The organism is Cellulosimicrobium sp. RS (genome assembly GCF_046159675.1).
Classification (GTDB): Bacteria; Actinomycetota; Actinomycetes; order Actinomycetales; family Cellulomonadaceae; genus Cellulosimicrobium; species Cellulosimicrobium funkei.
Map to the genome: position 1 here is coordinate 113,201 of NZ_JBJXVU010000007.1, position 184,492 is coordinate 297,692.

At 74.3% G+C, this 184,492-nt stretch carries 159 protein-coding genes, 2 tRNA genes and 2 pseudogenes (1 of these 163 only partly in view); 95 read left to right on the forward strand and 68 right to left on the reverse strand.

Translation table 11 applies throughout. From position 1 onward, the window contains the following. Positions 1-235, forward strand: the 3' portion of a protein-coding gene (locus ACI769_RS12250) for a UDP-glucose/GDP-mannose dehydrogenase family protein (protein ID WP_051028075.1). 1,106 nt of this gene lie to the left of the window's left edge; 235 of the gene's 1,341 nt are visible here — the last part of the coding sequence; its start codon lies off the left edge, out of view; the stop codon is at positions 233-235. On the opposite strand, the gene ACI769_RS12255 is transcribed toward ACI769_RS12250, so the two are convergent. The 10 genes from ACI769_RS12255 to ACI769_RS12300 form a co-directional block, all read right to left on the reverse strand. After that, the gene (locus tag ACI769_RS12255) at positions 211-465 is read right to left on the reverse strand and encodes a DUF6480 family protein (RefSeq protein ID WP_043654002.1); all 255 of its coding nucleotides are present in this window, start codon (positions 463-465) and stop codon (positions 211-213) included. The genes ACI769_RS12250 and ACI769_RS12255 overlap by 25 nt on opposite strands. A 66-nt stretch (positions 466-531) precedes the next feature. Further along, positions 532-1,386, reverse strand: coding sequence for an SDR family oxidoreductase (locus tag ACI769_RS12260; protein WP_081599942.1), 855 nt, complete (start codon positions 1,384-1,386; stop codon positions 532-534). Further along, positions 1,383-2,525, reverse strand: a complete 1,143-nt coding sequence (locus ACI769_RS12265) for a glycosyltransferase family 9 protein (protein ID WP_409141649.1) — start codon at positions 2,523-2,525, stop codon at positions 1,383-1,385. The genes ACI769_RS12260 and ACI769_RS12265 overlap by 4 nt, the downstream gene beginning before the upstream one ends. Then, entirely contained in the window at positions 2,516-3,244 is a 729-nt protein-coding gene (locus tag ACI769_RS12270; RefSeq protein WP_051028762.1) for an SDR family oxidoreductase, read from the reverse strand. Before ACI769_RS12270 ends, ACI769_RS12265 begins: the two co-directional genes overlap by 10 nt. Further along, entirely contained in the window at positions 3,241-5,451 is a 2,211-nt protein-coding gene (locus ACI769_RS12275; protein ID WP_409141650.1) for a PfkB family carbohydrate kinase, read from the reverse strand. The genes ACI769_RS12270 and ACI769_RS12275 overlap by 4 nt, the downstream gene beginning before the upstream one ends. Beyond that, a complete protein-coding gene (locus ACI769_RS12280) occupies positions 5,448-6,722 on the reverse strand; it encodes a glycosyltransferase (protein ID WP_409141651.1) in 1,275 nt (424 codons plus the stop codon). Before ACI769_RS12280 ends, ACI769_RS12275 begins: the two co-directional genes overlap by 4 nt. Further along, a complete protein-coding gene (locus ACI769_RS12285; RefSeq protein WP_409141652.1) occupies positions 6,719-7,750 on the reverse strand; it encodes a glycosyltransferase in 1,032 nt (343 codons plus the stop codon). The genes ACI769_RS12280 and ACI769_RS12285 overlap by 4 nt, the downstream gene beginning before the upstream one ends. After that, positions 7,747-8,823 (reverse strand): glycosyltransferase family 9 protein, encoded by a 1,077-nt coding sequence (locus ACI769_RS12290; RefSeq protein ID WP_409141653.1) that lies wholly within the window; start codon positions 8,821-8,823, stop codon positions 7,747-7,749. Before ACI769_RS12290 ends, ACI769_RS12285 begins: the two co-directional genes overlap by 4 nt. Further along, complete coding sequence (locus ACI769_RS12295) at positions 8,820-10,487, reverse strand: HAD-IIIA family hydrolase (protein WP_409141654.1); 1,668 nt, start codon at positions 10,485-10,487, stop codon at positions 8,820-8,822. The genes ACI769_RS12290 and ACI769_RS12295 overlap by 4 nt, the downstream gene beginning before the upstream one ends. Then, positions 10,484-12,160, reverse strand: coding sequence for a carbamoyltransferase (locus tag ACI769_RS12300; RefSeq protein ID WP_409141655.1), 1,677 nt, complete (start codon positions 12,158-12,160; stop codon positions 10,484-10,486). The genes ACI769_RS12295 and ACI769_RS12300 overlap by 4 nt, the downstream gene beginning before the upstream one ends. A gap of 186 nt (positions 12,161-12,346) precedes the next feature. On the opposite strand from ACI769_RS12300, the gene ACI769_RS12305 reads away from it, so the two are divergent. The 3 genes from ACI769_RS12305 to ACI769_RS12315 all read left to right on the forward strand — a co-directional run bounded on the left by ACI769_RS12305 (position 12,347) and on the right by ACI769_RS12315 (position 18,678). Then, positions 12,347-13,783, forward strand: coding sequence for an aldehyde dehydrogenase family protein (locus ACI769_RS12305; RefSeq protein ID WP_396051875.1), 1,437 nt, complete (start codon positions 12,347-12,349; stop codon positions 13,781-13,783). Next, positions 13,780-14,577 carry an MBL fold metallo-hydrolase gene (locus ACI769_RS12310; RefSeq protein ID WP_114553335.1) on the forward strand — a complete coding sequence of 266 codons (798 nt, stop codon included), beginning with the start codon at positions 13,780-13,782 and terminating at the stop codon, positions 14,575-14,577. Before ACI769_RS12305 ends, ACI769_RS12310 begins: the two co-directional genes overlap by 4 nt. A 315-nt stretch (positions 14,578-14,892) precedes the next feature. Further along, a complete protein-coding gene (locus tag ACI769_RS12315; protein ID WP_409141656.1) occupies positions 14,893-18,678 on the forward strand; it encodes a PQQ-dependent sugar dehydrogenase in 3,786 nt (1,261 codons plus the stop codon). A 147-nt stretch (positions 18,679-18,825) separates the two neighbouring features. Here ACI769_RS12315 and ACI769_RS12320 read toward each other — a convergent pair whose 3' ends face one another. From ACI769_RS12320 to ACI769_RS12330, 3 genes are read right to left on the reverse strand one after another with little or no spacing between them, the layout of a single operon-like run. After that, entirely contained in the window at positions 18,826-19,449 is a 624-nt protein-coding gene (locus ACI769_RS12320) for a DUF3618 domain-containing protein (protein WP_034654612.1), read from the reverse strand. Next, on the reverse strand, positions 19,446-19,976 hold the full coding sequence (locus ACI769_RS12325) for a phage holin family protein (protein WP_409141657.1): 531 nt from the start codon (positions 19,974-19,976) through the stop codon (positions 19,446-19,448). The genes ACI769_RS12320 and ACI769_RS12325 overlap by 4 nt, the downstream gene beginning before the upstream one ends. Further along, positions 19,960-20,871: a hypothetical protein gene (locus tag ACI769_RS12330; protein WP_409141658.1), complete on the reverse strand. Its 912-nt coding sequence runs from the start codon at positions 20,869-20,871 to the stop codon at positions 19,960-19,962. The genes ACI769_RS12325 and ACI769_RS12330 overlap by 17 nt, the downstream gene beginning before the upstream one ends. Positions 20,872-21,142: 271 nt before the next feature. On the opposite strand from ACI769_RS12330, the gene ACI769_RS12335 reads away from it, so the two are divergent. From ACI769_RS12335 to ACI769_RS12350, 4 genes are all read left to right on the forward strand, one after another. Next, on the forward strand, positions 21,143-21,400 hold the full coding sequence (locus ACI769_RS12335; RefSeq protein WP_034654615.1) for a hypothetical protein: 258 nt from the start codon (positions 21,143-21,145) through the stop codon (positions 21,398-21,400). A gap of 116 nt (positions 21,401-21,516) precedes the next feature. Next, a complete protein-coding gene (locus ACI769_RS12340) occupies positions 21,517-22,719 on the forward strand; it encodes an iron-containing redox enzyme family protein (protein WP_409141659.1) in 1,203 nt (400 codons plus the stop codon). Next, positions 22,712-23,716, forward strand: a complete 1,005-nt coding sequence (locus ACI769_RS12345) for a glycosyltransferase (RefSeq protein ID WP_409141660.1) — start codon at positions 22,712-22,714, stop codon at positions 23,714-23,716. Before ACI769_RS12340 ends, ACI769_RS12345 begins: the two co-directional genes overlap by 8 nt. After that, entirely contained in the window at positions 23,713-24,006 is a 294-nt protein-coding gene (locus ACI769_RS12350; RefSeq protein WP_051028329.1) for a CDGSH iron-sulfur domain-containing protein, read from the forward strand. The genes ACI769_RS12345 and ACI769_RS12350 overlap by 4 nt, the downstream gene beginning before the upstream one ends. On the opposite strand, the gene ACI769_RS12355 is transcribed toward ACI769_RS12350, so the two are convergent. Then, positions 23,940-24,782 carry an SDR family NAD(P)-dependent oxidoreductase gene (locus ACI769_RS12355; RefSeq protein WP_409141661.1) on the reverse strand — a complete coding sequence of 281 codons (843 nt, stop codon included), beginning with the start codon at positions 24,780-24,782 and terminating at the stop codon, positions 23,940-23,942. The genes ACI769_RS12350 and ACI769_RS12355 overlap by 67 nt on opposite strands. Continuing rightward, positions 24,779-25,375 carry a DUF2231 domain-containing protein gene (locus tag ACI769_RS12360; protein ID WP_051876724.1) on the reverse strand — a complete coding sequence of 199 codons (597 nt, stop codon included), beginning with the start codon at positions 25,373-25,375 and terminating at the stop codon, positions 24,779-24,781. The genes ACI769_RS12355 and ACI769_RS12360 overlap by 4 nt, the downstream gene beginning before the upstream one ends. A gap of 384 nt (positions 25,376-25,759) precedes the next feature. Here ACI769_RS12360 and ACI769_RS12365 point away from each other — a divergent pair, with 384 nt between their 5' ends. From ACI769_RS12365 to ACI769_RS12375, 3 genes are read left to right on the forward strand one after another with little or no spacing between them, the layout of a single operon-like run. Continuing rightward, entirely contained in the window at positions 25,760-26,641 is an 882-nt protein-coding gene (locus ACI769_RS12365) for a manganese catalase family protein (RefSeq protein ID WP_076405000.1), read from the forward strand. Between the two features lie 15 nt (positions 26,642-26,656). Continuing rightward, positions 26,657-27,130, forward strand: a complete 474-nt coding sequence (locus ACI769_RS12370; RefSeq protein ID WP_409141662.1) for a DUF4383 domain-containing protein — start codon at positions 26,657-26,659, stop codon at positions 27,128-27,130. Continuing rightward, positions 27,127-28,482, forward strand: a complete 1,356-nt coding sequence (locus tag ACI769_RS12375; RefSeq protein ID WP_409141663.1) for a cytochrome P450 — start codon at positions 27,127-27,129, stop codon at positions 28,480-28,482. Before ACI769_RS12370 ends, ACI769_RS12375 begins: the two co-directional genes overlap by 4 nt. Positions 28,483-28,544: 62 nt before the next feature. On the opposite strand, the gene ACI769_RS12380 is transcribed toward ACI769_RS12375, so the two are convergent. After that, the gene (locus ACI769_RS12380) at positions 28,545-28,724 is read right to left on the reverse strand and encodes a hypothetical protein (RefSeq protein ID WP_021482207.1); all 180 of its coding nucleotides are present in this window, start codon (positions 28,722-28,724) and stop codon (positions 28,545-28,547) included. A gap of 223 nt (positions 28,725-28,947) precedes the next feature. On the opposite strand from ACI769_RS12380, the gene ACI769_RS12385 reads away from it, so the two are divergent. After that, a complete protein-coding gene (locus tag ACI769_RS12385; RefSeq protein ID WP_085387835.1) occupies positions 28,948-29,382 on the forward strand; it encodes a DUF6098 family protein in 435 nt (144 codons plus the stop codon). A 12-nt stretch (positions 29,383-29,394) separates the two neighbouring features. On the opposite strand, the gene ACI769_RS12390 is transcribed toward ACI769_RS12385, so the two are convergent. From ACI769_RS12390 to ACI769_RS12400, 3 genes are read right to left on the reverse strand one after another with little or no spacing between them, the layout of a single operon-like run. Beyond that, positions 29,395-30,204, reverse strand: a complete 810-nt coding sequence (locus ACI769_RS12390; RefSeq protein WP_409141664.1) for a cytochrome c oxidase assembly protein — start codon at positions 30,202-30,204, stop codon at positions 29,395-29,397. Then, positions 30,204-30,686, reverse strand: coding sequence for a DUF2243 domain-containing protein (locus tag ACI769_RS12395; RefSeq protein WP_085387837.1), 483 nt, complete (start codon positions 30,684-30,686; stop codon positions 30,204-30,206). The genes ACI769_RS12390 and ACI769_RS12395 overlap by 1 nt, the downstream gene beginning before the upstream one ends. Further along, the gene (locus ACI769_RS12400; RefSeq protein WP_409141665.1) at positions 30,683-31,393 is read right to left on the reverse strand and encodes an ANTAR domain-containing protein; all 711 of its coding nucleotides are present in this window, start codon (positions 31,391-31,393) and stop codon (positions 30,683-30,685) included. The genes ACI769_RS12395 and ACI769_RS12400 overlap by 4 nt, the downstream gene beginning before the upstream one ends. Before the next feature lie 103 nt (positions 31,394-31,496). Between ACI769_RS12400 and ACI769_RS12405 the strand changes: the two genes are divergently transcribed. Beyond that, positions 31,497-31,934, forward strand: coding sequence for an SRPBCC family protein (locus ACI769_RS12405; protein WP_409141666.1), 438 nt, complete (start codon positions 31,497-31,499; stop codon positions 31,932-31,934). A 32-nt stretch (positions 31,935-31,966) separates the two neighbouring features. Here the strand turns inward: ACI769_RS12405 and ACI769_RS12410 are convergent, their stop codons facing one another. The 5 genes from ACI769_RS12410 to ACI769_RS12430 all read right to left on the reverse strand — a co-directional run bounded on the left by ACI769_RS12410 (position 31,967) and on the right by ACI769_RS12430 (position 38,160). Further along, complete coding sequence (locus ACI769_RS12410; RefSeq protein ID WP_409141667.1) at positions 31,967-33,565, reverse strand: phytoene desaturase family protein; 1,599 nt, start codon at positions 33,563-33,565, stop codon at positions 31,967-31,969. Then, complete coding sequence (locus tag ACI769_RS12415; protein WP_021482794.1) at positions 33,556-34,749, reverse strand: zinc-dependent alcohol dehydrogenase; 1,194 nt, start codon at positions 34,747-34,749, stop codon at positions 33,556-33,558. Before ACI769_RS12415 ends, ACI769_RS12410 begins: the two co-directional genes overlap by 10 nt. Positions 34,750-34,821: 72 nt before the next feature. After that, positions 34,822-35,781 (reverse strand): carbohydrate ABC transporter permease, encoded by a 960-nt coding sequence (locus tag ACI769_RS12420; RefSeq protein WP_085387839.1) that lies wholly within the window; start codon positions 35,779-35,781, stop codon positions 34,822-34,824. Beyond that, the gene (locus tag ACI769_RS12425; RefSeq protein WP_232322557.1) at positions 35,778-36,770 is read right to left on the reverse strand and encodes a carbohydrate ABC transporter permease; all 993 of its coding nucleotides are present in this window, start codon (positions 36,768-36,770) and stop codon (positions 35,778-35,780) included. The genes ACI769_RS12420 and ACI769_RS12425 overlap by 4 nt, the downstream gene beginning before the upstream one ends. A gap of 1 nt (position 36,771) precedes the next feature. Next, positions 36,772-38,160 (reverse strand): extracellular solute-binding protein, encoded by a 1,389-nt coding sequence (locus tag ACI769_RS12430; RefSeq protein WP_043659040.1) that lies wholly within the window; start codon positions 38,158-38,160, stop codon positions 36,772-36,774. 212 nt (positions 38,161-38,372) lie between these two features. Between ACI769_RS12430 and ACI769_RS12435 the strand changes: the two genes are divergently transcribed. Beyond that, on the forward strand, positions 38,373-39,509 hold the full coding sequence (locus ACI769_RS12435; RefSeq protein ID WP_157446624.1) for a hypothetical protein: 1,137 nt from the start codon (positions 38,373-38,375) through the stop codon (positions 39,507-39,509). 81 nt (positions 39,510-39,590) lie between these two features. Here ACI769_RS12435 and ACI769_RS12440 read toward each other — a convergent pair whose 3' ends face one another. The 8 genes from ACI769_RS12440 to ACI769_RS12475 form a co-directional block, all read right to left on the reverse strand. Next, on the reverse strand, positions 39,591-40,454 hold the full coding sequence (locus tag ACI769_RS12440; protein WP_021480896.1) for a DUF1684 domain-containing protein: 864 nt from the start codon (positions 40,452-40,454) through the stop codon (positions 39,591-39,593). Positions 40,455-40,534: 80 nt separating this feature from the next. After that, positions 40,535-41,839, reverse strand: a complete 1,305-nt coding sequence (locus tag ACI769_RS12445; protein WP_114554050.1) for an acyl-CoA thioesterase/bile acid-CoA:amino acid N-acyltransferase family protein — start codon at positions 41,837-41,839, stop codon at positions 40,535-40,537. After that, entirely contained in the window at positions 41,836-42,792 is a 957-nt protein-coding gene (locus tag ACI769_RS12450; RefSeq protein ID WP_409141668.1) for an Ldh family oxidoreductase, read from the reverse strand. Before ACI769_RS12450 ends, ACI769_RS12445 begins: the two co-directional genes overlap by 4 nt. A 77-nt stretch (positions 42,793-42,869) precedes the next feature. After that, positions 42,870-43,529, reverse strand: coding sequence for a GntR family transcriptional regulator (locus ACI769_RS12455; protein WP_021483335.1), 660 nt, complete (start codon positions 43,527-43,529; stop codon positions 42,870-42,872). A gap of 55 nt (positions 43,530-43,584) precedes the next feature. Then, a complete protein-coding gene (locus tag ACI769_RS12460; protein WP_396051852.1) occupies positions 43,585-44,481 on the reverse strand; it encodes an ABC transporter permease in 897 nt (298 codons plus the stop codon). Next, entirely contained in the window at positions 44,478-45,296 is an 819-nt protein-coding gene (locus ACI769_RS12465) for an ABC transporter ATP-binding protein (protein WP_396051850.1), read from the reverse strand. The genes ACI769_RS12460 and ACI769_RS12465 overlap by 4 nt, the downstream gene beginning before the upstream one ends. Beyond that, positions 45,293-46,330 (reverse strand): ABC transporter substrate-binding protein, encoded by a 1,038-nt coding sequence (locus ACI769_RS12470; RefSeq protein ID WP_021482976.1) that lies wholly within the window; start codon positions 46,328-46,330, stop codon positions 45,293-45,295. The genes ACI769_RS12465 and ACI769_RS12470 overlap by 4 nt, the downstream gene beginning before the upstream one ends. Positions 46,331-46,513: 183 nt before the next feature. Further along, positions 46,514-47,101 (reverse strand): SHOCT domain-containing protein, encoded by a 588-nt coding sequence (locus ACI769_RS12475; RefSeq protein WP_409141669.1) that lies wholly within the window; start codon positions 47,099-47,101, stop codon positions 46,514-46,516. Positions 47,102-47,290: 189 nt separating this feature from the next. Between ACI769_RS12475 and ACI769_RS12480 the strand changes: the two genes are divergently transcribed. From ACI769_RS12480 to ACI769_RS12490, 3 genes are all read left to right on the forward strand, one after another. Continuing rightward, positions 47,291-47,674 (forward strand): SHOCT domain-containing protein, encoded by a 384-nt coding sequence (locus ACI769_RS12480; protein ID WP_034654895.1) that lies wholly within the window; start codon positions 47,291-47,293, stop codon positions 47,672-47,674. A gap of 9 nt (positions 47,675-47,683) precedes the next feature. Next, positions 47,684-49,084: a hypothetical protein gene (locus tag ACI769_RS12485; protein ID WP_409141670.1), complete on the forward strand. Its 1,401-nt coding sequence runs from the start codon at positions 47,684-47,686 to the stop codon at positions 49,082-49,084. 65 nt (positions 49,085-49,149) lie between these two features. Continuing rightward, complete coding sequence (locus tag ACI769_RS12490) at positions 49,150-51,831, forward strand: LuxR C-terminal-related transcriptional regulator (protein WP_409141671.1); 2,682 nt, start codon at positions 49,150-49,152, stop codon at positions 51,829-51,831. 22 nt (positions 51,832-51,853) lie between these two features. On the opposite strand, the gene ACI769_RS12495 is transcribed toward ACI769_RS12490, so the two are convergent. From ACI769_RS12495 to ACI769_RS12530, 8 genes are all read right to left on the reverse strand, one after another. After that, positions 51,854-54,565, reverse strand: coding sequence for a cation-translocating P-type ATPase (locus tag ACI769_RS12495; protein ID WP_409141672.1), 2,712 nt, complete (start codon positions 54,563-54,565; stop codon positions 51,854-51,856). Between the two features lie 147 nt (positions 54,566-54,712). Continuing rightward, positions 54,713-55,387 carry a response regulator transcription factor gene (locus tag ACI769_RS12500; protein WP_061267712.1) on the reverse strand — a complete coding sequence of 225 codons (675 nt, stop codon included), beginning with the start codon at positions 55,385-55,387 and terminating at the stop codon, positions 54,713-54,715. Next, the gene (locus ACI769_RS12505) at positions 55,384-56,844 is read right to left on the reverse strand and encodes a sensor histidine kinase (protein WP_409141673.1); all 1,461 of its coding nucleotides are present in this window, start codon (positions 56,842-56,844) and stop codon (positions 55,384-55,386) included. Before ACI769_RS12505 ends, ACI769_RS12500 begins: the two co-directional genes overlap by 4 nt. A 34-nt stretch (positions 56,845-56,878) precedes the next feature. Beyond that, positions 56,879-57,652: a hypothetical protein gene (locus ACI769_RS12510; protein WP_241770036.1), complete on the reverse strand. Its 774-nt coding sequence runs from the start codon at positions 57,650-57,652 to the stop codon at positions 56,879-56,881. Between the two features lie 70 nt (positions 57,653-57,722). After that, positions 57,723-58,613, reverse strand: coding sequence for a hypothetical protein (locus ACI769_RS12515; RefSeq protein WP_409141674.1), 891 nt, complete (start codon positions 58,611-58,613; stop codon positions 57,723-57,725). Further along, positions 58,610-59,368, reverse strand: coding sequence for an ABC transporter ATP-binding protein (locus ACI769_RS12520; protein ID WP_114553763.1), 759 nt, complete (start codon positions 59,366-59,368; stop codon positions 58,610-58,612). Before ACI769_RS12520 ends, ACI769_RS12515 begins: the two co-directional genes overlap by 4 nt. A 198-nt stretch (positions 59,369-59,566) precedes the next feature. Continuing rightward, complete coding sequence (locus ACI769_RS12525; RefSeq protein WP_409141675.1) at positions 59,567-59,965, reverse strand: hypothetical protein; 399 nt, start codon at positions 59,963-59,965, stop codon at positions 59,567-59,569. 367 nt (positions 59,966-60,332) lie between these two features. Then, entirely contained in the window at positions 60,333-61,010 is a 678-nt protein-coding gene (locus ACI769_RS12530; protein ID WP_409141676.1) for a FadR/GntR family transcriptional regulator, read from the reverse strand. Positions 61,011-61,085: 75 nt separating this feature from the next. Between ACI769_RS12530 and ACI769_RS12535 the strand changes: the two genes are divergently transcribed. The 7 genes from ACI769_RS12535 (at position 61,086) to ACI769_RS12565 (ending at position 67,734) form a co-directional block, all read left to right on the forward strand. Beyond that, positions 61,086-62,351 carry a CynX/NimT family MFS transporter gene (locus tag ACI769_RS12535; protein WP_409141677.1) on the forward strand — a complete coding sequence of 422 codons (1,266 nt, stop codon included), beginning with the start codon at positions 61,086-61,088 and terminating at the stop codon, positions 62,349-62,351. A 70-nt stretch (positions 62,352-62,421) separates the two neighbouring features. Continuing rightward, positions 62,422-63,111: a YoaK family protein gene (locus ACI769_RS12540; protein WP_409141678.1), complete on the forward strand. Its 690-nt coding sequence runs from the start codon at positions 62,422-62,424 to the stop codon at positions 63,109-63,111. A 101-nt stretch (positions 63,112-63,212) separates the two neighbouring features. Next, on the forward strand, positions 63,213-64,067 hold the full coding sequence (locus ACI769_RS12545; protein ID WP_409141679.1) for an SDR family NAD(P)-dependent oxidoreductase: 855 nt from the start codon (positions 63,213-63,215) through the stop codon (positions 64,065-64,067). 148 nt (positions 64,068-64,215) lie between these two features. Beyond that, a complete protein-coding gene (locus ACI769_RS12550; RefSeq protein WP_409141680.1) occupies positions 64,216-64,707 on the forward strand; it encodes a hypothetical protein in 492 nt (163 codons plus the stop codon). 777 nt (positions 64,708-65,484) lie between these two features. Continuing rightward, a complete protein-coding gene (locus ACI769_RS12555; RefSeq protein ID WP_409141681.1) occupies positions 65,485-65,769 on the forward strand; it encodes a helix-turn-helix domain-containing protein in 285 nt (94 codons plus the stop codon). A gap of 102 nt (positions 65,770-65,871) precedes the next feature. After that, the gene (locus ACI769_RS12560) at positions 65,872-66,288 is read left to right on the forward strand and encodes a helix-turn-helix domain-containing protein (protein ID WP_409141682.1); all 417 of its coding nucleotides are present in this window, start codon (positions 65,872-65,874) and stop codon (positions 66,286-66,288) included. 453 nt (positions 66,289-66,741) lie between these two features. After that, a complete protein-coding gene (locus ACI769_RS12565; protein WP_409141683.1) occupies positions 66,742-67,734 on the forward strand; it encodes a 5'-nucleotidase in 993 nt (330 codons plus the stop codon). 801 nt (positions 67,735-68,535) lie between these two features. Here the strand turns inward: ACI769_RS12565 and ACI769_RS12570 are convergent. Both ACI769_RS12570 and ACI769_RS12575 read right to left on the reverse strand, forming a co-directional pair. Continuing rightward, positions 68,536-68,928 (reverse strand): hypothetical protein, encoded by a 393-nt coding sequence (locus ACI769_RS12570; protein ID WP_409141684.1) that lies wholly within the window; start codon positions 68,926-68,928, stop codon positions 68,536-68,538. A 59-nt stretch (positions 68,929-68,987) separates the two neighbouring features. Continuing rightward, the gene (locus tag ACI769_RS12575) at positions 68,988-69,836 is read right to left on the reverse strand and encodes a metallophosphoesterase (RefSeq protein ID WP_409141685.1); all 849 of its coding nucleotides are present in this window, start codon (positions 69,834-69,836) and stop codon (positions 68,988-68,990) included. 392 nt (positions 69,837-70,228) lie between these two features. Here ACI769_RS12575 and ACI769_RS12580 point away from each other — a divergent pair, with 392 nt between their 5' ends. The 6 genes from ACI769_RS12580 to ACI769_RS12605 all read left to right on the forward strand — a co-directional run bounded on the left by ACI769_RS12580 (position 70,229) and on the right by ACI769_RS12605 (position 77,361). Continuing rightward, positions 70,229-72,268, forward strand: a complete 2,040-nt coding sequence (locus ACI769_RS12580; RefSeq protein ID WP_409141686.1) for a P-loop NTPase fold protein — start codon at positions 70,229-70,231, stop codon at positions 72,266-72,268. Further along, complete coding sequence (locus tag ACI769_RS12585) at positions 72,268-73,068, forward strand: hypothetical protein (protein ID WP_409141687.1); 801 nt, start codon at positions 72,268-72,270, stop codon at positions 73,066-73,068. The genes ACI769_RS12580 and ACI769_RS12585 overlap by 1 nt, the downstream gene beginning before the upstream one ends. Then, positions 73,061-74,347, forward strand: coding sequence for a hypothetical protein (locus ACI769_RS12590; RefSeq protein ID WP_409141688.1), 1,287 nt, complete (start codon positions 73,061-73,063; stop codon positions 74,345-74,347). Before ACI769_RS12585 ends, ACI769_RS12590 begins: the two co-directional genes overlap by 8 nt. Continuing rightward, positions 74,344-75,120 carry a TatD family hydrolase gene (locus tag ACI769_RS12595; RefSeq protein WP_409141689.1) on the forward strand — a complete coding sequence of 259 codons (777 nt, stop codon included), beginning with the start codon at positions 74,344-74,346 and terminating at the stop codon, positions 75,118-75,120. Before ACI769_RS12590 ends, ACI769_RS12595 begins: the two co-directional genes overlap by 4 nt. Before the next feature lie 249 nt (positions 75,121-75,369). Continuing rightward, positions 75,370-76,011: a recombinase family protein gene (locus tag ACI769_RS12600; RefSeq protein ID WP_409141690.1), complete on the forward strand. Its 642-nt coding sequence runs from the start codon at positions 75,370-75,372 to the stop codon at positions 76,009-76,011. 132 nt (positions 76,012-76,143) lie between these two features. Then, positions 76,144-77,361 (forward strand): hypothetical protein, encoded by a 1,218-nt coding sequence (locus tag ACI769_RS12605; RefSeq protein WP_409141691.1) that lies wholly within the window; start codon positions 76,144-76,146, stop codon positions 77,359-77,361. Between the two features lie 300 nt (positions 77,362-77,661). Here ACI769_RS12605 and ACI769_RS12610 read toward each other — a convergent pair. Then, positions 77,662-78,838, reverse strand: a pseudogene (locus ACI769_RS12610) (IS3 family transposase). A 394-nt stretch (positions 78,839-79,232) separates the two neighbouring features. After that, positions 79,233-79,317: transfer RNA gene (locus tag ACI769_RS12615), tRNA-Leu, on the reverse strand. A gap of 217 nt (positions 79,318-79,534) precedes the next feature. Between ACI769_RS12615 and ACI769_RS12620 the strand changes: the two genes are divergently transcribed. Further along, positions 79,535-80,827 carry an AI-2E family transporter gene (locus tag ACI769_RS12620; protein ID WP_021482491.1) on the forward strand — a complete coding sequence of 431 codons (1,293 nt, stop codon included), beginning with the start codon at positions 79,535-79,537 and terminating at the stop codon, positions 80,825-80,827. A gap of 37 nt (positions 80,828-80,864) precedes the next feature. On the opposite strand, the gene ACI769_RS12625 is transcribed toward ACI769_RS12620, so the two are convergent. Next, on the reverse strand, positions 80,865-81,167 hold the full coding sequence (locus ACI769_RS12625; protein ID WP_076404766.1) for a DUF1905 domain-containing protein: 303 nt from the start codon (positions 81,165-81,167) through the stop codon (positions 80,865-80,867). Between the two features lie 68 nt (positions 81,168-81,235). Continuing rightward, positions 81,236-82,663 carry an APC family permease gene (locus ACI769_RS12630; protein ID WP_409141692.1) on the reverse strand — a complete coding sequence of 476 codons (1,428 nt, stop codon included), beginning with the start codon at positions 82,661-82,663 and terminating at the stop codon, positions 81,236-81,238. 108 nt (positions 82,664-82,771) lie between these two features. On the opposite strand from ACI769_RS12630, the gene ald reads away from it, so the two are divergent. The 3 genes from ald (at position 82,772) to ACI769_RS12645 (ending at position 86,843) form a co-directional block, all read left to right on the forward strand. Beyond that, positions 82,772-83,887, forward strand: coding sequence for an alanine dehydrogenase (gene ald, locus ACI769_RS12635; RefSeq protein WP_409141693.1), 1,116 nt, complete (start codon positions 82,772-82,774; stop codon positions 83,885-83,887). Positions 83,888-83,987: 100 nt separating this feature from the next. Continuing rightward, complete coding sequence (locus tag ACI769_RS12640) at positions 83,988-84,623, forward strand: GNAT family N-acetyltransferase (RefSeq protein WP_085387858.1); 636 nt, start codon at positions 83,988-83,990, stop codon at positions 84,621-84,623. A 78-nt stretch (positions 84,624-84,701) separates the two neighbouring features. Continuing rightward, positions 84,702-86,843: a M3 family metallopeptidase gene (locus ACI769_RS12645; RefSeq protein WP_409141694.1), complete on the forward strand. Its 2,142-nt coding sequence runs from the start codon at positions 84,702-84,704 to the stop codon at positions 86,841-86,843. Positions 86,844-86,934: 91 nt separating this feature from the next. On the opposite strand, the gene ACI769_RS12650 is transcribed toward ACI769_RS12645, so the two are convergent. Both ACI769_RS12650 and ACI769_RS12655 read right to left on the reverse strand, forming a co-directional pair. Beyond that, positions 86,935-87,654 (reverse strand): response regulator transcription factor, encoded by a 720-nt coding sequence (locus ACI769_RS12650; RefSeq protein ID WP_043652640.1) that lies wholly within the window; start codon positions 87,652-87,654, stop codon positions 86,935-86,937. After that, the gene (locus ACI769_RS12655) at positions 87,651-88,979 is read right to left on the reverse strand and encodes a sensor histidine kinase (protein WP_081599846.1); all 1,329 of its coding nucleotides are present in this window, start codon (positions 88,977-88,979) and stop codon (positions 87,651-87,653) included. Before ACI769_RS12655 ends, ACI769_RS12650 begins: the two co-directional genes overlap by 4 nt. A 167-nt stretch (positions 88,980-89,146) precedes the next feature. Between ACI769_RS12655 and ACI769_RS12660 the strand changes: the two genes are divergently transcribed. The 3 genes from ACI769_RS12660 to ACI769_RS12670 all read left to right on the forward strand — a co-directional run bounded on the left by ACI769_RS12660 (position 89,147) and on the right by ACI769_RS12670 (position 93,663). After that, a complete protein-coding gene (locus ACI769_RS12660) occupies positions 89,147-89,605 on the forward strand; it encodes a hypothetical protein (RefSeq protein WP_198285583.1) in 459 nt (152 codons plus the stop codon). Between the two features lie 241 nt (positions 89,606-89,846). After that, complete coding sequence (locus ACI769_RS12665) at positions 89,847-91,565, forward strand: multicopper oxidase family protein (RefSeq protein WP_409141695.1); 1,719 nt, start codon at positions 89,847-89,849, stop codon at positions 91,563-91,565. 724 nt (positions 91,566-92,289) lie between these two features. Continuing rightward, entirely contained in the window at positions 92,290-93,663 is a 1,374-nt protein-coding gene (locus ACI769_RS12670; protein WP_085388749.1) for a M20/M25/M40 family metallo-hydrolase, read from the forward strand. Between the two features lie 18 nt (positions 93,664-93,681). Here ACI769_RS12670 and ACI769_RS12675 read toward each other — a convergent pair whose 3' ends face one another. Then, positions 93,682-94,530 (reverse strand): fructosamine kinase family protein, encoded by an 849-nt coding sequence (locus ACI769_RS12675; RefSeq protein WP_409141696.1) that lies wholly within the window; start codon positions 94,528-94,530, stop codon positions 93,682-93,684. Between the two features lie 52 nt (positions 94,531-94,582). Beyond that, positions 94,583-94,816, reverse strand: a complete 234-nt coding sequence (locus tag ACI769_RS12680; protein ID WP_009861400.1) for a DUF5703 family protein — start codon at positions 94,814-94,816, stop codon at positions 94,583-94,585. 101 nt (positions 94,817-94,917) lie between these two features. On the opposite strand from ACI769_RS12680, the gene ACI769_RS12685 reads away from it, so the two are divergent. Then, positions 94,918-95,229: a hypothetical protein gene (locus ACI769_RS12685; RefSeq protein WP_034651396.1), complete on the forward strand. Its 312-nt coding sequence runs from the start codon at positions 94,918-94,920 to the stop codon at positions 95,227-95,229. Between the two features lie 31 nt (positions 95,230-95,260). Here the strand turns inward: ACI769_RS12685 and ACI769_RS12690 are convergent, their stop codons facing one another. After that, positions 95,261-96,229 (reverse strand): aldo/keto reductase, encoded by a 969-nt coding sequence (locus ACI769_RS12690; protein ID WP_034651393.1) that lies wholly within the window; start codon positions 96,227-96,229, stop codon positions 95,261-95,263. A 141-nt stretch (positions 96,230-96,370) separates the two neighbouring features. On the opposite strand from ACI769_RS12690, the gene ACI769_RS12695 reads away from it, so the two are divergent. Then, the gene (locus ACI769_RS12695; protein ID WP_034651390.1) at positions 96,371-97,246 is read left to right on the forward strand and encodes an undecaprenyl-diphosphate phosphatase; all 876 of its coding nucleotides are present in this window, start codon (positions 96,371-96,373) and stop codon (positions 97,244-97,246) included. A gap of 16 nt (positions 97,247-97,262) precedes the next feature. On the opposite strand, the gene ACI769_RS12700 is transcribed toward ACI769_RS12695, so the two are convergent. Further along, complete coding sequence (locus ACI769_RS12700; protein WP_409141697.1) at positions 97,263-98,327, reverse strand: CorA family divalent cation transporter; 1,065 nt, start codon at positions 98,325-98,327, stop codon at positions 97,263-97,265. Positions 98,328-98,446: 119 nt separating this feature from the next. Here ACI769_RS12700 and mshC point away from each other — a divergent pair, with 119 nt between their 5' ends. After that, entirely contained in the window at positions 98,447-99,721 is a 1,275-nt protein-coding gene (mshC, locus tag ACI769_RS12705; RefSeq protein WP_409141698.1) for a cysteine--1-D-myo-inosityl 2-amino-2-deoxy-alpha-D-glucopyranoside ligase, read from the forward strand. Positions 99,722-99,767: 46 nt separating this feature from the next. On the opposite strand, the gene ACI769_RS12710 is transcribed toward mshC, so the two are convergent. Together ACI769_RS12710 and ACI769_RS12715 are read right to left on the reverse strand one after the other, a co-directional pair. Next, positions 99,768-100,634 carry a PAC2 family protein gene (locus ACI769_RS12710; protein WP_021482086.1) on the reverse strand — a complete coding sequence of 289 codons (867 nt, stop codon included), beginning with the start codon at positions 100,632-100,634 and terminating at the stop codon, positions 99,768-99,770. A 63-nt stretch (positions 100,635-100,697) separates the two neighbouring features. After that, the gene (locus ACI769_RS12715) at positions 100,698-102,620 is read right to left on the reverse strand and encodes an alpha/beta hydrolase domain-containing protein (protein WP_409141699.1); all 1,923 of its coding nucleotides are present in this window, start codon (positions 102,618-102,620) and stop codon (positions 100,698-100,700) included. Between the two features lie 217 nt (positions 102,621-102,837). Between ACI769_RS12715 and ACI769_RS12720 the strand changes: the two genes are divergently transcribed. The 29 genes and pseudogenes from ACI769_RS12720 (at position 102,838) to ACI769_RS12860 (ending at position 137,555) form a co-directional block, all read left to right on the forward strand. Continuing rightward, the gene (locus ACI769_RS12720) at positions 102,838-103,584 is read left to right on the forward strand and encodes an HAD family phosphatase (protein ID WP_256380349.1); all 747 of its coding nucleotides are present in this window, start codon (positions 102,838-102,840) and stop codon (positions 103,582-103,584) included. Positions 103,585-103,658: 74 nt separating this feature from the next. Further along, positions 103,659-104,837, forward strand: coding sequence for a site-2 protease family protein (locus tag ACI769_RS12725; RefSeq protein WP_253705614.1), 1,179 nt, complete (start codon positions 103,659-103,661; stop codon positions 104,835-104,837). Positions 104,838-104,908: 71 nt separating this feature from the next. Then, the gene (locus ACI769_RS12730; RefSeq protein WP_081895739.1) at positions 104,909-106,051 is read left to right on the forward strand and encodes a tRNA (adenine-N1)-methyltransferase; all 1,143 of its coding nucleotides are present in this window, start codon (positions 104,909-104,911) and stop codon (positions 106,049-106,051) included. Between the two features lie 180 nt (positions 106,052-106,231). Further along, complete coding sequence (arc, locus tag ACI769_RS12735; protein WP_085387867.1) at positions 106,232-107,890, forward strand: proteasome ATPase; 1,659 nt, start codon at positions 106,232-106,234, stop codon at positions 107,888-107,890. 86 nt (positions 107,891-107,976) lie between these two features. Beyond that, a complete protein-coding gene (dop, locus tag ACI769_RS12740; RefSeq protein WP_085387868.1) occupies positions 107,977-109,614 on the forward strand; it encodes a depupylase/deamidase Dop in 1,638 nt (545 codons plus the stop codon). Between the two features lie 150 nt (positions 109,615-109,764). Further along, a complete protein-coding gene (locus ACI769_RS12745; RefSeq protein ID WP_021479766.1) occupies positions 109,765-109,965 on the forward strand; it encodes a ubiquitin-like protein Pup in 201 nt (66 codons plus the stop codon). Between the two features lie 19 nt (positions 109,966-109,984). Beyond that, positions 109,985-110,908, forward strand: coding sequence for a proteasome subunit beta (prcB, locus tag ACI769_RS12750; RefSeq protein ID WP_409141700.1), 924 nt, complete (start codon positions 109,985-109,987; stop codon positions 110,906-110,908). Continuing rightward, a complete protein-coding gene (gene prcA, locus ACI769_RS12755) occupies positions 110,905-111,681 on the forward strand; it encodes a proteasome subunit alpha (RefSeq protein ID WP_409141701.1) in 777 nt (258 codons plus the stop codon). The genes prcB and prcA overlap by 4 nt, the downstream gene beginning before the upstream one ends. A gap of 6 nt (positions 111,682-111,687) precedes the next feature. Beyond that, a complete protein-coding gene (pafA, locus tag ACI769_RS12760) occupies positions 111,688-113,049 on the forward strand; it encodes a Pup--protein ligase (RefSeq protein ID WP_021479769.1) in 1,362 nt (453 codons plus the stop codon). A gap of 13 nt (positions 113,050-113,062) precedes the next feature. After that, positions 113,063-114,145: an FKBP-type peptidyl-prolyl cis-trans isomerase gene (locus tag ACI769_RS12765; protein WP_409141702.1), complete on the forward strand. Its 1,083-nt coding sequence runs from the start codon at positions 113,063-113,065 to the stop codon at positions 114,143-114,145. Next, the gene (gene hisF / locus ACI769_RS12770) at positions 114,142-114,912 is read left to right on the forward strand and encodes an imidazole glycerol phosphate synthase subunit HisF (RefSeq protein ID WP_043651192.1); all 771 of its coding nucleotides are present in this window, start codon (positions 114,142-114,144) and stop codon (positions 114,910-114,912) included. Before ACI769_RS12765 ends, hisF begins: the two co-directional genes overlap by 4 nt. Before the next feature lie 252 nt (positions 114,913-115,164). Then, positions 115,165-117,072 (forward strand): ABC transporter ATP-binding protein, encoded by a 1,908-nt coding sequence (locus ACI769_RS12775; protein ID WP_409141716.1) that lies wholly within the window; start codon positions 115,165-115,167, stop codon positions 117,070-117,072. Continuing rightward, positions 117,069-118,958 (forward strand): ABC transporter ATP-binding protein, encoded by a 1,890-nt coding sequence (locus tag ACI769_RS12780; protein ID WP_409141703.1) that lies wholly within the window; start codon positions 117,069-117,071, stop codon positions 118,956-118,958. Before ACI769_RS12775 ends, ACI769_RS12780 begins: the two co-directional genes overlap by 4 nt. Positions 118,959-119,042: 84 nt before the next feature. Further along, positions 119,043-119,510, forward strand: a complete 468-nt coding sequence (gene hisI / locus ACI769_RS12785; protein WP_076404777.1) for a phosphoribosyl-AMP cyclohydrolase — start codon at positions 119,043-119,045, stop codon at positions 119,508-119,510. After that, on the forward strand, positions 119,507-121,084 hold the full coding sequence (locus tag ACI769_RS12790; RefSeq protein ID WP_409141704.1) for an anthranilate synthase component I: 1,578 nt from the start codon (positions 119,507-119,509) through the stop codon (positions 121,082-121,084). The genes hisI and ACI769_RS12790 overlap by 4 nt, the downstream gene beginning before the upstream one ends. Further along, the gene (locus ACI769_RS12795; RefSeq protein WP_051027460.1) at positions 121,081-121,722 is read left to right on the forward strand and encodes a Trp biosynthesis-associated membrane protein; all 642 of its coding nucleotides are present in this window, start codon (positions 121,081-121,083) and stop codon (positions 121,720-121,722) included. Before ACI769_RS12790 ends, ACI769_RS12795 begins: the two co-directional genes overlap by 4 nt. Positions 121,723-121,808: 86 nt before the next feature. Next, positions 121,809-122,084 carry an HGxxPAAW family protein gene (locus tag ACI769_RS12800; protein WP_228075274.1) on the forward strand — a complete coding sequence of 92 codons (276 nt, stop codon included), beginning with the start codon at positions 121,809-121,811 and terminating at the stop codon, positions 122,082-122,084. Further along, complete coding sequence (locus ACI769_RS12805) at positions 122,081-122,671, forward strand: DUF4190 domain-containing protein (protein WP_409141705.1); 591 nt, start codon at positions 122,081-122,083, stop codon at positions 122,669-122,671. Before ACI769_RS12800 ends, ACI769_RS12805 begins: the two co-directional genes overlap by 4 nt. Positions 122,672-122,683: 12 nt before the next feature. Next, positions 122,684-123,115, forward strand: a complete 432-nt coding sequence (locus ACI769_RS12810) for a DUF2752 domain-containing protein (RefSeq protein ID WP_051027455.1) — start codon at positions 122,684-122,686, stop codon at positions 123,113-123,115. A 186-nt stretch (positions 123,116-123,301) separates the two neighbouring features. Next, on the forward strand, positions 123,302-124,114 hold the full coding sequence (trpC, locus tag ACI769_RS12815; protein ID WP_043651188.1) for an indole-3-glycerol phosphate synthase TrpC: 813 nt from the start codon (positions 123,302-123,304) through the stop codon (positions 124,112-124,114). 139 nt (positions 124,115-124,253) lie between these two features. Next, positions 124,254-125,510 carry a tryptophan synthase subunit beta gene (gene trpB, locus ACI769_RS12820; protein WP_409141717.1) on the forward strand — a complete coding sequence of 419 codons (1,257 nt, stop codon included), beginning with the start codon at positions 124,254-124,256 and terminating at the stop codon, positions 125,508-125,510. After that, a complete protein-coding gene (trpA, locus tag ACI769_RS12825) occupies positions 125,507-126,409 on the forward strand; it encodes a tryptophan synthase subunit alpha (RefSeq protein WP_081895742.1) in 903 nt (300 codons plus the stop codon). Before trpB ends, trpA begins: the two co-directional genes overlap by 4 nt. Continuing rightward, on the forward strand, positions 126,406-127,410 hold the full coding sequence (gene lgt / locus ACI769_RS12830) for a prolipoprotein diacylglyceryl transferase (protein WP_137280567.1): 1,005 nt from the start codon (positions 126,406-126,408) through the stop codon (positions 127,408-127,410). Before trpA ends, lgt begins: the two co-directional genes overlap by 4 nt. Positions 127,411-127,548: 138 nt before the next feature. Next, positions 127,549-132,132, forward strand: a complete 4,584-nt coding sequence (gene gltB / locus ACI769_RS12835; RefSeq protein WP_409141706.1) for a glutamate synthase large subunit — start codon at positions 127,549-127,551, stop codon at positions 132,130-132,132. After that, entirely contained in the window at positions 132,125-133,591 is a 1,467-nt protein-coding gene (locus tag ACI769_RS12840; protein WP_021480417.1) for a glutamate synthase subunit beta, read from the forward strand. Before gltB ends, ACI769_RS12840 begins: the two co-directional genes overlap by 8 nt. Before the next feature lie 112 nt (positions 133,592-133,703). Then, on the forward strand, positions 133,704-135,134 hold the full coding sequence (gene pyk, locus ACI769_RS12845; protein ID WP_021480418.1) for a pyruvate kinase: 1,431 nt from the start codon (positions 133,704-133,706) through the stop codon (positions 135,132-135,134). A gap of 157 nt (positions 135,135-135,291) precedes the next feature. Then, positions 135,292-136,158 (forward strand): annotated as a pseudogene (locus tag ACI769_RS12850) (DNA polymerase beta superfamily protein). Positions 136,159-136,216: 58 nt separating this feature from the next. Beyond that, a complete protein-coding gene (locus ACI769_RS12855) occupies positions 136,217-136,573 on the forward strand; it encodes a hypothetical protein (protein ID WP_034651007.1) in 357 nt (118 codons plus the stop codon). Between the two features lie 313 nt (positions 136,574-136,886). After that, complete coding sequence (locus tag ACI769_RS12860; RefSeq protein ID WP_170963559.1) at positions 136,887-137,555, forward strand: alpha/beta fold hydrolase; 669 nt, start codon at positions 136,887-136,889, stop codon at positions 137,553-137,555. Between the two features lie 33 nt (positions 137,556-137,588). On the opposite strand, the gene ACI769_RS12865 is transcribed toward ACI769_RS12860, so the two are convergent. Beyond that, positions 137,589-137,662 (reverse strand) — tRNA-Leu (locus tag ACI769_RS12865). 190 nt (positions 137,663-137,852) lie between these two features. Here ACI769_RS12865 and ACI769_RS12870 point away from each other — a divergent pair. Continuing rightward, positions 137,853-138,473: an ANTAR domain-containing response regulator gene (locus ACI769_RS12870; protein ID WP_051027466.1), complete on the forward strand. Its 621-nt coding sequence runs from the start codon at positions 137,853-137,855 to the stop codon at positions 138,471-138,473. Between the two features lie 235 nt (positions 138,474-138,708). Then, entirely contained in the window at positions 138,709-139,374 is a 666-nt protein-coding gene (locus ACI769_RS12875; protein ID WP_157837895.1) for a GNAT family N-acetyltransferase, read from the forward strand. A gap of 37 nt (positions 139,375-139,411) precedes the next feature. On the opposite strand, the gene ACI769_RS12880 is transcribed toward ACI769_RS12875, so the two are convergent. After that, positions 139,412-139,795, reverse strand: coding sequence for a hotdog fold thioesterase (locus ACI769_RS12880; protein WP_043651213.1), 384 nt, complete (start codon positions 139,793-139,795; stop codon positions 139,412-139,414). A gap of 100 nt (positions 139,796-139,895) precedes the next feature. Between ACI769_RS12880 and polA the strand changes: the two genes are divergently transcribed. After that, on the forward strand, positions 139,896-142,601 hold the full coding sequence (gene polA / locus ACI769_RS12885) for a DNA polymerase I (RefSeq protein WP_085387879.1): 2,706 nt from the start codon (positions 139,896-139,898) through the stop codon (positions 142,599-142,601). 10 nt (positions 142,602-142,611) lie between these two features. On the opposite strand, the gene ACI769_RS12890 is transcribed toward polA, so the two are convergent. Further along, positions 142,612-143,469, reverse strand: a complete 858-nt coding sequence (locus ACI769_RS12890; protein ID WP_034651011.1) for a class I SAM-dependent methyltransferase — start codon at positions 143,467-143,469, stop codon at positions 142,612-142,614. A 203-nt stretch (positions 143,470-143,672) separates the two neighbouring features. On the opposite strand from ACI769_RS12890, the gene ACI769_RS12895 reads away from it, so the two are divergent. Beyond that, a complete protein-coding gene (locus tag ACI769_RS12895) occupies positions 143,673-144,698 on the forward strand; it encodes a 6-phosphofructokinase (protein ID WP_034651013.1) in 1,026 nt (341 codons plus the stop codon). A 217-nt stretch (positions 144,699-144,915) separates the two neighbouring features. Continuing rightward, positions 144,916-146,397 carry a 30S ribosomal protein S1 gene (gene rpsA, locus ACI769_RS12900; protein WP_021483115.1) on the forward strand — a complete coding sequence of 494 codons (1,482 nt, stop codon included), beginning with the start codon at positions 144,916-144,918 and terminating at the stop codon, positions 146,395-146,397. Between the two features lie 199 nt (positions 146,398-146,596). Here rpsA and ACI769_RS12905 read toward each other — a convergent pair whose 3' ends face one another. Then, entirely contained in the window at positions 146,597-148,558 is a 1,962-nt protein-coding gene (locus ACI769_RS12905; RefSeq protein WP_409141707.1) for an ABC transporter ATP-binding protein, read from the reverse strand. Between the two features lie 154 nt (positions 148,559-148,712). Here ACI769_RS12905 and ACI769_RS12910 point away from each other — a divergent pair, with 154 nt between their 5' ends. The 3 genes from ACI769_RS12910 (at position 148,713) to ACI769_RS12920 (ending at position 150,572) form a co-directional block, all read left to right on the forward strand. Then, complete coding sequence (locus ACI769_RS12910) at positions 148,713-149,246, forward strand: MarR family winged helix-turn-helix transcriptional regulator (RefSeq protein ID WP_085387880.1); 534 nt, start codon at positions 148,713-148,715, stop codon at positions 149,244-149,246. A 70-nt stretch (positions 149,247-149,316) separates the two neighbouring features. After that, entirely contained in the window at positions 149,317-149,958 is a 642-nt protein-coding gene (gene coaE / locus ACI769_RS12915) for a dephospho-CoA kinase (protein ID WP_043651170.1), read from the forward strand. Further along, positions 149,955-150,572 carry a pyroglutamyl-peptidase I gene (locus ACI769_RS12920; RefSeq protein ID WP_043651167.1) on the forward strand — a complete coding sequence of 206 codons (618 nt, stop codon included), beginning with the start codon at positions 149,955-149,957 and terminating at the stop codon, positions 150,570-150,572. The genes coaE and ACI769_RS12920 overlap by 4 nt, the downstream gene beginning before the upstream one ends. 51 nt (positions 150,573-150,623) lie before the next feature. On the opposite strand, the gene ACI769_RS12925 is transcribed toward ACI769_RS12920, so the two are convergent. Further along, entirely contained in the window at positions 150,624-151,976 is a 1,353-nt protein-coding gene (locus tag ACI769_RS12925; protein ID WP_043651163.1) for a choice-of-anchor A family protein, read from the reverse strand. A 241-nt stretch (positions 151,977-152,217) separates the two neighbouring features. Here ACI769_RS12925 and uvrB point away from each other — a divergent pair, with 241 nt between their 5' ends. The 3 genes from uvrB to ACI769_RS12940 all read left to right on the forward strand — a co-directional run bounded on the left by uvrB (position 152,218) and on the right by ACI769_RS12940 (position 156,742). Then, a complete protein-coding gene (uvrB, locus tag ACI769_RS12930; RefSeq protein ID WP_031315536.1) occupies positions 152,218-154,326 on the forward strand; it encodes an excinuclease ABC subunit UvrB in 2,109 nt (702 codons plus the stop codon). A gap of 277 nt (positions 154,327-154,603) precedes the next feature. Continuing rightward, positions 154,604-155,602: a TerC family protein gene (locus ACI769_RS12935; RefSeq protein WP_034655130.1), complete on the forward strand. Its 999-nt coding sequence runs from the start codon at positions 154,604-154,606 to the stop codon at positions 155,600-155,602. A 6-nt stretch (positions 155,603-155,608) separates the two neighbouring features. After that, entirely contained in the window at positions 155,609-156,742 is a 1,134-nt protein-coding gene (locus tag ACI769_RS12940; RefSeq protein WP_085387881.1) for a TerC family protein, read from the forward strand. Between the two features lie 13 nt (positions 156,743-156,755). Here ACI769_RS12940 and ACI769_RS12945 read toward each other — a convergent pair whose 3' ends face one another. After that, positions 156,756-157,055 carry a YciI family protein gene (locus ACI769_RS12945; RefSeq protein ID WP_034655132.1) on the reverse strand — a complete coding sequence of 100 codons (300 nt, stop codon included), beginning with the start codon at positions 157,053-157,055 and terminating at the stop codon, positions 156,756-156,758. A gap of 107 nt (positions 157,056-157,162) precedes the next feature. Further along, on the reverse strand, positions 157,163-157,870 hold the full coding sequence (locus ACI769_RS12950; RefSeq protein WP_085388753.1) for an MBL fold metallo-hydrolase: 708 nt from the start codon (positions 157,868-157,870) through the stop codon (positions 157,163-157,165). Positions 157,871-158,045: 175 nt separating this feature from the next. Here ACI769_RS12950 and uvrA point away from each other — a divergent pair, with 175 nt between their 5' ends. Then, positions 158,046-161,042 carry an excinuclease ABC subunit UvrA gene (uvrA, locus tag ACI769_RS12955; RefSeq protein ID WP_051027439.1) on the forward strand — a complete coding sequence of 999 codons (2,997 nt, stop codon included), beginning with the start codon at positions 158,046-158,048 and terminating at the stop codon, positions 161,040-161,042. A gap of 113 nt (positions 161,043-161,155) precedes the next feature. On the opposite strand, the gene ACI769_RS12960 is transcribed toward uvrA, so the two are convergent. Beyond that, complete coding sequence (locus ACI769_RS12960; protein ID WP_085388754.1) at positions 161,156-161,641, reverse strand: OsmC family protein; 486 nt, start codon at positions 161,639-161,641, stop codon at positions 161,156-161,158. A 133-nt stretch (positions 161,642-161,774) separates the two neighbouring features. On the opposite strand from ACI769_RS12960, the gene uvrC reads away from it, so the two are divergent. The 9 genes from uvrC (at position 161,775) to ACI769_RS13005 (ending at position 171,511) form a co-directional block, all read left to right on the forward strand. Continuing rightward, positions 161,775-163,889 (forward strand): excinuclease ABC subunit UvrC, encoded by a 2,115-nt coding sequence (gene uvrC / locus ACI769_RS12965; protein ID WP_061267762.1) that lies wholly within the window; start codon positions 161,775-161,777, stop codon positions 163,887-163,889. A gap of 19 nt (positions 163,890-163,908) precedes the next feature. Further along, positions 163,909-164,895 carry an RNase adapter RapZ gene (rapZ, locus tag ACI769_RS12970; protein WP_051028082.1) on the forward strand — a complete coding sequence of 329 codons (987 nt, stop codon included), beginning with the start codon at positions 163,909-163,911 and terminating at the stop codon, positions 164,893-164,895. Between the two features lie 8 nt (positions 164,896-164,903). Continuing rightward, complete coding sequence (gene yvcK / locus ACI769_RS12975) at positions 164,904-165,869, forward strand: uridine diphosphate-N-acetylglucosamine-binding protein YvcK (protein ID WP_198163065.1); 966 nt, start codon at positions 164,904-164,906, stop codon at positions 165,867-165,869. A gap of 139 nt (positions 165,870-166,008) precedes the next feature. Further along, positions 166,009-166,989 carry a DNA-binding protein WhiA gene (whiA, locus tag ACI769_RS12980; protein WP_034655142.1) on the forward strand — a complete coding sequence of 327 codons (981 nt, stop codon included), beginning with the start codon at positions 166,009-166,011 and terminating at the stop codon, positions 166,987-166,989. A gap of 362 nt (positions 166,990-167,351) precedes the next feature. Further along, the gene (gene gap / locus ACI769_RS12985) at positions 167,352-168,356 is read left to right on the forward strand and encodes a type I glyceraldehyde-3-phosphate dehydrogenase (RefSeq protein ID WP_043654032.1); all 1,005 of its coding nucleotides are present in this window, start codon (positions 167,352-167,354) and stop codon (positions 168,354-168,356) included. A gap of 157 nt (positions 168,357-168,513) precedes the next feature. After that, entirely contained in the window at positions 168,514-169,713 is a 1,200-nt protein-coding gene (locus ACI769_RS12990) for a phosphoglycerate kinase (RefSeq protein ID WP_021481806.1), read from the forward strand. A gap of 71 nt (positions 169,714-169,784) precedes the next feature. Continuing rightward, positions 169,785-170,582, forward strand: coding sequence for a triose-phosphate isomerase (gene tpiA / locus ACI769_RS12995; RefSeq protein ID WP_085387882.1), 798 nt, complete (start codon positions 169,785-169,787; stop codon positions 170,580-170,582). Between the two features lie 208 nt (positions 170,583-170,790). Next, complete coding sequence (gene secG / locus ACI769_RS13000; protein WP_021481808.1) at positions 170,791-171,033, forward strand: preprotein translocase subunit SecG; 243 nt, start codon at positions 170,791-170,793, stop codon at positions 171,031-171,033. Positions 171,034-171,163: 130 nt separating this feature from the next. Further along, positions 171,164-171,511, forward strand: coding sequence for an RNA polymerase-binding protein RbpA (locus ACI769_RS13005; protein WP_021481809.1), 348 nt, complete (start codon positions 171,164-171,166; stop codon positions 171,509-171,511). Between the two features lie 28 nt (positions 171,512-171,539). On the opposite strand, the gene ACI769_RS13010 is transcribed toward ACI769_RS13005, so the two are convergent. The 6 genes from ACI769_RS13010 to tkt all read right to left on the reverse strand — a co-directional run bounded on the left by ACI769_RS13010 (position 171,540) and on the right by tkt (position 179,150). Further along, positions 171,540-172,232, reverse strand: coding sequence for an O-methyltransferase (locus tag ACI769_RS13010; protein WP_409141708.1), 693 nt, complete (start codon positions 172,230-172,232; stop codon positions 171,540-171,542). Further along, entirely contained in the window at positions 172,229-173,023 is a 795-nt protein-coding gene (gene pgl, locus ACI769_RS13015; protein ID WP_043654043.1) for a 6-phosphogluconolactonase, read from the reverse strand. Before pgl ends, ACI769_RS13010 begins: the two co-directional genes overlap by 4 nt. After that, entirely contained in the window at positions 173,020-173,937 is a 918-nt protein-coding gene (opcA, locus tag ACI769_RS13020) for a glucose-6-phosphate dehydrogenase assembly protein OpcA (protein ID WP_034655766.1), read from the reverse strand. The genes pgl and opcA overlap by 4 nt, the downstream gene beginning before the upstream one ends. Before the next feature lie 103 nt (positions 173,938-174,040). After that, complete coding sequence (zwf, locus tag ACI769_RS13025; protein ID WP_085387885.1) at positions 174,041-175,582, reverse strand: glucose-6-phosphate dehydrogenase; 1,542 nt, start codon at positions 175,580-175,582, stop codon at positions 174,041-174,043. A gap of 144 nt (positions 175,583-175,726) precedes the next feature. Beyond that, positions 175,727-176,866, reverse strand: a complete 1,140-nt coding sequence (gene tal / locus ACI769_RS13030; protein ID WP_034655764.1) for a transaldolase — start codon at positions 176,864-176,866, stop codon at positions 175,727-175,729. A gap of 121 nt (positions 176,867-176,987) precedes the next feature. Further along, positions 176,988-179,150 carry a transketolase gene (gene tkt, locus ACI769_RS13035; RefSeq protein WP_409141709.1) on the reverse strand — a complete coding sequence of 721 codons (2,163 nt, stop codon included), beginning with the start codon at positions 179,148-179,150 and terminating at the stop codon, positions 176,988-176,990. 353 nt (positions 179,151-179,503) lie between these two features. Between tkt and ACI769_RS13040 the strand changes: the two genes are divergently transcribed. The 5 genes from ACI769_RS13040 to ACI769_RS13060 all read left to right on the forward strand — a co-directional run bounded on the left by ACI769_RS13040 (position 179,504) and on the right by ACI769_RS13060 (position 184,345). Then, positions 179,504-180,532: a heme o synthase gene (locus ACI769_RS13040; protein ID WP_409141710.1), complete on the forward strand. Its 1,029-nt coding sequence runs from the start codon at positions 179,504-179,506 to the stop codon at positions 180,530-180,532. Between the two features lie 30 nt (positions 180,533-180,562). Then, positions 180,563-181,516, forward strand: coding sequence for a site-specific tyrosine recombinase XerD (xerD, locus tag ACI769_RS13045; protein WP_074806651.1), 954 nt, complete (start codon positions 180,563-180,565; stop codon positions 181,514-181,516). A gap of 327 nt (positions 181,517-181,843) precedes the next feature. Next, the gene (locus tag ACI769_RS13050) at positions 181,844-182,659 is read left to right on the forward strand and encodes a ParA family protein (RefSeq protein WP_051028084.1); all 816 of its coding nucleotides are present in this window, start codon (positions 181,844-181,846) and stop codon (positions 182,657-182,659) included. After that, positions 182,643-183,572: a segregation and condensation protein A gene (locus ACI769_RS13055; RefSeq protein ID WP_409141711.1), complete on the forward strand. Its 930-nt coding sequence runs from the start codon at positions 182,643-182,645 to the stop codon at positions 183,570-183,572. The genes ACI769_RS13050 and ACI769_RS13055 overlap by 17 nt, the downstream gene beginning before the upstream one ends. After that, on the forward strand, positions 183,569-184,345 hold the full coding sequence (locus ACI769_RS13060; RefSeq protein ID WP_409141712.1) for an SMC-Scp complex subunit ScpB: 777 nt from the start codon (positions 183,569-183,571) through the stop codon (positions 184,343-184,345). The genes ACI769_RS13055 and ACI769_RS13060 overlap by 4 nt, the downstream gene beginning before the upstream one ends. The last annotated feature ends 147 nt before the right edge of the window (positions 184,346-184,492 follow it).

Below are 184,492 nucleotides of genomic sequence, written 5' to 3' on the forward strand. Positions count from 1 at the left end.
GGACGCGCGCGAGGCGGCGACCGGCGCCGACGTCGTGGTCCTCGCGACGGAGTGGGACGAGTACCGCGACCTCGACCCCGGTGCTCTGGCCGACGTGGTGAGGTCGCCGCGCCTCGTGGACGCGCGCAACGCCGTCGACGGCGCGCGGTGGCGTGCCGCCGGGTGGGACGTGCGCTCGCTCGGCGTCGCCGCGCCGCGCGCGGCACGACCTCAGTCGAGCAGCCCCACGGCGTAGCCCACGAAGAACAGGGCCGTCACGACGGCGACCACGCCGACGACCCCGATCCAGACCCACGGCACGGCCCGGTGCGGGCCGTGCTCCTCGTGGCCCTGCGGCGCGCTCACCTGGTCCTCAGCGGGCGGGGTCTCGCCGGGCTGCACGTCGCCGCTCGCCGAGAAGTCGGCCGCGGACGAGCGGTGCGAGGCGTCCAGCGGGTCGGGGTCGGGGGAGGCGGGTCCGGTCATGGTGCGGTCCTTCCGTCGGTGCGGTGGTGCTCGGTCGCTGCGGGTGCGGTCGTCAGGGGCGGCGCGTCACGGGCGGCGCCAGTCGTCCGAGGCGAGGTGCGAGCCGGCCATCGGCCCCATGCGGAGCATGCCGCCGTCGACCGGCCAGGACGCCCCGGTGACGTACGTCGCGGCCGGGCCGCACAGGAACGCGACGACGGCAGCGACCTCGCGCGCGTCCCCGGGCCGCCCGAGCGGGACGCCCGGGCGCGCCGTCGGGCGCGGGTCCTCGTCCTCCTGGCCGGTCATCGCCGTCGCGATCTCGCCGGGAGCGACGGCGTTCACCGTGATGCCGTGCTCCGCGAGCTCGAGCGCGGCGACCTGGGTCAGCAGCCCGAGCCCGCCCTTCGCCGCGCAGTACGGGGCGGCCCCGACGCGCGGCGCGTGCTCGTGCACGCTGGTCACGTTGACCACGCGGCCCCCGCGCCCGCCCGCGACCATGTGCCGCGCGGCGGCCTGGGTGAGCACGAACGGGCCGTCGAGGTCGGTCGTCAGCACCTCGCGCCACGTCCCGAGGTCGAGGTCGAGGAACGGCGTCGCGGTGCCCGTCCCGGCGACGTTGACGAGCGCGTCGACCCGCCCGAGCTCGGCCGCCAGCGCGTCCACGGCGGGGGCCAGCGCGTCGAGGTCGGTGACGTCGACGCGGCGCGTCACGGCCGTCGCGCCGCGCTCGCGGACCTGGCGCGCGGTCTCCTGCGCCTCCTCCTCGTCGGCGTACCAGCACAGGCCGAGGTCGAAGCCGTCGGCCGCCAGCGCGACGGCGGTGGCGCGTCCGATGCCGGACTCCGAGCCCGTGACGAGGGCGACGGGGCGCTCGTGCGCCCCCTCGCCCGCGGGGGCCGCGGACCGGGCGGTGCGGGGGTCGAGATCGGGAGAGGTCATGACTCGACCCTCCGGACGTCGTCGCCCGCACGCATCTCGGCAGGGTCCTGCGGCCCCGTGAGGAGCGACCGCGCGGCCGCGACGACCTCGGCGACGGTGATGCGGCCGAGCGCCGGGTCGAGGTCGGCGGCGTGCGGGTCGCCGCGGTAGCCGCGCGCGGCGTCGTCGGGCGCGTGCGCCGGCCCTTGCTCCGTGTCGCCGTGCCAGAGCACCGCGTGCCGCTCCGGGTCCACGGCGGGGCCCCACGTGGCGGGCGGCGTCGGGCCGAACAGCACCACCGACGGGGTGCCGTACGCGGTCGCCAGGTGGGCCACGCCCGTGTCCCCGCAGACGACGAGCCGGGCCGTCGCGACGACGTCGGCGAGCGCGGGCAGGTCGAGCGTCCCGGCCGTGTCGGTCACGCTGCCGGTCCCGTCCGGCGCCCCCGCGGGGCCGCCGAGGGCGGCGTCCGCGTCGGCCACGACGCGCGCGCACAGATCGCTCTCGTCGGGGCCGCCCGTGACGACGACGTCGTGACCGGCGGCCGCGAGGTCGCGCGCGACCGCGGCGAAGCGGTCCACGGGCCAGCGGCGCGCGCCGGACGCCGCGCCGGGGTGCACGACGACGTGGCGCCCGCGCGACCCCGGCGGGTCGAGCCGCAGGTCCTCGCGCGAGCACGCGCCGCCCGCCGCGGTGACGAGCCGGCACCAGCGGTCGACCTCGTGCTCGTCCGGGTCCCAGCCCGGCCCGTCGACCCCCGCGTCGCCCGACGCGAACGCGACGACCCGCTCCGGGGCGGTGTCGAGCAGCACCCGGTGGCTCTCGGGGCCGCTGCCGTGCAGGTTCACCGCCACGTGCCCGACGGCGTCCGCACCGGTGAGCGTCCGCGCCTCCTGCGCCCAGACGAGCGGCTCGAGGCCGCGGGTCGGCACGACGCCGTCGACCAGGCCGAGGTCGCGCAGCCAGCCGCCGACCTCCGCGGGCGCGGCGAGGAGCACGCGCCGGCCGGGCCACGCGCGCCGCACGCCCCGCAGCGCGGGCACGGCCGTCAGCGCGTCCCCGAGCCCGAGCGCGCGCAGCACGAGGACGGTCCCCTCGTCCTGCCCCGCGAGCCCCGGCAGGTCGGGCGCCAGCTCCGTCGCGCCCGCCGTCACGGCCACGACGTCTCGCCGGACGCCATGACGAGCATCTCGCGGATCTCGCAGCCCACCGGCTGGCGCAGCGCCGTCACGACGGCGGCCGCGGTCGCGCGCGGGTCGTTGAGGTCGGCGTCCGGCCCGGGCTTGTACTGCTCGGTGCGGCCGTCGAAGAACGGGGTGCGCATCCCGCCGGGCACGAGGCACGTGACGCCGACGCGGCCCGCGAGCTCCGCGGCGAGCGCCTGGGAGAACCCGCGCACCGCGAACTTCGACGCGCAGTAGGCGGTCGCGTCCGAGACCCCCTTGAGGCCGAGCGTGGACGCCACCGTGACGACCGTGCCGCGGCGCTCCTCGAGGAACGGCAGCGCGGCGCGCACGACGGCGACCGTGCCGAACAGGTTGACGCGCACGACGCGCTCCCACGTCTCGACGTCGATCTCGTCGAGGCGCCCGCACGCGTCGGTGCCGGCGGCCGTGACGACGGCGTCGGGCGGCCCGACCTCGAGCGCGAGCCGCTCGACCGCGGCGGCCGCGGCGGCGGAGTCGGACAGGTCGACGACCGCGTGCGGCACGCCGTCGGCGGGCGCGACCCGGTCCAGGACGACCGGCTTGCCGCCCGCCGCCGTCACCGCCTCGACGAGCGCGGCCCCCAGGCCGCTCGCGCCCCCGGTGACGTAGACGGTGCCGAGCTCGCGGGGCACGGGGACGTCGGTCCGCTGGGCGGACGTGGTGGTGGTCATGCGGTGGTCTCCTCCGTCAGGGTGGGGACCCCGGGCGCGAACCGCCCGGAGCGTTCGAGGATCGAGGTCGTGGAGCGGCCGTCGACGTAGGGCAGGACGACGACCCGGCCGCCGTGGCGCCGGACCGTCTCCGCCTCGGGGAGCGTCTCCTCCGTGTAGTCGCCGCCCTTCGCCCAGACGTCGGGGCGCAGGCGGTCGAGCGCGGCCCGCGGGTCGTCCTCGTCGAACACGACGACGGCGGCCACGCAGTCGAGCGCGGCGAGGACCCGGGCGCGGTCGGCCTGCCCGACGACGGGGCGCTGCGGCCCCTTGAGCCGCCGCACCGACGCGTCGCCGTTGAGCAGGACGACGAGGTGGTCGCCCAGGCGCGCGGCCGCCTCGAGCGTCGCGACGTGCCCGGCGTGCAGGATGTCGAAGCAGCCGCCCGTGGCGACGACGGTGCCGCCCGCGGCACGCAGCCGGGCGGCCACGGCCTCGGGCCCGTCGGGGTCCGACGGCGGGACGTCCTGCGTCGCGCCGGAGGGGGTCGGCGCGCCGGACGCGCGGTCCGGCGTGTGCTCCCGTGCCGCGCCCGGCGTGCGGTCGGCGGGGGAGTCGGCCCGGCGCCGGTAGCCCTCCGCGCCGCCCGCCGCGACCCAGGCCGAGGCCGAGGCGACGGCGGCGACGACCGCCGGGACGAGGCCCTCGCCCCGGGCGAGCGCGACCGCGACCGTCGAGGCGAAGCGGTCGCCCGCGCCGCACGGGTCGCCGTGCGCCACGGTCGCGGGCACGTACGCCGGCTCGCCGTCCGCGCGCGCGACGAACGCCCCGCGGTCGCCCGCCGTGACGCACACCGCCCCCACGTCCCACGCGGCCGCGAGCGACCGCGCGAGGCCCCCGGGGTCGTCGGGCGTCGCGTCCACGCCGAGCGCCTCCGCGGCGTCGAGCGCCTCCGCGAGGTTGGGCGTGACGAGCGCCGTCCCGGGGACCGGGGCGCCGCCGCGCGGGTGCGGGTCCCACACGAGCGTCCCGGTGCGGGCCGCGTGCGCGAGCGCGTCGCGGACCGGCCCGGCGTGGGTCGTCCCCGCGCCGTAGTCGGACACGAGCACGACGTCGGCGCCCGCGAGCGCCGCCCGCGCCGCGCGCTCCGACAGGTTGCCAGGGCGGGCGGGGCCGCCGTCGTCGACGCGCACGACGGTCTGGCCGCCGGAGCGCACGCGGGTCTTGCGCCGCGTCGTGCCGACCTGCGGCAGCGCGACGACGTCGAGGTGCGGGCGCAGCAGGGCCCGCAGCTCGGTGCCCGCGTCGTCGTCGCCTAACGGCGCGACGAGGCGCACGCTCGCGCCGTCGGCCGCGAGGAGCGCGGTGAGCCCCGCGCCGCCCGGGCTGCGCCGGACGCCGAGCGTGTCGACGACGGGCACGGGACCGTCGGGGGAGAAGCGGGTCACCTGGCCGTCGACGTCGCGGTCGAGGAGCACGTCCCCGACGACGACGACCTGCGGTCCGGTCGCCGCGGAGGCCGGTACGGGTGCCGGGGCCGGTCGGTCGTCGGCCGACCCGGCGCCCGGGAGGTCTGCCGCGGCGCGCGCCTCGCGGTGGCGCACGTGCGCGTCGAGCGCGGCGCACAGCGCGTGCACGACGACGAGGTGCAGCTCCTGGACGGACGAGGTCGACGCGCCGCGCAGGGCGAGCACGTCGTCGCACGCGGCGGCGAGCGCGCAGTCCCGCGGGCCCGTGAGCGCCCACGTCGTGAGGCCGAGCTCGCGCGCCCGGCGGGCCGCGGCGACGACGTTCTCGCTCTCGCCGGAGGTCGACAGGAGCACGAGCACGTCGCCGGGGCGACCGTGCGCCGCGACCTGGCGCGCGTACATCTCGGCGATGCCGTAGTCGTTGACGATCGCCGTGAGGCTCGACGTCTCCGCGTGCAGGCTGATCGCGGACAGCGGGGTGCGCTCGCCGTCGAAGCGGCCCACGAGCTCGGCGGTGAGGTGCTGCGCTTCGGCGGCGCTGCCCCCGTTGCCCGCGACGAGCAGCCGCCCGCCCGCGAGCACGGTGTCGGCGAGCCGCGCGCCCCACGCGTCGATCCGGCCCGCCTCGGCGGTGAGCAGGTCGAGGCCGTCGTGCAGGTCGTCGGCGTGCGTGCGCAGCCAGCGGCGCGCGGCGTCGTGCGGGCCGTCGCCGGACCCGGCACCGGGCGTGTCGCCGGAGGGCGTCCGGGGCGCGGTCACGGTGCGCTCACCGCCCGCAGCGCGGTGCGCCCGGCCGCCACCGGCCGGGCTCGGCCGCGCTCGGCCCGGCGGGCCGTGGTGACGCGCTCGTACGACTCGGCGGTGCGCTCGGCGACCGTGACCCAGCCGTACAGGTGCTCGGCGCGCAGCCGCGCGGCCGAGCCGAGGCGTTCCGCGAACGCCGGGTCGTCGGCGAGCCGGCGCAGCGCGGCGGCGAGCGCCCCGGGGTCGCGCGGCGGGACGAGCAGGCCCGTGCGCCCGTCGACGACCGAGTCGAGCAGCCCGCCCACGGCGGCGCCCACGACGGGGCGCCCGCACGCGGCGGCCTCGAGCGGGACGATCCCGAAGGGCTCGTACCAGGGGTCGCACACGACGGCGTCGGCGGCGTGCATGAGGTCGCGCACGTCGTCCTGCGTCACGCTGCCCACGAACCGCACGCGGTCCGCGACGCCGGAGGCCACCGCGACGGCGCGCAGCCGCAGGACCTCCGGGTCGTCGTCGAGCGTGCCCGGCGCGGGGCCGCCCGCGACGACGAGCTCCGCGCCCGGCAGCGCGGCGAGCGCCTCGATGACGGTGTCGACGCCCTTGCGCTCGACGAGCCGGCCCACCGAGAGCAGGCGCAGGCGGCCGGGCTCGCGGTGCAGGTGCTCGGTGCGGTCCGGGTCGGGCAGGAAGCGGCCGAGGTCCACGCCGCACGGCACGACGTCGATGCGGTCGGGGTCGGCGCCGAGCGCGACGAGCTCGGCGACCTCGTCGGCGCACGTCGCGACGATCCGGTCGACCGCGCGGCACAGCAGGCGCTCGCGGGGCACGCGCTCGGCGGGGCTCGTGTCGTGCGCGCCCTGGTGGCGGCGCTTGACGGAGCCGAGCGCGTGGAAGGTCTGCACGAGCGGGACCCCGAGCGGGGGCGCGGACAGCAGGCCCGCGATCCCGGACATCCAGAAGTGGGCGTGGACGACGTCGGGCCGGGGCCCGGGCTCGATCCACCGCCGCAGGAGGTCGGCGCCGAACGCGTCCATGTGGGGCAGGAGGTCGTCCTTGGGCACGGGCACGGGCGGACCGGCGTCCACGTGCACGACCTCGACGCCGCGCGCGAGCGGGACGCGCTCCGGGAGGGACGCGTCGTCGCGGCGCGTGAACACCTCCACGAGGTGGCCCTGCGCGCCGAGCCGCGTGGCGAGCGACGCGACGTGCACGTTCTGCCCGCCGGCGTCGACGCCGCCCAGGGCGGCGAGGGGGCTGGCGTGCTCCGAGATCATCGCGATCTTCATGAGGTCACCTCCGTCAGGACCGTGTCCCAGCGCCGCAGGAACGCGGCGTGGGAGTAGTGCTCGAGCACGTGGGCGCGGGCCGCCCGGCCGTGCTCGCGGGCGTTGTCGGGGTCGGCGAGCCAGCGCCGCGCGGTCGCGGCGAGCTCGTCGGGACGGGTGCTGAGGAGCCCCGCGGCCGGGGGCACCGCGACGGGCGCCTCGGTGGTCGGCAGCGCGAGGACGGGCATCCCGAGCGCCATCGCCTCGAGCAGGGAGAGCCCGAGGCTCGTCCAGCGGTACGGGTGCAGGTAGGCGCGCGACGTCGCGAGCCGCGCGTGCATCGCGGCTTGGGGGACGTCGTCGTGCAGGCCGTGCGGGAGGTCGTGCGGGAGGTCGTGCGGGAGGTCGTGCGGCGCGGCGCCAGGCGCCGCGAGGTGCTCGGCGAGCTTGCCGACGCCCATGCCGTAGACGTCGAGCGGCACGTGCCGCCCCAGCGCGACGAGCACGTCGGTCCCGGCGACGCGCCAGCGCCGCACGGGCTCGTTGACGACGGCGCCGACGCTCGCCCGCTCCCCGGTGTACAGCGGGCCGGGGTCGGGGATGCCGTGGTCGACGACGAGCGTGCGCGCGTCGCCGGTGTCCCACATGAGCGCGTTGAACGCCGTGACGTGCACGATCGGCACGAGGCCTTCCTCGACGACGTCGAGGTCGGCGAGCGGGTGCCGGGTCGCGGCCGCGTGGCCGGTCGGGGCGTTGTGCTCGACGTAGACGGCGGGCACGTCGCGGCCGGGCACGAGCCCGGTCCAGCGCCGCAGCAACTCGACCTCCTCGGGGCGCTGGAGCACCACGACGTCGATCGCGCGGTCCGCCGCGAGGTCGGCGAGCTCGTCCGGCGCGACCTCGCGCGCCCCGGGCGGCCAGTCCCAGGTGCGCGCGCGGCCGCGGCCGTCGGGCCCGCGGTCGGGGACGACCGGGACCAGGTACTCGTGGCCGCCGGCGACGAACGACGTCGCCCACGACCCGTGCACGTGCCACACGAGGATCCTCATCGGGTCACCCCCACGGTCCGGAGCGGTGTCGCGCGGGGCGCGGGCGTCCCCACGACGTGCGGGACGACGAGCCGGTCGACGGCCGCGACGACGTCGTCCGGGTCGACGCCGAGGCACGGGTGGCCGGGCACCGGGCACACCCGGGCGCGCGTGCCGCGGCACGCGGCCTCCTGGTCGCCGAGCAGGACGGTCGGCACGCCCCACGGCGCCCAGCGCTCCGCGGGGACCACGGGGGCGAAGAGCGACACGACGGGCGTGCCCACCGCGGCGGCCAGGTGCGCGGGCCCCGTGTTGCCGACGACGACGCACCGGGCGCCGGCGAGCACCGCGGCCAGGCCCGCGAGGTCCGTGCGCCCCGACAGATCCCGCGCGCGCCCGGCGGCGACGTGCGCCGCGAGGTCCGTCTCGCCGGGGCCGCCCGTGACGACCACCTCCTGGCCCGCGCGCACCAGCGCCGCGACGAGGTCGCGCGCGTGGTCGGGCGCCGGGGCCCGGGCGGGGACGGACGCGCCGGGGTGCACGACGACGTAGGGCCCCGCGGGCAGGAGCGACGACACGTCGGGCAGCGGCCCGCGCACGCGCAGCCGGTCGCCGTCGGGCGGCGCGCCGAACCCCGCGGCGCGCGCAAGGTCGAGCGCGGCCTCGACCTCGTGCAGGCCGTCCGCGCGGGCGTGCCGCACGTCGAGGAGCGAGCCCGGGTAGTCCTCGCTCACCGCGGCGACGCGCCCGACGCCCGCGACCTTGAGCAGCATCGCCGCGGGCAGCGGGCTCTGGTGGAACGAGGTGAAGACGACCGCGGCGGCGTAGCGCCTCTCGGCGAGGGTCGCGACGAGGTCGAGCACGCTCGCGCGGTCGACGGGCGGGGGCCGGTAGCCGGACCACGGGGCGTCGAAGACGAGCACGTCGCGCACGTCCGGGAGCAGCCCTGCCGCCGCGCGCCCGGCGGGGGCCGCCAGGACGTCCACGCGGCCGCCGTCGCGCGCGGCCGCGTGCGCCATCGCCCGGACCGCGGGACCCGTGAGCAGGACGTCGCCGTCGCTGTCGAGGCGCACGGCGAGCACGTCGGCGCTCATGCCGCACGCTCCTCGCCCGGCGCCGCCGCAGGCGTGCCGGGAACCGACGCGCCGGGGGAGGGCGCGGCGTCGCGCTCCCGGGGCGGGCCGGGCAGGCGGTCGTCGAGCGCGCGGACCGCCGCGGCGAGGTCCGGCACGACGCGCGGGGCGGCGGCGACCTCCTCGGCGCGCGTGACGGGCGTCGGCACGAGGACCGGGGTCGCGCCCGCGGCGAGCGCGGCGCCCACGTCGGCGCCGATGTCGCCCACGACGGCGCACCGCCACGGCTCGACGCCGAGGTCGGCCGCCGCGGCGAGCACGAGGCCGGGACCGGGCTTGCGGCACGCGCACGCGTCGTCCGGCGCGTGCGGGCACACCTGCCACGTGTCGAACGGGCCGAGCAGCTCCTCGACGCGTGCGTTCACGGCGTCGACCTGTGCACGGGTGAGGAGCCCGCGCCCGACGCCGGACTGGTTGGACACCACGCCGAGCCGGACCCCGCGGGCGCGCAGGTCGTCGAGCACGGCGCGGGCGCCCTCGACGGGACGCACCGCCGCCGGGTCGCCGTTGTACGGGACGTCGTGCACGAGCGTGCCGTCGCGGTCGAGGAGCACGGCCGCGAGCGGCGGCGGCCACGGCTCGAGCCCGCGCCGGGCGGCGAGCGTGCCCGCGACGCGGTGCCGTACCGCGGCGAACGGGATGGCGGCGCTCGTCCACGCCATGCGCCGCAGCTCGGGCCCGAACGCGTCGTCGCCCGGCCGCGGCCCCGGCGCGAGGCGGCGCCCGAGGAACTGCGCGGTGACGGCCGCCCACCCGAGCACGCCGAGCGCCGCGACGCGCGGGCGCCGCGCGACCAGCCCGCCGACGCCGACCGCGGCGGCCGCGACGGTCGCGACGTGCCACGCCAGACGGCCGCGGCCCGTCTCGGCCCGCTCGCGCCACCCCGGCCCGTGCAGGGCGCGGAACGTCGCGTCGTCGCGGGTCCCGGCCTGCACGCGCAGGCTCACCGCGTCGTCCGCGGGGCGCACGGGGTGCGTCGTCGTGCGCGTGCCGCGCACGAGCTCCCAGCCCGCCTCGCGCACGCGCAGCGCGAGGTCGGCGTCCTCGCGGTAGGCGCGGGGGAAGCGCTCGTCGAACCCGCCGACCTGCTCGAGCGCGGCGCGCCGGTACGCCATGTCGGCGGTCGCCCAGGCCGCGCGCTCGAGCCCGGCGGTCCCGCGCTCCCAGTCGGTCGGACGGCGGTGCGCGGGCAGCGGCACGTGCAGGCGGCCCTGCACGCCGCCGGTGCGAGGCGTCGCCGCCGCGAGGTCGTGCGCGAGGTGGCGCGCCCACCCGGCGGGGAGCTCGACGTCGTCGTCGAGGAGCACGACCCACGGCGCGGTCGTCGAGCGCCACCCGGCGTTGCGCGCGGCGGCCGGCCCTCGGCCCCCGGTGCGCACGACGCGCGCGCCGAGCGCACGGCCGGCGTCCCCGAGGTCGAGCGGGTCGGGCACCGGGTCGGTCGTGCCGGGTCGCGGCAGCCGGCGGTCGTCCGCGACGACGACCTCGGCCGGCCCCGGGGAGTCCGGGCCGTCGGCCTGGGCGACGAGGGTCTCCAGGAGCCGGTCGAGCGACGGGCGGCCGATGGAGGGCACGACGACGGCGTACGGCACCGGGGGAGCGGGACGGCCCGCGGGCGCGCTCACGCCGTCGCCCCGGACGGAGCGGCGAACACGTCGGGTCGGCGCACGAGGTGCGGGCCGAGCACGAGCGCGTCCACCGGGGCCGACCCGAAGAGCTCGAGCGCGTCGCGCGGGTCGTCGACCATGGGGCGTCCCGCGGTGTTGAGGCTCGTGTTGACGACGACCGGCAGCCCGGTCAGCTCCTTGAACGCCCGGATCGTCGCCTGCAGGCGCGGGGTCGAGTCGTCGACGGTCTGGATGCGCGCGGTCCCGTCCACGTGCACGACGGCGGCGATCCGGTCGCGCCACGCGGGCGCCACCTCGTGCACGAAGAGCATGTACGGGCTCGGGACCGGCCCGCCGGAGAAGATCTCCGCGGCGTCCTCGAGCAGGACCATCGGCGCGACGGGCCGGAACTGCTCGCGGCCCTTGACGTCGTTGAGCCGCTCCAGGTTCTCCACCGGCCCGGGATGGGCGAGCAGGGAGCGGTGCCCCAGCGCGCGCGGTCCGAGCTCGGCGCGGCCGTCGAACCACGCCACGACGCCGTTGTCGGCGAGGATGCGTCCGACCTCGGCGGGCAGGTCGTCGGGCGTCGTGAACGGCACCTGCGCGGTGCGCAGCCACCGCGCGAGCGCCTCGTCGCCCCACGCCCGGCCGAGCGCCGCCGAGCCCATCGGCTCGACGGTGTCGCCCGCCTCCGCGGCGAGCTGGAGGGCGGCGCCCAGCGCCGTGCCCGAGTCGCCCGCCGCGGGCTGGACCCACACCTCCTCGAACGGCGACTCGCGCCAGACCCGCGAGTTCGCGACGCAGTTCAGCGCCGTGCCGCCCGCCATGGTCAGCGCGCGGTCGCCCGTCTGCCCGTGGAGCCACGTGGCGAGGTCGACGAGCACCTCCTCGAGCCGCGCCTGCACCGACGCCGCGAGGTCGGCGTGCTCGGCCCGGCCGCCGTGCGCGGTGCCCCACGTGCCGTCGTCCGTGCGGCGCGGCGCCCAGCGCTCCCAGTCGGGCACCTCGGCGACGAAGCCGCCGTCGCCCGTCGCGTAGAGCACCTCGCGCAGGTCGTCGAGGAAGCGCGGCTCGCCGTACGACGCGAGCGCCATGACCTTGTACTCGTCGCTCGACCGCAGGAAGCCCAGGTGCTCGGTGAGCGACTCGTAGACCAGCCCCAGCGAGTGCGGCAGCTCCTGGCTCGCGAGCACCTCGAGGCGGCCGTGGTCGTACCGGCCCGCGAGGTGCGACGAGCGCTCCCCGCGGCCGTCGAGCGACAGGACGCTCGCGACCGGGAACGGCGACGCCAGCGCGGCCGACGCCGCGTGCGCCACCTCGTGCGGCACGAACCGCACCGTCGAGGGGGACAGGCCCGGCAGGGCGGTGGCGAGGAACTGCGGCGCGCGCTCGGCGTACTGCACGCGCAGCCAGTCCCACGGGTCCGGCAGGCCCATCTCCTCGGCGGGCTTGGCCAGCGCCGGGTCGAACGAGTACGCGACGGCGTCCAGGTCCTGGGGGCGCAGCCCGCCCTCCTCGAGGCACCAGGCCATCGCCTTCTCGGGCAGCTCCCACGCCGCGAACGGCAGCGGTCGCTTGCCGTGCTTGCGCCGCGAGAAGCGCTCCTCCTCCGCGGCGGCGACCACCCGGCCGTCGACGACGAGGGCGGCGGACGGGTCGTGGAACAGGGCGTTGACTCCGAGGACGCGCATGGGCTGCGAGCCTTCCTCGTTCGGGTCAGGCTCGTGGTGCGCCTCGAGAAACCGGGGGCACTCCACCTGACGCGTGCGGGTCGGCTCTGCTGCAACCCGACTTCACCCTGACCCGGAGAAGCGGTTCTCGCACGCCGACGTCGCACCTATGGGTAGTTCTCTTCGTGTGATTCCCGGGAGGCCTGCATGACCACGACCACCGCACCCACCACCCACCCCGACCCGACCACGCCGGCCGCGGGCGAGCGCCGGCTCGACCGGACCGACCCGGCCACGGGTCGGCCCGCCGCCCCGGTCCGCTGCGCGGGCGCCGACGAGGTCGACGCCGCCGTGCGCGCCGCCGCGGCCGCCTGGCCCGCGTGGCGCGCGACCCCGCCGGGGGAGCGGGCCGGTGCCCTGCGCGCCGCCGCCCGCGCCGTGCGCGCCGCCGTCGACGAGCTCGGCGACCTCCTGTGCACGACCACCGGACGGCTGCGGGCCGAGGCGCGCGCGTCGGCCGAGGTCGCCGCCGACCTGCTCGACGAGGCCGCCGTCGCGGGTCTCGGCCGGGCGGGCAGGGTGCTCGCGGGCGACCCCGCCGCGCTGGACGTCGTGCGGCGGGAGCCGCGCGGCGTCGTCGCGGTGATCACGCCGTGGAACGACCCCTACCCCGCGGCCGCCGGGCTGATCGCCGCGGCGCTCGTGACCGGCAACACCGTGGTGCACAAGCCGTCCGAGCGCAGCGACGCACCCGGCGTGCGCCTCGCCGAGATCGTGGCGGGCGCGCTCCCGCCGGACGTCCTGCGCGTCGTCAGCGGCGACGGCGGGACGGGCGCGGCCGTCGTCGCGCACGACGACGTCGCCCTGGTCGCGCACGTCGGCTCCACGGCAGCGGGCCGGCGCATCGCCGCCGCCGCGGGCGCGCGCGGGGCGAAGGTGCTGCTCGAGAACGGCGGCAAGGACCCGCTCGTCGTGGACGCGGGCGTCGACCCGGTGCTCGCCGCGCGGCAGATCGCGACCGGCGCGTTCACCAACGGCGGCCAGCTGTGCACCGCCGTCGAGCGGGCGTACGTCGTCGAGGAGGTCGCGGACGCGGTCGTCGCCGAGCTCGCGCGCCTCGCGGACGCGGTCGTGGTGGGCGACCCGGCCGACGACGCGACGACCATGGGACCGCTCGTCGACGACGCGCAGCTCGCCGTCGTCGAGGAGCACGTGCAGGGGGCGCTCGCGGCGGGTGCCGAGGTCGTGACCGGCGGCCGGCGGCTCGACCGGGCCGGGTCGTACTACGCGCCCACCGTGCTCGACCGGTGCCCGGACGACGTGGACCTGCTCACGACGGAGACGTTCGGCCCCGTGGCGCCGGTCGTGCGCGTCGCCGACTTCGACGAGGGCCTGCGCCGTGCGTCCGCGTCGGCGTACGGGCTCGCGGCGACCGTGCTCACGCCGTCGCTCGCCCACGCGCTGCGCGCGGCGGACGTGCTCGACGTCGGCACGGTCAAGGTGAACGCGGTGTTCGGGGGCGCGCCGGGCGGGTCCGCCGACCCGCGGCGCGGCAGCGGCGGCGGGGCCGGGTACGGGCCGGACCTGCTCGACGAGATGACCGTGCGCAAGGCCGTCCACCTCGAAGCGCTGGGGGAGCCGTGAGCCGCCGCGCGAGCGCGACGCTCACGTTCGGCGGGACGGCGACGGCGCTCCTGCGGTTCGGGCGCTTCACCGTGCTCACCGACCCGAACTTCCTGCACCGCGGCCAGTGGGCCTACCTCGGCAAGGGCCTCGCGTCGCGGCGCCGCACCCAGCCCGCGCTCGGGCCGACGGGCCTCCCGCCGCTCGACGCGATCGTCCTGTCCCACCTGCACGGGGACCACTTCGACCGGGTCGCGCGGCGCGGCCTGACGCGGCAGGTGCCGCTCCTCACCACGCCGTCCGCGGCGCGGCGCCTGGCGCGGTACCACTTCGCGACGGTCGGCATGCCGACCGGCACGATCGAGACGTTCCGCTCGGGGAAGGAGACGCTCGACGTGGAGTCGGTCCCGGCGATCCACGCGCGCGGCGTCATGCGCTCGCTGCTGCCGGAGGTCATGGGCACCGTCTACACGCACCGCGTGGAGGGCGACCGCCAGACCCAGGTCTACGTCACGGGCGACACGCTCACGGGCGACCACGTGGACGTCGTCGCGGACGCGTTCCCGCACCTCGACTCGGTGGTCGCGCACCTGGGCGGGACGCGCATCCTCGGCCGGACCGTGACCATGGACGACGTGCAGGGAGCGGACCTCGTGCGGCGCGTCGGCGTGCCGCTCGTCGTCCCGATCCACCACGACGACTACGGCGTGTTCCGCAGCCCGCTGCGCGACTTCCTCGCGCGGTCGCCGGAGCTGCCCGGGGTCGAGATCCGGCCCGTGGCGCGGGGCGCGACGGTCGACCTCCGGGTCGACTGACGGGCGGATGCCCCACCGTGGGGGCCCGCCCGGCGACCCGCCAGGAACATCGACCTTGTGGTCGGTTTTCGTGAGGGGTCCGGCCCAACTTTTCGTCTCAGCAATTCAACTTCTGACTTGGCATCAGCGAAAGTCGCGCTTAGGGTCGAACGCAGCGCGGGGCCAGGACGGCGCCGCGCAGGCCCCGGTCCCCGGGGCCGTCCACCCATCCGGGTCGACCGATCAGCGGCGATCGTCGAGCAGCGGCACCGAGCACAGGTGCCGCGCTGCTGGTCGGGGACCACGGGCTCCTCGATCCACGTCAAGGAGGACGTTGTGCACAGACCATCCACGAGCCGACGCAGGCTCGCCCGAGGTGCCGCGGCGGCGCTGTCCGCCGCGTTGCTCGTCCCGCTCGCGATGAGCGGGGCGAGCGCGCACCCCGGCCACGGCGGAGACGAGAGCGAGACCGCCGCCGAAGCCGCGCAGGACGACGCGGCACTCGACTGGAACAACTACGAGAAGGTCCTGCTGAGCAAGGACACCGGTGAGCCGATCGACCTCGCCGTGCTGCCCGACTCGCGGGTCCTGCACACCGCGCGCGACGGCGTCGTCCGTCTCACCGACACCGCGACCGGGCGGACGACGCAGATCGCGAAGCTCGACGTCTACGCGAACTCCGAGGACGGGCTGCAGGGCATCTCCCTGGACCCGGACTTCGAGGAGAACGGGTTCGTCTACCTCGTGTACGCGCCCCGCGTCATGGAGGGCACCTCGCCCACCGGGGTCGAGTACCCCGAGACGACGCCGCAGGGCAGCGCGCCGAACTCGCTCCCCGCGGGCGAGGACGAGAGCTACTGGGACCGGTGGCTGGGCTACAACCAGCTCTCGCGCTTCACGTGGGACGCGGAGAGCAGCACGCTCGACCTGGACAGCGAGCGCGCGATCCTCAAGGTCGACGCGCAGCGCGGCCAGTGCTGCCACGTCGGCGCCGACATGGCGTGGGACGCGGAGGGCAACCTCTTCCTGTCCACGGGCGACAACACCCCGGCCGGCGCCCCCGGCGCCGACGGGTACGCCCCGAACAACAACGCGCCCGGCATGAACCCCGGGTTCGACGACCGCCGCAGCGCGGGCAACACGAACGACCTGCGCGGCGCGATCCTGCGGATCGACCCGATCGAGGACATCGCCCCCGGCACCGAGGTCGGGCCGGGCACCACGTACACGATCCCCGAGGGCAACCTCTTCGACGACCCGCAGTACGAGGGCTCCGAGGACCTGGTGCGCGAGGAGATCTACGTGATGGGGGTGCGCAACCCCTTCCGGATCGACTACGACCTCGAGTCCGGCGCGCTCGTCTGGGGCGACTACGGCCCCGACGCGGCGAACGCCAACCCCGACCGCGGCCCCATGGGCTACGTCGAGTGGCAGCTCACGACCGAGCCGATGAACGGCGGCTGGCCCTACTGCCACGGACCCAACGCGAACTACAACGAGTGGGACTTCGCGACGGGCACGCCCGGCGAGTGGTTCGACTGCGAGGCCGGCGCGAAGAACAACTCCACGTGGAACACCGGTCTGGACGTCGTCCCGCCGGCCACGGCGCCGCAGGTCTACTACGGCGACCGCCCCGGCGACCAGCCGGAGCTGCTCGACCCGCTGGTCGAGCTGGGCGGCGGCGGCCAGGCGCCCATGGGCGGCCCGATCTTCCGCTCCGCCGACTACCCCGACGCGCCGGGCAAGTTCCCCGCGTACTGGGACGGCAAGCCGTTCATGGCGGAGTTCTCCCAGGACTACGTCGTCGCGTTCACGCTCGACGAGCTCTCGTCGGCCGGTGAGGTCACCGCGGTCGAGGACTTCCTGCCCAACGCGCACCTGGAGACGGTGAACCAGCCGATCTGGGACAACGTCATGGACATGGAGTTCGGTCCGGACGGGTCCATGTACGTCCTGGAGTACGGTGACGGCTTCTTCCGCCAGAACCCGGACGCCGGGCTGTACCGCATCACCTACGGGTCGGGGAACAAGACCCCGCGCGCGGCGATCTCCGCCACCCCGGTGTCGGGCAGCGACGCGCCGCTCGAGGTGACGTTCGACGCCTCGGCGACCACGGACGCGGAGACCCCGAACGAGGGCCTGACCTTCGACTGGGACTTCGACGCCGACGGCGAGTACGACGCCCAGGGCGAGACGGTGACGCACACGTTCACCGAGCGCGGCCGGTTCGCCGTGCAGCTGCGCGTCACGGACCCGGAGGGCAACTTCGGCCTCGCGATCCAGCAGGTCACCGTCGGCAACACCGCCCCGGAGATCACGCTGAGCCAGCCGGACGGCGCGGTCTTCGACTGGGGCGACGCCGTCCCGTACACCGTCGCGGTGCACGACGCCGAGGACGGCGACGAGCCGGTGTGCACCAACATCCAGTACACGTTCGGCCTCGGCCACAACGAGCACGCCCACCCCGAGGTGAGCGGGCGCGCCGCGGTCACCGAGGACGGCTGCGGCTTCACGATCCAGACGAGCCCCGACGCCGTCGAGCACGGCGAGGGCGAGAAGATCTTCGGCACGCTCGTCGTGACCTACACGGACAAGGCCCAGGGTGACGTCCCCGCCATCACCGGCGAGGCCACGCACATCCTCAAGCCGCAGGCGCAGCAGGCCGAGTGGTACGACGCGGCCGAGGGCGTCGAGGTCGTCGAGGACCCGGCGGCGAACGCCGGCCGCTACGTCACCTCGTTCGACGAGGGCGACTCGTTCACCTACCGGCCGCTCGCGCTCGTCCACGCCCCGACGGGCGAGGCCGTCGACGAGGTCACCGTCCGCGGCAGCGGCGAGGGCACCGTCACGCTGAGCTGGCAGGGTGCGGGGGCCGAGTCCTCCGAGCCGCTGGCCGACTTCGCCTTCACGGGCGAGGGCTGGCAGGACGTCACGCAGACGCTGAGCAGCGTGCCCGAGGGCACCGGCTCGGTCGTCGTGACGACCACCGGCGGCGTGGACGTCGACGCGGTGACGTTCGCCGTGGGCGAGGGCAGCACCGAGCCGGTCGTCGTGCCGGCCGAGCAGGTGTCCATCCAGATGTTCTCGCTCATCCCGTGGGTCAACGAGGCGGGCCTCCCGGCCGTCCTCGAGCGCCTGTCGGAGATCGGCTTCAAGAACATCGAGCCCTTCGGCGGCAACTTCTCCGGCTACACCGCCGAGGAGTTCCGTGCGCTGGCCGACTCCTACGGTCTGAGCGTGAAGTCGTCGCACTACAACGTCGACGAGGCCACGTTCGACGCGACCCTGGACTACGTGGGGACGCTCGGCCAGGAGTACGTCGGCTCGGGCGGCTGGCCCGCACCGGGGATCGGCACCTACGAGAACACGCTCGCGACGGCCGAGGCCATGAACCGGCTCGGGGAGCGGGCGGTCGACGCCGGCTTCACGAAGTTCTTCGGCCACAACCACGACGGCGAGTTCCGCACGACGTACGAGCACGAGGGGGAGACGCTCTCGGCCTGGGAGATCCTGGTCCGCGAGACGAACCCCGAGTACGTGACGTTCCAGCTCGACGTCGCGTGGGCCGCCCACGCGGGCGTCGACGTCCCGGCGCTCATCGAGCAGTACGGCGACCGGATCGAGCTGCTCCACGTCAAGGACGCCACGGGCCTGAACGCGGGCGGCCGCCCGTCGTTCACCAACCTGGGCGAGGGCGAGGTGCCGCTCCAGGAGATCCTCACGGCGGCGCAGGAGGCCGGCGTCGCGTACTACGTCCTCGAGTGGGACCAGGCGCCCGACGGCGAGGACTTCGCGGCCCACGGCTTCGAGTACCTCACCGGCGTCCCCGCCGGCGAGGCCGGGCCCGACGTCACGGCGACCGCGCAGGCGCGCTGCCTCGCGGGCAAGACGTACGTCGCGGTCCGTGCCCTCAACGAGGACGACGTGCCGCTCACGGTGACGCTCGAGACGCCGTACGGCACGAAGACGGTCGAGAACGTCGCCCCGGGCGCGAACGCCTACCAGTCGTTCGCGGTCCGCTCCGGCGAGGTCGAGGCCGGTTCCGCCACGGTCACCGCCACCGACGCCGAGGGGAGGACGGCCACGGTCACGGCCGAGCACGACGCGCTGTCGTGCGGCTGACACCGGCCTGACGCGCAGGAGCGCCGGGTGAGGCGGACGTCCGACGCCGCCTCACCCGGCGCTCGCACGTCCGGGCACCGACCCGCTCCGGACGCACGGCGGCCCGGGTGACGCACGCGTCACCCGGGCCGCCGTCGTGCGGGCCTGTCAGCCCTCCTTCACCTGGTCGCGGACGTCCGCCGCGGCCTCCTTGCCGTGCTGCCCCACGGACTGCGCGGCGTCCTTCGCGGCGTCGCGGACGGCCTCGGCGCCCTCCTTCGCGGGCTCCTTGAGGTCCTGCACGACCTCCTGCGCCGTGGACTTCACGTCCTCGACGAGCGGGGCCGCCTTCTCCTTGACCCCGACGGCGGCGCGCTGCTCGGCGCGGCTCGACGGGAGGAGGGAGGCGACGACGAGGCCCACGCCGAAGGCCACGAGGCCGACGGCGAGCGGGTTGCCCTGCGTCTGCTCGCGCACCGCCCGCGGGGCGGAGCCCACGGTGTCGGCGACCGAGGACGCCGTGCTGCGCGCCGAGTCGGCGACCGACGAGGCCGCCTCGCGCCCGCGCTCGGCGACGCCGTGCGACGTGTCCCGGGCCGAGCCGACCGTGTCGTGCGCGCTGCCCATGACGCGGTCCTTGACGCTCGTCACGCCCGACCGCACGCGGTCCACCTGGCGGCGCGCCACGTTGCCGGGCTTGACCTTCTCCCCGAGGGCGTCGACGTCGCGGCTCAGCTCGGTCCGCGTGCGCTCGATGTCCGCCCGGATCTCCTCCGGATCGCTGGTGCTCATGAGTTCTTCTCCTCGTGTCCTCGGACGGCGTTCGGGATCTTCTTGAGGGTGTCCGTGGTCTCGGGCATGCCCTCGACCGTGCGCAGCTCCTTGCGTCCGCGCGCCGCGAGCACCGCGGCGACGATCGCCCAGAGCACCGCGACGACGACGGCCGACCAGCCCCGGCCCATGACGGCGCCGAGCGCCCACCACAGCGCCACGGAGAGGAACAGCAGGACCATGTGGCCCGCCACCCCGGCGCCGGCGAGCATCCCGGCGCCCTTCCCGGCGCGCTGCGCGGACTGCTTGGCCTCCGCCTTGGCGAGCTCGACCTCCTGGCGCATGAGGGTCGACAGGTCGCGGCTCACCTCGGCGACGAGCTCGCCGAGGCTCTGCTGCTCGGCCTGCTGGTCCGCCGACTGCTCGGCCTGCTGGTCCGCCGACGTCGGCACGGGCTGCGGCGTGGCCGCGAGACCCGGGTCGGGGCCGCTGCCCGTCGTGTGTCGGCCGGTGCCCGCCGCGGCGAACGGGTCAGGGGTGTACGACATCGGGGCCACCTCCCGGCCGGGCGCCCGAGCCGGGCGTCGTGGGCGGGTACGACGGCGCCGGGGGAGCGCCCTCGGCCGACGTCGCGACGTCGGGGTCGTGCGCCAGGCGGTCGTTCGCGAGGCCCGGGTACGCGCCCGCCGTGCCGATGTCCGGCGCGCCCGTCGTGCCCGTGCCGCCGGTCGTGCCCGGCACGCCGGTGGTCCCGGGCGTGCCGGTCCCGCCGACGGTCCCGGTGCTCCCGGTCGTCGAGCCGGTGGCCGTGCCCGTGGTCGTGCCGAGCGGTGCGGCGTGCGCACCGCGCGTCGCGGACGACGTCGACCCGGTGCCGCCGCTCTGCGCGCGGTCGGAGCCGGCGTCCGGCGCGTCCTTCATCCCGCGCACGAGGCGCCCGACCAGCAGGCCGGCGCCGGCGGCGAGGAGGAGGAACGTCCCCGGACGGCGCCGCGCGAAGTCCTCGACCTCGTGCAGCACCGACGCGGGCTCGCGGTCCTCGAACCACTGCGCCACCTGCCCGGTGGCGTCCCCGGCGCGCCGCACGAGGTCGGTCGCGTAGCCCGGGTCCTCGGTGCCGTCCGCCATCTGGCGGAGCTCGTCACCGAGGGACCGCAGCCCGCCCGCGAGGCGCTCCTGCTGCGTGCGCGCCTGGTCGCTGAGCTCCGTCCTCGTCTGGTCGACCAGGCCGCGGGCGCGGTCCGTGGCCTCGTGCGCGACGTCGCGCGCCTTCTCCTTCGCGTCCTGCGCGACCTCGCGGCCGGCGTCGCCCGCGTGGGACGCGGCCTCGCTCGCGCGCTGCTTCACCCCGGACGCGGCGCCGCCGCCGTCCCCGGTGCCCTGCGCCGTCCCGACACCCGGCGAACCGGGTCCCGAGCCGTACGGCACGTTCGTCTCGCTCATGGTCGGACTCCCGTCGTCGTCGCCGCTCGTGCGGCGTGACTGAAGACGGAGCGGTAGCCGTGCCGGGCTCTCGCTCCGCCGGTACGGCCACCTCCTGGACCACCTCCCACGCTAGGCGCGGGCCGCGCGCACACAACTGGAACGAGGGGTCGCCCGCAGGTTGCGAGCGGGCGGGGCCTTGCGACCGTGGGAGGAGGTCCAGCAGCCGGCCGCCCCCGCCGGGCCGGGCCCGGCAGCACGACCGCGCCCCCGGGCGCAGGAGGTTTCGACCATGGCCACAGGAGAGACCGGGTTCGACGACGTCACGTTCGACCTCATCTCGGTGCAGTACCACTCGCTCAAGGCCGGGCACGACTACGGCCAGTACGTGCGCGACGCCCGGAACGCGGGCAAGGAGGAGATCGCCGCGTTCTTCGAGAAGGTGATGGCGGAGGACTCCGAGCGGGCCCAGCAGTGCCACCGCTTCCTCGCCGACCTGACCCAGGACGGCACGTCCGCGACGTCCCCGCAGGGCTCCCAGCAGGGCTGATGCACCGTCGGCCGCCCGCTCGGGAGCCGGTTCGGCTCGCGAGTCGGGCGGTCCGTGGGGAGCATGGCGGTGGCGTCGAGCAGGGGCGCCGTCCGCGCGAGCGTCAGGAACCCGTGATGACCTCCACCGCCCTCCCCGCCCACGTCCCCACCGCCGGGTCGGCGACCACGACCGGTCCGGCGGACGAGCCCCCGCCCGGAGCCTCGCCGGCACCGGGGTCGGGCCGCCTGCCGCGGCCCCGTCCGCGGGGCCCGCTGAGCGCCGCGCTCCTCGCCGCGCTCGTCGAGCCCCCGGGTGCGGCCGACCGCCTGCGCCCGGTCGAGGACGCCGTCGGGCCGGCGCTCGACGCGGCGGCCGGGACGATCCTGCGCGACGAGGACGTCCAGCTCACGCTCACCCTCCTCTACGAGCTCCACTACCGCGGGGTCGAGGGCGTCGACGACGACTGGGAGTGGGACCCGGCGCTGCTCGCTGTGCGGGCACGTCTGGAGGCCCCGTTCGAGGCCGCGGTGCGCGAGCGCGCGGGTCAGCCGGCGTGCGACGCGACCGACGCGGCGGGCGTCGCGCGACGGCTGTTCGAGCTCGCGGCGGCCGACGACGGCCCGAGCCTGTCGCGGTACGTCGCCAAGCGCGCCGACGCCGGGCAGGCGCGCGAGCTCCTCGCGCTGAAGTCCCTCTACCAGCTCAAGGAGGCCGACCCGCACACGTGGGCGGTCCCGCGGCTCGCGGGCGTGCCGAAGGCGGCGCTCGTGGAGATCCAGGCGGACGAGTACGGCGGCGGTCGGCCCGGCCGCATGCACGCCGAGCTGTTCGCGCAGGCGATGCGCGGCGTCGGGCTCGACGACACGTACGGCCGCTACGTCGACGCCGTGCCCGCGGTCGTGCTCGCGGCCCTGAACACGATGTCGCTCTTCGGCCTGCACCGGCGCCTGCGGGGCGCGATCGTCGGCCACCTCGCCGCGTTCGAGATGACGTCGTCGGTGCCGAGCCGCCTGTACGGCAACGGCTTCCGCCGCCTCGGGCACGACGCGGACACCACCTGGTACTTCGACGAGCACGTCGAGGCGGACGCGGTGCACGAGCAGATCGCGGCGCGCGACCTCGCGGGGCGCCTCGTCGAGCAGGAGCCCGCGCTGCGCGACGACGTCCTGCTCGGCGCGGCCGCGTGCCTGGCCGTGGAGGGCGACGTGGCCGCCCACGCGCTCGAGCGCTGGCAGCAGGGCGCGTCGGCGCTGCGCGAGCCGCTCGCACCCGCCGTCGAGCCGCAGCCGGGCACCGGCCCCGCCGCGGCGCAGGAGGGCGACGCGCCGCGTGGCTGACGTGACCTACGTGCTGCCGCTGCGCCGCGAGCAGCCCGACGAGCCGGCGACGGCCGAGCTGTCCGCGTACCTGCACGACCTCGCGCGCCACGTCGAGGTCGTCGTGGCGGACGGGTCGCCCGGTCCCGTCCGCGAGCGCCACGCCGCCGCGTGGGGCGGCGCGGCGCGCACCGTCGCCGTCGGCCCGCCGCCCCCGGGCTGCAACGGGAAGGTGGTCGGCGTCCTCGCCGCCCTGGCCGCGACGACCGCACCGCGCGTCGTGGTGGCGGACGACGACGTGCGCTGGGACGCCGCGACGCTCGACCGGGCGCTCGCGGCGCTCGACGACGCCGACGCCGTCGTGCCGCAGAACGTGTTCGACCCGCTGCCGTGGCACGCGCGCTGGGACACCGCGCGCTCGCTCGTGAACCGCGCGCTCGGTCACGACTGGGCCGGCACGGTGGTGCTGCGGCGCGACGCGCTCGGCCCCGCCGGGTACGACGCCCGCGTGCTGTTCGAGAACCTCGAGCTGGAGCGCACCGTGCGCGCCCGCGGCGGGACGGTCGCGCACCGTCCCGACCTGCTCGTGGTCCGGCGCCCGCCCCCGACGCGGAAGTTCGTCGAGCAGCGCGTGCGCCAGGCGTACGACTCGTTGGCCCAGCCCGTGCGGCTCGTCGCGGAGCTCGCGCTCGCCCCGGTCCTCGGCGCGTGCGTCGCGGGTGCGGTGCGGTGCCGCGGGGCGGTGCGCGCGGCGTGGCTGGGGACGCTGGTGGCGCTGCTCGCGGGCGTCGTCGCGCTCGCCGAGGCGGGACGACGGCGTGCCGGGGGCACCGCGGCGTGGCCCGCGTCGTCGGCGCTGTGGGCCCCCGCGTGGTTGGTCGAGCGGGCGGTGTGCGTGTGGGTCGCGGTCGCCTGGCGTGCGCACGGCGGCGTGCCGTACGCCGGCACGCGGATCCGCCGGGCCGCGCACCCGACGGCCGCGCTGCGCGGCGCGACGACGCGGGCGGTGGCCGCATGACGGGCGCCGGGGGTGCGTCGCGCGAGGAGTCCCGGGCGGGGTCGCGGGCGGAGGAGGTCACCGTCACGGCGTGCCCGGACGGGCCGCTCCTCGTGCGCGGTCCCGCGCGGCTCGTCGACCAGCAGGGTCGTGAGATCGAGCGGCACCGCGCGACGGTCGCCCTGTGCCGCTGCGGCGGCACGGCCATCCCCCCGTGGTGCGACGGGACGCACAAGGTGAACGGCTACCGCAGCGGCGAGCCCGACGACGGGGCGCGCGGGACCGCCAGCGACGGCGGGACGGGCGCGTAGAACCAGCCGTGGAACGCGGCGCGCGCCGGCTGGGGCAGGACGCGGGCGACCGCCAGCATGGCCTTGCCCTGGAGACCGTGGACGACCTCGGGCCGGCCGTGGACGAGCGCGTCCACGGCCTGCCGTGCCACGGCGGCGGCGCTCGGCTTCGGCAGGCGCCCCACGTGCGTGCGCTCCATGCCGGCCTCCCGGAAGAACGGCGTCCGGGTGGGCCCGGGCAGGAGCGCGGTGACCGTCACGCCCGTGCCGGCGAGCTCGCCGCGCAACGACCACGCGAACGACCGCAGGAACGCCTTCGACGCCGCGTAGGTCGCGAAGTGCGGCGCCGGCATCTCGCCGGCGACGGACGCCGTGACGAGCAGCCGCCCGTGCCCCTCGGCGAGGAGGTCGGGCAGCAGCAGGTGCGTCAGGTGCGCGACCGAGCGCACGTTGAGGTCCACGAGCCGCAGCTGCGCCTCGAGCGGGGTGCGCGCGTACGCGCCGTGCACCCCGACGCCCGCGTTGAGGACGACGGTCGAGACGCCGAGCTCGCGCGCCCGCCGGGCGGTGGCCTCGACGCCGCGCGGCGTCGTGAGGTCGACCGTGAGGCCCTCGTGCGTCCCGCCGTGCGCGGCCAGCTCGCGCACGGTGACGTCGACGTCGCGGTCGGCCACGACCAGGACGTCGTGGCCCCGCCGGGCGAGCTCGTGCGCGAGCGCGCGGCCGATGCCGCTCGTCGCACCCGTCACGAGCGCGTTCGCGCGGTCCCGCACGACCGCCGGGGGACGCGGCGTCACGGGAGGTCCGGGACGTCGTCGTCGCCGAGCGCGACCTCGGCGGGCGGCTCGCGCAGCGCCTGGGCCAGGTGGCCGCCGAGGAACGCGCTCGCCCCGGCGAGCCCGTAGGCGACGAGCGACACCGCGACGCCCGACCGGCGCCGGCCGCCGCGGCGCAGCAGCCACGACGCGCCGTAGAGCAGCGAGACGCCGGAGTTGAGCGCGGCATGGACCGCGCCGACGCGGCGCGCGCGGCGGTCGACGTCGAGGTAGTCGGCGAGGCCCGTGAGCGCGGTCGGCGCGACCGCGAGCACGCCGAGCCCGACGAGACGCTGCGCCGCGGGCGCGCTGCGCTCGCCCCCGACGAGGTCGAGCACGGCGGCGCTCGTCCAGAGACCGACGGGCACGTCGGTGAGGGTCGCGTGCAGGGCGTGGCCGAGCGAGCGGCCGTGCAGCTCCTCGCGCAGCCGCCCGTGCGAGGGGACGAGTGCGAGCGCGACGCCGCGCACGGTGCCGGAGAGCCCGTCGAGCGCGGGGGAGTCCTCGAGCCGCCGGGCGAGGCGCAGGAGGACGGGGGAGTCGTCGTGGACGGCGGTGCCGGGGGCGTCGGGCATGGTGGCTCCTCAGGTCTCGTCGAGCTCCCGTTCTCGAAGCTGCGTCGACCGTAGGCACGTTCGCGTGCGCTCGCGCGCGTGGGCCCGGACGCACGTCGCCCTCGTCCCGGCGGGCCCGGACGAGGGCGGTTCGCCGCGGGGCAGGCGTGCGGCGGTCTTCTTCACCGGCTGCCCCGCGACGGGCACCACGCTAGGGGCTCGGCTCCCGCGGCGGCGTTCCCCGCCGGGGGTGAAATCCGGCGTGTCGCGTCTCGGCGGCCCCCAGATGCGACCGGCGGCGGACGGCCACAGGGTGGGAGGACGCTCGACGCGTCGAGAACGGGGCGCGTGCCGTGGTCCTCCGCGCACGCTCGTGCGGGGAGGCGACCTCCCGAGGGAGAGAACATGTTCTTCCACCGTCAAGAGCTCCAGCACCAGGCCACGCCGGACCGCCCGGACGCGGTCTACGCCCGCAAGCTCCAGGAGGTGCTGGGCGGGCAGTACGGCGAGATCACCGTGGCCATGCAGTACGGCTTCCAGTCCTGGAACGCCCACATCCCCGGCAAGTACCGCGACCTGCTCTACGGCATCGGTGCCGAGGAGTTCGGGCACGTCGAGATGCTCGCGACGATGATCGCGCAGCTCCTCGAGAAGGCGCCCGTCGGCGCCGTCGAGGGAGCGGTCCAGAACGACCCGACCGTGGCGGCGATCATCGGCGGCACGGACCCGCAGCACGCGATCGTCGCGGGGGCCGGTGCACGGCCGGTCGACTCGAACGGCAACCCCTGGTCGGCCGGGTACGTGACCGCGAGCGGGAACCTGCTCGCCGACTTCACGGCCAACGCCAACGCCGAGATGCAGGGCCGCGTGCAGGTGGCGCGGCTCTACCACATGACCGACGACGCGGGGGTGAAGGACCTGCTGGCGTTCCTGCTCGCGCGCGACACGATGCACCAGAACCAGTGGCTCGCGGCGGCGCAGGAGCTGCGTGACGAGGGCGTCGAGGAGCTGCCGGTGCCCAGCACGTTCCCGCTGTCGAAGGAGGACCGCGACGTGTCCTACCAGTACATCAACTTCTCCGACGGCGAGCACGCGTCCGAGGGGCGCTGGGCGAGCGGCCCGACCCCCGACGGCAAGGGCGAGTTCACGTACGTCGCCGAGCCGCCCGCGGGCGTCCCGATGCCGCCGCCCACGACGCCGGACGAGCGCTTCCACGGCACGACCGGGAAGCCCTCGACGCTCGAGAAGGCGAAGGGTGCCGTCAAGGACGCCCTGCACAAGGACTGAGAGGGGGAGACCGACATGACCGCCGCATCCGCACCACGGGACGCCGCGCGGGCCGACCGCCCGGCGCGGGGCGTGCACCAGTACCTGGCGCTCGTCATCGGGATCGTCTACCTGCTGGTGGGCGTCGTCGGGTTCGCCGTCACGGGGTTCGACGGGTGGACCGTGCACGACCACTCGCAGACCCTGCTGGTCTTCGCGATCAACCCGCTGCACAACGTCGTCCACCTCGTCATCGGCTTCCTCGGCGTGCTGCTGTGGAGCCGGTCGTCGAGCGCCCGGACGTACGGCTGGATCCTCGCCATCGGCTACGGGGCCGCGTTCGTCTACGGGCTGGTCGTCGTGAACGACCCGGAGGCGAACGTCCTCAACATCAACGGTGCGGACAACGTGCTGCACGCGGTGAGCGCGGCCGCAGGCCTCGCCATCGCGCTGTGGCCGGCGCGCCGGGAGACCGGTCCCGCGACGCCGACCACGAGGACGGCCGCGTGACCGACACCCCGGTCGACCTGACGGCGAGCGAGACCGGGCGCGTCCTGCAGGACGTGCTCGGTCCGCTCGTCGCCCAGGGCGCCATCGTGCGGCGTCCCCGCGCGACCGCCTGGGCGGAGCGACGCCAGGTCGACCGCACGTCGCGCCGGGTGCTCGAGCGGCTGCGTGCCCGGTACGACGGCGCCCCGCTCGTCGTGCGCCTCGGGGGCCGGCGGCTCGTGCTCGCCACGCGGCCCGAGCACGTCGAGCGCATCCTGGCGGGGTCGCCCGAGCCCTTCACGCCGGCGTCCTGGGAGAAGCGGGGCGCGCTCGCCCACTTCCAGCCGGACGGCGTGCTGATCTCGCCGCTCCCGGACCGGCTGGTGCGCCGCCCGTACAACGAGGCGGTGCTCGACATGTCCGAGCCCGTGCACCGCGACGGGGACGCGTTCGTCGCCGCGGTCGAGCGCGAGACCCGCGCGCTCGTCGCGACCGTCGAGGCGTCGGGCCGGCTGGACTGGGACACGTTCGCCGCGTCGTGGTGGCGCACCGTGCGGACGGTCGTCCTCGGCCGGGCGGCGCGCGACGACGAGCGACTCGTCGCGATCCTCGACGCGCTGCGGCGCGACGGGAACTGGTCGTGGTTCCGGCCGCGCCGACCCTGGCTCCGCGCCGCCCTGGAACGGCGGATCGCCGAGCACGTCGCCGTCGCCGAGCCGGGGACCCTCGCGGCGCGCGGCCGCGACACCGGCGGGGCGGACGCCGTGCGTCGGCAGATCCCGCACTGGCTCTTCGCGTTCGACGCGGCAGGCGCCGCGACGTTCCGCGCGCTCGCGGTCGCCGCGGCGCGGCCCGCCGTGCGCGACCGGCTGCTCGCAGAGCCGGCGACCGCCGGGGACGGTCCGGCCGTCCTCCCGTACGCCCGCGGGTGCGTGCTCGAGTCCGTCCGGCTGTGGCCGACCACGCTCGCGATCCTGCGCGACGCGACGGCCCCCGTGCGCTGGGGCGCGCGCACCTTCCCGGCGGGCACCGGGTTCGTCGTGCTCAGCGCGTTCTTCCACCGGGACGCGGACCGCCTGCCGTTCGCCGACGCGTTCACGCCCGAGGCGTGGCTCGACGGCCGGGCCGACGCCGACTGGGGCCTCGTCCCGTTCAGCGGCGGTCCCGTGTCGTGCCCCGGCCGCAACGTCGTGCTGCTCCTGGCGTCGCACACGCTCGCGCGCGTCGCGCGCCTCGACCTGGCCGTCGCGCGCGGCCGCTACCTCGCCCGGGACCCGCTCCCGCCGACGATGGACCACCTCGGCCTGCGGTTCGGGCTGCGCGGCGAGACGGCCCGCCGGGAGGGCGGGCTCGCCACGAGCGCGGCCGCCTAGGCACCGCCCGGACAGCACGAGGGCCCGGGTGCGCCGCACCCGGGCCCTCGTGCTGCCGTGCGTCAGGCGTCGCCGGACGCCTCCCCGCCGGTGCGCGGGTTGACGTTCCCCGGCTCGGCGTCCGGGTCCGTGTCCTCCGACCCCGAGCCGCTCGCCTGCCGCCCCTCGCGGGGGTTGAGCGACCGCGGGTCGGCGTCCGGGTCCTCGGCGGGGTCGTAGCCGCGCTCGTCGTTCTCGCTCATGTCGGCCTCCTCGGTCGGGCTCTCGTGCTGGTCTCGCGCCCCGGACGGGCGGCGCGTCCTGCCACCGTCGCACGACCTCCCGGCGCTCGCAGGGCTGGGGATGCCTGGCCGCGGACCCGCTCGTAGCCTGGGGACGGCGGGCGTGACCGGCAGGTCCCGTCCGTCACGGAGAGTCGAGAAGGGGCCCCGCCGGCACGCAGCGACGCCAGTCCAGGAGGTCCCGATGCCCGACGCGCCCAGCATGCTCGACACGCTGCCCCGCCTGCGGAGCCTCGCGGAGGTCGCCGGGCTCGTGGAGGTGGTGCGCCCCCTCTACGTGCGGTTCAGCGGCGGTCCGGAGCAGGACGCCGAGAGCGTGAGCCGCGACCACGAGAGCGGGTGCCTGCTGCCCGGTCTCAGCGTCAACCCGCTGACGCCCGAGCCGTGGTGGGACCGCCCGGTGGAGCACTGGGTGGCACGCCAGCTCTGCCAGTACGCGCACCTCATGACGCCGGAGCGCTTCCCGTGGCTCCTCACGGGCGAGGTCGCCGGGCGCGGCCCGGACAGCGAGCCGCTCCTCGTGGACGTCGTGCCGGCCGCGTCGCTCGACCCGCGGGTCGTCGAGGAGGCGGGCCGGCTCTACCGGGAGGCGTTCGACGCGGGCGACGACGGCACGTGAGGAGCGGCGCCGTCACGCGAGCCCGGGTCGCGTGCGCACGCGCGCGGCCGGGATCTCCCGGGGCCGCGTCGCCGCGTACCACCCGGCCACGAGGAGCACCATGAGCGTGACGTCCACGACGTCGCCCGCGTAGTACATGAGCTGCGCGCCCGTGCGCGCGTCGGCGGGGGAGACGCCCGCCGGCGGGTGGGCGTAGAGCCACTTCGCGAGCACGGAGTGCGCGGCGACGAAGGCGACGAGCACCCCCGCGCGCACCCGGAAGGACGCGCGGGACGGGTGCGGGTCCGGTCCGACGAGCGACGCGGTGAACAACCAGCCCGCGAGCAGGACGTGCGCGTGCACGACCACGCCCACGACGGCGGAGGAGTGGGCGAGGTGGAACAGCCCTGTCGTGTACAGGAGCCAGAGCCCGCCCGCGTCGAGGAGGCCCGCGACCACGGGGTGGCCGACGACGCGCGGCACGGGGGAGCGCAGCACCGCGCTGACGCGACGCGCCCGGGCGGGCGGCAGCGCGCGCAGGAACAGCGAGACGGGCGCGGCGAGCACGAGGAGCAGCGGCGCCAGCATGCCCAGCAGGACGTGCCCGGCCATGTGGGCCGTGAAGCCCGACCGCGACGCCTCCGCGAGCGGCCCGACGGTCGCGACGCCCGCGCACGCGAGCCCCGCGTACCAGGACAGCGTGCGCCGCACGGGCCAGGGGCTGCGCGACCGGGCCGCCCGCAGCCCGGCGGCGTAGGCGGCGGCGCCCAGGGCGAGCGCGACGACCGCGACGACCGTCAGCACGGCGGGCCCGCCGGTCGCGACGTGATGGTGCGGGGGCATCACGCGGTCCCGGCGGCGCCGGCACGAGCGGGCCGCGCGCGGCGCAGGACGACCAGCCCGACGACGAGCGCGACGACCGCCGTCCCGATCCACACGACGTCGTACACCAGGAGGTCGACGCCGTACCGGATCTGGTGGATCCCGAGGATCTTGTGGTTGAGGACGCCGTCCAGGAGCTGGAAGCCCCCGACGCCGACGACCACGGCCCCGACCCAGCGCGACCACGACACCTCCGTGCGGCGGCGCACGTCGGCGAGCAGGAACAGCCCCCAGACGGTGACGAACCAGCCCACCGCGTGGAAGACGCCGTCGGCGGCGAGCGCCACCTGGGTCGTCGACAGGTCGTAGAAGTGGTGCCACTGCAGGCCCAGGTGGAACACGAACAGGTCGATGATCGACGCCGCGATCCCGGCACCGAACAGGACGCCCGACAGGACGGTCCGGCGGTCGTGCGCGCGCGCCGCGTCGGCCGGGCCGTTCACGAGCGGCCCGGGTCGTCGTCGGCGGGGTCCGGGGCGTCCTCGACGACGAGCGCGCGAAGGAGGGACTCGGCGACCTCGCGCGGGCTCACGTTCCGGTGCCGGGACGCCGAGTTGATGATGCGGCGGGCCTCGTCGGCGGAGCACTGGTTCGTCTGCATGATCGCGCCGACGGCACGCTCCGTGGCGACGGCGTCGGACATGTCCCGGTAGAAGCCCGCGGTCGAGTCCTCGAGCACCGCCAGCTCGAGCCGCAGCCCGACCGCGGACGCCACGAGCTGGGCGTACGCGTCGGCGGCGGTCAGGAGCTCCGGCGTCCACGGGTCGGGTGCGCGCGAGTACAGGTTGAGCGCGACGGCGACGTCCGCGGTGACGATCGCGGGGACGGCGACCGAGGAGACGAAGCCCTCCTCGGCGCACTGTCGTGCCCAGCGCTCCCAGCCGACCGACTCCTCGACGGACGGCACGAGCCGGGAGCCGCCGTCGTCCATCGCGTCGATGCAGGGGCCGGCGTCGTCGAGCGCCTCGGCCTGGTCGCAGCGCGCCGCGGCGTCGGTGCTGCTGCCCGCGCGCACGCTCACGCCGGCCTGGCGCATCGTCACGCTGACCTCGAGGCCGTGGCCGAGGATCGTCGCGGCCCGGTCCGCGAGCTCCTGCGGGAAGCTGGCGATGCCCATCGTGCCCTCCTGGAGGTCGGCGCCCGCGCTCACGCGGGCAGGTCCTCACGCTACGGCGGGTGCCTCCCGCTCGCGCGCACTCGCGCCGGGGTGCGCGAGCGGTTGCCAGTGCGGGGCGCGCGACTAGCGTCGCCTCATGGTGACCGTCACTCGGGCCGTGCGATGCCCCTCCGACGCGGTGCTCGGCGTCCTCGCGGACGGCTGGTCGTACTCGACGTGGGTCGTCGGGACGGCACGCATCCGTGCCGTCGACGACACGTGGCCCGCGCCCGGGTCGCGGATCCTGCACTCGGTCGGGCTGTGGCCCGCGCTGCTCGACGACGAGACGGTCGTGCGCGCCTGGGACCCGGACCGGGGGATCGACCTCCAGGCGCGCGGCTGGCCCGCGGGCGAGGCGCGCGTGCGGATCGAGGTGCGCCCGACGGAGCAGGGCTGCACCGTGCTGATCACGGAGGACGCCGAGAAGGGTCCGGGCACGCTCGTGCCCCGGCCGGTGCGCAGCGCGGTGATCGGCCCCCGGAACGTCGAGGCCCTGCGCCGGCTCGCGTACCTCGCGGAGCGCCGGACCCCGTAGCGCGGCAGCACCGTGCCCGCGGCGCCCCCGCGTCAGGGGTCGCGCAGCAGCCGTGCCCACGCGGTGCGCACGAGCGCGCGGCGCAGCGACCCGCGCGGTCCGGCGGCGGCGAGAGCGGCCCGCGCCGCGTTCCACCCGCACGCCCCGTGGACCCCGCCGCCGGGATGGGCGGACGCGCTCACGAGGTAGAGCGACGCGACGGGCGTCTCGGGGCGGCCGAGGCCGGGCGTCGGGCGCAGGAAGAGCTCCTGGTGGACGGCCGACGTGCCGCCGTTGATCGCCCCGCCCGCGAGGTTCGCGTCGGCCGCCTCCAGGTCGGCCGGGGTCTGCACGAAGCGACCCACGACCGTGTCGGAGAAGCCGGGCGCGACCCGCTCGACCGCGTCCTCCACGCGGCGCACCTCGTCCGTGACGCGCTCGCGCGTCCACGGGACGCCGTGCGGCACGTGCGTGTAGGCCCACGCCGACTCCGTGCCCGCGGGCGACCGCGTGGGGTCCGACGTCGTCATCTGCCCGAGGACGAGGAACGGCCGCTCGGGGACGTGGCCGCGCGAGAGCGAGGCCGCGACGTCGACGAACCCCGCCCGGTCGACGCCGAGGTGCACCGTGCCCGCACCGCGCGCCCCGGGCGCGGTCCACGGCACGGGCCGGTCGAGCGCCCAGCTCACCTTCACGGTCGGGTGGTCCCACTGGAACCGGCCGAGGTCGCGCACGAGCCGCGCCGGGAGCCGGTCGGCGCCGACGAGGTCGAGGTAGAGCGCGGGCGCGCTGACGTCGGCGAGCACGGCGTGGCGGGCGCGCACGTGCCGCCCGTCGGCCGTGCTCACGCCGACCGCGCGACCGCGCACCACGTGCACGCGCTCGACCCGCGCGCCGGTGACGACGTCGCCCCCGCGGGCGCGCAGCCGGGAGACGAGCGCGTCGGGGAGCCGGCCGGCACCCCCGGTCGGTACGGGGAAGCCCACGTCCTGGCCGAGCATGGCGAGCAGCCAGCCGAACACGCCGCTGCCCGCGGCGTCGGGCGGGACGTCGGCGTGCATGGCGTTGCCGGTGAGCAGCAGGCCGCCCCCCTCGCCGCGGAACGTCTCGTCGGCCAGGCGGCGCACGGGCAGGACGGCGAGCCGGGCCAGGTCGAGCGTGCCCGCCGCGCCGAGCCGGCGCAGCACGCGCAGCACCGGCCCGGCCGCCGGGAGCGGGCTGAACAGCGCGTCGAGGAGCGGGTCGCGCACGCGGTCCCAGCCCGCCACGAGCTCGAGCCACGCGTCGCCGTCGCCGGGTGCGACCTCGTCGAGCCCGGCGGCCGTGTCCTCGGCGCGGGCGCGCAGGACGGCGGCACCGCCGTCGTCGAGGGCGTGCGCGAGGACGTCCGGGGCGCGGGACCACGTGAGGCCGTGCTCCTCGAGGTGCAGTCCCCGGATCACGGGCGACCCCGCGGCGAGCGGGTAGAACGCGCTGAAGAGGTCCGTCTCGTACCCCGGCGCCGCGACCTCGGCGGAGCGGACCGCGCCGCCGTACGTCTCCTGCGCCTCGAGGACGAGCACGTCCCACCCGGCGTCGGCGAGCGCGTTCGCGGCGACGAGGCCGTTGGGCCCCGCCCCGACCACGACGGCGTCGACGGTGGTCAGGCCCACGGGTCGAGCACGACCTTGATGCAGCCGTCCTCCTTGCGCTGGAACGTGCGGTACGCGTCGGGCGCCGACTCGAGCGGCAGCCGGTGCGTGCGCAAATCCAGCACGCCGAGCGGGTCGGAGACGTCGGCGGCGAGGGGGAGGACGTCGTCGGTCCAGCGGCGCACGTTCGCCTGGCCCATGCGCAGGGTCACCTGCTTGTCGAAGAGCTGCATCATGGGCAGCGGGTCCTTCGCCCCGCCGTAGACGCCGGAGATCGAGATCGTGCCGCCGCGGCGGACGAGGTCGATCGCGGTGTAGAGGGCCGCGAGGCGGTCGGTCGCGGCGCGCTCGGTGAGGGGCGCGGCGAGCGCGTCGGGCAGGACGCCGACGACCTTCTGGGTGGCCTCGGCGACGGGGGAGCCGTGCGCCTCCATCCCGACGGCGTCGATGACGGAGTCCGCACCGCGGCCCGACGTGAGGTCGCGCACCGCGCCGACGAGGTCGTCGACCGCCGACGGGTCGAGGGTCTCGACGCCGTGACGCTCGGCCATCGCGCGCCGCTCCGGCACGCGCTCGATCCCGACGACGCGGGACGCGCCGCGGTGCAGCGCGATCCGGGCGGACATCTGCCCGATCGGGCCGAGCCCCAGCACCACGACCGTGCCGCCGGGCGGCACGTCGGCGTACTCGACGGCCTGCCACGCGGTGGGCACGACGTCGGAGAGGTAGAGGTAGCGCTCGTCCGGGGAGCCGTCGTCGGGCACGACGACCGGCCCGTACTGGGCCTGCGGCACGCGCAGGTACTGGGCCTGCCCGCCGGGCACCTGGCCGTAGAGCTTGGTGTACCCGAAGAGCGCGGCGCCCTTGTCCTGCGACCGGACCTGCGTCGTCTCGCACTGGGTCTGCAGCCCGCGCTCGCACATCCAGCAGTGCCCGCACGCGATGTTGAACGGGACGACGACGCGGTCGCCGACCCGGAGGTTCCCCGCCTCGGGCCCGACCTCCTCGACGACGCCCATGGCCTCGTGGCCCAGGACGTCGCCGGAGTCGAGGAACATCCCGAGCACCCCGTACAGGTGCAGGTCGGAGCCGCAGATCGCGGTCGACGTGACGCGCACGATCGCGTCCGTGGGCTGCTCGATCCGGGGGTCGGGCACGTCCTCGACGCTCACCTTCTCGCGTCCCTGCCAGGTCAGTGCTCGCATGGTGCTGCCGTCCTTCCGTGGGTGGTGCGTGTGCGTGGTGCGTGGTGCGCGTGCGTGGTGGGGACGGCGGGCTCAGCCCTTGCTCCCCGTCGTCGCCACCCCCTCGACGAAGTGCCGCTGGCCGAGGAAGAAAAGGAGGATCATCGGGAGGGTCGTGATGACGGAGGCCGTGACGACGACCTCCCACTGCGACTCGCCGCCGGGGCCGAACTGGTCGATGAGCGCCTTGAGGCCGCGCGGGATGGTGAACGTCGACGAGTCCTGCAGGTAGATGAGCGGGCGCATGAGGTCCGTCCAGGCTGCCTGGGCCTCGAAGAGGAGCGTCAGGACGAGGGCGGGCCGGCACAGCGGCACCGCGATGCGCCAGAACATCTGCCAGTTGTTCGCGCCGTCGAGGCGCGCGGCCTCGAACGGCTCGCGCGGCAGGCCGAGGAAGAACTGCCGCAGCAGGAACACGTAGAACGCGCTCGCGAACAGGTTCCCCGCCCACAGCGGCACGTTCGTCCCCACGAGCCCGAGCTGGTTCCAGATGAGGAACGTGGGGATCATCGTCACGGCGCCCGGCAGCATCATGGTCGCGAGCACGAGCGCGAACAGGGCGCCCCGGCCGCGGAAGCGGAAGAACGCGAAGCCCCACGCGACCAGCGCGCTCGACACCGTGACGAGGCCCGCCGCGAGCACGGTGACGACGACGGTGTTCCCGAGCCACAGCGCGAGCGGCGCCTCCTGCCAGACGGTCACGTAGTTGTCGAGCGTGAACGTGCGCGGCACGAGCCGGTTGTCGAACACCTCGGCGCGAGGCTTGAACGACGCGGAGAGCAGCCACAGCAGCGGGTACACGAACGCGACCGTGGCGAGCACGAGCGCGGCGAGCACGACGGCGCGCAGCCACCGGCGGCGCGGCCCGCGCCCGGCGCCGCGCGTCCGGGCGGGGGGCGGCGGCCCTTGCGCCTCGGGCGCGCCCGTGGCCGGGTCCGGCGCGGCGCCCGGGCCGCTCACGGCGGGGCGGGGGAACGAGGGTGCGGTGGTCATCGCTGCTCCCCCTCGTAGTAGACGAGCCGTCGGGACACGACGAGCTGGACGAGCGTGACGAGCATGATGACGACGAACAGCAGCCAGGCGAGCGCCGACGCGTACCCCATGTGGAGCTCCTGGAACCCCTCCTGGAAGAGGTAGATCACGTAGAACAGCGCGGCGTCGTTGCGGTAGGTGGAGTTGCCGGCGCCGAAGTAGGCCGAGTACGCCTCGGTGAACATCTGGAACCCGGCGATCGTGTTGATGACGACGACGAAGAACAGCGCGCCGCTGATCATCGGCACCGTGACGGCGCGCGTCCGGCGCCAGAACCCCGCCCCGTCGACGCGCGCGGCGTCGTACAGGTCGTTCGGCACGTTGCGCAGGGCCGCGAGCAGGATGATCACGGCCGACCCGACGGTCCAGAGGCTGATGAGCACGAGCCCTGGCTTGATCCAGGCCTGGTCGGTCGTCCACGACGGCCCCTGGACGCCGAACCAGGACAGCACCTGGTTGACGACGCCGTACTGGCCGTTGAACAGCAGCAGGAGCAGCACGCCGACGGCGACCGGCGGCGTCATCTTGGGGATGAAGAACGCGGTGCGGAAGAAGCCGGCCGACCGGCCCGCCTGGTTGAGGAGCAGAGCGAGCGCGAGCGCCACGACCGTGTAGAGGGGCACCTGGACCACCGTGTAGACGAGCGTGTTCCACAGCGACAGCGCGACCTTCGGGTCCTGCGCCATCTCCCGGTAGTTGTCGAGACCGACGAACGTCGGGTCGTTGATGACGTCGTAGTCCGTGAGCGACAGGTAGGCGCTGTAGAGGATCGGCCACGCCGTGAACACGAGGAACCCGACGATCCACGGGCTGATGAAGCGCAGCGCCGCGTTGCGCTCCCGCCGCGCGGACGCGCTCAGGCGCGGGCGGCGACCGCCCGGCGCCGTGCGGTGGCCGTCCGACGCCGGGGGAGGGGTCGGCAGGGTCGGCGCGACGTCGGCTGCCGCCACCTCAGTCCTCCTCGTCCCACTGCGCCCAGGCGTCGTCGAGCGCCTTCTGCGCCTCGTCCTGGGCCTGCGCGAGCGCCTCGGCCGGCTCCTGCTGGCCGTTGAGCACGCGGTTCACCGCGTCTTGCCACGCGGTCTCGAACTCGTTGTCCGCGGGGTTCGCCGGGAGCGCGAAGGTCGCGTCGTTCGCCTCGTACATCGCGTCGATCGCGTCCTGCCACGGCTGGGGCGCGTCGTCGGGCACGAGGTCGTCACGGATCTGCTGGTCCGCCTCCTCGTTGCCGGTGAGGACGCCCGTGAAGACCAGGCCGTCCTGCGCACGCGCGTCGGCGCGCGCCTGCGCCGCCTCGACCCAGGCGTCCGTCTCCGTCATGAGGCGCGCGAACCGGCACGCCGCCGCGGGGTTCTCGCTCCCGCGCGGGACCGCCCAGGCGGAGCCGGACGCGAACGCGATCGCGTCGCCGTCGGGCGTGCGCACGGCGTCGAACGCCATGGGGGCGTCCGGCGACGACTCGTTGAGCACGTTGATGTACCACTGCTCCATCGGCATCGCGCCGAGCGCGTCGGTCGCGAACTGGTTCCCGGCGCCGAAGAAGTCGGCGGAGTCGCGGAACGTCTTGACCGCCGGGAAGCCGCCCTGGGCGTCGTAGATCCCTACCGCCCACTCGAGCGACTCGACGACCTCGGGGGCGTCGAGCTGCGCGGTGCGGCCGTCCTCGGAGAGCAGGTCGGCGCCGACCGCCTTCGACCACAGCGGGAGGAATTCGGGCAGCTTCGAGTCGAACCCGATGACGCTCAGCGTCCCGCCGTCGGTGCGCAGGAGCGCCTCGTTCGCCGCCGTGACGGCCTCGCGGTCCGAGCCGTTGACGTCCTCGACGGTGAGCCCGGCCGCGGAGAGCAGGTCGGCGTTCGCCATCGTCACCTGGACCTGGTTGAACTCGGGGATCCCGTACACGCTGCCGTCGAACGTCACCTGGTCGACGGCGGTGTCCACGAACGCGTCCATGTCGATCTCCTCGGCCGCGACGCACTCGTCGAGCGGGAGGATCGCGTCGCGCGACGCGAACGTGCCGATCTGGTCGCGGTTCGCGTACACCACGTCCGGCGGGTTGCCCGACGCGACCGCCGAGAGGAAGGCCTGGATGTCGAGCTCGCCCTCCGAGAGGCGCACGTCGACGCCGTCGAGGCCCTCGACGGCGCGGTCGTAGCGGACCTCGCCGATCTCGTCGCCGGTCCCGAAACCCATGACCGAGAGCTCGCCCGACGGCGACCCGTCGGCCGTGAAGTCGACGTCCGAGCCGTCGTCACCGGTGCCCTGCGCACAGCCCGTCAGGGCCAGGGCCGCGACCACCATGCTCGTTCCTGCGGCTGCCGCGCCGCGTCGGCGGACCATCATCTGCCTCCTCGTGGGAGCCACGGGGCGGACGGCAGGGGTGCGCGACGCCACCGTGTTCTCGACGGCGTCGGCGTTTCTCTGCACCGACGCCGCCAGTGAAGCACCGGCTCTGCCCGCTCACACCTCGAACCGCTGCTCGGGCCCGGCGCCCGGCGCGTGGACGGCGGGGCGCGCGTGCGGGCTCCCGCCGGGCGGGGCACCCTCGTCCCGTGGCACGAGACGAGAGCAGGACGGGACCGACCCCGCCCGCGGCCCGGGCACCCCGGGTGGTGGAGGCAGGGACACGGGCGCGCCGCGCGGTCACGGCCGCGCAGCGGCAGTGGGTGCGCCACCCCCGGTGGTCGTTGGCCGTCAAGGGGGCGCTCGCCGCGGCCGTCGCGTGGTACGTCGGGGTCCTTGCCCCGGCCCCGTTCTCCGAGTACCCCTACTACGCCCCGCTCGGCGCGGTCGTCGCGACGACGAGCACGCTCGCGCGCTCCGTCCGCGAGTCGACCCAGGCGATCCTCGCGATCCTCGTCGGCGCGGCGATCGCCCGCGGCGTCGACGTCGTCCTCGCCCCGAGCGCGCTGTCCGTGGCGGTCGTCGTGGGCCTCGCGCTCCTGTGCGCGGGGTGGCGGCGGTTCGGCGAGATGGGCACGTGGGCGGTCACGTCGGCCCTGTTCGTGCTCATCATCGGCAACGACGCGAAGGTCGAGTTCGTCGGCGCGTACGCCGGTCTCGTGGTCGTGGGTGCGGGAATCGGCGTCGTCATCAACCTGCTCGTGCCCCCGCTGCCCCTCACCCCGACCGAGGAAGCCCTCGACGGGCTGCGCGACACGCTCGTCGACCAGGTCGAGGCGCTCGGCGACGGTCTCGCGGGCGAGCGCCCGCCGTCGGCGGAGGAGTGGGAGGAGCGGCGGCGCGAGGTGGAGCCGACGCTCACCCGCGCGCGCGACGCCGTCGCGCGGACCCGGGAGGCCGCGCGCGCCAACATCCGGCTGCGTCGCCACCGCGACTGGGCCGCGTCGCAGGTGCGGCGCGCGCAGGAGCTCGAGGGGTCGGCCGACGTCGTCGAGTCGCTCGTCCGGCTGCTCGTCGAGTGGGAGCGCGAGGACCGCGACGACCCCGCGCTCGGCGCCCGCCTGCGGCCGCTCGCGGCCCGCGCCCTGGACGCCTACGCCGGTGCGCTGCGGTCCGTCGGCACGGAGCCCGCCGACGCGGACGCGCTGCGCGAGCTCTCGGCGCGGACGCAGGAGCTGCACGACGGCGTCCGGGCGGCGCGCCGCGAGGACGACCAGGACTACTTCGTCGCGGGCGCGGTCGTGCTCGCCCTGCGGCGCGGCGTGGCGGTGCTGACGGCCGGCTGACGCCGGGGAGGCCGCCGGGACGACGACGGCGGGCGACCGGACGCGCCGGTCGCCCGCCGTCGGGGGCGTCGCGCGGACGGGTCAGGAGGCCTGCGCGAAGGTCTGGATGCGGTCGATCTGGAGCGGTGGCTTCTTCTCGCCCGCGGTCACCGCGACCGGCAGCCGGTTCTGCGCCGGGGCGAGCGGGCACGTGACGAAGTTCGTGAACGCGCACGGGAAGGAGAAGGCGCGGTTGAGGTCGACCACGGTGTCGCCGTCCCGCTCGGTGTCGGGGACGCGCACGAGCCGGCCGTTGCCGTAGGTCTCCTTGCCGCTCGTGGTGTCGGTGAAGTGCGCGTTGCCGCGCTCGATGCCCGTGTCGTCGTCCGGGCGCCCGGCGACGAGGAGCGTGTGCTCCGTCCCGTCCAGGGTGAACGTCACGGTGCCGATCACGCGCTGCTCCTCGAACACGCCGCGCTCGACCGTCGGGTAGTCCGACGCCTGCTCGGCCGTCCGCGTGAACCGCGCCGGGAGGACCCACCGCTCGTCGAGCGGGAACGTCTCGATGTCGTCGAGGCGCTTGCGGGCCGCCTCGCGCGGGTCGCGGACGCGCACGCCGAAGATCTGGCGGCCGGTCGCGTCGGTGCGGCGGATGGTCTCGACGCGCAGGTCGCCGTAGAACGCGGGCACGAGGGAGTACTTGTGGCCGGTCGACACGGGCGTCGGTGAGGTCACGGGGGCGCCGTCGAGCGTGACCGTCTCCCCGCTGCCGTCGGGCGTGTACACGACCTCGTCGTCCTGGACCGACCAGGTGCCGGGCACGCCCTCGACCTGCAGCGGCTCGTCGCCCGTCAGCCAGTCCTGGCTGACCATGGACATCCACCCGTACGGGCTCGTCAGCTCGTCGATCCGGGCGCGGTGCCACCGCTCCCACTCCTGGCGGTACTCGGCGCTCACTGCGGACATGTCGGTCCTCTCGTCGGTGTTTCGGGTCACGGGTCAGGTCACAGGTCGGGTCACAGGTCGGGACAGGGTCGGGGCGCAGGTCAGGGCACGCGCGTCGCGCGCTCCACGAACGCGCACACCTGCGCGAACGAGTCGGCGTCGGCGAACGCGTTGCCCGCGGGGGTCCCGCCGGCCGACAGCTCGATGCCGGAGACGGGGTGGCGCGTCGGGCCCTGCGCGACGGGGAGGTGCGGCAGGGCGATCGAGTGGCCCGCATCGGGGTAGTCGAGCAGCAGCGTCTCGTGGGCGTGGCCCGCGGCGCGCAGCGTCTCGACGACCTGGCGGGCGTACATGCTCGAGGGCCACAGGCCGTCGGCCATGCCGGAGACGCACGCGACGGGGCCCGCGATGCGCTCGACGGGGATGCGCGACGCGCTGGCGAACTCGCGGTCGCGCAGGCCGTCGACGTAGACGTCGCGGTACCGGTCCGGGGGCGGCCCGCCCGTCCACGGCTGCCACGTCACGCCGGGGTTGTCCTGCCACAGGTGCGGGAGCGGCTCGCCGTCGAGCGTCCACGTGGGGGAGTCCCACCCCTGCGCGGGGTCCGCGGCGCCCTGGGAGCCGTGCACGTGGGCCCCGGGCACGTAGGCGACGACGGCGCCCACCAGGCCGGGGTAGGTGGCGCCCAGCAGGAGCGCGAGCTCGCCGCCCCGCGATTGGCCGCTCACCACGACGACGCCGCCGCGCGGCGCGAGCTCGCGGTGCACGTGGTGCAGCGCGGTCTCGAAGTACTCCAACGGCGTGCGGGTGATGTGGTCGGGCAGCCCGGGAACGCCGAAGTAGCCGAGCGCGAGCGCCTGCACGCCGCGCGACGCGTAGAGCGCGCCGCGCTGCTCGTTGATCCCCCCGCCGGAGCCGTTGAGCACGACGATCGTCGGGTGCGGACCGTCGCCTTGCGGCACGAAGAGCGTGCCGACGAGCCCGTCCTCGCGGACCTCGCGCCGTCGCACCCCGGGCCCGGTCCAGCGCTGCACGAGGTCGGCCGTCGCGCGCTGCGTGGCGTCGGACTCGTCCCACGCCTCGAGGCGCGTGCGCAGCGGGCGCGAGACGTCGGTCGCGGCCGGCCGGCCGGCCGCTGTGCCGGGCGTCGGGTCGAGCCGCTGCGACGTGAGGAGCGCCATCCCGTCGACGCGCCCGTAGTCGCCGGACATCGGCGGGTCGCGGTCGAGCAGGACGGTGCCTGACCGGTCCGCGCGGTAGGTCGCGCGGGCGGACCACGCGGTCCCGGAGCGGTCCGTCGTCGCGCGGACCGTGACGAGCGCGCCCGGGGCGGCGCCGGTCACCTCGATGCGGCGGGGGACGTCGAGCAGGTCGTCGGCGGGGCTGACGGTGAGCCGGAGCGTCACGGCGTGCCTCCCGTCGCCGGGTCCAGCGCGTCCCAGACGTCGCGGTCGACGTCGAACGTCTCCGCGTCCGGCCGGTCGCCCGGGACGCGCCCTCCGGCGCGCGTCCAGTCGTCGCCGAGGCGGTCGGCCCGGTCGGCGAGGTCCTCGGCGCCGAACGCGCGGGGGTCCAGCGCGAGCACCCAGAGACCGCGGCCCACGGCGTCGCCGCGCGCCCCGGTCAGCAGCCCGGCGAGCGCCTCCACCGTGAGACCGAGGAGGGACCCGAGCAGCCCCGCGGGGAGCAGCGCGCCGACGGCAGCCGCGTCCCGGGTGGTCTCGCCGTCGGGGCCGAGCGCCGCGCCGTCGGGCAGGGGCGTGCCCTCCCGGGCGCGGCGCCGCGCGTCGGCGAGCGTGACGGCGCTCGTCGCGGCGTCCACGACGAGCGCACGACCCTGCCCGGCCCGCGGCACCGCCACGGCGAGCGGGTTCGTGCCGACCACGGGCGCGGTCCCGCCGTACGGGGCGACGGTCGCGGGGGACTGGGCGAGCGCGACCCCGACCAGCCCGTCCTCGGCGAGCGCGCGGACGTACGCGCCGACGCGCCCCGTCCCGCCCACGTGGCGCACGGCGACCACGCCGACGCCGAGGCCGCGGGCGAGCCCCGCCGCCCGGCGGACCGCCGCGGCGAGCGCGACCGGCCCGGGGAGGTCGTGCGCGTCCAGCGTCGCGGTCGCCCCGGTCACGACGGCGGACGGCGCCCCGGTCCCGGCGCGCCCCGTCGTCGTCCGCTCGCGCGCGTCCCGCAGCTCGCGGACGAGGAGCGCGAGGCCGAACTCCGGCCACCCCGACGCGTCCCCCGCGACGACGGCGCGGGCCGCGAGGTCGGCGTCGGCGGGGTCGTGGGCGGCGAGCGCCGCGCGGGCCCGGGCACGGGCGGCCGCGGCGTCGACGCGCACGGTGGGGGTGGCGGGCACGGCGGTCCTCTCGGGTGGTGGCGGTGGGTCGGGTCGTGCGGGTGGGGCGGGACGCGCGGGTCGTCGCGCGGGGACGCTCAGTCGTCGCCGAAGAACGCCCCGGAGTCGATCGCGAGGCCCATGACGACGCTGCGACCGCGACGGATGTGCTCGAGCTCGAGGCGGGCCGCGCGCTCGCCGTCGCCCGCGCGGAGCGCCTCGATGAGGAGCCGGTGGTCGTCGAGCGGCGGCCCGGGCTCCAGCGGCTGGCGCCCGCAGAGCCGGAACGCCCGCTCCAGGTCCTCGAGCGCGAGCTCGGTGATCGCGTGCAGCCGGGGGTTGCGCGAGTACTTCGCGACCCGGCAGTGGAACAGGTGCGACGCCGACAGGATCGACTGCACGTCCTGCGCCTGCGGGTACGTGCCCTCGGCGATCGCCGCGAGCTCGTCGACCTCGGCCGGGCTCGCATGGGCGGCCGCGAGGCGCGTCGCCATCGGTCCCGTCGCCTCGCGCACGTCGAGCACGTCGACGAGCGTCTTGAGGGTGACCGGGGCGACGCGGCACAGGGCGCGCGGGCGCACGTCCACGAGGCCGTCGTGGTCGAGGCGGTGCAGCGCGTCGCGCACCGGGGTGCGCGACGTCCCGAACTCGGACGCCGTCTCGGTGACGTCGATCTCCTCGCCGGGGCGCAGCTCGGTGAAGATGATCCGGCGCCGCAGCTCGTGGTAGATCCGGTCCGCGGCCGGGACGACGCTCATGCGCCGGCCCCGGGCACGCGGGACGGGTCGTGGTGGGGTGGGTTCATGCTGCCTCCTACTGACGGGACCAGGGCACGAGACGTCGTTCGAGCACCGTGACCAGGGTCGTGGAGAGGTAGCCCAGCACGGAGATGGTGACGATGCCCACGTACATCTTCGCGACGGCGAACGTCGTCCACGAGCTCCAGATGAGGTAACCCAGGCCGTTGCGCGACCCGACGAACTCCGAGGCCGCGATGATGACGAACGCGCCGCCCACCGCGAGCTTGAGCCCGGTGAAGATGCTCGGCAGCGCGGCGGGCAGCGCGACCGTCCGCCAGCGCTGGAGCCGGCCCGCGCCGTTGGCGGTCGCCACGTCGAAGTAGATCTGCGGCGTCTGGAGCACGCCGCCCATCGCGTTGTAGAAGACGTAGAAGAACACGCCGATCGCGACGATCACGTACTTGCTCGCCTCGCCGAGGCCGAACACGAGGAGCAGCAGCGGGAAGATCGCGACCTTGGGCACGGGCAGCAGGCTCGCGAAGATCGGCCCGAGGAGCGTGCGCAGGGTCGTGACCGACCCGAGCGCGATCCCGAGGACCAGCCCGGGCACGGCGCCGAGCACGAACCCGATCGCGATGCGCGTGAGCGTGATGCCCGCGTGCTCGAAGAGCTCGCCGCTCCCGACGAGCTGCGCGAACGTCTCGGCGATCGACGACGGCGGCGGGAAGAACCGCGCGTCGAGCACGTTCGTCCGGCTCGCGAGCTCCCACACCGCGAGGAGCAGGAGCGGCGTGAAGGGCCCGACGACCCGCACGAGGCGACCCGTCCGCCGGCGGCGCAGCTCCTCGGTCAGCTCGCGCGTGATCTCGGCCGTGCGGTCGTCGGCGTCGTGGGGCGCGTTTGGGGCGCCGCCCGGCGCGGCGTGGCCGCCCGGGCGGACGGGGGCGCGCTCGTCCGTCGGGGTCGTCATGCGACCGCCTCCCGGACGCCCGCGGCGGAGCGCTCGTCCGCCCCCGCCGCGTCCTGCACCGCAGCGTCCTGTGCCTCGGCGTCCCGCAGCAGCTGCCACAGCTCGTACGTGATCTCGCCGTGGCGCGGGTCGCGGCGCAGCTCGAGGATGTCGCGCGGGCGGTCGAAGGGGACCCGCACGTCGGCGAGGATGCGCCCGGGCCGCGCGGACATGACGACGACGCGGTCCGCGAGCACGAGCGCCTCGTCGACGCTGTGCGTGATGAAGAGCACCGACCGCGAGGTCTGCGACCAGAGCTTCAGCAGCTCCTGCTGCAGCACGACGCGCGTCTGCTCGTCGAGCGCGCCGAACGGCTCGTCCATGAGGAGGGTCGCGCCGTCGTCGGCCAGCGCCCGGGCGACCGACGTGCGCTGCCGCATGCCGCCCGAGAGCTGGTGGGGGTAGAAGCCGCGGAACTCCGTGAGGCCCACCATGTCCAGCAGCGGGGCGACGCGCTCGCGCCGGGCCGAGCGCCGCACGCCGCGCAGGCGCAGGGGGTACTCGACGTTCTGCTCGACCGTGAGCCACGGCAGTACGCCGTGGTCCTGGAAGACGACGGACGGGCGCGCCGCCATCGTCACCGTGCCGCGGTCGGCCTCCTCCAGGCCCGCGAGGATGCGCAGGAGGGTGCTCTTGCCGCACCCGGAGGGTCCGAGCACGCAGACGAACTCGTTGTCCTCGATGGTGAGCGACACGTCCTGGAGCGCGACGAGCACGTCGTCGCGGCGACGGTCGTGGAACCCCTTCCAGAGGCCCTCGACGGAGACGGCAGTCACGAGCCGAGCTCCGCGGCCCGCTCGCGCGCCTGCTCGAGAAGGTCGGCGCGGAAGATGCTCTCGACGTCCGCCTCGCCCTCGTACTCGAGCGTGCCGCGGTCGCGGAAGAACTGCTCCTGGGCGTGCACGTCCTCCCAGTCGATCTCGCCCGTCGGGTCCTGCTCCGTGAGCGCGAGCGACGTGAGCGTCTCGACCGGCAGCTCGGTGTAGCGCGCGATGATCTCCTGGTTCGCCGGGTCGTCCCAGCCGCCCGCCTCGAGCTCCGCGGCGGCGCGCAGGTACGCGGCCGTGAACGCGACGACCGCGTCGGGGTGCTCGTCGACGTACTCGGTGCTGAACACCAGGGCGCCGAGCTCGGTGCCCGCGTGGTAGTCGATCGGGAGGATCTCGGACGCGATGCCCTCGCTCTCGAGCGACGACGAGATGGGCTCGATCGACCAGGCGGCGTCGACCGAGCCGCCCACGAGCGCGGGGCCCGTCTCGGGCGGGCCGACGTTGACGAGCTCGACGTCGTCGAGCGTGAGGCCGCCGGCCTCCAGCGCCTTGGCCACCGAGTAGATGCCGAAGCCGCCGTCGCCGGGGATGCCGACGCGGCTGCCGGCGACCTGCTCGATCGACGTGATGCCGGAGTCGGCCGCGACGACGAACGGGGCCGGGTTCGGCCCGCTCTCCGGCACGCGCGAGACGCTCGCGATGACCGAGAGCGACGCGCCGGCCTCGGTCGCGTTGAACAGGCCCGCGCCCCACGTCGCGCCACCGGCCGTGACGTTGTTCGTGCTGACGAGCTGGTAGGTCTCGCCCGACGTCCCGCCCTTGGCGAGGAGCTCGACGTCGACGCCCGCCTCCTCGAAGTACCCCTTGTCCTCCGCGAGGAAGAACGGCGCGTAGTCCGCGTAGGGGGAGTAGAGGAACGAGATCTGCGGCGCGGCGTCGTCCCCGCCGCCGGACGGGTCGCTCCCGCCCGCACAGCCCGCCAGGATCCCTGCCGCCGCGACGAGCGAGATGGTGACCGACGAGCGGCGTGAGATGGCCATGAGTCCTCCTGGGGTCTGACACACGAGCAAGCGCGCCGTGATGTGCTTGCCACTATGCGCTAGTGCATCAGTTGACCCCAGCGTGGTCCCCATCGTCTCGCTCAGTGGGACGACGTAACGCGAAAGAACCCCGAACGGGGCATCGGCCGACCGTGCGCGGCCCGCCCGCCCGGCCTGCCGTCCTCAGGGCTCGAGGACGCGCGCCTTCTGCTCCGCGAGCTCGGCGTCGGTGAGGACGCCCCGGTCCCGCAGCGCGGCGAGGTCGCGCAGCTGCGCGATGCGCACGTCCATCGCGGACGCGCCCCCGGAGGCCGTCCCGCCGTGCCCGGGGTCGTGCGCCCCGCCCTGCGCCCCGCCCTGCGGCCCGCCGTGCGGCCCGACGTGCGCGCCGGACCGGTCGTCGTCGGGCAGCCCGGTCACGGCGCCGAGCACGCCGACGAGGTCGGTGTCCTGCACGCGGTACGTCGTGCTCGACGCCGGGTGGGCACGCCCGACGTCGTCCAGCATCTGCTGCACGAGCGCGCCCACGGGGCCGCGGACGACGAGCTCGACGTCGGGCCGGTCGTCGGGCGCCGCGGTGCGCAGCTCGACGAGGTCGAGCCCCAGCGCCGCGAGCCGCTGGAGGAGGCCGTACAGCGCGGCCTGGTCGCGGACCCGGGCCTCGAGCCGCGTGCACTCCACGGACCGGCGCACGCCGAGCTCGGCGAGGTCGGGCTCGGGCAGCACCACCGGCCCCAGCACCGTCACCTCGACCAGCGTCGTGCGGTCCATGCGTCCTTCTCCCGGCTCGCCCACGTCGGTCCAGGATGCGCGGGCACGGACCCGGGCGGGATCACCCGGCGGGGGTGGCCCGCGGCGCCGGGCGGCCGACTACCCCCGACGGGTGAGCACGCGGACGCCGGGGCCGCTCCACAGTGGGAGCGTCACGGGCCCGCCGTGACCCGACACGAGGGGTGCCCGATGGACGGATTCTGGGACTGGTTCTGGCTCATGGTGTGGTGGTTCTTCTTCATCGCCTACCTCGTCGTGCTGTTCCAGATCGTCGCGGACCTGTTCCGCGACAAGACGCTCAGCGGCTGGTGGAAGGCGCTGTGGATCGTCGCGCTGATCTTCGTCCCCTACCTGTCCGCGCTGATCTACGTCATCGCGCGCGGGCGGGGAATGGCGGAGCGGCACGCGGAGGAGCAGCAGGCGCGTCGGCAGGTCATGGACGACTACGTGCGGGCCACCGCCGGCACCGGCAGGTCGCCGGCGAGCGAGATCGCGGACGCCAAGGCGCTGTACGACGCCGGCACGATCGACGCCGACGAGTTCGCCCGGCTCAAGGCCCGAGCGCTCGCCTGAGGACGCGCGATGGCCGACGAGACCGCGCCGGGGCACGAGGCGTCCGCCGTCGCCGCGCGCCTCGCCGCGCTGGAGCGCGAGAACGCGGAGCTGCGCCGACGGCTCGAGGAGCGGCCGGCCGCCGCGGCGCCCGCGGGCCCGGACGGCGACGCGACCCCGCCGGAGGCGGCGCGGCGGCCCCGGCGCGGGCTGCGCGCCGCCGCGTGCGCGGTCCTCGTCACGCTCGGGGCGCTCCTCGCGCCGCTCGGCGCGGTCTCGGCGTGGGCGCAGCGCGAGCTCACGGACACCGACCGCTACGTCGCGACGGTCGGACCGCTCGCGGGCGACCCCGTCGTGCAGTCCGCGGTGGCCGGGCGGCTCACCGAGGTCGTGATGTCGCGCATCGACGTGGCCGCGCTCGTCGACGACCTCGTCGGCGGGCTGGAGGAGCGCGACGTCCCGCCGCGCGCGACCCGCGCGCTCGCCGCGCTGGAGGCGCCGCTCACGAGCGGCGTCGAGTCGCTCGTGCACGAGACGGCGACGCGGCTCGTGGAGAGCGACGCGTTCGAGGGCGCCTGGCTCCAGGCGAACCGCGTGGCGCACGAGCAGCTCGTCGCCGTGATGCGCGGCGAGGACGGCGACGTCCTGCAGGTGAGCGACGACGGCCGCCTGTCGATCCAGCTCTCCGGCCTGATCGACCTGCTCAAGGAACGCCTCGTGGACCGCGGCCTGGACGTCGCGGCCCGCATCCCGTCGGTCGACGCGACGTTCACCGTCGCGCAGTCCGCCGAGCTCGTCATGCTCCAGAACCGGTACGCCCAGGTCGTGACGCTCACGACGTGGCTGCCGTGGGTCGTGCTCGGTCTGCTCGCCGCGGGCGTCCTCGTCGCGAACCACCGCTCGCGCGCGCTCGTCGTGGCCGGGCTCGCCCTCACGGGGGCGATGGTCGCGCTGGGCGTCGGGCTCGCCGTCGCGCGCGGCCTGTACCTCGGCGCGCTCTCGGGGCAGGTGCTGCGGCTCGACGCCGCGGAGGTCGTGTTCGACCAGGCCGTCGGCTACCTGCGCCTCACGCTGCGCACCGTCGGCGTGCTGGGGCTCGTGGTCGCGCTCGCCGCGTACGTGGGCGGGCCGAGCGCGTCGGCCCGCAGCTTGCGCGCGGGGCTCGGGCGCGTGGGCGCCGCCGTGCGCGGCTGGGGCGAGGGCCGGGGCGTCTCGACGGGCCCCGTCGGCGACTGGCTCGGCCGGCACAAGGCGTTCGTGCGCGTCGTCGTCGTGGCGGCCGCCGCGCTCGTCCTGCTGCTCGCGGGCACGCCGACGCCGGGCCTCGTCGTCGGGGTCGCGCTGGTCGCGGGCCTCGTGCTCGTCGTCGTCGAGGTCCTCGCCCGCCCGCCCGCCGTCGTCGCCCCGCCGCCCGGTCCCGGGCCGGCCTGAGGCGCGTGGCGAGCCCGCGCTCCGCTCACCCTGCGGTCCGGGGGCCCCGGGAATACCCTGCCCCCATGGCCTCGGTCGAGCCCCGTGCCGAGCGGGAGGACGTGACGCACGTCACGGACGCCTCCGGGACCTCGCGCGCCCGCACCACCGTCCCCGAGCTGCCGCCGTCCACGGTGGGCCGCCCGGAGGTCGAGGCGCTCGTCGCGGCGGCGGCCACGCGCCGCCTCACCCTCGTGTCGGCAGGCCCGGGCTGGGGGAAGACGACCGTCGCGGCGCGGTGGGCGCGCGGCGGCACCGGCCCGCGGGTCGCGTGGCTGACGCTCGAGCCGTTCGACGACAAGCCGGCGGCCTTCTGGGCCGACGTGCTCGCGGCGCTGCGGGCGGCCGGGGCGGTGCCCGCGGGGCACCCGCTCGAGACCCTCGTCGTCCCGCCGCGCCTCACGCCGGCGCTCCTGCGCCGCGTGCTCGCGGCGATCGAGGCGCTGCCCGAGCCCGTGGTCCTCGTGCTCGACGACTTCCACCACGCCGCGTGCGCCGAGGTCGCGGCGACGGTGGACGACCTCCTGCGCTACCGGCTGCCCCTGCACCTCGTGGTCCTCACCCGCGTCGACCCGCTCCTGCGCCTGCAGCGCCTGCGCGCGCAGGGCGAGATGACGGAGGTCGGTGCCGCCGAGCTCGCGTTCGACGCCCCCGCGGTCGCGGCGCTCGCGACGGCGCAGGGACGCGACCTGGCGGCGGACGACGCCGGGCGGGTCGTCGGCGAGACCGGCGGCTGGGCCGTCGGGGTGCGGCTGCGCGTCGAGGAGCACGACGCGACCAGCCGGGCGCGCGCCGCCCGCTCGGCGGCGGAGTTCCTCCTCGCCGAGGTCCTCGACAGCCAGGGGCCCGAGGCCCGACGCTTCCTCCTGCGCACGAGCGTGGCGTCGGCGGTGTGCCCCGACCTCGCGGCCGTCCTCGACCCGGGGGCGCCGACGGACCGGCTGCTCCCCGGCCTCGCCGCGGCGGACGGTTTCGTCATGACGTCGGGCGGCCGGCGCACCTGGTACCGCTACCACCCGCTGCTGCGCGAGATGCTCCTGCACCAGCTGCGGACCGAGGACCCGGCGGGCCTGCGCGAGGCGCACCAGGCCGCGGCGCGCTGGTTCGCGCAGGACGGGCAGGCGCTGCGCGCGCTCGAGCACGCGGCGGCCGCGGAGGACTGGCCGCTGCTCGGCGAGGTGTTCGTCGAGGGGGCGGCGGCGGAGCTCGCCGGGCCGCACCGCGAGACCGTCGCCCAGGTCCTGCGGCGCGTGCCGTACGCGACCCTGCGGCCCGACGCCCGCCTGCACCTGTGCGCGGGCGCGCTCGCGACCGTCGACGAGCGGTTCGACGCCGTGCGGCTCCACGTCGCGCGGGCGCGCGACCTCCTCGCCCCGGCCGCGGACCCGGTGGCCGATCCCGCCGCCGCGGTGCTCCTCGAGCTGCTCGCCGCGTCCGCCGCGCGGTCGACCGGCGACGTGCGGGCCCTCGCGACGGCCGCGGGCGCGGCGCTCGCCGCGGCGGACGCGGTGCCGTACCCGTTCCCCGCCCTCGAGACGTACCGGGGCCTCGCGCGGGCCCACCGCGCGGCGGGCCTCGCGTGGTGCGCGGTCGGCCCCGAGCCGGCGGGGGAGACGACGTCGGGCACGCTCGCCGCCCCCGGTGGCCGGTCGTGGCGCGCCCCGCAGCTCTACGTCCTCGGGGCGCGCGCCGCCGCGGCGCTCCTCGCCGTCGCGGCCGGTCGGCTCGACGCGGGGGACGGTGCCGCGCGCGACGTGCTCGTCGAGGCGGAGCGCCGCGGCTGGGACGGGTACGCGCACGTGCGGCCCGCGCACGCGGCGCGCGCGTGGGTGCGGTACCTCCGGGCGTCGGACGACGGGCTCGACCGGCACCTCGCGCACGCCCTCGCGGCGGACGCCGGCGGGCGCGAGCCCGCGTCCGAGGCGGCCGTGCGGCTGCTGCAGGCGCTCGTCGCCGCGGACCGAGGGCACGCGCGCGCCGCGCGGCAGGCGCTCGTCGCCGCGGACCGCGCCCTGGGGCGGTCCGCGACGCCCCCCGTGCTCGCGGACCTGTGGGTGCGCGCCACGGCGGCCGCGCGTCTGGTCGACGACGGCACAAGCCCGGCGCTCGGGGCGCGCCTCGCGCGCGAACGCCTCGGGAGCGCCGCGGTCGTCGCCGTCTGCGGCGCGCGCGAGCTCCTCGCGGCGGGCCGCACCGGGGCGGCGGAGCGTGCCGTGGCGGGCCTCGGGGACGCGCCGGGGGAGGAGGCGGACGTCGTCGTGCGGGTGGAGGCGGCGCTCGTCGAGGCGTCCGCGCTCGCCCGGGCGGGCACGCGCCGCGTCGACGCCCCGCTCGGGCGGGCCCTCGACCTGGCCGCCGCCGAGCGGGTCGTCCGGCCGTTCCTCGCCGTCCGGGGCACCGAGCTCGACGAGCCGCTCGCGCGCGCCGTCGCGCGCCGCGACGACGCGCTCGCCGCGCTGCTGCGCACCCATCTGGACGCACCGGGCCGGGCACCGGAGCCGGTCCCGCTCGTCGAGCCGCTCACCGAGCGCGAGCTCGCGGTCCTCGCCGTCCTGCCGTCGATGGCGAGCAACGCCGAGGTGGCCGCCGACCTCTTCGTGTCGGTCAACACCGTCAAGGCGCACCTGAAGTCGGTCTACCGCAAGCTCGGCGTCGGCTCGCGGCGCGAGGCGGTGCGGCGCGGCCGGGAGCTCGGCGTCGTGCCCTGACGGGTCTGCCGAGGAGACGCGCTCAGGCGCGGCGCCGGTCCACCGTGCGCAGCACGAGCTTCCCGAGCTCGACGAGGACGAGGAAGGCGAGCGCGACGAGCGCGCACACGCGCCACTGGCCGCCGTCGAGGTCGACGGTGCCGAAGATCCGCTGCAGCCCGTCGAGCGTCGTGACGAGGAACGTGAGCCCGAGCGACGCGAGCAGGAGCACGACGAAGCGGCCGTTCGCGAGCGTCTCGGACGACAGGATGCTCGCCCGCGGGTCGCGCCACTCGAGCGCGGCGACGACGTGCAGGAGCGACATCGCGGTGAGGCCCATCGTCGTCGCGACCGCGAGGTCGGCGTCGGCCTCGCCCCACGCGACGGCGACGAGCGTGCCGACGGCGATGAGCACGCCCCCGACGGCGAGCCGCACGCCGAGCGCGCGCCCGATGACCGGCTCGGTGGGCGGGCGGGGCCGACGCCGCATGAGGCCGGGCGTCGCGGCGTCGAAGCCGAGGCCGACGGCGAGCAGCACGTCGATCGCGAAGTTGACCCACAGGATCTGCAGCGGCGTGAGCGGGGTGCCCCCGGCCACGGTGAAGATGCCCGCGCCGACGAACGTGAGGATGAACCCGACGAGGACGACCATCTGGAAGCGGATGTACTTCATGAGGTTGTCGTAGAGGCCGCGGCCGCCCTCGACCGCCGCCACGATCGTGGCGAAGTTGTCGTCGGTGAGGATCATCTCGGCGGCGTCCTTCGTCACCTCGGTGCCCGTGATCCCCATCGCGACGCCGATGTCCGCGCGCGTCAGGGCGGGGGCGTCGTTGACGCCGTCGCCCGTCATCGCGACCACGTCGCCCTTGCGCTTGAGCACGTCGACGAGCCGCACCTTGTCCTCCGGCGCCACGCGTGCGACCACGCCGATCTCGCCGACCTCCGCCTCGAGCTGCGCGTCGGACATCGCGGCGAACTCGGCGCCCGTGAGCGCGCGCCCCTCGATCCCGAGCTGCCCGGCGATCGCGGCGGCCGTGGTGACGTGGTCGCCCGTGATCATCCGTACCCGGATGCCGGCGTCGCGGCACTCGGCGATGGCGTCGCGCGCCTCGCGGCGCGGAGGGTCCACGATCCCGACGAGCGCGAGGAGCTCGAGGTCGCGCACCGCGTCGAGCAGGTCACCCGTGAGCTCGTCGCGCGCGACGGTGCGCCGCGCGACGGCCAGCACGCGCATGCCCTCGCCCGCGAGCGCGTCGTTCTCCGCGAGGACGCGCGCGCGGCCCTGGTCGTCGAGGGGCGCCGACCCGCCGTCGGCCGTGAGGTACCGGGCCGAGCGGGCGAGCAGCACGTCCGGGGCGCCCTTGACGAAGCACACGAGCTCGCCGTCGATCTCGTGGAACGTCGCCATGAGCTTGTACGCGGCGTCGAACGGGACCTCCGCGACGCGCGGGTGCTCGGCGCGCGTCTCCTCGACGTCGAGCCCGGCCTTGGCCGCGAGCACGACGACCGCGCCCTCCGTGGGGTCGCCGATGCACTCGCCGTCGCGCACGACGGCGTCGCTCGCGAGCGCCAGGGGAAGCGCGACCGGTTCGAGCGGGACGTCGGTCGACCCGGCCGCCGCGAGGATGCGGCCGGTCGTGGAGTAGCCCTCGCCGTCGACGGAGAACCGGCGCCCGGCGAGCACGAGCCGGCGCGCGGTCATCTGGTTGAGCGTGAGCGTCCCGGTCTTGTCGGAGCAGATCGCCGACGTCGACCCGAGCGTCTCGACGGACTTGAGGCGCTTGACGATCGCGCCCTCCTCGGCGAGCCGGCGCGTGCCGAGCGACAGGAGCATCGTCACGACGGCGGGCAGCCCTGTCGGGATCGCGGCGATCGCCAGGCTGATCCCGACCACGAAGAGGCTGTCGAAGTCCTCGCCGCGCACGAGCCCCAGCACGACGACCACGACGAGGGCGACCGCCGCCATGACCGTGATGATCACCGTGATGCGGTCGAGCTGGCGCGTGAGCGGGGTCTTGTCCTGCTCGACCCCGCTGAGCATCCCGGAGATGCGGCCCACCTCGGTCGTCATGCCCGTGGCGGTCACGACCATCTCGCCGCGGCCGCGCGTGACCTGGGAGTTCATGTACGCCATGTCGGTGCGGTCGCCGAGGGGGGCGTCGTCGGCCGTGACCGCCGCGACGCCCTTCGCGACGGGCGTGCTCTCGCCCGTGAGCCCGGCCTCCTCGATCTCGAGCGAGGCGGCGACGAGCAGCCGCCCGTCCGCGGGGATCTTGCCGCCCGCCTCGAACCCGACGACGTCGCCCGGCACGAGCTCCTCGGCGGGAACCTGCTCCTGGCGCCCGTCGCGGCGCACGGTGGCCGTCATGACGAGCATCTGCTGGAGCGCGGCGACGCTCTGGGCCGCCTTGCCCTCCTGGTGCAGGCCCATGAGCGCGTTGAGGACGGTGAGGGCGAGCACGACGACGCCGGTCGTCACGTCCCCGAGCGCGATGATGCTCACGACGGCCGCGCCGACGAGGACGAGCTGCATGAGGTCGCGGTACTGGCGCAGGAACGCCTGCCACGGCCGTTCCTTGCGCTCCTGCGCGAGCGCGTTCGGCCCGTAGCGCGCGCGCCGCTCGGCGACCTGCGCGGACGTCAGCCCGACGGCCGGGTCGACGTCGAGCGCCGCGCACACCGCCTCGGGCGGTGCCGTGTGCCAGGGGCCCGTGGGGGCCGGTGCCTGCTGTCGGGGGATCGGTGCAGCCGTCATCCTCGGCTCCTCTCGGGCGCTCGTCCCACCGTCGCAGCGGGCTCGGGCGGGGTCCTCACCCGGCGGGGGTGAACGCCCCGCGGCGGCGCGGCACCGGTGCGCGACGTGCCGCCGACGCCCGCGCTCGACGCGCGTGCCGCCCGGGCCTCAGCCGCGCGACCCCACGAGCCCGCTCTCGTACGCGACGATCACGGCCTGCACCCGGTCGCGCACGCCCAGCTTGGCCAGCAGGTTGCCGACGTGCGTCTTCACGGTCGTCGCGGACAGTACGAGGCGGTCGGCGATCTCGGCGTTCGACATACCCTCGGCCACGCACCGCAGGACGTCGAGCTCGCGCGGCGTGAGGGAGCGCAGCCGGGGGTCGAGGCCGTCGTCGACGGCCGGCTGCTCGCCCGCGGGCAGGTGCGGCGCGAAGAGGTCGAGCATGCGGCGCAGCACGCGGGGCGCGACGACCGAGCTCCCTGCCGCGACGGTGCGGATCGCCTCGACGAGCTCGTGCGGGCGCGCGTTCTTCAGCAGGAACCCGCTCGCCCCGGCGCGCAGCGCCGCGAACGCGTACTCGTCCACGTCGAACGTCGTGAGCACGAGCACGCGCGTCCCGGGGTGCTCGGCGACGACGCGCCGGGTCGCCTCGATGCCGTCCATGCCGGGCATCCGGACGTCCATGACGACGACGTCGGGGGCGAGGGCCGCGACCTGGTCGAGCGCGACGCGTCCGTCGGAGGCCTCGCCCACCACCTCGAGGTCGGGCTCGGACTCGATGACGAGCCGGAAGCCCATCCGCAGCAGCGCCTGGTCGTCGACGAGCAGCACGGTCGTCACGGTCGTCCTCCCTCGTCGTCGTGCACGTCACGGTGCGGGTGCTCCTGGGCGGGGGCGCTCCGGGCTCCGCCCTCGGCCGGGTCGCAGGGCAGGACGACGTGCACCGCCCAGCCGCCGCCCGGCCGCGGGCCGGCCTCGACGCTGCCGCCGAGCAGCGCGGCGCGCTCGCGCATGCCCACGATGCCGCGCCCGCTCCCGCCCTCGGTCCCCGGGCGCGTGCCGCCGTCGTCGCGGATGTCGATCTCGACCGCGCGCTCGGTGCGACGCACGACGACCTCGGCCGCCGGCGTCCCGGGCGCGTGCCGCAGCACGTTGGTCAGGGCCTCCTGCACGATGCGCACGGCCCCGAGCCGCAGCGACGTGTCCGCAGGCAGCGCGACGTCGAGGCCGCTCGCGGCGACGGGCACGCCCGCCGCGCGGAACCGTGCGACGACGGCCGCGAGGTCCGTCCCGGTCGGCTCGACCGGGGTGCCCGCCCCGTCGCCGCCCTCCTCGGGGTCGAGCGCGCCGAGGACGCGCTGCATGTCGGCCAGCGCGTCCCGTCCCGTGCGGGAGAGCTCGTGCAGGGCCTCGCGCGAGCGGTCCGGCGCCCGGTCGAGCGCCGCGCCCGCGCCGTCGGACAGCGCGACCATCACGGACACGCTGTGCGCGACGACGTCGTGCATCTCGCGCGCGATCCGCGCCCGCTCGGCGGCCCGGGCGAGCGCCGCGCTCTGGTCGCGGTCGCGCGCCAGGGCGCGGTAGCGCGCGACGAGGTCCTCGTCGTGCAGCCGGCGCGCCCGCACCCCCGAGCCGGTGGCCATCCCCAGCAGCAGGAGCGCGACGAGGAGGAAGACCGACGCGGAGCGCCTGCCGGGGGAGAAGGGCGGTTGCGCGAGGTCGCGCACCGGGTCGCCGTCCGGCAGGACGATGGGGTCGCTCCACAGGAGCATCTCGGCGACCCCGATGTCCTGGCTCCACCACAGCGCGGCCACGACGACGCACAGCACCGCACCGCACACGACCCATGCCGTGCGGGGCGGGCGCTCGGCGGCGACGGCGTGCACCGCGCACGCGAGGCACACGCCGAGCACGCCGAGCACCCCCGCCGTCGCGAGCGACACGACGGCCAGGACGGTGAGGATCGCCGTGACGGTCAGCGGGCGCGACCGCCGGAGCAGGAGCAGCGCCGCCCCGAGGGCGGCGCCGACGAGCCAGGCCGTGACGACCACCTGCGCCACGGGCGCGTCGGCGTGGAACAGCCCCAGCCCGGTGGAGCCCTCGACGGTCATGAGCGCGACCGCCGCGGTGACGAGCCCGAGCAGCGCGACCGCGCCCGCGAGCGCGAGGTCGGTCGCCCAGGGGTGCCGCGCGAGCACGCGGCCGACGGCGCCGCGCCGCCGGACGTCGGGCTCCGCGCGCGGTCCGCCGTCGTGCGCCCCGGGCGCGGAGGGGAGGGCGAGGGGCGACGAGGGCACGGGCCTACTCTCCCATCGGCCGTCGCGCGGCGCGTCAGACGACGTCATGGCGCCGCAGCCGGTACGCCGCCGCCGCGAGCAGCGCGGCGACCCACGCCGCGAGGACGAGACCCCCGCCCCACGTGCCGAGGTGCGGGCCCAGGGTCGTCGCGTCGAGCGCGGCGAGCCGGGCGTCGTCCTGCAGCAGGCGCGCCCCTGCCCCGGGCAGGAGCGCGCGTGCCGTGTCCGCGACCCGGCCCGGGTTCGTCGCGAGCACGTGGTCGAGCACGACGAGCAGCACGACCCCACCCACGAGCGCCCCGTCCGGTCGCCGCACGAGCGACCCCAGGCCCAGGCCCACGAGGGCGACCCCGGTCAGGTAGAGCACGAAGCCTGCGAGGACGCGCAGCGTCTCCCGGTCCGCGAGGTCGAGCACGAGCGCGGCGTCGGCGCGCTGCCCGGCTGTCGCGGCGAGCGCCGCGCCCAGCGCGAGGACCGCGACGGCGAGCGCGGCCGCCGCCGTCACGAGCGCCTGCGCCGCGAGCACGGGCAGGCGGCGAGGGACCGCGACGAACGTCACGCGCGCGGTGCCGGTCCGGAACTCCCCGGCGCCGACGCCCGCGCCGAGCACGAGGAAGCCGAGCTGGGCGAGCACGAACCCCGCGACGGCGAGCGGTGCGCCCGACGACCCGGCGTCGGGCCGGGCGAACGCGCCCAGCGCCCACGCCGTCCCCGCCGCCGCGGCGACGGTCGCGAGCGCGAGCCAGGCCGTCGAGCGCAGGCTCGTCAGCTTGTCCCGCTCCGCCGCGAGCACCCGGAGCAGGGTCACCTGCGGACGGTCCGGCGCGCGCGCGGTGCGGGTCGGCGCGGGGTCCGGCGGGGGGATCGTCGCCGCCACGTCAGACCACGTCCCGCGTGCGCAGGCGGACGGCGGCCAGCGCGAGCGGCACGACGACCCACGCCGCCAGGACGAGCCCGCCGCCGACGGCGCCCAGGTCGGGCGCGCCCTCGACGGCACCCTCGCCCGTGAGCAGCGACGCCGCCCCGGTGGGCAGGAACGTGACCACCGTGTTCACCGCGGCCTGCGCGGACGAGACCCCCGCGGGCGCGGCGAGCGGGTCGCCCGACAGATCGGCCGCGAGGACGAGCGCGACGGGCAGGACGAGCACGACGAGCACCGCGGCGGTGACGGCGGGCACGGGTCGCCGCACCAGCGCGCCGATCGCGAGGCCGAGCAGGGCCATGCCGGCGAGCAGGAGCGTCATGCCGACGAGCACCTGCGGCGTGCCGTCGCCGCCGAGGTCGAGGGCGAGGTTGCGCGAGCGCGCCGACGGCAGCAGCGCGAGCACCGCCGCCGCGACCGCCATCACCGCGGTGAGCAGCGCGAACGCGGCGGTCGCCGCCGTCTGCCCCACGAGCACGGGCCAGCGCCACGGCTCCGCGACGAACGTCGTGCGGAACGTGCCGGTGCTGTACTCGCCCGTCCCGACGAGGACGCCCAGGACGAGCGGCGGCACCTGGGCCAGCAGCAGGCCCGACGTGAGGGAGCCGAGCGGGTCGAACCCCGGGTCCACGGACGACGCCTGCGCCGAGAGGTACGTCAGCACCGCCGAGACGGCGACGGTGAGCGTGGCCGCCCACCACGACGAGCGCAGGCTCGTCAGCCTCGTCCACTCCGCGGCGACGGCGCGGGGGAGCGTGGGGCCACCGGCGATCGCGGGCCGGGGTCCTGCCGGGTGCGCACGCCGCGACGACGCGGTCGGTGCGGTCCGGGCGGTAGGTGCGGTCATCGGGCACCTCCGGCCGACGCCAGGCCGGTCTCGCCCGCGGCACGGCCGCGGTACTGGACGGCGTCGGCGGTGAGCCGCAGGTACGCGTCCTCGAGCGAGCCCGCCTCGCCCGCGAGCTCCGACACCGGCGCGTCGGCGAGCAGCCGGCCCTGGCCGATGACGACGACGCGGTCGGCGCACAGCGCGAGCTCGTGCATGAGGTGGGACGACAGCAGCACCGTGCGTCCCTCGGCCGCGAGGCCGCGCACGAGACCGCGCACCCACAGCACGCCGTCGGGGTCCAGGCCGTTGACGGGCTCGTCGAGGATGAGCGTCCCCGGGTCGCCGAGGAGCGCGCCCGCGATGCCGAGACGCTGGCCCATCCCGAGCGAGAACGTGCCCGCACGCCGCCCCGCGACGCTCTCGAGGCCCGTCATCCCGATCACCTCGTCCACGCGTGCCCGCCCGATTCCGTGCGTGCGGGCGAGCGCCGTCAGGTGGCGGAACGCCGTGCGACCGGGGTGCACGGAGCGGGCGTCGAGCATGACCCCGACGGCGCGCAGCGGCGCCGGCAGGTCCGCGTACCGCCGGCCGTCGACGGTCGCCGCGCCCGAGGTCGGCCGCTCCAGCCCGACGACGACGCGCATCGTCGTCGACTTCCCGGCGCCGTTCGGGCCGAGGAAGCCCGTCACGGTCCCGGGCCGCGCCGTGAACGTCAGCCCGTCCACCGCCGTCGTGGGTCCGTAGCGCTTCGTCAGCGCCTCCACCTGGATCATCGGTCCTCCCGTCGTCCGCGGGCCCGGTTGTCGAGCACCGCCGCCGTCGACGCTACGGACGCCCGCGGGGCCCCGGCTCGGGCGGTCGGCGGAGATCCGCGACCCTCCCGCCTCCTCCTCGGGGAGGAGGAGGTCGTGCCCAGGTGGGACGGGGTGGCCGGGCGGGACGGGGCGCGGCCCCTGCGGGGACGACGACGGTCAGGCGGTGGCGGTCCTCGCGGCCAACAGGACGCCCGCGTCCCATCCCGGTGCGCGCCCACCGCCCGGGGGGACGTGGTCGGTCGCGAGCCCTGCCTGGGCGAGGGACCACGCGACGAGCGAGTTCGAGTTCCACATCTCGCCCCCGCCGGGCGGCCGCCGACCCCACGTGAGCGGCGGGACGCCACGCACGGCCCGCAGGATCCGCGCGACCGCGGCGGCGTCGCGCGTGACGAGGACGGGTGGCCCGACGGCGTGCTCCCGGTCGGGGATCGCGCCGTGCGCCCAGCAGCGCACCTCGTACCGGAACCAGCGGGAGCGGCCCAGCGGCCGCAGACCCACGGGGCCGGTCACGACGACGCCACGGTCGCACGGCGGGCCGCCCCACGCAGGGGTCATCTCGACGACGTACGGCAACCCGTCGCACCGCAGCCCCAGCGCCGCGTGGAACAGCCGGCGGGGGCGCCGCCGCGCGAGCAGCGCGGCGGCGCGCTCCCACGCGGCGCTCGTGCGGCGGACGACGTGGCCCCCGCCCCGACGGGCAGCCAGAGGAGCTCCGCCCGGTCGTCGCCGGGGGTGGGCGCGGTCACGCCCCGACGCTACGGCACGCGAACCCGGACGGGAGCGGTAGGCTCGGGGCCATGCTTCCGGCGTGAGAGCGCCGGCGGGATCCGAATGAGACAGCGGATCGAGAGGCCCCGTCGCTCCACACGACGGGGCCTCTCGCTGTCCCGGCGCGTCCTGCCGCCCGGCCGGGCGCCGTGCCTCAGCGGATGGGGGAGGGTCCGGCGTCCGCGAGCGGCAGGAACGGGTCGAAGATCGCGGCGACCGCTGCCGCGGCCCCGGCGGCGTCCTGCCGTGCGACGGCCTCGACCAGCTCGTGGTGGTGACGGTGCGCCGCCTCGTCGTCCGCGTTCTCCTCGTCGCGCATGTGCACGGTGAAGACGTCGAGCATGCTCGAGTAGAGCGTGACGTAGAGCGGGTTGTGCGTCGCGGCGACGATCGCGCGGTGCAGGTCGAGGTCGGCGCGCGCGCGGGCGTCGCGGTCGTCGGCCCCCCAGGCCGCCTCCCGCCGGTCGCGGAGCTCGCGCAGGTGCTCGACGTCGTCGTCCGAGCGGCTCGCCGCGGCGAGCGAGGCGGCGGTGCTGTCGAGGGCGAGGCGGAGCTCGAGGTAGTGGCGGCGGCTGCCGCCCGCGAGCTGGCGCTCCAGGGTGCCGTTCAGCTCGGAGCTCGAGATGACGAACGTGCCGCGGCCCTGCTCGCGGCGCAGCAGCCCGGCGTGCACGAGCGACTGCAGCGCCTCGCGCACCGTGTTGCGCCCGACGCCGAACTCCGCCACGAGCGCGGCCTCCGTGGGGATCCGTTCGCCGACCGCCCAGCGACCCGAGACGATCTCGTCCCCGAAGCGCGCCGCGGCCTGGTCGATGAGGCCTACTCGACGCATCGGTCCGCCTGTGCCAGACTGCTCCAGATTCATCCCATGATCCCATCATCCGCCGACCTCAGTGTGGAGTGTAGCGTGACGACCCTCTCTCCCTCCCGACCCCGCGTGCGCCCCGGACGCCTCACGCTCTGGGCGGGTCTCGCCGTCGCGCTGACGGCCCTCAACCTCCGGACGGCGGTGACCGGGTTCACCCCGCTGCTGGAGACGGTGGGCACCGACCTCGGGTTCGGGGTCGCCGTCGCGGGCCTGCTCGGCACGGTCCCCGCGGCGTCGTTCGCCGTGTTCGGCTTCCTCGCGCCCGCGGTCACGCGGCGGTTCGGGCTCGAGCGCACGGCCACCGTGGCGCTGGGCCTCACCGCGCTGTCCCTCGTGCTGCGCGCGGCCTCCCCGACGACGACCGTGCTCGTCCTGTCGACGGTGCTCGCGCTCGCGGGCATCGGGGCGGCCAACGTCGTCATCGTGCCGCTGGTGAAGGCCTGGTTCTCCGACCGGCTCGCGCTGTGGACCTCGCTCTACCTCCTCCTCATGCAGACGGGGCAGTTCGCCGCCCCGCTGCTCGCGGTGCCGGTCGCCGAGGCGAGCAGCTGGCGCCTGTCCGTGGGGCTCTGGGCCGGTCCGGCCGCCGTGGCCGCCGTCGTCTGGCTGCTGCTCGCGCTCCGGCTGCCCGCCGCCCATCACGCGCCCGCACCCGTCGCGGCGGCCGGTGCGCGCCTCCGGGTGGGCCGGTCGTCCACCGCGTGGGGCCTCGTCGGCCTCTTCGCCATGATGTCGCTGTCCAACTACGCGATCATCACGTGGGTGCCGGCCGTCCTCACCGACGCCGGGGGCAGCGCCGCGCTCGGCGGTTCCATGGTCGCGCTGTACTCGGCGTGGGGCGTGCTCGCGGCGCTGGTGGTGCCCCAGGTCGCCACCCGGATGACCAACCCGTTCGTCGTCGTGGTCGCGTGCTCGGTGGTGCTCGTCGCCGGGTACCTGGGCCTCCTGCTCTCCCCGCTCGACGGCACGGTGGTGTGGGTGTGCGCCCTCGGCATCGGGGTGAGCACCTTCCCCCTGTGCATGACGCTCATCAACCGGCGCACGCGGACGGCCCAGGCGGCGTCGGCCGTGTCCGGCTTCGTCCAGGGCATCGGGTACGGGATCGCCTGCTTCGGGCCCCTCGGGCTCGGCCTGCTGCGCGAGGCGACCGGCTCGTGGTCCGTCCCGCTCGTCGTGCTCGCCGCGACCGCCGTCCCCGGGGTCGTGGCCGGCTGGTTCGCCTGCCGACCCCGCTTCGTCGACGACGCCGTCGTGGTCGCCGACCGTCCGGCGGACGACGTGGAGGACCGCGCGGCCGGCGCGTGACGCCGCACGCGGGCTCGGGGCGGCGCCCGGCCGACGCGCCGCGGCCGGACCGGGCCCGTACGGTCGGACGATGACCGACCCGCGCGACCGGCCGTACGTGGTCGGCCTGCTCGTCCTGACCGTGGCGACGGGCGTCGTCGACGCGGTGAGCTACCTCGCGCTCGACCAGGTGTTCACCGGCAACATGACGGGCAACGTGCTCTTCGTCGGGTTCGCCGCCGCCGGTGCGGGCGGGATCCCGTTGCTCAACAACGTCGTCGCGCTCGTCGCCTTCGTCCTCGGCGCCGCCCTGTGCGGGGTGCTGCTCCGGGGGCGCGCCGACGACGCGCGGATGCCGCGGCGCGCGCTCGGCGTGCTCGCCGGGGGAGCGGTGCTCGTGGTCGCGGGCGGCGCGCTGTGGCTCGCCGTCGGGCGCCCGCCCACGCCCGCGGTCCTGGCCCTCACCGCCGCCCTCGCGCTCGTGATGGGCGCCCAGGCGGTCGCCGCGCGGGGCGCCCACGTCCAGGACGTCTCGACCGTCGTCGTCACCACGACGCTCGTGAACCTCGCCCTCAGCAGCCCGCTCGCGGGCGGTTTCGGAGAGGGCGCGGCCCGACGCGCGGGGGCCGTGCTCGCGATGGGCACGGGCGCGGCCGTCGGCGCCGTCGTCGTGCGGTCGTGGTCCGGTGCGGCCGGCCTGCTGCTGGCGGGCGTCCTCGTCGCGGTCGGCTCGACGACGCTCGCCCTGGCCCGCCGCCACGACGCCGTGGCGCCGCGCTGACGCGCCCGACGGGCTCGCCGGGCGCCTCAGCCGCGCTCCGGCTGCCAGCCCTCGGTCCCGCGGCTAGCCTCGCGGGACGGCACCCTCGGAGGGAGAGCGGGATGAGCCAGGGACGAGTGGTCGTGGTCACCGGCGCGGCGCGCGGGATCGGGCGCGCGACGGCGGTTGCGTTCGCGCGGGCGGGCTATCGGGTCGCCGGCCTCGACATCGCGGCCGTCGCGAGCCGCGCGCTCGAGTACGAGCCCGCGAGCCCGGCCGATCTCGCGCGGACCGGCGAGCTCGTGGAGGAGGCCGGGGCGTCGTGGCTGCCGCTGGTCGCCGACCAGCGCGACCTCGCTGCCGTGCGCGCGGCGCTCGGGGAGGTCGTCGAGCGGTTCGGTGGCCTCGACGTCGTGTTCGCCAACGCCGGGATCCAGGGCTTCGCCTCGGTCCTCGACATGAGCGACGAGCTCTGGGACGACACGATCGACGTCAACCTCACCGGCGCCGCGAACGTGCTGCGCGTCGCGGCGCCGCTGCTCGTCGAGCGCGGCGGCGGGCGGATCATCCTCACCTCGTCGACCCAGGGTCAGCACGGCACGCTCGAGGGCAGCGCGTACTCGGCCTCCAAGTGGGGGCTCATCGGCCTGATGAAGTCCGCGGCGCTCGACCTCGGCCCCCACGGGATCACCGTCAACGCCGTGATCCCCGGCCTGATCGACACCGCCCTGACGCGCCACGAGGAGCGGTACGCCCAGGCCCTGGAGTCGTCGGGGAAGGCGCCCACCGGCGACGTCGCCCGCGACGAGCAGGCGGCCGCCGCCGGGCTGGCGAGCAAGCTCCCCCTCGGGGTGCCGTGGCTCGCGCCGGACGACGTCGCCCCGGCCGTCGTCTTCCTCGCCTCGCCGGAGGCGTCCATGATCAGCGGCACGAGCCTCGCCGTCACCGGTGGCGACAGCGCCAACGTCACGGCATGAGCCGACGCGCGGGGCGCGGCGCCCCCGGTGCTCAGGCACCTCAGGCTCGGAGCGGCCGGTCCTGAGGGGGTGCGGCGCGCGCTGAGGCCCGGGGGCGGGTCGGGACGGCGCGTTCGACCGATCCGGGACGGGGCGCCTCAGGACGAGCGTGAGCACCATGCCCGCCATCGACCCGCAGCTGCCCGTCCTCGTCCGCACGGCCCGTCTCGTCGGCACCTCGGTGCTGAGCATCGGCGCGACGGTCGCCCTCGTCGCGTGCGCGGCGGCCACCGACCCCATCGACCCGTCCGTCGCGGACCGCACGTATCTCGGGCTGCCCGCCGAGGGCGGCGAGGTGCACCCGTGGTCCGACGCCGAGACCCCGGCCGTCGGCTACGCGCGCGGCGGCGAGCCGCAGACCGTGAACGTCGTGACGTTCGGGTCGAGCTCGTGCCCGCTCGTCCCGGTCGACTACACGTGGGACGCCGAGGAGCGCGCGCTGAGCTTCCGCCTCGGTCGCCGGGCGGGCACCGACGAGCGCCCCTGCACGCTCGACACCGCGCCGTCGACGAGCGTCGTCGTCGTGCCCGGCCTGCCCGCGGACGAGTCCGTGACGATCCTCACCTCGGGCGACGACGTCGTCCTCCCGCCGGGGCGCTGACACCACGTGCGCGCCGGGGGACTGGTGCGTGCCCGGGGACGACGAAGGCCCCTGGTCTGCGTCTCCGCAGGCCAGGGGCCTCGATCATGGTGTCCGGAGGGGGACTTGAACTCGTTTCCGTCCCAGCGCTGACCTGCGACTCCGCCAAAACGCGCGGAATTCTGCCGCTCACTGCGCTTCATTGCAGCGCGCAGCGGGTCTGTCTGGGACCGCGGTGAGCCTATGGGCGCACGACGGTGGCGCACCATGGGCGCACGGACGGAAGGCCTCTGAGGCGCGGCAGGACGCCGGAAACTCGTGACCCGGCATGGGCGTGTCGGAGTCGGTCTGCGGCCATCCCAGTGCGCAGGCGACGTCCTCATCCTGTCCGACGCGCGCGGCTCGAGCGTTGTCGATGGGTTGGATGGCGGGCGAGCGTTCGGCGGTCCCGATGGATGGACGCGTGCGCCCATCGCTCTCGGGGGACCAGGGGCGCCAGTCGCAAGAGCTCTTACTGGTTCCGGAGGTCCGTTCGGGTTGTCGCACCGGGTGAAGCACTCAGGGCTTCTGGAAGCGTGAGTTGGTGACGACGGGTTCTTCGGTACATGGCGACCGGTGGCGAAGCGCGATCGACGGAAGGATGCGCATGAGCGACCTGGGCGGGCCCACCCGTCGCTCGCCGCACATCTGCTAGTCATGACTACTAGCGATCCCACCCGCAGCCGGGCCGCGGCCACAGCACGTCGTGCATCAGACGAGGCGACGCCCGCACCCTGGGACTGCGCGAGACCCGTTGACGTGTTTGCTGCCGGTCCGCTGCTGACGATCTCGCAGGCTGCGGCAGCCTTGAACATCCCGGAAGGCACCCTGCGCAAGCAGGTCTCTACGCGCAAGGTCCCCTTCACCCGCCTCGGAAAGCACGTGCGATTCACCGCCGATCACCTGGCCGCAATCGTCGCCGCTGGCGAGCAGGAAGTCGTCGGAGCGAAAGGCCCCGCGCAGCAGCTGGGCGCAGCAGAGCCGAACCGATCGCCGCTGCCGACCCGCCGCGATGCTGGCGGTCGCAGGCGTGGCGAAGTGTAGATCGGTGCTGCTTTGAAAGACTTGCGGCGCCGCCGCGCCCCTTAGAAGTCGCCGCCATTCAGAGCGTCCGCGAAGCGGGCGCGTGCCGCACATATGCCGAATATGAGCACAAGTAACTCTGACGACCGCAAGTCGGCCCTTCCTTCCCGGGCACCAGTGGACGGTCCAGCCCCAGCATCCACCCGCGCGGTGGGTGCTGGGAGCCGCCGAGCGACGGGCGCCTACAAGGACCCGTTTGCGGCGGGTCCACTGCTCAACGTGGTGCAAGCTGCTGCGGCGTTGAACATTCCAGAGCAGACACTCCGCAAGCTGGTAACTGCGCGCAAGGTCCCACACACCCGCATTGGCAAGCACGTGAGGTTCGGTGCTCACCATCTGGCCGCGATCGTCGCGGCCGGCGAGCAGGAGGTCGTCGGTCCTCAACGCCGCCAGGCGGAGATGGGTGCTGACGGTCCGATCCGTACGCCGCCACAGACCGGCCCGCTGCGCCGCGGGGGCCGCCGGCGCAGCACGCTGTAGACCCTCCTCGGCTCTCTCGCAAATGGGGCGACCGTCCCTCGAAGGGACGGTCGCCTCATCGACGCGCAAGGTGTGCGCGCGGCGCATGCACGCGTCGACTCCGGAAACCCAGGATCGACTAGAGGTCGCAGAGGCGGAAGATGCGGCCCCGACATCGTAGGTCGGATACTCGTGCCGCGCCGCCTTCAGGATCTGCCTGCGAGCCACCTCTTCCGAGCTGCGGACGTCTGGACAAGAGCTCGGCGACGACGTCCCGCAGAGGGGTGCGATCCGTCGATGCTCAGTGAGAGAAGTTTCACTAGCGTCCGAAATGTCGCGGACATACGCGGCTCGCCGCGACAAGACGCTAGATCCGTCCGCGAACGGATTCGGGGAACCCAATATGGTCGCAGAGTTCAAGACACCGGATCCGAAATCCGCGCACGAGGTTGACACTCTCCTTACGCTACGGGAGTGCCCTACGACCTCTACCAGCGTCTCGTGGTCGGCGTGACTCCGAGCGCGCTGTTCGACGTTAGCGAAACCAACCGTGTCTTCGTCGACGAAGGCATCGACGCGTACCGCCAGTATCAGGACACGCATCTCAACGATCCGCTTCCGCGCGGTGTCACGTTCCCGTTCGTCCAGAGGCTTCTCGCTCTGAACGACCTCCAACCCGACGACCCGCTGGTCGAGGTGTTCGTCTTGGCCAAGGACGACGCGGTGACCGGGCTGCGGGTCATGAAGTCGATCGCACACTACGGTCTCGACGTGAAACGTGCGGTCTTCACCGAGGGCACCACCCCGTACCGGTACATCGACGCGTTGAACATCTGCCTGTTCTTGTCTGGCAGTTCCGCCGACGCGAGAGCCGCCGCCGAGGAGGGCTATCCGGCGGGTCAGGTCCTGGGCCACACGGCGATCGACCTCGATGACGAGGGCGACGCCGGTGCGCTGCGAGTCGCGATCGACTTCGACGGCGTCGCCGCGGACGACTCCGCCGAGCGCCTCTACCGGCAGTCGAACCTCGCCCGGTACTTGGAGCACGAGCGGGACAACGCGAGCACCCCGCTTGGCGGCGGCCCGATGAAGCGGTTCCTCGTGGCACTGGGCCGCATCCAACAAGCCGAACTCGCCAAGCATAGGGACTCCGCCGACTACAAACCGCGAGTGCGCCTCGCTCTGGTCACAGCCCGGCAGGCGCCCGCGCACGAAAGGGCCGTAGAGACGCTCCGGTCGTGGAATGTGCAGATCAACGACGCGTTCTTCCTCGGCAACGTGCGCAAGGCTGATGTACTTGAGGTACTGCGTCCGCACATCTACTTCGACGACCAGATGAACCACCTCGAGCCCGCACGCAATGTCGTCGCCAGCGTCCTCGTGCCGTACGGCATCGCGAATGTCGACTCTGACGCAAGCGTCGTGACGAGCGCGGCCTCGTCGGAGACAGCGGCGACGCCGAACTGATGTGAACGCGGGAAGATCTCATTGACCGTTGTTGGGCGCTGACCCTCACGTTTGTGCAGAGGTGACCTTGGCGGACTACTGCTGCTGCGTGGCCGGAGACTCCCGGCGATCATGAGCGTGCCGCGACGGTCGCGCCGATTGACGGGTGCGGCGAGCTTCGTCCCTGCTTGTTTCACTGGCACCCGTGCACCCGTGCACCCGTGCACCCGTGCACCCGTGCACCCGTGCACCCGTGCACCCGTGCACCCGTGCACCCGTGCACCCGTGCACCCGTGCACCCGTGCACCCGTGCACCCGTGCATACGAGCCGAAGCCTCAGTCGCTTTCGCCCTCGGGTGCCGGCCCACGTCCGGGACGTCAGCGTGCGTGACGCCTCGGGCGCTCGGTGGCGTATCCCTGCCCCTTGACCCACAGCGGCGGCCAATAGTGGCCCGCTCGTTCCACGGCGGCCCTGAACCTCAGAGCGTCGGTTCGTCGCCCGAACGTCTCGCTCTGCCACCGACCCTCGCGACGCCCGCCCAAACGCCACCTCACGCGGTACGAGAATCCGCCATCACTCGCTCGTCGGCGCGCCTCCACCGTTGCCATCACTAGACCCTTCCGCTCGCACACCGGCAGGGAATTCCCGCCACCTTGTAGATGTGCGGCGCGCACAGGGCGCGGTGGCGCCTGGGGGTCGAAGCGCCCGAGTCGCGGACGCGCCGGGCAGCACCCTCCGCGTGCGAGGTGACCGGGCGGGCGGCCCGGCCGGGTTTTCTGGCCGAGTTTCGATGCCGTGCGGCGCACCGGAGTTTGGAGCCTCTACCGGGGGCCGGTCTCACTCCTTGAAGGGGTCGCGTCTGGAGCGGATCCGAGCCATGGCTCGATCCTGGTCACCGCGGTGGTGGTGCGACAGGTGGTGCCCTGATCCACCAGGCCGCGCAGGATCATGGTCATCGGTTCGTCGACCGTCACCGAGCCGATCGTCCCAGCGAGAATGGCCGGTGCTCCGTCGGCGCGGAGCGCGGCCAAAGCCCATGTCTCGTCGTCGGCTCGAAGCTGTTCGCCGAGGAACACCGTGCGTCCGGAGTAGTAGCCGTCTGCGTCAGGGACCTCGAGGTAGTCGACCTCTCGATCCACGGGCATCACGCGGGTGACGGTGGGTGGAGTGGCCGTCGTGTCGATCAGGTGCTGTGCGCCGCTGGCGGTCGACACCAGCACTCGTGGGATGTCGGACCGGTCCCGCTCGAAGTCCCACCTCGCCAAGCTGGCCATCAGCGGGCTTCGCTCACGTCGGCGGAGTCGCGGTCAGCCCGGTGCAGGCTTCGGCTCCATTCGCGCAGGTCCACGAGTTCTCCTTCGAGGTCGGACAGGTCGAGGACGACGGCGTTGAAGCGGCGGTTCTCCTCCGGCAGGACCTCGTACCGGGTCGTCATGCCGTCGTCCCAGGTGCGGGTGTGGGTGACGCGCTGATGCCAGTGCCCGGACAGCACGAGCTGCGGGCGGGTGGTCTCCACGGCGCGGTCGAGCAGCTCACGGCCCTGATGCGCGGAAGCGGCGATCTTGGGCGGAACCGTGAGCTGAGACTCGACAGGGACCGATGCGGGCACCTCGTGTGTGATCAAGATGTCCAGCGGCTCGCTGCCGAGCGCGTCGATGTCGCTGTCGAGGATGCGCTCCTGCGGCCACCAGGTGCGCCCGGGCTGGCGGTGTGGTCCGACGTCCACGCTCACCGCGCCACCGAGGGAGCCGACCGTGCGCCCGCCGATGGTGAGGCGGTGGCCTCGGGGGAGTGCGCGCAGTTGCGAACCGAGGTAGATCGCGCCCGACTCGTCGCGCGGCGCGGCGTCGATCCGGTCGTAGTTCTCGTGGTTGCCGGGCGTGACGAACAACCACAGGCCGAGCCGGGTCAGCCATCGGTCGATGGCCTTGGTGAACGATTTGCGCTCTCCCGGCCATGGGCCGATGCCGAAGTCCCCGACGCTGAGGATCACGGTGACGCCAGGTCGGGCCGCAGCCTGGAGCGCGGTGATGACTGCCATCGCGTCCCCGTGCACGTCACCGAGCACCACGACACGAGTCGCCGTAGCAAGTAGCTCGTCAGGGGCGGCCTGTTTGCTCACGCGGCAACCTTCGCACGAGTGCCCGGGGCGTAGTTCGATTTGCGACCCGGATCTTCGAACGCGCGCCAAGAGTGCGCCCTGCGGGCGCGAGGCGCCCCTACGTACTGGGGTGCGCGCCGGACGGTCACACTGCGTTGCCCGCGATCGTCGGTACCGCCGAGGTCGCGCCTTACGAAGCGCCGCATACCCACTCTGGTCAAACACCTGGCGTGCGTGGTGCGTGTAAGCGCGGCTCCGTCCTGGGTAGCGTGGCACCGGGAGCGCGCGCCACGGTCCGACGCGACGTCCGCGCGCACAGCCGGTCCGGGGTGTCGCGCGGTGATGGTAAGACACGGCAGGACACGGTTCTCGAAATCCCCTCCCAGCCGGCTCTCTCGGCCACAATGGTGCAGGTGAAGCACGAAGTGGGCGCAGCGACTCTAGCCGGGCAACTGTGGTCGGACGAGCCGGCGACCGTCGACTTTCTCGCTGCTCGCGCGATCGCAGAGACTGTCGCTGACGCGGTACTTGACGACGCGCTCGATCCGCTCTCGCTCGGCCTGTCCGGCCCCTGGGGTAGCGGGAAGACAACCGTCCTCAAACTTGTCGAGGAAGAACTCAACGACCGGAGCACCGGCGACGACAAGGTCGTGGTCGTGCCTACAGACCCGTGGCGCTACGACCCCTCCGTCGGGGCGAAGGAGAGCATCATTGCGGCGGTCCTCGACGCCTTGTCTGGCGAGCTGCGCGAAATCGTCGTGCAGGAGGCGGCAGAGGGCGGCGGCAAGATGCGCAGGGCCAAGGATCTGCTCGCTCGACTCTCCAAGCGCGTCGACTGGGCCAAGGCGGTCAAGCTCGCCGCCACGACGACCCTCGCGCTGCAACTCCCTTCCGTCGACGACCTGACCTCCCTGATCAAAGACCCGCCGGACGAGTCTGGCGTCGAGGACGAGCGAGGCCTCGCAGGCTTCCACGAGGAATTCCAGGCGCTGCTCGCTTCGCCGGAACTCGCGCACGTCCGCCGTGTCGCCGTTCTCGTCGACGACCTCGACCGATGCCTCTCGCGTACCGTCGTGGAGAGTCTCGAAGCGATCCGGCTGTTCCTTAGCGTTCCGAAGATGGCGTTCGTCATCGCAGCGGACGAGGACCGTGTCGCGGACGCGATTAAGTCTGAGCTTCCCGCTTGGACCATGCCCGAAGAACGGCCAGGCGGTCCCGACGCGCTCCCACCCGAACCGCCTTGGAAGCTGTACCTGCATAAGATCGTGCAGACCACGGTACCGCTGCCAGCACTCGGGTCATTCGACACCGAGGCCTACCTCCTCCTGCTGCAGGTGCACAACCGTGCCGAGTCGAAGCTCGAACCGGCCCAATTAGACGCGCTGATCATGCAGTGCTCCGAGCTGCGCAAGTCAGGTTCGCTCGATGAGCTGAAGGCCGAAGACGGCCTCGACTTCCAGTCGGAGCTGGCGTTCGCGCACCGCCTAACGGCCATCCTGTACGAGAAGTTGGCCGGCAACCCGAGGCGTATCAAGCGGTTCCTCAACGACCTGAACATCCGACGGTCGATCGCCAGGCGCCGAGGCATCGACCTCGACGCCGACGTGGTGGCGAAGTTGATGGTCCTCGAGGTGCTCCTCCCCGAGAACTTCACTGAGATCCTGTCCTGGCTCCGCACTGGCGAACTCCGAGACCGGCTCGGCGCGTTGGAGAAGGTTGCCAAGAACGACCGCGATGAGACGACCCAATCTGACACTGACAGCTCCCCTCAGAGAACGCCGTTCTCGGCTGTGACTCCGACGTCCGAGGCCAACCCCGTCGAACCCGGGCAGGCTGAGCCCGCAGGGACGGCGGGAACATCGGGCGTCGAATCCGAAGGCGATGAAGCCAAACCGAAGAGGGAGGCCGTGTCCGCCGCACCTGCTGATCCGGTGACGATCGCGTTCAACGACGACCTGATCAGGTGGGCGAAGCTGGACCCGCCATTGGCCGAGGTCGAGCTAAGCCCCTACCTCCACTTGGCTGCCTCGTTTAGCGGGGACCTTCTGGTCAGCAACGAACTGCCTGCACGTCTTCGAGATGTCGCCGCGGCCTTGATGTCCATTGGGCCCATCGGCAGGGAGGCCGCGGACAAGCATGCGGTAGCGCTGCCCGTCCAAGACGCGCAACTGCTTCTCGCGCACCTTGCCCGCCGAGCACGCGACCGGATCCCCGATCAGCGTGGTGCGGTCAGTGGCATCTGCCGCCTCGTGCGCGCCCACGCGTCGCTTGCCTCAGCGGCAGTCGATGCTTTCAAGCGCATCCCGCCGAAGGATCTCCAAGTGCCGACGGTCATCATGCTCCGCGCTCAGGATTTCGACGGCATGTCTACGCTGATCGCGGACCTCGTTACCCGCACCGAGGGCAAGGTTCGCGATGCATTGACGGCCGCCACCCCAGGAAGGCGTAACTGATGGGAAGCAAAGGTTCTTACGCCGGAGGTGGAGGCAACATCGGCAACGATCTCCGCGAAGGCATCGACGATTGGTTGGCAAACCTGCCTGGTTCGGGTGGTGCGCCGCCAGCCGCCGCTCCCGGCACGTCCCAGCCGCAAACCGCCTCTGCGGCGCCACCGACGCCGAAACTCACGCCGCGAGCCCAGCGGGTCGCGCGCACCTCGCTACTATTCAAGACAACCAGCGGTGCCGGTTCTAAGGCGCGACGCGGAACAGAGGTCCAATTCCCACGCTCAGCGGCGACCAGCTCACGGATCGCCGGCCGGGGTGCCGCAGCAGCATACGCATACCGGACCGGCGACCGAGACACGCTCCGCGATCTCGGGCTCGACTACGACACGCTTCGCGCCAACCCCAACGTCCTGGACGTCGTCTACGTAATCGCGCAAGTTATTTGCGACGAACTTCCGCAGGGAACCATCGACACTGATGAGCAGGTGCACGTCGTAGCCGAGATTGCTGAGTGGGTGGTCACGGCCGATCCGAACCTCCTGCCTACACCGGCGGAGATCGCTCAGGAAACGCTCGCGGTGGTCATGTACTGGGCGTACTTCACGACGACCGAAGCGAAACTGAACACGGCCGACCTTTCCGCGCAACAGCGCGAGGTGTTCGAGAAGGACGTCCGGGGAGCCTGTGAGGAACTTGCCGCCTATGCCGACCTCAACCCGAGCCGCCCCACAGCCGACCAGTTCACCTCCGCAGTCGAAACCGGTATCGAGTTTCTCCAGACCGTCTACGGAGGATCTGATGTCTGAGTTCAGCCTCCACTTCAAGGTGCCTGATGGACTTTCCGAGGCCGTAGCGCGGCGCACCTTCTACTGGCCTGCCGACGGACCAGGCAGCTTCTTCACTAAGCTCAAGCCACGATTCGGTGCTCTCGGACCGGTGGCGCCCTTAAACGCAGACTTCGCTCGGATCGCGGTCATGGTCTACGCCGCAGACCGGTCCGTCGTCCGAGCCGCTGGAACGGTTAATTGGACAGCCCGCGATTACGACCTAACAATCCCAGTCTCAGACCCGGAGGCGTGGAGAGCTGTGCACGACCGGCTCGTGCGAACGCTCGCGTTCCTTTCGGGCGACACTTGGGCGATTACCTTCACCAAGGCTCCTATCCCGGCGGAACCCGTCGCCGAGAATCAATACTCGTCAGCTGAACGGGTCGTTCTCCTCAGCGGGGGCGCTGACTCTGCTGCAGGCGCGCTGCTTGCACGAACCCTCCCCGAAGACCACGTCCTGGTGTCGCACTTTGGCGGAAACGGGATCGGTCGAATTCAACGCCTGGTCGCCGAGGCGATCACTACCCTGCGTCCCGACGGTTCCAGCCAGCAGCATTGCCAGGTCCGCTTCTCCCGGATGCAACACCAACCGGACGGTACGAAGTTCGCCAACGAGCCCTCAACGAGGACGCGGTCGCTGCTGTTCCTTGCTCTCGGGCTTTGCGTGGCCTCGGTTAACGGCGTGCCCCTATGGATCCCCGAGAACGGGTTCGCCTCCCTCAACCCGGCCATGGGCGCCGACCAGTTCGGCAGCCTCTCCACACGGACGACTCACCCCTGGTTCCTCTCAGAGGTCCGGGACGTCCTCGCTGACATCGGCGCTGAGGGGCGTATCGAGAATCCGTTCGCGCAGCAGACGAAAGGCGAGATGTTCACCGACGTGGCTGCACAACTCGGACCTGACGCGGCCAGCATGTTCCTCAGCTCAACGGATTCCTGCGGGTTCACAAACAAGCGGTTCTGGGCCATCGAGAAGACTCACCACTGCGGCACGTGCTTCGGCTGCCTCCTACGCCGCGCGTCGTTCAAAGCCGCCGCCCTCGACGACAGGAGCGTGTACGCAGTGGACAACCCCCCTAGTGCCGACGCCGCAGACGTGCTCCAGCGTAATTCTCTGTTGCCAAGCATTCGGTCCTACGTCGGTCGTGGCGTCACCACAGCAGACATCGCCTCGATTCGACTGCCTACCGGGTACAGCCCGTCCGCGGCCCGCGAACTGTGTGTGCGCGGAAGCGACGAACTCAGGCTCCTACTGTGACCAACAACTGGCCACCTTTCGACATGCACGCGCATGTGGATATCAATACGAGGTCTGAAGACCTCCTCGAGCTGAGAGCAGTCATCTTCGCCGCAACGCGCTCCTTGGCTGAATCCCGAGCGGCAGTCCTACGGCAACCTCAGGATCTTCTAACCGTCTGGGGCGTCGGGACTCATCCGGCCGTAAAGACGGCACTCGAAACGTTCGACCAGTCGGAGTTCGCGGACCTCGTCACCAAGGCAGCATTCGTCGCCGAGGTGGGGCTGGATGCCAAGGTGAAAGCTCGCCTTCCCCTCCAGCAGGACGTACTCGCCCAGATGCTGTGTATCCTTCAAAGCCAGCCTCGTTTGACTTCGTTGCACAGCTACGGCGCCACCAACGAAGTGGTGGAACTGCTAGAACAGCACCCAATCGACGGCGTAATCCTGCACTGGTGGCTCGGTGATGCTCAGACCACGGCGGCGGCGCTGGACCTCGGCGCATACTTTTCTGTGAACCCGGCGAATCTGAAGCACATCGACGTCCTCGCGACGGTGCCGCTGGACAGGCTTCTTCCCGAAACTGATCACCCGAGCGGCGACCGTTTCGGCAAGCCGCCACGGGTGCCGGGAAACGTGAGCCGCGTTGAGCAGGAGATTGCCAAGTTGCACGGGCTAAGTCCGACCGTCGCGCGTCAACACCTTTGGTCGAACCTCAAAGCCCTAACGGCATCAGTGAACGTCAGCAGACTGCTCCCAGAACGTGTCGCAGCGGTGATCGCCGCGGCTTCCTGAAGCCGCAAACGTCATCCGTCCGCCACCCATCGGGGTGGATCGCAAGCAACAGGCAACGCTATCCGGCGATCTTGCTCGAGGCGCCAACGCGTCGTCGAGTTGTCTTTGGGGAAGCGCATGAGGGAGCGAGTGGACCGGCCCTGCGAGCGGTGTCCGGAGGGGCTGGGGTCATCCCTACGCCTCTTGTCGAGCGCCCCAGCTGGCGTCGGCATCGCAGAGCTGACCGGTTTCCTTACGCCGCATCACCGCATGTGGCACGTCGAGGGAACATGTCGCAGAACTATTGTCCGAAACCCCAGGCGTCGCAGAACGAGGCCTGGGGTCTTGGCTACCGTCGTGGCGCGGCATACACCTACGGGTACGCCTGGGTATCCACCATGGCACAGAACCTCGACGCCCGGGTCGACACGGTCACCGGCGCCGACGCCGGCGGCGTCGACGCGCGACGTCGTCGTGGAAGAGGCCTCCGGCCGCCGCGAGGACGGCCCCGAGCTCGCCCGAGTTCGCGCGCAGTTGCGCGAGGGGGATACGTTCGTCGTGACGAAGCTCGAGCGGCTCGGCCGCTCGGGCGCGTACGTTGCGTCCCTGGTGCGCGGCCTCGACGACCGCGGCGTCACGCTCGGCGTTGACAGAGACGATCGGTACCTCGAGCGCTGCCGGGCGACTCATGGGTCACGTGCTGGCCGCCGTTGCGCGAATGGAACGGACCTTACGCGAGAGCGCACGCTCGATGGTCTCGCCGCGGCGCGCGCCTGCGATCGGGTCGGCAGTCGCCCGACCGTCGTGACCGCGGACCGTGTCGCGGCGGCGCGTCCCTCGCCGGTGGGCGGTCGGGCGCCGCCGTCACCCGCGCGCTCGGCGTCTTTCCGGACAGTCTGTACCGACACCTAGCGAACCTCACCCATGCGACCGGCAGTCTCTGATGCGTCCTCGACGGCGCCAGACGATTCCGCGAAGCTCGCCCGCGCTCGTCGACGTTCTCCACTGAGCGGGTGCGAGTCTGCGAGATCATTCCCTCGTGATATGCCAACGAACCTGTGTCATGACTCGCTCTGCGCGACCTCGCTGGGGTGCTTCGTGACACCATCGCTCTTCGGGGACGGGCCGCGGGAAGTCTCGTCCCCGAGCCTGTTCGCCGAGCCGACCGCGCAGTTCCTTGCCCGAGCGTCCGGCGAGTTCTGGGACGCGGTGCGAGGCCTGGTGTCGGACTGGGTAGGTCGCTTCCCGGCGTCGGAGCGTGCCGACCTGACTGGCCGGCTCCTCAGCCCGGAGGACCACCATCACCGGGCAGCTTTTCTCGAGCTGTACTTGCACGAGTCACTGATCCGCGCCGGTTTCGGGGTCGAGATCCACCCGGTGCTCGCAAACAGCGACCGACAGCCCGACTTCCTCGTCCACGGCTCAGACGAGCCCTTCTACCTCGAAGCGCGCGCAACAGCCCTCGCCTCAAAGAAGGTGGGGAGCAACCGACGGATCGGCGAGTTCTACGACGCACTCAACAAGATGGACAGTCCGAACTTCTGGCTGTGGGTCGACGTCACCAGTGAGGGCGGAACGGCACTATCCGTCCGAAAACTGCGTGGACCTCTTACGCGTTGGCTCGAAGGTCTCGATCCCGACGTCGAGTCCATCTACGAGGAAATGCCGCTGTTCCGGTGGCAGCGTGATGGCTGGGACATCGAGATCCGGGCGGAACCCAAGAGCCCGTCGTCCCGAGGGCCGGGAAGCACGGAGCGCCCAATCGCGGTCTACGGCAGCGAACAGTCCTGGACCGACGTCGAGCCGCTCAAGCGTGCGCTCGAGGACAAGGGGAGCGCGTACGGGGCGCTCGGGCACGGGTTCGTCGTCGCCGTTGGGACGAACCTGTACGCCGACGGCAACCTGAACAGTCTGCTCTACGGGTCGCGAGACTTCACCGTCGTCCCGACGGCATCCGAGACAGTCGAGACACGTCGCAGCGACGGATACTTCACTCGTCCGGGAGCTGAGAAGTCTCATCCCCACGTCTCGGGCTTGCTGGTCGTGAACAACTTGGCACCGTGGTGGGTCGCGGATAGGCGCCCGACGTACTGGAAGAACCCCGCGCCTGACCACGACGTCGCACCGTCACCCGCGTGGGACGTCATGGCACTCAACGACGGTCTGGTCGAACAATCATCGGCCACGGTCGATCCGCGCTCACTGTTTGGCCTTCCCGATCCGTGGCCACCCGGTCCGGCGTTCCCCGAAGAGGATGGGTAGCGTGCCGTACCCGTTGCGTCCCGTGCTGGAGTATTGCCGCAGTTCCGCGGTGACTTGAAGAACGGCTACAACGCAGTCCGGTTCGACCGGTGTGACCGTTTCGTAGTCGAGCAGCACACAGTCGGCCGATCCTTGCGTTAGCGGGCGAGCTGACGGGGCGCACAAAGACAGCGGTGCGCCCCGTAGTCTGGACCTCACGGGCACGCTGCGCCGTGCCCATGGGGCCCAGCCAGTCGGAGCGCCATCGCGAAGTCGCTGTGGACGCCAGCCGAACCGCAGTGGGTCTGATGGAGGCTCTGGTCATGTGATTCCGACCAGGGCTCCGTGGCCCTGCTGCGTAGCGTAGAGCCTCCCCTTCGAACTCGACGGGCGGCAGGTCGCCGAGGTAGCCGTGCGGTCGCTGGTGATTGTGCCAATGGACCCACCGAAGGTCGCGACCTCGACGTCCTCGACGGTCCGCCACGGCCCGGACCGCGCCGGCCCGCGGATCAGTTCGGCCTTGTAGTACCCGTTGACGGTCTCGGCCAGGGCATTGTCGTAGCTGTCACCGACGGTCCCGATCGACGGGGCCGCGGGCCATCGCGATCGCGTCGAGCACCATCTCGGTGCGCATGTGCCCGGCCACGCGCCAGCCGACGATCGTCCTCGAGAACGCGTCGATGATGAAGCACACGTAGGACATGCCGGCGAACGTGGGCACGTAGGTCAGTTCCGTGACCCACAGTTGATTCGGGCCGGTCGCGGTGAAGTCCCGCTTGACCAGGTCCGGATGTCGCGCAGACGTCGGCTCCGGGCGTGTGGTTCGACCCGCTTCGTGCGCACCGCGCCCTGGATCCCAAGCGCACGCATGAGGCGTGCGACCTGGTCACGGCCGATGTCATTCCCGGCCCGGCGGGCGGCTTTCCACAGCTTCCGCGCCCCGTAGACGCCGTAGTTGTCCTCCCACAGCCCGCGCAGGACCGGGCCCAGCTCAGCGTCCCGGACGGCACGCGCTGAGGGCGGGCGCGCCTCGGCGGCGTAGTACGTGCTCACGGCCACCTTCACCCCTGCTGCGGACAGCACGGTGCAGATGGACTCGACCGTGAGCACGATGTCGTCGACGACGACCACGCAGTTGGAGTCGATGAACGCGACTATCTGCGGTGTTGGCGCTCGAGCTCCGCCCCGAAGAAACTCGTTGCCCTCTTCAGGATCTCGTTCGCCCGAAGCAGCTTACGGACCTCTTGCTCGAGCTCACGGATCCGGCCCGCTCCGAGGTGCTCATCCCGGGCGCGTGACCATCGTCGATCTCGGCCTGCTTGACCCACTGACGCACGGACGCGACCCCGTAGCCCAGCTGGGTCGCGACCCACTGGACCGTGCCGTGCTCGGTCCTCAACTCCGCCCGCAGGGTGCGCACCATCCGCACCGCCGCGGCCTTCTCCTCATCCGAGTACCGCCGCGTCTGCGGCTTTCCCGGCGTCTGCTCCTTCGGCATAGCTCCATCCTCGTTTCCAAGGAGCGGAGTCTCCAAGAAATCCAGTGCGGTTCAGAAGTCGCAGGGGGCCGTGGTCTCGAGGAGGTGTTGCCCGGAGCCGCCCGAGGATGGATCGCGCGCGGTCGATCGTGTCCGAGGCGAGTTGGACCGAGAGCCAGCCCGCCGATGAGTTCGCGTGGGGTTCACGGTCGTCGCCACGACGCGATCGATGGGATCGTGCGTCGTGTGCCCACGAGGTTCCCTCCGGAAACCAGCGTCTTTGGTGCAAGTTCCCAGGTCAGGAGGCTGGCCGGGGGAGGGGTCGATGCCGGTGGGCTCACAGGAGGCGCGCCTGGTGGGCACACGAAAACGGCCTCTGCACTACGTTTCCGCAGGTCAGAGGCCGTTTCTCCAGTGTCCGGAGGGGGACTTGAACCCCCACGCCCGATAAAGGGCACTAGCACCTCAAGCTAGCGCGTCTGCCATTCCGCCACCCGGACGAGTGGACCTTCCCGGCGTTTCCGCCGTTCGGGTGCGGGGAAAAACATAGCACGGTTCGGGGGTGGTCCTCACATCGCCCTCACGGCCCGGACCAGGGCCGCGACCTCGACCGCGACCTCGACGTGCCCTCGGCCGAGGCCGTGCGCGGCGCCCGGCGTGCGGGGACGACCTGGGGCAGACTGGGCGGATGGTGGCCACGACGCGACGGAGGCACGCGTGACGGACGAGCAGCGACCCGCAGCAGGCCCGGCACCGACACCTCGGCCGGGCTCCGGCTCCGACCGCTCGGCGGCGTCGGTCAAGCACCTCGCCGGGGCGTCGAGCGCGGCGCGCAAGGTCGCCGGGGCGCGTCGCAACCCGTCGGTGGTGGGGTACGACGAGACGGTCCCCGCCTGGCTGCGCACGACGGCCGGCTGGTCGTGGCGCCTGCTCATGATCGTCGCGGCCGTCGCGCTCGTCTTCTTCGCGACCGCGCAGGTGCAGCTCGTGTTCGTGGCGGTCTTCCTCGCGCTCGTCATCACGTCCGTCCTGCGGCCGGTGACCGACTTCTACAGCAGGATCATGCCGCGCGGCCTGGCCACGGGGCTCGCGATCCTCACGGCCCTGCTCTTCTTCGCGGGCCTGCTGACGTACGTCATCACGTCGGTCGCGGGCCAGTGGCAGAGCCTCGCGGAGCAGTTCGACCAGGGCATCGAGCAGATCTTCGACTTCCTCGAGAACGGCCCGCTGCCGGTCACGATCACCGCGGACGACGTCAACGGCTGGATCGACAACGGGCGCCAGTGGCTCACGGAGCACGGCGGCGACATCGCGAGCCAGGCCGCGGCGAGCGCGGGCTCGGTCTTCGAGGCGTTCGCGGCGATCGCGCTCGCGATCTTCTGCACGGTGTTCTTCCTCGCCCGCGGCAAGGACATGTGGACGTGGTTCCTCAACCAGCTCCCGTCGCGCTCGCGCGACAGCTGGAAGATCGCGGGCGGCGCCGGCTGGTACACCTTCTCCGGCTACGCGCGCGGCACGGTGATCATCGCGCTCGTCGACGGCATCCTCGCGGGGATCTTCCTCGCGATCCTCGGCGTCCCGCTCGCGGCCCCGCTCGCCGTCCTCGTGTTCATCGGGGCGTTCATCCCGATCATCGGCGCCCCGCTCGCGATGATCATCGCCGCGATCGTCGCGCTCGCGGCCAAGGGCTTCCTCATCGCGCTGATCGTGACGATCGGCATCGCGCTCATCGGGCAGTTCGAGGGCCACGTGCTGCAGCCGCTCGTCATGGGCAAGCAGGTGTCGCTCCACCCGGTGGTGGTCGCGATCGCGGTAACGGCCGGCACGCTCCTCGCCGGGATCCTCGGCGCGGTCGTGTCGGTGCCGCTCGTCGCGGTCGCGTGGTCGGTGTTCTCGCACCTGCGGCACAAGGACCCACCGATGGAGGACGAGCTCCCGACGGCGAAGGAGATCGCCCTCGGGGACGTCGGCCCGGGCGTCACGCCGCCCCCGGAGGGCGCGACGAGCTGACCTCGCGCCGTCCCTGCCCGGGCGGCCGGGACCGGGATCACCGCGGGACGGCGGAGACCCCCGCGTCGAGCCGGACCGAGACGTGCACGGTGTCCCCGACGTCCTTGCCGGTCGCGGCTCGCACGGACCGCAGCACGGCGAGCAGGTGCGGGCCGCCGTAGGCGACGAGGGACGCGTGGTACGCGACGTCGTCGACCGCCGCGAGCACGGGGACCCGGCCGCGCGTCCCGAACAGGTCGAGGACGTCGACGGGGAGCGTGACGAACGCTCCCGACCGTGTCCCGGCGGCGACCACCACGGCGTCGAACTCCACCGGGCCGGGGTCCGTCCACGTGGGCATGGCGTCGACCGTAGCGGAGAGCGCGGGAGCGGGGAACGGGCCGCCCGGGCGATTTCCGGACGGCCCGGTCAGCCGCGCTCGGACGCGGCCGACCGGTCGTCGGCCCGTGCACGCGCGGCGCCACGACGGACGAGCGTCACCACGACCGCGGCCGCGGCGAGCAGCGCCGGTGCGACGAGCGACGCCCCCGCGAGGAGCAGCAGCACCGCCGTCAGGGCCGTCGCGACAGCGGCGAGCCACCAGCCGGGAGAGCGTCGGGGGAGCAGGCGCAGCGCCGCCACCATGCCCAGCGCGTAGACGGCCACCATGCTGCTCGTGTGGACGCGGACGAACGGCTCGAGGTCGAGCCCCGTGGCGACGAGCACTGCGAGGTAGCCCGCCGCGAGCGCGAGCGTGACGGCCAGCGCGCGGCGCGGGACCCCCGCACGGCCCGAGAGCGCGGCGAGGGGGCGCGGGAGGTCGCCGTCCCGGGCGAGCGCCTGCCCGAGGTTCGCGAACGCGGCGAGGTAGGCGGTGAGCACCCCGGACGTCACGAGCGCGGCGACGACGCCCACGAGCACCGGACCCGCGCCGGGCGCTCCCACGCGCGCGAGGTCGAGGAGCGCGACCGTCCCCGTCCCCGCGTCCGTGCCGAGCACCCCGACCGTCGTGACCTGGAGCGCCAGGTACGCGACGCCGACCACGACGAGCGCCACGCCCGTCGCGGCGGGGATCGTGCGCCGCGGGTCGCGGAAGTCGGCCGAGACGTGCGTGCCGACCTCCCACCCCGCGAACGCCCACACGAACAGGCTCACGGCGGAGCCCACGCCGGACCACCCCTCGCTGAGGAACGGCGTGAAGCGCTCGGCGCTCGCCGCCGGCGCCGCCGCGGCGACGACCACGACGACGGCCGCGAGCAGGAGCGTCGTCAGGCCGAGCTGGACGGCGCCCGCCACGCGCACGCCGAGGGCGACGGCGAGCGCCGGCACGACGACGAGCGCGACCGCCACGACCGGGACGACGGCGCGGTCCGCCCCGACGACGGCCACGACGTACTCGGCCCCGAGCACCGCGACGACGGGGACGCCCGCGCACACGCCGAGGAAGAACCAGTACCCGGTGGCGCGGGCCGCCGTCGGGCCGAGCGCCGCACGCACCGCGCTCGCGACCCCGCCCCGGTCGGGGTGACGTGCGGCGAGCGCGGCGAACGTCCCCGCGAGCGGCACGCTCGCCACGAGGACGAGCGCGACGGCGAGCACGGACGCAGGCCCGGCGACGCGCGTCGCGAGGCCCGGCAGCGCGAGGACGCCGGTCCCGAGGACGCTCGCGACGTACAGCGCGCTGCCGCGCGCGAGGCCCAGCGTGCCCGCCGGGGCCGGGGCCGGGGCCAGGGCTGGGGCCGGGGCTGGGGCTGGGGCGGGGTCGAGCGGGCTGGTGGGCAGATCCCGTCCGGAGCGGGAGGCCGCGCCGCGCGTCGGGGCGGGCGGGGCTGTCGTGCGGGAGGTCGTCGGGTCCACCCGATTACCCTGGCAACGACGGCGGGGCCGGACGAGTGGCAGTCAGGACACGCAGGCACAAGATCCTGCCACCCTGCGCACGACGGCCGCCTGCGACCACACTGGACCATGAGGATCGGGATACCCACCGAGGTCAAGAACCACGAGGACCGCGTCGCGCTCACCCCCGCCGGCGCGCACCACCTCGTGCGGGCCGGGCACGACGTGCTCGTCCAGTCCGGGGCCGGGACCGGCTCCCACCTGCCCGACGCGGAGTTCGAGAGCGCGGGCGCGCGCATCGTGCCTACCGCCGAGGAGGTCTGGGGCGAGGCGGAGCTCGTCTGCAAGGTCAAGGAGCCGGTCGCGAGCGAGCACCGCTTCCTGCGCGACGACCTCCTGCTCTTCGCCTACCTCCACCTCGCCGCCGACGCGGCGTGCACGCGCGCCCTGCTCGACGCCGGCACCACCGCCGTCGCCTATGAGACCGCCCAGGCCCCGGACGGCACCCTCCCGCTCCTGGCGCCCATGAGCGAGGTCGCCGGACGCATGGCGACCCAGGTCGGCGCGTGGCTCCTCCAGCGCCCGGCAGGCGGCCGCGGCGTCCTGCTCGGCGGCGTGCCCGGGACGCGACCCGGCCGGGTCGTCGTGCTCGGGGGCGGCACCGCGGGGCGCCACGCCGCCGAGATCGCCGTGGGCATGCGCGCCGAGGTCACGGTCGTCGACCTCGCGCTGCCCGTGCTGCGCGCCGTCGACCAGGAGTTCTCCGGGCACGTGCGCACCGTCGTGTCGAACGCGTACGCGATCGAGCGCGAGGTGCTGGAGGCCGACCTCGTCGTCGGCGCCGTGCTCGTCGCGGGGGCGCGTGCCCCGCGCCTCGTCACCGACGACCTCGTCGCGCGGATGCGGCCCGGCGCCGTGCTCGTGGACGACGCCGTGGACCAGGGCGGGTGCTTCGAGGGGTCGCGGCCCACGACCCACGACGACCCGACCTTCGCCGTCCACGGCACCACGTTCTACTGCGTCGCGAACATGCCCGGAGCGGTCCCCGTGACGAGCACCCTCGCGCTGACCAGCGCGACGCTCCCGTACCTCGCGGCGCTCGCGGACGGCGGGGTCGACGCGCTGCGGGAGGTCCCGCTCCTGCGGTCGGGGGCGTCCACCCACCGCGGCACGCTCCTCAACGCGGCGGTGGCCGCCGCGCACGACCTGCCGTGGACGCCCGTGGAGGACGCCCTGCGCCGGTGACGCACCCGGGTCCGGGACGGTCGAGAGCAGCCGTCGCCGCGCGGCCCCGGGCCGGGAATCGGGGTGACGCCGTGCGGCGCGGCGTGCCAGGCTCGGGCGGGTGCACCCCTTCGCCCTCGACGACGGCCGCGTCCACCTGTCCACCCCGACCCTCGACGACGTCGACGCGATCACGGCCGCGTGCCAGGACCCGGACGTCGCCGCGTGGACGGTCGTGCCGTCGCCGTACACGCGCGCGGATGCGGTGCAGTTCGTGCAGGAGTACGTCGGTCCCGGGTGGGAGCGCGGGGACGTCCTCACGTGGGGCGTGCGCGAGAGCGCGGGCCGATCGGGCATCCCCGGCCCCGACGGCGTGAGCCCGCTCCTCGGCATGATCGGCCTCAGCCTCGACGACGCGCCCGAGGGACGGCGGTCGGCCGAGATCGGCTACTGGACCGCACCCGGCGCCCGGGGCCGGGGCTTCATGACGGCCGCGGGCCGCCTCGTCGTCGACTGGGCGTTCGACCCCGAGGGGGCGGGTCTCGCGCGGCTCTTCTGGCAGGCGTACGTCGGCAACTGGCCCTCGCGCCGGACCGCGTGGCGCCTCGGCTTCCGGGTCGAGGGCACGGTGCGCGGCTTCGCGCTGCAGCGCGGCGAGCGACGCGACGCGTGGCTCGGCACGCTCCTGCCCGGCGATCCGCGCGAGCCCGCGGAGCCGTGGCCGGCGGACGCGTCGCCGTCGGGCCGCGCGGCCTGACGCCGTACCGCCACCGCGCTCCCGGGCGGCGGGGTGTCCGTTTCCGTCGTGGCTGCCGGCGGGGTCAAGATGGGCACCATGACCTCCGAGCCCACGACGCGCGCCGACGCGCCCGCGCCCACCACCGCGCCGGCCCTCCTCGACCTCGACCCCGCCAACCCGTTCGCGGCGCCGTCCGTGCTGCCGTACGAGCTGCCCGACTACGACGCGATCCGTGAGGAGCACTACCTCCCGGCGCTGCGGGCCGCGACGGCCGCGCAGCGCGCGGCGATCGAGGCGATCGCGACCGACGACGCGCCGCCCACCGCCGCGAGCGTGCTCGAGGCGCTCGAGCGGTCGGGCCGCGACCTCGCGCGCGTGCTCAACGCGTTCTACAACCAGCTCTCGGCCGACGCGACGCCGGGCCTGGAGCAGATCGAGGAGGAGTTCGCGCCCGAGCTCGCGGCCCACCACGACGCGATCTACATGGACGCGCGCCTCTACGCCCGCGCCCGCACGCTGCAGGACGCGGTGGACGCCGGCGAGCAGACCCTCGAGCCCGACGCCGCGTGGCTGCTCCGCACGCTGCTCGTCCGGTTCCGCCGCTCGGGCGTGGAGCTCGACGCGGAGCAGCAGGAGCGCCTGCGCGCGCTCAACGGCCGCCTGACCACGCTCGAGGCCGCGTTCGGCCGCAAGCTGCTCGCGGGCGCGAACGCCGCGAGCGTGCTCGTCACCGACCGGGCGGAGCTCGACGGGCTCGCCGAGGACGCCGTCGCGGGCGCGGCGGCGGCTGCCGCCGCGCGCGGGCACGAGGGCGCGTGGCTGCTGGAGATGCAGCTCCCCACCCAGCAGGGCGTCCTCGCCTCGCTCGCGCGCCGCGACGTGCGCGAGCGCGTGCAGCAGGCGTCGGAGTCGCGCGGTGCGAGCGGCGACGACCACGACACGCGCGAGATCGTGCTGGAGACCGTGCGCCTGCGCGCCGAGCGCGCGCGCCTGCTGGGCTACGAGCACCACGCCGCGTACGTCGCCGAGGACGCGACCGCCAAGACGACCGAGGCCGTGAATGCGATGCTCGCGCGGCTCGCCCCTGCCGCCGTCGCGAACGCGCGCCGCGAGGCGGCCGACCTCGAGACGGCGCTGCGGGCCGACGAGCCGGGCGCGACGCTGCGCGCGTCCGACTGGTCGTTCTACGCCGAGCGCGTGCGCAAGGACCGCTACGCGCTCGACGACGCGCTCCTGCGCCCGTACCTCGAGCTCGAGCGCGTCGTGCACGACGGCGTGTTCCTGGCCGCGAACCGCCTGTTCGGCATCTCCTTCGCCGAGCGCCACGACCTCGTCGGGTACCACCCGGACGTGCGCGTCTTCGAGGTTTTCGACGCCGAGGCGCCGGGGGAGCCGGGCCAGGGCCTGGGTCTCTTCCTCGCCGACTGGTACACGCGCGAGTCCAAGCGCGGCGGCGCCTGGATGAACAACCTCGTCGACCAGAACCACCTGCTCGGGCAGAAGCCGGTCGTCGTCAACAACCTCAACATCGTCAAGCCGCCGGCCGGCCAGCCCACGCTGCTCGTCTGGGACGAGGTCATCACGCTCTTCCACGAGTTCGGGCACGCGCTGCACGGCCTGTTCTCCGACGTGCGCTACCCGTCGCAGTCCGGCACCGAGGTGCCGCGCGACTTCGTCGAGTACCCCTCGCAGGTCAACGAGATGTGGGCGTGGGAGCCGACGGTCCTGCGCTCCTACGCGGTGCACCACGTCACGGGCGAGCCGATGCCCGCCGAGTGGGTCGACACGATGCTCGCCTCGCGCCAGTTCAACGAGGGTTTCGGCACGACCGAGTACCTCGCCGCTGCGCTGCTCGACCAGGCCTGGCACCAGGTCGGGCCCGACGGCGTCCCCGCGTCGGAGGCCGACGTCGTACCGTTCGAGGCCGCCGCGCTCGAGGCGGCGGGCGTCGCGTTCGCGCCCGTCCCGCCGCGCTACCGCACGACGTACTACAACCACGTGTTCGGGGGCGGGTACGCGGCCGGGTACTACTCGTACATCTGGTCCGAGGTCCTCGACGCCGACACGGTCGAGTGGTACCGCGAGAACGGCGGCCTGTCGCGCGAGAACGGCGAGCGCTTCCGCCGCGCGCTGCTCGCGCGCGGCGGCTCGCAGGACCCGCTGCAGTCGTTCCGTGAGCTCCGTGGCCGCGACGCCGACATCGCGCCGCTCCTCGCGCGCCGCGGCCTCGACGCCTGAGGTGTGGGCCCCTCCCGTCGCGAGGTAGAGCCGTGGTAGCGCGAGGTAGAGGCCTGGTCATGACCACGCCTCTACCTCGCGGACCTCGGCTCTACCTGGGCGGGGTGCCCGGGCGGACCAGGCCGGTCTCGTAGGCGACGACGACGAGGCCGGCCCGGTCCCGCACCCCCAGCTTGGCGAGGATACGGCCCACGTGCGTGCGGGCCGTCGCCGGGCTCATGAACAGGGCCGCGCCGATCTCGTCGTTCGTCAGGCCGCGGCCGACGTGCGCGAGCACCTCGCGCTCGCGGTCCGTGAGCCGGTCGGCGACCGCGGCGACAAGCGCCTCGTCCCGTCGCCCGGCGTCCACCGCCTGCGCGACCACGCGCGCCGTCACCGCGGGGGAGAGCAGCGCGTCGCCCGCCGCGGCAGTGCGCACCGCGCCGCGCAGCTCGTCCGGGCTCGCGTCCTTGAGCAGGAAGCCCGACGCCCCCGCCCGTAGCGCCGCGAAGAGGTTCGTGTCGTCGTCGAACGTCGTGAGGACCACGACGCGCGGTCCGGCCGCCGCCCCGTCCGCGCCCGTCGCGCCGTCCGGTAGCCCCGAGCCGGGGGCCGCGTCGTCGACAATCTGCCGCGTGGCCGCGATCCCGTCGAGCACGGGCATCTGGAGGTCCATGAGAACGACGTCGGGGCGCACGCGGCGCGCGAGCGCGACGCCCTCGCGACCGTCGGCCGCCTCGCCGACGACCTCGACGTCGTCCGCGCGCTCGAGCAGCGCGCGGATGCCCGTCCGCACGAGGGGCTGATCGTCGACCAGCACGACGCGGATCACGGGGCACCCCCGCCTGAGGAGTGCGGGCCCCGCACGGCGGCCGTCCCGCGCACCGCGGCGCCGGGCGTGACCGGCACGCGCGCCCGCAGCCGGAACCCGCCGCCGTCGGGTGCGTCGGTCTCGACCGTGCCGCCCAGGACCGCGACGCGCTCGCGCAGCCCGCGCAGCCCGAGCCCGCCACGGTCCGTGGCGTCACCCCCGCCCCGTGCCCCGGGGCCGTCGTCGCGCACCTCGACCGCGAGCACGTCGCCCGGTGCACCAGGCGCACGCTCCAACGCCACGCGGACGACGGCGGCGTGCGCTCCGGCGTGCCGCAGCACGTTGGTCAGGCCCTCCTGGACGACCCGGTACGCCGCCGCGCCCGCGGCGGTACCCTCCGCGGTCCCCGAGGGCAGGTCGACGTCGAGGGTGACGTCGAGCCCGGCCGCCCGGGCCGTGAGCGCGAGGTCGTCGAGCCGGTCGATGCGCGCCTGTTCCGCGAGCCCCGCGGGCGCGGCCGTCCCGCGCAGCGCGCGCACCGTGGCGCGCAGGTCCGCCAAGGCGGTCGTCGTGGCCGTCCGGACGAGCTCGAGCTCGGCCCGCGCGGTCGCGAGCGCGTCCGACTGTGCGGCACCGACGGCGTCCACGTCGTCGAGTGCCTCGCGGGCGACGTTCGCGTGCAGCGAGACGACGGCGAGGTGGTGCCCGACGACGTCGTGCAGGTCGCGGGCGACGGCCTCCCGGTCGTGCGCGAGCCGGTCGGCGGCCTCGAGCTGGAGCGTCTGCTCGCGCAGCGCGTCCGCGTGGCGCCGCTGCTCGTCGCGCTGCCGGCGGGTGAACGACCCGTGCCCGAGGGCGATCGCCGCGGCCATGAGCGCCACGGTCGTCGCCAGCTCGTAGCCGATGACGTACCGGACGTCGTCGCCCTCGGCGAGCCGGAAGTACGTCGAGGTGACGACGAGCGCCGCCGCGACCCCGACGGCCCAGCCGAGCCGGCCCGCGACGGCCGCCGAGTACAGGGCGACCGAGACGGGCAGGGCGAGGCCGATCGCGGGCAGGTCCAGCGTGTAGTAGGCGCAGATGACGAGCGCGGTCGCGACGAGGACCCCGACGGGGAAGCGGCGCCGGCCGAGCACGAGCAGCCCCAGCACAAGGGCGATCGGGTACGCGACCCACGGGTCGGCCCGCGTGCCCCCGACGTCGGCGGCGATGGCGAACGCGACGACGTCGAACACCGCGAACCCCAGCAGAACGTCGACGAGCCACGGCGGGGGCGACGAGCGCGACGGCCGGGTCGCGGGAGGCGACCCGGCGGGCCGGTCGTGCGGGAGATCGCGAGACGTCACGACCACCGAGTCTAGGAAGACACACCCTGACGCGCGTCCGTCGTGGGGCGGGTCCAGGTCAGGGGTCGGCTACGTCGAGACGCGTACGCGCGGGGCGCGGGACGACGCATCGCGTCACGCGCCGGGGCGGACGCGGCGCCGCACCGCCGCTCCCTAGCGTCGACGTCATGAACCCGACTCCCGGACCCGCACCCCACCGCCCGGTCCCGCCCGGCCCGCCGCGCCCCACGCTCGGCGAGACGGTCCGCTCGCTGAGCTGGCCGCTCGTCCTCGGGCTCGGCGCGCTCGCGCTCGTCCGACCGCTCCTGAGCGTCACCGGCCTCGACGACGCGATCGGACGGCCCGCGGCGCCCCTGCTCGCGACCCTCGTGCTCACGATCGTGTGGGTCGGCGCGATCGTCATCGCCCGCCCGGCGCACCCGCTCGCGACCGGCGTGGCCGTCGGGCTCGCCTACGGTGTCCTCGCGCTGATCCTCAGCGCCCTGCTGTCGCCGATCCTCACCGGCGAGCTCCAGGGCCCCGTCGCGCACCCCGTCGCGATCGTTCCGATGCTGCTCACCAACGCGGCCTGGGGCGCGTTCGCGGGAGCCATGGCGCTCGGTCTCCTCGCGGCCCGACGTCGTTGAGGCCCCACCAGCCGACGTCTCGCCGCGCCACCCCGCTTCCCCGACTCCGAGACCGCCCCGTCCCTGGCACCACCCCGAGCCGCGGCCGCGCGCGCTCGGGGTCGGCTCCGGGCATGCGTACGCTGCCGAGCGGACGCGCCCGGCACCGCCCGGTACCTAGCGTCGACAGCGTCGCCCGCACCGCCGGGCCGCCGTCGAACCGCACCCGCCGCCCGCCGTCGTCCACCCTGGAGAAGACCCGATGACGACCACGCACACCACCCCGCCGCCCGCCGTCCCCCCGACCCCCGGGGCACCCGGCGGACCGCCCGGACGTCGCCCGCGACGGCGGCGTGGCCCGCTCGTCCGCGTCCTCCTCGTGCTCGGGCTCGTCGTCGTCCTGCTCGTCGGGGCCGTCGCAGTGGTCGTGGGCGTCGCGTGGGCGCGCGCCGCGACGAGCACGGCGGGAGCCGTGGAGTTCACGCGGCCGCTCGCCGTCCCGCCGCTCGCGGAGTCGCGCGTGGAGGACGGCGTGCGCGTTTTCGAGCTCGAGGCGCGCGAGGGCGTCGCCGACCTCGGCGCGTCCGCCCCCACTCCGACGATCGGGCTGAACGGCGACTACCTGGGGCCCACCTTGCGGGCCGCGCGCGGGGAGCGCGTGCGCGTCGACGTGACTAACGCTCTCGACGAGACGACGACGCTCCACTGGCACGGCATGCACCTGCCGCCCGCGATGGACGGCGGCCCCCACCAGATGGTCGAGCCGGGCGAAACGTGGTCGCCCACGTGGACGATCGACCAGCCCGCCGCGACGCTCTGGTACCACCCGCACCTGCACGGGCAGACCGCGAGCCAGGTGTACCGCGGGCTAGCGGGGATGTTCCTCCTCGACGACCCTGCCGCCGCCGACGGCCTGGCCGCCGACCTGCCGCACGAGTACGGCGTCGACGACGTCCCCGTCATCCTCCAGGACAAGAGCTTCCACGCCGACGGGCGGCTCGACGACGCCGTCTCCTTCCTCTCGCCGGTCGGCCCGCTCGGTGGCACGGTGCTCGTCAACGGCACCCCGGGGCCCTACCTCGACGTCGCGACCGAGCGCGTCCGTCTGCGCCTGCTCAACGGCTCCGACTCACGCGTCTACGACGTCGGCCTCGCCGACGGCGGCACGGTCCAGCTCATCGGGACCGACGGTGGGCTGCTCCCCGCTCCGCAGTTGGTCGAGCGCGTGCGCCTCTCCCCGGGCGATCGGGCGGAGGTCGTCGTGACCATGACCCCGGGGCAGCGCGCGGTCCTGCGCAGCTTCCCGCCCGAGCTGGGCGTCAACCCGATGTTCGAGCGCTTCTCGGGCGGCGAGGACACCCTCGACCTCCTCGAGCTCCGCGCGGCCGGCACGCTCGAGCGGAGCCCCGACATCCCGGGCACGCTCGGCGCCGCCGACCCCGCGGACGCGCTCGACGAGTCCGACGCCGTGCGCACCCGCCGCTTCCAGCTCGCCGGTACCGCGATCAACGGGCGCTCCATGGACATGGCGCGGATCGACGAGGTCGTCACGGTCGGCGAGACCGAGGTGTGGGAGGTCACCGGGCTCGACGACACCCCGCACAACTTCCACGTGCACGACGTCCGGTTCCGCGTCCTCGACGTCGCAGGACAGCGGCCCGGGCCGGACCTCGCCGGGTGGCAGGACACGGTCTACGTCCAGCCGGGGCACGTGACGCGCCTGCTCGTCCGGTTCGACGCCGCCGAGGGCACGACCGATCCGACCACCCCGTACATGTTCCACTGCCACCTCCTCACGCACGAGGACCGCGGCATAATGGGCCAGCTCGTCGTCGTCGCCCCGGGCGAGCAGGCGCCGTCCCGTATCGACGTCCCCGACGGCGGCACCCATCAGGAGCACGACGCCGACGCGCTCCCGGGCGACGGCACCGGCCCCCGCCACACCCTCGCACGGGACGGGAAGCACGACCCTGACCACTGACCCGTCGAGGTAGAGCCGTGGTTGTGCGAGGTAGAGCCGTGGTTGTGCGAGGTAGAGCCGTGGTCACCCTGCCCGACGGCGTGTGGTCGCCCTGGGTGGTCGTGGTGGGTGGTGGTGCCGCGTCTACCATCCGCCGTTCTTTCCTCGCGGCTCCCGCCAAGCCCGCCACGACGCGGCACCACCACCCACCCCGCCCGGCGTCGTCTTGCCTCGGTCTGTGCTCGCCCCGGGTGGCTGCCCGCGGGACCGTCGATCTCGCGACTTGCGCTTCGCGGTCCACTTCTCTCGCGTCGCACAGCGGCGCTCACGGCTGCACCGTGGTGCCGCGCCCTGGCGGCGCGCAGGTGATCTTGACGCGTCTCGTGCGTCTCGTGCGTCTGGTGCGTTCGGGTGCTTGCCCGATCCGCGCCGCTCACCGCCCGGGTTCAGCCCGGGCGACCCGACGGCCCTCGGCGGGGCCGACCACCTCGGATGGTGACCCAGCCGCAATGGTGGCCCCGACCGCGACGGGCGACCGGCCGCCGTCGGACACGACCACGGCTCTACCCGACCGGGCAGCGTTCTGCTTCGGTGGACCACGGCTCTACTTCGCGTGACCAGGGCTCTATCTCGCGTGACCAGGGATCTACCTCAGCCCACCGGGGTCCTCGCTCGGCGTGTCCGGCATACGGGCGGTGGGGCGGGGCGGTCCGCACGCCCGACGGCGACGGGTAGCGTGTCGCTCATGACCGCTCCGCACCCGGACTCCCTGGCCAGCGCCCCCGCGGCGACCGACGCGACCCCCGGCGCGGTGCCGCGCGCCGAGGACGAGGTCGTGCGGATCTGCCGCGAGCTGCTGCGGATCGACACGTCGAACTTCGGCGACGGGTCGGGCCCGGGGGAGCGGGCCGCCGCGGAGTACGTCATGGGGCTGCTGCACGAGGTCGGGCTCGAGCCGGAGCTGTTCGAGTCGGAGCCCGGCCGGGCGAGCGTGGTCGTGCGGCTCGAGGGAGCGGACCCGACGCGACCGGCGCTCGTGCTCCACGGCCACCTCGACGTCGTCCCCGCGCAGGCGCAGGACTGGTCGGTGGACCCGTTCGCGGGCGAGGAGATCGACGGCCTGCTGTGGGGGCGCGGCGCCGTCGACATGAAGGACATGGACGCGATGATCCTCGCGGTCGTGCGCCAGATGGTGCGCGAGGGCCGCAAGCCCGCGCGCGACGTCGTCGTCGCGTTCTTCGCGGACGAGGAGGCGGGCGGCGCCTACGGGGCGCGCTACGCCGTCGACCACCGGCCCGAGCTGTTCGAGGGTGCGACCGAGGCGATCAGCGAGGTCGGTGGGTTCTCGGTCGAGGTCGGGGGGCGGCGGGCCTACCTGCTCCAGACGGCGGAGAAGGGCATCGCCTGGCTGCGCCTCGTCGCGGAGGGCCGCGCCGGGCACGGGTCGCAGGTGAACGACGACAACGCGGTGACGCGGCTCGCCGAGGCGGTGGCGCGCATCGGGACGCACCACTGGCCGAACACGCTCACGCCGACGGTCGACAAGCTGCTGCGCGGCGTCGCGGACCTCACGGGCCTGCGGTACGACCCCGAGGACTCCCGGTCGATCGAGGCCCTCGTGGCCGCGCTGGGCCCGGCGTCGCGGTTCGTCGGCGCCACGGTGCGGCACACGTCGAACCCGACGCAGCTCTCCGCGGGTTACAAGGCGAACGTCATCCCCGGCCGCGCCGAGGCGGCGATCGACGCGCGCCTCCTGCCGGGCCACGAGGAGGACGGGTTCGCGACGCTCCGCGCGCTCGCGGGCGAGCACGTGCGGGTCGAGGAGATCCACCGCGACATCGCGCTCGAGGTGCCGTTCGAGGGCGACCTGGTGGACGCCATGGTGGACTCGCTGCTCGCGGAGGACCCGGAGGCGACGGTGCTGCCGTACACGCTGTCGGGCGGCACGGACAACAAGTCGCTCGCCCGCCTCGGGATCACGGGCTACGGCTTCGCGCCGCTGCGCCTGCCCGCCGACCTCGACTTCTCCGGCATGTTCCACGGCGTGGACGAGCGCGTGCCCGTCGACTCGCTGCGGTTCGGCGTGCGCGTCCTGGACCGGCTCCTGCGCACCTGCTGACCGACGGGCGTCGCGCGGTCAGGTCTCGCCGAGCAGCGCCCGGACGGAGGAGCGCAGCTGCGCGCGGTACCCGCCGCCGAACAGCACCGCGTGCACCGCGACCGGGTACACCTGGTGCAGCGCGACGCGGTGGCGCCACCCGCGCGCGAGCGGGTGCGCGGCGTCGTACGCGGCGAGGATGTCGTCGAGGAACGGCGCGCCGAACAGCGCGAGCATCGCGAGGTCGGCCTCGCGGTGCCCGCCGTGGGCGGCCGGGTCGATGAGCACCGCCTCGACCGCGCCCGCCGAGCCGCCCGTGCGGTCGTCCGGCCCGCCGCCCCGGCCTGGCGCCCACAGCACGTTGCCCGACCAGAGGTCGCCGTGCACGCGCGCCGGCGCGTCGTCGAGCGCCGGGCGGGCGAGGTCGGGCAGGCGCGCGGCGAGGCGGTCGAGGAGCCGCGCGTCCTCGGCGTCGAGCGCGCCCCGGTCGCGGCCCTGCCGCGCGACCGGCAGGAGGCGCGCCTCGGCGTAGAAGGTCGGCCAGTCCGGCCACGCACCCGTGGGCAGCGGCAGCGGGTCGTCGAGCGGGCCGAAGAACGCCTCACCGGACCACCCCGGCGGGGCCGCACCCCAGGCCGGCGCCCCGGCGTCGTGCACGACGGCGAGCGCCCGCCCGAACGCGCGGGCCGCCTCGCGGGTCGGCGCGGTCGTCGGCACACGCTCCAGGTCGAGGTGGTCGGGGCCGACGTCGAGCACGCGGGCGACGCGTGGCCCGCCGGGGACGGCGAGCCACGCCAGCCCGGCAGCCTCGCAGCGGAAGAACCCTGCCGGGGCCGCGGCGCGCGACTTCGTGAAGACGGCCGGCGCCGCCTCGTGCTCGCCGCTCACCGGGCCGCCCTCACCGGGCCGCCCTCATGGCGCCGCGCTCACCGGATCGTGCTCACAGCGTCGAGCTGACCCGGATGATCTTGCGCCGCAGCCAGACCCGGCGCTCGCCCCCGACGTACAGCCGGGTGCGGGCCAGCTCCCAGCGCCCGTACTCCGCCTCGTCGGTGAGGAGCCTGCTCGCGTCCGACCGGCTCGTGGAGCGGTCGATCGTCAGGACGCGGTACTCGTACTGCCCGCCGTGCGCGGCCCATCCGGACCTCCGGCGTGACGTCGGCCTCTCCTCCACGTGCCACCGTCCTCTCTCGCCTGTCTCGGTCGCGGGCCGGGTGGTGGGACCGACCCGGCCAACGAGTGCCATTGTGCCCCTCTCGGCGCTACCGTCAGGGTATGACCGCTGACCCGCGTGCCGCGCTCGACCGGTTCATCGCCGCGCTCGAAGCCCACTACAACGCCGTCGCCGCACGTCGCGGGGAGGACGACCCCGCGGTCGACGACGCCTACTACGTCCTCGGGGACGCCTTCGAGGTGTACGACGAGGCGCTGGGACAGGTGCACGGGGAGGCGACGCCGTTCTACCTCGCAGAGGAGGACGACGACGAGGACGACGAGGACGACGACGCGGAGGAGGACGACGACCTCGACGACACGCTCGACGACGACGTCCTCTCCGGCGAGCTCGAGACCGACGGCGCGCGCTGAGCCGACCGAGCCCTGCGAGGGAAGGGCGGGGTCACCACCGCTCGGGATAGCCGACGTCGAGCGCGCTCACGTCGTCGAGCGCCGCGCGCACGGCGTCGGGCAGCACGAGGTCGGTCGCGGCGAGCGACGTGCGCAGCTGCGCGGGGGTGCGCGCACCGACGACCGCGCTCGCGACGGCGGGGCGCCCCAGGAGCCAGGACAGCGCGACGTCGAGCGGCGCGCGGCCCAGGCCCTCCGCGGCGGTGACGACGGCCTCGACGATCCCCGACGACGCGTGGTCGAGGTACGGCTCGACGAACGCGGCGAGGTGCGGCGACGCGCCGCGCGAGTCGGCGGGGAGCGAGCGCCGGTACTTGCCGGTGAGGACGCCGCGCCCGAGCGGGGACCACGCGAGCAGGCCCAGGCCCAGCGACTCGGCGGCCGGGACGACCTCGCGCTCGGCGCCGCGCTGGAGCAGCGAGTACTCGAGCTGGACGGCGGCGAGGCCGACGTCGTCGGTCCCGCCGAGCAGGGTCGCGGCCCGCGCCGTCGCCCACCCCGGGTGGTTGGACAGCCCGACGTAGCGCGCGCGCCCGGACGTCACCGCGTGGCGCAGCGCCGACAGCGTCTCGGTGAACGGCGTGCGCGGGTCGGGCGCGTGCACGAGGAACAGGTCGACGTGGTCGGTGCCCAGGCGCGCGAGCGAGTCGTCGAGCGAGTCGAGGAGCGCACCGCGGGACGCGTCGACCACGGGGCCCGACGGCGTGTGGCGCACCCCCGCCTTGGTGCACAGCAGGACGTCGCGCCGGTCGACCTTCGCCCCGAGCAGCGACCCGAGGAGCGACTCCGCGTCGCCGTCGGCGTAGGAGGCGGCCGTGTCCACCAGGGTGCCGCCGGCGTCCACGAAGTCCCGCAGCTGCTCGGCCGCGTCGAGCTCGTCCGTGTCCCGGGCCCACGTCATGGTGCCGAGCCCGAGCTCGGACACGCGCAGGCCGGTGCTGCCGAGGTGGCGGTTCTCCATGGTTGCCGAGGGTACCGGCGGGGGCCCGCGGGCGACCGTCGGGGCGCGCGGTCGGGGACCTGGTCGGCCCAGGTTCACCCGCTCGGCCTCGGGCCTGCAGGTGCGCGGCTGCGGCGCCCCGAGCGGGTATCGTGACCGCTCGTGAACGCGTGGGAAGCCGTCCTCCTCGGCCTCGTCCAGGGCCTGACCGAGTTCCTCCCGATCTCGTCGAGCGCCCACCTGCGCATCGTCGGCGAGCTGATCGGGTCGCAGGACCCGGGTGCCGCCTTCACGGCGATCACGCAGATCGGGACCGAGACGGCGGTGCTGCTGTACTTCCGGCGGGACATCGCGCGCATCTGCGCCGCGTGGTGGCGCTCGGTGCGCGGCGACCACGGCACGGACTGGCGGGCGCGGCTCGGCCGGCACGACCACGACGCCGCGATGGCCTGGTACATCGCGCTCGGCTCGGTGCCCATCGTGCTGCTCGGCCTGCTGTTCCAGGACGCGATCGAGAACACGTTCCGCAACCTCTACCTGACGGCGCTCATGCTCGCGGTGTTCGCGCTCCTGCTCGGCTGGGCCGACCGGGTCGGCGCCAAGCGCCGCACGCTGCGCGAGCTCTCGGCCGGGCAGGCGGTCGCGTTCGGCTTCGCGCAGGCGCTCGCGCTCGTCCCCGGCGTCTCGCGCTCGGGCGGCACGATCACCGCCGGCCTGCTCATGGGCTTCACGCGCGAGGCGGCGGCGCGCTACTCGTTCCTCCTCGCGATCCCGGCCGTCATGGGCTCGGGCTTCTACCAGCTCTTCAAGTCCGCGGACGAGCCGGCCCCCGGGGCCCCCGGCGCCGGGGCGACCCTCATCGCGACGCTCGTCGCGTTCGTCGTCGGGTACTTCGTCATCATCGCGTTCCTCAAGATCGTCTCGACCTTCAGCTACACGCCGTTCGTGGTCTACCGCCTCGTGCTCGCGGCGCTCGTCGTGCTGCTCCTGCTCGTGGGCGTGCTGGAGCCGGGCGGGACGGCCGTCTCGACGCCGTGACCCTCTCGGGCCGCGGTCAGAGCCAGCCGACGCGCTTGAAGACCCGGTAGAGCACGACGCAGCCGCCCGCCATGAGGGCGAGCGCGAAGGGGTAGCCGAACGCCCAGTGCAGCTCCGGCATGTTGCGGAAGTTCATCCCGTACACGCCCGCGACGATCGTCGGGTACACGAGGATCGCCGCCCACGCCGAGATCTTGCGCATGTCCTCGTTCTGCCGCACCGAGACCTGGGTCATGTGGACCTGGAGCATGTCCGAGAGCAGGTCGTCGTGCGCGTCGAGGTGCCGGTCGATCCGTTCGACCGTCGTCACGACCCGCTCGAGCATGCGCCGGTTCACCCCGAGGTGGTCGGGGACGTCCGGGTCGAGCAGCTCGGGCAGCTCCGCCGTGACGGGCATGAGGGCGCGCCGCGCCTCGGTGATCTCGCGCTTGAGGTCGTAGATGCGCTCGACCGGGTCCTCGCGCTGCTGGTCGAACACCACGCGCTCGGTGTCGGCGACGGCGTCGCCCAGGCCCAGCTCGACCTGCGAGGCGCCGCCGACGATGGCGAGGACCGCGGCGGAGACGATCCGCTGGACGGGCGAGCCGTGGGGGTCGCCGGGCGCGGCGACCTTGTCGAGCATGATCGCGTGCACGTCCGCGTCGCCCTCCTCGGCGGTGAGGACGAGCCCCGGGCCGAGCAGCGCGGCGAACTGGCCCGTGTGCACCTGGCGGTCCGACTCGGTGAACCATGCCGTCGGCGTCACCAGGAGGAGCCAGTCCGCCGCGACCCGGCGCACGTGCGCCAGGGGGTGGCGGTTGTGCCGCGCGAGGTCCTGTCGGGTCGGGCCCACACCGGTCGTGACCTGGGCCGCGGCGTCGAGCACGGCGTCGAGGTCCTCCAGGCGCGCCCAGGTCACCGTGGCGTGGGCGGCGTGCCGGTCGCCGGGCGTGTCCAGGGTGCCGGGATCGGCCGGGTGCACGCCGTCGGCGCCGGGCTCGACCGTCCACGCCGCGACGGCGCGCACGGTCGGTCGTCGGGGCGCGGGGGCGGGTGCGCCGTCGGGCGGGGTGCCCGTCCGTGGCTCGGTGGGGTTCGTCACGTCCGCATTGTCCCGCGCCCCGCACGGACCTGCCCGGTCGCCGTCGGGCGCGGCTCCGCGCGTCGCTCGCGTGCCGGACGGCGGTCCGATGGCGGCGCCCCGGCGGCTAAGGTTGACGCGTGCACAGCTGGCCCGCCCCGCAGATCCCCGAGCTCCCCGGACGAGGCCTCCCGGTCCGGGTGCACGACTCGTCGACCCGTGAGCTCGTCGTCGCCGCCGCGGGCGAGGACGCCACCCTGTACGTGTGCGGCATCACGCCCTACGACGCGACGCACATCGGCCACGCGGCCACCTACGTCGCGTTCGACCTGCTCGTGCGCGCGTGGACGGACGCCGGGCACCGCGTGCGCTACGCGTCGAACGTCACCGACGTCGACGACCCGCTGCTGGAGCGTGCCGCCGCGACCGGCGTAGACTGGCGCGCGCTCGCCGTCGAGCAGACCGCGCTGTTCGCCGAGGACATGACGGCGCTCGGCGTCGTCCCGCCCGACGTCTACGAGGGCGCGGTGGAGACGATCCCCGCCGTCGTGGACGCGGTGACCCAGCTCCTCGACGCGGGCCTCGCGTACCGCGTCCCGGTCGAGCCGGGCGCCGGCGGCACGGACCCCGGGCTGGGCGACGTCTACGCCGACCTCTCGGCCGACCGCGCGTTCGGCTCGGTCTCACGCCTCGCGCGCGACGTCATGGAGCACCTCTTCGCCGAGCGCGGCGGCGACCCTGACCGCGAGGGCAAGAAGGACGCGCTCGACCCGCTGCTGTGGCGCCGCGAGCGCCCGGGCGAGCCCGCGTGGGACGGCGGCGCGCTCGGCACCGGCCGCCCCGGCTGGCACGTGGAGTGCGCGGTCATCTCGCGCGACGGGCTCGGCCTGCCGTTCGACGTGCAGGGCGGGGGAGCGGACCTGCTGTTCCCGCACCACGAGATGTCGTCGTCGCACGACCGCATGCTCGCGGGCGGCGGTGCGCCCCGCGCGCACGTGCACGCCGGACTCGTCGCGTACGAGGGCGAGAAGATGAGCAAGTCGCGCGGCAACCTCGTGCTCGTGTCGAACCTGCGGGCCACGGGCGTCGACCCGATGGCGATCCGCCTCGCGCTGCTCGCCCACCACTACCGCGGCGAGTGGGAGTGGACCGACGACGACCTGCCCGCGGGCGTGCGACGTCTCGAGACGTGGCGCGACGCCGTGTCCGGCAACGGTGGCCCGGACGCGACCGCGACGCTCGCGGCCGTGCGCGCCGCGCTCGCCGACGACCTCGACGCCCCGACGGCCCTCGCCGCCGTGGACGCCTGGGCCGCGGAGTCGCTGCGCCCCGGTCGTGACACGTCGCACGACGAGGAGGGCGCCCCGGGCGTCGTCGCGCGCGCGGTGAACGCCCTGCTGGGCGTCCGGCTCTGACGAGCAGCCCCGCGCTGACACCGCCGCCCGCGACGCGGGCCGTGCGTCAGACGGTCGGGCCCTTGCCCGGGTTGCCGCGGTCGCGGCGGCGCAGGTAGCGCTCGAACTCGCGCGCGATGGCCTCGCCGCTCGCCTCGGGGAGCTCGGCCGTGTCCTTCGCCTCCTCGAGCTGCTGGACGTACTCCGCGATCTCCGCGTCCTCCGCGGCGAGCTCGTCGACGCCGTGCTGCCACGCCTCGGCGTCCTCGGGCAGGTCGCCCAGCGGGATCGGCTCGGACAGCAGCTCCTCGATGCGCGCGAGGATCGCGAGCGTCGCCTTGGGCGACGGCGGGTGCGCCACGTAGTGCGGCACGGCCGCCCAGAGCGACACCGACTGCATCCCGCGCTCCGCCGCGGCATGCTGGAGGACGCCGACGATGCCCGTCGGTCCCTCGTACGTGCTCGGCTCGACGTCGAGCACGGCCTGCAGGCCCACGCTCTCCGACGTCGCCGTCATGGGGATCGGCCGCGTGTGCGGCACGTCCGCGAGCAGCGCGCCGAGCGTGACGACCGTGCGCACGCCGTGCTCCTCCGCGACGTCGAGCAGCTCGCGGCAGTACCGGCGCCAGCGCATGGACGGCTCGATGCCGTGCACGAGCACCACGCGGCGACCCGTCGGCGACAGGACCGCCGACGCGATCGTCGTCGTGGGCCACGTGATCTCGCGGCGGCCGTCGTCGTCGGTCGTGACGACCGGGCGGTTCACCTGGAAGTCGTGGTACTCCTCCGGGTCCAGCTCGTCGACGTCCTCGGCGCCCCATACCTCGTGCAGGTGCTGGAGGGCGGCCGTGGCGGCGCTCCCGGCGTCGTTCCAGCCCTCGAACGCCGCGATCATCACGGTCTGGCGGGTGCCCTCGGTCGCGTTCTCGGTCATCACCCCAGCCTATGCGGCCGGGCCCGGCGGCGTCGGGGCGGGTTCGCGCCCGGCGTAGCCGCCTCAGCCGCAGTCGAGCGCCGGGTAGGCGACGTCGGCCGACGACGACCGCCCGTCTCCCGTGGCCGTCACCCGCGCGCTGCCCGCGTCGAGCGTGTCCGAGCGCGCCGAGAACGACTGGTACGCGGACGCGCCGGGCGCGACGCCCGCCACGGTGCGCTCGCCGAACGGCGTGCTCAGCGTGACGTCCGCGGGCACCGCGCCGTCGTTCGTCGCGCGGACCGCGACGTACGCCCGCCCGGCCAGGCACCGCGGGACGGCGGTCGCGGAGACGTCGGGGCCGTCGAGGGCGGCGGACAGCGCGAGGACGCCGAGCACGGCGGTGGTCGACCGCACGACGCTCGCCGACGCGCCGGCGTCCTCGATCGCCGTGGAGCCGAGAGCGAGCGCCTCCTGGACCAGGGTCTGCGCCGCGTCCCAGTCACGCCGGTCCGCGGCCTCGAGCGCGCGCCGCATCCGGTCCTGGACCCGCGCCCCGGCCTCCGGCTCGACCGTGCCCGCGGCGACGCGCTCGTCGACGAGGTCGACGACGTCGGTGTACCAGGAGGGGTCGGCCGCGACGTCGGCTCCCACGAAGCCCGCCTCCACCGCGGCACGGGTCGACGCGACGACGGCGTCGCGGTAGTCCTCGGCGTCCGGGTACCAGGCCGCGAGCGTGGCGTCGTCCACCGGGCGCGAGCCGCCGTCGAGGAAGCAGAACCCGGGCCCGGCGTTGGCGCCGGAGTTGATCCGCGTCGGGACGTCCTGCTGCGCGAGCCGGACGCCGCCCAGGCCCAGGCCGCGCTCGTCGCGCACCACCTGGCGCGGCGCCTGGTCGGACAGCGTGATGGGGGCCGCCGACGGCGGGGTCGTCCCGTCCGCGACCCACGCGGCCACGTGGTCGTACACCGACGCCTGGACCAGGTGCTGGGGCACGCGGGAGCCGGACGGCTCCTCGCACGTCTGCGGCGTCCCGGGATAGCCGCCGGGCGCGGAGCCGACGTCGCGGATCCGCAGCCGCCCGTAGTCGGTGATGAGCTTCCAGTCGCCGTGCGACGCGCCCGCGACCTCCCACGTGCGCCGCACGTCGGTGTCGGGCTGGCGCTGCGCCGCCCCGAGGAGGTCGATCGCGACGTCGGTCTCGCTGTTGATCTTGAACACCGGCGTCTTGAGGCCGTCGCGCAGCAGCCCGCCCCCGCCGTGCAGCACGACGGCGTCGACGCCCCCCGCGAGCGGGTCGACCGAGTTCACGTACGACCACAGCCGCCCCGCCGACTGCGAGTGCCCGGTCGCGACGACGCGCTCCGCCTCGAGCGAACCGAGCGGCGCCGTGCCCGCGGGGTCGCGCACCGCGGCCACGGCCTGGCTGAAGACGTCCCACGAGAGGGTGTCGTCGGTCACGGTGCCGCCGTCGGTGAGGTCGAGCGTGCCGTAGCGCTCGGGGCTCCAGGCCCGCAGGCCGGTGGGCGAGTGCACGCCCGCCCGCTGCGCCGACACCCCGACCCACGCGTAGCCCTCGCGCACCAGGTGCTCGTGCGTCTGGAACCAGTCGACCTCCTGGTCCCACTGGTTCGAGACGTTGTACCACTCGGCGATCACCGTGCCGTTGAACGTCGCGGGGTCGACGGGCCGGCGCACCACGACGCGGGTGCGGAAAGCGTGCCCGGTGCTGAGGACCGTCGCGTCCGTCACGCCGTCCGCCTGGTAGCGGGTCGCCTCGCCCTCGACGAAGAACTCCTCCTCGACGTAGCCGCGCGCGGCCAGGTCGTAGTCGGTCGCGAGGAAGGGGTACCCGTGGGCAGGGTCGCCGGGCGCCGTCGTCGTGGGCACCGGGCCGGTCACCACGGGGTCGGGGACGGCGGCGCTCGCGGGGAGCGCGGTCCCGGCGAGCACGAGCACCCCGGCGAGGGCGAGCGCGAGCGGGCGGCGGACGGGGGGTGCGGACATGGCGACTCCTTCGTCGGGCCCGACGGCGGTGGCGGGCGCTCAGCAGCCTAGGGAAGCCGCACGCTTCTGTCGACCGGCGCGCGAGTTCGGGAGCAGGATCGCCAGAAGCCGTCGCGCGCGACCGCACGCCCAGGAACGGCGGCGCGCCCGCGGCGGTGGCGTCCGGTTAGGGTCGAGGGTGCAGGGGTTCGTCGTACGACCGTTGATGGAGACCGCTTTGCCTTCTCGTCCTGACAGCACGTCCGCAGGTCAGCGCTCTGCCGAGCGTCCCGACGCCCCCGCGTTGCCCGAGGCGGTCCTGTGGGACATGGACGGGACGCTCGTCGACACCGAGCCCTACTGGATCGCGGCGGAGCACGAGCTCGTCGGCGCGCACGGCGGCACGTGGACGCACGAGGACGCGATGTCGCTCGTCGGGAACCCGCTGCGCGAGTCGGCGCGCATCCTGCGCGAGCGCGGCGGCGTCGACCTGCCGGTGGACGAGATCGTCGCGTTCCTCATCGGGCGCGTGATCGAGCAGGTGCGCGTCGAGGTGCCGTGGCAGCCCGGCGCGCGCGAGCTCCTCACGGCGCTGCGCGAGGCGGGCGTGCCGTGCGCGCTCGTCACGATGTCCTACCGCGAGCTCGCCCAGCCCGTCGCCGAGATGGCGCCGCCGGACGCGTTCCAGGTGCTGGTCTGCGGCGACGAGGTCGAGCGCGGCAAGCCCGACCCGGAGCCCTACCTCCTCGCCGCGCAGCGCCTCGGCGTCGACGTCACGCGCTGCGTCGCGATCGAGGACTCGCCCGCGGGGATCGCCTCGGCCCGCGCCGCGGGGGCCGCGACGCTGGGTGTCGAGGCCGTGGTCCCGGTGCTCCCGGCGCCGGGCCTGAGCCGCACGCCGTCGCTCGAGCTCGTCGACGTCGCGCTCCTGTCGCGTCTCGTCGCGGGCGACGTCGTCGACCTCATGGAGGACGACGCGGCCTGAGGCGCCGCCCGGACGGCCTGCCCGACGGTGCGCGGGCCGTCGGGACGGACCCGCCGAGCGCATAGGCTCTCAGGGTGGACGGACCCCAACCTCGAGCACCCCGCACGCCCGCACCGGCAGGCCCGCGCACGAAGGGCTGGGTGATCGGCCGCGTCGTCGGCGCACCGGTGATCCTCACGCCGTCCTGGTTCCTCGCCGCGGCGATCCTCACGGTCCTCTTCGCGCCGACGGTGCAGCGGCTCGCCCCGCACCTCGGCCCCGAGATCTACCTCGTGTCGTTCGCGTTCGTGCTGCTGCTGTTCGCGTCCGTCTTCCTGCACGAGGTCGCGCACGCGCTCGTCGCGCGCGCCCGGGGCCAGCACGTGACCGAGCTCGCGGTGACGCTGTGGGGCGGCCACACGGCGTACTCCGGCACGTCGGCGCGCCCGCTCGACGGCTTCCTCATCTCGGTCGTCGGCCCGCTGACCAACCTGGCGCTCGCGGTCGTGTTCTGGGTGACGTTCCAGGCGCAGCCGACCTTCTCCGTGCCCGCCCTCCTGCTGTACGCGGCCGCGTTCTCCAACGCGTTCGTCGGGTTCTTCAACCTCCTGCCCGGCCTCCCGCTCGACGGCGGCCAGATCCTCGAGTCCGCCGTGTGGGCCGCGACCGGGTCGCGGACGAAGGGCACGGTCGCGGCCGGCTGGGTCGGGCGCGCGGTCGCCGTCGGGGTCGTCGCGTGGGCGCTCGTGTGGCCGCTGACCTACGGCGGACGGCCGGACCTGTGGACCGTCGCCTGGGCGGCGCTCATCGGGGCGTTCCTGTGGAGCGGCGCGGGGCAGGCCATCACCGTCGGGCGCACCCGCGAGGCGGTGTCCGGGCTCACCGTCCGCAGCCTCGCGCGCCCCGCGGTCGCCGTGCCGTCCACGGCGACGGTCGGCGCGGTCGGGCGCTCGGTGGCGCTCGCGGGCGGTCCGCACGTGGTGGCCGTCCTGGTGGACGGCGCAGGCAGGCCCCTCGGGTACGTGGACCCCGCCGCGGCCGCGGCCGTGCCGCCCGACGCCGCCGAGACGACCCCGGTCGGCGCGGTCGCCGTGCCCCTGCCCGGGGCCGCGACGATCGACGCCCACAGCGCGGGGCAGGACATGCTCGCCGAGCTCTCGCGCGTCGGGCGGGACGCGGCGGTCGTCGTCGTGACCGACGGCGGCCGCGTCGTCGGCGCGCTCGAGGTCGCCCGGGTCGTCGCGGCGCTGCGGGACGCCCGGCGCGGGCGGTGACCGGCGCGTCGTCCGCGCGCACGACCGACCGGCGTCGGGCGTGGGGCGGGCGGCCCGTAGGATGGTCGCCCGTGACCTCCGAGCCCGCCACCACGCCCGGCCACCCGACCCCGCAGCCCGGTGGGGACGGCGCAGCCGCCCCCGCGCACGGCGCGTCCGACCGCCCCGGTGCGACGGGCGCGGACGAGCGCCGCGGCCCGCTCCGCGTGGGGGACAAGGTCCAGCTCACGGACCCGCGCGGTCGCCTGCACACCATCACGCTCGCGCCGGGCGCGACGTTCCACACGCACAAGGGCTACCTGCGGCACGACGACCTCATCGGCCGCCCCGAGGGCAGCGTCGTGCGCAACACCGCCGAGATCGAGTACCTCGCGATGCGCCCGCTCCTCGCGGACTATGTGCTCTCGATGCCCCGCGGCGCGGCGGTCGTCTACCCGAAGGACGCCGGCCAGATCGTCGCGATGGCGGACATCTTCCCGGGCGCGCGCGTCGTCGAGGCGGGCGTCGGGTCGGGCGCGCTGACGATGTCGCTGCTGCGCGCCGTCGGCGACGCGGGCGAGCTCCACTCGATCGAGCGGCGCGAGGACTTCGCCGCGATCGCGCGCGGCAACGTCGAGACGTTCTTCGGTCGCGAGCACCCGGCCTGGACGCTCTCCGTGGGCGACCTCGCCGACGTGCTCCCGACCGTCGCCGAGGACGGCACGGTCGACCGCGTCGTGCTCGACATGCTCGCGCCCTGGGAGAACCTCGACGTCGTCGCGCGCGCGCTCGTGCCCGGCGGCGTCCTCGTGTGCTACGTCGCCACGACGACCCAGCTCTCACGCCTCGCGGAGGACCTGCGGGCCGACGGCCGCTACGCGGAGCCCGTCGCGTGGGAGTCGATGGTGCGGGGCTGGCACCTGGAGGGTCTCGCGGTGCGGCCGCAGCACCGCATGATCGGGCACACCGGGTTCCTGCTCACCGCACGGCGCCTCGCGGACGGCGTCGCGCCGCCCGAGCGCAAGCGCCGCCCGGCCAAGGGCGCGTACCCGACCGACGCCGAGCAGTGGTCGCCCGAGGAGCTGGGCGAGCGCCCGGTCTCCGAGAAGAAGATCCGGCGCGTGCGGCGCGACGTCGGCCAGGGCCCCGAGCAGACGACCGGTCCGGGCGCGGAGCACGGCGTGCAGAAGGGCGCGGAAGACGCCGACGGGGCGCCCGACGTGTCGGGCGCGTGACGGTCCGGTAACGATCGGGGCGCCGCCGTCTCACCCTGGGTGTCGTCCGTGTGCACGGGCGAGACTTGTGCCTAAGGTCTACACCCGACCGCCGGACGATGGTCGGCACGGGCGCCTCGCGAGGCCCGTCGTCCGCCGTCCACCCGTGGTCGGGCGAGCCGGCGGCGAGAGGGACACCCGATGAGCGAGACATTCGGCCGTAGCGACCAGGCCCCGCAGGACGGCGCGCGCGAGCTCGCGCTGCTGTCCGCGAAGAACGAGAGGCTCGCCGAGGCGCTCCGCGCGGCCCGGGACCAGATCCTCGACCTCAAGCGGCAGATCGACGACCTCGCCAAGCCCCCGGGGACGTACGCGGTGTTCCTCGCCGCGCACCCGGACGGGTCGGTCGACGTGTCCGCCGCCGGGCGCAAGATGCACGTCGGCGCGAGCCCCAGCCTCGACGTCCAGCGCCTGCGCCCGGGCCAGGAGGTCAAGCTCAACGAGGCGATGACCGTCGTCGCCGCGGGCGGCTACGAGCGCACGGGCGAGATCGTCACGGTCAAGGAGATCCTCGACGCCGACCGCGTGCTCGTCGTCGGCCGGGCCGACGAGGAGCGGGTCGTGCGGCTCGCCGGGTCGGTGGCGCGCACGACGCTCCGCGTCGGCGACTCGCTCACCATCGACACGCGCAGCGGCTTCGTGTTCGAGGTCATCCCGAAGTCCGAGGTCGAGGAGCTCGTCCTCGAAGAGGTCCCGGACATCGAGTACGAGGACATCGGCGGTCTCGGGCCCCAGATCGAGCAGATCCGCGACGCCGTCGAGCTGCCCTTCACGCACCCCGACCTGTTCCGCGAGCACGGTCTGCACCCGCCGAAGGGCGTCCTGCTGTACGGCCCGCCCGGGTGCGGCAAGACGCTCATCGCCAAGGCCGTCGCCAACTCGCTCGCGCACACCGTGGCGCGGGCGCGCGGCGAGCAGGTGGAGGACGGCTCGGGCGTGGCGCGCAGCTACTTCCTCAACGTCAAGGGCCCCGAGCTGCTCAACAAGTACGTGGGCGAGACCGAGCGGCACATCCGGCTGATCTTCGCCCGCGCTCGGGAGAAGGCGTCGCAGGGGACGCCCGTCGTCGTGTTCTTCGACGAGATGGAGTCGCTGTTCCGCACCCGCGGGACGGGCCTGTCGTCCGACGTCGAGACGACGATCGTGCCCCAGCTCCTCGCCGAGATCGACGGCGTCGAGCGGCTGGACAACGTCATCGTCATCGGGGCGTCGAACCGCGAGGACATGATCGACCCCGCGATCCTGCGGCCCGGGCGCCTCGACGTGAAGATCAAGATCGAGCGGCCCGACGCCGAGGGCGCCAAGGAGATCTTCGCCAAGTACCTCACGGAGGACCTGCCGATCCACGCGGCCGACCTCGCCGAGCACGGCGGCAACCAGCGCGAGGCCCTCGACGCGATGATCCGCTCGGTCGTGGAGCGCATGTACTCCGAGGAGGAGGAGAACCAGTTCCTCGAGGTCACCTACGCCAGCGGCGACAAGGAGATCCTGTACTTCAAGGACTTCAACTCGGGCGCGATGATCCAGAACGTCGTGGACCGGGCGAAGAAGTCGGCGATCAAGGACCTCCTCGCCACGGGGCAGCGCGGCATCCGCGTCGACCACCTGCTCGCCGCGTGCGTCGACGAGTTCAAGGAGAACGAGGACCTGCCGAACACCACCAACCCCGACGACTGGGCGCGCATCAGCGGGAAGAAGGGCGAGCGCATCGTCTTCATCCGCACGATCGTCCAGAAGAAGGGCGAGGGCGGCTCGCCGCGCACCATCGACACGGTCACCAACACCGGCCAGTACCTCTAGCGGGGCGCGGTCGCGCCGCCCCGTGGACGGCGCGGCGCGGCGTCGGAGGGCGGACATAGGGTGAGCGCGTGAGCGTACGACGGGTCATGGGGATCGAGACGGAGTACGGCGTCCTGCAGCCGGGGAAGCCGATGGCGAACCCGATGCTCATGTCGAGCCAGGTCGTCACCACGTACCGGGCGCTCGCCGCGCGCAGCGACGGCGCCCGGGGCCGGGCGCGCTGGGACTACGACGACGAGGACCCGCTGCAGGACGCGCGGGGGTTCCACGTGCCGCGCGCGTCGGCGCACCCGTCTCTCCTCACGGACGACCCGTCGCGCCCCGCGCCGTCGGGGCCGGTCGACCGGACGGCGGAGGGCGGCGCCGCCGGGGCCTCCCTCCAGGAGGTCGCGCGGCCGACGACGGAGGAGTACGACGACCCGAGCGCGGCGAACGTCATCCTCACCAACGGCGCCCGGCTCTACGTCGACCACGCGCACCCCGAGTACTCCTCGCCCGAGGTCACCGTGCCGCACGACGTCGTGTGCTGGGACGTCGCGGGGGAGCGGGTCATGCTCGCCGCGTCGCGCGAGCTGGCCCAGGTGCCGGGCGGCGGCGTCGTGCTCTACAAGAACAACGTCGACGGCAAGGGCGCGAGCTACGGGACCCACGAGAACTTCCTCGTCGACCGCGAGGTGCCGTTCGGCGTCCTCGTGGAGATGCTCACGCCGTTCCTCGTGACCCGGCAGGTGTTCGCCGGCTCGGGGCGCGTGGGGCTCGGCCCGGCGGGGGAGGAGCACGGGTTCCAGATCTCCCAGCGCGCCGACTACGTCGAGGCGGAGGTCGGGCTGGAGACGACGCTGCGCCGCCCCATCGTCAACACGCGCGACGAGCCGCACGCGGACCGGCAGCGCTGGCGCCGGCTGCACCTCATCATCGGCGACGCGAACATGTTCGAGACCGCGACCTACCTCAAGACGGGCACGACGTCGCTCGTGCTCTTCGTCGTCGAGCACCTGGAGGAGCTCGGCCCGGAGGTGCGCGCCCGCCTGGCCGGGCTGCGCCTCGCTGACCCGGTCGCGGACGTCCAGCGCGTGAGCCGCGACCTCGACCTGACGCGTCGTCTCGCCCTCGCCGACGGGCGCGAGCTGACGGCGCTCGAGGTCCAGCGCGAGTACCTGGAGGTCGCCGCCGACGCGGCGGAGCGCCTCGCGGGACCGGACGGGGTCGACGCCCCGACGCGCGACGTGCTCGCGCGGTGGCGCTCGGTCCTCGACCGCCTCGCGACCGACCGCGACGCGTGCGGGCGCGACGTCGAGTGGGTCGCGAAGCTCCGGCTCCTCGACCGCCTGCGCGAGCGCGACGGCCTCGACTGGGGCCACTCGCGCCTCGCGGCGATGGACCTCCAGTGGTCCGACGTGCGGCCCGAGCGCGGCATCTACCACCGCCTCCTCGCCGCCGACGCCGTGGACCGCGTGGTCACCGAGCGCGAGGTCGGCGCGGCGGTGCACCACGCGCCCGAGGACACGCGCGCGTTCTTCCGCGGCGAGGTCATGGCGCGCTACGGCGACGAGGTCTCCGCGGCGAGCTGGGACTCGGTGATCTTCGACGTGCCGGGCGCGCCGTCGCTCCAGCGCGTCCCGATGATGGACCCGCTGCGCGGGACGCGCGCCCACATCGGGGCGCTGCTCGACGCGAGCCCGGACGCCGCCGCGCTGCTGGCGGGTCTGGCAGGCCCGTCGTGACCGGCGGCGACTAGGCTGGGCGCACGACGGCGCCCGCCCTCCGTGGGAGGGACGCCGCGTGCGAGCAGGGCCGGGAAGGGCGCGAGCCCGGACGGGGTTGGAACGGACAGAGCGTCGGCGCGAGGCCGGCCGACGGACGAGGAGGCAGCCATGGCGGGTACCGAACGCACGCACGCGTCGCACGAGGACCGGCGTCCCGACGACGAGCCCGAGGCCCCGGCGACCCCGGTCGCGCCGCAGGCGCAGTCGCGCGACGCCGAGGTGGACGCGCTCCTCGAGGAGATCGACGAGGTCCTGGAGACGAACGCGGAGTCCTTCGTCCGGGGCTTCGTGCAGAAGGGCGGCGAGTAGGAAGGGTGACGGCAACCCGATGAGCACGGACCAGCCCGGGCGCCTGCCCGACGCGTTCACGACCCCTGGGTCGTCGTCCTTCCTGGAGTTCCTGTCCGGGCACGCCCCCGACCTGCTGCCGTCGCACCGCGCGGCCGGGCACGCGGCGTCCGGCACGGTGCCCGACGCTCCGCACGCCACGACGATCGTGGCGCTGACGTTCGGCGCCGAGGGCGTGGGCGCGGGCGTCGTGATGGCGGGGGACCGCCGCGCGACGATGGGCTCGATGATCGCGAACCGGGAGATCGAGAAGGTCTTCCCGGCCGACGAGTACTCGGCCGTGGGCATCGCCGGGACGGCGGGGATCGCCGTCGAGCTCGTGCGCCTGTTCCAGCTCGAGCTCGAGCACTACGAGAAGATCGAGGGCGCGCTGCTCTCGCTCGACGGCAAGGCGAACCGCCTGTCGACGATGATCCGGCAGAACCTCGGCCTCGCCATGCAGGGCCTCGCGGTCGTGCCGCTCTTCGCCGGGTTCGACCTCGACCGCGGTGCCGGCCGGATCTTCTCGTACGACGTCACGGGCGGGCGGTACGAGGAGCGGGCGTACCACTCGGTGGGGTCGGGCTCGGTCTTCGCGCGCGGCTCCCTGAAGAAGCTGTGGCGCACCGGTCTCGACCGGACGGCCTCCGTGCGCGTCGCGGTCGAGGCGCTCTACGACGCGGCGGACGACGACTCGGCCACCGGCGGCCCGGACCCGGTCCGCCGCATCTGGCCGGTGGTCGCGGTCGTCACGGCCGACGGCTACGAGCGCGTGCCGGACGACGAGCTCGCGGCGGTCGTCGAGCAGATCGTGGCGGAGCGCTCCGGGGCGGGCGTGGAGCGTGGCCGTCCCCCGGTGACGAACGCCGAGGCCGTCCCGCACGACCGCCCGCAGGACGGCCCGACCGGAGGTGACGACGCGTGAACATGCCTTTCTACGTCTCGCCCGAGCAGCTGATGAAGGACCGGGCGGACTTCGCGCGCAAGGGCATCGCGCGCGGCCGGTCGGTCGTGGTCCTCGCCTACGAGGACGGCATCGCGTTCGCGACGGAGAACCCGTCGCGCGCGCTGCACAAGATCTCGGAGATCTACGACCGCATCGCGTTCGCCGCCGTGGGCAAGTACAACGAGTTCGAGAACCTGCGCGTCGCCGGGGTGCGGTACGCGGACCTGCGCGGCTACTCCTACGACCGCACGGACGTCAACGCGCGCGGTCTCGCGAACGCGTACGCCCAGACGCTCGGCACGGTGTTCACCACGGAGTCGAAGCCGCTCGAGGTCGAGCTCGTCGTCGCGGAGGTCGGTCGCACGGCGGAGCAGGACCAGCTCTACCGCATCTCCTACGACGGCTCCGTCGCCGACGAGCAGGGCGTGGTCGTCATGGGCGGCCAGGCCGACCAGCTCGGTCGCGTGCTCCAGGACGCGTGGCGGCCCGGTCTCGGGCTCGCCGAGGTGCTGCGCCTGGCGGTGCACGCGCTCGCGTCCGGCGGCGAGGGGGACGACGCCCGCACCATCCCGGCCGCGCAGCTCGAGGTGGCCGTCCTGGACCGCACCCGGCCCCGACGCGCGTTCCGCCGTCTCACGGGCTCCGTCCTCGAGGGCCTCCTCGCGGACGACGACGCGGCGACCACCACCGACGGGACCGCCGAGGGCGCGCCCGACGACACGACGGGCACCGGCCCGACGGACGAGGGGTAGCGCCGCATGGACCGCAGGATCTTCGGGCTGGAGACCGAGTACGGCGTGACGTGCGCGTCCGACGACGGACGCGGGCTCTCGGCGGACGAGGTCGCGCGGTACCTGTTCCGCAAGGTGGTCGCCTGGGGCCGGTCGTCGAACGTGTTCCTGCGCAACGGCTCGCGGCTGTACCTCGACGTCGGCTCGCACCCCGAGTACGCGACGGCCGAGTGCGACGACGTCCGTCAGCTCGTCGCGTACGACCGCGGCGGCGAGCGGATCCTCGAGGGCCTCGTGGCGGACGCCCAGCAGCGGCTCGAGCACGAGGGACTGCCCGGCCGGATCCACCTGTTCAAGAACAACACCGACTCGGCGGGCAACTCGTACGGCTGCCACGAGAACTACCTCGTGCGACGCCAGGGCGACTTCGCACGCCTCTCGGACGTCCTCGTGCCGTTCCTCATCACGCGCCAGGTGCTCACGGGCGCCGGCAAGGTCCTCGCGACGCCGCGCGGCGCCGTGTACTGCCTGTCCCAGCGCGCCGACCACATCTGGGAGGCGGTGTCGAGCGCGACGACCAGGTCGCGCCCGATCATCAACACGCGCGACGAGCCGCACGCCGACGCCGAGAGCTATCGGCGCCTGCACGTCATCGTCGGCGACTCCTCGATGGCGGAGACGACGACCATGCTCAAGGTCGGCTCGACCGACCTCATCCTGCGCATGGTCGAGGCAGGGGTCCCCATGCGGGACCTGGCGCTCGAGAACCCCATCCGGTCGATCCGCGAGATCAGCCACGACATGACGGGCAAGCAGCCCGTCCAGCTCGCGAGCGGCCGGACGGTCACCGCGATCGACCTCCAGGGCGAGTACCTGCAGCGCGTGCGCGAGTTCGTCGAGCAGGACGTCGCGCCGACGCCCGTCGTCAAGCAGGTGCTCGACCTGTGGGAGCGCGGGCTGCGCGCCCTCGAGACGGGCGACCTCTCGCTCGTCGACCGCGAGCTGGACTGGGTCATCAAGTACCGCCTGATCCAGCGCTACCAGGCCAAGCACGGTCTCGAGCTCGACGACCCGCGGATCGCGCGCCTCGACCTCGCCTACCACGACATCTCGCGCACCGAGGGGCTGTACAACCTGCTCGCGGCGCGCGGCATGGTCGAGCGCGTCACCACGGACCTCGAGGTGTTCGAGTCGACGGCCGTGCCGCCCCAGACCACGCGCGCCAAGCTGCGCGGCGACTTCGTGCGCGCCGCGCAGGAGGCCCGCCGCGACTACACGGTGGACTGGGTGCACCTCAAGCTCAACGACCAGGCGCAGCGCACCGTGCTGTGCAAGGACCCGTTCCGGAACGTCGACGAGCGCGTGGAGCGCCTCATCGAGTCGATGTGATGCAGGACGTGATGTGACGAACCTGGCCCTCGCGGCCGGGCGCCCTCGGGGCGTCCGGCGCGCTCGTCGTGCGCCCGGGTCCCGGGCCGCGCTCGTGCTGCTCGTGGCGCTCCTCGCGGCGCTCGTGCTCGGTGCGTGCACGGAGCCGGAGGACGCGACGGAGACGCCGCTCAACACCGACCTCACGGTCGCCGGGTCGTCCGGTGCCCCGCCCGCGCTGGAGTACCGGGCGCCGCTCGACGTGCCGGACGCGCGGTCGGAGGTCGTGTGGCCGGGCGCTGGGGCCGAGTTGGTCGACGGCGGCCCGCTGCTGCTCAACCTCTACGCGGAGGACCTGCGCGACGGCACCGTCCTGCAGAACACGTACACGGACGCGCCGCGCTGGCGCACGCTGACCGACGAGTCGGTCGGCCGCGAGCTGCGCGACCTCCTGCGGGGCCAGCGTGTGGGGGCGCGCCTGCTGCGCCTCGAGGTGGACGACGGCGTCCCCGTCGCCCTCGTCGTCGACGTCCTGCCGACGCGCGCGTCCGGGGAGCCGGTCGAGCCGGTCGAGGGCCTGCCCACGGTGACGCTCGACGAGCAGGGCGCACCGAGCGTGACCGTCCCGTCGGAGGCCGCGGCGCCCGCGGGCCTCGTGGTGCAGCCGCTCGTCCGCGGCGACGGGCGCCAGGTCGAGGTCGGTCAGGTGGTCACCGTCCGGTACTCGGGCGTGCGCTGGTCCGACGGCGAGGTCTTCGACTCGACGTGGACGGACGGCGCGGCGCCCCTGTCGGTGATGATCGGCATCGGCGAGGTCATCGAGGGGTGGGAGCAGGGGCTCCTCGAGCAGTCGGTGGGGAGCCAGGTGCTCCTCGTCGTGCCGCCCGACCTGGCCTACGGCGCCACCGCCAACCCGCTGGCCGGCGAGACGCTCGTCTACGTCGTCGACATCCTCGACGCCCAGTTCCCCGTGACCGAGGAGAGCGCGGGCGACACCGGCGCGGCCGACGACACGGCCGGCACCGACACGACCGGCACGGCCGGCACCGACACGACCGGCACGGCCGGCACCGACACGACCGGCGGAGCGCCGGCCGACCGAGGAGACTCCCCATGACCGTCGCGATCCGCGTGATCCCGTGCCTCGACGTCGACGCGGGACGCGTCGTCAAGGGCGTGAACTTCGAGAACCTGCGCGACGCGGGCGACCCCGTCGAGCTCGCCGCCCGCTACGACACCGAGGGCGCCGACGAGCTGACGTTCCTCGACGTCTCCGCGTCCTCCGGCAACCGGGAGACGACGTACGACGTCGTGCGGCGGACCGCCGAGCAGGTCTTCGTCCCGCTCACGGTCGGCGGCGGGGTCCGCTCGGCGGACGACGTGGACCGTCTCCTGCGCGCGGGCGCGGACAAGGTCGGCGTGAACACGGCGGCGATCGCCCGTCCGGAGCTCATCGCGGAGATCGCGGACCGCTTCGGCAGCCAGGTGCTCGTGCTCTCGGTGGACGCCCGCCGCACGACCGGCGACGTGCGGACGGAGTCCGGCTACGAGGTCACGACCCACGGCGGGCGTCGCGGCACGGGGATCGACGCCGTGGAGTGGGCGTCGCGCGCCGCGGGGCTGGGCGCGGGCGAGATCTTGCTCAACTCGATGGACGCGGACGGCACGACCGCCGGGTTCGACCTCGAGATGCTCGCCGCGGTGCGCTCCGAGGTGCGCGTGCCGCTGATCGCGAGCGGCGGGGCGGGCACGCCCGAGCACTTCGTGGCGGCGGCGCGCGCCGGGGCGGACGCGGTGCTCGCCGCGAGCGTCTTCCACTTCGGCGCCCTCACCGTCGGTCAGGTGAAGGACGCGATGCGGGCTGAGGGCGTGCAGGTGCGCTGACCGGCGCGGACGCCCGGCGGCGGTGTCGGGAGCCCGTGAGAGGATCGGGCCACCCCCTGAACGAAAGACGAGGACCGTCCCGTGCCCGGCAGCAGGACGCGCCCCACCGGCGCCGACGCCCCGCCCGCCCCGACCGACCCGCCGGCCACCGCCGCCCGGCACGACCGCCCCCGCGACCGGCTCCCCGCCGAGCCGTCGGTCCGCCGACCGCACGCGCTCACCGGCTCCCGCGTCCGCCGCTCGCTCGCGCTCATGGGGCGCGGCATCCGCGACGAGCCGCGCACGTACGTGCTGGCGATCGGCTCGTCCGCGCTCTTCGGCGCGCTGACCGTCGCCGTGAGCGGCGCGGTCGGCCGGGTCACCGACGAGGTCGTGGTGCCCGCGCTCGCGGGCGACGAGGCAGCGCGCGGCCGCATCTGGGTCGCGGGCCTCGTGCTCGCCGGCATCGCGCTCTCGCTCGCGGTGAGCGTCGCCGCGCGGCGCATCTTCGCGGGCAACGGGTACGCCGCGCTGCAGGCGCGCCACCGCACCGCGGTGACCCGCCAGTACCTGCGCCTGCCGATGTCGTGGCACCGCTCGCACCCGGCCGGGCAGCTCCTGTCGAACGCGAACTCGGACGTCGAGGCCGCGACGGGCGTCTTCAACCCGCTGCCGTTCGCGCTGGGCGTCGTCGTCATGATCGGCGTCGCCGCCGTGATGCTCTTCCGGGTGGACGTCTGGCTCGCGTGCGCGGCGCTCGTGGTCATCCCGGTCGCCGTCGCCGTGAACATCGTGTTCCAGCGCTACATGTCGCCCGCCATCACGCGGGCGCAGCAGCTGCGCGCCGAGGTGTCCGACGTCGCGCACGAGAGCTTCGAGGCCGCGCTCCTCGTCACGTCGCTCGGCACCGCGGACCGCGAGGAGCGCCGCTTCGCCGAGCGCACCGACGAGCTGCGCGCCGCGAACGTGCGGGTCGGCGTCGTGCGCGCGTTCTTCGACCCCGTCATCGAGCTCCTGCCGTCGCTCGGCACGCTCCTCGTGCTGGGCGTCGGGACCGTGCGCCTCACCGCGGGCGACGTCGCGCCCGGCGACATCATCACCGCCGCGTACCTCCTGACCGTCATGGCCGTGCCGGTCCGCGCGTTCGGCTGGGTCCTCGGCGAGCTCCCGCGCGCGCTCGTCGGGTACGAGCGCATCAGCCGCGTCGTCGACGCCGGGGGCGCGCTGCGTCCCGGGACGTCGGCCCTGAGCGGGACGGGTGCCGGGCTGGGCGTGCGGCTCGAGGGCATCGGTGTCGACGTCCGGGCGGGCGGCCGCGAGCTCACGCTGCTCGACGGCGTGGACCTCACCGTGGCGCCGGGGACGACGGTCGCCGTCGTCGGCCCGACGGGCGCCGGCAAGACGACGCTCGTCTCGCTCCTCGCGCGGCTCTCGGACCCGACGCGCGGGCGCGTGCTCCTCGACGGCACCGACGCGCGCGACGTGCGCGAGGCGGACCTCACGACGCAGGTCGCCCTCGTCGCGCAGCAGGCGTTCGTGTTCGAGGACACCGTGCGCGCGAACGTCACGCTCGTCGACGACGGCGATCCCGGCCCGGACGACGCGGAGGTCTGGGCGGCTCTGCGGCTCGCGCGCGTGGACGACGTCGTCGAGCGGCTCCCGGAGGGCCTCGACGCCCCGCTCGGGGAGCGGGGGGCCAACCTGTCCGGCGGCCAGCGCCAGCGTCTCGCGATCGCGCGCGCGCTCGTCCGGCGTCCGCGCCTGCTCGTCCTCGACGACGCGACGTCGGCCGTCGACCCGCGGGTCGAGCAGGAGATCCTCGCGGGCGTCGCGCGGGGCGGCGACGACCGCCCGACGGTCGTCATGGTCGCCTACCGCATGTCGAGCGTCGCGCTCGCGGACGTCGTCGTGCACGTGGAGTCGGGGCGGGTGGTGGACGTCGGGACGCACGACGAGCTGCTCGCCCGCGATCCCGGGTACCGCGAGCTCGCGACCGCGTACGCGCGCGAGGCGGAGCGCCGGGAGAACGAGCGCGCCGACGCGACGGACGACTCGGTGCGCGACGCGGGCGAGGACGACGAGGTCCGCGACGGTCGCCGGGACGACGACCTCGAGCGCCAGGAGGAGACGGAGGAGGACGACGTCGTGCGGCACGTCGAGACGGGGGCGCTGGAGGAATGACCCGGACCACGACCGAACGACCCGGGCGGTCGACCCGCCGGGGCGCGGGCCCCGCCGTCGACGGCGGCGCGGACGTCCGCACCGGCGACGCGCGCATCGCCTCGGCGAGCTCCCTGGGCGTCCTCGCGACGCTGCGTCGCGGCGTGCAGGTGTCGCCGCAGATCCTCGCCGGCATCTGGGTGACCCTCGGCCTCGCCGTCGCCGCGGCGCTGGGCCGGGTCGTCGTGCCCGTGACCGTGCAGCAGACCATCGACACGGGCGTGCTCGCCGACGGCGGTCCGGACACGACGCGCGTCGCGGTGCTCGTGGGCGTCGCCGCCGTGATCCTCGTCGTCGCCGGGCTGTGCTCGGCCCTCGTCAACGTGCGCCTGTTCCGGTCGACCGAGGCCGGCCTCGCCGCGCTGCGCGTACGCGCGTTCCGGCACGTGCACGACCTGTCGGTGCTCACCCAGAACTCCGAGCGGCGCGGGTCGCTCGTCTCGCGCGTCACGAGCGACGTGGACACGATCTCGCTGTTCGTGCAGTGGGGCGGGATCATGCTGCTCGTCTCGGTGCTGCAGATCGGCGTCGCGACGGCGCTCATGGCGGTGTACTCGTGGCAGCTCACGCTCGTGGTGTGGGCGTGCTTCGTGCCGCTGTTCCTCGTCCTGCGGCCCGCGCAGGCGCGGGTCAACGACGCGTACACCCAGGTCCGCGCGCGGGTCGGCGCGATGCTCGGCGCGATCTCGGAGTCCGTCGTCGGAGCGGAGACGATCCGCGCGTACGGCGCCGGGGCCCGGACGGCCCGGCGTGTCGACGCCGCGGTCGACGCGACGCGGCGCGCGATGGTCCGGGCGCAGAAGCTGGTCGCGGTCGTCTTCTCCAGCGGCGTGCTCGTGGCGAACCTCGTGCTCGCGGTCGTCGTGGTCGTCGGGTCGCTGCTCGGCGTGGCGGGCGACATCTCGGTGGGCCAGCTCCTCGCCTTCCTGTTCCTCGTCCAGCTCTTCACCGGCCCCGTGCAGATGGCGACGGAGATCCTCAACGAGCTGCAGAACGCCGTGGCGGGCTGGCGCCGCGTCCTCGCGGTCCTGGAGACGCCGGTCGAGGTCGTCGACAAGGGCCCCGACGGCGTGCGCAGCCCGCGCGGCCCCGCCCACGTGCGCCTCGAGGACGTCCGGTTCGCCTACCCCGACGGGCCCGAGGTGCTGCACGGCGTCGACCTCGACCTCCCGGCGCGTGCCTCGGTCGCCGTCGTCGGCGCGACCGGCTCGGGCAAGACGACGATCGCGAAGCTCGTCACGCGGCTCATGGACCCGACGGGCGGGCGCGTGCTCCTGGACGGCACGGACCTGCGCGACCTGTCCGTGGCGTCCCTGCGCGAGCGGGTCGTGCTCGTGCCCCAGGAGGGCTTCCTGTTCGACGGGACGCTCGCCGACAACGTCGCCTACGGGCTCCGGGGCGCGGCCGAGGAGGAGCCGCCCGCCGCGCGTCGCGCCCGGATCGAGGCGGCGGTCGAGCGGCTCGGCCTCACCGACTGGGTCGCGGACCTGCCGGACGGGCTCGACTCCTCGGTCGGCCAGCGTGGCGAGTCCCTCTCCGCGGGCGAGCGGCAGCTCGTCGCGCTCGTCCGGGCGTACCTCGCGGAGGCGGACCTGCTCGTCCTGGACGAGGCGACGTCCGCCGTCGACCCGGCGACCGAGGTCCGGATCGCGCGGGCGCTCGCGTCGCTCACCGCGGGCCGGTCGACGCTGACGATCGCGCACCGCCTCTCCACGGCCGAGGCGGCCGACCTCGTCGTCGTCGTCGACGCCGGGCACGTCGTGGAGGTGGGCCACCACGACGACCTCGCCCGCGCGGGCGGGGTCTACGCCCGCATGCACGACGCCTGGGTCTCCCAGACCCGCTGACCTGCCCGGCCGGGCGACCGACGTCACGCCGGGTCGGGCGAGACGGGGGACCGGCGGCGGCCCGGCGTCTGGCAGGATTCTCGGGTGCCCGACTCCACGACCGGCCCGCAGACCACGACCCCGTCCGCGCTCGACCCCGAGGTCGCCGCGCGGCTCAAGCGCGACGACGCCGGACTGGTCGCCGCGATCGTCCAGCAGCACGACACCGGTGAGGTGCTCATGCTCGGCTGGATGGACGACGAGGCGCTCCACCGCACCCTGACGACCGGCCGGGTGACGTTCTGGAGCCGGTCGCGCCAGGAGTACTGGCGCAAGGGCGACACGTCGGGCCACGTCCAGGTGGTGCGCTCGGTCGCGCTCGACTGCGACGGCGACGCGCTCCTCGTGCGCGTGCACCAGGTCGGCGCCGCGTGCCACACGGGCACCCGCACGTGCTTCGAGGCCGGGGGAGACCTGGGCGCCGTCGTCGGCGAGCTGCCGTCCGCGCCCGGTGCCCCGGACGCCGGGGCCGCGCCCGCCGTCGGACCGGACCCCGAGGAGGAGAACCAGTGAGCACGACCGTCGACCCGGCCGGAACCACCACCGTCCCCGCGGGCGGGCCCGCGTGGGGCACGACGTGGCCCGTGCTCGACGGCTTCCGCGCGCTCGCCCGCTCCCGCCGGGTCGTCCCGGTCGTGCGGCGCCTCCTGGCCGACGACGTCACGCCCGTCGGGCTCTACCGCACCCTCGCGCAGGGTCGGCCAGGCACCTTCGTGCTGGAGTCCGCGGAGTCGGACGGGCGCTGGGCCCGCTACTCGTTCGTCGGCGTCGCGTCCCGCGCGACCCTCACGGCGCGCGACGGCCGGGCGGTGTGGTCGGGCGACGTGCCCGCGGGCGTCCCGCGCGACGGCGACGTCGTCGACGTGCTGGAGGCGACGCTCGACGTGCTGCGCACGCCCGCGGTCGACGGCCTCCCGCCGCTCACGGGCGGGCTCGCCGGCGCGGTCGGGTGGGACGTCATCCGGCACTGGGAGCCGACGCTGCCGGCGCACGCGCCCGACGAGCTGGGCGTGCCGGAGCTCACGCTGTGCCTCGCGACGGACCTCGCGGTCGTCGACCACGCGGAGGGCAGCGTGTGGCTCGTGGCGAACGCGATCAACTTCGACGACACGGACGAACGGGTCGACGAGGCGTACGCCGACGCCGTGCGGCGCCTGGACGCGATGCAGGCACGCCTCGTCGCGGGCGGTGCGCACGTCGTGTCGGTCGTGGCCGCGGACGCCGTCGAGCCCGAGCTCGAGTTCCGCTCGACGCGCGACGAGTTCGAGGCGTCCGTCGTGGCGGGCAAGGACGCGATCCGCGAGGGCGAGGTCTTCCAGGTCGTCCTCTCGCAGCGCCTGGACCTCGACTGCCCGGCGGACCCGCTGGACGTCTACCGGGCGCTGCGCACGATCAACCCGAGCCCGTACATGTACTACTTCCAGCTCACGGACGCGGACGGGCGCGACTTCGCGGTCGTCGGGTCGAGCCCGGAGACGCTGGTCAAGGTCGAGGACGGGCGGGTCACGACGTTCCCCATCGCGGGCTCGCGGCCGCGCGGCGCGACGCCCGAGGAGGACGTCGCGCTCGGGGAGGAGCTGCGCGAGGACCCCAAGGAGCTCGCGGAGCACATCATGCTCGTCGACCTCTCGCGCAACGACCTCGTCAAGGTCTGCGAGCCGACGTCGGTCGAGGTCGTGGAGTTCATGGCGACCAAGCGGTTCAGCCACATCATGCACCTGTGCTCGACGGTCGTCGGCACGCTGCGCGACGGCGCGACGGCGCTCGACGCCTTCCGGGCCACGTTCCCCGCGGGGACGCTCTCGGGCGCGCCCAAGCCGCGTGCGATCGCCCTCATCGACGAGCTCGAGCCCGCCTCGCGCGGGATCTACGGTGGGACGGCCGGGTACTTCGACTTCGACGGGAACATGGACATGGCGATCGCCATCCGCACGGCGCTGATCCGCGACGGGCGCGCGAGCGTCCAGGCCGGGGGCGGGATCGTCGCCGACTCCGTGCCGGCGCTCGAGTACGCGGAGTCGCGCAACAAGGCGGCCGCGGCGGTCCGCGCCGTGCAGGTCGCGGCGCGGCTGCGGGGGCTCGCATGAGCCGACCGGGCGGCCCGGCCCGCCGCACGGCCATCTGGGTCCTGCTGCTCCTCGGGGGCGCGACCCTCGCGGCGGCCGTGCCCACGTGGCTGCGCACGACGGGGGCCACCGCGCTCGACCCGCAGGTCGACGTCGCGGTGGCCGGCACGTCGGCCGCACCCGGCGTGAGCGCGGCCGCGCTCGTGCTCGTCGCGGCCGCGCTCGCGCTCGGCCTCGTCGGACGTGTCGGCCGGTGGGTCGTCCTGGCGGTCGCGGCGGCGAGCGGCGTCGTCGCGACGGTGTCGGCGCTGAGCGTCGCGATCGACCCGGAGCCGACCGCCCGGTCGGCGGTGGCCGAGGCGACGGGCGTGACGGAGCTGACCGCACCGGTCGAGCTCACCGCGGCGCCCTGGGTGGCGGCCGTGCTCGGCGTGCTCACCGTGCTCGTGGTGGTGTGGGTGGCGCTCGGCGCGCGGTCGTGGGCGAGCGCCTCGACGCGGCACGAGCGGGCCGGGGCGGTCCCCGCGACGGCAGCCGGCACGCCCGCGGACGGGACGCCTGAGGTCGCGGGCGCGGCGGGCCCCGCCGACGCCGCGGACGTCTCCGACCACGACGCGTGGGACGCGCTGTCCCGCGGCGAGGACCCCACGGACCGCTGAGCAGCGCGGACGTGTCCCACGCGACGTCCGCCGACGTCCCGCGACGGGACGGGCCCCGGCCCGGTCCGATAGGCTCTGACCACATCTTGACGAAAGGCACGACCCTCATGGCCGAGAACCAGCAGACCACCGAGATCGCCTACCTGCCGCCCGCGGCACCGCCCACGAACCACGGCCACACCGTCGCCGCGTGGTTCACCATGATCGGCATCATGGTCGGCGCCCTCGTGGCCGCGATCGGTGTCGTGGTCGCCGCCGTCTGGCTGTTCTGGGTCGGCATGGGCGTCGTGGCCGTGGCGCTCGTCGGCGGCCTCGTGCTCCGCAACATGGGCTACGGGCAGAAGAAGCAGGACGCGCGGTGACGCAGCCGCCGGAACCGGGCCCGCACGACGCCACGCCCCCGCAGGACGGGTCGCAGGCGCCGTACGGCTCGTCGGTGCCCGGCGGCGCGCAGCACCCCGGCCCGCAGGGTCCTGACCAGGGCTACCCCGGTCAGCAGCAGCCCGGCCAGCCGTACCCGGGCCAGCAGCAGCCCGGCCAGCCGTACCCGGGCCAGCAGCAGCACCCGGCGCAGCCGTACCCGGGCCAGCAGCAGCACCCGGCGCAGGCGTACCCGGGCCAGCAGTACCCCGGTCAGCAGTACCCGGCCGGCGCGTACGCGCCGCCGCCGTACTACCCGAAGAACAACCTCGCGATCTGGTCGCTCGTCCTGGGCATCGCCGCGTTCGTGCTCAGCTGCGGCTTCTTCACGGGCATCCCCGCGGTCATCGTGGGCAACGCGGCGAAGCGTGCCGTCGCGGAGGGCCAGGCGGACAACGACGGCATGGCGACGGCGGGGATCATCCTCGGCTGGGTCGCGATCGGCCTGTCCGCGATCGGTCTGCTGCTCCTGCTGGTGTTCTTCCCCGCCGTCCTCGCCTGGGTCGGCACGATCCCCGACCAGTACTGACGGGGCGGTCACGTGACGTCCGAGGCGGTGCGCCGACGGCGGGTGCCGCGCGAGGCCGTGGCGCCCCTCGCCGTCGGTGCGCTCGTCGCCGCCGCGACGGCGTACGTGGGCGCCGTCGACCCGAACCGCCCGGGCCACTACGTCACGTGCCCGCTGCTCGCCCTGACGGGCCTGGCGTGCCCCGGGTGCGGCGGCCTGCGGGCCACGCACGACCTCGTGCACCTCGACCTCGCCGCGGCCTGGTCCATGAACCCGCTGTGGGTCGTCGTCGCGCCGCTGCTCGTCGTGCTGTGGGGCCTGTGGCTCGTCCGTGCCTGGCGCGGCCGTCCCGCGCCGCGCGTGCCCGCGGGGGTGGCGTGGACGTCGCTCGCCGTGCTCGTGCTCTTCGGGGTGCTGCGCAACGTGCCCGCCCTGGTCCCGTGGCTCGGCCCGGTGGCTGCCTGAGCCGGCGGCCGTGACCGCGACCGGCCGCGCCGCGCGCGTCTCGGGGGCTGGGCCGTGGTCATCGTCACTCGGGGGCGGCTCTACGATGGCAGGTACCTCCCTGTCAACGGGTCGGCCCGAACCTGTGGGTGCACGCCGGCCGACCGGCCCGGCAGGGGGCGGGACGACACGGGGAGTGGTGGGACGATGACGGTGCTGGACGACATCGTCGCGGGTGTGCGCGAGGACCTCGCGGCACGCCAGGCGACGACCTCGCTCGACGAGCTCAAGGAACGAGCCGCCCGCGTCCCCGGTGCGCTCGAGTGCGTGAGCCGCCTCAAGGCGGACGACGCCGTGGCCGTCATCGCCGAGGTGAAGCGGTCGAGCCCCAGCAAGGGTGCGCTCGCGTCCATCTCCGACCCGGCCGAGCTCGCGGGGGAGTACGAGAAGGGCGGCGCGGCCGCGATCTCGGTGCTCACCGAGCAGCGGCGGTTCAACGGGAGCCTCGCCGACCTCGACGCCGTCCGGGCGCGGGTCGACGTCCCGGTGCTCCGCAAGGACTTCGTCGTGACGCCGTACCAGGTGTGGGAGGCGCGCGCGCACGGCGCGGACATCGTGCTCCTCATCGTCGCCGCGCTCGAGCAGACGGTGCTCACGTCGCTCGTCGAGCGCGTGCACTCGCTCGGCATGACCGCGCTCGTCGAGGTCCACACGCTCGACGAGGTGACGCGCGCGCTCGACGCCGGGGCGCGGGTCGTCGGCGTGAACTCGCGCGACCTCAAGACGCTCGACGTCGACCGCACGACCTTCGCGCGCCTCGCGCCCGCGATCCCCGACGAGGTCGTCCGCGTGGCCGAGTCCGGCGTGCGCGGGCCGCACGACGTCATGGACTACGCCCGCTCCGGCGCGCACGCCGTGCTGGTCGGCGAGGCGCTCGTGACCGACGACGCGCCGCGCTCGTCCGTCGCCGACCTCGTCGCGGCCGGGTCGCACCCGTCGCTGTGGTCCGTGCGGCCCTGAGGCACGACGGCACCGTCCGTCACGTCGCAGGCGCCGCGCCCCGGCCCAGCACACCCCACCACGCAGGAGGACCGGCCCCGTGCCCGACTCGACACCATCGACCACCCCTCCGAGCGGCGCGCACTCCGTCCGCGCCGACCTGACGCGCTCCCTCGCGACCCAGGAGGGTCCCTACTTCGGCGAGTTCGGCGGGCGCTACGTGCCCGAGGCGCTCGTCGCCGCCCTCGACGAGCTCGAGACCGAGTACCGCAAGGCGCTCGACGACCCGGCGTTCGTCACCGAGCTCGCGCGCCTGCAGCGCGAGTACACCGGCCGCCCGAGCCCGCTCACCGAGGTGCCCCGCTTCGCGGAGCACGCCGGCGCCTCGCGCGTGTTCCTCAAGCGCGAGGACCTCAACCACACCGGCTCGCACAAGATCAACAACGTCCTGGGCCAGGCGCTGCTCGTCAAGCGCATGGGCAAGAAGCGCGTGATCGCCGAGACGGGCGCCGGCCAGCACGGCGTCGCGACGGCGACGGCCGCGGCCCTGCTCGACCTCGAGTGCGTCGTCTACATGGGCGAGGAAGACACGCGGCGCCAGGCGCTGAACGTCGCGCGCATGCGCCTCCTCGGCGCCGAGGTCGTCCCCGTGACGATCGGCCAGCGCACCCTCAAGGACGCGATCAACGAGGCGCTGCGCGACTGGGTCGCCAACGTCGACACGACGCACTACCTGCTCGGCACCGTGACCGGGCCCCACCCGTTCCCCGAGATGGTGCGCGAGTTCCACCGCGTCATCGGCGAGGAGGCGCGCATGCAGATCCTCGACCGCATCGGGCGCCTGCCCGACGCGCTCGCCGCGTGCGTGGGCGGCGGCTCGAACGCGCTCGGGCTCTTCAACGCCTTCCTCGACGACGAGGGCGTCGAGCTCTTCGGCTTCGAGGCCGGGGGCGAGGGCATCGAGACGGGCCGCCACGCGGCCCGCTTCAGCGGCGGCGCGCCGGGCGTCCTGCACGGCGCGCGCTCGTACCTCCTCCAGGACGAGGACGGCCAGACCCTGCCGAGCCACTCGGTGTCGGCGGGTCTCGACTACCCGAGCGTCGGGCCGGCCCACTCGTGGCTCCACGACCTCGGCCGCGCGACGTACCTGCCCGTGACCGACGCCGAGGCGATGGACGCGTTCCGGCTGCTGTGCCGCACCGAGGGGATCATCCCCGCGATCGAGTCGGCCCACGCCCTCGCGGGCGCGCTGCGGATCGGGCGCGAGGCCGCGGCCGCGGGCCGCACCGACCACGTGATCCTCGTGAACCTCTCGGGGCGCGGGGACAAGGACGTGGCGACCGCCGCCCGGTGGTTCGACCTCGTGGACGACGACGCGATCGCCGAGACGGCGACGGGCACGGAGGGACAGCTGTGAGCGCCGCCCAGACCCAGGACGCACCCGGGGCGTCGACGCCGGGGACGGCGTCGGCCACCGCCAGCCGCCTGCTCGAGCTGCGCGCGGAGGGTCGCGCGGGGCTCGTCGGCTACCTGCCGGTCGGTTTCCCGACCGTCGAGCGCTCCGTCGAGGCGGCGCTCGCGCTCGTGGACTCGGGCGTGGACGTGCTCGAGCTCGGCATCCCGTACACGGACCCCGTCATGGACGGCCCGGTGATCCAGGCCGCGGCGCAGGCGGCGCTCGACGGCGGCGCGCGCGTCGCGGACGTCTTCCGCGTCGTCGCGGCCGTCACGGAGCGCACGGGCGGGCGCGTGCCGGTGCTCGTCATGACGTACTGGAACCCCGTGCTGCGCTACGGCGTCGACGCGTTCGCGCGCGACCTCGCTGCCGCCGGGGGAGCCGGGCTCATCACGGCCGACCTCGTCCCCGACGAGGGTCGCGCGTGGCTGGACGCCGCCGAGGCGCACGGTCTCGACCGCGTGTTCCTCGTCGCGCCGAGCTCGACGCCGGAGCGCCTCCGGCTCACCGCGCGCGCGTCGCGCGGCTTCGTCTACGCCGCCTCGACGATGGGCGTCACGGGCGTGCGCGCCGCCGTCGGGCCCCAGGCCGCGCGGCTCGTCGCCGACACGCGCGCGGCGGGCGCCGAGCTCGTGTGCGTCGGCCTCGGCGTCTCCACGGCCGAGCAGGCCGCGGAGGTCGCGCGCTACGCCGACGGCGTCATCGTCGGCTCGGCGTTCGTCCGGCCCCTGCTGGGCGACGCCCCGTGGGACGAGCGACTCGCCGCGCTCCGTACGGTCGCCGCCTCGCTGGCGGCCGGGGTGCGGTCCGCCCGTCAGGAGCAGCCCGGCACGACGGCGCCCGGCGGGGTGGTCGCATGAGCGCCGCGCTCGCCGTCGGGCAGCTCGTGGAGGCCGCGGGCGCCCTGCCCGCCGCGATCCCGAGCCCGCCCCAGCACACCTGGTACCTTGGGCCCTTCCCGATCCGCGCCTACGCGCTCGCGATCCTCGCCGGGATCGGCGTCGCCCTGTGGCTCACGCGGCGTCGCTGGGTGGAGCGCGGGGGAGAGGCCGACGACGTCCTGGAGATCGCGTTCTGGGCGGTCCCGTTCGGGATCGTCGGCGGGCGGCTCTACCACGTCTTCTCGACGCCCGACCCGTACTGGGGTCCGAACGGGGACCCCGTCCGCGCGCTGTACGTGTGGGAGGGCGGCCTCGGCATCTGGGGCGCGGTCGCGCTCGGCGCGGTCGGTGCGTACATCGGGTGCCGGCGCCAGCGCGTGAGCTTCCCGGCGTTCGCCGACGCGCTCGCCCCGGGGCTGCTCCTCGCACAGGCCGTCGGGCGTCTCGGCAACTGGTTCAACCAGGAGCTGTTCGGCTCGCCCACGACGCTGCCGTGGGGCCTGCGGGTCGACGACTCGGTCGCCGCCGCGGCCGGCTACCCGCCGGGCACGCTGTTCCACCCGACGTTCCTCTACGAGATGGTCTGGAACATCGCCGCTGCCCTGCTCCTGATCTACCTGGACCGTCGGTTCCGGCTCGGTCATGGTCGGGTATTCTGGCTCTACGTCTTCGTCTACACGCTCGGTCGGGTGTGGATCGAGATGCTGCGCATCGACGAGGCCGAGCTCGTCCTCGGTCTCCGGCTGAACGTCTGGACCTCGATCCTGGTCGGTGTCGGTGCGTTGGTAGCGTTTATCGTTGTCGGGCGTCGCCACCCCGGGCGCGAGGAGACGGTGTCCCTCGACGCGCCGGGCGAGGCGCCCGCCACGGAGCCGGTCGAGGAGTCGACCGACGCCGTGGACCCCGAGAAGACCGCGGACTCCGACGACTCGGAGGAGTCCGAGCAGGCAGATGCCGCGCGACCAGACCCCGGTCGCTGAGCCTCCGTCACTCAACGGCGAATCCGCCGGGCGACCGCCCGGTGGTTCCGTCATGTCCACCAGGGCCGACGACGTCCCGAACCCCCCAGCTGGAACCAGCCCGGCCGTCTCGGTCGGGCGCCTGTGAGGACGGTGTTGATGACCACGCCGCAGTATCGGGACGCGCACCGGGCACCCGCCCTGTCCGCCCCTCCCACGGCATCCGGTCTGTACGACCCCGCCGCCGAGCACGACGCGTGCGGCGTCGCCTTCGTGGCGACGCTCCGCGGCACGCCCGGACGCGACATCGTGGACGCGGGGCTCACGGCCCTGCTCAACCTGGACCACCGCGGCGCGGTGGGCGCCGAGGAGAACAGCGGCGACGGTGCGGGGATCCTCACGCAGATCCCCGACGCCTTCGTGCGCGACGTGGTCGACGCCGAGCTCCCGCCCGCCGGGCACTACGCCATCGGCATGGCGTTCCTCCCGCAGGACCCCGAGGCGGCCGCGACCACGGCCCGCGCGGTCGAGGCGATCGCCGCCGAGGAGAAGCTCGAGGTCCTCGCCTGGCGCGACGTCCCCGTGACGGCCGACCTCGTGGGCCCGAGCGCGCGCGCGTCGATGCCGCTGTTCCGTCAGGTCGTCGTGGCCGACCCGTCGCGCGAGCTGGCCGGCGTCGACCTCGACCGCCGGACGTACCGCCTGCGCAAGCGCGCGGAGAACGAGCTCGGTCTCTTCTTCGCGTCGCTGTCGGCGCGCACGCTCACCTACAAGGGCATGCTCACGACCGCGCAGCTCGAGCCGTTCTTCCCGGACCTCTCCGACCCGCGGTACGCGAGCGAGATCGCGCTCGTCCACTCGCGGTTCTCGACGAACACGTTCCCGTCCTGGCCGCTCGCGCAGCCGTTCCGGATGATCGCGCACAACGGCGAGATCAACACGGTGCGCGGCAACCGGAACTGGATGGCCGCGCGCGAGGGCACGCTCGCGAGCGACGCCCTCGGCGACCTCGCGCCGCTGCTCCCGGTCTGCTCCGACGGCTCGAGCGACTCGGCGAGCTTCGACGAGGTGCTGGAGCTGCTGCACCTGTCGGGCCGCTCGCTGCCGCACGCCGTGCTCATGATGGTCCCGGAGGCGTGGGAGAACCACGCCGAGATGGACCCGGACCTGCGCGCGTTCTACGAGTACCACTCGACGCTCATGGAGCCGTGGGACGGCCCCGCGTGCCTCAACTTCACCGACGGCACCCTCATCGGCGCGGTCCTCGACCGCAACGGCCTGCGCCCCGGGCGCTACTGGGTCACCGAGGACGGCCTCGTCGTGCTCGCGAGCGAGGCGGGCGTGCTCGACCTCGACCCCGCGACGATCGTCCGCAAGGGCCGTCTCGAGCCGGGCCGCATGTTCCTCGTCGACACCGGCCAGGGCCGGATCATCGAGGACGAGGAGATCAAGTCCCAGCTCGCGGCGCAGCGCCCGTACGCGCGGTGGGTCGCGGAGAACGCGGTCTACCTCGACCAGCTCCCCGAGCGCGAGCACGTCGCGCACAGCCCCGCGTCGGTCGAGCGCCGCCAGCGTGCCTTCGGGTACACGCAGGAGGAGCTCAAGGTCATCCTCACCCCGATGGCCAACACGGGCGCCGAGCCCCTCGGCGCCATGGGCACGGACACGCCCATCGCCGTCCTCGCGAAGCGTCCGCGCCTGCTCTTCGACTACTTCACGCAGATGTTCGCGCAGGTCACGAACCCGCCGCTGGACGCGATCCGCGAGGAGCTCGTCACGTCGATCGGCGGGGCGATCGGCCCCGAGCCGAACCTGCTCGTCGACACCCCGGAGCACGCGCGCAAGCTCATGCTGCCGTTCCCGGTGCTCGACAACGACCAGCTCGCGAAGATCATCCGCGTCGACAAGGACCCGAACCTGGCGGGCGTCTTCCGCGCCGTGACGATCAAGGGCCTGTACCGCGTCGCAGGCGGCGGCGAGTCGCTGCTCGCGCGGCTCGAGGAGATCTTCGCCGAGGTCGACGCGCACGTCGCCGCCGGCGCGAGCTTCATCGTGCTGTCGGACCGCGACTCGGACGCCGAGCACGCGCCGATCCCGTCGCTCCTGCTGTCGAGCGCGGTGCACCACCACCTCCTGCGGCGCCACACGCGCACGCAGGTGTCGCTCGTCGTCGAGGCGGGGGACGTGCGCGAGGTGCACCACGTCGCGCTCCTCATCGGCTACGGCGCCGCCGCGGTGAACCCCTACCTCGCGATGGAGACCGTCGAGGACCTCGCGCGCCGCGGCTACCTCGCGGTCGACCCGGCCAAGGCCGTCGCGAACCTCATCAAGGGCCTCGGCAAGGGCGTCCTCAAGGTCATGAGCAAGATGGGCATCTCGACCATCTCCTCCTACCGCGGCGCCCAGGTCTTCGAGGCCGTGGGTCTCTCGCACGACCTCGTGCAGGCGTTCTTCACCGGCACGACGTCGCGCCTCAGCGGCATCGGGCTCGACGTCGTCGCGGCCGAGGTCGCGGCGCGCCACGTGGACGCGTACCCGCGCTCCGGCAACCACCGTCCGCACGTCCGCCTGACCACGGGCGGCGAGTACCAGTGGCGCCGCGACAGCGAGGAGCACCTGTTCGACCCGGAGACGGTGTTCCGCCTCCAGCACTCGACGCGCGAGCGCCGGTTCGACATCTTCCGCGAGTACACGCACCGCGTGGACGAGCAGTCCTCGCGGCTCATGACCCTGCGTGGCCTCCTCGAGCTGCGCGAGGGCGAGCGCCCCGCGGTGCCGCTCGACGAGGTCGAGCCCGTGAGCGAGATCGTCAAGCGCTTCAACACCGGCGCGATGTCCTACGGTTCCATCTCGGCCGAGGCCCACGAGACCCTCGCGATCGCGATGAACCGCCTCGGCGGTCGGTCGAACACGGGCGAGGGCGGCGAGGATCCGGAGCGCCTGTACGACCCGGAGCGTCGCTCGAAGGTCAAGCAGATCGCGTCGGGCCGCTTCGGCGTCACGAGCGAGTACCTGACGAACGCCGACGACATCCAGATCAAGCTCGCCCAGGGCGCCAAGCCCGGCGAGGGCGGTCAGCTCCCGGGCCACAAGGTGTACCCGTGGGTCGCGAAGACCCGGCACTCCACGCCGGGCGTCGGCCTCATCTCGCCGCCGCCGCACCACGACATCTACTCGATCGAGGACCTCGCGCAGCTCATCCACGACGCGAAGAACGCGAACCCGGCGGCGCGCGTCCACGTCAAGCTCGTCTCCGAGTTCGGCGTCGGCACGGTCGCGACGGGCGTGTCCAAGGCGCACGCGGACGTCGTCCTCATCTCGGGCCACGACGGCGGTACGGGCGCGAGCCCGCTGACGTCGCTCAAGCACGCGGGCACGCCGTGGGAGATCGGCCTCGCCGAGACGCAGCAGACCCTCGTGCTCAACAACCTGCGCGACCGCATCGTCGTGCAGGTCGACGGGCAGATGAAGACCGGGCGCGACGTCGTCGTGGCCGCGCTGCTCGGCGCCGAGGAGTTCGGCTTCGCGACCGCGCCGATGGTCGTCTCGGGCTGCGTCATGATGCGCGTGTGCCACCTGGACACGTGCCCGGTGGGCGTCGCGACGCAGAACCCGGAGCTGCGGGCCCGCTTCACGGGCAAGCCGGAGTTCGTCGTGAACTTCTTCGAGTTCATCGCGGAGGAGGTGCGCGAGTACCTGGCGCGCCTCGGGTTCCGGAGCATCGAGGAGGCGATCGGTCACGTCGAGTACCTCGACACGCGCCAGGCGATCGACCACTGGAAGGCGCAGGGTCTCGACCTCGCGCCCATCCTCGAGAAGCCCGTGCCCGTCGAGGGCGCGTCGCTGCGGAACACGACGACGCAGGACCACGGCCTGGAGAAGGCGCTCGACAACCAGCTCGTCGCGCTGGCCGAGGACGCGCTGGAGCGGCGCGAGCCGGTGCGGATCTCGCTGCCGGTCCGCAACGTCAACCGCACGGTCGGCACGATGCTCGGCCACGAGGTGACCAAGCGCTTCCGCGGCGAGGGCCTGCCGGACGACACGATCGACGTGACCCTCACGGGGTCCGCCGGCCAGTCGCTCGGGGCCTTCCTCCCGCCCGGCGTCACGCTGCGCCTGTTCGGGGACGCGAACGACTACGTCGGCAAGGGCCTGTCGGGCGGGCGGATCGTCGTGCGGCCGGACCGCAACGCGGTCCTCACCGGGTCGAGCAACGTCGTCGCCGGGAACGTCATCGGCTACGGCGCGACGTCGGGCGAGATCTTCCTGCGCGGCCGCGTCGGGGAGCGCTTCGGCGTCCGCAACTCGGGCGCGACGCTCGTCGTCGAGGGCGTGGGCGACCACGGGTGCGAGTACATGACGGGCGGCACGGTCGTCGTGCTGGGCCCGACCGGGCGCAACTTCGGTGCCGGCATGTCCGGCGGCACCGCGTACGTGCTCGACCTGCGCGAGAGCGCCGTGAACACGAGCGCGCTCGCGACCGGCGAGCTCGGGCTGAGCCCGCTCGAGGACGCCGAGGTCGCGCTCGTCGAGCGGCTCGTCCGCCGTCACCACGAGGAGACCGGCTCGCCGCTCGCGGCCGAGCTGCTCGAGGACTTCGCCACGGCGGTGCAGCGCTTCACGCGCGTCCTGCCGACCGACTTCGCCCGCATGCGCTCGGCGCTCGAGAAGGCCGAGTCGGCCGGTCTCGACCCGGCCGCGCCCGGCGTGTGGGACCAGATCTTGGAGGTGGCCCGTGGCTGACCCCCGCGGATTCCTGAAGGTGCGGGAGCGCGAGCTCCCGCCGAACCGCCCGGTGGCCGTGCGCCTGCGGGACTGGAAGGACGTGCACGCGCACCTCGAGGAGGGTCAGCCGTTCCTCAAGGAGCAGGCGGGCCGCTGCATGGACTGCGGCATCCCGTTCTGCCACCAGGGCTGCCCGCTCGGGAACCTCATCCCCGAGTGGAACGACCTCGTCTACCGCGAGCAGTGGGCCGACGCGATCGACCGCCTCCACGAGACGAACAACTTCCCGGAGTTCACCGGTCGCGTGTGCCCGGCGCCGTGCGAGTCGAGCTGCGTGCTCGGCATCAACCAGCCGCCCGTGACGATCAAGAACGTCGAGGTCTCGATCATCGACGAGGCGTTCGAGCGCGGGTACGTCACGCCCCAGGTGCCGCAGCGGCTCACGGGCTTCACGGTCGCGGTCGTCGGGTCCGGTCCTGCCGGGCTCGCCGCCGCGCAGCAGCTCACGCGCGCCGGGCACACCGTCGCGGTGTACGAGCGCGACGACGCCGTCGGGGGCCTGCTGCGCTACGGCATCCCCGACTTCAAGCTCGAGAAGCACCACATCGACCGCCGCGTCGCGCAGATGGAGGCCGAGGGCACGCGGTTCCGCCCCGGCGTCGAGATCGGCGTCGACATCACGTGGGACGACCTGCGGGCGCGCTACGACGCCGTCGTGGTCGCGACCGGTGCGACGGTGCCGCGCGACCTGTCGGTGCCCGGGCGCGAGCTCGGCGGCATCCACTTCGCGATGGACTTCCTGCACCAGGCGAACGCGGTCGTGGCGGGGCACGAGGTGCCCGGCCAGATCACGGCCACCGGCAAGCACGTCATCGTCATCGGTGGCGGCGACACGGGCTCGGACTGCCTCGGTACCTCGCTGCGCCAGGGCGCGGCGAGCGTCACGACGCTCGCGATCGGCAAGCAGCCGCCGCTCGAGCGGTCCGCGACCCAGCCGTGGCCGACCGACCCGATCGTGTTCGAGGTGTCCTCGTCCCACGAGGAGGGCGGCGAGCGCGAGTTCCTCGCGTCGACCGTCGCGTTCCTCGGCGACGAGAACGGAGCCGTGCGCGCGCTGCGCGTCGCGGAGACCGAGTACCTGCCCGACGGCCGTCGCGTGCCCAAGGAGGGCACCGAGCGCGAGATCCCCGCGGACCTCGTGCTCGTCGCGATGGGCTTCACCGGACCGGAGACGGCTGCCCTCACGACCCAGACCGGCGCGGACCTCACGGGGCGCGGCCTCGTGGCGCGCGGCGACGACTTCGCGTCGTCGCTGCCCGGGGTCTTCGTGGCCGGCGACGCCGGTCGTGGGCAGTCGTTGATCGTGTGGGCGATCGCCGAGGGGCGGGCGGCGGCGGCATCCGTCGACGCCTACCTTCAGGGAGGGACCGAGCTGCCCGCGCCCGTGCGCGCGAACACCGTGTCCTTGCGCGCTTGACGTGCACCCCGACGTCGGATGTCCGGCGCCGGGACGATGAGCGGGGCATCCTAGGGAGGGGCACCCCGCGACGACCGGCTCCTGGCCGGTCGGAAGACTAGAGGCTGGAGATATGCGCAGAGCAAAGATCGTCTGCACCATCGGACCCGCGACCGAGTCGAAGGAGCAGCTCCGCGCGCTCGTCGACGCGGGCATGGACGTGGCGCGGATCAACCGCAGCCACGGCAGCGCCGAGGAGCACGCGGCCGTCTACCACGGCGTGCGCGAGGCCGCCGCCGAGTCGGGCCGCTCCGTGGCCGTCCTCGTCGACCTCCAGGGGCCGAAGATCCGTCTGGGCCGCTTCGCGGGCGACGAGAAGCACTGGCTCGAGGAGGGTGACACCTTCACGATCACGACCGAGGACGTCGTCGGCACCAAGGAGCTCGTCTCCACGACGCACAAGGGCCTGCCGGGCGACGCCCGCGTCGGCGACCCGATCCTCATCGACGACGGCAAGGTGCTCGTCCGCGTCACCGCCGTCGAGGGCCCGCGCGTCGTCACGCGCGTCGAGGTCGCCGGCCCGGTGTCGAACAACAAGGGCCTGAACCTCCCGGGTGTCGCCGTCTCCGTGCCGGCGCTCTCCGAGAAGGACCAGGACGACCTGCGCTGGGCCCTCGCGCTCGGCGCGGACATCATCGCGCTGTCGTTCGTGCGGTCCGCGAAGGACTTCGAGGACGTCAAGCGGATCATGGACGAGGAGGGCCGCACGGTCCCCGTCGTCGCGAAGATCGAGAAGCCGCAGGCCGTCGAGAACCTCGCCGAGATCGTCGACGCGTTCGACGGCGTCATGGTCGCCCGCGGCGACCTCGCGGTCGAGCTTCCGCTGGAGCAGGTGCCGCTCGTCCAGAAGCGCATCGTCGAGCTCGCGCGTCGCAACGCGAAGCCCGTCATCGTCGCCACGCAGGTGCTCGAGTCCATGACGAACTCGCCGCGCCCGACGCGCGCCGAGGCGTCCGACTGCGCCAACGCCGTCCTCGACGGCGCCGACGCGGTCATGCTCTCGGGCGAGACGAGCGTGGGCGAGTACCCGATCCTCACGGTCCAGACGATGGCCCGGATCATCGAGGCGACGGAGGAGGCGGGCCGCGAGCGCATCGCGCCGCTCGGCTCGACGCCGCACACCCGCGGTGGCGCCATCACGCGCGCGGCGGCCGAGATCGGCGAGATCCTCGGTGCGAAGTACCTCGCGACGTTCACGCAGTCGGGCGACTCGGCGCGCCGCATGTCGCGCCTGCGCTCGTCCATCCCGCTGCTCGCGTTCACGCCGCGCGAGCACGTGCGCAACGTCCTGTCGCTCACGTGGGGCACCCAGACGTACCAGGTGCCCGAGGTGGAGAACACCGACGCGATGGTCGGCCAGGTCGACACGACCCTGCAGGCCAACGGCCTCGCCGAGGTCGGCGACCTCGTGGTCGTCGTCTCCGGCGCCCCCGTGGGCCAGCCGGGCACGACGAACTCGATCCTCGTGCACAAGATCGGCGACCACTCCGACACCCGGAACTGACGTCCGGAGCTCTCACCGGAGCTGACGCCGCGCGCCCGCCACGGGCGCTCGTGCTGCCCGACGGCGGCGCCCCCTGCGCGGGGGCGCCGCCGTCGGTCGTCCTGCGCGCCCGGGAAAGCCCGCGACACGGCCCCCGGCGCGCCCCTACCCTCGCGGGATGCGAGCCGTGCCTGCGTCCCTGGACCCCGCGGTCGTGCGTCGGGTCGACGCGCGGCTGGACGCCGTCGTGCGCGACGAGGGCGTCGCGGTCCCGCTCGCGGTGGAGAGCGGCAACCGCGCGTGGGGGTTCCCGTCGCCGGACTCGGACTAGGACTGCCGCTTCGTGTACGTGCGCCCGGGGGCCGACTACCTCGACCCCTGGCCGCGGCGCGACGTCGTCGAGACGCCGCTCGACGCGGTGCTGGACGTCAACGGGTGGGACCTCGTCAAGGCCGTGCGGCTGCTCGTGCGCGGGAACGCGACGCTGCTGGAGTGGCTGCGCTCGCCGATCGTCTACCGCGGCGACCCCGCGTTCCGCGCGGACCTGCTCGCGCTCGCCGAGCGGGTCGTCGACCGCGACACCGTGCGGCGCCACTACCTGCACGTCGCGCTCGGCCAGCGGGAGCGCTGGTGGACGGCGGACGACGTGCCGCTCAAGAAGCTCTTCTACGTCCTGCGCCCGGCCGCGACGCTGCGCTGGCTGCGCGTGCGGCCGGACGCCGTCCCGCCCATGCGCCTCGCGACGCTGCTCGACGAGGGCGAGGCACCGAGCGCGGTGGTGCAGGAGGCGTCCGGGCTCGTCGCGCTCAAGGCGGTCTCGCGCGAGATGGGCGCGGGCCCCGTCCCGGCCGTGCTCCGCCGGTTCGTCGACGACGAGCTCGCCGCCGCCACGGCGGCCGTGACGGTGGCGGGGGCCGGGGCCCTGACCGCTCGCTCGGTGGCGGGGGAGTTCTTCCGGTCGGCGGTCGCGCGGTACGGCCCGGCGGGGTCGCGGTCGACGACGGCTGCGGGCGCGCCGGGCGCCGCGTCGGGGGAGTGGCGGTGACCGACGGGCGCGCGCCTCGCTCGAGCGAGCGCGGCGGGTCGGCCCTACCCTCACGTGGGTGACCAGCGACCAGATCGAGGACGTCGACCAGGACCTGTACGCGGCGGCGAGCGACCCCGACGCCGACGGCGCGGCGGCCGCCGCGCGCGAGGCGACCTTCCGCGCGCTCGTCGCGCGCCGCGACGCGCGCGAGACCGCGGAGGCGGCCGCCACCGTGTGCGAGCAGGTCCAGCAGGTGGCGGAGGCCGCCGAACGCAGCGCGCAGGACGCGCTGACGTCCGCGACCGTCGCGCACTCCGCCGCTCTCCTCGGCGACGAGGCGATCGCCCGGCAGGCGGCGCGCGACGCGAGCGCCGCCGCCCGGGAGGCCGCGCGCGAGGCGGTCGTGTTGGACACGGCGCGGCCCGAGCTCTAGACGGCGTCGGTCCGTGCGCGGGGCCCGCGGTCCGTCCGTGCCGTCCCGAGTCCCGCGGCACCGCTCGTCCTCGCCCTCTACCCTGGGCCCAGCGCTCGGCGTCCGCTCGGTGCTGACCATCCAGCCACCGGTCGACGGTGGGAGAGCGAGGTCCGTCGTGGCCCGAGCGCACCGGCGCGGGCGCTCCTCGGGGAGCACGGTCCTTCCGGCCCTCCAGGAGCGATACGACCTGATCGACGGGGTGCGGGTGTACTCCGTCGTCGCGGAGCCGGACCGGGCAGAGCGCCCGGAGGGTCGCACCGTACCCGCAGACGTGGTCCTTGTGCACGGGCTCGCGCTGTCGACGCGGTACCTGGAGCCGGGCGTCCGCCGGCTCGGGACGGACCGTCGCACCGCCGCCCTGGACCTGCCGGGCGTCGGGCGCAGCGGCCGTCCGCCGCACCTGCCGTCGATGGCCGAGATGGCGGACGTCGTGGCCCGCTGGATGGACGGGCTCGGCATGACGCGCGCGGACGTCGTCGGGCACTCGTTGGGCTGCCAGATCGTCAGTCATCTCGCCGCGGAGCGGCCCGACCTGGTCCGGCGGGTCGTCCTCGTCGGCCCCTCCCGGGACCCGGAGCACCCCCGGTGGTGGCAGAGCGCGTGGCGCCTGCTCCTCGACGGTCCGCGCGAGAGGTGGTCGCTGCTGCCGATCGCCGTCGTGGACTACCTGCGTGCCGGTCCGGTCGCGGCGGTGCGGGCCCTGAAGCAGGCGCGCCGCGCCGAGGTCAGCCACCTGGTGCAGAGCATCACGCAGCCCGTCCTCGTGGTCGTCGGGGACCGCGACCCGCTCGTCTCGGGGACGTGGGCCCGCCGACTCGTCGACGCGCTGCCCGACGGGCGGCTCGTCACGGTCCCGGGGGCTCCGCACGGGCTGCCGTACTCCAGCGTGGAGTCCTTCGTCACGACGACGCGGGACTTCCTCGACCGCGAGGAGCCGTGACGTCGAGCACCGTACGCCTGCCGAGATGAGGGGTGCCCCGGGTGGGATTCGAACCCACACTGGATCGGGTTTGAGCCGAACGCCTCTGCCGGTTGGGCTACCGGGGCCGCGCGCGGAGGTGTCCAGCCGGGCTCCGCCGCGCGGGCACCATCGAACCACACGCGCGCGCCTTCACGAGAATCACACTCCTCGGAGGGTGAAACGCGGGGGCGGCACCCGGTGCGGCGCACTACGATGAGTCCCGTGAGTGACCAGACAGCGCAGCCCGAGGACAAGCAGCCGCTCGACCTGCCCCCGATGATCGAGCCCGAGCCCGCCGCCGCCCCCGCCCCGTCGGGTCGCGCCGCGCGCCGCGCCGTCGTCGCGGAGGACGAGGCCCTGATCCGTCTCGACGTCGTCGAGACGCTGCGGGACGCCGGGTTCGACGTCGTGGGTGAGGCCGGCGACGGCGCGACGGCGGTGAAGCTGGCGCTCGAGCTCAAGCCCGACGTCGTGGTCATGGACGTGAAGATGCCCGAGCTCGACGGCATCTCCGCGGCGGAGCAGATCGGCAAGGCGCACGCCGCCCCGGTCGTCCTGCTGACGGCGTTCTCGCAGGCGGAGCTCGTCGAGCGGGCGCGCGACGCCGGCGCCATGGCGTACGTCGTCAAGCCGTTCACCCCGGCGGACCTGCTGCCTGCGGTCGAGATTGCGATCTCGCGCTACTCGCAGATCTCGGCCCTCGAGTCCGAGGTGGCCGACCTCGCGGAGCGCTTCGAGACGCGCAAGCGCGTCGACCGCGCGAAGGGCCTGCTCATGACGAAGATGGGCCTGTCCGAGCCGGAGTCGTTCCGCTGGATCCAGAAGACGTCGATGGATCGCCGCCTCACGATGCGCGAGGTCGCGGACGCCGTCATCGAGCAGGTCGGCGGCGCCTGAGCCGCCCGCCGCGCCCGGTGCGCCGCGCGGGGGTCCTGATCAGGACCTTTGTCACGGGGCTCCGGGCGGGCTATCGTCTTGGACTGGCGTCCAGCAGTTCCGGGGCGGTGAACACGGTCGCCACGTAGTGCTCATGTCGACGGCCGACGGTGCTGTCCGAGCGACGTGGACCTTCTCACGCCCCACGTCCCTCGGTGCCGCCGCCGGTCCCACGGTGCGAACGAGGAGGAGCGCAGTGCGCCCAGCAGTGGAGGTCAGGCCCGCGGTCGGTGACGACCTGCCGGGGATCGCTGTGCTGTGCTCGGAGGCACGCCGCGAGTCGGCGTCCGGGGCGCAGATCTGCGCGCCCGACGAGGACCGCCTGGTCCGGCACCTGTCGGTGCTGCTCACCCTGCCCGGCGGCAACGTGCTCGTCGCCCTGCACGACGGCCGCCCCGTCGGGTTCGTCCTGGCTCGCGTGCTCGACCCGCACCTGTTCGCGGACGAGCCGAGCCTGTACGTCGAGGCGGTGTACGTGGGGGAGGACGCCCGGCGGCGCGGCGTGGGCCACGCGCTCCTCAGCGCGACGGCCGAGCTCGCCGCGTCGTCCGGCGCGACGCACGTCTACTCCGTGCCCATCCCCGGTTCCCGCGGCGTGCAGCGCTTCCTCGCGCGACTGGGCTTCGGCCCGGTGGCCGGGCACCGCGTCGTCTCGACGGCGGTCCTGCAGCGACGGCTCGCGGCCGACCTCACCCCGGCCCGCCGGGGCACCCGCTCTCTCGAGGACCTCATCGCGCGCCGTCGGCGCGCCCGCACCGAGACGATGTCGGGGCCGGTCGACCTGCGCGAGTTCCAGGCCGAGTACAACCGCCGTGCGGGCGTGGTGACGCCGGCCGACACGCGCGAGACCCTGCCCGGCTGAGCCGGGCTCCCGCGCCCTGCGACCGGCGTCGCCCCGGTCAGCCCTGCGCGAGGATCATGCACGTGAGGCGCGCCGTGCACACGCGGCGACCCTCGTCGTCGGACACGACGATCTCGTAGCTCGCCGTCGTGCGCCCGCGGTGCACCGCGACCGCCTCGCCGTGCACCCAGCCGTCGCGCACGCCCCGGTGGTGCGTCGCGTTCACCTCGATGCCGACGGCCGCGCGCCCGGGCCCGCCGTGCAGCTGCGCGGCGATGGACCCCAGCGTCTCGGCGAGGACGACGGACGCGCCCCCGTGCAGCAGCCCCGCGGGCTGCGTGTTGCCCGCCACGGGCATGCGTGCGGTGACGCGGTCGGCCCCCACCTCGCCCAGCTCGATGCCCATGCGCTCAATGAGCGTCCCCTCGGTGCGCAGGCCCATCGCCTCGTAGGCGTGACGCGGGACGTCGGGTGTCGACGGGGTGGCGGGGGTCGGCGTCCCGGTCGGGGCGGCGTTCTGGTCGGAACCGTGCGTGTGGGTCATGGGCGATAGGTTGGCACCCGTGACGACCTCCGCGCGACCTCGCCTCCTGCTCATCGACGGACACTCCATGGCCTACCGCGCGTTCTTCGCGCTCCCGGCGGAGAACTTCTCGACGACCACGGGGCAGCACACGAACGCGGTCTACGGGTTCACCTCGATGCTCATCAACCTCCTGCGGGACGAGGAGCCCACGCACGTCGCCGTCGCGTTCGACGCCGGGCGCCAGTCCTTCCGCACCGAGATCCTGCCCAGCTACAAGGGCACGCGGGAGTCCACCCCCGAACCGTTCCGGGGCCAGGTGCCGCTCATCAAGGAGATCCTGGAGACGCTGCACATCCCGACGCTCGAGCGCGAGGGCTACGAGGCGGACGACATCTTCGCGACCCTCGCGACGCAGGGGGCCGCGGCCGGGATGGAGGTGCTCGTCTGCTCGGGGGACCGGGACTCGTTCCAGCTCGTCGGCCCCGACGTCACGGTGCTCTACCCGAAGAAGGGCGTCTCCGAGCTCGCGCGCATGGACAGCGCCGCCGTCGTCGAGAAGTACGGCGTGCCGCCCGAGCGCTACCCGGACCTCGCCGCCCTCGTCGGCGAGACGTCCGACAACCTGCCGGGCATCCCCGGCGTCGGTCCCAAGACGGCCGCCAAGTGGATCACGGCGTACGGCGACCTGGACGGCCTGCTGGACCACGCGGACGAGATCAAGGGCAAGGCGGGGGAGAACCTGCGGGCGCACCTCGACCAGGTCCGCCTCAACCGGCAGCTCAACGCGCTCCTGCGCGACCTCGAGCTGCCCGTCGGCCCCGACGACCTCGCGACCCGTCCCTGGGACCGCGAGGCCGCCCACCGCGTGCTCGACGCCCTGGAGTTCCGCGCCCTGCGCGACCGGCTCTTCGCGATCGCCCCCGAGGGCGAGGTCGCGGCCGAGGCGGGGTTCGACGTCGCGCTCGCCGACGTCCTGCCGGGGGGCCTGGGCGCCTGGCTGGCCGAGCACGGCACGCGCCCGCTGGGCGTCGAGGTGGCCGGCAAGGTCGTGCCGGGCGGCGGGGACGCGTGGGGCCTCGCGGTGTCCGACGACGCCGGGGCGGCCGTCGCGCTCGAGCTCGCCGACGTCGCAGGCGCCGACGACGAGGCGCTCGCCGCGTGGCTCGCCGACCCGGAGCGACCCAAGGTCGTGCACGGCGTGAAGTCGGCCTGGCACGAGCTCGCGGCGCGCGGCTACGACCTCGCGGGCGTCACGTTCGACACCGAGCTCGCCGCGTACCTGTGCCACCCCGACCAGCGGGGGTACGACCTGGGCGACCTCGTCGTGCGGCACCTGCACCGCGAGCTGCGCCCGGACACGGAGGCGGGCAACGACGCGCAGGGCGCGCTCGACCTCTCGCTCGACGGCAGCGGCGAGCAGGAGCGCGACGCGGTGCGCGCGCTCGCCGTCGCCCAGCTCGGCGAGGTCCTCGCGGGCGAGCTCGAGGACCGGGGGGCCACCACGCTCCTCGCCGACCTCGAGCTGCCGCTGTCCCAGGTGCTCGCGCGCATGGAGCAGCGCGGCATCGCGGCGGACGTCACGTACCTGCGCGAGCTCGAGCAGCACTTCGGCGACCTCGTCGCGACCGCCGCGTCGGAGGCCTACGCCGTCATCGGGCGCGAGGTGAACCTGGGCTCCCCGAAGCAGCTCCAGGAGGTGCTGTTCGACCAGCTCGGGATGCCCAAGACGAAGAAGATCAAGACGGGCTACACGACCGACGCGTCGGCGCTCGCGGACCTCTTCGTCAAGACGCAGCACCCGTTCCTCGAGCACCTGCTCGCCCACCGCGACGCGTCGCGGCTGCGCCAGACGGTCGAGGGGCTGCTGAAGTCCGTCGCCGACGACGGCCGCATCCACACGACGTTCCAGCAGACGATCGCGGCGACGGGCCGGCTCAGCTCGACCGAGCCGAACCTCCAGAACATCCCGATCCGCACCGAGGCGGGCCGGCGCATCCGGCGCGCGTTCGTCGTCGGCGAGGGCTACGAGACGCTCATGACGGCCGACTACAGCCAGATCGAGATGCGCATCATGGCGCACCTCTCGGGCGACGAGGGTCTCATCGAGGCGTTCCGGTCCGGGGAGGACCTGCACTCCTACGTCGGGTCGCGCGTGTTCGAGGTCCCGGCGGCCGAGGTCACGCCCGCGATGCGCTCGAAGATCAAGGCGATGTCGTACGGCCTCGCGTACGGGCTGTCGGCGTTCGGGCTCTCGCAGCAGCTCACCATCGAGGTGGGCGAGGCCCAGAAGCTCATGGACGACTACTTCGAGCGCTTCGGCGGCGTGCGCGACTACCTCACGGGCGTCGTCGACGAGGCGCGGGCCACGGGCTACACGGCCACCATCCTCGGGCGCCGCCGGTACCTGCCGGACCTCACGAGCGACAACCGGCAGCGCCGCCAGATGGCGGAGCGCATGGCCCTCAACGCGCCGATCCAGGGCAGCGCGGCCGACATCATCAAGGTCGCGATGCTCAACGTGCAGCGCGCGATCGACGAGCGCGGGCTGCGCTCACGGCTGCTCCTCCAGGTGCACGACGAGCTCGTGGTCGAGGTGGCCCCGGGAGAGCGCGACGCCGTCGAGGAGGTGCTGCGCACGCAGATGGGTGCCGCAGCGGACCTCGACGTGCCGCTCGACGTCTCGGTCGGCGTCGGCGCCACGTGGCACGAGGCGGGTCACTGACCCGCGCGTGTCAGCCCGGGAGGCGCGTGCGGAAGATCGCCGTCCCGGGCAGGTAGGCGCCGCGCACCGGTCCCCATCCGCCCCACACCTCGGCGTTGTCGGCGGGCCACTCGGGCTCGACGACGTCGCGCAGCTCCAGCCCGGCGGCGACCACCTCGCGCACGTGGTCGCCCAGGGTGCGGTGGTATTCGGCGTAGACGACACGGCCGGCCGCGTCGGTCTCGACGTAGGGCCGGCGGTCGAAGTAGGACCGGTTCGCGGTCAGCCCGTGCTCGCTCGGGTCGTCGGGGAACGCCCACCGGGTCGGGTGCGTCACCGAGAACGTCCACGTGCCGCCGGGCCGCAGCACGCGCGCGACCTCGCGGTGGACGGCCGCCGCGTCGGGCACGAACGGGATCGCGCCGAACGAGGTGAACGCGACGTCGAATGTGGCGTCGGCGAACGGGAGCCGGCGCGCGTCGGCCTGGACGGCCGGGACGCGCACGCCCGTCGCCCGGTCCAGCGCCGCCCCCGCGGCGAGCATGCCGCCGGACACGTCCGTCGCGACGACCTCCGCCCCCTGCGTGACGAGCCAGCGCGAGCACTGCGCCGCGCCCGCGCCGACCTCGAGCACCCGGCGCCCCGCGACGTCGCCGAGCAGCCGCGCGTCCCGCTCGCGCAGGCCCTCCGGGCACCAGCAGAAGTCCGCCGCGCCGAGGAAGGCCCCGTGCTCGTGGAGGTACTCCTGCGCGTTGGCGTCCCACCAGCCGCGGCCGGCGCGGCCGCCCTCGGTCGCGGGCACGTCGCGGTAGCCGGCGTCGGCGGTCGGACCGGGGGTCGCGCCCGAGGGCGCGACGACGGGCGGCTCGGGCGAGGAGGACGCGCTCATGCCCCCATTCTCCCGGTCCCGCCGCACGGCCCGTCCGGTCGGGACCTTGGTCGTCGGCGTGCCCGCGGACCGGGACGGGCGATGACCCGTCGCGCGGGGGTGGCTAGGGTTGAGGGCGACGCGGTGCCGCGGAGGTCGGCACCTCCGTCGACGCCCGGCATGCGCGCGAGGCCGCGCGACGCGACGACGAGACGGAGGAACAGGTGCGCATCGGACTTCTCACCGGCGGGGGCGACTGCCCCGGGCTGAACGCGGCGATCCGGGCCGTGGTCAAGCAGGGGACGGGGGAGTACGGGCACACCATCATCGGCTTCCGCAACGGCTGGCGCGGCGTCGTCGACGGCGACGTGCACCCGCTCGGCCGCCAGGACATCCGGAACGTCCTGCCCGTGGGCGGCACGCTGCTCGGCACCGCGCGGTTCCACCCGCGCGAGGAGGACGGCAGCATGGACGCCGTGCTCGCGACGGTCGAGGCCGAGCACCTCGACGCCCTGATCTGCATCGGCGGCGACGGCACGCTGCACGCGGCGAGCCGCGTCGCGGAGGCGGGCGTGAAGATCGTCGCGATCCCCAAGACGATCGACAACGACGTCGAGGGAACGGACCTGTCGATCGGGTTCCACACCGCCGTGAACATCGCGACGGAGGCGCTCGACCGCGTGCACACGACGGCGGAGAGCCACAACCGCGTCATGGTGGTCGAGGTGATGGGCCGTCACGCCGGCTGGATCGCGGTCAACGCGGGCATCGCCGGCGGCGCCGAGGTCGTGCTCGCGCCGGAGCAGCCGTTCGACATCGACCAGGTCGTGAAGTTCCTCCGCCACCGGCACCGCGCGCACGCGAACTTCTCGATCGTCGTCGTGGCCGAGGGCGCCGTGCCGCGCGAGGGGTCGTCGATGGAGTTCACGCAGCAGCTCGGTCGGTTCGGCGAGATCGTCGCCGGCTCGATCGGGGAGCGCGTGAGCGCCGAGATCGCGGAGCGCACCGGGTTCGACACCCGGCTCACGGTGCTCGGCCACGTGCAGCGCGGGGGCGAGCCCACGCCGACCGACCGGATCCTCGGCAGCCGCTTCGGCGTCGCGGCCGTGGACGCCGTGAGCGCGGGGACGTCGGGCGTCATGACGGCGCTGCGGGGCGAGCGGGTCGAGCTCGTGCCGCTCGCGGAGGTCGCGGGCCGGCCGAAGCGGGTCCCGGAGGAGCTGCTGCGGGTCGCCCGCGTGCTCGCGTGACGCGGATCCGGTAGTCGGGACGCCCCGGCGGGGCGCGCGGGACGCGTTGACCGCCGGGGTGACACCCGGATAAGGTGGACGGCGGTGCGCTGCGCCTGCCTTCATCCCGAGCCACGACGTCGACCACGACGCCGGAGCGTCCGGGGGCGTCGGCGGGAGACGCGCCGAAAACCCTAACCGCTCGACTACACCTGTCCGCATCGGAGCATCGAACTCAATGACCATCTCTACCCCCGCGAAGTCCGCACCCCAGGTTGCCGTCAACGACATCGGCACCGAGGAGGACTTCCTCGCCGCCGTTGACGCGACCATCAAGTACTTCAACGACGGCGACATCGTCGAAGGCACGATCGTCAAGGTGGACCGCGACGAGGTCCTCCTCGACATCGGCTACAAGACCGAGGGCGTCATCCCCTCCCGCGAGCTGTCCATCAAGCACGACGTGGACCCCGGTGAGGTCGTCAACGTCGGCGACGCGGTCGAGGCCCTCGTCCTCCAGAAGGAGGACAAGGAAGGCCGTCTGATCCTGTCCAAGAAGCGCGCCCAGTACGAGCGCGCCTGGGGCACGATCGAGAAGATCAAGGAGGAGGACGGCGTCGTCACCGGCACCGTCATCGAGGTCGTCAAGGGTGGTCTCATCCTCGACATCGGCCTCCGTGGCTTCCTCCCGGCCTCCCTGGTGGAGATGCGTCGCGTCCGCGACCTCCAGCCGTACGTCGGCAAGGAGATCGAGGCGAAGATCATCGAGCTCGACAAGAACCGCAACAACGTCGTCCTCTCGCGCCGTGCCTGGCTCGAGCAGACGCAGTCCGAGGTCCGCTCCACCTTCCTGCAGACCCTGCAGAAGGGCCAGGTGCGCCCCGGTGTCGTCTCCTCGATCGTCAACTTCGGCGCGTTCGTGGACCTCGGCGGCGTCGACGGCCTCGTGCACGTCTCCGAGCTGTCCTGGAAGCACATCGACCACCCGTCCGAGGTCGTCGAGGTCGGCCAGGAGGTCACGGTCGAGGTTCTGGACGTCGACTTCGACCGCGAGCGCGTCTCGCTGTCGCTGAAGGCGACGCAGGAGGACCCGTGGCAGACGTTCGCCCGGACCCACGCGATCGGTCAGGTCGTCCCGGGCAAGGTCACCAAGCTCGTCCCGTTCGGTGCGTTCGTGCGCGTCGAGGACGGCATCGAGGGCCTCGTGCACATCTCGGAGCTGGCCGTGCGCCACGTCGAGCTGCCGGAGCAGGTCGTCAACGTCGGTGACGAGGTCTTCGTCAAGGTCATCGACATCGACCTCGAGCGCCGCCGCATCTCGCTGTCGCTCAAGCAGGCCAACGAGGGCGTGGACCCGGAGTCGGACGACTTCGACCCCGCGCTCTACGGCATGGCCGCCGAGTACGACGAGCAGGGGAACTACAAGTACCCCGAGGGCTTCGACCCGGAGACCAACGAGTGGCTCGAGGGCTTCGAGGCGCAGCGCGAGGCGTGGGAGGCGGAGTACGCCAAGGCGCACGAGCGCTGGGAGGCGCACCGCAAGCAGGTCGCCGAGGCCGTCAAGGCCGACTACGACGCCGCGTCGGGCGAGACCACGAGCTCCTCGAGCTCGTCCTCCTCCAGCACGTCCTACTCGTCGGCCCCGGCCGCCGAGGCGACGGGCACGCTCGCGTCGGACGAGGCGCTCGCCGCGCTCCGCGAGAAGCTCACGGGCAACTGACCCGGCCGGCGGCCCCGCGCGGGACGCCACGCTGAGCAGACGAAGGCCCGCCACCCCTCGGGGTGGCGGGCCTTCGCCATGTCCGGCACGTGCCCTGGCACTCACGGCGCCGACCAGGTGGTCCTGGTCCGTCAACGGCCCCGGACGAGCCAGGACCGCCTGGTCGACGCCCCGGGACCGCCTGCTCGGCGGTCGGGCGTCAGGCCGTCGCCGGCTCGGGGGCCGTGGCAGCGGCCGGGACGGTGGCCGGGTCGGTGGCCGACGACGCGGGCGAGTCGGCGAACTGCGTCCGGTAGAGCGTGGCGTAGCGCCCGCCACGAGCCAGGAGCTCGGTGTGCGTGCCCGTCTCGACGACCCGGCCGGCGTCGAGCACGACGATGAGGTCGGCCTCGCGGACGGTGGAGAGGCGGTGCGCGATGACGAGCGAGGTCCGGCCGCGCAGCGCCTCGGCGAGCGCGGCCTGGACCGCCGCCTCGGAGTCCGAGTCGAGGTGCGCCGTCGCCTCGTCGAGGACGACGAGCTGAGGGGCCTTGAGGAACACCCTGGCGATCGCGAGGCGCTGCCGCTCACCGCCGGACATCCGGTAGCCGCGGTCGCCCACGACGGTGTCCATGCCGGACGGCAGGGCGGCGACGACGTCCCACACGTGCGCGCGCCGCAGCGCGGACTCGAGCTCGGCGTCGGTCGCGTCGGGCTTGGCGTACCGCAGGTTCTCCGCGATCGAGTCGTGGAACAGGTGCGCCTCCTGCGTGACCACGCCGACGGCGTCGTGCAGGCTCTCCTGCGTGACGTCGCGCAGGTCACGACCGGCGATCCGGACGTGGCCGGCGCTCGGGTCGTACATGCGCGTCACGAGCTGCGACACGGTGGTCTTGCCCGCGCCGGACGACCCGACGAGCGCGACCATCGCGCCCGCGGGCACGGAGAACGAGACGTCGTGGAGCGTGTCGGTGGTCGGGTCGGTGCCCTCGACGGCCACGGACTCGAGCGACGCGAGGGAGACCTCGGCCGCGCTCGGGTAGCGGAAGGTCACGCCGTCGAGCTCGAGGCTCGCGCCCTCGCGCGCGACGTCCGCGGCGAGGTCGTGAGCGTCGGGGGCGTCCGTGACGGTGGGCTCGAGGTCGAGCACCTCGAGCACGCGCTCGAAGCTGACGAGGGCCGTCATGACGTCGACCTGGACGTTCGACATCGCCGTCAGCGGGCCGTAGAGACGGCCCAGGTAGGCGGTGAGCGCGACGACCGTGCCGACGGTCAGCGAGCCCGAGATGGCCATGACGCCACCGAGACCGTAGACGATCGCGACGGCGACGGACGCGACGACCGTGAGACCGACGCGGAAGACCGTCCCGTACATGGCCTGGCGGACCCCGATGTCGCGGACCCGGCGCGCCTGGGCGGCGAACCGTGACGACTCGCGGTCCGGGTCGCCGAACACCTTGACGAGGTGGGCGCCCGCCACGTTGAAGCGCTCGTTCATCGTCTGCGCCGCCTCGGCGTTGAGCTCGTAGCTCTCCCGCGTGATCGCGGCGAGGCGCTTGCCGACCCAGCGGGCGGGCAGGACGAACGCGGGCAGGAGGGTGAGCGCGAGGAGGGTGAGCTGCCACGACATCGAGAGCATCGCGGCGAGCACGAACACGACGGTGAGCAGGTTGGAGAACACGTTCGACAGGGTCGACGTGAACGCCTGCTGGGCGCCGAGGACGTCACCGTTGAGGCGCTGGACGAGCGCACCGGTGCGCGTCCGACTGAAGAAGGCGAGCGGCATGCGCTGGACGTGGTCGAAGACCGCGGTGCGCAGGTCGACGATGAGCCCCTCGCCGATGCGGGAGGAGAACCAGCGCTGCGCGACGCCTAGCGCGCCGGAGAGCACGGCGAGGCCGGCGGCGACCGCCGAGAGCGCGACGACGAGGCCGACGTCGCCCGCGGTGATGCCGTCGTCGATGATGCGCTGGAAGAGGAGCGGGGTGACGGCACCGGCGGCGGCGTCGACGGAGATGAGCACGAGGAACGCGGCGAGCTGGCGCCGGTAGGGCCGGGCGAACGTGAGCACCCGGCGGATCGTGCCGCGGTGCAACCGTCGGGAGGTGACGGAGGCGTCCTGGCGGAAGGAGCGCATGCCGCGCCCGCCGCCGGCGCCGGGGAGGGATGAGGGGAAGGACATGGGGCCTCCTGGGTGGGGGAGGGGCGCGTCGTCCGCGGCGGCGGTGGCCGTCCGGCGGGCGCGGTCCGAGGATCGCTCGCGCGACAACGATAGTGAGTCTAACTCACAATGAGCCGATACCACAAGTGGGCCCGGTCCCGGTACGCTCGGCCTCGTGACGACCGACGCGAGCCAGCCTGCCACGCCGGGCGCAGCCCCGGGCGGCCGAGCCACCTCCACCGACGAGGCGGGGGAGTTCCTCGCGCTCCTGCACGCCGCGCTGCGCAGCGTGCGCCGCGAGGCGAGCGAGCGGCTCGAGCCCGCGGGCACGACGCCCGGCCAGTTCCGGATGCTGCGCTTCCTCTCCCGCTGCGACGGCCCGTGCCGGCTCGGCGCGGTGGCGTCGGCGCTCGACGTCGCACCGCGCTCGGTCACCTCGAAGGTCGACGACGCCGAGCAGGCCGGTCTCGTGCGCCGCACCCCCGACCCGCAGGACCGTCGCGCCACGCTCGTCGAGCTGACGCCGCGCGGGCGCGAGGTCGTCGAGCAGGTCGGGGCGGAGAGGTCGTCGAGCGCGGGCACCCTGCTGGCCCGCCTGGACGCGCACGAGCGCGCCGAGCTGCTCCGACTGCTGCGCGCGGTCGCGGGCGAGCGGCCCGACGACGGCGAAGCGGCCGAGGGCGCCCCGGGGGCGGGGTCCTCCCGCTGAGCGGTGGCCGGACGTGGGGCCACCTCACGCCCCGACGCGGGGCGGTGCGCCGGCTGGCAGGATGGGACGCATGTTTCGCATCGGCCTGACCGGAGGAATAGCGGCGGGGAAGTCCGTCGCCCTCGCCCGCTTCGCCGAGCTGGGCGCGGTGGTCGTCGACTACGACGCCCTCGCGCGCGACGCCGTCGCGCCCGGCACCGTCGGCCTGGACGAGGTCGTCGAGGCCTTCGGCCCCGGGGTGCTCGGGGAGGACGGCGCGCTCGACCGGCCCGCGCTCGGGCGCGTGGTGTTCGGGGACGACGCCGCGCGCGAGCGGCTCAACGCGATCGTCCACCCCGAGGTGCGCCGCCTCGCCGCCGAGCGCGAGGCCGCGGCCGGTGCGGCCGACCCGCGGGCCGTCGTCGTGCACGACATCCCGCTCCTCGTCGAGACGGGCGACCCGGCGCGGTTCCATTGCGTCGTGGTCGTGCACACGCCCGAGGACGTCCGGGTGGACCGCCTCGTGACCTCGCGGGGGCTGAGCGAGGACGAGGCGCGCGCGCGGATCGCCGCGCAAGCCGACGACACGGCGCGCCTCGCGGCCGCGGACGTCACCCTCGACGGCTCGGGCGAGCCCGACGCGCTGCGCGCGCAGGTCGACGCGCTCTGGGCGCGCGTGCGCGCGGAGGTCGACGCGGAGGCGCTCGCGGAGCTCGAGGAGCGCGAGGCGTGACGGTCGTGGTGAGCGGCTTCGAGCCCTTCGGCGGCGACGCGACGAACCCCTCGTGGGAGACCGCCCAGCTCCTCGCGGAGCGCGGCGAGGAGCTCGTGGGGGACCGCGTGGTCGCCGTCCGGCTCCCCGTGACGTTCGCCGGGGCGTGGCCCGCGCTCGACGCCGTCGTCCGGGAGCACGACCCGGAGGTCGTCGTGGCGCTGGGGCTCGCGGGCGGCGCCGGGCGCGTGCGCCTCGAGCGCGTGGCCGTCAACGTGCGCGACGCCCGGATCCCCGACAACGCCGGGGCGCAGCCGGTCGACGTGCCCGTCGTGCCGGGGGCGCCCGTCGGCCACTGGTCCACGCTCCCGCTCAAGGCGTCGCTCGTCGCCGTCCGGGAGGCCGGTGTCCCCGTCGAGGTGTCCGGGACGGCCGGCACGTACGTGTGCAACGACGTGTTCTACGCCCTCATGCACCACTGGGGCTCCGTGGCGGGCCGCCGTGCGGGCTTCGTGCACGTGCCCGACGCCGGCGCAGTGCCCGTCGAGGACCAGGTGACCGCCGTCGCGGCCGTCGTGCGGCAGGCGCTCCGTGGCGCCCCCGAGCCGCGGGTCGCCGCGGGCACCGAGAGCTGAGCGGGCGCCGGGGCCGGCAGGTCGCCCTGCCGGCCCCGGCGCCGCGGACCGTCAGCCCGCCGCGCGACGACGGGCGACGACCACGAGCAGCGTCGCGCCCCCGGCGAGCAGGAGCGCCGCCACCACGGCGAGCACGACGACCGAGGAACCGGTCGAGGCCAGCCCGCCCCCGGGCGTCGATTCGCTGCTGGGGGCCGCCGACGGCGTCGGGTCCGTGCTCGCGACGGGCGTCGCCTCCGGAGCGGGCGTGCTCTCCGCGGCGGGCTCGCCGGGCACCTCGGCGCCGGGGGTCTCGGTGGTCGTCGGGGGCGTCGTCGTCTCGGTGCCACCCGGGGTCGGAGTCTCGGGAGTCGGCTCCGGCTCCGGCTCCGCGGCGACCGGGACGGGCTCGCACGGGCCCGCGAACGGGTAGTTGTGGTGCTCGATGCCGGCCCCGCCGGTGTACGCGACCGCGCCGTTCGCGAGGACGCGCCCGTTCGTCGACGTGGACACCGTGAGCGTCGCGTCGGCGCGCGGGACGACGATCGTGCCGGGGAACTGGTCGTTCGTGCCGAGCGCGACCTGCGTCGCGTCCGGGAACGCCCAGAGGAAGTGGGACGACAGGTACTGCGTCGCCTGGTAGAGGCGCACGCCGCCGTACGCGACGTACTGAAGGGACGGGATGCGCACCGTGGACCCGCTGACGCTGAGCAGCACCGGCCCGGTGCCGGAGACGTGCAGCTCGCGGAGCGAGGCGGCACCCTCCGCCGTGAGCGCGTACCGCGCGCCCGCCTCGACGGTCAGGACGCCGTTCTGCGGGTCGACCTGCTCGGCGCCGTCGGTCGCGTCGGCGGCGATGCCGGCGACGAGCGCGGGGAGCTCGTCGTAGGGCGCGAGCGCCGCGTCCCGGCCGACGCCCTGGCGCACGGACCCGTGCGTGCCGAGCGCGTTCGCGCTCTCGGTGCTCGGGGCCGAGCCCGTGATCGTGCCTCCGACGACGACGTTGCCGCCGCGCGACGCGTGGAACCCGACCTGGGTGTTCCGCGCGGTGGTGAGGTCGCCGCCGACGACGAGCATGTCGGTCCCGCCTGCGGGGGTGATCGCTGACCCGCCGCCGCCCGCGGTCCCGACGTTGAGCGAGCCAGCCCCCGCGAGGTCGGCGTCCCCGCCGACCACGACGCGGCCCTCGAGCTCGGTCGCGGTGGCGACGGTGAGCCCGCCGCCCGCCCAGATGCCGACGCCCGCGTCCTCCACCGCGGTGAGCTCGTAGACGCCGACGGGACGGGTCGTGGCGTCCGCGGAGCAGACGTCGTCGGCGCCGACGGCGGGCGTCGCGCTCGCGGGCGCGACGAAGCCGACCGACAGGGCCAGGGTGGTGAGGGCGATCAGGGGAATTCCGCGGGGGCGCGCGGGGTGCAGGCGCATGAGGGCTCCAGGTCGAGGGGTCGTTGGCCGTGCTGACGAGAGCTGCGCGCGGGCCTCCACGCCCGTGGCCGGCCGGTCGCCGGAGCTCCACGGGCGTCGGGGAGCGGGCAGGTCGAGGGAACACTAGGGGTTCGGCACCACGCCTTCCAAATTGCGCGCGGGTGAAGTCGGGTGTATGGGGTGAGCGGCCCGGCGAGGCGCTCCCGCGAACGATGTGGGTGGCTGGACGTACCGTGGACACATGCGTCCCGTGACCGATCTCCAGCGCGCCACCGCTCCGTTCGAGGTCATCTCCGAGTACCAGCCGTCGGGCGACCAGCCCACGGCCATCGCGGACCTCTCGCAACGCGTCCGCGCGGGCGAGAAGGACGTCGTGCTGCTCGGTGCCACCGGTACGGGGAAGTCCGCCACGACGGCCTGGCTGATCGAGGAGCTGCAGCGCCCGACCCTCGTCATGGCCCCCAACAAGACGCTCGCCGCGCAGCTCGCCACGGAGTTCCGCGAGCTGCTGCCGAACAACGCGGTCGAGTACTTCGTCTCGTACTACGACTACTACCAGCCCGAGGCGTACATCGCGCAGACGGACACCTACATCGAGAAGGACTCGTCCATCAACGACGAGGTGGAGCGGCTGCGCCACTCCGCGACGAGCTCGCTGCTCACGCGCCGGGACGTCGTCGTCGTGGCGTCCGTCTCGTGCATCTACGGCCTCGGCACCCCGCAGGAGTACGTCGACCGGATGGTGCGCCTCGACGTCGGGATGCAGGTGGAGCGCGACGACCTCCTGCGGCAGTTCGTCACGATGCAGTACACCCGCAACGACATGGCGTTCACGCGCGGCACGTTCCGCGTGCGCGGCGACACGGTCGAGATCATCCCGGTCTACGAGGAGCTCGCGGTTCGCATCGAGTTCTTCGGCGACGAGATCGAGAGCATCCAGACGCTGCACCCCCTCACGGGCGAGGTCATCCGCTCCGAGCCGAGCATCCACGTGTTCCCCGCGACGCACTACGTCGCCGGGCCGGAGCGCATGGAGCGCGCGATCTCCTCGATCGAGGCCGAGCTCACGGAGCGGCTCGACGAGCTCGAGCGGCAGAACAAGCTGCTCGAGGCGCAGCGCCTGCGCATGCGCACCACCTACGACATCGAGATGATGCGCCAGATCGGCACGTGCTCCGGGATCGAGAACTACTCCCGGCACATCGACGGCCGCGAGGCGGGGTCGCCCCCGAACACCCTGCTCGACTACTTCCCGGAGGACTTCCTCCTCGTCATCGACGAGTCGCACGTGACCGTGCCGCAGATCGGCGCGATGTTCGAGGGCGACATGTCGCGCAAGCGCAGCCTGGTGGACCACGGGTTCCGCCTGCCGAGCGCGATGGACAACCGCCCGTTGCGGTGGGAGGAGTTCGTCGAGCGCATCGGCCAGACCGTGTACCTGTCGGCCACGCCGGGCGACTACGAGCTCTCGATGGCGGACGGCGTGGTCGAGCAGATCATCCGCCCGACGGGTCTCGTGGACCCCGAGGTGATCGTCAAGCCGACCACCGGCCAGATCGACGATCTCCTGCACGAGATCCGAGAGCGGGTCGACCGCGACGAGCGCGTGCTGGTCACGACGCTCACCAAGAAGATGGCCGAGGACCTCACGGACTACCTGCTCGAGAAGGACGTGCGGGTCCGCTACCTCCACTCGGAGGTCGACACGCTGCGCCGCGTCGAGCTGCTGCGCGAGCTGCGCCTCGGCGAGTACGACGTCCTCGTCGGCATCAACCTGCTGCGCGAGGGCCTCGACCTGCCCGAGGTCTCGCTCGTCGCGATCCTCGACGCCGACAAGGAGGGCTTCCTGCGCTCGCCCAAGTCGCTCATCCAGACGATCGGGCGCGCGGCCCGCAACGTGTCCGGCCAGGTGCACATGTACGCGGACCGGATCACGCCGGCGATGGCCGCGGCGATCGAGGAGACCGAGCGTCGCCGCGAGAAGCAGATCGCGTACAACACCGAGCACGGCGTCGACCCGACGCCGCTGCGCAAGCGCATCTCCGACGTGACCGACATGCTCGCGCGCGAGGACGTGGACACCGCCGAGCTCCTGGCCGGTGGCTACCGCCAGCCGGGCAAGGGCGCGAAGGGCAAGGCCCCGGTGCCGGGCGGCCCGAAGGAGGGTGCGTCGTCGGGGAACCGGCTCGCGGGCGCGGCGGCGAGCGACCTCGCGGAGCTCATCCAGGAGCTGAGCGACCAGATGCACGCGGCCGCGGGCGAGCTCCAGTTCGAGCTCGCGGCCCGGCTGCGCGACGAGATCTCGGGGCTCAAGAAGGAGCTGCGCCAGATGCACGCCGCGACGGCCTGACCGGTCCTGGGGGACCGGCCGGGCGTCGCCGCGGGCGTGCCCGCGGAACAGTCCACGGTGGCGTGGTGTTGTCACACGAGCAGGAGCGATGGCCTATGCTGGCTCCTCGTTGAAGGGGAGTATTCCTCCGCGGTGATGTCGTCATCACGGTCGGCGCAGTCGTCGGCCCGGTGTCACCGGTCCCGCAACCACCAGCCCGCGTCTCGGACGCGCGCGCATGGCGGTGCGTGGCGGAAGAGACCTTCGGTACTCAGTGCTACGTACCGGAGGTTTCTGCATGGACGTCCCCGTCTGGGCCTGGCTCGTCACCATCGGCGTGATCCTCGCGATGCTCGCCGTCGACTACGTCGGCCACGTGCGCACGCCGCACGCCCCGAGCCTGCGCGAGGCCAGCTGGTGGTCCGCGGGCTACGTCGCCGTCGCGGTGCTGTTCGGCGGCATCGTCTGGGCCGTCTGGGGGTCGACGTACGGCGGCGAGTACTTCGCCGGCTACATCACCGAGAAGAGCCTGTCGGTCGACAACCTCTTCGTCTTCGTGCTCATCATGACGAGCTTCCGCGTCCCGCGGCTGTACCAGCAGAAGGTCCTGCTGATCGGCATCACGATCGCGCTCGTCCTGCGGACGATCTTCATCCTCCTGGGCGCCGCGCTCATCGAGAACTTCAGCTGGATCTTCTACGTCTTCGGCGCGTTCCTGCTGTACACCGCGTGGACGCAGGTGAAGGCGGGCTCCGGTCACGACGAGGAGTTCCACGAGAACGGCGCGCTCAAGCTGACCCGCCGCCTGTTCCCGACGACGGAGACGTACGTCGAGGACAAGATGACGACCAAGATCGACGGGAAGCGCTTCATCACCCCGATGCTCATCGTCATGATCGCGATCGGCAGCGCCGACCTGCTGTTCGCCGTCGACTCGATCCCCGCGATCTTCGGCCTCACGCAGGAGACGTACCTCGTGTTCGCGGCCAACGCGTTCTCGCTGCTCGGCCTGCGCCAGCTCTACTTCCTCATCGACGGCCTGCTGGACCGCCTCGTCTACCTCGCCTACGGCCTCGCCGCGATCCTCGGCTTCATCGGCGTGAAGCTGCTCATCCACGCGCTGCACAAGAACGAGGTGCCGTTCATCAACGGCGGTGAGCACATCACCGTCATCCCGGAGATCCCGACCGCCCTGTCCCTCGGGTTCATCGTCGTCGTGCTCACGATCACCACGGTCGCGAGCCTCGCCAAGGACCGCGCCGACCGTCGACGCGAGGCCGAGATCTCGGAGGGCTGACCACCGATGGTTCACGAACTTCCCGTCTGGTTCGAGTGGGCGTCGCTGTCGGCGCTCGCCGTCCTGCTCCTCGTCGACCTGTTCGTCGTCGGGCGCCGGCCGCACGTCCCGTCCATGCGCGAGAGCGCGCTGTGGGTCGGGTTCTACGTCGCGCTCGCGCTCGTCTTCGGGGCGGTCGTCGGAGCGGTGGGGGGCGCGGCACCGGCCGGGGAGTTCTACGCCGGGTGGCTCACCGAGTACAGCCTCTCGGTGGACAACCTGTTCGTGTTCGTGATCATCATGGCGCGCTTCGCGGTCCCGCGGGAGCAGCAGCAGCGCGTCCTCATGGTCGGGATCATCGTCGCGCTCGTCCTGCGGGGAGCGTTCATCCTGGCGGGCGCGGCGATCATCTCGCAGTTCGTCTGGGTGTTCTACCTGTTCGGCGCGTTCCTCGTGTACACGGCGATCAAGCTCGTGGCGGGCGGCGACGAGCCCGAGGAGTACCACGAGAACCGCGCCGTCCGGGCGCTGCGCCGGGTCCTGCCGCTCGGCACCCGGTACGACGGCGGCCGGCTGCGCACGGTCGAGGACGGCAAGCGGGTCTTCACGCCGCTCGTCGTCGTGTTCCTCGCGATCGGCAGCACCGACCTGCTGTTCGCGTTCGACTCGATCCCGGCCATCTTCGGGCTCACGCAGGACCCGTTCATCGTCTTCACGACGAACGTCTTCGCCCTCATGGGGCTGCGCCAGCTCTACTTCCTGCTGGGCGGTCTGCTCGAGCGGCTGGTCTACCTGCCGATCGGCCTGGCCGTCATCCTCGGGTTCATCGGCGTCAAGCTCATCCTCGAGGCCCTGCACGAGAACACGCTGCCGTTCATCAACGGCGGCGAGCACCTCGAGGCGGTGCCGACGGTCCCCATCTGGCTCTCGCTCGTGGTGATCGTCGGGGCGCTCGCGGTCACGACCGTCGCGAGCCTGCTGCGCACCCGCGCGCTGCACGCACGGAGCGAGCCGGCGGACGGCGAGCAGCCCGGGACCGCGGCGTCGTCCACGGAGGACGTCACGGAGGACGCCACGGAGACCGTGACCGACGAGGCGCCCGCCGCGGGGGGGACCCCGCCGCAGGGCGGCGGGGTCCCCCGTGGGGGTGCCGCGCGCTAGCGCGCGGCCCGGCTCAGACGCGGTCCGCCCAGTCGCCGATCACCGGCGACCACGGGCGGACCGCGCGCTGTGCGACCAGCCCGGCGCGCGCGAAGGGGTCCTCGTCGAGGACCGCGGCGACGGCGTCGGGCGTCTCCCCGTCGAGGACGAGCAGCGCTCCGGCGGGCGCGCCCTCGTGGGCCGGAAGCGGACCGGACGCGAGGAGCGTGCCCCGGGTGTGGAGGGCGGCGAGGAACGCGCGGTGCTCGGGTCGCAGGGCGTCGAGCTCGGCGCTGCGGTCGGCGTAGACGTAGGTGACGGCGTGGATCGGCATGGAGCCAGTGAACCAGGCCGTCCCGACGGCGTGCGGTCCGGTCCGCGCCTCGGCTGCGCCCCGTGCTCCTTGCCGCCCGCTACCGGCCGGCCGCTACCTGACCCGCGCTACCAGCCCCGCTCGCGCCACTCGGCGAGGTGCGGCCGCTCGGCACCGAGCGTCGTGTCGGCGCCGTGACCGGGGTAGACCCACGTGGCGTCGTCGAACCGGTCGAAGACCCGCCCGACGACGTCGGACAGCAGGCTCGCGAACCGCGCCGGGTCGCGGTCGGTGTTCCCGACCCCGCCGGGGAAGAGCGAGTCCCCGGTGAACAGGTGCACCCGGCCAGGCACGGCCTCGGGCTCGGCGACGTCGTCCGGCTCGCGGTAGGCGAGCGCGACGGAGCCCGGCGTGTGCCCGCGCAGCGCCACGACCTCGAGGTCGATCGCGCCCACCCGCAGCACGTCCCCGTGCCGCACGCGGCGGGCGACGGCCACGCCGGACGCCGCGGCGACCGCGTCCGCGTCGGGCTCGCCGGCAGCCGACGACGCGCCCGTCGCGGCGACGACCGGCGCGAGCGCCCGGAGATGGTCGGCGTGCCGGTGCGTCGTGACGACGCCGTCCAGCCGTCCCGACGGCGAGCCCGCCCGCACGAGGTCGAGCACGTCGTCGGGCGCGTCGGCGGCGTCGACGAGGAGCTGGGCACCGGTGCGCCGGCACGTGAGGAGGTAGACGCCGTTCGCGAGCGGCCCGACGGCGAGCTTGCGGATCTCGACCTCGTCGAGGCGTCGCAGGTCGTGCGGGCCGCCCACGGCGACCTGTCCGGTGTACGTCATGCGCCCAGTGTGCCGTCCGCTCGCGGCGGGCAGTGCGCCGCGACCCCGGGCCGCGGTGACCCGGGTCACGGCGGAGAGCCCGGACGTGGGGCGCTCGTGTGCGTTCGTCGGGTGCCGTGCGAAGGTGACGTCGAACACCTGTGCGAGTGTGGGTGGTCGGCCGTACGATGCTGCGGTGAGCAATCGCCTCGTCATCTCCGGTGCCCGCGAGCACAACCTGCGCAACGTCGACCTCGACCTCCCGCGCGACAAGCTCATCGTCTTCACGGGGCTCTCCGGCTCGGGCAAGTCGTCGCTCGCCTTCGACACCATCTTCGCGGAGGGGCAGCGCCGGTACGTCGAGTCGCTGTCCGCGTACGCGCGCCAGTTCCTCGGCCAGATGGACAAGCCGGACGTCGACTTCATCGAGGGCCTGTCGCCCGCGGTCTCGATCGACCAGAAGTCCACGAACCGCAACCCGCGCTCGACCGTCGGCACCATCACCGAGGTCTACGACTACCTGCGCCTGCTGTTCTCGCGCGCCGGGACGCAGCACTGCCCGGTGTGCGGCGAGCGCGTCACCGCGCAGACCCCGCAGCAGATCGTCGACCGCCTCCTCGAGCTCCCCGAGGGCACGCGCTACCAGGTCCTCGCCCCGGTCGTGCGCGGCCGCAAGGGCGAGTACTCCGAGCTCTTCAAGGAGCTCCAGACCAAGGGCTTCGCCCGTGCCCGCGTCGACGGCGAGGTGCGCACCCTCACGGACGTCCCGGCGCTCGAGAAGAAGCTCAAGCACGACATCGAGGTGGTCGTCGACCGCCTCGTCGCGCGCGAGGGCGTCCAGCGCCGGCTCACCGACTCCGTCGAGACGGCCCTCGGGCTCGCGGGCGGGCTCGTCGTCGTCGAGCTCGTCGACGCGGACGCGGACGACCCGGCCCGGGAGCGCCGTTTCTCGGAGAAGCGCGCGTGCCCGAACGACCACGAGCTCGCGCTCGACGAGATCGAGCCGCGCACGTTCTCCTTCAACGCGCCGTACGGCGCGTGCCCGGAGTGCACGGGCATCGGGTTCCGTCTCGAGGTGGACCCGGACCTCGTGGTGCCGGACGACGAGAAGTCTCTGCGCGAGGGCGCGGTCGCGCCGTGGGCGCAGATCTCGTCGGAGTACTTCGAGCGCGTCCTCACGGCGCTCGCGGACGACCTGGGCTTCTCCATGGACACGCCGTGGCGCGCGCTCCCCGAGCGGGCGAAGAAGGCCGTGCTCCACGGCCAGAACCACCAGGTGCACGTGCGGTACAAGAACCGCTGGGGCCGTGAGCGGCAGTACTCGACCGGGTTCGAGGGCGTCATCACCTTCCTCGAGCGCCGGCACACCGAGACCGAGTCGGACTGGTCGAAGGAGAAGTACGAGGCCTTCATGCGCGAGGTCCCGTGCCCCGTGTGCCAGGGGGCCCGGCTCAAGCCGGAGGTGCTCGCGGTCAAGGTCGGCGGCAGGTCCATCTGGGACGTGTGCCGCCTGCCCCTGCGCGAGGCCGCGGCGTTCCTCGGGTCGCTCGAGCTGGGAGCGCGCGAGCGCGCCATCGCGACCGAGGTCCTCAAGGAGATCGACGCGCGCCTCGGGTTCCTGCTCGACGTCGGCCTCGACTACCTCTCGCTCGAGCGACCGGCCGCGACGCTCTCCGGCGGCGAGGCGCAGCGCATCCGGCTCGCGACGCAGATCGGATCGGGCCTGGTCGGCGTGCTCTACGTGCTGGACGAGCCGAGCATCGGCCTGCACCAGCGCGACAACCGCCGGCTCATCGAGACGCTCACGCGCCTGCGCGACCTCGGGAACACGCTCATCGTCGTCGAGCACGACGAGGACACCATCCGCACCGCGGACTGGGTCGTCGACATCGGCCCGGGGGCGGGGGAGCACGGGGGGCGCGTCGTGCACTCGGGCGACTACGCGGGCCTGCTCGAGGCGCCGGAGTCCGTCACGGGCGCGTACCTGTCGGGGCGGCGCAGCATCCCGCTCCCGGCGCAGCGGCGCCCGACGGACCCGGGCCGTCAGATCAAGGTGGTCGGTGCGCGCGAGCACAACCTCACGGGCATCGACGTGAGCTTCCCGCTCGGCACGTTCACCGCGGTGACGGGCGTCTCCGGCTCCGGCAAGTCCACGCTCGTGAACTCGATCCTCTACACCGTGCTCGCCAACGAGCTCAACGGGGCCCGGCAGGTCGCGGGCCGCCACACGCGCGTCACCGGCCTCGAGCACCTCGACAAGGTCGTGCACGTGGACCAGGGCCCGATCGGGCGCACGCCGCGGTCGAACCCCGCGACGTACACCGGCGTGTGGGACCACGTGCGCAAGCTGTTCGCGGAGACGACCGAGGCCAAGGTGCGCGGGTACACGCCGGGCCGGTTCTCGTTCAACGTCAAGGGCGGCCGCTGCGAGGCGTGCTCTGGCGACGGCACGCTGAAGATCGAGATGAACTTCCTCCCGGACGTCTACGTGCCGTGCGAGGTGTGCCACGGCGCGCGCTACAACCGCGAGACGCTCGAGGTGCACTTCAAGGGCAAGACCGTCGCGGACGTGCTCGACATGCCGATCGAGGAGGCGTCCGAGTTCTTCGCGGCCGTGCCCGCGATCTCGCGGCACCTCAAGACGCTCGTCGAGGTCGGCCTGGGCTACGTCCGGCTCGGGCAGCCGGCCCCGACGCTCTCGGGCGGCGAGGCGCAGCGCGTCAAGCTCGCGAGCGAGCTGCAGAAGCGCTCGACGGGCCGCACGATCTACGTGCTCGACGAGCCGACGACGGGCCTGCACTTCGAGGACATCCGCAAGCTGCTCGGCGTGCTCCAGTCGCTGGTCGACAAGGGCAACAGCGTCCTCGTCATCGAGCACAACCTCGACGTCATCAAGAGCGCGGACTGGGTCGTCGACATGGGCCCCGAGGGCGGCTCCGGCGGCGGCAAGGTCGTCGCGCAGGGGACGCCCGAGCAGGTCGCGCGCGTGGAGGCGAGCCACACCGGGCGCTTCCTCGCGGAGATCCTCGAGGGGCACGACCCCGTGCCCGTCGGGCCCGCGCCGTCGGCGTCCTCCGGGGCGTCGGCGCCTGCGGCGAAGGCCGGCAAGTCGACGAAGGGCCGGTCCGCGGCGGCGCGTCGGGCGACCGACGAGAAGCCGAAGACGGGGCGCCGCAAGGCGTCCGCGGCGTAACGACGGTGCGGCGCGGGTGCGGGCTCGAACAGGCCCGTACCTGCGCGGGCCCGCACCCGCGCGGCGTGCTCGGTGCTCGCCGCGTCGGGGCCGCGCGCTCGCCGTGCCCGGCGTCAGGCGGCGGCGCGCCGGGCGGGCGCCGGCTCGACGAGCACGCGGAAGTTCACCGAGCGCGCGATGAAGCAGTGGTCGTGCGCGCGCTGGTGGAGGGTCGCCAGCGCCGCCTCGTCCGTGCCGGGTCCGTCGTCGACCACCACGCGCGGGTGCAGCGTGACGTCCGTGAACTGGCCCTCGCCCCCGGACTCGACCCGCATGGTGCCGGTCGCGTCGTCGACGTACTCGCGCACGACGACGCCCGCCGCGGCCGCGAGGTGGAGGAACCACAGCATGTGGCACTGCGACAGGCTCGCGAGGAACAGCTCCTCGGGGCTGTACCGGGTCGGGTCGCCGCGGAACGCCGGGTCCGCGGAGCCGGGCAGCGGCGGCCTCCCGTCGAGAAGCACCTCGTGGTCGCGGCTGTAGGCGGTGTAGGACGCGGTGCCGCGGTCGCCCGCGCCGGTCCAGCGGGTCGTCGCGGCGTAGCCGTGCTGTGCGCTCATGGCCGCCACCCTAACGGCCGGTGACGCGCGTCACACGGCGCCGTCCCCGCGCCACCGCGTCCGTCGTCCCGCGTCCCCGCGTCGCCCCACACCCGAGCCACCGGCGTCGGTGGCCTGACCTAGGCTGGAGAACATGGCAGATCCCGCGACGTACCGCCCTGCGCCGGGGGAGATCCCCACCTCGCCGGGCGTCTACCGGTTCCGCGACGAGCACGGCCGTGTGATCTACGTCGGCAAGGCCAAGAACCTGCGCGCGCGCCTGTCGAACTACTTCCAGGACGTCGCGAACCTGCACCACCGCACCCAGACGATGGTCACGACGGCCGCGTCGGTCGAGTGGACGGTCGTCGGCACCGAGGTCGAGGCGCTCGCGCTCGAGTACACGTGGATCAAGGAGTTCGACCCGCGGTTCAACGTCAAGTACCGCGACGACAAGTCGTACCCGTACCTCGCGGTGACGATGGGCGAGGAGTTCCCGCGCGCCCAGGTGATGCGCGGCGCGAAGCGGCCCGGCACGCGGTACTTCGGGCCCTACGGCCACGCGTGGGCGATCCGCGAGACGCTCGACCTCCTGCTGCGGGTGTTCCCCGTGCGCACGTGCTCCGCGGGGGTCTTCAAGCGCGCCCACCAGACGGGCCGGCCGTGCCTGCTCGGCTACATCGACAAGTGCTCGGCGCCGTGCGTCGGGCGCATCACGCCCGAGGACCACAAGGCGCTCGCCGAGGACTTCTGCGACTTCATGGCGGGCGACACGCAGCGGTTCGTGCGCCGGCTCGAGCGCAAGATGAACGAGGCCGCCGCCGCGATGGAGTACGAGGCCGCGGCACGGCTGCGCGACGACATCGCCGCGCTCCAGCGCGCGACGGAGAAGAACGCGGTCGTGCTCGGCGACGGCACCGACGCGGACGTGTTCGCGCTCGTGGGGGACGAGCTCGAGGCGGCCGTCCAGGTGTTCCACGTGCGCGGCGGTCGCATCCGGGGTCAGCGCGGCTGGATCGTCGAGAAGGTCGAGGACGTCACGGACGCCGAGCTCGTCGAGCACCTGCTCCAGCAGGTGTACGGCGCGGCGGAGGAGGCCGTGGCGGCGGACGCCGGGACGCGCGCCGGGCGCGACCTCGCGCGCGACGCCGTGCCGCGCGAGGTCCTCGTGCCCGTCCTGCCGCCGGACACCGACCAGGTCACCACGTGGCTCTCCGGGCTGCGGGGCGCGCGGGTCGACGTCCGGGTGCCGCAGCGTGGCGACAAGAAGGAGCTCGCCGCGACGGTCCGGGCCAACGCGGAGCACGCGCTCGCGCTGCACCGCACGCGGCGCGCGGGCGACCTCACGACCCGCAGCCAGGCGCTGCGCGAGATCCAGGAAGCGCTCGAGCTCGAGACGGCGCCGCTGCGCATCGAGTGCTACGACGTCTCGCACAACCAGGGCACGTACCAGGTCGCCTCGATGGTGGTCTTCGAGGACGGGCTCGCGCGCAAGAGCGAGTACCGGCACTTCACGGTCCGCGGCCCGGACGGCGACGGCGCGGCCGACGACACGGCGGCGATGTACGAGGTGATCTCGCGCCGCTTCAAGCGCTACCTGTCCGACCGCTCGCGCTCGGGCGAGGTCGAGCTGGACCTCGAGGCGGACGACGTCGCCGACGGGTCCGACGCCGCGGCGCGCCGGGCGGAGCGTGCCGCGGAGGCGGCGGGCTACGTGCCGCGCAGCGGCGAGGTCGACCCCGACGCGCCCGTGGACCGGCGCGCGCGCTTCGCGTACCCGCCGAACCTCGTCGTCGTCGACGGCGGCCCGCCGCAGGTCGCCGCCGCGGCGCGCGCCCTGGCCGACCTCGGCATCGACGACGTCGCGCTGTGCGGCCTCGCCAAGCGGCTCGAGGAGGTCTGGCTGCCGGGGGAGGAGTACCCCGTCATCCTCCAGCGTTCCTCCGAGGGCCTGTACCTGCTCCAGCGCGTCCGCGACGAGGCGCACCGCTTCGCGATCGCCCAGCACCGCAGGCAGCGCAGCAAGGGCATGACGGCCTCGGCGCTCGACGACGTCCCCGGCCTCGGCCCGGCGCGGCGCACCGCGCTCCTCAAGCACTTCGGCTCCCTCAAGCGGCTGCGCGCCGCGAGCGTCGAGGAGATCGCGAGCGTCCGCGGCATGGGCGAGCGGACGGCGCAGGCCGTCGTCGCGGCGCTCGGCGGCGGGACCACGGACGACCGGCCCTCGCAGGACACTCCGGCGCAGGACGAGGCCGCGGCCCGCGCGTGACGGCTGGCATGCTGGGGGCATGACCTCGGAGCCGACCCCGGACCTCAGCCCGCAGGGCCAGCCTGCCCGCGTGCCGGAGCCCTCCCCGACCACCGTCCCCAGCGGCATCCCCGCGATCGAGGCCGCGACCCACGCCCCCGAGCCGAGCGAGGCCGAGGTGCTCATCATCACGGGCATGTCGGGTGCCGGCCGCACCCGGGCCGCCGCCGTGCTGGAGGACCTCGACTGGTACGTCGTCGACAACCTGCCGCCGCGCATGATCGTCCCGCTCGTGGACCTCATGACGCGGTCCGGCTCGACGCTCGAGCGCATCGCGGCCGTCGTCGACGTGCGCGGGCGCGAGTTCTTCACCGACCTCGTCGAGGTGCTCGACCACCTGCGCCAGAGCGGCGTGTTCTACCGCATCCTGTTCCTCGACGCGTCCGACGAGGTGCTCGTGCGGCGCTACGAGCAGGTCCGGCGCCCGCACCCGCTGCAGGGGGAGGGGCGCATCCTCGACGGCCTCGCCGAGGAGCGCCGTCTGCTCGCGAGCCTGGAGGAGCGGTCCGACGTCGTCATCGACACGTCCGAGCTCACCGTGCACGACCTCGCGCGCGAGGTGCGCGCCGCCGTCGCCGACGGCACCCCCGAGACGCTGCGCATCAACGTCGTCTCGTTCGGGTTCAAGTACGGGCTGCCGCTCGACGCGGACCACGTGGTCGACGTGCGGTTCCTCGCCAACCCCTACTGGATCACCGAGCTGCGCCACCTCACCGGCCGCGACGCGCCCGTGCGCGACTACGTGCTCGGGCGCCCCGGCGCGCTCGAGTTCGTCGACCGGTACGTGAACGCGCTCGAGCCGGTGCTGGCCGGGTATCTGGGCGAGGAGAAGCGGTACGTGACCATCGCCGTCGGCTGCACGGGCGGCAAGCACCGGTCCGTCGCGATCAGCGAGGCGATCGCCGCACGCCTGCGCGCCCAGGGGCAGCGCGTCATCGTCACGGCCCGCGACCTCGGCAAGGAGTGACCGGCGCCGTGGTCAGCCTGCGCAACCCCGCCGTCGTCGCCCTGGGCGGCGGCCACGGGCTCTCCGCGAGCCTGTCGGCGCTGCGGCTCATGTCCGACCGTCTCACGGCGGTCGTCACCGTCGCCGACGACGGCGGCTCCTCGGGGCGCCTGCGCGAGGAGCTCGGCGTCCTGCCGCCGGGGGACCTGCGCATGGCGCTCGCGGCCCTGTGCGACGACTCGGAGTGGGGCCGCACGTGGAGCGCGCTCCTGCAGCACCGGTTCACGTCGGAGGGCGACCTCGACAACCACGCGGTGGGCAACCTGCTCATCGTCGCGCTGTGGGAGCTGCTCGACGACCCGGTGGCCGGTCTCGACTGGGTGGGCAAGCTCCTCGGGGCGCGGGGCCGGGTGCTCCCCATGGCGGCCGTACCGCTGCGGATCGAGGCAGACGTCTGGACGCAGGGCCGGCTCGAGACGGTCGTCGGGCAGAGCCGCGTCGCGGTCACCCACGACCGCATCGAGCAGCTCCGGCTCGTGCCCGCCGACCCGCCCGCGTGCCCGGAGGCGGTGCGGGCCGTGGAGGAGGCGGACTGGGTCGTGCTCGGTCCGGGATCGTGGTTCTCGTCGGTGATGCCGCACCTGCTCGTCCCCGAGCTCGCACGCGCGCTGCACGAGACGTCGGCGCGCCGGTGCGTCACGCTCAACCTGTCGAGCGAGACGGGGGAGACGTTCGGGCTCACCGCGACGGAGCACCTGGAGGTGCTGCACAAGCACGCGCCGGAGCTGCGGATCGACGCCGTCGTGGCCGACCCGTCCGCCGTCGAGGACACCGAGCAGCTCGCGGAGGCCGCGGCGCGCATGGGCGCCCGGCTCCTGCTGCGCCAGGTCCGTCGGGGCGACGGCACGCCGCGGCACGACGCGCTGCGGCTCGCGGCCGCCTACCGCGACGTGTTCGACGACGTCCTCGGGGACGTCGGCTCGCCCGCCCGCTGAGCCCTCGCCGCCTCCGGCGCCCGTCGTGGACCGGCGCGCGAGGGGCCCGGGCCCGGGTGCGCACCGGACATCGCGACGGCCGCCCGCGCGCTCCCGGACGCCGCCGCGACACGCTCCCATCGGTGGCAGGATGTCCCGCATGGCGCTCACGGCACAGGTGAAGGACGAGCTGGCACGACTGCGGGTGGACAAGACCTCGTGCCGCAAGGCGGAGGTGTCCGCGATGCTCCGCTTCTCGGGCGGCCTGCACCTCATCTCCGGTCGTGTGGTCATCGAGGCCGAGCTCGACACGGCCATCGCCGCGCGGCGCCTGCGCGAGACCATCGCCGACGTCTACGGCCACACGAGCGAGCTGATCGTGGTGTCCGCCGGGGGGCTGCGCAAGAGCAGCCGGTACGTCGTGCGGGTCGTGCGCGACGGCGAGTCCCTGGCCCGCCAGACGGGCCTCCTCGACCAGCGCGGCCGGCCCGTGCGCGGGCTGCCCCCGCAGGTCGTCTCCGGCGGGGTGGAGGAGGCCGAGGCCGCGTGGCGCGGCGCCTTCCTCGCCCACGGGTCCCTCACGGAGCCCGGGCGCTCGTCGGCCCTCGAGATCACGTGCCCCGGCCCGGAGGCCGCCCTCGCGCTCGTCGGCGCGGCCCGGCGCCTGGGGGTGTCCGCCAAGTCGCGCGAGGTCCGCGGGATCGACCGCGTGGTGATCCGCGACGGCGACGCGATCAGCGCGCTCCTCACGCGCCTCGGCGCGCACGAGGCGGTCCTCGTCTGGGAGGAGCGGCGCGCGCGTCGTGAGGTGCGCGGCACGGCGAACCGGCTCGCCAACTTCGACGACGCCAACCTGCGCCGCTCGGCGCGCGCCGCCGTCGCGGCGGGCGCCCGGGTCGAGCGGGCGTTCGAGATCCTGGGGCCCGACCTGCCCGAGCACCTCCGCGAGGCCGGCGAGCTGCGCCTCGCGCACAAGCAGGCGTCGCTCGAGGAGCTCGGTCAGCTCGCCGACCCGCCGCTCACCAAGGACGCCGTCGCGGGGCGCATCCGGCGCCTGCTCTCGACGGCGGACAAGCGCGCCGCCGAGCTCGGCATCCCGGACACCGAGGCGGGGCTGAGCCCGGAGCTGCTCGACCTCTGAGGAGCGCGGCCCTCCGCCCGCGACCGTCGCGCCGCGCGCCCGACGCCGCGGCGCCCGTCCCCTGGACGTCACGCACCGGCGGGACGATGGTCCCGAAGCATGGGATTCAGGTCACATGACGGAGTGGTGTTGGTATAGGCTCGTCAGTGTCAGGTGACAACGACGTGCTCCTTCGCTGACACCCCTCGTGGGCGTGGGTGGTCCCGGCTGTCGCCGTGACGGTCCACGAGCACGGAGGGTGCTGTGCCGGGATCCGGGCAGCGGGGCACGGGCGCGATCACCACCTGCGTACGACGGCGTACGTGATCGTTCGGCATCAACCGTGTGCGTCGGGACAACCGGCGCGCCCTGAGGAGGGCATTGTGACCATCCGCGTCGGTATCAACGGCTTCGGTCGTATCGGACGGAACTTCTACCGCGCCATCGTCGAGTCGGGCGCCGACATCGAGATCGTCGGCGTGAACGACCTCACGGACAACAAGACGCTCGCGCACCTGCTCAAGTACGACACGGTCCTCGGCCGTTTCCCGCTGAGCGTGGACTTCGACGACGACAACATCGTCGTCGACGGCAAGAAGATCCGTGCGCTCGCGGAGCGCGACCCGGCGAACCTCCCCTGGGGCGAGCTCGGCGCCGACATCGTCATCGAGTCGACCGGCTTCTTCACCGACGCGACCAAGGCGAAGGCGCACATCGACGCCGGCGCCAAGAAGGTCATCATCTCGGCCCCGGCCAAGAACGAGGACGCCACGTTCGTCATGGGCGTGAACTCGGACCAGTACGACCCGGCCGCGCACCACATCATCTCGAACGCGTCGTGCACCACGAACTGCCTCGCCCCGCTGGCCAAGGCGCTCAACGACTCGATCGGCATCGAGCGTGGTCTCATGACCACGATCCACGCCTACACGGGTGACCAGAACCTCCAGGACGGCCCGCACCGCGACCTGCGTCGTGCCCGCGCCGCCGCGCAGAACATCGTCCCGACCTCGACGGGTGCGGCCAAGGCCGTGTCGCTCGTCCTGCCCGAGCTCAAGGGCAAGCTGGACGGCTACGCGCTGCGCGTCCCGGTCATCACGGGCTCGGCGACCGACCTCACCTTCACCGCCTCGCGCGAGGTCACGGTGGACGAGGTCAACGCCGCGCTCAAGGCGGCGGCCGAGGGCCCGCTCAAGGGCATCCTCGAGTACGTCGACGACGAGATCGTGTCGAGCGACATCGTCACCAACCCGCACCAGAGCATCTTCGACTCGAAGCTCACGAAGGTGATCGGCGACCAGGTCAAGGTCGTCTCCTGGTACGACAACGAGTGGGGCTACTCGAACAGCCTCGTCGCGCTGACCGCCCTGGTCGGCGAGAAGCTCTGAGCCACCTGCTGACGCAGCACATCCCTGCGTAGCACCATGCGTCCGCGTGCGCGTCCCGGCACCGCCCGGTGACGCGCACGCGGACGTCCTCATGTGCGGGCCGGGCCGGCTGCCGGCAGGCGTCCCGCACGACGGCGACAGAACCGTAGGAGACCGCATGAAGACCATCGACTCCCTGGGCGACCTGCGCGGCAAGCGCGTCCTCGTCCGCTCCGACTTCAACGTCCCGCTCGACGGGACGACCATCACGGACGACGGGCGCATCCGCGCCGCGCTCCCGACGCTGAAGAAGCTGACCGACGCGGGCGCGAAGGTCATCGTCACCGCGCACCTCGGCCGCCCCAAGGGCGAGCCGGACCCGAAGTACTCCCTCGCGCCCGTCGCGGCCCGCCTGGGCGAGCTGCTCGGCGTGCCGGTGCACCTGGCGCAGGACGTCGTCGGCGACTCGGCGCGCGAGACGGTCGCCGCGCTCGGCGACGGCGAGGTCGCGCTGCTGGAGAACATCCGGTTCGACCCGCGCGAGACGTCGAAGGACGACGCGGAGCGCCAGGCGCTCGCCCGCGACCTCGCGCAGCTCGCGGACGTCTTCGTCTCCGACGGCTTCGGCGTCGTGCACCGCAAGCAGGCGTCGGTCTACGACGTCGCGCAGGTGCTCCCGTCCGCGGTGGGCGAGCTCGTCCTCAAGGAGGTCGACTCGCTGCGCAAGGCGACGGAGGACCCGCAGCGCCCCTACGCGGTCGTGCTCGGCGGCTCGAAGGTCTCCGACAAGCTGGGCGTCATCGCGAACCTGCTCACCAAGGCGGACCGCCTGCTCATCGGCGGCGGCATGGTGTTCACGTTCCTCGCGGCGAAGGGCTACGGCGTCGGGAAGTCCCTCCTCGAGGAGGACCAGATCGACACGGTCAAGGGCTACCTCGCGGACGCGGAGAAGAACGGCGTCGAGATCGTCCTGCCGACGGACATCGTGGTGGCCGACGCGTTCGCCGCGGACTCGCCGCACGAGGTCGTCGCCGCGGACGCGATCCCGGCCGACAAGATCGGCCTCGACATCGGCCCCGAGTCGGCCAAGCTCTTCGCGAGCAAGATCGTCGACGCGAAGACCGTCGTCTGGAACGGCCCCGCCGGCGTGTTCGAGTTCGAGGCGTTCTCGGGCGGGACGCGCGCCGTGGCCCAGGCCCTGGTCGACGCGACGGCGAACGGCGCGTTCACCATCGTCGGCGGCGGCGACTCGGCCGCCGCGGTCCGCATCCTCGGCTTCGACGAGGCGGGCTTCAGCCACATCTCGACCGGTGGCGGCGCGAGCCTCGAGTTCCTCGAGGGCAAGGACCTGCCGGGGATCTCCGTCCTCGAGGGCTGACCGCCCCCCGTACCCCTCCGCGCCGCCCGCTCCCGCGGGCGGCGCGGGCCCCACAGAGAGAAGAAGGACCCGTGGCGAACACCCGCACCCCGCTCATGGCGGGCAACTGGAAGATGAACCTGGACCACCACCAGGCGACCCACACCGTGCAGAAGCTCGCGTGGACCCTCAAGGACGCGAAGCACGACTACGCGGCCGTCGAGGTCGCCGTGCTGCCGCCGTTCACCGACCTCCGGTCGGTGCAGACGCTCGTGGACGCGGACAAGCTCGAGCTCAAGTACGGCGCGCAGGACGTCTCGGCGCACGCCGAGGGCGCGTACACGGGCGAGATCTCGGCGTCGATGCTGGCCAAGCTCGGCGTGAGCTACGTCGCCATCGGGCACTCAGAGCGCCGCCAGTACCACGGCGAGACCGACGCCCTGGTGAACGAGAAGATCGTCGCCGCCGTGGGTCAGGGCATCGCCCCGATCCTGTGCGTGGGCGAGGGCCTGGACGTGCGCAAGGCTGGCGAGCAGATCCCCTACACGCTCGCCCAGGTCGAGGGCGCCCTCGCGGGCATCCCCGCCCCCCAGCTCGCGACGCTCGTCATCGCGTACGAGCCCGTGTGGGCCATCGGCACGGGCGAGGTCGCGACGCCCGAGGACGCCCAGGAGGTCTGCGGTGCGATCCGCGGCGCCCTCGGCGACCTGTACGACGCGGACCTCGCGAACGCGACGCGCGTCCTGTACGGCGGCTCGGTGAAGTCGTCGAACGTGGCCGCGATCATGGCCCAGCCGGACGTCGACGGCGCGCTCGTCGGCGGCGCGAGCCTCGACCCCGAGGAGTTCGCGAAGATCGCGCGCTACCAGTCGCACGCGACCGGCGCCTGACCTCCGCCTCGCACCCCGCACCGACGGCCCCGGGACCGCGTCCCGGGGCCGTCGGCCGCCGTCCGGGGACGGCGGCGGACGGGGTTGGCCGCGGCGGCCCCACGTCGCCTACTCTTGTCCCCTGTGCCGCGGGTCACGCCCGTGCACGACAACCGTGCGGTCGGTCCCGACATCGGTCGGGCCGGCCCTGAGCCTCAAGGACGTACTCGTGGACGTGCTGCGCATCATCCTCCAGATCCTGCTGGTGCTGACCAGCGCCTTCCTCACCCTGCTCGTGCTCATGCACAAGGGGAAGGGTGGCGGCCTCTCCGACATGTTCGGCGGCGGGATCTCGAGCTCCGTGGGCAGCTCCGGCGTCGCCGAGCGCAACCTCAACCGCATCACCGTGGCGTTCGCCCTCGTCTGGGCCGTCGTCATCGTGCTCCTGGGTCTCCTCCAGAAGGTCGTCTGACCGCACGCGCCCACCGGGGCGTCGTCGGGACGGCAGGAGAGTCCGCAGTCGGCAGGGGGCAAGCCGCGCACGGTCGCGCGGTCCGGGCAGGAACGAGTGCCGACGGCGGCACGGACGGGGGAGAGAGCACGTGGCAGGTGGTAACGCGATCCGAGGGTCGCGCGTCGGGGCGGGACCGCTCGGGGAGTCCGAGCGCGGCGAGATCGCGCCGCGCTTCTGGGTGTCGTACTGGTGCGCCAACGGCCACGAGACGCGACCCAGCTTCTCGTCGGAGGCCGGCATCGAGGCGCCGGAGACCTGGGACTGCCCGCGGTGCGGGTTCCCGGCCGGTCAGGACCAGGAGCACCCGCCGACGCCGTCGCGCAACGAGCCCTACAAGACGCACCTCGCGTACGTGAAGGAGCGGCGCAGCGACGAGGACGGCGTCGCGATCCTCGACGAGGCGCTCGCCGCGCTGCGCGCCCGCCGCGGCCGCTGAACCCGGCCGGGACGGTCCGGGTAGCGGCTCAGCCGCGCACGCGCGCGAGCACGAAGCCGTCGTAGCCCTTGGACCCGACGGTCTGCACGGCCGTGGCGTCGAGGCGCGGGTCCGCGACGACGCGATCCGCCATCTCCCGCACGCCGAGCACGTTCGGGTCGGTGCTCGCCGCGTCCGCGACGGCCCCGCCGCGGACGGTGTTGTCCACGACGAGGAGTGTCCCGGGGCGCGAGAGCCGCAGCGCGAGGTCGAGGTAGACCGGGTTCGAGGGCTTGTCGGCGTCGACGAACACGAGGTCGAACGGCGCGGCGCCGTCCGCGACGAGCCCTCGCAGCATGTCCGCGGCCGGTCCGACGACGACGTCCACCGTTCCGGAGAGCCCGGCCGCGGCCAGGGACTCGCGCGCGACGGCGGCGTGGGCCGGGTCGATCTCGCACGTGACGAGCGTGCCGTCGGCGGGAAGGGCCCGGGCGAGCCAGATCGTCGAGTAGCCGCCCAGGGTGCCGACCTCGAGGATGCGCCGCGCGCCCGACGCGAGCGCGAGGAGCTGCAGCAGCCGGCCCTGGGCGGGGGAGACCTGGATCTCGGGGAGCCCGGCGTCCCGGGCGCGCGCCGACGCGGCGGCGAGCACGTCGTCCTCGGCCACCAGGGGCGCGAAGTACGCGTCGACGGCGTCCCACGTGGCCGCGGGATCCGCCGGGTGCTCGCCGCCGGTCGTCACGCGCGACCCTCGTCCGTCTCGGTCGGGTTCCCGGTGCCGGCCGCGGCGACGTCGACGAGCCACAGCGTGGCCTCCGTCCCCGCGACCGCGGCGGCCGGGGTCTCGCGCGCCGGCGCGCCGGCGAGCGCCGACGCGACCGCGGGCGCCTTCTCGGCACCCGCCGCGACGACCCACACCTGACGGGCCCGCGCGATCGCCTCGAACGTCAGCGTGACGCGCTCGGGCGGCGGCTTGGGGGAGCCGTGGACGCCCGCCGTCGGGGTGCCCGTGACGTCGAGCCCGGGGTGGTCGGGGAAGAGCGACGCGACGTGGCCGTCGGGGCCCATGCCGAGCAGCAGGACGTCGAAGGCCGGGACCTGCTCGCCGTCCGGCGCGTGCTCCGCGAGCGTCGCCGCGTACGCGGTCGCCGACTCCTCGGGGGTCGCGGCCGCGTCCGCGGCCGGCATCGGGTGCACGTTCTCGGGCGGGAGGTGCGGCAGGTGGTCGAGCAGCGCCTCGCGTGCCTGCGTCTCGTTGCGCTCGCCGTCGCCCGACGCGAGGAAGCGCTCGTCGCCCCACCACACGTGCACACCCGACCAGTCGACGGCGTCGCGCGCCGGGTGGCGCGCGAGCGCGGCCAGGCTCGCGATCCCGACGGTCCCGCCCGTCAGCACGACGTGCACGGGGCGACGGACCGACTGCACGTCGAGCAGGCGGGTCACGAGCCGCGACGCCACCGCCTCGGCGAGCACGCCGGCGTCGGGGTGCACGACGACGAGGCGCGCCGGGGTGCCCGGCCCCGCGGCGGTCACGCGCCCACCTTCTGCAGGCCCTTGGTGAGCACCTCGCCGTAGATCTCGTCGGGGTCCAGGCGGCGCAGCTCCTCGATGAGGGCCTCGCTGAGCGTCCGGATGGGCAGCGCGACGCGGCGGTCGGGCTTGCCCGGCTGGCTGATCGTCACGGTACGGCCGTCGGGGCGGTCGAGGACGATCGGCCCGCTCTTGCGCTCGAGGGTCACGCGCGTGATCGCCTCGGCGCCGCGCCGTCGCACCACCTGGGCGGGGCAGCGCAGGCGCGAGCCCAGCCAGGCGGCGAGCAGGTCGAGCGACGTGTGCTTCGCCTGACCCTCGACGACGACGCTCGTCACCGGCTCGTAGGGCGGCTGGTCGAGCGCCGCGGCGATGAGGCCGCGCCACAGCGTCACCCGGGCCCACGCGAGGTCGGAGTCGCCCGGGCCGTACGTCTGCGCGAGCTGCGCGAGCGTGGCCTCGGGGTCCTTCGCCGTGATCGAGTCGGTGATGCGCCGCTGCGCCATGGCGCCGACCGGGTCGTCGTCGGGGGACGCGGGCGGCTGGCCCGGCCACCAGACGACGATGGGCGCGTCGGGCAGCAGGAGCGGCATGACGAGCGTGTCCGCGTGCTCGAGCAGCGGCCCGGCGGTGCGGAGCACGACCACCTCGGACGCGCCGGCGTCGCCGCCGACGCGGATCTGCGCGTCGAGGTGCGGCGTCGCGCTGCGGCCGGACGGCGCGACGACGATGACGCGGCACGGGTGCTCGCGGCTCGCGTCGTTCGCGGCCTCGATCGACGTCTCGACGTCGGACTCGCGCGCGATGACGACGAGCGTGAGGACGCGGCCGAGCGCGATCGCGCCGCCCTCGTCGCGCAGGCGCACGAGGCGCTTGTTCACCGCGTTCGTCGTCGTGTCGGGCAGGTCGATGATCATCGCGGGGTCCTCGCCGGTCGGAGGGTCGTGCCGCGTACCGGCGCACGACGGGGTCGGGGGGTCTCTCGGGTGCGCGCGGCCCGCTCGGCGGGCGCCGGCGCGGTCACGGGCGCCGCCAGGCGCGGCCGTCGCGCGCGAGCATCGCGTCGGCGGACTCCGGCCCCCACGTGCCCGACCGGTACGGCTCGGGCTTGCCCTTCGCGGCCCAGTGCGCGGTGATCGGGTCGAGGATCTTCCAGGAGAGCTCGACCTCCTCGCGGGTGGGGAACAGCGGCGGGTCGCCGAGCAGGACGTCGAGGATGAGGCGCTCGTACGCCTCCGGCGACGACTCCGTGAACGCGTGCCCGTAGCCGAAGTCCATCGTCACGTCGCGGACCTCCATCGCGGTGCCCGGGACCTTGGCGCCGAAGCGCATCGTCACGCCCTCGTCCGGCTGGACGCGGATCACGAGCGCGTTGTTCCCGAGGTCCGACGCCTGCGAGCTCTCGAACGGCAGGTGCGGGGCCTTCTTGAACACGACGGCGACCTCGGTCACGCGACGCCCCAGGCGCTTGCCCGTGCGCAGGTAGAACGGGACGCCCGCCCAGCGGCGGTTGTCGATGTCGACGCGGACCGCGGCGTACGTCTCCGTGGTGGAGGTGTCGGGGATGCCGTCCTCCTCGAGGAAGCCGATGACCTCCTCGCCGCCCTGCCAGCCGGCGGCGTACTGCCCGCGGGCGGTGTGCCGGGACAGCTCGCGCGGCAGCCGCACGGCGGAGAGCGCCTTGATCTTCTCGGCCCGCAGGGAGGGCGCGTCGAACGACACCGGCTCCTCCATCGCGACGAGCGCGAGCAGCTGGAGCAGGTGGTTCTGGATGACGTCGCGCGCCGCGCCGATGCCGTCGTAGTAGCCGGCACGGCCGCCGATGCCGATGTCCTCGGCCATCGTGATCTGCACGTGGTCGACGTAGTTCGCGTTCCAGATGGGCTCGAACATCTGGTTGGCGAAGCGCAGGGCCAGGAGGTTCTGGACCGTCTCCTTGCCGAGGTAGTGGTCGATGCGGAAGACCGAGTCGGGCGGGAAGACCTCCGACACGACGGCGTCGAGCTCGCGCGCGCTCGCGAGGTCGTGGCCGAACGGCTTCTCGATGACCACGCGGCGCCACGCGTCCTCCGCCGAGCGGGACAGCCCCGACTCGGCGAGCTGGCGGCACACGACGGGGAACGCGCTCGGCGGGACCGACAGGTAGAACGCGTGGTTGCCGCCCGTGCCGCGCTCGGCGTCGAGCGTCTCGACCGTCTCGCGCAGGCGCTCGAACGCCTCGTCGTCGTCGAACGAGCCCTGGACGAACCGGATGCCCTCGGAGAGCTGGCGCCACGTCGCCTCGCGGAACGGCGTGCGCGCGTGCTCCTTGACGGCGTCGTGCACGACCTGCGCGAAGTCCTGGTCCTCCCAGTCGCGGCGCGCGAAGCCCGTGAGCGCGAAGCCCGGGGGGAGCAGGCCGCGGTTGGCGAGGTCGTAGACGGCGGGCATGAGCTTCTTGCGGGCGAGGTCGCCCGTGACGCCGAAGATGACGAGCCCGCACGGGCCCGCGATCCGGGGCAGGCGCAGGTCGAGGGGGTCGCGCAGAGGGTTGTGCTCTGGCGTGATCTTGGCCGGTCTCACCTGGTGGCACCGTTCCGTTCGGGGAGGGGTCGGAGGACTGCAGAAGGGCTTGGGCGTCTGCGGATCATAGGGGCGTCGCGACGGGGTGCGCCGCCGTTCCCGCAGGTCGGACGCGCGGCCGGGACGCCGGCCGCGCGCCGGAGGTCAGGAGGAGGCGAGGCGGCGGAGGTTGTCGCGCGTCGTGGCGAGGAGCTCGGTCCAGCTGTCCTCGAACTTGCGCACGCCCTCGGCCTCGAGGCGGTCGGTGACCTCGACGAGGGAGACGCCGAACGACTCGACGGTCTCGATCGTGCGCCGCGACGCGGTCGCCGTGCCGGTGACCGTGTCGCCCGTGACGACGCCGTGGTCCGCGAACGCCTGGAGCGTCGCCTCGGGCATGGTGTTCACGACGCCGTCCGTGACGAGCTCGTCGACGTACATCGTGTCGCGGTACTCGGGGTTCTTCACGCCCGTCGAGGCCCACAGGGGACGCTGGGGCTGCGCGCCGGACGCGACGAGCGAGCGCCAGCGATCCGTCTGGCGGAACTCCTCGTAGGCCTCGAACGCGAGGCGCGCGTTCGCGACGGCGGTCTGCCCGCGCAGGTCGAGCGCCTCGGGCGTCCCGACCTTCTCGAGCGCGGCGTCCACCGCGGTGTCGACGCGCGAGACGAAGAACGAGGCGACGGAGCCCACGGGCGCAAGGTCGACGCCGTCGGCGCGCGCCTGCTCCAGCCCGATCGCGAACGCCTCCATGACCGCGCGGTAGCGCGCGAGGGAGAAGATGAGGGTCACGTTGACGCTGATGCCCTGCGCGAGCGTGCGCGTGATCGCGTCGAGGCCCGCGACCGTCGCCGGGATCTTGATGTAGACGTTCGGGCGGTCGATCGTGCGCCACAGGCGCTCCGCCGTGACGACCGTCGCGTCGGCGTCGTGGGCGAGGCGCGGGTCGACCTCGATCGAGACGCGCCCGTCGACGCCGTCGGTGGCGTCGTAGACGGGGCGCAGTAGGTCGGCGGCGGCGCGCACGTCGTCGGTCGTGATGCGCTCGACGGCGGCCTCCACGGCCGCGTCGTCGGTGCCCGCGGCCGCGAGGTCGGCGAGCTGGGCGTCGTAGGCGTCGCCCTTCGCGAGCGCCGACGCGAAGATCGTGGGGTTCGTGGTCACGCCGACGACGCCGCGCGTCGCCACCAGCTCGGCGAGGTTGCCGGTGCGCAGCCGTTCTCGGGAGAGGTCGTCGAGCCAGATCGACACGCCCGCTCCCGTGAGCTGCTCGATGGGGCCGGGGACGGTGGTGGGCTGCGTCATCGGACTTCCTCTCGTGGTGCTCTCGCTGCGGACGTGCGCCCGGGTCGCCGCTCGTGGCGGTCGTCCGGGGTGTCCCGAGGTGGGGCCGCGTGCACGGCCCCACCTCGGAATCTACGAAGGGTCAGCGCAGGTCGCCAGTGCCGCCCTCCGAGGGAGTGGGCTCGGCGCCCGGGGCGTCGCCGCCGCGCGCCGCGGCGATCGACTCGCGCGCCGCCGTCGCGACGGCCTCGGACGTGATGCCGAACTCGCGGTACAGCACCTGGTAGTCCGCGGACGCGCCGTAGTGCTCGAGGCTCACGGAGCGGCCGGCGTCGCCGACGAGCTCGCGCCAGCCCTGCGCGACGCCCGCCTCGACCGAGACGCGCGCGCGGACGGCGGGCGGCAGGACCGACTCGCGGTAGGCGTCGTCCTGGCCGTCGAACCACTCGCGGCTCGGCAGCGACACGACGCGCGCCTGCACGCCCTCGGCCGCGAGGATCTCGCGCGCCTCGACGGCGAGCTGCACCTCGGAGCCGGTGCCGATGAGGATGACGTCCGGCGTGCCCTCGGTGTCGAGCAGCACGTAGCCGCCGCGCGCCGTGCCGGACGCGTCGGCGTAGCCGTCGGTCCCGCGCGGGAACGTCGGCACGTTCTGGCGCGTGAGGATGAGGCCCGCCGGGCGCTCGGTGTTCTCGAGCACGGTGCGCCAGGCCCACGCGGTCTCGTTCGCGTCGGCCGGGCGCACGACGTCGAGGCCCGGGATCGCGCGCAGCGCCGCGAGGTGCTCGACGGGCTGGTGCGTCGGGCCGTCCTCGCCGAGGCCGATCGAGTCGTGCGTCCACACGAACGTCGTCGGGATCTCCATGAGGGCGGCCAGCCGGACGGCGGGACGCATGTAGTCGCTGAACTGGAGGAACGTGCCGCCGTAGGCGCGCGTCCCGCCGTGCAGGACGATGCCGTTGAGGATCGCGCCCATGGCGTGCTCGCGGATGCCGAAGTGCAGCGTGCGGCCGTACTCGTGGCCCGGGAACTTCTTCGTCGCGTGCTCGGCCGGCACGAACGACGGCTCGCCGTCCATCGTCGTGTTGTTCGAGCCCGCGAGGTCGGCGGAGCCGCCCCAGAGCTCGGGCAGCACGTCCTTGAGCGCGGTGAGGACCTTGCCGGACGCGGAGCGCGTCGCGACGGCCTTGCCCGCCTCGAAGGTGGGCAGCGCGTCCTCCCAGCCGGCCGGGAGCTCGCGGCGCGAGAGGCGGTCGAGCAGCTCCGCGCCGGACGGGTTCGCCGTCATCCACGCCTCGAACGCCCGGTCCCAGGCGGCGCGGGCGTCGGCCTGGCGCTCGCCGACGGCGCGCGTGTACGCGAGCACCTCGTCGTCGATCGCGAAGCTCGCCTCGGGGTCGAGGCCGAGCTCGACCTTGAGGCCCTTGATCTCGTCGGCGCCCATGGCGGAGCCGTGGATGCCGCCGGTGTTCTGCTTCGTGGGCGACGGGTACCCGATGATCGTGCGCAGCGCGATGATCGACGGCTTGCCCGTCTCGGCCTTGGCGGCCTCGATCGCGGCGTGCAGCGCGTCGACGTCCTCCGCGTAACCGGTGCCCCCGTCGGTCCAGTCGACGCGCTGGGTGTGCCAGCCGTACGCGGCGTAGCGCGCGAGGACGTCCTCGGTGAACGCGATGTCCGTGTCGTCCTCGATCGAGATCTTGTTGTCGTCCCAGATCACGACGAGGTTGCCGAGCTGCTGGTGGCCCGCGAGCGAGGAGGCCTCGCTCGTCACGCCCTCCTGCAGGTCGCCGTCGGAGGCGATGACGTACACGTGGTGGTCGAACGGCGACTCGCCCGGCGTGGTCGACGGGTCGAGCAGGCCGCGCTCGCGGCGCGCCGCGAACGCCATGCCGACCGACGACGCGAGGCCCTGGCCGAGCGGGCCGGTCGTGATCTCGACGCCGCGGGTGTGCTTGTACTCGGGGTGGCCGGGGGTCTTGGAGCCCCACGTGCGCAGCGCCTCGATGTCCTCCATCTCCAGGCCGTACCCGGCGAGGAAGAGCTGGAGGTAGATCGTCAGCGACGAGTGGCCCGCGGAGAGCACGAACCGGTCACGACCGACCCAGTGGTCGTCGGACGGGTCGTGGCGCATGACCTTCTGGAACAGCAGGTACGCGGCGGGGGCCAGCGAGATCGCGGTGCCCGGGTGGCCGTTGCCCACCTTCTCCACGGCGTCGGCGGCGAGCGCCTTGATCGTCTTGACGGCCCGGTCGTCCAGGTCCGTCCAGTCCAGGGGCGTGTGAGCAGGGGACAACGCGTTCACCGAACCTCATTCCCGTCCGGAGCGCGCGCCCCGGATCCTCGCGACAACTCGAAGCAACCGTTGAACATTTCCCGGCCTCGCGCCTCAGGGGGCGGGGCGGCCCGGTGCCCGTCGCGCGGCCCGGAGGCCACGTCCGTGGCGGGCGGTCCGACGCGGGACGGTCGCGGGCACCAGCCTATACGCGTGCGCCGTTCCCGGCCGGGCGGTGCCCACGTGCTGGATTTCGGTCGGATGTCACACAATCGCCCGGCCCGTCCGGTCGGCCCCCGCGCAGGCGGGGACGTACGATGAGCGAGGACGACCGGCGGTCCGTCCCAGCTCGCCCCCCACCTCAGAACGGAACACCGAAGCGCGTGCACACCACGAGCCAGGCACCGATCGACGGGACCGGAAGCCCGTCGAGCGCCGCGTCGACCCAGCAGCCGTCCTCTCCGACGGCCCCCGCGACCTCCGTCGCCCCGACGGCCGAGGTCGCCGGCGCGACCCGCGCGCTGCGCGAGCGGGTCGGCGCCTACGTCGCCCTCACCAAGCCGCGCATCATCGAGCTCCTCCTCGTCACGACGGTCCCGACGATGTTCCTGGCGCAGGGCGGGCTGCCCGGGCTGGGCCTCATCCTCGCGACGCTCGTCGGCGGCACGCTCGCCGCGGCCTCCGCGAACGTCTACAACTGCTACCTCGACCGCGACATCGACGAGGTCATGAACCGCACCAAGCGGCGCCCGCTCGTCACGGGCGAGATCACCCCGCGCGCGGCGCTCGTGTTCGCGACCGTCCTCGGCGTGGTGTCGCTGGTCTGGTTCGCGCTGCTGGTCAACGTCGTCTCCGCGTGGCTGACGTTCGCGGCGATCGCGATCTACGTCGTCGGCTACACGATGATCCTCAAGCGCCGCACCCCGCAGAACATCGTGTGGGGCGGCATCGCGGGCTGCATGCCGGTGCTCATCGGCTGGTCGGCAGTCACGGGCTCGCTGAGCTGGGCGGCGCTCGCGCTGTTCCTCGTCATCTTCTTCTGGACCCCGCCGCACTACTGGCCGCTGTCGATGAAGTTCAAGCGCGACTACGCGAACGCGGGCGTCCCGATGCTCCCCGTCGTCGCGGACGACAGCCGGGTCGCGCGCGAGATGATCCTCTACGGCGTCGCGATGGTCGCCTCGTCGCTCGCGCTGTGGCCACTCGCCGGGATGACCTGGGTCTACGGCGTCGTCGCCACGGCCCTGGGCGCCTGGTTCCTGTCGTCGTGCGTGACGATGCTGCGCCGGGCGCGCGACAAGGCCGACGGCAAGGGCGGCAAGGTGGGGGAGATGAAGGTCTTCCACTCGTCGATCACGTACCTGACCCTGCTCTTCGTCGCGGTGGCGGTCGACGTCTTCCTGCCGCTGTGAGCCCGGTCGTCCCGGGCGGGCAGTGACGCCATGAGCCCCGGCGAGGCCCACGTGCCCGAGGCGCTGGACCGCGCCGCGCGCGAGTACCTGGCGCACCTCGCCGTCGAGCGCGGGCTGTCCGCCAACACGGTCGCGGCCTACCGCCGCGACCTCGCGCGCTACGTCGCGTTCCTCGCGTCGCGCGGGAACCACGCCGTGCGCGACGTCGAGGCGGACGACGTCGCCGACTACGTCACCGCGCTGCGCACCGGGGCCGACGGCGGCGCGCCCCTGTCGCCGTCGTCGACCGCCCGGTCGGTGGCGGCCGTGCGCGGCTGGCACCGCTTCTGCGCGGCCGAGGGCCTGGCCGATGCCGACGCGTCGGCCGACGTCCGCCCGCCCGCCCAGGGCAGGCGGCTGCCGAAGGCCATCTCGACCGACGAGGTCGCGCGCATCCTCGAGGCGTCCGGCGCCGGGGACGGGCCCGGCCCCCTGCGGGACCGCGCGCTCCTGGAGCTCGTGTACTCGACCGGCGCGCGCATCACCGAGGCGGTGAGCCTCGACGTCGACGACCTGGACCTCGACAGCGGCGCCGTGCGCCTCCTGGGCAAGGGCGGCAAGGAGCGCGTGGTGCCCGTCGGGTCGTTCGCGCGCCGCGCCCTCGACGCCTACCTCGTGCGCGGGCGCGCCGCGCTCGCCGCGAACGGGCGGGGGACGCCCGCGGTGTTCCTCAACACGCGCGGCGCGCGCCTGTCCCGGCAGAGCGCGTGGGCCGTGCTGCGCACCGCGGCCGAGCGCGCCGGGATCGAGCACCCCGAACGCATCTCGCCGCACACGCTGCGGCACTCGTTCGCGACCCACCTGCTCGCCGGCGGCGCGGACGTGCGCGTCGTGCAGGAGCTGCTGGGCCACGCGTCGGTCACCACGACCCAGATCTACACGCTCGTGACGCCCGACACGCTGCGCGAGGTCTACGCGGCCGCGCACCCCCGCGCGCTGGGCTGATCCCGCGCCGCGACGGGGCCATAGCGCCCCCGGCACCGCCGCAGCACCGCCGCGAGTACCGCCGCGCCACGTCGCCCCGGAACGCGGCGCGCGGGCGCGTACGCACCGGCCCGGGCGAGGTCCTGCGATACCGTGGCGGACGTGAGCAGCCAGGCCGAGACCCAGCCCGAGACGCGCGGCGCGCACGGCTCGCACGGCGACGCCGTCCGTCCGGTCGTCCCGCAGACCTCCGCCGAGGGGGACGCGGCGCCTCCCGCCGACCGCCCCGTCGAGCAGCCCGCGGACCGTGCCGCCGCCGAGCCGCGCGTCGACGTCGTCGGCCGCACCCTGCCAGAGTTCCCCGTCCCGGCCTCGCTCGCCGCGCACGGCCCGGGCCGCATCATCGCCATGTGCAACCAGAAGGGCGGCGTCGGCAAGACGACGACGACCATCAACCTGGGCGCCGCGCTCGCCGAGTACGGGCGCAAGGTCCTGCTCGTCGACTTCGACCCGCAGGGCGCCGCGTCCGTCGGCCTCGGCGTCAACCCGCACGAGCTCGACCGCACGGTCTACAACCTGCTCATGGAGCGCGGCGCGGACATCCACGACGTGCTCGTGAGCACCGACGTCGAGAACCTCGACCTGCTGCCCGCGAACATCGACCTCTCGGCCGCCGAGGTGCAGCTCGTGGGCGAGGTCGCGCGCGAGTCCGTCCTGTCGCGCGTCCTGCGCCCGGTCGTGGACGACTACGACGTGATCCTCGTCGACTGCCAGCCCTCGCTCGGCCTGCTCACCGTGAACGCGCTCACCGCCGCGCACGGTGTGCTCATCCCGCTCGAGTGCGAGTTCTTCGCGCTGCGCGGCGTCGCGCTGCTCGTCGAGACGATCGAGAAGGTGCGTGACCGGCTCAACCCGCGCCTCGACGTCGACGGCATCCTCGCCACGATGTTCGACTCGCGGACGCTGCACTCGCGCGAGGTCGTCGCGCGCGTGCACGAGGCGTTCGGCGACAAGCTGCTCCACACCGTGATCGGGCGCACGGTGAAGTTCCCGGACGCGTCCGTCGCGGCCGAGCCCATCACCGTGTACGCGCCGAACCACCCGGGCGCCGTCGCGTACCGGCAGCTCGCCCGGGAGCTGGTCGCCCGTGGCGACGCCGCCTGAGCCGCCACCACCGACGGAGCCGCCCGCGCGGGCCGGGTTCGAGGTCCGGCTCGACAACTTCAGCGGGCCCTTCGACCTGCTGCTGTCGCTCATCACGAAGCACAAGCTCGACATCACCGAGGTCGCGCTCGCGCGCGTGACGGACGACTTCATCGCGCACATCCGCGCGGCCGAGCGCGCCGCCGCCGTCGCGCGGGCCGCGGGGGAGGACCACCCCGGCTGGGACCTCGGCACCGCGAGCGAGTTCCTCGTCGTCGCCGCGACGCTGCTCGACCTCAAGGCGGCCCGGCTGCTGCCGACGGGCAGCGTCGAGGACGACGAGGACCTGGCGCTCCTGGAGGCCCGCGACCTGCTCTTCGCGAGGCTGCTGCAGTACCGCGCGTACAAGGACGTGTCGGGCCTGCTCGCCGAGCGGTTCGAGAGCGCCGGGCGCCTGTTCCCACGCGTCGTGCAGCTCGAGCCGCACCTCGCCGCGCTGCTGCCCGAGCTCGTATGGACCATGGGGCCGGACCAGCTCGCCGTGCTCGCGGCCCGCGCGCTCGCCCCCAAGGCGCCGCCGCCCGGCGTCTCGCTCGACCACCTGCACGCCCCCGCCGTCAGCGTGCGCGAGCAGGCGGGGATCGTCGTCGACCGCGTGCGCAGCCACGGTACGACGACGTTCCGCGCCCTCGTCGCCGACGCGGGGGAGACGGCCGTGGTCGTCGCGCGGTTCCTCGCGCTCCTCGAGCTGTTCCGCCAGGCGCTCGTCGCGTTCGACCAGGTGACGCCGCTCGGCGAGCTCACCGTGCGGTGGTCGGGCGACGACGACGCGGCCGAGCGGCCGCTCGCCGACGTCGGCAGCGAGTTCGACGAGGGCGACGAGCCCGACCCGACGGACGCCCTCGCCACCACCGACCAGGAGGTCCCCGCGTGACGCAGCCCGACGACGACCCGGCCACGGACGACGCCCGCCCGCCCGCCGTGCACGACCTCCCGGGCGGTCTGCGGTCCGCGCTCGAGGCCGTGCTCATGGTCGCGGACGAGCCGATCCCGCCGGTCGAGCTCGCGGCGGCGCTCGCGGTCCCGGTCGACGAGGTGCTGGACGCGCTGCACGACCTCGCGGCCGAGTACCGCGGCGACGACGGCGGTCGGCCCCGCGGGTTCGAGCTGCGCGCGGCGGGCGGCGGGTGGCGTGTGTACTCCGCGCCCGCGCACGCCGAGGTCGTGGGCCGGTTCGTGCAGGGCGGCCAGACGGCCCGGCTCACGCAGGCGGCGTTGGAGACTCTGGCCGTGATCGCGTACCGTCAACCGGTCAGCCGCGGCCAGGTGTCGGCGGTACGAGGGGTCAACGTGGACGGCGTGGTGCGCACGCTCGTGGCGCGCGGGCTCGTGGCCGAGGTCGGACAGGACCCGCACACCGGCGCCGGCCTCTTCGGCACCACGGGGTACTTCCTCGAGCGCATGGGCTTCACGTCGCTCGACGAGCTCCCCCCGCTCGCGCCGCACCTGCCGGACATGGACGACCTCGAGGGCCTCGACGGGCTCGCCGACCTGCGCGCTCCCGCGCGGCCGACGGGCGTCGCGGCGCCGACGGACGCTCCCGACGTCGCGGCTGACGACGCGGACGGCGCACCGGCGCCGACCGCCACGACACCCGGCGTGACGCACGACGTCACGCACGGACCGACGGACGAAGGACACGCATGAGCTCGAAGGACGGACGCCGCTCCGGCGACGGAGGGCGCGGGCGCACGCCCCGCGACGGGGCGGGCGACGCACGCCGCGGCGGGAACGGCGACGCGCGGCGCGGCGGCCCGCGGGGCGGCGACGGCGCACGCGCGGGCGGCGCGCCCC

What these genes read in the sequence shown, in the direction of transcription:
- ACI769_RS12255 (WP_043654002.1), bottom strand. Translation starts at nt 465, where the DNA reads ATGACCGGACCCGCCTCCCCCGACCCCGACCCGCTGGACGCCTCGCAC.
- ACI769_RS12260 (WP_081599942.1), bottom strand. Translation starts at nt 1,386, where the DNA reads ATGACCTCTCCCGATCTCGACCCCCGCACCGCCCGGTCCGCGGCCCCC.
- ACI769_RS12270 (WP_051028762.1), bottom strand. Translation starts at nt 3,244, where the DNA reads ATGACCACCACCACGTCCGCCCAGCGGACCGACGTCCCCGTGCCCCGC.
- ACI769_RS12280 (WP_409141651.1), bottom strand. Translation starts at nt 6,722, where the DNA reads ATGAAGATCGCGATGATCTCGGAGCACGCCAGCCCCCTCGCCGCCCTG.
- ACI769_RS12285 (WP_409141652.1), bottom strand. Translation starts at nt 7,750, where the DNA reads ATGAGGATCCTCGTGTGGCACGTGCACGGGTCGTGGGCGACGTCGTTC.
- ACI769_RS12290 (WP_409141653.1), bottom strand. Translation starts at nt 8,823, where the DNA reads ATGAGCGCCGACGTGCTCGCCGTGCGCCTCGACAGCGACGGCGACGTC.
- ACI769_RS12300 (WP_409141655.1), bottom strand. Translation starts at nt 12,160, where the DNA reads ATGCGCGTCCTCGGAGTCAACGCCCTGTTCCACGACCCGTCCGCCGCC.
- ACI769_RS12305 (WP_396051875.1), top strand. Translation starts at nt 12,347, where the DNA reads ATGACCACGACCACCGCACCCACCACCCACCCCGACCCGACCACGCCG.
- ACI769_RS12320 (WP_034654612.1), bottom strand. Translation starts at nt 19,449, where the DNA reads ATGAGCACCAGCGATCCGGAGGAGATCCGGGCGGACATCGAGCGCACG.
- ACI769_RS12325 (WP_409141657.1), bottom strand. Translation starts at nt 19,976, where the DNA reads ATGTCGTACACCCCTGACCCGTTCGCCGCGGCGGGCACCGGCCGACAC.
- ACI769_RS12330 (WP_409141658.1), bottom strand. Translation starts at nt 20,871, where the DNA reads ATGAGCGAGACGAACGTGCCGTACGGCTCGGGACCCGGTTCGCCGGGT.
- ACI769_RS12335 (WP_034654615.1), top strand. Translation starts at nt 21,143, where the DNA reads ATGGCCACAGGAGAGACCGGGTTCGACGACGTCACGTTCGACCTCATC.
- ACI769_RS12340 (WP_409141659.1), top strand. Translation starts at nt 21,517, where the DNA reads ATGACCTCCACCGCCCTCCCCGCCCACGTCCCCACCGCCGGGTCGGCG.
- ACI769_RS12350 (WP_051028329.1), top strand. Translation starts at nt 23,713, where the DNA reads ATGACGGGCGCCGGGGGTGCGTCGCGCGAGGAGTCCCGGGCGGGGTCG.
- ACI769_RS12360 (WP_051876724.1), bottom strand. Translation starts at nt 25,375, where the DNA reads ATGCCCGACGCCCCCGGCACCGCCGTCCACGACGACTCCCCCGTCCTC.
- ACI769_RS12365 (WP_076405000.1), top strand. Translation starts at nt 25,760, where the DNA reads ATGTTCTTCCACCGTCAAGAGCTCCAGCACCAGGCCACGCCGGACCGC.
- ACI769_RS12370 (WP_409141662.1), top strand. Translation starts at nt 26,657, where the DNA reads ATGACCGCCGCATCCGCACCACGGGACGCCGCGCGGGCCGACCGCCCG.
- ACI769_RS12380 (WP_021482207.1), bottom strand. Translation starts at nt 28,724, where the DNA reads ATGAGCGAGAACGACGAGCGCGGCTACGACCCCGCCGAGGACCCGGAC.
- ACI769_RS12385 (WP_085387835.1), top strand. Translation starts at nt 28,948, where the DNA reads ATGCCCGACGCGCCCAGCATGCTCGACACGCTGCCCCGCCTGCGGAGC.
- ACI769_RS12390 (WP_409141664.1), bottom strand. Translation starts at nt 30,204, where the DNA reads ATGCCCCCGCACCATCACGTCGCGACCGGCGGGCCCGCCGTGCTGACG.
- ACI769_RS12405 (WP_409141666.1), top strand. Translation starts at nt 31,497, where the DNA reads ATGGTGACCGTCACTCGGGCCGTGCGATGCCCCTCCGACGCGGTGCTC.
- ACI769_RS12415 (WP_021482794.1), bottom strand. Translation starts at nt 34,749, where the DNA reads ATGCGAGCACTGACCTGGCAGGGACGCGAGAAGGTGAGCGTCGAGGAC.
- ACI769_RS12420 (WP_085387839.1), bottom strand. Translation starts at nt 35,781, where the DNA reads ATGACCACCGCACCCTCGTTCCCCCGCCCCGCCGTGAGCGGCCCGGGC.
- ACI769_RS12430 (WP_043659040.1), bottom strand. Translation starts at nt 38,160, where the DNA reads ATGGTCCGCCGACGCGGCGCGGCAGCCGCAGGAACGAGCATGGTGGTC.
- ACI769_RS12440 (WP_021480896.1), bottom strand. Translation starts at nt 40,454, where the DNA reads ATGTCCGCAGTGAGCGCCGAGTACCGCCAGGAGTGGGAGCGGTGGCAC.
- ACI769_RS12455 (WP_021483335.1), bottom strand. Translation starts at nt 43,529, where the DNA reads ATGAGCGTCGTCCCGGCCGCGGACCGGATCTACCACGAGCTGCGGCGC.
- ACI769_RS12460 (WP_396051852.1), bottom strand. Translation starts at nt 44,481, where the DNA reads ATGACGACCCCGACGGACGAGCGCGCCCCCGTCCGCCCGGGCGGCCAC.
- ACI769_RS12470 (WP_021482976.1), bottom strand. Translation starts at nt 46,330, where the DNA reads ATGGCCATCTCACGCCGCTCGTCGGTCACCATCTCGCTCGTCGCGGCG.
- ACI769_RS12475 (WP_409141669.1), bottom strand. Translation starts at nt 47,101, where the DNA reads ATGGACCGCACGACGCTGGTCGAGGTGACGGTGCTGGGGCCGGTGGTG.
- ACI769_RS12480 (WP_034654895.1), top strand. Translation starts at nt 47,291, where the DNA reads ATGGACGGATTCTGGGACTGGTTCTGGCTCATGGTGTGGTGGTTCTTC.
- ACI769_RS12485 (WP_409141670.1), top strand. Translation starts at nt 47,684, where the DNA reads ATGGCCGACGAGACCGCGCCGGGGCACGAGGCGTCCGCCGTCGCCGCG.
- ACI769_RS12490 (WP_409141671.1), top strand. Translation starts at nt 49,150, where the DNA reads ATGGCCTCGGTCGAGCCCCGTGCCGAGCGGGAGGACGTGACGCACGTC.
- ACI769_RS12495 (WP_409141672.1), bottom strand. Translation starts at nt 54,565, where the DNA reads ATGACGGCTGCACCGATCCCCCGACAGCAGGCACCGGCCCCCACGGGC.
- ACI769_RS12515 (WP_409141674.1), bottom strand. Translation starts at nt 58,613, where the DNA reads ATGACCGCACCTACCGCCCGGACCGCACCGACCGCGTCGTCGCGGCGT.
- ACI769_RS12520 (WP_114553763.1), bottom strand. Translation starts at nt 59,368, where the DNA reads ATGATCCAGGTGGAGGCGCTGACGAAGCGCTACGGACCCACGACGGCG.
- ACI769_RS12525 (WP_409141675.1), bottom strand. Translation starts at nt 59,965, where the DNA reads ATGACCCCTGCGTGGGGCGGCCCGCCGTGCGACCGTGGCGTCGTCGTG.
- ACI769_RS12530 (WP_409141676.1), bottom strand. Translation starts at nt 61,010, where the DNA reads ATGCGTCGAGTAGGCCTCATCGACCAGGCCGCGGCGCGCTTCGGGGAC.
- ACI769_RS12540 (WP_409141678.1), top strand. Translation starts at nt 62,422, where the DNA reads ATGACCGACCCGCGCGACCGGCCGTACGTGGTCGGCCTGCTCGTCCTG.
- ACI769_RS12545 (WP_409141679.1), top strand. Translation starts at nt 63,213, where the DNA reads ATGAGCCAGGGACGAGTGGTCGTGGTCACCGGCGCGGCGCGCGGGATC.
- ACI769_RS12560 (WP_409141682.1), top strand. Translation starts at nt 65,872, where the DNA reads ATGAGCACAAGTAACTCTGACGACCGCAAGTCGGCCCTTCCTTCCCGG.
- ACI769_RS12585 (WP_409141687.1), top strand. Translation starts at nt 72,268, where the DNA reads ATGGGAAGCAAAGGTTCTTACGCCGGAGGTGGAGGCAACATCGGCAAC.
- ACI769_RS12590 (WP_409141688.1), top strand. Translation starts at nt 73,061, where the DNA reads ATGTCTGAGTTCAGCCTCCACTTCAAGGTGCCTGATGGACTTTCCGAG.
- ACI769_RS12600 (WP_409141690.1), top strand. Translation starts at nt 75,370, where the DNA reads ATGTGGCACGTCGAGGGAACATGTCGCAGAACTATTGTCCGAAACCCC.
- ACI769_RS12605 (WP_409141691.1), top strand. Translation starts at nt 76,144, where the DNA reads ATGCCAACGAACCTGTGTCATGACTCGCTCTGCGCGACCTCGCTGGGG.
- ACI769_RS12625 (WP_076404766.1), bottom strand. Translation starts at nt 81,167, where the DNA reads ATGCCCACGTGGACGGACCCCGGCCCGGTGGAGTTCGACGCCGTGGTG.
- ald (WP_409141693.1), top strand. Translation starts at nt 82,772, where the DNA reads ATGAGGATCGGGATACCCACCGAGGTCAAGAACCACGAGGACCGCGTC.
- ACI769_RS12645 (WP_409141694.1), top strand. Translation starts at nt 84,702, where the DNA reads ATGACCTCCGAGCCCACGACGCGCGCCGACGCGCCCGCGCCCACCACC.
- ACI769_RS12660 (WP_198285583.1), top strand. Translation starts at nt 89,147, where the DNA reads ATGAACCCGACTCCCGGACCCGCACCCCACCGCCCGGTCCCGCCCGGC.
- ACI769_RS12665 (WP_409141695.1), top strand. Translation starts at nt 89,847, where the DNA reads ATGACGACCACGCACACCACCCCGCCGCCCGCCGTCCCCCCGACCCCC.
- ACI769_RS12670 (WP_085388749.1), top strand. Translation starts at nt 92,290, where the DNA reads ATGACCGCTCCGCACCCGGACTCCCTGGCCAGCGCCCCCGCGGCGACC.
- ACI769_RS12685 (WP_034651396.1), top strand. Translation starts at nt 94,918, where the DNA reads ATGACCGCTGACCCGCGTGCCGCGCTCGACCGGTTCATCGCCGCGCTC.
- ACI769_RS12690 (WP_034651393.1), bottom strand. Translation starts at nt 96,229, where the DNA reads ATGGAGAACCGCCACCTCGGCAGCACCGGCCTGCGCGTGTCCGAGCTC.
- ACI769_RS12710 (WP_021482086.1), bottom strand. Translation starts at nt 100,634, where the DNA reads ATGACCGAGAACGCGACCGAGGGCACCCGCCAGACCGTGATGATCGCG.
- ACI769_RS12715 (WP_409141699.1), bottom strand. Translation starts at nt 102,620, where the DNA reads ATGTCCGCACCCCCCGTCCGCCGCCCGCTCGCGCTCGCCCTCGCCGGG.
- arc (WP_085387867.1), top strand. Translation starts at nt 106,232, where the DNA reads ATGAGCGAGACATTCGGCCGTAGCGACCAGGCCCCGCAGGACGGCGCG.
- dop (WP_085387868.1), top strand. Translation starts at nt 107,977, where the DNA reads ATGGGGATCGAGACGGAGTACGGCGTCCTGCAGCCGGGGAAGCCGATG.
- ACI769_RS12745 (WP_021479766.1), top strand. Translation starts at nt 109,765, where the DNA reads ATGGCGGGTACCGAACGCACGCACGCGTCGCACGAGGACCGGCGTCCC.
- prcB (WP_409141700.1), top strand. Translation starts at nt 109,985, where the DNA reads ATGAGCACGGACCAGCCCGGGCGCCTGCCCGACGCGTTCACGACCCCT.
- pafA (WP_021479769.1), top strand. Translation starts at nt 111,688, where the DNA reads ATGGACCGCAGGATCTTCGGGCTGGAGACCGAGTACGGCGTGACGTGC.
- hisF (WP_043651192.1), top strand. Translation starts at nt 114,142, where the DNA reads ATGACCGTCGCGATCCGCGTGATCCCGTGCCTCGACGTCGACGCGGGA.
- ACI769_RS12775 (WP_409141716.1), top strand. Translation starts at nt 115,165, where the DNA reads ATGGGGCGCGGCATCCGCGACGAGCCGCGCACGTACGTGCTGGCGATC.
- ACI769_RS12780 (WP_409141703.1), top strand. Translation starts at nt 117,069, where the DNA reads ATGACCCGGACCACGACCGAACGACCCGGGCGGTCGACCCGCCGGGGC.
- ACI769_RS12795 (WP_051027460.1), top strand. Translation starts at nt 121,081, where the DNA reads ATGAGCCGACCGGGCGGCCCGGCCCGCCGCACGGCCATCTGGGTCCTG.
- trpC (WP_043651188.1), top strand. Translation starts at nt 123,302, where the DNA reads ATGACGGTGCTGGACGACATCGTCGCGGGTGTGCGCGAGGACCTCGCG.
- lgt (WP_137280567.1), top strand. Translation starts at nt 126,406, where the DNA reads ATGAGCGCCGCGCTCGCCGTCGGGCAGCTCGTGGAGGCCGCGGGCGCC.
- gltB (WP_409141706.1), top strand. Translation starts at nt 127,549, where the DNA reads ATGACCACGCCGCAGTATCGGGACGCGCACCGGGCACCCGCCCTGTCC.
- pyk (WP_021480418.1), top strand. Translation starts at nt 133,704, where the DNA reads ATGCGCAGAGCAAAGATCGTCTGCACCATCGGACCCGCGACCGAGTCG.
- ACI769_RS12870 (WP_051027466.1), top strand. Translation starts at nt 137,853, where the DNA reads ATGATCGAGCCCGAGCCCGCCGCCGCCCCCGCCCCGTCGGGTCGCGCC.
- ACI769_RS12880 (WP_043651213.1), bottom strand. Translation starts at nt 139,795, where the DNA reads ATGGGCCTGCGCACCGAGGGGACGCTCATTGAGCGCATGGGCATCGAG.
- polA (WP_085387879.1), top strand. Translation starts at nt 139,896, where the DNA reads ATGGGCGATAGGTTGGCACCCGTGACGACCTCCGCGCGACCTCGCCTC.
- ACI769_RS12890 (WP_034651011.1), bottom strand. Translation starts at nt 143,469, where the DNA reads ATGAGCGCGTCCTCCTCGCCCGAGCCGCCCGTCGTCGCGCCCTCGGGC.
- rpsA (WP_021483115.1), top strand. Translation starts at nt 144,916, where the DNA reads ATGACCATCTCTACCCCCGCGAAGTCCGCACCCCAGGTTGCCGTCAAC.
- ACI769_RS12905 (WP_409141707.1), bottom strand. Translation starts at nt 148,558, where the DNA reads ATGTCCTTCCCCTCATCCCTCCCCGGCGCCGGCGGCGGGCGCGGCATG.
- coaE (WP_043651170.1), top strand. Translation starts at nt 149,317, where the DNA reads ATGTTTCGCATCGGCCTGACCGGAGGAATAGCGGCGGGGAAGTCCGTC.
- ACI769_RS12925 (WP_043651163.1), bottom strand. Translation starts at nt 151,976, where the DNA reads ATGCGCCTGCACCCCGCGCGCCCCCGCGGAATTCCCCTGATCGCCCTC.
- uvrB (WP_031315536.1), top strand. Translation starts at nt 152,218, where the DNA reads ATGCGTCCCGTGACCGATCTCCAGCGCGCCACCGCTCCGTTCGAGGTC.
- ACI769_RS12935 (WP_034655130.1), top strand. Translation starts at nt 154,604, where the DNA reads ATGGACGTCCCCGTCTGGGCCTGGCTCGTCACCATCGGCGTGATCCTC.
- ACI769_RS12940 (WP_085387881.1), top strand. Translation starts at nt 155,609, where the DNA reads ATGGTTCACGAACTTCCCGTCTGGTTCGAGTGGGCGTCGCTGTCGGCG.
- ACI769_RS12945 (WP_034655132.1), bottom strand. Translation starts at nt 157,055, where the DNA reads ATGCCGATCCACGCCGTCACCTACGTCTACGCCGACCGCAGCGCCGAG.
- ACI769_RS12950 (WP_085388753.1), bottom strand. Translation starts at nt 157,870, where the DNA reads ATGACGTACACCGGACAGGTCGCCGTGGGCGGCCCGCACGACCTGCGA.
- ACI769_RS12960 (WP_085388754.1), bottom strand. Translation starts at nt 161,641, where the DNA reads ATGAGCGCACAGCACGGCTACGCCGCGACGACCCGCTGGACCGGCGCG.
- uvrC (WP_061267762.1), top strand. Translation starts at nt 161,775, where the DNA reads ATGGCAGATCCCGCGACGTACCGCCCTGCGCCGGGGGAGATCCCCACC.
- rapZ (WP_051028082.1), top strand. Translation starts at nt 163,909, where the DNA reads ATGACCTCGGAGCCGACCCCGGACCTCAGCCCGCAGGGCCAGCCTGCC.
- whiA (WP_034655142.1), top strand. Translation starts at nt 166,009, where the DNA reads ATGGCGCTCACGGCACAGGTGAAGGACGAGCTGGCACGACTGCGGGTG.
- ACI769_RS12990 (WP_021481806.1), top strand. Translation starts at nt 168,514, where the DNA reads ATGAAGACCATCGACTCCCTGGGCGACCTGCGCGGCAAGCGCGTCCTC.
- opcA (WP_034655766.1), bottom strand. Translation starts at nt 173,937, where the DNA reads ATGATCATCGACCTGCCCGACACGACGACGAACGCGGTGAACAAGCGC.
- tal (WP_034655764.1), bottom strand. Translation starts at nt 176,866, where the DNA reads ATGACGCAGCCCACCACCGTCCCCGGCCCCATCGAGCAGCTCACGGGA.
- xerD (WP_074806651.1), top strand. Translation starts at nt 180,563, where the DNA reads ATGAGCCCCGGCGAGGCCCACGTGCCCGAGGCGCTGGACCGCGCCGCG.